Origin of the sequence: Rhodobacter sp. SY28-1, assembly GCF_005222785.1 — a bacterium.
Taxonomy (GTDB): Bacteria; Pseudomonadota; Alphaproteobacteria; order Rhodobacterales; family Rhodobacteraceae; genus Tabrizicola.
The window spans coordinates 554,287-777,372 of record NZ_STGH01000001.1 but is presented as its reverse complement, the minus strand read 5'-3'; the positions used below and the strand labels follow the sequence as shown (position 1 = coordinate 777,372).

At 64.8% G+C, this 223,086-nt stretch carries 218 protein-coding genes, 1 tRNA gene and 3 pseudogenes (1 of these 222 only partly in view); 101 read left to right on the top strand and 121 right to left on the bottom strand.

Features of this window, described 5'->3' with window-relative positions:
- The first annotated feature begins 6 nt into the window (after positions 1-6).
- Positions 7-498 carry a murein L,D-transpeptidase family protein gene (locus E8M84_RS03860; protein ID WP_137109845.1) on the top strand — a complete coding sequence of 164 codons (492 nt, stop codon included), beginning with the start codon at positions 7-9 and terminating at the stop codon, positions 496-498.
- Positions 499-543: 45 nt separating this feature from the next.
- On the opposite strand, the gene E8M84_RS03855 is transcribed toward E8M84_RS03860, so the two are convergent.
- Positions 544-1,050, bottom strand: a complete 507-nt coding sequence (locus E8M84_RS03855) for a CAP domain-containing protein (protein ID WP_137109844.1) — start codon at positions 1,048-1,050, stop codon at positions 544-546.
- A 175-nt stretch (positions 1,051-1,225) separates the two neighbouring features.
- On the opposite strand from E8M84_RS03855, the gene E8M84_RS03850 reads away from it, so the two are divergent.
- Positions 1,226-1,816, top strand: a complete 591-nt coding sequence (locus tag E8M84_RS03850) for a L,D-transpeptidase (RefSeq protein WP_137109843.1) — start codon at positions 1,226-1,228, stop codon at positions 1,814-1,816.
- Between the two features lie 63 nt (positions 1,817-1,879).
- Here the strand turns inward: E8M84_RS03850 and E8M84_RS03845 are convergent, their stop codons facing one another.
- From E8M84_RS03845 to E8M84_RS03820, 6 genes are all read right to left on the bottom strand, one after another.
- Complete coding sequence (locus E8M84_RS03845) at positions 1,880-3,610, bottom strand: aconitase X (protein WP_205914560.1); 1,731 nt, start codon at positions 3,608-3,610, stop codon at positions 1,880-1,882.
- Between the two features lie 54 nt (positions 3,611-3,664).
- Positions 3,665-4,858 carry an RNA polymerase sigma factor gene (locus E8M84_RS03840; RefSeq protein ID WP_137109841.1) on the bottom strand — a complete coding sequence of 398 codons (1,194 nt, stop codon included), beginning with the start codon at positions 4,856-4,858 and terminating at the stop codon, positions 3,665-3,667.
- Positions 4,858-5,214, bottom strand: coding sequence for a YciI family protein (locus E8M84_RS03835; RefSeq protein WP_137109840.1), 357 nt, complete (start codon positions 5,212-5,214; stop codon positions 4,858-4,860). The genes E8M84_RS03840 and E8M84_RS03835 overlap by 1 nt, the downstream gene beginning before the upstream one ends.
- Positions 5,215-5,232: 18 nt before the next feature.
- On the bottom strand, positions 5,233-5,679 hold the full coding sequence (locus tag E8M84_RS03830; protein ID WP_137109839.1) for a hypothetical protein: 447 nt from the start codon (positions 5,677-5,679) through the stop codon (positions 5,233-5,235).
- Positions 5,680-5,864: 185 nt separating this feature from the next.
- On the bottom strand, positions 5,865-6,965 hold the full coding sequence (hemH, locus tag E8M84_RS03825) for a ferrochelatase (protein ID WP_137109838.1): 1,101 nt from the start codon (positions 6,963-6,965) through the stop codon (positions 5,865-5,867).
- A gap of 51 nt (positions 6,966-7,016) precedes the next feature.
- Positions 7,017-7,856 (bottom strand): methyltransferase domain-containing protein, encoded by an 840-nt coding sequence (locus E8M84_RS03820; RefSeq protein WP_137109837.1) that lies wholly within the window; start codon positions 7,854-7,856, stop codon positions 7,017-7,019.
- A 23-nt stretch (positions 7,857-7,879) separates the two neighbouring features.
- On the opposite strand from E8M84_RS03820, the gene E8M84_RS03815 reads away from it, so the two are divergent.
- The 7 genes from E8M84_RS03815 (at position 7,880) to E8M84_RS03785 (ending at position 13,392) form a co-directional block, all read left to right on the top strand.
- Entirely contained in the window at positions 7,880-8,602 is a 723-nt protein-coding gene (locus E8M84_RS03815; protein WP_137109836.1) for a ComF family protein, read from the top strand.
- A gap of 33 nt (positions 8,603-8,635) precedes the next feature.
- Positions 8,636-8,893, top strand: a complete 258-nt coding sequence (grxC, locus tag E8M84_RS03810) for a glutaredoxin 3 (protein ID WP_137109835.1) — start codon at positions 8,636-8,638, stop codon at positions 8,891-8,893.
- Complete coding sequence (locus E8M84_RS03805) at positions 8,893-9,723, top strand: carbon-nitrogen hydrolase family protein (RefSeq protein ID WP_137109834.1); 831 nt, start codon at positions 8,893-8,895, stop codon at positions 9,721-9,723. The genes grxC and E8M84_RS03805 overlap by 1 nt, the downstream gene beginning before the upstream one ends.
- Positions 9,720-10,169, top strand: a complete 450-nt coding sequence (locus E8M84_RS03800) for a MarR family winged helix-turn-helix transcriptional regulator (protein ID WP_137109833.1) — start codon at positions 9,720-9,722, stop codon at positions 10,167-10,169. The genes E8M84_RS03805 and E8M84_RS03800 overlap by 4 nt, the downstream gene beginning before the upstream one ends.
- A 196-nt stretch (positions 10,170-10,365) precedes the next feature.
- Positions 10,366-12,399: a YjbH domain-containing protein gene (locus E8M84_RS03795; RefSeq protein WP_240790276.1), complete on the top strand. Its 2,034-nt coding sequence runs from the start codon at positions 10,366-10,368 to the stop codon at positions 12,397-12,399.
- Positions 12,396-13,070, top strand: a complete 675-nt coding sequence (locus E8M84_RS03790) for a YjbF family lipoprotein (protein WP_137109831.1) — start codon at positions 12,396-12,398, stop codon at positions 13,068-13,070. Before E8M84_RS03795 ends, E8M84_RS03790 begins: the two co-directional genes overlap by 4 nt.
- A gap of 127 nt (positions 13,071-13,197) precedes the next feature.
- Positions 13,198-13,392 carry a hypothetical protein gene (locus tag E8M84_RS03785; RefSeq protein ID WP_137109830.1) on the top strand — a complete coding sequence of 65 codons (195 nt, stop codon included), beginning with the start codon at positions 13,198-13,200 and terminating at the stop codon, positions 13,390-13,392.
- Between the two features lie 12 nt (positions 13,393-13,404).
- Here E8M84_RS03785 and E8M84_RS03780 read toward each other — a convergent pair whose 3' ends face one another.
- A complete protein-coding gene (locus tag E8M84_RS03780; protein WP_137109829.1) occupies positions 13,405-16,926 on the bottom strand; it encodes a translocation/assembly module TamB domain-containing protein in 3,522 nt (1,173 codons plus the stop codon).
- Complete coding sequence (locus tag E8M84_RS03775) at positions 16,926-18,746, bottom strand: autotransporter assembly complex family protein (RefSeq protein WP_137109828.1); 1,821 nt, start codon at positions 18,744-18,746, stop codon at positions 16,926-16,928. Before E8M84_RS03775 ends, E8M84_RS03780 begins: the two co-directional genes overlap by 1 nt.
- 162 nt (positions 18,747-18,908) lie before the next feature.
- Between E8M84_RS03775 and E8M84_RS03770 the strand changes: the two genes are divergently transcribed.
- From E8M84_RS03770 to infB, 5 genes are all read left to right on the top strand, one after another.
- Positions 18,909-19,535: a class I SAM-dependent methyltransferase gene (locus E8M84_RS03770; protein WP_137109827.1), complete on the top strand. Its 627-nt coding sequence runs from the start codon at positions 18,909-18,911 to the stop codon at positions 19,533-19,535.
- Positions 19,536-19,662: 127 nt separating this feature from the next.
- A complete protein-coding gene (rimP, locus tag E8M84_RS03765; protein WP_137109826.1) occupies positions 19,663-20,268 on the top strand; it encodes a ribosome maturation factor RimP in 606 nt (201 codons plus the stop codon).
- 12 nt (positions 20,269-20,280) lie between these two features.
- Positions 20,281-21,891: a transcription termination factor NusA gene (gene nusA / locus E8M84_RS03760; RefSeq protein WP_137109825.1), complete on the top strand. Its 1,611-nt coding sequence runs from the start codon at positions 20,281-20,283 to the stop codon at positions 21,889-21,891.
- A 22-nt stretch (positions 21,892-21,913) separates the two neighbouring features.
- On the top strand, positions 21,914-22,570 hold the full coding sequence (locus tag E8M84_RS03755; protein ID WP_137109824.1) for an RNA-binding protein: 657 nt from the start codon (positions 21,914-21,916) through the stop codon (positions 22,568-22,570).
- Positions 22,567-25,143 carry a translation initiation factor IF-2 gene (infB, locus tag E8M84_RS03750; RefSeq protein ID WP_137109823.1) on the top strand — a complete coding sequence of 859 codons (2,577 nt, stop codon included), beginning with the start codon at positions 22,567-22,569 and terminating at the stop codon, positions 25,141-25,143. The genes E8M84_RS03755 and infB overlap by 4 nt, the downstream gene beginning before the upstream one ends.
- A 95-nt stretch (positions 25,144-25,238) precedes the next feature.
- Here infB and E8M84_RS03745 read toward each other — a convergent pair whose 3' ends face one another.
- The 4 genes from E8M84_RS03745 to E8M84_RS03730 form a co-directional block, all read right to left on the bottom strand.
- Positions 25,239-25,439, bottom strand: coding sequence for a hypothetical protein (locus E8M84_RS03745; protein WP_137109822.1), 201 nt, complete (start codon positions 25,437-25,439; stop codon positions 25,239-25,241).
- A gap of 96 nt (positions 25,440-25,535) precedes the next feature.
- The gene (locus E8M84_RS03740; protein ID WP_137109821.1) at positions 25,536-25,934 is read right to left on the bottom strand and encodes a (deoxy)nucleoside triphosphate pyrophosphohydrolase; all 399 of its coding nucleotides are present in this window, start codon (positions 25,932-25,934) and stop codon (positions 25,536-25,538) included.
- A gap of 73 nt (positions 25,935-26,007) precedes the next feature.
- Positions 26,008-27,399 carry a bifunctional glutamate N-acetyltransferase/amino-acid acetyltransferase ArgJ gene (gene argJ / locus E8M84_RS03735; protein ID WP_137109820.1) on the bottom strand — a complete coding sequence of 464 codons (1,392 nt, stop codon included), beginning with the start codon at positions 27,397-27,399 and terminating at the stop codon, positions 26,008-26,010.
- A 23-nt stretch (positions 27,400-27,422) separates the two neighbouring features.
- Entirely contained in the window at positions 27,423-28,265 is an 843-nt protein-coding gene (locus tag E8M84_RS03730) for a peptidylprolyl isomerase (protein WP_137109819.1), read from the bottom strand.
- A gap of 187 nt (positions 28,266-28,452) precedes the next feature.
- On the opposite strand from E8M84_RS03730, the gene secA reads away from it, so the two are divergent.
- The 3 genes from secA (at position 28,453) to E8M84_RS03715 (ending at position 33,789) form a co-directional block, all read left to right on the top strand.
- Complete coding sequence (gene secA, locus E8M84_RS03725) at positions 28,453-31,176, top strand: preprotein translocase subunit SecA (RefSeq protein ID WP_137109818.1); 2,724 nt, start codon at positions 28,453-28,455, stop codon at positions 31,174-31,176.
- A 267-nt stretch (positions 31,177-31,443) separates the two neighbouring features.
- Positions 31,444-32,247: a hypothetical protein gene (locus E8M84_RS03720; protein WP_137109817.1), complete on the top strand. Its 804-nt coding sequence runs from the start codon at positions 31,444-31,446 to the stop codon at positions 32,245-32,247.
- A gap of 18 nt (positions 32,248-32,265) precedes the next feature.
- Positions 32,266-33,789, top strand: coding sequence for a phosphate ABC transporter substrate-binding/OmpA family protein (locus tag E8M84_RS03715; protein ID WP_137109816.1), 1,524 nt, complete (start codon positions 32,266-32,268; stop codon positions 33,787-33,789).
- On the opposite strand, the gene E8M84_RS03710 is transcribed toward E8M84_RS03715, so the two are convergent.
- The 11 genes from E8M84_RS03710 to dnaK form a co-directional block, all read right to left on the bottom strand.
- Positions 33,786-35,210 carry a mannitol dehydrogenase family protein gene (locus E8M84_RS03710; protein ID WP_137109815.1) on the bottom strand — a complete coding sequence of 475 codons (1,425 nt, stop codon included), beginning with the start codon at positions 35,208-35,210 and terminating at the stop codon, positions 33,786-33,788. The two genes, E8M84_RS03715 and E8M84_RS03710, sit on opposite strands and share 4 nt — an antisense overlap.
- Positions 35,211-35,213: 3 nt before the next feature.
- A complete protein-coding gene (locus tag E8M84_RS03705) occupies positions 35,214-35,978 on the bottom strand; it encodes an L-iditol 2-dehydrogenase (RefSeq protein WP_137109814.1) in 765 nt (254 codons plus the stop codon).
- Positions 35,975-36,964 carry an ABC transporter ATP-binding protein gene (locus E8M84_RS03700; protein ID WP_137109813.1) on the bottom strand — a complete coding sequence of 330 codons (990 nt, stop codon included), beginning with the start codon at positions 36,962-36,964 and terminating at the stop codon, positions 35,975-35,977. The genes E8M84_RS03705 and E8M84_RS03700 overlap by 4 nt, the downstream gene beginning before the upstream one ends.
- Before the next feature lie 6 nt (positions 36,965-36,970).
- Positions 36,971-37,801, bottom strand: a complete 831-nt coding sequence (locus tag E8M84_RS03695) for a carbohydrate ABC transporter permease (RefSeq protein WP_137109812.1) — start codon at positions 37,799-37,801, stop codon at positions 36,971-36,973.
- 1 nt (position 37,802) lies between these two features.
- Positions 37,803-38,675 carry a carbohydrate ABC transporter permease gene (locus tag E8M84_RS03690; RefSeq protein WP_137109811.1) on the bottom strand — a complete coding sequence of 291 codons (873 nt, stop codon included), beginning with the start codon at positions 38,673-38,675 and terminating at the stop codon, positions 37,803-37,805.
- Between the two features lie 160 nt (positions 38,676-38,835).
- The gene (locus tag E8M84_RS03685) at positions 38,836-40,146 is read right to left on the bottom strand and encodes a sugar ABC transporter substrate-binding protein (protein WP_137109810.1); all 1,311 of its coding nucleotides are present in this window, start codon (positions 40,144-40,146) and stop codon (positions 38,836-38,838) included.
- Between the two features lie 105 nt (positions 40,147-40,251).
- Complete coding sequence (locus tag E8M84_RS03680) at positions 40,252-41,199, bottom strand: sugar-binding transcriptional regulator (RefSeq protein ID WP_137109809.1); 948 nt, start codon at positions 41,197-41,199, stop codon at positions 40,252-40,254.
- The gene (locus E8M84_RS03675) at positions 41,196-41,879 is read right to left on the bottom strand and encodes an HAD family hydrolase (protein ID WP_137109808.1); all 684 of its coding nucleotides are present in this window, start codon (positions 41,877-41,879) and stop codon (positions 41,196-41,198) included. The genes E8M84_RS03680 and E8M84_RS03675 overlap by 4 nt, the downstream gene beginning before the upstream one ends.
- A 26-nt stretch (positions 41,880-41,905) precedes the next feature.
- Complete coding sequence (radC, locus tag E8M84_RS03670; RefSeq protein WP_137109807.1) at positions 41,906-42,679, bottom strand: DNA repair protein RadC; 774 nt, start codon at positions 42,677-42,679, stop codon at positions 41,906-41,908.
- A gap of 80 nt (positions 42,680-42,759) precedes the next feature.
- Entirely contained in the window at positions 42,760-43,908 is a 1,149-nt protein-coding gene (gene dnaJ / locus E8M84_RS03665; RefSeq protein WP_137109806.1) for a molecular chaperone DnaJ, read from the bottom strand.
- Positions 43,909-43,980: 72 nt separating this feature from the next.
- Positions 43,981-45,888 (bottom strand): molecular chaperone DnaK, encoded by a 1,908-nt coding sequence (dnaK, locus tag E8M84_RS03660; RefSeq protein WP_137109805.1) that lies wholly within the window; start codon positions 45,886-45,888, stop codon positions 43,981-43,983.
- A 482-nt stretch (positions 45,889-46,370) separates the two neighbouring features.
- Between dnaK and ytfQ the strand changes: the two genes are divergently transcribed.
- The 5 genes from ytfQ to E8M84_RS03635 all read left to right on the top strand — a co-directional run bounded on the left by ytfQ (position 46,371) and on the right by E8M84_RS03635 (position 51,710).
- On the top strand, positions 46,371-47,342 hold the full coding sequence (ytfQ, locus tag E8M84_RS03655) for a galactofuranose ABC transporter, galactofuranose-binding protein YtfQ (RefSeq protein ID WP_137109804.1): 972 nt from the start codon (positions 46,371-46,373) through the stop codon (positions 47,340-47,342).
- Between the two features lie 107 nt (positions 47,343-47,449).
- Positions 47,450-48,970, top strand: a complete 1,521-nt coding sequence (locus tag E8M84_RS03650; RefSeq protein WP_137109803.1) for a sugar ABC transporter ATP-binding protein — start codon at positions 47,450-47,452, stop codon at positions 48,968-48,970.
- Positions 48,967-50,013, top strand: a complete 1,047-nt coding sequence (locus E8M84_RS03645; protein WP_240790275.1) for an ABC transporter permease — start codon at positions 48,967-48,969, stop codon at positions 50,011-50,013. Before E8M84_RS03650 ends, E8M84_RS03645 begins: the two co-directional genes overlap by 4 nt.
- Positions 50,010-50,969: a galactofuranose ABC transporter, permease protein YjfF gene (gene yjfF, locus E8M84_RS03640; RefSeq protein ID WP_137109802.1), complete on the top strand. Its 960-nt coding sequence runs from the start codon at positions 50,010-50,012 to the stop codon at positions 50,967-50,969. Before E8M84_RS03645 ends, yjfF begins: the two co-directional genes overlap by 4 nt.
- 18 nt (positions 50,970-50,987) lie before the next feature.
- Positions 50,988-51,710, top strand: coding sequence for a FadR/GntR family transcriptional regulator (locus E8M84_RS03635; protein WP_137109801.1), 723 nt, complete (start codon positions 50,988-50,990; stop codon positions 51,708-51,710).
- A 29-nt stretch (positions 51,711-51,739) separates the two neighbouring features.
- On the opposite strand, the gene E8M84_RS03630 is transcribed toward E8M84_RS03635, so the two are convergent.
- Positions 51,740-52,564: an ABC transporter permease gene (locus E8M84_RS03630; protein WP_137109800.1), complete on the bottom strand. Its 825-nt coding sequence runs from the start codon at positions 52,562-52,564 to the stop codon at positions 51,740-51,742.
- A 110-nt stretch (positions 52,565-52,674) separates the two neighbouring features.
- On the opposite strand from E8M84_RS03630, the gene cysQ reads away from it, so the two are divergent.
- From cysQ to E8M84_RS03595, 7 genes are all read left to right on the top strand, one after another.
- Positions 52,675-53,481, top strand: a complete 807-nt coding sequence (gene cysQ, locus E8M84_RS03625) for a 3'(2'),5'-bisphosphate nucleotidase CysQ (protein ID WP_137109799.1) — start codon at positions 52,675-52,677, stop codon at positions 53,479-53,481.
- The gene (locus E8M84_RS03620) at positions 53,478-54,269 is read left to right on the top strand and encodes a 3-deoxy-manno-octulosonate cytidylyltransferase (RefSeq protein WP_137109798.1); all 792 of its coding nucleotides are present in this window, start codon (positions 53,478-53,480) and stop codon (positions 54,267-54,269) included. The genes cysQ and E8M84_RS03620 overlap by 4 nt, the downstream gene beginning before the upstream one ends.
- Positions 54,270-54,445: 176 nt before the next feature.
- Positions 54,446-55,342: a UTP--glucose-1-phosphate uridylyltransferase GalU gene (gene galU, locus E8M84_RS03615; protein WP_137109797.1), complete on the top strand. Its 897-nt coding sequence runs from the start codon at positions 54,446-54,448 to the stop codon at positions 55,340-55,342.
- Positions 55,343-55,345: 3 nt separating this feature from the next.
- Complete coding sequence (locus E8M84_RS03610; protein ID WP_346763678.1) at positions 55,346-56,446, top strand: glycosyltransferase family 2 protein; 1,101 nt, start codon at positions 55,346-55,348, stop codon at positions 56,444-56,446.
- A gap of 37 nt (positions 56,447-56,483) precedes the next feature.
- Complete coding sequence (locus tag E8M84_RS03605) at positions 56,484-57,494, top strand: glycosyltransferase family 2 protein (RefSeq protein WP_137109796.1); 1,011 nt, start codon at positions 56,484-56,486, stop codon at positions 57,492-57,494.
- A gap of 26 nt (positions 57,495-57,520) precedes the next feature.
- A complete protein-coding gene (locus E8M84_RS03600) occupies positions 57,521-59,200 on the top strand; it encodes a beta-1,6-N-acetylglucosaminyltransferase (protein WP_137110819.1) in 1,680 nt (559 codons plus the stop codon).
- Position 59,201: 1 nt separating this feature from the next.
- Positions 59,202-60,590, top strand: a complete 1,389-nt coding sequence (locus E8M84_RS03595) for a nodulation protein NodH (RefSeq protein ID WP_137109795.1) — start codon at positions 59,202-59,204, stop codon at positions 60,588-60,590.
- Positions 60,591-60,929: 339 nt separating this feature from the next.
- On the opposite strand, the gene E8M84_RS03590 is transcribed toward E8M84_RS03595, so the two are convergent.
- The 20 genes from E8M84_RS03590 to E8M84_RS03495 form a co-directional block, all read right to left on the bottom strand.
- On the bottom strand, positions 60,930-61,394 hold the full coding sequence (locus E8M84_RS03590) for a PTS sugar transporter subunit IIA (protein ID WP_137109794.1): 465 nt from the start codon (positions 61,392-61,394) through the stop codon (positions 60,930-60,932).
- Between the two features lie 33 nt (positions 61,395-61,427).
- Positions 61,428-62,003, bottom strand: a complete 576-nt coding sequence (gene hpf, locus E8M84_RS03585; protein ID WP_137109793.1) for a ribosome hibernation-promoting factor, HPF/YfiA family — start codon at positions 62,001-62,003, stop codon at positions 61,428-61,430.
- A gap of 225 nt (positions 62,004-62,228) precedes the next feature.
- Positions 62,229-63,002, bottom strand: coding sequence for an LPS export ABC transporter ATP-binding protein (gene lptB / locus E8M84_RS03580; protein WP_137109792.1), 774 nt, complete (start codon positions 63,000-63,002; stop codon positions 62,229-62,231).
- A complete protein-coding gene (locus E8M84_RS03575; protein WP_137109791.1) occupies positions 63,002-63,493 on the bottom strand; it encodes an LptA/OstA family protein in 492 nt (163 codons plus the stop codon). The genes lptB and E8M84_RS03575 overlap by 1 nt, the downstream gene beginning before the upstream one ends.
- 23 nt (positions 63,494-63,516) lie before the next feature.
- On the bottom strand, positions 63,517-64,119 hold the full coding sequence (gene lptC / locus E8M84_RS03570; protein ID WP_137109790.1) for an LPS export ABC transporter periplasmic protein LptC: 603 nt from the start codon (positions 64,117-64,119) through the stop codon (positions 63,517-63,519).
- Positions 64,120-64,121: 2 nt separating this feature from the next.
- Positions 64,122-65,084: an SIS domain-containing protein gene (locus E8M84_RS03565; protein WP_137109789.1), complete on the bottom strand. Its 963-nt coding sequence runs from the start codon at positions 65,082-65,084 to the stop codon at positions 64,122-64,124.
- A complete protein-coding gene (locus tag E8M84_RS03560) occupies positions 65,065-65,679 on the bottom strand; it encodes a ribonuclease D (RefSeq protein WP_137109788.1) in 615 nt (204 codons plus the stop codon). Before E8M84_RS03560 ends, E8M84_RS03565 begins: the two co-directional genes overlap by 20 nt.
- Before the next feature lie 486 nt (positions 65,680-66,165).
- Positions 66,166-67,257: a flagellar basal body P-ring protein FlgI gene (locus E8M84_RS03555; protein WP_137109787.1), complete on the bottom strand. Its 1,092-nt coding sequence runs from the start codon at positions 67,255-67,257 to the stop codon at positions 66,166-66,168.
- Positions 67,254-68,252: a flagellin gene (locus E8M84_RS03550; RefSeq protein WP_170971845.1), complete on the bottom strand. Its 999-nt coding sequence runs from the start codon at positions 68,250-68,252 to the stop codon at positions 67,254-67,256. Before E8M84_RS03550 ends, E8M84_RS03555 begins: the two co-directional genes overlap by 4 nt.
- Positions 68,252-69,715, bottom strand: coding sequence for a flagellar hook-associated protein FlgK (flgK, locus tag E8M84_RS03545; protein ID WP_137109785.1), 1,464 nt, complete (start codon positions 69,713-69,715; stop codon positions 68,252-68,254). Before flgK ends, E8M84_RS03550 begins: the two co-directional genes overlap by 1 nt.
- A 6-nt stretch (positions 69,716-69,721) precedes the next feature.
- The gene (locus tag E8M84_RS03540) at positions 69,722-71,029 is read right to left on the bottom strand and encodes a flagellar hook protein FlgE (protein ID WP_137109784.1); all 1,308 of its coding nucleotides are present in this window, start codon (positions 71,027-71,029) and stop codon (positions 69,722-69,724) included.
- 90 nt (positions 71,030-71,119) lie between these two features.
- Complete coding sequence (locus E8M84_RS03535; protein WP_137109783.1) at positions 71,120-71,965, bottom strand: flagellar motor protein MotB; 846 nt, start codon at positions 71,963-71,965, stop codon at positions 71,120-71,122.
- A 159-nt stretch (positions 71,966-72,124) separates the two neighbouring features.
- Positions 72,125-72,982 (bottom strand): hypothetical protein, encoded by an 858-nt coding sequence (locus E8M84_RS03530; protein WP_137109782.1) that lies wholly within the window; start codon positions 72,980-72,982, stop codon positions 72,125-72,127.
- Positions 72,983-73,013: 31 nt separating this feature from the next.
- Positions 73,014-73,385: a hypothetical protein gene (locus E8M84_RS03525; protein ID WP_137109781.1), complete on the bottom strand. Its 372-nt coding sequence runs from the start codon at positions 73,383-73,385 to the stop codon at positions 73,014-73,016.
- Positions 73,386-73,403: 18 nt separating this feature from the next.
- The gene (locus E8M84_RS03520; protein ID WP_137109780.1) at positions 73,404-74,360 is read right to left on the bottom strand and encodes a dynamin family protein; all 957 of its coding nucleotides are present in this window, start codon (positions 74,358-74,360) and stop codon (positions 73,404-73,406) included.
- A 31-nt stretch (positions 74,361-74,391) separates the two neighbouring features.
- Positions 74,392-76,455: a dynamin family protein gene (locus E8M84_RS03515; RefSeq protein WP_137109779.1), complete on the bottom strand. Its 2,064-nt coding sequence runs from the start codon at positions 76,453-76,455 to the stop codon at positions 74,392-74,394.
- Between the two features lie 133 nt (positions 76,456-76,588).
- On the bottom strand, positions 76,589-79,102 hold the full coding sequence (locus E8M84_RS03510) for a GTPase domain-containing protein (RefSeq protein ID WP_137109778.1): 2,514 nt from the start codon (positions 79,100-79,102) through the stop codon (positions 76,589-76,591).
- 3 nt (positions 79,103-79,105) lie between these two features.
- Entirely contained in the window at positions 79,106-80,212 is a 1,107-nt protein-coding gene (locus E8M84_RS03505; RefSeq protein ID WP_240790274.1) for a protein phosphatase 2C domain-containing protein, read from the bottom strand.
- Positions 80,193-81,026 carry an FHA domain-containing protein gene (locus tag E8M84_RS03500; RefSeq protein ID WP_170971844.1) on the bottom strand — a complete coding sequence of 278 codons (834 nt, stop codon included), beginning with the start codon at positions 81,024-81,026 and terminating at the stop codon, positions 80,193-80,195. Before E8M84_RS03500 ends, E8M84_RS03505 begins: the two co-directional genes overlap by 20 nt.
- A gap of 227 nt (positions 81,027-81,253) precedes the next feature.
- Positions 81,254-82,270 carry a polyprenyl synthetase family protein gene (locus tag E8M84_RS03495; protein WP_137109776.1) on the bottom strand — a complete coding sequence of 339 codons (1,017 nt, stop codon included), beginning with the start codon at positions 82,268-82,270 and terminating at the stop codon, positions 81,254-81,256.
- A gap of 46 nt (positions 82,271-82,316) precedes the next feature.
- Between E8M84_RS03495 and E8M84_RS03490 the strand changes: the two genes are divergently transcribed.
- The 3 genes from E8M84_RS03490 (at position 82,317) to E8M84_RS03480 (ending at position 83,571) form a co-directional block, all read left to right on the top strand.
- Entirely contained in the window at positions 82,317-82,532 is a 216-nt protein-coding gene (locus tag E8M84_RS03490) for a DUF2007 domain-containing protein (protein ID WP_137109775.1), read from the top strand.
- Positions 82,533-82,546: 14 nt separating this feature from the next.
- Positions 82,547-83,305, top strand: a complete 759-nt coding sequence (locus E8M84_RS03485; protein ID WP_137110818.1) for a tRNA1(Val) (adenine(37)-N6)-methyltransferase — start codon at positions 82,547-82,549, stop codon at positions 83,303-83,305.
- Positions 83,306-83,406: 101 nt separating this feature from the next.
- On the top strand, positions 83,407-83,571 hold the full coding sequence (locus E8M84_RS03480; RefSeq protein ID WP_137109774.1) for a YdcH family protein: 165 nt from the start codon (positions 83,407-83,409) through the stop codon (positions 83,569-83,571).
- Here the strand turns inward: E8M84_RS03480 and E8M84_RS03475 are convergent.
- The 5 genes from E8M84_RS03475 to E8M84_RS03455 form a co-directional block, all read right to left on the bottom strand.
- A complete protein-coding gene (locus tag E8M84_RS03475; protein ID WP_137109773.1) occupies positions 83,568-84,428 on the bottom strand; it encodes a DMT family transporter in 861 nt (286 codons plus the stop codon). The two genes, E8M84_RS03480 and E8M84_RS03475, sit on opposite strands and share 4 nt — an antisense overlap.
- Positions 84,429-84,430: 2 nt before the next feature.
- Complete coding sequence (locus E8M84_RS03470) at positions 84,431-85,573, bottom strand: sugar-transfer associated ATP-grasp domain-containing protein (RefSeq protein ID WP_137109772.1); 1,143 nt, start codon at positions 85,571-85,573, stop codon at positions 84,431-84,433.
- Between the two features lie 68 nt (positions 85,574-85,641).
- Positions 85,642-86,367 carry an acetoacetyl-CoA reductase gene (gene phbB, locus E8M84_RS03465; RefSeq protein ID WP_137109771.1) on the bottom strand — a complete coding sequence of 242 codons (726 nt, stop codon included), beginning with the start codon at positions 86,365-86,367 and terminating at the stop codon, positions 85,642-85,644.
- A gap of 134 nt (positions 86,368-86,501) precedes the next feature.
- Positions 86,502-87,677, bottom strand: a complete 1,176-nt coding sequence (locus tag E8M84_RS03460) for an acetyl-CoA C-acetyltransferase (protein ID WP_137109770.1) — start codon at positions 87,675-87,677, stop codon at positions 86,502-86,504.
- A 366-nt stretch (positions 87,678-88,043) separates the two neighbouring features.
- Complete coding sequence (locus E8M84_RS03455) at positions 88,044-88,898, bottom strand: EAL domain-containing protein (RefSeq protein ID WP_240790273.1); 855 nt, start codon at positions 88,896-88,898, stop codon at positions 88,044-88,046.
- Positions 88,899-89,014: 116 nt separating this feature from the next.
- Between E8M84_RS03455 and E8M84_RS03450 the strand changes: the two genes are divergently transcribed.
- From E8M84_RS03450 to E8M84_RS03430, 5 genes are all read left to right on the top strand, one after another.
- On the top strand, positions 89,015-89,590 hold the full coding sequence (locus E8M84_RS03450; RefSeq protein ID WP_137109769.1) for a DNA-3-methyladenine glycosylase I: 576 nt from the start codon (positions 89,015-89,017) through the stop codon (positions 89,588-89,590).
- Positions 89,591-89,653: 63 nt separating this feature from the next.
- Positions 89,654-90,556 carry a thioredoxin gene (trxA, locus tag E8M84_RS03445; RefSeq protein WP_137109768.1) on the top strand — a complete coding sequence of 301 codons (903 nt, stop codon included), beginning with the start codon at positions 89,654-89,656 and terminating at the stop codon, positions 90,554-90,556.
- A 27-nt stretch (positions 90,557-90,583) separates the two neighbouring features.
- Positions 90,584-91,240, top strand: coding sequence for an LON peptidase substrate-binding domain-containing protein (locus E8M84_RS03440; RefSeq protein ID WP_137109767.1), 657 nt, complete (start codon positions 90,584-90,586; stop codon positions 91,238-91,240).
- A complete protein-coding gene (locus tag E8M84_RS03435) occupies positions 91,237-91,413 on the top strand; it encodes a Trm112 family protein (RefSeq protein WP_137109766.1) in 177 nt (58 codons plus the stop codon). The genes E8M84_RS03440 and E8M84_RS03435 overlap by 4 nt, the downstream gene beginning before the upstream one ends.
- A 169-nt stretch (positions 91,414-91,582) precedes the next feature.
- Positions 91,583-92,224 carry a CDGSH iron-sulfur domain-containing protein gene (locus tag E8M84_RS03430; RefSeq protein ID WP_137109765.1) on the top strand — a complete coding sequence of 214 codons (642 nt, stop codon included), beginning with the start codon at positions 91,583-91,585 and terminating at the stop codon, positions 92,222-92,224.
- 169 nt (positions 92,225-92,393) lie between these two features.
- On the opposite strand, the gene E8M84_RS03425 is transcribed toward E8M84_RS03430, so the two are convergent.
- Positions 92,394-94,097 (bottom strand): acyl-CoA dehydrogenase, encoded by a 1,704-nt coding sequence (locus E8M84_RS03425; RefSeq protein WP_137109764.1) that lies wholly within the window; start codon positions 94,095-94,097, stop codon positions 92,394-92,396.
- Between the two features lie 113 nt (positions 94,098-94,210).
- Between E8M84_RS03425 and E8M84_RS03420 the strand changes: the two genes are divergently transcribed.
- A complete protein-coding gene (locus E8M84_RS03420; protein ID WP_137109763.1) occupies positions 94,211-95,155 on the top strand; it encodes an L-threonylcarbamoyladenylate synthase in 945 nt (314 codons plus the stop codon).
- A gap of 173 nt (positions 95,156-95,328) precedes the next feature.
- On the top strand, positions 95,329-95,709 hold the full coding sequence (gene mscL / locus E8M84_RS03415) for a large conductance mechanosensitive channel protein MscL (RefSeq protein ID WP_137109762.1): 381 nt from the start codon (positions 95,329-95,331) through the stop codon (positions 95,707-95,709).
- Between the two features lie 57 nt (positions 95,710-95,766).
- Here mscL and E8M84_RS03410 read toward each other — a convergent pair whose 3' ends face one another.
- Positions 95,767-96,375, bottom strand: coding sequence for a sulfite oxidase heme-binding subunit YedZ (locus E8M84_RS03410; protein ID WP_137109761.1), 609 nt, complete (start codon positions 96,373-96,375; stop codon positions 95,767-95,769).
- 62 nt (positions 96,376-96,437) lie between these two features.
- Positions 96,438-97,556 (bottom strand): alanine dehydrogenase, encoded by a 1,119-nt coding sequence (ald, locus tag E8M84_RS03405; RefSeq protein WP_137109760.1) that lies wholly within the window; start codon positions 97,554-97,556, stop codon positions 96,438-96,440.
- Positions 97,557-97,696: 140 nt separating this feature from the next.
- On the opposite strand from ald, the gene E8M84_RS03400 reads away from it, so the two are divergent.
- Positions 97,697-98,161, top strand: coding sequence for an Lrp/AsnC family transcriptional regulator (locus E8M84_RS03400; protein WP_137109759.1), 465 nt, complete (start codon positions 97,697-97,699; stop codon positions 98,159-98,161).
- On the opposite strand, the gene E8M84_RS03395 is transcribed toward E8M84_RS03400, so the two are convergent.
- Positions 98,158-98,748 (bottom strand): TetR/AcrR family transcriptional regulator, encoded by a 591-nt coding sequence (locus tag E8M84_RS03395; protein ID WP_137109758.1) that lies wholly within the window; start codon positions 98,746-98,748, stop codon positions 98,158-98,160. The two genes, E8M84_RS03400 and E8M84_RS03395, sit on opposite strands and share 4 nt — an antisense overlap.
- 242 nt (positions 98,749-98,990) lie before the next feature.
- Positions 98,991-99,197, bottom strand: a complete 207-nt coding sequence (gene rpsU, locus E8M84_RS03390) for a 30S ribosomal protein S21 (RefSeq protein ID WP_008027119.1) — start codon at positions 99,195-99,197, stop codon at positions 98,991-98,993.
- A gap of 106 nt (positions 99,198-99,303) precedes the next feature.
- Here rpsU and E8M84_RS03385 point away from each other — a divergent pair, with 106 nt between their 5' ends.
- Together E8M84_RS03385 and E8M84_RS03380 are read left to right on the top strand one after the other, a co-directional pair.
- Entirely contained in the window at positions 99,304-99,978 is a 675-nt protein-coding gene (locus tag E8M84_RS03385) for a COQ9 family protein (RefSeq protein ID WP_137109757.1), read from the top strand.
- Positions 99,979-99,987: 9 nt separating this feature from the next.
- Positions 99,988-100,980 (top strand): NAD(P)H-quinone oxidoreductase, encoded by a 993-nt coding sequence (locus tag E8M84_RS03380; RefSeq protein ID WP_137109756.1) that lies wholly within the window; start codon positions 99,988-99,990, stop codon positions 100,978-100,980.
- Between the two features lie 244 nt (positions 100,981-101,224).
- On the opposite strand, the gene E8M84_RS03375 is transcribed toward E8M84_RS03380, so the two are convergent.
- A complete protein-coding gene (locus E8M84_RS03375) occupies positions 101,225-101,863 on the bottom strand; it encodes a ribonuclease T2 (protein ID WP_137109755.1) in 639 nt (212 codons plus the stop codon).
- Positions 101,864-101,988: 125 nt separating this feature from the next.
- Between E8M84_RS03375 and E8M84_RS03370 the strand changes: the two genes are divergently transcribed.
- The 4 genes from E8M84_RS03370 to E8M84_RS03355 all read left to right on the top strand — a co-directional run bounded on the left by E8M84_RS03370 (position 101,989) and on the right by E8M84_RS03355 (position 104,865).
- Positions 101,989-102,750 carry a DUF1013 domain-containing protein gene (locus tag E8M84_RS03370; protein ID WP_137109754.1) on the top strand — a complete coding sequence of 254 codons (762 nt, stop codon included), beginning with the start codon at positions 101,989-101,991 and terminating at the stop codon, positions 102,748-102,750.
- Positions 102,674-103,900, top strand: coding sequence for a site-specific integrase (locus tag E8M84_RS03365; RefSeq protein ID WP_137109753.1), 1,227 nt, complete (start codon positions 102,674-102,676; stop codon positions 103,898-103,900). Before E8M84_RS03370 ends, E8M84_RS03365 begins: the two co-directional genes overlap by 77 nt.
- Before the next feature lie 156 nt (positions 103,901-104,056).
- Complete coding sequence (locus E8M84_RS21855; RefSeq protein WP_346763677.1) at positions 104,057-104,266, top strand: AlpA family transcriptional regulator; 210 nt, start codon at positions 104,057-104,059, stop codon at positions 104,264-104,266.
- Complete coding sequence (locus tag E8M84_RS03355) at positions 104,266-104,865, top strand: hypothetical protein (protein ID WP_137109751.1); 600 nt, start codon at positions 104,266-104,268, stop codon at positions 104,863-104,865. Before E8M84_RS21855 ends, E8M84_RS03355 begins: the two co-directional genes overlap by 1 nt.
- A gap of 252 nt (positions 104,866-105,117) precedes the next feature.
- Here the strand turns inward: E8M84_RS03355 and E8M84_RS21915 are convergent, their stop codons facing one another.
- Positions 105,118-105,372 (bottom strand): integrase core domain-containing protein, encoded by a 255-nt coding sequence (locus E8M84_RS21915; RefSeq protein WP_394347395.1) that lies wholly within the window; start codon positions 105,370-105,372, stop codon positions 105,118-105,120.
- Between the two features lie 308 nt (positions 105,373-105,680).
- Here E8M84_RS21915 and E8M84_RS03345 point away from each other — a divergent pair, with 308 nt between their 5' ends.
- Both E8M84_RS03345 and E8M84_RS03340 read left to right on the top strand, forming a co-directional pair.
- Positions 105,681-106,019, top strand: a complete 339-nt coding sequence (locus E8M84_RS03345) for an ATP-binding protein (protein ID WP_137109749.1) — start codon at positions 105,681-105,683, stop codon at positions 106,017-106,019.
- A gap of 886 nt (positions 106,020-106,905) precedes the next feature.
- Positions 106,906-108,327 (top strand): DUF2235 domain-containing protein, encoded by a 1,422-nt coding sequence (locus E8M84_RS03340; RefSeq protein ID WP_137109748.1) that lies wholly within the window; start codon positions 106,906-106,908, stop codon positions 108,325-108,327.
- A 201-nt stretch (positions 108,328-108,528) separates the two neighbouring features.
- Here the strand turns inward: E8M84_RS03340 and E8M84_RS03335 are convergent, their stop codons facing one another.
- Both E8M84_RS03335 and E8M84_RS03330 read right to left on the bottom strand, forming a co-directional pair.
- On the bottom strand, positions 108,529-108,906 hold the full coding sequence (locus E8M84_RS03335) for a cbb3-type cytochrome c oxidase subunit I (protein WP_137109747.1): 378 nt from the start codon (positions 108,904-108,906) through the stop codon (positions 108,529-108,531).
- On the bottom strand, positions 108,899-109,351 hold the full coding sequence (locus E8M84_RS03330; protein ID WP_137109746.1) for a cupin domain-containing protein: 453 nt from the start codon (positions 109,349-109,351) through the stop codon (positions 108,899-108,901). Before E8M84_RS03330 ends, E8M84_RS03335 begins: the two co-directional genes overlap by 8 nt.
- Before the next feature lie 111 nt (positions 109,352-109,462).
- Between E8M84_RS03330 and E8M84_RS03325 the strand changes: the two genes are divergently transcribed.
- Positions 109,463-110,410: a LysR family transcriptional regulator gene (locus E8M84_RS03325; protein ID WP_170971843.1), complete on the top strand. Its 948-nt coding sequence runs from the start codon at positions 109,463-109,465 to the stop codon at positions 110,408-110,410.
- 182 nt (positions 110,411-110,592) lie between these two features.
- On the opposite strand, the gene E8M84_RS03320 is transcribed toward E8M84_RS03325, so the two are convergent.
- The 3 genes from E8M84_RS03320 to E8M84_RS03310 form a co-directional block, all read right to left on the bottom strand.
- On the bottom strand, positions 110,593-111,423 hold the full coding sequence (locus tag E8M84_RS03320; RefSeq protein ID WP_170971842.1) for an alpha/beta fold hydrolase: 831 nt from the start codon (positions 111,421-111,423) through the stop codon (positions 110,593-110,595).
- A gap of 122 nt (positions 111,424-111,545) precedes the next feature.
- Positions 111,546-113,258, bottom strand: coding sequence for a M48 family metallopeptidase (locus E8M84_RS03315; protein WP_137109743.1), 1,713 nt, complete (start codon positions 113,256-113,258; stop codon positions 111,546-111,548).
- 39 nt (positions 113,259-113,297) lie between these two features.
- The gene (locus tag E8M84_RS03310; protein WP_137109742.1) at positions 113,298-114,242 is read right to left on the bottom strand and encodes a homocysteine S-methyltransferase family protein; all 945 of its coding nucleotides are present in this window, start codon (positions 114,240-114,242) and stop codon (positions 113,298-113,300) included.
- A 559-nt stretch (positions 114,243-114,801) separates the two neighbouring features.
- On the opposite strand from E8M84_RS03310, the gene E8M84_RS03300 reads away from it, so the two are divergent.
- A complete protein-coding gene (locus E8M84_RS03300) occupies positions 114,802-115,428 on the top strand; it encodes a TetR/AcrR family transcriptional regulator (protein ID WP_205914559.1) in 627 nt (208 codons plus the stop codon).
- Positions 115,429-115,686: 258 nt separating this feature from the next.
- Here the strand turns inward: E8M84_RS03300 and E8M84_RS03295 are convergent, their stop codons facing one another.
- Genes E8M84_RS03295 through E8M84_RS03285 form a run of 3 tightly spaced genes read right to left on the bottom strand, consistent with a single transcriptional unit; the run spans position 115,687 to position 118,740 of the window.
- The gene (locus E8M84_RS03295) at positions 115,687-117,066 is read right to left on the bottom strand and encodes an MATE family efflux transporter (RefSeq protein WP_170971841.1); all 1,380 of its coding nucleotides are present in this window, start codon (positions 117,064-117,066) and stop codon (positions 115,687-115,689) included.
- A gap of 58 nt (positions 117,067-117,124) precedes the next feature.
- Complete coding sequence (locus tag E8M84_RS03290; RefSeq protein ID WP_205914558.1) at positions 117,125-118,519, bottom strand: hypothetical protein; 1,395 nt, start codon at positions 118,517-118,519, stop codon at positions 117,125-117,127.
- Positions 118,520-118,530: 11 nt separating this feature from the next.
- Positions 118,531-118,740 (bottom strand): hypothetical protein, encoded by a 210-nt coding sequence (locus tag E8M84_RS03285; protein ID WP_137109739.1) that lies wholly within the window; start codon positions 118,738-118,740, stop codon positions 118,531-118,533.
- A gap of 121 nt (positions 118,741-118,861) precedes the next feature.
- On the opposite strand from E8M84_RS03285, the gene E8M84_RS03280 reads away from it, so the two are divergent.
- Entirely contained in the window at positions 118,862-119,923 is a 1,062-nt protein-coding gene (locus E8M84_RS03280) for a GlxA family transcriptional regulator (protein ID WP_137109738.1), read from the top strand.
- Positions 119,924-120,014: 91 nt separating this feature from the next.
- Here E8M84_RS03280 and E8M84_RS03275 read toward each other — a convergent pair.
- Positions 120,015-120,119: pseudogene (locus E8M84_RS03275) on the bottom strand (H-NS family nucleoid-associated regulatory protein); the annotation flags it as partial.
- A gap of 92 nt (positions 120,120-120,211) precedes the next feature.
- A pseudogene (locus E8M84_RS03270) lies at positions 120,212-120,919 on the bottom strand (IS6 family transposase).
- Positions 120,920-121,080: 161 nt separating this feature from the next.
- Here E8M84_RS03270 and E8M84_RS03265 point away from each other — a divergent pair.
- From E8M84_RS03265 to E8M84_RS03250, 4 genes are all read left to right on the top strand, one after another.
- The gene (locus tag E8M84_RS03265; protein WP_170971840.1) at positions 121,081-121,626 is read left to right on the top strand and encodes a MarR family winged helix-turn-helix transcriptional regulator; all 546 of its coding nucleotides are present in this window, start codon (positions 121,081-121,083) and stop codon (positions 121,624-121,626) included.
- 99 nt (positions 121,627-121,725) lie between these two features.
- Positions 121,726-122,667, top strand: coding sequence for a DMT family transporter (locus tag E8M84_RS03260; protein ID WP_137109736.1), 942 nt, complete (start codon positions 121,726-121,728; stop codon positions 122,665-122,667).
- A 62-nt stretch (positions 122,668-122,729) separates the two neighbouring features.
- On the top strand, positions 122,730-123,119 hold the full coding sequence (locus E8M84_RS03255) for a tautomerase family protein (protein ID WP_137109735.1): 390 nt from the start codon (positions 122,730-122,732) through the stop codon (positions 123,117-123,119).
- Between the two features lie 59 nt (positions 123,120-123,178).
- Positions 123,179-123,853, top strand: coding sequence for a helix-turn-helix domain-containing protein (locus tag E8M84_RS03250; RefSeq protein ID WP_137109734.1), 675 nt, complete (start codon positions 123,179-123,181; stop codon positions 123,851-123,853).
- A 25-nt stretch (positions 123,854-123,878) separates the two neighbouring features.
- On the opposite strand, the gene E8M84_RS03245 is transcribed toward E8M84_RS03250, so the two are convergent.
- Positions 123,879-125,141, bottom strand: a complete 1,263-nt coding sequence (locus E8M84_RS03245) for a winged helix DNA-binding domain-containing protein (protein ID WP_137109733.1) — start codon at positions 125,139-125,141, stop codon at positions 123,879-123,881.
- A 35-nt stretch (positions 125,142-125,176) separates the two neighbouring features.
- Here E8M84_RS03245 and E8M84_RS03240 point away from each other — a divergent pair, with 35 nt between their 5' ends.
- The 3 genes from E8M84_RS03240 (at position 125,177) to E8M84_RS03230 (ending at position 127,668) form a co-directional block, all read left to right on the top strand.
- Entirely contained in the window at positions 125,177-126,208 is a 1,032-nt protein-coding gene (locus E8M84_RS03240; protein ID WP_137109732.1) for an RNA polymerase subunit sigma-70, read from the top strand.
- Positions 126,209-126,317: 109 nt separating this feature from the next.
- Positions 126,318-126,902 (top strand): dihydrofolate reductase family protein, encoded by a 585-nt coding sequence (locus E8M84_RS03235; protein ID WP_137109731.1) that lies wholly within the window; start codon positions 126,318-126,320, stop codon positions 126,900-126,902.
- A 91-nt stretch (positions 126,903-126,993) separates the two neighbouring features.
- Entirely contained in the window at positions 126,994-127,668 is a 675-nt protein-coding gene (locus tag E8M84_RS03230; protein ID WP_137109730.1) for a helix-turn-helix domain-containing protein, read from the top strand.
- A 13-nt stretch (positions 127,669-127,681) separates the two neighbouring features.
- Here the strand turns inward: E8M84_RS03230 and E8M84_RS03225 are convergent, their stop codons facing one another.
- From E8M84_RS03225 to E8M84_RS03215, 3 genes are all read right to left on the bottom strand, one after another.
- Complete coding sequence (locus tag E8M84_RS03225; RefSeq protein WP_137109729.1) at positions 127,682-128,053, bottom strand: VOC family protein; 372 nt, start codon at positions 128,051-128,053, stop codon at positions 127,682-127,684.
- Between the two features lie 51 nt (positions 128,054-128,104).
- A complete protein-coding gene (locus tag E8M84_RS03220) occupies positions 128,105-128,980 on the bottom strand; it encodes a PhzF family phenazine biosynthesis protein (protein ID WP_137109728.1) in 876 nt (291 codons plus the stop codon).
- A gap of 102 nt (positions 128,981-129,082) precedes the next feature.
- Complete coding sequence (locus E8M84_RS03215) at positions 129,083-130,294, bottom strand: epoxide hydrolase family protein (protein WP_137109727.1); 1,212 nt, start codon at positions 130,292-130,294, stop codon at positions 129,083-129,085.
- 182 nt (positions 130,295-130,476) lie between these two features.
- Between E8M84_RS03215 and E8M84_RS03210 the strand changes: the two genes are divergently transcribed.
- The 6 genes from E8M84_RS03210 to E8M84_RS03185 all read left to right on the top strand — a co-directional run bounded on the left by E8M84_RS03210 (position 130,477) and on the right by E8M84_RS03185 (position 136,622).
- The gene (locus tag E8M84_RS03210; RefSeq protein ID WP_137109726.1) at positions 130,477-130,791 is read left to right on the top strand and encodes a helix-turn-helix transcriptional regulator; all 315 of its coding nucleotides are present in this window, start codon (positions 130,477-130,479) and stop codon (positions 130,789-130,791) included.
- Complete coding sequence (locus E8M84_RS03205) at positions 130,791-131,330, top strand: SRPBCC domain-containing protein (RefSeq protein ID WP_137109725.1); 540 nt, start codon at positions 130,791-130,793, stop codon at positions 131,328-131,330. The genes E8M84_RS03210 and E8M84_RS03205 overlap by 1 nt, the downstream gene beginning before the upstream one ends.
- Before the next feature lie 30 nt (positions 131,331-131,360).
- A complete protein-coding gene (locus tag E8M84_RS03200; protein ID WP_137109724.1) occupies positions 131,361-131,828 on the top strand; it encodes an SRPBCC domain-containing protein in 468 nt (155 codons plus the stop codon).
- Positions 131,829-132,203: 375 nt separating this feature from the next.
- A complete protein-coding gene (locus E8M84_RS03195) occupies positions 132,204-133,550 on the top strand; it encodes a bifunctional 2-polyprenyl-6-hydroxyphenol methylase/3-demethylubiquinol 3-O-methyltransferase UbiG (RefSeq protein ID WP_137109723.1) in 1,347 nt (448 codons plus the stop codon).
- 215 nt (positions 133,551-133,765) lie between these two features.
- A complete protein-coding gene (locus tag E8M84_RS03190) occupies positions 133,766-134,020 on the top strand; it encodes a hypothetical protein (RefSeq protein ID WP_170971839.1) in 255 nt (84 codons plus the stop codon).
- Between the two features lie 157 nt (positions 134,021-134,177).
- Positions 134,178-136,622 carry a glycosyltransferase gene (locus E8M84_RS03185; protein ID WP_170971838.1) on the top strand — a complete coding sequence of 815 codons (2,445 nt, stop codon included), beginning with the start codon at positions 134,178-134,180 and terminating at the stop codon, positions 136,620-136,622.
- Positions 136,623-136,629: 7 nt separating this feature from the next.
- Here the strand turns inward: E8M84_RS03185 and E8M84_RS03180 are convergent, their stop codons facing one another.
- Positions 136,630-138,144 carry a methyltransferase domain-containing protein gene (locus E8M84_RS03180; RefSeq protein WP_170971837.1) on the bottom strand — a complete coding sequence of 505 codons (1,515 nt, stop codon included), beginning with the start codon at positions 138,142-138,144 and terminating at the stop codon, positions 136,630-136,632.
- Positions 138,145-139,176: 1,032 nt separating this feature from the next.
- Between E8M84_RS03180 and E8M84_RS03175 the strand changes: the two genes are divergently transcribed.
- On the top strand, positions 139,177-140,598 hold the full coding sequence (locus tag E8M84_RS03175) for a serine/threonine-protein kinase (protein ID WP_170971836.1): 1,422 nt from the start codon (positions 139,177-139,179) through the stop codon (positions 140,596-140,598).
- Between the two features lie 265 nt (positions 140,599-140,863).
- Here the strand turns inward: E8M84_RS03175 and E8M84_RS21910 are convergent.
- Both E8M84_RS21910 and E8M84_RS03170 read right to left on the bottom strand, forming a co-directional pair.
- Positions 140,864-141,042 (bottom strand): annotated as a pseudogene (locus tag E8M84_RS21910) (IS110 family transposase); the annotation flags it as partial.
- Positions 141,043-141,226: 184 nt separating this feature from the next.
- Complete coding sequence (locus tag E8M84_RS03170) at positions 141,227-141,826, bottom strand: TetR/AcrR family transcriptional regulator (RefSeq protein WP_137109718.1); 600 nt, start codon at positions 141,824-141,826, stop codon at positions 141,227-141,229.
- A 94-nt stretch (positions 141,827-141,920) separates the two neighbouring features.
- On the opposite strand from E8M84_RS03170, the gene E8M84_RS03165 reads away from it, so the two are divergent.
- Positions 141,921-142,385: a (2Fe-2S)-binding protein gene (locus tag E8M84_RS03165; RefSeq protein WP_137109717.1), complete on the top strand. Its 465-nt coding sequence runs from the start codon at positions 141,921-141,923 to the stop codon at positions 142,383-142,385.
- Position 142,386: 1 nt separating this feature from the next.
- Entirely contained in the window at positions 142,387-144,633 is a 2,247-nt protein-coding gene (locus E8M84_RS03160) for a xanthine dehydrogenase family protein molybdopterin-binding subunit (protein WP_137109716.1), read from the top strand.
- A 112-nt stretch (positions 144,634-144,745) separates the two neighbouring features.
- Here E8M84_RS03160 and E8M84_RS03155 read toward each other — a convergent pair whose 3' ends face one another.
- From E8M84_RS03155 to E8M84_RS03135, 6 genes are all read right to left on the bottom strand, one after another.
- Positions 144,746-145,618, bottom strand: coding sequence for an EamA family transporter (locus E8M84_RS03155; protein WP_137109715.1), 873 nt, complete (start codon positions 145,616-145,618; stop codon positions 144,746-144,748).
- Positions 145,619-145,630: 12 nt separating this feature from the next.
- On the bottom strand, positions 145,631-145,783 hold the full coding sequence (locus tag E8M84_RS21395; protein WP_170971835.1) for a hypothetical protein: 153 nt from the start codon (positions 145,781-145,783) through the stop codon (positions 145,631-145,633).
- 18 nt (positions 145,784-145,801) lie between these two features.
- Complete coding sequence (gene wrbA / locus E8M84_RS03150; RefSeq protein WP_137109714.1) at positions 145,802-146,425, bottom strand: NAD(P)H:quinone oxidoreductase; 624 nt, start codon at positions 146,423-146,425, stop codon at positions 145,802-145,804.
- Positions 146,426-146,510: 85 nt separating this feature from the next.
- Entirely contained in the window at positions 146,511-147,416 is a 906-nt protein-coding gene (locus E8M84_RS03145) for a LysR family transcriptional regulator (protein ID WP_137109713.1), read from the bottom strand.
- A gap of 18 nt (positions 147,417-147,434) precedes the next feature.
- Entirely contained in the window at positions 147,435-147,629 is a 195-nt protein-coding gene (locus E8M84_RS03140; RefSeq protein ID WP_137109712.1) for a hypothetical protein, read from the bottom strand.
- An 88-nt stretch (positions 147,630-147,717) separates the two neighbouring features.
- Entirely contained in the window at positions 147,718-149,118 is a 1,401-nt protein-coding gene (locus tag E8M84_RS03135; RefSeq protein WP_137109711.1) for an MFS transporter, read from the bottom strand.
- A 196-nt stretch (positions 149,119-149,314) separates the two neighbouring features.
- On the opposite strand from E8M84_RS03135, the gene E8M84_RS03130 reads away from it, so the two are divergent.
- From E8M84_RS03130 to E8M84_RS03085, 10 genes are all read left to right on the top strand, one after another.
- Positions 149,315-149,506 carry a heavy-metal-associated domain-containing protein gene (locus tag E8M84_RS03130; RefSeq protein ID WP_137109710.1) on the top strand — a complete coding sequence of 64 codons (192 nt, stop codon included), beginning with the start codon at positions 149,315-149,317 and terminating at the stop codon, positions 149,504-149,506.
- Positions 149,507-149,659: 153 nt separating this feature from the next.
- A complete protein-coding gene (locus tag E8M84_RS03125) occupies positions 149,660-152,182 on the top strand; it encodes a heavy metal translocating P-type ATPase (RefSeq protein ID WP_137109709.1) in 2,523 nt (840 codons plus the stop codon).
- A gap of 11 nt (positions 152,183-152,193) precedes the next feature.
- Positions 152,194-152,451 (top strand): glutaredoxin domain-containing protein, encoded by a 258-nt coding sequence (locus tag E8M84_RS03120; protein ID WP_137109708.1) that lies wholly within the window; start codon positions 152,194-152,196, stop codon positions 152,449-152,451.
- Between the two features lie 81 nt (positions 152,452-152,532).
- The gene (gene cueR / locus E8M84_RS03115) at positions 152,533-152,988 is read left to right on the top strand and encodes a Cu(I)-responsive transcriptional regulator (RefSeq protein ID WP_137109707.1); all 456 of its coding nucleotides are present in this window, start codon (positions 152,533-152,535) and stop codon (positions 152,986-152,988) included.
- Positions 152,989-153,010: 22 nt separating this feature from the next.
- A complete protein-coding gene (locus E8M84_RS03110) occupies positions 153,011-155,308 on the top strand; it encodes a copper-translocating P-type ATPase (protein ID WP_170971834.1) in 2,298 nt (765 codons plus the stop codon).
- Between the two features lie 105 nt (positions 155,309-155,413).
- The gene (locus E8M84_RS03105) at positions 155,414-155,605 is read left to right on the top strand and encodes a heavy-metal-associated domain-containing protein (RefSeq protein ID WP_240790272.1); all 192 of its coding nucleotides are present in this window, start codon (positions 155,414-155,416) and stop codon (positions 155,603-155,605) included.
- Positions 155,606-155,692: 87 nt separating this feature from the next.
- Positions 155,693-156,004, top strand: coding sequence for a hypothetical protein (locus E8M84_RS03100; protein ID WP_137109706.1), 312 nt, complete (start codon positions 155,693-155,695; stop codon positions 156,002-156,004).
- 54 nt (positions 156,005-156,058) lie between these two features.
- Positions 156,059-157,537, top strand: coding sequence for a multicopper oxidase family protein (locus tag E8M84_RS03095; RefSeq protein ID WP_137109705.1), 1,479 nt, complete (start codon positions 156,059-156,061; stop codon positions 157,535-157,537).
- A gap of 14 nt (positions 157,538-157,551) precedes the next feature.
- Complete coding sequence (locus E8M84_RS03090; protein ID WP_137109704.1) at positions 157,552-158,406, top strand: exo-alpha-sialidase; 855 nt, start codon at positions 157,552-157,554, stop codon at positions 158,404-158,406.
- Between the two features lie 3 nt (positions 158,407-158,409).
- Positions 158,410-158,865: a hypothetical protein gene (locus E8M84_RS03085; RefSeq protein WP_137109703.1), complete on the top strand. Its 456-nt coding sequence runs from the start codon at positions 158,410-158,412 to the stop codon at positions 158,863-158,865.
- A 319-nt stretch (positions 158,866-159,184) separates the two neighbouring features.
- On the opposite strand, the gene E8M84_RS03080 is transcribed toward E8M84_RS03085, so the two are convergent.
- Positions 159,185-159,269, bottom strand: a tRNA-Leu gene (locus E8M84_RS03080).
- A 152-nt stretch (positions 159,270-159,421) separates the two neighbouring features.
- Between E8M84_RS03080 and E8M84_RS03075 the strand changes: the two genes are divergently transcribed.
- Together E8M84_RS03075 and E8M84_RS03070 are read left to right on the top strand one after the other, a co-directional pair.
- Positions 159,422-160,408, top strand: a complete 987-nt coding sequence (locus E8M84_RS03075; protein WP_137109702.1) for a complex I NDUFA9 subunit family protein — start codon at positions 159,422-159,424, stop codon at positions 160,406-160,408.
- 4 nt (positions 160,409-160,412) lie between these two features.
- A complete protein-coding gene (locus tag E8M84_RS03070; RefSeq protein ID WP_137109701.1) occupies positions 160,413-161,213 on the top strand; it encodes an undecaprenyl-diphosphate phosphatase in 801 nt (266 codons plus the stop codon).
- Between the two features lie 49 nt (positions 161,214-161,262).
- Here the strand turns inward: E8M84_RS03070 and E8M84_RS03065 are convergent, their stop codons facing one another.
- From E8M84_RS03065 to E8M84_RS03015, 11 genes are all read right to left on the bottom strand, one after another.
- Entirely contained in the window at positions 161,263-162,708 is a 1,446-nt protein-coding gene (locus tag E8M84_RS03065) for an APC family permease (RefSeq protein ID WP_137109700.1), read from the bottom strand.
- An 86-nt stretch (positions 162,709-162,794) separates the two neighbouring features.
- On the bottom strand, positions 162,795-163,313 hold the full coding sequence (locus E8M84_RS03060) for a flavin reductase family protein (RefSeq protein WP_170971833.1): 519 nt from the start codon (positions 163,311-163,313) through the stop codon (positions 162,795-162,797).
- A gap of 4 nt (positions 163,314-163,317) precedes the next feature.
- Positions 163,318-164,658, bottom strand: a complete 1,341-nt coding sequence (locus E8M84_RS03055) for a glutamine synthetase family protein (protein WP_137109698.1) — start codon at positions 164,656-164,658, stop codon at positions 163,318-163,320.
- Positions 164,648-165,331: a TetR/AcrR family transcriptional regulator gene (locus E8M84_RS03050; protein WP_137109697.1), complete on the bottom strand. Its 684-nt coding sequence runs from the start codon at positions 165,329-165,331 to the stop codon at positions 164,648-164,650. The genes E8M84_RS03055 and E8M84_RS03050 overlap by 11 nt, the downstream gene beginning before the upstream one ends.
- Positions 165,328-166,611 carry an alpha/beta fold hydrolase gene (locus tag E8M84_RS03045; protein ID WP_137109696.1) on the bottom strand — a complete coding sequence of 428 codons (1,284 nt, stop codon included), beginning with the start codon at positions 166,609-166,611 and terminating at the stop codon, positions 165,328-165,330. Before E8M84_RS03045 ends, E8M84_RS03050 begins: the two co-directional genes overlap by 4 nt.
- Positions 166,611-167,951: an acyl-CoA dehydrogenase family protein gene (locus E8M84_RS03040; protein WP_240790271.1), complete on the bottom strand. Its 1,341-nt coding sequence runs from the start codon at positions 167,949-167,951 to the stop codon at positions 166,611-166,613. The genes E8M84_RS03045 and E8M84_RS03040 overlap by 1 nt, the downstream gene beginning before the upstream one ends.
- Positions 167,948-169,000 carry a peptidase M29 gene (locus E8M84_RS03035; protein ID WP_137109695.1) on the bottom strand — a complete coding sequence of 351 codons (1,053 nt, stop codon included), beginning with the start codon at positions 168,998-169,000 and terminating at the stop codon, positions 167,948-167,950. The genes E8M84_RS03040 and E8M84_RS03035 overlap by 4 nt, the downstream gene beginning before the upstream one ends.
- Before the next feature lie 130 nt (positions 169,001-169,130).
- Positions 169,131-169,763, bottom strand: a complete 633-nt coding sequence (locus E8M84_RS03030; RefSeq protein ID WP_137109694.1) for a flavin reductase family protein — start codon at positions 169,761-169,763, stop codon at positions 169,131-169,133.
- Positions 169,763-170,692, bottom strand: coding sequence for a carbon-nitrogen hydrolase family protein (locus E8M84_RS03025; protein ID WP_137109693.1), 930 nt, complete (start codon positions 170,690-170,692; stop codon positions 169,763-169,765). The genes E8M84_RS03030 and E8M84_RS03025 overlap by 1 nt, the downstream gene beginning before the upstream one ends.
- Positions 170,693-170,790: 98 nt before the next feature.
- Positions 170,791-171,714: a fumarylacetoacetate hydrolase family protein gene (locus tag E8M84_RS03020; protein ID WP_137109692.1), complete on the bottom strand. Its 924-nt coding sequence runs from the start codon at positions 171,712-171,714 to the stop codon at positions 170,791-170,793.
- Between the two features lie 9 nt (positions 171,715-171,723).
- The gene (locus tag E8M84_RS03015; protein ID WP_137109691.1) at positions 171,724-172,845 is read right to left on the bottom strand and encodes a cupin domain-containing protein; all 1,122 of its coding nucleotides are present in this window, start codon (positions 172,843-172,845) and stop codon (positions 171,724-171,726) included.
- A gap of 132 nt (positions 172,846-172,977) precedes the next feature.
- Between E8M84_RS03015 and E8M84_RS03010 the strand changes: the two genes are divergently transcribed.
- Positions 172,978-173,622, top strand: a complete 645-nt coding sequence (locus E8M84_RS03010; RefSeq protein WP_137109690.1) for an FCD domain-containing protein — start codon at positions 172,978-172,980, stop codon at positions 173,620-173,622.
- A 548-nt stretch (positions 173,623-174,170) separates the two neighbouring features.
- The gene (locus E8M84_RS03005) at positions 174,171-175,019 is read left to right on the top strand and encodes a hypothetical protein (protein WP_137109689.1); all 849 of its coding nucleotides are present in this window, start codon (positions 174,171-174,173) and stop codon (positions 175,017-175,019) included.
- A gap of 307 nt (positions 175,020-175,326) precedes the next feature.
- Here the strand turns inward: E8M84_RS03005 and E8M84_RS03000 are convergent, their stop codons facing one another.
- Positions 175,327-176,316 carry an MDR family oxidoreductase gene (locus tag E8M84_RS03000; RefSeq protein ID WP_137109688.1) on the bottom strand — a complete coding sequence of 330 codons (990 nt, stop codon included), beginning with the start codon at positions 176,314-176,316 and terminating at the stop codon, positions 175,327-175,329.
- Between the two features lie 97 nt (positions 176,317-176,413).
- Between E8M84_RS03000 and E8M84_RS02995 the strand changes: the two genes are divergently transcribed.
- Positions 176,414-177,298, top strand: a complete 885-nt coding sequence (locus E8M84_RS02995; protein ID WP_137109687.1) for an NAD(P)-dependent oxidoreductase — start codon at positions 176,414-176,416, stop codon at positions 177,296-177,298.
- A 35-nt stretch (positions 177,299-177,333) separates the two neighbouring features.
- Here E8M84_RS02995 and E8M84_RS02990 read toward each other — a convergent pair whose 3' ends face one another.
- Both E8M84_RS02990 and E8M84_RS02985 read right to left on the bottom strand, forming a co-directional pair.
- Positions 177,334-177,993, bottom strand: coding sequence for a hypothetical protein (locus tag E8M84_RS02990; protein ID WP_137109686.1), 660 nt, complete (start codon positions 177,991-177,993; stop codon positions 177,334-177,336).
- A 77-nt stretch (positions 177,994-178,070) separates the two neighbouring features.
- Positions 178,071-180,341: an adenosylcobalamin-dependent ribonucleoside-diphosphate reductase gene (locus E8M84_RS02985; RefSeq protein ID WP_137109685.1), complete on the bottom strand. Its 2,271-nt coding sequence runs from the start codon at positions 180,339-180,341 to the stop codon at positions 178,071-178,073.
- Positions 180,342-180,443: 102 nt separating this feature from the next.
- Here E8M84_RS02985 and E8M84_RS02980 point away from each other — a divergent pair, with 102 nt between their 5' ends.
- Positions 180,444-180,872, top strand: coding sequence for a DUF1489 family protein (locus E8M84_RS02980; RefSeq protein WP_137110810.1), 429 nt, complete (start codon positions 180,444-180,446; stop codon positions 180,870-180,872).
- A gap of 145 nt (positions 180,873-181,017) precedes the next feature.
- The gene (locus E8M84_RS02975) at positions 181,018-181,875 is read left to right on the top strand and encodes a DMT family transporter (protein ID WP_137109684.1); all 858 of its coding nucleotides are present in this window, start codon (positions 181,018-181,020) and stop codon (positions 181,873-181,875) included.
- A gap of 67 nt (positions 181,876-181,942) precedes the next feature.
- Here the strand turns inward: E8M84_RS02975 and hisG are convergent, their stop codons facing one another.
- From hisG to hisS, 3 genes are read right to left on the bottom strand one after another with little or no spacing between them, the layout of a single operon-like run.
- Complete coding sequence (hisG, locus tag E8M84_RS02970) at positions 181,943-182,641, bottom strand: ATP phosphoribosyltransferase (protein ID WP_137109683.1); 699 nt, start codon at positions 182,639-182,641, stop codon at positions 181,943-181,945.
- Positions 182,638-183,735: an ATP phosphoribosyltransferase regulatory subunit gene (locus E8M84_RS02965; RefSeq protein ID WP_137109682.1), complete on the bottom strand. Its 1,098-nt coding sequence runs from the start codon at positions 183,733-183,735 to the stop codon at positions 182,638-182,640. Before E8M84_RS02965 ends, hisG begins: the two co-directional genes overlap by 4 nt.
- Positions 183,732-185,204, bottom strand: coding sequence for a histidine--tRNA ligase (gene hisS / locus E8M84_RS02960; protein ID WP_137109681.1), 1,473 nt, complete (start codon positions 185,202-185,204; stop codon positions 183,732-183,734). The genes E8M84_RS02965 and hisS overlap by 4 nt, the downstream gene beginning before the upstream one ends.
- Positions 185,205-185,273: 69 nt before the next feature.
- On the opposite strand from hisS, the gene E8M84_RS02955 reads away from it, so the two are divergent.
- From E8M84_RS02955 to E8M84_RS02940, 4 genes are all read left to right on the top strand, one after another.
- The gene (locus E8M84_RS02955) at positions 185,274-185,471 is read left to right on the top strand and encodes a SlyX family protein (protein ID WP_137109680.1); all 198 of its coding nucleotides are present in this window, start codon (positions 185,274-185,276) and stop codon (positions 185,469-185,471) included.
- A gap of 236 nt (positions 185,472-185,707) precedes the next feature.
- Positions 185,708-186,505: a TIGR04255 family protein gene (locus tag E8M84_RS02950; protein WP_170971832.1), complete on the top strand. Its 798-nt coding sequence runs from the start codon at positions 185,708-185,710 to the stop codon at positions 186,503-186,505.
- Complete coding sequence (locus tag E8M84_RS02945; RefSeq protein ID WP_137109678.1) at positions 186,502-187,044, top strand: hypothetical protein; 543 nt, start codon at positions 186,502-186,504, stop codon at positions 187,042-187,044. The genes E8M84_RS02950 and E8M84_RS02945 overlap by 4 nt, the downstream gene beginning before the upstream one ends.
- A gap of 88 nt (positions 187,045-187,132) precedes the next feature.
- Positions 187,133-187,516: a hypothetical protein gene (locus E8M84_RS02940; protein ID WP_137109677.1), complete on the top strand. Its 384-nt coding sequence runs from the start codon at positions 187,133-187,135 to the stop codon at positions 187,514-187,516.
- Here E8M84_RS02940 and E8M84_RS02935 read toward each other — a convergent pair.
- The 4 genes from E8M84_RS02935 to lysA all read right to left on the bottom strand — a co-directional run bounded on the left by E8M84_RS02935 (position 187,513) and on the right by lysA (position 194,946).
- Positions 187,513-188,334 (bottom strand): ParB N-terminal domain-containing protein, encoded by an 822-nt coding sequence (locus E8M84_RS02935; RefSeq protein ID WP_137109676.1) that lies wholly within the window; start codon positions 188,332-188,334, stop codon positions 187,513-187,515. The genes E8M84_RS02940 and E8M84_RS02935 overlap by 4 nt on opposite strands.
- A gap of 67 nt (positions 188,335-188,401) precedes the next feature.
- On the bottom strand, positions 188,402-190,810 hold the full coding sequence (locus E8M84_RS02930; RefSeq protein ID WP_137109675.1) for an AMP-binding protein: 2,409 nt from the start codon (positions 190,808-190,810) through the stop codon (positions 188,402-188,404).
- Positions 190,811-191,040: 230 nt separating this feature from the next.
- On the bottom strand, positions 191,041-193,653 hold the full coding sequence (locus E8M84_RS02925) for a TIGR02302 family protein (RefSeq protein ID WP_137109674.1): 2,613 nt from the start codon (positions 193,651-193,653) through the stop codon (positions 191,041-191,043).
- 27 nt (positions 193,654-193,680) lie between these two features.
- Positions 193,681-194,946, bottom strand: coding sequence for a diaminopimelate decarboxylase (lysA, locus tag E8M84_RS02920; RefSeq protein WP_137109673.1), 1,266 nt, complete (start codon positions 194,944-194,946; stop codon positions 193,681-193,683).
- Between the two features lie 373 nt (positions 194,947-195,319).
- On the opposite strand from lysA, the gene E8M84_RS02915 reads away from it, so the two are divergent.
- Positions 195,320-196,309, top strand: a complete 990-nt coding sequence (locus E8M84_RS02915) for a LacI family DNA-binding transcriptional regulator (RefSeq protein ID WP_137109672.1) — start codon at positions 195,320-195,322, stop codon at positions 196,307-196,309.
- 77 nt (positions 196,310-196,386) lie between these two features.
- On the opposite strand, the gene E8M84_RS02910 is transcribed toward E8M84_RS02915, so the two are convergent.
- The 3 genes from E8M84_RS02910 to E8M84_RS02900 are packed head-to-tail and all read right to left on the bottom strand — an operon-like array spanning position 196,387 to position 199,542.
- The gene (locus E8M84_RS02910) at positions 196,387-197,520 is read right to left on the bottom strand and encodes a Gfo/Idh/MocA family protein (protein WP_137109671.1); all 1,134 of its coding nucleotides are present in this window, start codon (positions 197,518-197,520) and stop codon (positions 196,387-196,389) included.
- An 8-nt stretch (positions 197,521-197,528) separates the two neighbouring features.
- Positions 197,529-198,419, bottom strand: a complete 891-nt coding sequence (locus E8M84_RS02905) for a TIM barrel protein (RefSeq protein WP_137109670.1) — start codon at positions 198,417-198,419, stop codon at positions 197,529-197,531.
- Between the two features lie 7 nt (positions 198,420-198,426).
- Positions 198,427-199,542: a Gfo/Idh/MocA family protein gene (locus E8M84_RS02900; protein WP_137109669.1), complete on the bottom strand. Its 1,116-nt coding sequence runs from the start codon at positions 199,540-199,542 to the stop codon at positions 198,427-198,429.
- Positions 199,543-199,660: 118 nt separating this feature from the next.
- Between E8M84_RS02900 and iolC the strand changes: the two genes are divergently transcribed.
- From iolC to E8M84_RS02885, 3 genes are read left to right on the top strand one after another with little or no spacing between them, the layout of a single operon-like run.
- Positions 199,661-200,647 carry a 5-dehydro-2-deoxygluconokinase gene (gene iolC, locus E8M84_RS02895; RefSeq protein WP_137109668.1) on the top strand — a complete coding sequence of 329 codons (987 nt, stop codon included), beginning with the start codon at positions 199,661-199,663 and terminating at the stop codon, positions 200,645-200,647.
- Between the two features lie 2 nt (positions 200,648-200,649).
- Positions 200,650-201,489 (top strand): 5-deoxy-glucuronate isomerase, encoded by an 840-nt coding sequence (locus tag E8M84_RS02890; protein ID WP_137109667.1) that lies wholly within the window; start codon positions 200,650-200,652, stop codon positions 201,487-201,489.
- A complete protein-coding gene (locus E8M84_RS02885) occupies positions 201,486-202,322 on the top strand; it encodes a class II fructose-bisphosphate aldolase (RefSeq protein WP_137109666.1) in 837 nt (278 codons plus the stop codon). Before E8M84_RS02890 ends, E8M84_RS02885 begins: the two co-directional genes overlap by 4 nt.
- A gap of 34 nt (positions 202,323-202,356) precedes the next feature.
- Here the strand turns inward: E8M84_RS02885 and E8M84_RS02880 are convergent, their stop codons facing one another.
- Genes E8M84_RS02880 through E8M84_RS02870 form a run of 3 tightly spaced genes read right to left on the bottom strand, consistent with a single transcriptional unit; the run spans position 202,357 to position 205,955 of the window.
- Positions 202,357-203,403, bottom strand: coding sequence for a substrate-binding domain-containing protein (locus E8M84_RS02880; RefSeq protein ID WP_137109665.1), 1,047 nt, complete (start codon positions 203,401-203,403; stop codon positions 202,357-202,359).
- 27 nt (positions 203,404-203,430) lie between these two features.
- Complete coding sequence (locus tag E8M84_RS02875) at positions 203,431-204,453, bottom strand: ABC transporter permease (RefSeq protein ID WP_137109664.1); 1,023 nt, start codon at positions 204,451-204,453, stop codon at positions 203,431-203,433.
- 8 nt (positions 204,454-204,461) lie between these two features.
- Positions 204,462-205,955 (bottom strand): sugar ABC transporter ATP-binding protein, encoded by a 1,494-nt coding sequence (locus tag E8M84_RS02870; protein ID WP_137109663.1) that lies wholly within the window; start codon positions 205,953-205,955, stop codon positions 204,462-204,464.
- A 121-nt stretch (positions 205,956-206,076) separates the two neighbouring features.
- On the opposite strand from E8M84_RS02870, the gene E8M84_RS02865 reads away from it, so the two are divergent.
- The gene (locus tag E8M84_RS02865) at positions 206,077-207,072 is read left to right on the top strand and encodes a LacI family DNA-binding transcriptional regulator (RefSeq protein WP_137109662.1); all 996 of its coding nucleotides are present in this window, start codon (positions 206,077-206,079) and stop codon (positions 207,070-207,072) included.
- Positions 207,073-207,147: 75 nt separating this feature from the next.
- Here E8M84_RS02865 and gndA read toward each other — a convergent pair whose 3' ends face one another.
- The 4 genes from gndA to E8M84_RS02845 form a co-directional block, all read right to left on the bottom strand.
- Entirely contained in the window at positions 207,148-208,542 is a 1,395-nt protein-coding gene (gene gndA, locus E8M84_RS02860; protein WP_240790270.1) for an NADP-dependent phosphogluconate dehydrogenase, read from the bottom strand.
- Positions 208,539-209,429: an SMP-30/gluconolactonase/LRE family protein gene (locus E8M84_RS02855; protein ID WP_137109660.1), complete on the bottom strand. Its 891-nt coding sequence runs from the start codon at positions 209,427-209,429 to the stop codon at positions 208,539-208,541. Before E8M84_RS02855 ends, gndA begins: the two co-directional genes overlap by 4 nt.
- Positions 209,430-209,490: 61 nt before the next feature.
- A complete protein-coding gene (locus E8M84_RS02850) occupies positions 209,491-210,519 on the bottom strand; it encodes an L-idonate 5-dehydrogenase (RefSeq protein WP_137109659.1) in 1,029 nt (342 codons plus the stop codon).
- A complete protein-coding gene (locus E8M84_RS02845) occupies positions 210,516-211,466 on the bottom strand; it encodes a 2-hydroxyacid dehydrogenase (RefSeq protein WP_137109658.1) in 951 nt (316 codons plus the stop codon). Before E8M84_RS02845 ends, E8M84_RS02850 begins: the two co-directional genes overlap by 4 nt.
- Positions 211,467-211,558: 92 nt before the next feature.
- Here E8M84_RS02845 and E8M84_RS02840 point away from each other — a divergent pair, with 92 nt between their 5' ends.
- The 5 genes from E8M84_RS02840 to E8M84_RS02820 are packed head-to-tail and all read left to right on the top strand — an operon-like array spanning position 211,559 to position 215,079.
- Entirely contained in the window at positions 211,559-212,314 is a 756-nt protein-coding gene (locus E8M84_RS02840; protein WP_137109657.1) for an SDR family oxidoreductase, read from the top strand.
- On the top strand, positions 212,311-212,808 hold the full coding sequence (locus E8M84_RS02835; protein ID WP_137109656.1) for a gluconokinase: 498 nt from the start codon (positions 212,311-212,313) through the stop codon (positions 212,806-212,808). The genes E8M84_RS02840 and E8M84_RS02835 overlap by 4 nt, the downstream gene beginning before the upstream one ends.
- Positions 212,805-213,698: an NAD(P)-dependent oxidoreductase gene (locus tag E8M84_RS02830; protein ID WP_137109655.1), complete on the top strand. Its 894-nt coding sequence runs from the start codon at positions 212,805-212,807 to the stop codon at positions 213,696-213,698. Before E8M84_RS02835 ends, E8M84_RS02830 begins: the two co-directional genes overlap by 4 nt.
- Positions 213,695-214,048: a hypothetical protein gene (locus E8M84_RS02825; protein ID WP_137109654.1), complete on the top strand. Its 354-nt coding sequence runs from the start codon at positions 213,695-213,697 to the stop codon at positions 214,046-214,048. Before E8M84_RS02830 ends, E8M84_RS02825 begins: the two co-directional genes overlap by 4 nt.
- Positions 214,049-214,062: 14 nt before the next feature.
- Complete coding sequence (locus tag E8M84_RS02820) at positions 214,063-215,079, top strand: LacI family DNA-binding transcriptional regulator (protein ID WP_137109653.1); 1,017 nt, start codon at positions 214,063-214,065, stop codon at positions 215,077-215,079.
- On the opposite strand, the gene E8M84_RS02815 is transcribed toward E8M84_RS02820, so the two are convergent.
- Positions 215,080-215,964, bottom strand: coding sequence for a LysR family transcriptional regulator (locus E8M84_RS02815; protein ID WP_137109652.1), 885 nt, complete (start codon positions 215,962-215,964; stop codon positions 215,080-215,082). It abuts the gene before it with no gap.
- Positions 215,965-216,092: 128 nt separating this feature from the next.
- On the opposite strand from E8M84_RS02815, the gene E8M84_RS02810 reads away from it, so the two are divergent.
- A complete protein-coding gene (locus tag E8M84_RS02810; RefSeq protein ID WP_137109651.1) occupies positions 216,093-216,500 on the top strand; it encodes a DoxX family protein in 408 nt (135 codons plus the stop codon).
- A 52-nt stretch (positions 216,501-216,552) separates the two neighbouring features.
- Positions 216,553-217,380 (top strand): 4,5-DOPA dioxygenase extradiol, encoded by an 828-nt coding sequence (gene ygiD / locus E8M84_RS02805; protein WP_137109650.1) that lies wholly within the window; start codon positions 216,553-216,555, stop codon positions 217,378-217,380.
- Positions 217,381-217,401: 21 nt separating this feature from the next.
- Here ygiD and E8M84_RS02800 read toward each other — a convergent pair whose 3' ends face one another.
- The 4 genes from E8M84_RS02800 to argH are packed head-to-tail and all read right to left on the bottom strand — an operon-like array spanning position 217,402 to position 219,466.
- Entirely contained in the window at positions 217,402-217,722 is a 321-nt protein-coding gene (locus E8M84_RS02800; RefSeq protein ID WP_137109649.1) for a DUF2834 domain-containing protein, read from the bottom strand.
- Entirely contained in the window at positions 217,719-217,844 is a 126-nt protein-coding gene (locus E8M84_RS21775) for a hypothetical protein (protein WP_276607101.1), read from the bottom strand. Before E8M84_RS21775 ends, E8M84_RS02800 begins: the two co-directional genes overlap by 4 nt.
- 15 nt (positions 217,845-217,859) lie before the next feature.
- On the bottom strand, positions 217,860-218,012 hold the full coding sequence (locus E8M84_RS21390) for a hypothetical protein (RefSeq protein ID WP_170971831.1): 153 nt from the start codon (positions 218,010-218,012) through the stop codon (positions 217,860-217,862).
- A 50-nt stretch (positions 218,013-218,062) separates the two neighbouring features.
- Positions 218,063-219,466, bottom strand: coding sequence for an argininosuccinate lyase (gene argH, locus E8M84_RS02795; RefSeq protein WP_137109648.1), 1,404 nt, complete (start codon positions 219,464-219,466; stop codon positions 218,063-218,065).
- On the opposite strand from argH, the gene E8M84_RS02790 reads away from it, so the two are divergent.
- On the top strand, positions 219,465-220,046 hold the full coding sequence (locus tag E8M84_RS02790; RefSeq protein ID WP_240790269.1) for a TlpA disulfide reductase family protein: 582 nt from the start codon (positions 219,465-219,467) through the stop codon (positions 220,044-220,046). The two genes, argH and E8M84_RS02790, sit on opposite strands and share 2 nt — an antisense overlap.
- Positions 220,047-220,127: 81 nt before the next feature.
- Here E8M84_RS02790 and E8M84_RS02785 read toward each other — a convergent pair whose 3' ends face one another.
- From E8M84_RS02785 to E8M84_RS02770, 4 genes are all read right to left on the bottom strand, one after another.
- Entirely contained in the window at positions 220,128-220,916 is a 789-nt protein-coding gene (locus E8M84_RS02785; protein WP_137109646.1) for an exodeoxyribonuclease III, read from the bottom strand.
- A 7-nt stretch (positions 220,917-220,923) separates the two neighbouring features.
- The gene (locus E8M84_RS02780; protein ID WP_137109645.1) at positions 220,924-221,880 is read right to left on the bottom strand and encodes an alpha/beta fold hydrolase; all 957 of its coding nucleotides are present in this window, start codon (positions 221,878-221,880) and stop codon (positions 220,924-220,926) included.
- Positions 221,881-222,211: 331 nt separating this feature from the next.
- Positions 222,212-222,898: a response regulator transcription factor gene (locus tag E8M84_RS02775; protein ID WP_137109644.1), complete on the bottom strand. Its 687-nt coding sequence runs from the start codon at positions 222,896-222,898 to the stop codon at positions 222,212-222,214.
- A gap of 113 nt (positions 222,899-223,011) precedes the next feature.
- Positions 223,012-223,086: the 3' portion of a phytanoyl-CoA dioxygenase family protein gene (locus tag E8M84_RS02770; RefSeq protein ID WP_137109643.1), read on the bottom strand. The gene runs 1,098 nt beyond the window's last position; only the last 75 of its 1,173 coding nucleotides appear in the window; its start codon lies off the right edge, out of view; it ends in the stop codon at positions 223,012-223,014.

Genomic DNA, 223,086 nt, shown 5'->3' with positions numbered 1-223,086 from the left:
AAGGGCATGCGGTTTCTCGGTTGGTTGGCGATCCTGGTGGCCGTGATCGGCCTTTCAGGCTGCGGCTCGAAGTTCAAGCGCTACAACGGGCCAGAGGTCACGCAGGTCCAGGTCCACAAGGCCGACCGCAAGATGTACCTTTTCCACAACGACAGGATCCTGAAGACCTACGACATCGCCCTTGGCTTCGCGCCCGAGGGGCACAAGCAATTCGAAGGCGACGGCAAGACGCCGGAGGGTCAGTACTTCATCAGCCACAAGAACCCGGATTCGCAGTATCATCTGTCGCTCGGCATCTCTTACCCGAACGCGGCCGACATCGCCTTTGCCGAATCCCAGGGCAAGACGCCCGGCGGGGACATCTTCATCCATGGCGGCCCGAACAACCCGGTCTCGAAACGCGACTGGACCTGGGGCTGCATCGCGCTCACCGACAAGGAAATGGAACGGGTCTACTCGATGGTGAAACCCGGCACGCCGATCATCATCCTGCCATGAAGAAGGGGGCCCGCAGGCCCCCGATTACACCGATCTCTCCGGGCCTCAGGCGCCCGTCAGCATTGTCCACCAGATCTTGCCGCCCGGCTCCTGATACCAGGCAAAACCCAGCCGCGTCGCCATCGGGTCCATGATCACCACCCGCGTATCCGGCTGCGCCATCCAGGACGACAGCGTCTCCAGCTCGGTCTCGTAGGTCTCCGAGATGTTCTCGCCCAGGAACCGCCCGGTGAACCCGCTGCGCTGGACGCGCACCAGCGGCGACGAGCCATCGGACCCGAAGTGCCAGGGCCGGTTCTGCACCGACATGTCGCGCGCATGCGTCTCGGCCGCCGCGTTCAGGCTGGCATCAAAGCTCACCTGCGGCAGGCCCTTGGCGGACCGCAGAGTGTTCATCGAATCAAGAAAGCGGAACGAGACTTCGCGCGCGTCATTGATCTTGTAGACCCGCGGCAGGGGCCTGCCGTCCGCGCCGACGACCGGCTCGCTTGTCGTGCCACAGGCTGCAAGGGCCAGGAACATCCCCTGGGCCAGAAAAAGGCGTCTATCCATTCCGTCCACCAGATCAAAGCCGCCTCAAAGCGGCTGTCCGGCCCCTCTTAGCGGAAGCTTGCAGCAGGTTCAAACAGGCTTCTGCCCATCGGCGGATGCTGACAGGTCTTTGATTTGCGACTTTCCGTCAAAGCGGCTATACGGCGCCCAAATACGGTCTTTAGGAGTTTCGGCCATGACGGACGGCAAGGTGAACCGCCGCGCGGTTCTGGGTGGGGCAGTGGGTGTTGCCGGACTTGCGGCGCTTCCTGCCTTTGCTCAGGAAGGAAGCACGGAATTTGCGGAACCCGCCTCTTCGGTGCGCAACAACATCTCCAGCTTCCGAATGCTCAACTGGCAGGACTACTTCGACAACACCCGCAACGGTGTGATCCTTGCCGACACCACCTCGCGCGCGCTGCATTACTGGTCCGAGGATCAGTCGATCTACCGTCTCTACCCGACCTCGGTGCCGCTGAACGAAGAATTGACCCGGCGCGGCCTGACCTCGGTCGTCCAGAAGGTCGTCAACCCGACCTGGCGCCCGACTGCCAACATGCTGCAGCGCAACCCGGAATGGCCCCCGGTCGTCGAGGGCGGTGCCCCGGACAACCCGCTGGGCACCCGTGCCCTCTATCTGGGCTGGCCCGCCTACCGCGTCCACGGCACCCATGACACCCGCAAGATCGGCCGCCGCTCGTCCTCGGGCTGCATCGGCCTCTACAACGAACACATCGAAGAGTTGTTCGAGTTTGCCAAGGTCGGCACTCAGGTCCGCCTGATCTGATCCGACCCTCACAGACGCAAGACAGGACCGCGGCGCCGCAAGGCCCGCGGTCTTTTCTTTGGCTCAACCCCCGCGCAGCCAACCAGGCGGTGTCCTGTCGATCCGGCCGCTGCAGGCAGCTTCGACGCAGACGGCGAGGCTGGCAAAGTGAAAGCCCTTGCCTGTCGCAGGTGGCCCGTAATGCGCATACTTGCCAGAGTTGGTGGCGATGTTTCGCACCGACTTCGGCACCACTGGCTCGGCGATGAAGCACCAGCAGGTGTCGTTCAGCAGCTCGCCACCAAAGGCCCGGACCCTGTCGATCAGACCCGCAGCCTGGGCCTTCGCGTGGACATCCCGACCGCAGGTGACGATCAGCCGGACCCCCTCCGCCTTCCGCCGCCCGTCACACAACCGGGCCAGCGCCGCCATCTCGGTCAGCGAGAAATGCGGATTGCCGAGGCTCACCATGTCCACATGCGGCTCGGGCGCGATGTTCAGCTCTGCCCAGGTCTCGGCCAGGTCCTCCAGCGAGACCTGCACCACCCGGACACCCACCGCCAGCACAGCCTCCGCGGTCGTGGCTTCCGGCGTCACCCCAAGGATATGGAACATCGGCGCGGCCGAGGTCGTGGCAAAGGCCGCCCCAAAGGCCTTCAGATCGTCGTGGCTCACCGCCCGCCCTTCAAGCCCGCAGATCAGCGGGATGTCGTTCGTTGCGATCTTGCCCAGGTGATAGCCCAGCAACGGAAAGAACAGGTCGTCCAGATCGCCCAAGGGGGGCAAGTCCAGCCGGATCGAGGCCTTCCGCCCGGCGTCCAGATAACAATCCGCCGCCGGCGCCCGGCCCGCAAGCGCGACCAGGATATCCAGATAATCCGGGTATTTCAGTGTCCGCGCGCCCAGGACCGAATTCGCAAAGACCACCGCGTTCGACTCGCCCCAGGCGATGTTCTGCCCAGGCCTCGGCGCCCCCTCCAGCAGATAGGGCGCACAGGTATAGGTGGGCTTCGCACCCATCTCGACATAGGCCTCGGCCAGCGCATCCGTCGCCTCGCCCAGCACCTTGTCCACCCCCTGCGCCCGCCACTGCCGCCGGTCGACGCAGACCGCGTTCATCGTCGTCGGCACCCTGACGCGCGCACCCAGATCGCACAGCTTCCGCGCAAACGTCAGCCCCGCTGGTCCCTGGTAAAAAACCCCGTCCAGATGCGCCATCTCGACATCAACCAACTCCGTCGCCCCCTCGATCCGCGCCGTCTGCAACACGATGCGCATCGCGATCCTTGCCGCCTCGCCGAACTCCCCCGCAAGGAACCGGCGGTCGAGGTCGCTCAACCTGAATTCGGCCGGATCGGGCTGCGGCAACACAAAGCTTGTCGGCAGGTCGGTCAGTGCCTCTGTAGCCCGAATGCTGTCCCCCTCGATCCGCGCAAACCGCGCCCCCGCCAGCGCCGCAAACCCCGCCTCGTCCAGTTGAAGCACCGGTGTCCCGCGCTGGAACAGCTCTGCGGCGATCAGCACCCCCAAAGTCAGGATCGTCTCCTTGTGCCGGAACACCAAAGCCGAGGGCGCATGGCCGTTCATCAGCAACTCGAAGATCACCAGACTGCCCGAACACGACCCCCGCCCGCTGGGGAGGCACAGGACCTTCCCGGCGACCGATTGTCCGCACAAAGGATGATGCACGTCGATGATCCGCCCCGTCGCCGCATCGACCCCGCCCATGAAGCTTAGGCCCGTGTCCGCATGCAGCACCGCGCCACTCGCCTGACCCGCGATCAGAGCCTTTCCCCGCAGGGCTGAAATCGCCATCATATCCCCTCGTCCCGTGCCTTCGGGCAGGCTAGCACGGCGACTTGCCAAAGGTTAAGCCAACCCGAACTCCCGCCGCAGATGGGATTTCAGGCGGGCGTCCGTCGTGACAGCAAGGGCCGCTTCCGCCGCCCCGGAAAACTCGGCAGCACCCAGATCACGCAGGCAATGGGCCCGCAGCACCAGCGCCGGCTGGTAGGTTCGCGCCGCATCGGGCAAGGCCTCCAGCATCGCCAGCGCCCCTGCCGCATCCCCCTGCAGACGCCGGACCGCCGCATGCGCCACCTTCCCGCCCACGGTGGGGTGAAACCGCAGCAGAAGCTCATGCAGAGTGTCGAGCGCCGCAAGGTTCAGCTGCCCCGTGATCGCCCGCTGCGCATGGACCGACTGGATCGCCGCCTCACACTGAAACCGCCCGAACTGCCCGGCGCGCGCGGCCTGCGTTAGAAGCCCCTCCGCCTCGATCACCTGATCGCGGTCCCACAGAGCCGCATCCTGCTCGGACAAGGGCACGAAGACCTGCCCGTCCCGTGCCGCCCGCCGCGCATGGACATACAGCATCAGTGCCAGAAGGCCCTTCACCTCCGGCGCCTGGGGCATCAGCCCCATCAACACCCGCGCCAGATGGATCGCCTCCTCGGGCAGCCCCAGCCCCGCCGAGCCGTCCCAATCCGCCCCGAACGCACCGTAGATCGCCTCCAGCACATCGGCCAGCCGGTCCGGCAGATCGTCCGCATCGGGCAGGGCAAACCGCAGCCGCAACTCCTTGATCCGGGCCTTGGCGCGCACCAGCCGCTGGCCCATCGTCGAGGGCGGCACCAGAAACGCCGCCGCGATCCGCGCCGCATCCAGCCCCAGCACCGTCTGCAACATCAGCGGGGCTCGCGCCGCTGGATCAATTGCCGGATGGGCGCAGACGAACATCAGCGCCAGCCGCTCATCGGCCTGCACGGCAAGGTCGGCCCGCTCCTCGGCCCGAAGGATCAACTCCTCGGTCGCCGCCGCACGGGTCCGGTCATGCCGATGCAGGTTCGACACCCGATTCCGCGCCACGCTCAGAAGCCAGCCCTCCGGGTGTCCGGGCACGCCTTGCCGGGGCCAGACCTCCAGCGCCCGGGCAAAGGCTTCGGCCAGCGCCTCCTCGGCCAGCGGCAGATCGTGCGTCCCGGCCGCCAGAATCGCCAGCAGCCGCCCAAAGGACAGCCGCGCCGTCCGCTCGGCGACATGCCTGGCCGACGGCGCGCCCATCAGCTCATCGGCGGCAGGACCGGCCGCACTTCGACCGACCCGGCCAGGGCACAAGGGGCCTGCGCCGCCCAGTCCAGCGCCGCGTCCAGGTCTGGCACCTCGATCACGAAATAGCCGCCCAACTGCTCCTTGGTGTCGGCGAAGGGGCCGTCCTGCACATGCCGCTTGCCATCCACCACGCGCACCGTCGTCGCCAGCATCGGCCCCTGCAGACCGTCGCCCTTCACGATCACCCCGGCCTGTGCCATCGCGCCGATAAAGGCGTTCCAGCCGCCCCAATAGGCCTGCGTCTCCTCGGGATCGGTCCGGCGCGCGAATTCGGCAGCGGTCTCGTTCAGCATCAGCATGTATTGCATCGGTTCTCTCCCCGGAGCTCAGCGAAGAATGTCACGTTTAAAGGCGAAAAGCGCCAGCCCAAGACTCGCCGCAGCGATGGCGACAACCGTGGACAGGATCGCCAGCTGCATCGGCAGGATGTCGAACAGCCCATGCGCCCAGTCGCCCGCGAAAAGCGCCACATAGCCCACCAGCGACACGACCAGCACCGGCACCGCACTGCGCCGTTGCATCAACAGCAGGGCTGTCCCCAGCGTGCCGCCGAGCACGCCCACCGCAAAGACCAGCGTCATCCAGCCGGGCAGCGAGGTATAGGCTGCGGCCTGCGCCTCGGTCATGCCTTCGGCCATCAGACTGGTGGGCGTCTGGTTCAGGAACTTGCCGAACTGCCAGAGGCCGAACACATTCCAGGCAAGGGCAGCGCCCGCCGGAAGGGTCAGCCACAGCGGCCGTTTCGTGGTTTGGGGAAGGGGGAACGCGGTCATGGTCAACTCCTTTGTTGGGCCGGTCCAATGCCGGGCATAGGAGTGACCCGCGAGGGTCGGCGATTTCGACACCAGCCACGGGATTATTTTCTCGGGCCGTCCCGAAAAGGTTAAGACCACCCTAACGAAAATCTGCAAGTATCAGAAAATGCTAATGAAAACGGGAAGTGTCCACCGTGGACACATCACCCCTTCCGGGGCAGCCAGCCGCCCAGGTTCTCCTCGATCACTGCCACCAGCGCCTCGATATGGGCCGCTTCGTCGTTCAGACAGGGAATATAGGTGAACTCCTCGCCCCCCGCATGCTCGAAAGCCTCCCGGATCTCCCCGTTGATCTCCTCCAGCGTCTCGATGCAGTCGGCACTGAAGGCCGGGGCCATCACCGCGATCCGCTTTTTCCCCGCCTTCGCCAGCTCCGCCACATGCTCGACCGTGTAGGGTTTCAGCCACTCCTCACGCCCGAAGACCGACTGGAAGGTCGTGTCGATCGCCCCCTTCTCCCACCCCAGCCGCTCCCGCAGCAGACGCGAGGTCTTGGCACACTGGCAGTGATAGGGGTCGCCCTCCATCAGGTAGCGTTTTGGCATCCCGTGGTAGCTGGCGACCAGCACGTCGGGCCGATGATCGAGCCCCGCATAGGCCGTCTCGACCGACTTCGCCAGCGCGTCGATGTAGAGGGGGTGGTCGAAATACTCCGCCACGGTCCGCACCGCCGGCTGCCGCTTCTCCTTCATCAGCGCGCGGAAGAACTGGTCGTTCGCCGTGGCCGAGGTCGCCCCGGCGTAGTGGGGGTAAAGCGGGAAGAACAGCACCTTCTCGCAGCCTGCATCCACCATCGCCCGGACCTTCGCCTCGGTCGAGGGGTTGCCGTAGCGCATGCAGAAGTCGACCATCACTTCCGCCCCGTGCTTCTCGGCCATCATCTTGGCAATCGCCGCGGTCTGGGCCTTGGTGATCGTCAGCAGCGGACTTTCGTTCAGCTCCTCGTTCCAGATCAGCTTGTAGTTCGCCCCCGAGGTGAAGGGCCGCCTCGACAGAATGATGAGTTGAAGTAGCGGCTGCCACTTCCAGTCCGGGATGTCGACGACCCGCTTGTCCGACAGGAATTCGTTCAGATAGCGCCGCATCGACCAGTAGTCGTAGGCGTCCGGGGTCCCGAGGTTGGCCAGAAGCACCCCGATCCTGGCGCGACGGACGGGGGGATGGTCGGCGGGCGCATGGGAAAGGCGGCCCTCTCCCGGGGTGACGTCGGTCCCCGTCACGGCAGTGCTCCGGGCATCCAGCATGGTGTTCTTCCCAATGGTTCAGGACGGGACATAAGGGGTTGGTCGGCGGGGTCAACCGTCTTTGGGCAAGGGCGCCTCGGGAACACCCAGAGCATCCGCCAGCCGCGACTTGGCCGATCCCGGTCGCAGGGGCTGCTGCTGGCTGTCATGCGGGGCCCATCCGGTCAGGAACACCAGTTCTACCGTGGCAGGCAGACGGCCGGTATCGGTGGCAAAGCTTTCGGCATAGATCGCACCTGCTTCCGCCAGAACTGACCTCCCGGAAAACCGGCGCAGCCGACCGGCGAGGGCGTTCGTCTCGCCCGAGGCGCGGAGGTCGGCAAGGAGGGCGGGGAAGCTGCCATACTCCACGACCTGCTGCAGGCTGTCCGCCACCGGCAGCGCAAAGCCAGCGCGTTGCATCAGCCCTCCCAGATCGCGGATTTCGCCCATCGGGACGACACGGGGTGAAAGGCCGCCCGTCACCCGCGCTTCAGCCTCGGCCAGCGCCGACCGCAACTCATGCAAGCTGCGTCCCCCCGGAAGAACAGCGATGAACAGCCCATCCGGACGCAGGGCCCGGCGGCATTGCACCAGTTGGCCGAGCGGATCGTTCGACCAATGCAGCGTCATCGCATGAATCACAAGGTCATGCGCCCCGGGTGACAGGGCCAGCACCTCGTCATCTGTCACCTGCAGCGCATCAAGTCGCAGATTCTGCCAGATTTCGGGAAAAGCGCTCACCACGGCGGGCGCGGTAAACACTCTGTTAACCAGGGTGAGTCTTTCCTGAATGTCGGTCAGGGCAAGACGGTGCAGGAACATCGCCGCGTCGTGGTCGGGCAAAGTGCAGGCGCGGGCGCGGTGGCGGGCAAGTGCCTCGCGGTCGGTCAAGGTCGGGGCTTCGGTCATCGGCGGGACTTTAGGAGCAGGACATGGGATTGCAAGGCGCGCTGCAACTGCTTTATCCGCCGCAGTGCATTTCCTGCGCGGCCCCGGTGCAGTCGGACTTCGGCCTTTGCGCCGACTGCTGGCGCGACACGCCCTTCGTCTCTGGCATGGCATGCGATCAATGCGGGGTTCCCCTGCCTGGGCCCGACCGGGACGAACGGGCGATCTGCGATGATTGCATGACCATTGCGCGCCCCTGGGGCCGGGGACGTTCGGCGCTGATGTATGCGGGCAACGGCCGCAACCTTGTGCTGGCGCTCAAGCATGGCGACCGGATGGATCTGGCGCGTCCGGCGGCGGCCTGGATGACGAAGGTCGCGCGCCCGATCCTGACGCCTGGGATGCTTGTGGTGCCGGTTCCACTGCACTGGATGCGGCTGTTTCGCAGGCGCTACAATCAGGCGGCGCTGCTGTCGCGCGCCGTCGCGGGCCTGGCCGGGCTGGAACATTGCCCTGACGCGATCCTGCGCAAGAGATCGACCGGCAATCAGGACGGCAAGACCCGCGACGCGCGGTTTGCCAACCTGGTGGGCGCCTTTACCGTGCCAACGAACCGCGAAGCCCGCATCCGCGACCGTGACATCCTGCTGGTCGATGACGTGATGACCTCGGGCGCGACCTTTGCCGCAGCAACCGAGGCGCTTATTTCGGCAGGCGCACGGTCCGTCAACGTCCTTGCGCTGGCGCGCGTTGCGAAGGACGGCTGAATCCTTATATTCGGGCGCGAAAGAGGTGCCCTGATGCGTCCCGTCGAAATCTACACCACGCCGATCTGCCCCTATTGCCACGCGGCCAAGCGCCTGCTGCAGAAGAAGGGCGCAGCCTTCACCGAGATCGACGTCAGCCGCGACCCCGCCTTGCGCGAGGCGATGGTCCAGCGCGCCATGGGCCGCCGGACCGTGCCGCAGATCTTTGTCGGCGAGACCCATGTCGGCGGCTGCGACGACCTGTACGCGCTGGAGGATGCGGGCAAGCTTGACCCGCTTCTGGCGGCGTGATGCGGGCGGCGCTGGTTCAGCTGACCGTATCGGATGATCCGGTAGCGAACCTGCCCGTGACGGTCGGCCATATCCGGCAGGCGGTCGCGCAGGGGGCAGAGTTCGTCCTGACCCCGGAACTGACCAACGGCCTCTCCTCCAGCCGCGCGCATCAGCGCAACGTCTTCCGGCATGAGGAGGACGATCCGACCCTCGCCGCCCTGCGGGATGAGGCGAAGGCCGCCGGGACCTGGCTGCTGGTCGGCTCTCTGGGCATCCTGACCCATGACGCGGACGGGCGGTTTGCCAACCGCAGCTTCCTGATCGCCCCCGACGGCTCGGTGGCCGCGCGCTATGACAAGATCCACATGTTTGACGTCAACGTCTCGGCCACCGAAGTCTACCGCGAAAGCGAGGGCTATCGGCCCGGCAACCGCGCCGTGGTGGCTCAGACGCCCTTTGCGAAACTGGGGATGACGGTCTGCTATGACGTCCGCTTCGCGGCGCTTTATCGCCGTCTGGCGCAGGGCGGGGCGCAGATCATCACGGTCCCGGCAGCCTTCAACCACATCACGGGTGCGGCGCATTGGGAGACGCTCCTCCGCGCCCGCGCCATCGAGACCGGGTGCTTTGTCCTGGCCCCCGCGCAGACTGGTTTTCACCCCGAGACGAACGGCAAGGGGCGCAAGACCCACGGCCACTCGCTGGCCATCGCGCCCTGGGGCGAAATCCTGGCCGATGCGGGGACGGAACCAGGGGTGACGCTGGTCGATCTGGACCTGACCGAAGTGGACAAGGCGCGGGGCCGGGTGCCATCGCTGAGCCACGACCGGGACTTCGACGGGCCATGAGCGGCGAGAAGGCGGATGACATCGCGGTTGCGCTGTTTGGCGAGCTGTTCATGGCCGACCAACTGGCGCGCAACCGCATCTCGAAGGTCCTGCCCAAGGGGATGGAGCTGTCGCATTTCTCCGTCCTGAACCACCTGGCGCGGATCAACGACGAACGCACTCCGGCGCAGCTGGCGAAATCGTTCCACGTCACGCGCGGCGCGATGACCAACACGCTGACCAAGCTGGAATGGGCCGGGCATGTGCACATCCGCCCCGACTGGGAAGACGCGCGGCAGAAGTTCGTGGCGATCAGCCCCTCGGGCCGCGCGGCGCGGGACGGGGCGGTCGCCAGCGTGGTGCCGCTGATTGCCGATGTGGTCCAGTCCATCGGGCAGGAAAGGGTGCGCGCGCTTTTGTCGGTGCTGCGGGAACTGCGGGTCAGCCTGGAAGCCGACGGTCCCTGATACAGCTGTTGTCGATGTGGTCCTTGCGGCCACAAGCTGTGGATACCTGACCTTCCGCGCCCAAAGCCCCTTGCCCTGTCCGGTTTATCTCCGCATAGACTGTGGTGATAGTTCGGGTCCGGTCACCATGCGCAAATCGCCTCGTTTTCTGCTCGCTTTCCTTGCGGCCAGCACCGCCCTGTCCGCAGCGCCGGCCTTGGCCGAAAGCCCGGGCACGCTGAACATCAACGGCGCGACCGGCCTGATCGACATGCCCTCGGGCGAGGCGCAGAAGGACGCGACGTTTTCCTTCAGCACTTCGGTCGTGGGTTCCGTCTCGCGGACCACGATCAGCTTCCAGTTCAGTGAGCGGCTTTCGGGGTCCTATCGGTTCCAGACCTGGCGCGACTGGGACACGCTCATTCCAGGCGACGAAAAGGAAACCGACCGCAGCATCGACCTGCGCTATCAGGTTCTGAAGGAAGGGAAGTACCGTCCGGCCCTGACCATCGGCCTGCAGGACATGACCAGCAAGGGCCTGTTCGCGGCGGAATATGTGGCGGCCACCAAGAACTTTGGCGACAAGCTGAAGGTGACCGCGGGCCTCGGCTGGGGCAGGCTTGGCAGCTATGGCAGCATCGGCTCGCCCTTTGGCAGCCGCCCGGCGGTTGATCCGACCGGCACGCCCAACGCGGACCAGTGGTTCCGCGGCGATGCGGCCCCCTTCGCCGGGGTCGAATACAAGATCAGCGACACCTGGACCTTCAAGGGCGAGTATTCGTCCGATGCCTACCTTCTGGAAGACGACACCCGCGGCCTGATCGAGCGTGACAGCCCGTTCAACTTCGGTTTCGAATACCAGCGCAACCCCAACATGCGATTCGGGGTCTATTCGCTCTATGGCTCTGAAGTCGGCCTGACCTTCCATCTGATCCTCGATCCGAAGAACCGGCTGACCGGCGGAGTGGCGGGCCCGGCCCCGGCGCCGGTCAAGGCGCGTCCGGCGCGTGCGGCCGACCCCGAGGCCTATGACGGCGGCTGGGTGACGCAAGCCGATGCCGGGCCGATCCTGCGCAAGAACCTGGCCAAACGGCTGGCCGCCGACGGCATTGCCGTGGAAGACCTGGCCTATACCGCCACGACCGTGCAGGTCCGCATCCGCAACGGCCGGATCGATGCCGGGGCGCAAGCCATCGGCCGCACCGCCCGCGCGCTGAGCCATGTGATGCCCGCCTCGGTCGAAGTGTTCGAGATCGTGCCCGTGGTCAATGGCATCGGTGCGTCGAAGATCACCGTCCGCCGCAGCGACCTTGAGGGGCTGGAATATTCCGCCGACAACGCCTCATTGCTGCGGGAACGGATCACGGTGACTGACGCCGGTCCGACGCCGGCCTATTCGCTTGGCGACGAAGGACTTTACCCGAAGTTCAGCTGGAGCCTGCGTCCGACGCTGCGCCTGTCCGAACCGGCAAAGGGCGACATCGGCCTGCGGCTTTCCGCGACATATGACCTTGCCCCCGGCTGGGTGCTGACGGGCTCGGTCTACAAGCAGGTTGCCAGCAACGTTGACCCGGGCAGCCCGTCGACCTCTCCGTTGCAGCACGTCCGGACCGACGGCTCGCGCTATACCGAATTCGGCGACCCCGCGTTGGAACGTCTGACCCTCGCCTGGTATGCCCGCCCCGCGCCGGATGTCTATTCGCGCGTGACCCTGGGCTATCTGGAGCGGATGCATGGCGGCATTTCCGGCGAAGTGCTGTGGAAGCCCGTCGACAGCCAACTCGCCCTCGGGGCCGAGCTTAACTACACGATGCAGCGCGACACCGACGGCGGCCTCGGCTTTGGCGAATACGACTATGACGTGGTGACAGGCCATGTCTCGGCCTACTACGACTTCGGCAACGGCTTCCTAGGCCAGCTTGATGTCGGCAGGTATCTGGCTGGCGATGTCGGTGCGACACTCTCGGTCGACCGCGTCTTTGCAAACGGCTGGAAGGTCGGGGCCTTTGCCACGGTGACAGACGTCAGCGCCGCCGACTTCGGCGAATCCGGCTTTGACAAGGGCATCCGCTTCACCATTCCGTTCAACTGGGCGCTTGGGACCGAAACCCGCAAGGGCTTCAGCATGACCCTGCGGCCGGGTTCGGGCGATGGCGGTGCGCGCGTCGATGTTGGCGGTCGCCTCTACGAATCGATCCGGGATTACCACACTGATGGCCTTGATCCCGACTGGGGAAGGGTCTGGCGGTGAGAGCATCTTCCCGGCTGGTCGCCGTCGCGGCTGCTCTTGCGTTTCTGTCAGCCTGCGGCAACGACACCACCGCAAGCAATCCGATGGCCGCTGCCGTCGGCCAGATGGCCAAGTCGACCCTTGCGAAGGGCAAGAAAGACGCCGCAGCCGCGCCCAAGGCCGCAGCACCCGTCGGGCGTGCGGAACTGGCCGCCTTTGGCAAGCCGATCCTGCGGATCCAGTCCAAGGCTCTGGGCCAGGATGCGTTCCTGACCATCGCCGATGCGAAGGAAAACGTGGTGACCTGGACCGCCCAGGGCCAGGCGAACTTTTCCCTCCGCGATGGCGTCCTTATCCAGACCCGCGGCCTCGGGGCCGACCTGATGTCGGCGCAGGTGCCTTCGCTTGCCCAGCTCAGGGGCGGGGCGAACTATGAGCGGATTTACTACTTCCTCGGCCCCGACGACGTCGGAACCCGCCGGACCTATGACTGCACGACGGCAACCGTCGGGCGCGAGACGATCGAAGTCGTGGGCAAGAGCCACGCCACCACCCGTGTGACCGAGACCTGCACCCGGCAGAACGGCAAGGTGACCAACGATTACTGGATCGAAGGCACTACGGTCCGGAAATCGCGGCAGTGGGCCAGCAATACGGTCGGCTATCTTGAGTTCGAGAAGGTCATCGACTGACCCGCGCAGTGCGTGATGCAGAATCCGCGCAGTTTCTGGCAAACTGTTTGCACCAATCCTACAATTGCTGCGATTCGGTAGCCTTTGGCCTAGGCTAAGCGTCAGTCGTTCCCCGCAAGAGGGTGCCGTGAACCGCTTTGTCGCCACGTTGCTCTGTGCAGCCTGTCTTGCGTCTTCGGCGCAGGCCGGGGGCCCGATCGTGGTTGTCGAAGAGCCCGAACCCGAAGTCACCGAGGAAGCTCCCTCCAGCAGGGGATGGCTGCCCTGGCTTGTCGTGCCACTCTTCGTCTGTCTGGTGATGTGCGGCCCGGACGAGGAATGACCCCCGACCTGGCTAGTAGTCCCGCTGCAGGTAGACGCCGATCCCGGTCTGGCCGTCCGCACCCACTCTGCCCTTGACCGTCAGGCCTTCGCGCAGGTCCAGGTTAAGGTTGATGCGGCTCTTGCCCTCCTGGTCGATCTCGATCTCGGTATAGACGTTGTCCGAGATGTACTTGCCGGCCTTCAGCGCTGCCGTGCCGTCCTCGGCCGTCGTGATGTCCAGATCGTCCAGCCCGAAGTTCTTGCGCAGGTTGCCGACCAGTCCCAACCCGCTGCGTCCGGCCAGAACCGCAACCGCGTTGGCAAGCTGCGCGGCCTGCAGCGCCGAAATCTTGTCCAGACCCCGCCCGAACAACAGCCGCGCCAGAACCTCTTCCTGCGGCAGCTCGGGCGAGGAGGTGAAGGTCACCACCGGATTGTCGGCCGGGCCGTCCACCCGGACTGTGCTGACGATCCCGTCGCTTTCGGTATCCGCCGCGATGCTGATCTGCGGGACCAGGCTACCCTCCAGCACCAGATCGGCGCGAGACAGGACCAGCCGCCGCCCCAGAATGTCGATCCGCCCCCGGATAAGGGTGAAGCCGCCCGAAGGTCGGACATCCGCTGTGGTGCCAAGCAGCCGAAGTTCGCCGCCCAGTTCGGCGTCGATCCCGCGACCGCGGACAAAGACCCGGGCAGGCGCCGAGATCGTCACGTCCAGGCCGATGGCGCGCCCCGACCCGGACGCCCCGCCAGACCCGGCAAGCGCCGCCAGAAGCCCCGCCTTGCGCCGCGTATCCCGCACGATTGCGCTGTCGCGGATATGCCGGATGTCCAGAAGCGCATCGGCCGAGCTGAAGCCCGAGGCCGGAACCCGCACTTCCGTCTCGCCCAGTTGCAGCGCCCCGGACAAAAGCGCCCCTCCTGCAAGCGGCCCGCGCAGGGCCAAGGCACCGCTGACCCGCGTTTCGTACAGTTCGGGGTCGTAAAGCCGCAGGTCATCCAGCGTGATCGCAAGGTCCGCGTTCTGGCCGCCGTCCAGCCGGATCGGCCCGTCCACCCGCAGCCTGCCACCCGACGACAGGCCCGAAGTGGCAGAAAGCTGCAAGCTGCCGTCGTTCAGCTGGCCAATGGCCTGCACGTCCTGCAGGGACAGGCCCAGGTCGGGGTCGGCGATCCGACCATCTGACAGGGTGACCCGGCCCGACAGCGACCGCAGCACGAAGGGGCCGGACAGCCGCAGGTCATAGCCCACTCGTCCCGACACCGACCGAGGTGAAACGAACAGGTTGGCCAGCCCCGCCTCGCCTGCCCCCGTTATTGCAAGATCGGCACGCCGGAAGTCGTTCGCAACCGTCCCGTTGACGCTGGCGGCAATCTGCCCCGGCCCCGTGGCGCGCAGGTCCAGCCGGTAGCCCCCTCCGTTCTGCACCGCGGTGCCCGCGACGGTCAGCGGCCCCGATACTTCCGGCACGATCAGGCCCAGGTTCGAGAGCCGGGCATCAAGCTTGATCGACCGGGTCTCGCCCGTGATCTGCCCGTTGGCGGAGGCGGTCAGCTGCGGGTTCTGCACCCTGGCCGACCGGATCTGGATGACCCCATCCTTCAGGCCGAGGTCCAGGTCCAACAGGCTTTGCCCGGCCAAGAGCCGATCAGCCTCGCGGTTGCCGATCCGCAGCGACTGGCCGCGTCCGGTCAGCGTGAGAGAGCCATCCTCCGGCGTGCCGGTGAACCTGCCCTCCAACGCCACCCCGCCCCTGTAGCCATTCCCAAGGACCGACAGGTCACCCAGGGCGACGGTCCCGGCCAGGTCCGATCCCTGCGAGGAAATCTGCCCGCTCGCCTGCGCAGTCAGTTGGCCTGCCGTCAGATCAAGACTGCGCAGCGCCATCCCGCTTTCATCACGCCTGACCGAGGCCTGCAGCCGGGATGCACCCGCCAGAAGCCGGTCCACCTCGGCCTGACCCACCGCCAGACCGCGACCGTCCAGCATGACCTCGACATCGAAGAACCCCGACAGGCGGCTGGCCGATCCGGCGATCTCCATCCTTCCCGCCCCGCCCAGCTGCCGTCCCAGCAGCCGCGAAAAGCGGGCGAAGTCAGACGCCTCGACCTCCAGCCTGCCGCTGGTCAACAAGGCCTTGTCCAGCCCTTCGATCTTCAGCGCGCCGGTCCCGGTCATGCCCGCCCCGGCGAACCGGATGTCCGACAACTGCAGCGCACCCGACCCTTCCAGCATGAACAGCCGCAACGACGCAGTCAGGTCCTTGCCCAGCGCTTCGGCAAGGCCCTGATCTGCCTGGGCCAGTCCAGAAGCCTTCGCGCTTACTGTCCCACCGAAACTCCTGCCCGCGGCACTGCGGCCGATCCGGCCCGACCCTTCCAATGTGACGGAAGCAATCTGCATGTCTTCCCGGTCCAGCCCGGTGATCGCCACCGACCCCGACCAACTGTCCGCGCCCTTCTCGGCAGTGGCTAGGCGGAAATCGGCGCGGGAGACGCGAGTGCCGTCGGTGAAGGGCAGCGCTATCGGCTGGCCGTCCGGCGCGGCCAGCGTGCCGGTGATGTCCACCCGCTCTGGCAGGCCATCCGCTGCGACCTCACCCGATCCCGAGACCGCCAACGAACGCGCCGTCAGATCGAAATGATCGATGATCACCCGGCCCGCCACACTGCGCCAGGCATCCAGCTTCAGACCCACCTCGGTTCCGAAAAAGTCGACCAGATCCGGGGCCAGCACTGGGGCAAGATCGCCGGACAGGTCCGCGCCCAGGCGGTAGCCGCCGTCCTCTCCCGTGATGGTGACCTGCCCTGTCAGGCGCTCGGCCCCGTCGGTCGCCAGACCGATGTCAGCTTTGAAATCATCAAGCTGGCCTTGCCCTGCGACATCCAGCCGGGCCGATGGCCTGCCCGGGACGCCCAGCGCCTCGACGACAAGTCCGCCAGCCGCCTCTTCCGCCAGCAGCGACAGGTTCAGGTCCCGCGTGGCATTGGAATAGGACGCATCCAGCCGGATCTCCCCGGCCGGGCCATCCCCGGTGCGGATCAAGTTAAGGATGGCGTGCCCCTCGCCCCCCGCAAGTTGCAGCGACGCCTCCAGCGTCCCCGTCACATCCTGCCCAAGCACTCCGGGCGCGAGTTCGATACGCTCAGCCGCGACCCGGTCGATACTGATCGACACCGGCAGTTCAGGCAGGCTGAAGCCGCTCGCCTCCGGCGACGGGGCCGCGTCCTCCCCGGCCTCTGGCACACGCTCGACGATGATTTCCTTCGCCGACAGCTCGCTGACCTCGACCTCGCCAGAGAAAAGGGCTGATCGGCTCCAATCCAGGACGACCCCGTTCAGCGTGATCCAGACACCTTGGTCATCGGCGATGGTCAGCTGTTCGATGGTTGCCTGCGCCGACAGCGCCCCAGCAAAGCCGGTCACGGTCACTTTCCGCCCGGCCCCGGACAGAGTGTCCTCCAGAAAAGCAGTCAGATAGTCGCGGTCATCGGTCTGCCCCCAGGCAGCCCCGCCAGTCAGACAGCCGATGAGTGCCAGCGCGCGCCACATCAGAAGGACTGCCCCAGGCCGACGTAGAACTGCACCCCGTCCCCGGTCGTCCCGCTGATCGGCGCGGCCACGTCCAGGCGGATCGGACCAAGGCCCGTGTCATAGCGCACACCCAGGCCCGCCCCGGCATGCGAATCGGCCAGACTGCCGCTGAATCCATCAATCCCGATGCTGCCCCAGTCGACAAAACCCACGACCCCGATCCGGTCGCTGACCTTGGCACGAAGCTCCAGCGATCCGGCCAGGAAGTACTTGCCGCCGATCAGGAACTGCGGCCCGAAACCCCGCGTCACCGCAACCCCCAGCGACCGGTAGGGCTGGCCGCGCACCGTGCCGCCGCCCCCGGAAAAGAACAGATCATCCCGCGGCGTCTCCAACAGGTCCGAGCCCAGGATAGCCCCTGCCTGCACCCGCGCGGCAACGACCAGCCGACCGGGCTCGCCCAGGCTGCGATAGACGCGACCATCGACCGTGGTCCGCAGGCCCGATCCCGTGGTTCCGAACCCAAGGAACGGCTTGGCGGTTGCATCCAGATAGAAACCCGCCGTCGGATTGTTGGCGACGTCCCGGCGATCCCAGGTTATGCCGACCGGCAGGGAGAGGTTGCGGAAATCGAACCGCCCGCCCGGATCGCGCCCCTCAAGCATGTCGTAGGTCAACCCTGCCCGCGCGGTCAGCTGTTCGGAAAAGACATGGCTGAACCGCAAACCGAAGCTGAGCGCGTCCAGCTTGTAGTCGATCTCATCCTTGTGCGAAAATCCCAGGATCAACCCGGCCGTCGTATCCGGGGTCAGCGTCGCCGGTCGGTCAAGCGTGACCTCCAGCCCGTAGTCGATGCCGCTTTGCCCCGATCCGATATTGGTGACATCGCCCTTGATTCCCAGCCGCTCTCCCCCGCCCAGAAGATTGCGGTGCAGCCATGAGGCGGACAGCGACACTCCATCCAGACTGGCGACTTCGACCCCGAAGGAATAGCGGCGCGGCTTCTGCTCCACTACCGTCGCGGTAATGCCCAGAAGGTCCGGTGCGGTGATCTGTTCATCTTCGGTCAGCGCGACCGAAGCGAAGATCCCCGTCCGCCGCAAGCGGGCTTCCGCGCGACGCAACTCCGTCTCGCTGAAGGTCTCACCTTCGGGCAGACCGGCGATCTTGCGGACCCTCGCCTCGCGCATCCGTTCCTCGCCGGTGATCTCAAGCCGGCCAAAGCGCAGGCGCGGCCCCGGATCCAGCCGGACATCGGCATCCAGACGTCGCGCCGCATGGTCGGCCACAACCTCTTCCGCCGTGGGGAAGGCCTTCGTATGGCCCGCCTCGCGCCAGGCACCGATGGCGGCACTGACCGCGGCTTGAACCGCGCCGCTTTCGGCGACGGCATCGCGCTGGAAACCTTCGGGAAGTTCGGTGCCCGCAGCCAGCGGCGCGACACGGGCCAGACCAAAGCGGAAGGGCTGGCCAGGATCGACATCGACCCGGATGACCGACACGGCACTCGGCGCTTCCAGCGCGGGGATGTCAGCCGCCTCGCGCCCGTCGACCCGGATGCGGATGGCGACCGAGTAATAGCCCTTGGCATAAAGCGCCGCCAGAATCCGCGCATAGTCCGACCGTGCCGCCGCAAGCAGGTCCTGCGGGTCGGTCTGCCCCTGCGCCTGCAGCGACCGCAGCATCGACGCCTCTCTGACCGCCGCGGTCAGCGCCTCGGACCCGCCCGCCACTGTGAAGTCCAGCCGGTCAAGGGACTGCGCCTGCCCTGCCGCAAGGCTCAGCATGGCCGCAGCAACGGCCATCCGGATGCGCCTCAGGCTGCGACCGGACTTCATTCACACACACCTCATTGGCAGCACCTTGGCGGACTATCGCAGCTTGTGACGCCCCCTTCAATCAGGGGAAACCGGATTGGCGAAGTTGGGTTCCGGTTACCCTAGCGTCATTCTTCTGTGATCGGCAGGCGGCATGTATGGCCGCAAAGCAGGAGGCGACAGATGACCGACGATGGCTATGATCTGGACGAGGCCTATCAGATCGACGGACCCGATGGCGCACGGCGCATGTATGGCGACTGGGCCCCGACCTATGACGAAAGCTTCGGCGCGGCCTGGGGCTATATCGCCCCGCGCGAGATTGCCGCGATTCTGGCGGCCGAAGTCGGGCCGGAGGCGGAAATCCTGGACATCGGCGCAGGCACCGGTCTTGTGGCGGAACACCTGCGCGGTCGGCTGGTCGATGCGCTGGACATCACGCCCGAGATGCTGGAGGTCGCGCGGCCCAAGGGGGTCTACCGCAACCTCATACTGGGCGATCTGACCCAGACACTGGACATCCCCGACGCGGCCTATGATGCGGTCATCAGCTGCGGCACCTTCACGCATGGCCATGTCGGCCCGGAATGTTTCCCCGAGCTTCTGCGCATCACCCGCCCGGGCGCCGTCTTTGCCTGTGGCACCATCGGCCCGGTGCTGGACGGCGCGGGGTTCGGCTCGGAACTGGCGCGGCTGGTGGCAAAGGGGCAGATCACTCCGGTCGCTTGGCGCGACATTCCGATCTACGAAGTGGCCGACCATCCGCATAAGGACGACCGGGGGCTGGTGATGGTGTTCCGCCGCCTCTGACAGTTTCCCTTGCAGACTCAGGGTGAGGGGCCTATATCGCTGCCAACAGCTGCTTCGGGGTCCAAACCTGAAGCTACCGAAAGTCACGGGCGGGCCGCTGGGTCCGCTTTTTTGTTTCTGGAACCTGATGACCGATCTCGTCGCCAAAACCGCCATCGACCGTCGCCTGGCTGATATCGTCCAGCCGGTGATCGAAGGGCTGGGCTTTGAACTCATCCGCTTGCGGCTGATGGGCGGCAAGACGCGCGTGTTGCAGATCATGGCCGACCGCCCCGACGGCGGCATCGGCGTCGACGAATGCGGCGACATCTCTACTGCGGTTTCCGCCGTGCTGGACGTGGAAGACCCGCTTGAGGACAACTATGTCCTTGAAGTCTCCTCGCCCGGGATCGACAGGCCGCTGACCCGCCTGAAGGACTTCGAGATGTGGAAGGGCTGGGAGGCCCGGATCGAGACGACCGAACTGATCGACGGCCGCCGCCGTTTCAAGGGCGATCTGGCGGGGGTTGAGGGCGAGGAAGTTCTGATCACCATCGAGGAGTCGGGCGAAGAGGTCACCATCGGGCTTCAGTTCGACTGGCTTTCCGACGCCAAGCTGATCCTTTCGGACGAACTGATCTCGGAAATGCTGCGCCAGAAGAAGGTGGCCGAGCCCACTGACGGCCAGTTCGACGAGATCGAGGAAATTGACGGGGACGAGGATGAAGATCCCGCGCCCGAGACGAAACACTAGGGAGTAGGACCCATGGCAATCACCTCCGCCAACCAGCTGGAGCTTCTGCAGACCGCCGAAGCTGTGGCCCGCGAAAAGATGATCGACCCGGATCTGGTGATCCAGGCGATGGAGGACAGCCTCGCCCGTGCCGCCAAGTCGCGCTACGGCGCCGAGATGGACATCCGCGTCAAGATCGACCGCAAGACCGGCCGCGCCTCCTTCACCCGCGTCCGCACGGTCACCGAAGACGACCTGATCGAGAATCACCACGCGCAGATCACCGTCAAGCAGGCGAAATCCTACCTCGCCGACCCGCAGATCGGCGACGAGATCGTGGACGAGGTCCCCCCGGTCGACCTGGGCCGCATCGCCGCGCAGTCTGCCAAGCAGGTGATCCTGCAGAAGGTCCGCGAAGCCGAGCGTGACCGCCAGTTCGAGGAATTCAAGGATCGCAAGGGCACCATCATCAACGGCGCCGTCAAGCGCGAGGAATACGGCAACGTCATCGTCGACATCGGCCGTGGCGAAGGCATCCTGCGCCGGAACGAAAAGATCGGCCGCGAAGCCTATCGCATCGGCGACCGCATCCGCTGCTACATCAAGGACGTGCGCCGCGAACCGCGCGGGCCGCAGGTCTTCCTGTCGCGGACCGACCCGCAGTTCATGGCTGAACTCTTCAAGATGGAAGTGCCGGAAATCTACGACGGCATCATCGAGATCAAGGCCGTCGCCCGTGACCCGGGTTCGCGCGCCAAGATCGCCGTCATCAGCTACGACAACTCCATCGACCCGGTCGGTGCCTGCGTCGGTATGCGCGGTTCGCGCGTTCAGGCCGTCGTGAACGAACTGCAGGGCGAAAAGATCGACATCATTCCGTGGAACCAGGACACTGCGACGTTCCTTGTGAACGCGCTGCAGCCTGCCGAAGTCTCGAAGGTCGTGTTCGACGAAGAGGCCGGGAAGATCGAAGTCGTGGTCCCGGATGAGCAGCTGTCGCTGGCGATCGGCCGTCGCGGCCAGAACGTCCGTCTGGCCAGCCAGCTGACCGCGCTGGACATCGACATCCTGACCGAAGCCGAAGAATCGCAGCGTCGCCAGGCCGAATTCGCCGAACGCACCAAGCTCTTCATGGATGCGCTCGACGTTGACGAGATGATGGCGCAACTGCTGGTCGCCGAAGGCTTCACCAACCTGGAAGAAGTCGCCTACGTCGAACTTGATGAACTCCTGTCCATCGACGGCTTCGACGAGGATACCGCCGCCGAACTTCAGGCCCGCGCCCGCGACTATCTGGAAGCGGCCAACGCCAAGGCGATGGAAAATGCCCGCGCGATGGGGGTCGAGGACAGCCTGGTCAACTTCGAAGGCCTGACGCCCCAGATGCTGGAAGCGCTGGCCCAGGACGGCATCAAGACGCTGGAAGACTTCGCCACCTGCGCCGACTGGGAACTGGCTGGCGGCTGGACGACCGAAAATGGCCAGCGCAAGAAGGACGAAGGGGTCCTCGAAAAGTTCGACATGTCGCTTGAGGAAGCGCAGACCCTGATCATGACCGCCCGCGTGATGCTGGGCTGGGTCGACCCGACCGAACTGGAGCAGCCCGAAGAAGAGACTGCCGACGACGAGGAGGCCGAGGCCTGATTTCAGGCCTCGGGGACACGCGTTGACGCGCGGCGGCCGGGAAAAAGAACGGGACGAACCGGAACGCAAGTGCATCGCGACCGGGGAAAGCCAGCCAAAGGCGGGCCTGATCCGCTTTTGCGCCGGCCCTGACGGGCAGATCGTCCCGGACATTCTCGGGAAACTCCCGGGCCGGGGCATCTATGTCTCGGCTGACCGCGCGGCGCTGGACAAGGCGGTGAAGAAGAACCTCTTCTCCCGCGCGGCCCGGCAACCGGTGAAAGCGCCCGAGGGGCTGGCCGATCTGGTCGAGACTCTGGTGCTGCAACGGACCGTCGACCTCTTGTCGATGGCGCGCAAAGCGGGTGAGGCGGTCACCGGCTACGAGAAGGTGAAGGACTGGCTGGTCAAGGGCACGGCGGTGACGCTGATCCAGGCCAGCGACGGGTCGGAACGGGGCAAGACGAAGCTACACGCGCCAGAAGGCGCAAAAGGCTTCATCGGCTGTCTTTCGGCTGGGGAAATCGGTTTGGCATTCGGGCGCGAACGTGCGATACACGCCGCGCTTGCCGCTGGTGGACTCAGGACTCGTGTTGTAGAGGAAGCGGCAAAACTCGCCGGACTGCGTGGCCTATTGCCATTGCAGGCGGGCGGGGATGACGGCGGCGAGACCGCCATGAAGGATACGAAGAACGCATGAGCGATACTGACGGCAAGAAACCTCTTGGCCTTGGGGGCGCCCCCCGTCCCGGACAGGTGAAGCAAAGCTTCAGCCATGGCCGGACCAAGAGCGTCGTGGTCGAAACCAAGCGCAAGCGCGTTGTGGTGCCCACTCCGGTGAAACCGGGGGCGCCTGGCGCTGGCACGGCTTCGGCTCCGACCAACCTCGGCGATCCGTCGAAACGTCCCGCCGGGATTTCCGACGCCGAGATGGAGCGTCGCCTTTCTGCGCTGCGTGCCGCCAAGGCGCGTGAGGCGGAAGATGCCGCCCGCCGCGCCGAAGAGGATCGCGTCCGCGAGGAAGACCGCGCCGCCCGCCGCGCCGAGATCGAGGCGAAGGAGCGTGAGGATCGCGAACGTGCCGAAGCGCTCCGCCTGAAGGCCGAGGAAGAGGAACGCGCCGCCAAGGCCGAAGCTGCAGCCAAGATCGCTGCCGCCGAGGCCCGCAAGGCGGACGTTCTGGGCACCCGCGCCCGGTCTGCGACCCCGCCGCCCGCAGCCGCCAAACCCGCCGACCGTGCCGCTCCGGCCCCGGTCGAGGATGCACGCGGCCCCGCTTCGGCGAAGCCGGGCCTGCCGACGCCCCGGAAGACCGACCGCGAAAAAGACGACCGTGCCGACCGTGGCGCCAAGCGCGGTGCTGGCGACGAGGGCCGCCGCTCGGGCAAGCTGACCCTGTCGGACGCCATCTCGGACGAGGGCGGTCGCCAGCGCAGCATGGCTGCCATCAAGCGCAAGCAGGAAAAGGCCCGCGCCAAGGCGCTGGGACTGGGTCACAAGGCTGAAAAGCAGGTGCGCGACGTGCAGCTGCCCGAAACCATCGTGGTCAGCGAACTTGCCAACCGGATGGCCGAACGCGCCGCCGACGTGGTCAAGTCGCTCATGAAGATGGGCATGATGGTCACGATGAACCAGGCCATCGACGCCGACACTGCAGAACTCGTGATTGAGGAATTCGGTCACAAGGCCGTCCGCGTGTCGGATGCCGACGTCGAACAGGTGATCGACACCGTCAAGGACAAGTCCGAGGACCTGTTGACCCGCCCGCCGATCGTCACGATCATGGGTCACGTCGACCACGGCAAGACCTCGCTTCTGGACGCAATCCGCAAGACCAACGTCGTCACCGGCGAAGCGGGCGGTATCACCCAGCACATCGGCGCCTATCAGGTGAGAACCCCGAACGGCCAGCTGGTGACCTTCCTCGACACGCCCGGCCACGCGGCCTTCACCTCGATGCGTTCGCGCGGGGCCCAGGTGACGGACATCGTGGTGCTGGTGGTCGCGGCCGACGACGCCGTGATGCCGCAGACGATCGAGGCGATCAACCACGCCAAGGCCGCCAAGGTGCCGATGATCGTGGCGATCAACAAGATCGACAAGCACGAGGCGAACCCGCAGAAAGTCCGCACCGACCTGCTGCAGCACGAAGTCGTGGTCGAAGCCATGTCCGGCGACGTGCAGGACGTGGAGGTTTCGGCCAAGACCGGCCTGGGCCTCGACGACCTGCTCGAAGCCATCGCGCTGCAGGCCGAGGTGCTGGAACTGCGGGCCAACCCGAACCGGGCGGCCTCGGGTGCAGTGATCGAAGCCAAGCTTGACGTGGGCCGGGGTCCGGTCGCGACGGTGCTGGTCCAGAACGGCACCCTGCGCAAGGGCGACATCTTCGTCGTCGGCGAGCAGTGGGGCAAGGTCCGCGCGCTGATCAACGACAAGGGCGAGACCATCGCCGAAGCCGGTCCGTCGGTTCCGGTCGAGGTGCTGGGCCTGTCGGGTACGCCGTCGGCAGGGGATACTCTGAACGTCGTCGAGACCGAGGCGCAGGCCCGTGAGATCGCCGACTACCGGATCAAGACCGCCAAGGACAAACGCGCCGCGGCGGGTGCTGCGACGACGCTGGAACAGCTGATGGCGAAGGCCAAGGCCGACCAGTCGGTGGCCGAGCTGCCGATCCTGATCAAGGCCGACGTGCAGGGCTCTGCCGAAGCCATCGTTCAAGCGATGGAAAAGATCGGCAACGAGGAAGTCCGCGTCCGCGTGCTGCACTCAGGTGTGGGTGCTATCACCGACACCGACGTGGCGCTGGCCGAGGCTTCCAAGGCTCCGATCATCGGCTTCAACGTCCGCGCCAACGCGACGGCACGGGCTTCGGCGACCCAGAAGGGCGTCGAGATCCGCTACTACTCGATCATCTACGATCTGGTCGACGACATCAAAGCCGCTGCGTCGGGCCTGCTCAAGGCCGAGGTGCGTGAGACCTTCATCGGCTACGCGAAGATCCTGGAAGTGTTCAAGGTCTCGAACGTCGGCAAGGTCGCGGGTTGCCTCGTCACCGAGGGCGTCGCGCGCCGGTCGGCTGGGGTTCGTCTGCTGCGGGACAACGTGGTGATCCACGAAGGCACGCTGAAGACCCTGAAGCGCTTCAAGGACGAGGTGAAGGAAGTCATCTCGGGCCAGGAATGCGGGATGGCCTTCGAGAACTACGAGGACATCCGTCAGAACGATGTCATCGAGATCTTCGAGCGCGAGGAAGTCCAGCGCACGCTGGACTGACCAGAAACAAAGGCCGGGTCCAGCGACCCGGCCTTTTCTGTCCACGGTGGACAGAAACTCGACTGCAATGAAATCAGGAACTTGCCTGCGGACGTTTACGAAGCGTCAAGCATTGCACAGTCCCGCGCCTGCGCCAGCACATGCTGGACCCGCGCCTTGCCTTCGGTCCAGCTTGGCACGGGCCGCCCTGCAAAGACCTTCTCGCCGTCCCGCACCATCAGCCTGCCATCCGGCGTCAGACCAACCGGCACCCCTTGAATCTGCAGCGTGCTGCCGATCGTTATCGTGCGAAGCATGTTGGATCCCCCCCGAGTCCTTGCGCCGAATGTGGCGTAAATGTGGCAAAAGGCAAGAGTTGCCTTTGGCAGAGCCTCGCGCGGGCAGGAGGGTGCCTAAAGCCAGTCGCGCAGGATCGGGATCAGGGGCAGGTCAGCCGGGGGCATCGGGTAGTCACGCAGCGCGTTCGGCTTGACCCAGGCCAGCTGCTGCCCTTCCAGCGACCGGACGGTTCCCTGCCAGCGACGGCAGGCAAAGAGCGGCATCAGAAGATGGAAATCTTCGTAAGTGTGGCTGGCAAAGGTCAGCGGCGCGAGGCAGGAGGACCAGGTGTCGATGTCCAGCTCTTCCTTCAGCTCGCGGATCAACGCGGCCTCGGGCGTCTCGCCGGGTTCGACCTTTCCGCCGGGGAATTCCCAGAGGCCCGCGAGCGACTTGCCTTCCGGGCGTTGCGCCAGAAGGACGCGGCCATCTGGGTCGATCAGGGCGACGGCAGAGACGAGGACGATCTTCATGCGTGGTCCTTTTGGGACGCCCCGGGGGTTTCACACCCCCGGACCCCCGTGGGATATTTGCGGACAGAAAATGCTATGAGCGGTAGTCGGCGTTGATCTCGATGTAGCGAGAGGTCAGGTCGCAGGTCCAGACCGACCGCTTGGACTTACCGAGGCCAAGGTCAACGGCGAAGACGAGCTCCTGGCCTTGCATGTAAGCCGCGCCGTCGACTTCCTGATAATCCGGGTTCCGCCAACCGTTCTGCGCGACGAGGATGTCGCCGAAGCGGATCGTCAGCTTGTCCCGATCCGCCTGCGCCCCGGATTTGCCAACTGCGGCGACGATGCGGCCCCAGTTCGGGTCCTGCCCAGCCACGGCAGTCTTGACCAGCGGCGAGTTGGCGATGGCGAAGGCGACTTTCGCCGCGTCTTCGTCCGAGGCGGCACCCGTCACGCGCACCTCAACCAGCTTGGTCGCGCCTTCGCCATCCCGCACCACTTGCAGGGCAAGGTCGCGCATGACGCCAGCGAGCGCCGTCTCGAAGGCTTTCAGCGTCGGACCCTTCAGTTCAGCCGCCGGGGACTGACCCGTCGCAGCGATGAGGAGGGTGTCCGAGGTCGAGGTATCGCTGTCCACCGTGATCGAGTTGAACGTCGCATCCACGTTGCGCGATACCATCTTCTGCAGCTGGTTCGCGCCGATCTTGGCGTCGGTGAAGATGTAGACCAGCATCGTCGCCATGTCGGGCGCGATCATGCCCGAGCCCTTGGCGATGCCCGAGATGTGGATCGTCCCACCCTCGCCCTGCACCGTCGCGGCGGCCCCTTTCGGGAAGGTGTCGGTCGTCATGATCGCCTGCGCGGCCATTTCCACGGCGTCTTCGGTCAGCGCGGCCACCAGGTCCGGGACCTTTGCGGTGATCTTCTCGAACGGGAGCGGCTCGCCGATCACGCCGGTCGACGAGGAAAACACGCGGCTGGCGGGGATGCCAAGCGCTTCGGCCACGGCGCCAGTGACGGCAGCGACCGCTTCATCCCCGACCTTCCCGGTGAAGGCGTTGGAATTGCCCGAGTTCACGATGATCGCCGCGCCAGCACCGGCAGGGACCTTCATCGCCAGCTTCGCCTGGCAATCGCGGACGCAGCCCGAGCGGGTGGAGGACCGGGTGAACACCCCGGCCATCGTGGTGCCGGGGGCAAGGCGCACCAGCATAACATCCTTGCGGTTCTGGTAGCGCACCCCGGCCTCGACCGCAGCGAATTCGGCTCCCTTGATCGCGGGCAGGACCGGGAAACTGGCGGGCGCCAGCGGCGAGACCGGCTTCATCGCCTTTTTCGCCGCCGCCACCACATCGCTGACCGCGCCCGAGACCGCCTCTTGCACCGCCTCGGCCATCGGGCCAGCGGCAGCGGTCAGGTTGTCCTTCAGCTTGCGGACCTTCTTCTTCAGTGCCTTCGCTTCGGCCTTCCAGTCGGTCTTTGCCATGTCCGTCCCCCGGGTTCCGGTTTTCAGTCGATCAGCTCGGCTTTCTTCAGCAGCGCGGGATCGAAGCCCTCGCCTTCGCGCGTCACGGTCGCCCCCTTGGTCAGCTCGTCGATCTTCGCGGTGATCGCTGCATTTTCCACCTCGGCGGCGAGTTCGTCGCGCATCTGGTCCAGCGTCGGCTGCGCAGCCACCCGCGTTTCCTTCACCAGGATCAGGTGATAGCCGAATTCGCTTTGCACCGGGCCGGAAACTTCGCCGACCTTGGCGGCAACAACGGCATCCTCGAACGGCTTGACCATCATGCCAAGGCCGAACCAACCCAGGTCACCGCCATTGGCGCCCGAGCCCGTATCGGTCGACTTGGCCTTGGCGATTTCCGCAAAATCCGCCCCGGCGGCCAGCTCTTCCTTGATCTTGTTCGCCTCCTCCTCGGTGTCCACCAGGATATGCGCGGCGTTGTATTCCGTTTGCGGCTGCGCATCCTTGAAGCGGGCGTCATAGGCGGCCTGCAGGGCGGCGTCCGTCACCGCTTCCTTTACGATGCCTTCGATCGCGATGCCCGACACCAGACCGCGCTTGTCGTTCTCGATGGTGGCCAAGGTGCGGGGCGTCAGGTCGGTGATCGACTGGGCGAGAACCTCTTGCTGGATCAGCTGTTCGTAGATGCCCTTGAACAACACGTCGTCCGGCAACTGCTGGTATTCCGGCGGCAGCGTTTCGCGAAGCGCGATCATGTGGCCAAGGGTGATCTTGGTGCCGTTCACCGTGGCAACCACGGTATCGGCGGTTTCACCTTCGGCAATGGCAGGGCCCGCCAGCACCGCAGCGACTGCCAGAACCGACCAGAAGCCTGAACGTTTCGTCATTTTCACCATCTCCTGATCAGGGCAATCCGTCCGCCCAAGTTGACTATCCCGGGCTTCCCCCTTACATCGCGACAGTCGCGTGGAACGGGGCCGTCCGGTCATACACTGGCCCTTCTATGGAAGGCAGTGCGGGCGGGCAAGTCCAACGGCCACACGATGCTGTCAGAAGCCGCTCCACGGAGAAAACATGCTGGGACTTGGATCGATCGCGCGGAAGGTGTTCGGGACGCCGAACGACCGCAAGGTAAAGTCCGCCCGCCCCGTGGTGGCGCAGATCAACGCGCTTGAACCCGAGTATCAGGCGCTGACTGACGACGGCATCATCGCCAAGACGCGCGAGTTCCAGAAGCGGGTGCAGGAGGGCGGCGAAAGCCTGGATGCGATCCTGCCCGAGGCCTTTGCGAACTGCCGGGAAGGCGCGCGCCGGGCGCTGGGTCTGCGGGCCTTCGACGTGCAGCTGAAGGGCGCGATGTTCCTACACCAGGGCAACATCTCGGAAATGAAGACGGGTGAGGGCAAGACGCTGATGGCGTCCTTTGCGGCCTACCTGAACGCGCTGACCGGGCGCGGCGTGCATGTCGTCACCGTGAACGACTACCTGGCCAAGCGCGACGCCGAATGGATGGGCAAGGTCTACGAGGCGCTGGGGATGACGACGGGCGTGGTCTATGCCCACCAGCCCGACGACGAGAAGAAGGCCGCCTACCGCGCCGACATCACCTATGCCACGAACAATGAGCTGGGCTTCGACTACCTGCGCGACAATATGAAGGGCTCCCTGGAGGACATGGCGCAGCGCGGGCATTACTATGCCATCGTCGACGAGGTGGACTCGATCCTGATCGACGAGGCGCGGACGCCGCTCATCATCTCGGGCCCCAGCCAGGACCGCAGCACGCTGTACACGGCTGTCGACAAGGTGATCCCGCATCTGCAGCCGGAACACTATTCGGTGGACGAAAAGACCCGCGGCGTGACCCTGACGGAAGAGGGGAACGACGTGATCGAGGATCTTCTGCGCCAGGCCGGCATCCTGCCGGAAGGCCAGAACCTCTACGCCGCCGAAAGCACGTCCATCGTCCACCACGTCAACCAGGCGCTGCGGGCGCACAAGCTGTTCCACAAGGACCAGCAATATGTCGTGATGAACGGCGAGGTGATGCTGATCGACGAATTCACCGGACGGATGATGAAGGGTCGGCGGCTTTCGGAAGGTCTGCACCAGGCGATCGAGGCGAAGGAAGGGGTCAAGATCAACCCCGAGAACGTGACCTACGCCAGCGTCACATTCCAGAACTACTTCCGGCTGTACGAGAAACTGGGCGGCATGACCGGCACGGCGGCGACCGAGGCCGAGGAATTCCGCGAAATCTACGGCCTGGGCGTGGTCGAGGTTCCGACGAACCGCCCCATCGCCCGGATCGACGAACATGACCAGGTCTTCCGCTCGGCGCGTGAAAAGTATGACGGCATCCTGAAAGCGATCCAGGAAGCGCACGAGAAGGGCCAGCCGATCCTGGTCGGCACCACCTCGATCGAGAAGTCCGAACAGCTGTCCGGCTTGCTGAAGGCCGCGGGCATCCCTCATTCGGTCCTGAACGCCCGCCAGCACGAGCAGGAGGCGAAGATCGTAGCCGATGCGGGCAAGCTGGGCGCGGTGACCATCGCCACGAACATGGCCGGCCGCGGCACCGACATCAAACTGGGCGGCAACGTCGAGTTCAAGGTGATGGAGGCCATCGCCGCCGACCCCGAGGGCGACCACGTCGCGATCCGCGCCCGGATCGAGGCCGAGCACAAGGACGAGGAAGAGGCCGTCAAGCAGGCCGGGGGCCTGTTCGTCCTGGGCACCGAACGCCACGAAAGCCGCCGCATCGACAACCAGTTGCGCGGCCGCTCGGGCCGTCAGGGCGACCCGGGCCGCTCGGCCTTCTTCCTGTCGCTGGAAGACGACCTGATGCGGATCTTCGGCTCCGAACGGCTGGACGGGATCCTGTCCAAGCTGGGGATGCAGGAAGGCGAATCCATCGTGCACCCCTGGGTCAACAAGTCGCTGGAAAAGGCGCAGGCGAAGGTCGAGGGCCGCAACTTCGACATCCGCAAGCAGCTTTTGAAGTTCGACGATGTGATGAACGACCAGCGCAAGGCGATCTTCTCCCAGCGGATGGAGATCATGCAGGCCGACCACGTCGCCGATGTCGCCGCCGACATGCGCCATCAGGTGGTCGAGGATCTGGTCGATCTGGCCATGCCGCCCAAGTCCTACCCGGACGCCTGGGACACCGAGGCGCTGACCGCCTCGGTCCGCGACATGCTGAACATGGACCTGCCGATTGCCGACTGGGCCGCCGAAGAAGGCGTGGATCAGGCGGTGATCCTGGAGCGGATCATCGAAGCTTCGGACAAGATGATGGCCGAGAAGACCGAACAGTTCGGCGCCTCGACCATGCAGACGATCGAGAAGCAGGTGCTTCTGCAGGCCATCGACAGCAAATGGCGCGAACATCTGCTGCGGCTGGAGCATCTGCGGTCGGTCGTGAACTTCCGCGGCTACGCGCAACGCGACCCGCTGAACGAATACAAGACCGAAGCCTTCCAGCTGTTCGAGGGCCTTTTGAACTCGCTGCGGGAACAGACCACCCAGCAGCTGTCGCGCATCCGCCCTGTTACGAAGGAAGAGAGGGAAGCGATGATGCGGCAGATGCAGGCAGAGCAGCAGGCCGCCGAACAGCCCGCTGCGGCGCCACCCGCCGGCGCGACCCTGGTCGCCATTCCGATGGCAGCCGCCGCCACGCGCCTTGCAGGCTTTGACGAGGCCGACCCCACCACCTGGGGCAACCCCGGCCGAAACGACCCCTGTCCCTGCGGCTCGGGCGAGAAGTTCAAGCACTGCCACGGGCGCCTCGCCTAACTCTTGTCAGGCAGGACAAAAATCTGGCGCCGCGTCACTCGACGCGGCGTTTTCATGTCGATTTCCAAGCAAACCCAATGGTCACCCAATTAATGCCACGTCTCCGCCCCGATTGGCCCCTAGCCGTAAACGGTGCGATTCTCGTACCGGGGCACTGCCATGCTTTGGGGCAAAAAGGTTCTGCGGATAACAGCCGCTGTTGCTGTCGCTTTTGCGGCCGCGCACACGGCTGAAAGCCAGAAGGGGCAGTCCACCCCGCAACCTTTGATGGTCGCCGCAACCGAACGCGCCGAAACCGGGTCGACGGTCGTGCTGGGGGGCAGCGGCACCGTGCCGAAATCCGCTTCGCTGACTGGACCCTCGGCCAGAGGCCTGGGCGAACTGGTCAGCATCACGCCAGTGGCCGCGTCCTCCCCCGCTTCTGGTGCAGACCATTGCAGCCCGCGGATGGAACTCTCCGCCGCCCCCGGTGCGATGATCCTGATGTCGCTTTCCGCGCCCTGCAACCGGAACGAACGGATCATCGTCCGCCATTCCGGCCTGTCCTTCACCGCCCGCACCGAAAACAGCGGCGGCGCCAGAGTCCTCATTCCGGCGATGAAGGCGGATGCCATGGTCGCCGTCTACCTGTCCGACGCGCATCTGGTTCTGGGCAACGTCGCCGTGCCGGATATGGCGTCCTACACGCGCTACGCGGTCGCGTGGGAATGGCCTGCCGAACTGGAGCTTCGCGCCACGGACGGCGAAAAGGTGCTGGTCGGCACCGTGCCCACCTTCGCGGACGAACCGCAGCGCATCCTGTCACTGGGCGCAGCCGATGTGCAGTCCCCCATCAGGGCCAATGTCTATTCCACCAGGGGCAGCGACCTTGGCACGGTCGATCTGACCGGCGAGGTGCGGATCACCCCGGCCTCCTGTGGCCGGACCCTGCGGCTCGACACTGTCTTTTCCGCCCATGGCGAGGTCACGGTGCAGGAACAGGATGTCGCGGTTCCGCTCTGCGGCACGGCGGGTGACATTCTGCTGTTGAAGAATCTTGGCGCTGCCCCGAAACTCGCCACCCCGAAGTAAGCTCCGGATTGGCAGTAGATGGGTGTGAAGGCAGGGCTGGCGGCGCTGTGCGTTGCGGCATTCGTATGTGACTCCGCTGCGGCCCAGGATGTGACTCTGGTGGCGCGTGAGGGTGGCATCGTGCTGACCGGAACGCTGCAGGGTTACGACGGGGAATTCTACCGGATCGACACGAGTTACGGCCTGTTGACCGTCGACGGCCAGGGCGTGATCTGCGAAGGCCCGGCCTGCCCTGAACTCGTCGCCCCAAGGGCGGTGATCCGCGTGGTCGGCGCACCGGATGCCGCCGCCCTGGTTCCGCCGCTGGTCGAGGCCTTCGCTACAGCGCGCGGCCTGATCTATGAACCGGCCGCGGGGGCCGACTACGCGGCGCGGATCCTGGACCCGGCCACCCGCAAAGAGCTTGCCGATGTCTCGTTCCAGCCGATGGGCCCCGAGGCGGCGACGGCGGCGGTCGAGGCGGGGGCTGCCGATCTGAAACTGTCCTTCCGCACCGAGCCGGGCCTTGGCGCGCATTCCGTGGCGATGGATGCGATGGTCGTCATCGTGGCCCAGGACAACCCGATGCCGGAAATCTCCACCACCGATCTGGCCCGTGTGCTGGGCGGAGAGATCGGGAACTGGTCCGAAATCGGCGGTCCCGACGTGCCCTTGGTCGTGCATGCGCTGGCCCCCGACACCGACCTGCAGCAGGCCCTGTCGGACCGTCTGGGCGCAGTCGCGGCGGCCGATGTCCTGCACCCCGATCTGGCCGCCCTGGCCGAGGCGGTGGCCAAGGATCCCTGGGCCATCGCGATCAGCGGGCGGTCGGCCATCGTTCCGGCCCGACGCCTGCCGCTGACCGACAGCTGCGGCTTCCCGCTTCTGCCGACGACATTGGCGATCAAGGCGGGCGATTACCCACTGGCGCTGCCGGTAACCCTTCTGGCGGCCAAGCGCCGCCTGCCGCTGCTGACGCGCGAGTTCATCGCTTTCCTGCGGACACCGGCCTCGGGCGAGGCGGTGGCTTCGGCCGGCTTCATCGACCGGTCGGTGACGCGGCAGCCGATGACAGCGGACGGGCTGCGGCTCATCAACGCGATTCAGGGCGCGGGCGAGGATGTGACGCTGGACGACCTGAAGCGGCTGGTCGGGATCATGGACGGGGCGGACCGGGTGTCGTTCACCTTCCGGTTCGAGGACGGCTCCTCGACGCTGGACTCCGTCTCGCAGGACAACCTGGCCGACCTGGCACAGCTCATCGCGGCGGGGCAGTTCCGCGACCAGAAACTGGTGCTGGCCGGGTTCTCCGATGGCTCGGGCGCGGCCGAGGCGAACCTGGCGCTGTCGGTCGACCGTGCGGCGAAGGTGGCGCAGGAACTGGCCGTCGTTGCGCCCGACCTGTCGCCCGCGCAGATGCCGGTGGTGGAAGGCTTTGGCGAGGCGCTGCCGATGGCCTGCGACGAAACCGCCATCGGCCGCCAGCTGAACCGGCGCGTCGAACTGTGGGTGGTCCCGGACTTTGCGCCGCCCGGAACCCCACCTCTCGCTCCGGCGCCCTAGGCCAGGTATTCGGTCAGCGTCTGCTTCGTGCCGACTCCCCAAAGCCGGTTCAGATGCCGCTCGAAGGCTGCGGCAAAGCGGGCGTCCAGACCGATCTCGCCATAGACCGCCGTCATCTCGAGCCATGCCCCGGGCCGAGCCTTCGCCGCTTTCGACCGGGCGACCAGCGCATCCCAGTCCGGGTCGTTCGGCGGGATCGGCGTGCCGCTGTCCGTCTCGCCATAGCAATACCGGCACCACATCGCACTGACGAGCGCCAGACCCTCAACCGATCCGCCCGCCGCCAGCGCGTCGCGGACCCCTGGCACGATGAACTTCGGCTGACGGTTCGACCCGTCGAGGCACAACCGGCGTTCAGTATCCGCGACCTCGGGGTTACTGAAACGCTCGACGATCTTGCGATAGTAATCGCCCAGGTTGGTGTCCGGCACCGGCGGAATGTAGGGGATGATCTCGCCCATCTCCACCTTGTCCAACAGCCCCCGGATCAGCGGGTTCGCCATCGCCTCGTGGACGTATTCGATGTCCATCAGCCCGCCCGGATAGGCGATGGTCGCGTGCCCGCCGTTCAGGATGCGGATCTTCATCATCTCGAAATTGTGGACATGCGGGGTCAGCGTCACCCCCACCTTTTCAAAGGCCGGGCGGCCCGCCGGAAAGTTGTCCTCCAGCACCCACTGCCGAAACGGCTCGCAGGTCACCGGCACCGGGTCGTCGCCAAGGCCGAAGGCCGCCGCCATCGCCCGTTCGCGCGGGCCGGTGGCGGGGGTGATCCGGTCCACCATCCCGTTCGGGAAAGCCACGTTCGCCGCGATCCAGTCCGCAAGCGCCGAGTCATTGATCCGTGCCAGTCCGACAACTGCCGCCTTCGTCACAAGCCCGTTTCCCGGCAGGTTGTCGCAGGACATCACCGTGAAGGGTTGCTCCCCCGCCGCCCGCCGCGCCTTCAGGGCCGCGATGATCGCGCCGAAGGCCGTCCGGTGCGGGTCCGCACTGTCGGCCACGATCTCGGGATGCGACGGATCGAACTCTCCCGTCGCCGGATTGATGAAGTAGCCACCCTCTGTCACCGTCAGGCTGACGATGCGGATTTCCGGCCGCGCCATCGCCGCGATCAGCGCCGCATTGTCCGCCTGAACCGGCAGGAAGTCGATCATCGACCCCACCCGCCGCGCACTCTTCCCCTTCGGGTCCAGTTCGATCACCGTCGACAGACAATCCTGCGCCTTCAGCGCGTCGCGCATCCGGGCGTCGCCCTCACGCACGCCAGCCCCGAGGATCGCCCAGTCGTGGTCCATCCCCATGCCGAAAAGGTCGTCCAGATAGACAGCCATATGCGCCCGGTGAAAGTTCCCCAGACCGATGTGGACGATTCCGGGCGTCAGGCTTGAACGGTCATAGGCAGGCATTTGCACAGTCATGGCTCAACTCATCCAGTTGCCGCCGTCGACGTTCAACGTCTGGGCGACGATGTAATCCGCATCCGACGAGGCGAGGAACACCGCCGCGCCGGTCATGTCTTCGGGGCGACCCATGCGGCCAAAGGGGACGGCCTCGCCAACCTCGCGCTTCTTCTGTCCCAAAGGTTTGCCCTCATACTTCGCGAACAGGGCATCCACTGCATCCCACATCGGGGTATCGACGACCCCGGGGGCGATGCCGTTCACGTTGATCCCGTGCTTGATGAGGTTCAGCCCCGCCGACTGCGTCAGGCTTATGACCGCGGCCTTCGAGGCGCAATAGACCCCAACCAGCGCCTCGCCCCGCCGCCCGGCCTGGCTGGCCATGTTGATGATCTTGCCGCCGCGCCCCTGCGCGATCATGACCTTTGCCACCGCCTGCAAGGGAAACAGCGTCCCGGCCACGTTCACCGCAAAGATCTTGTCGTAGCTCGCCCGGGTGATGTCCACGATGGGGGCCAGATCGAAGATCGCCGCGTTGTTCAGAAGGATGTCGATCCCCCCGCCCCACTCCGCCGCCGCCTTCACGCCAGCGTCGATCGAGGCCTGATCGGTCACGTCCATCGTGACCCCCATCGCCTTGTCGCCCAGCTTCGCCGCAGCTTCCTTAGCCCCGCCCAGATCGGCGATCACCACGCGCGCGCCCTCTCGCAGATAGGCCTCCACGAAGGCCAACCCGATGCCCCGCGCCCCGCCCGTCACAAGCGCCGTCTTGCCTTCAAGTCTCATATCGCCAGTCCATTTGCGTCAAAGCGGTGAATTTTTCCGGCCGGAGCCAGCCGGATACGGTCGCCGTGGTGGGCGTTGACCTCACCTGGCGCGCGGACGGTCAGGGTGCCGATCCCTTCCACCGAAACCTTGAGGAAGCTGTCGGACCCCAGATGTTCCGACAGGCCCACGACACCCTCCCAAGGCCCGTCGCCCACGCTGATATGCTCGGGCCGCACGCCGATGGAGTGGGCGTTGTGTTTGGCGGCCTCGGCCCCCTCGATCAGGTTCATCTTCGGGCTGCCGATGAAGCCCGCGACGAACAGGTTCTTCGGGTGGTTGTAGAGTTCAAGCGGAGCGCCGACCTGTTCGATGCGGCCTGCGTTCAGGACGACGATCTTGTCGGCCATGGTCATGGCTTCGACCTGATCGTGCGTCACATAGATCATCGTGGTCTTCAATGACTGATGCAGTTCCGAAATTTCCTGCCGCATCCCCACCCGAAGTGCTGCGTCAAGGTTGGACAACGGCTCATCGAACAGGAACGCCGCCGGTTCCCGCACGATGGCCCGCCCGATGGCCACCCGCTGACGCTGGCCGCCCGAAAGCTGCCCCGGACGGCGGTCAAGGTAGTTCGACAGGTTCAGCACCTTGGCGGCGCGTTCGACGCGCTTGTCCTGTTCGGCCTGATCCATCCCCGCCATCTTCAGCGGAAAGGCGATGTTCTTCCGCACCGTCATGTGCGGGTAAAGCGCATAGCTCTGGAACACCATCGCCAGGCCGCGCTTGGCCGGCGGCAGGTTCGTCGCGTCCTTGCCGTCGATGTCGATCACGCCCGAGGTCGTGTCCTCCAGCCCCGCGATCAGGCGGAGGAGCGTGGATTTCCCGCAGCCGGACGGCCCGACGAAGACAACGAACTCGCCGTTCTCGATGGTCAGGTCGATTCCGGGAATGACATCGACCTCGCCGAACGACTTCCGAACCTTGGTCAGTTGGATCTTGCCCATGTTACCTCACTTCACCGCGCCAAAGGTCAGGCCGCGGACGAGTTGCTTCTGGCTGAACCAGCCAAGGATCAGGATCGGCAGGATGGCCATCGCCGATGCCGCCGAGAGTTTCGCGTAGAACAGGCCCTGCGGAGCCGAGAAGCTCGCGATGAAGGCCGAAAGGGGCGCCGCCTTGGTGGTCGTCAGGACGATGGTCCAGAACGCCTCATTCCAGGCGAGGATGATGTTCAGAAGCATCGTGGACGCGATCCCGGGCAGCGCCATCGGGGTCAGGACATAGATGATCTCGCCCCAAAGGGTGGCCCCGTCCATCCGGCTGGCTTCGAGGATTTCCCCAGGGATTTCCTTGAAGTAGGTGTAAAGCATCCAGATGATGATCGGCAGGTTCATCAGCATCAGCGCCACGACGAGGCCGATCTTGGTGTCGATCAGACCCATCCGCTGGAACAGAAGATACAGCGGGATCATGACGGCCACGGCGGGCATCATCTTGGTGGACAGCATCCACATCAGAAGGTCCTTGGTCTTCTTTCCCGGCACGAAGGCCATCGCCCAGGCGGCGGGAATCGCGATCAGCAGGCCCAGCAGGGTGGAGCCGACCGAAATGACGACCGAGTTCCAGAAGAACCGCGGATAGTCCGACCGGGCCCAGACCTCGGCATAGTTCTCCAGGGTCCAGTCGGCGGACAGGAACTGGGGCGGCATGGCGACGGCGCTGGGTTCGGTCTTGAAGCTCGTGAGGATCATCCAGAGGACCGGGAAGAAGATCAGCAGCGCCACGAACCAGGCGGCGGCGGTGGTGAGCCACAGGCGGCGGGGGGAAAGCGCGCGGGCCATGTCAGTTCTCCAGGTTCCGGCCAAGGCCGCGCATCAGGAAATAGGCCACGATGTTTGCAAGGATCACCGCGATGATCCCGCCCGCAGCCGCGCGCCCGATGTCCTTGGCGGCAATGGCCTGCTTGAAGATCATGTAGGGCAGCGTGGTGGACGCCGACCCCGGCCCGCCCTGGGTGGTCGTGAAGATCTCGCCGAAGATACCCAGCAGGAAGATCGTCTGGATCAGGATCACCACGGTGATCGCCCGCGTCATGTGCGGCAGGATGATGTAGCGGAAACGGGAGAAGGCACTGGCCCCGTCCATCTCGGCCGCCTCAAGCTGTTCGGACGACAGCGATTGAAGCGCGGTCAGCAGGATCAGCGTGGCGAAGGGCAGCCATTCCCAGCTGACGATGCCGATCACCGACCACATCGGGTACTGCTCCAGGAACAGGATCGGCTGCGCCCCGAACCCCCGGGCGATTGCCGAGAACAAGCCGTTCTGCGGGTGCATGAACAGGTTCTCCCAGATCGAGGCGGCGACGGGGGGCATGACGAAGAAGGGTGCGATGACCAGGATACGCAGGTAGCCTTGGCCCTTCACCGGCTGGTCGATCAGGAGCGCAATCAGGATGCCAAGTACCACGGTGATGATGAGGACCCCGCCCACCAGCGCCAGCGTGTTGAACAGGGCCAGCCAGAAGTCGGGTGAGTTGAAGAACCACAGGTAGTTGGTGAACCCGACCCAGCCCGTCCGATCCGGCGACAGAAGCCGATAGAACCGGAAGGAATAGTACAGCGTCATCGCCAGCGGCACGATCATCCAGATCAGCAGCAACACCACCGACGGCGCGACCATCGCTCGGGCAGCAAGACGGCTGGATTGTGTGGACATTGGGCGATCTCCCGAAGCAGATGACGAAAGGGTGCGGCCACCACGGGGGCCACGCAAGCGACTCGTACCATTGCAGAAGGAAGGGTCGGCTTGCGGACAACGCGGCCCGCAAGCCGAAGGTGATCCCGGGGGTCTTGGGAGGTATCCCCCGGGGTCGGTGTTACTGGATGTAGCCTGCGGCCTTCATCTCGTCGGTGACCACGGCCTGCGCCTCGGCCAGAGCTTCGTCAGCAGTCTTCGACCCGGCCAGTGCCGCCGAGAAGATTTCGCCCACCGTGGTGCCCAGTCCTTGGAATTCCGGGATGGCCACGAACTGGACGCCCACATACGGGACCGGCTTCACGGTCGGCGCAGTCGGGTCAGCCGAGTTGATGCTGTCGATCGTCATCTTGGCGAACGGAACCTTGGCGTATTCCTCGTTCGAGTAGAGCGAGGTCCGGGTTCCCGGAGGAACGTTGGCCCAGCCTTCTTTCGAGGCGACGAGCGCCAGGTAGTCCTTGTTGGTCGCCCAGTCGATGAAGATCTTGGCTTCGGCCTTGGCATCCGACGATGCCGGAACCGCCAGCGACCACGCCCAAAGCCAGTTGCCGCGCTTGCCCAGACCATTGTCGGGGGCCAGAGCGAAACCGACCTTGTCGGCCACGGTCGAATCCTTGCCGGTCACGAAGGACGCAGCAACAGTGGCGTCGATCCACATGCCGCACTTGCCCTGGTTGAACAGCGTCAGGTTTTCGTTGAACCCGTTGTTCGACGCGCCTGCGGGGCCGTAGTTGTTCATCAGGTTCAGATAGAAGTCCAAGGTCGCCTTCCACTCGGGCTGGTCGAACTGGGGCACCCAGGCCTCATCGAACCAGCGCGCGCCGAACGAGTTCGACATGGCGGTCAGGAAGGCCATGTTCTCGCCCCAGCCAGCCTTGCCGCGCAGGCAGATGCCGTTGATGTCGGCGTCGCGGTTGGTCATCGCCTTGGCGGCGGCTTCGATGTCAGCCCAGGTCGGCGCGTCGGGCATGGTCATCCCGGCGGCTTCCATCAGGTCCTTGCGGTACATCACCATCGAGGATTCGCCATAGAACGGCGCGGCGAAAAGGTTGCCGTCCACGGTCAGACCGCCACGGATTGCCGGCAGCAGGTCGTCGACGTCGTATTCGGCGGGCAGGTCGTTCAGGCTTTCCAGCCAGCCTTGCTTGCCCCAGATCGGAACCTCGTAGGTGCCGATGGTGATGACGTCATACTGGCCACCGCCGGTGGCGATGTCGGTCGTCACGTTCTGGCGCAGGACGTTCTCTTCCAGCGTCACCCACTCGACCTTGATGTCGGGGTGCTTGGCGTTGAAGTCATCCATCAGGCCCTGCATCCGGACCATGTCGCCATTGTTCACGGTAGCGACAGTAATGGTGGTCTCGGCACTGGCCACGCCCGCAAGCGCGACAAGGGCCGTTGCACCCATAAGGGCGCGAAGCGTCTTGGTCATGTAATCCTCCCTGGATCAGCGTATGAGCAAATCATCGCCTGATGGGTAAATGCTCACAACTGACCCGGAGTCGTCAAGCCCCCTCTTCCGCCGCAGCTGCGAAGGTCAGATACGGGACAGAAGTGCCCGAGCGCTGGGCTCGTCGGTCACCAGCCCATTGATGATCTTGGATTTTATCGCCGCATGGATCGCCGGAACCTTGGATGCACCTGCAGCAATCCCGATCGAGGGGCGGTCCAGGCCCTGCGACACCCGCACTCCTCCGGTCCGCCGGTTGGTGCCCAGATCCAGGTAACGCCCCTCCGAATCGAAGACCCAGCCCGCCACTTCGCCCGCCGCCCCTGCGGCCTGCATCTCATCCAGTTCGTCGCGGCTGACGAAACCATCGGCCAGCAAAGGCGCATCGTTCGACATCTGTCCGACGCCCACGAAGACCACATCCGCCGCCTCGGCAAGGGCCACCACCTTCTGCACCGGCGGCAAGCGGTGGAAGGCAGCGTTCTCCTCGGCCGTCGGGCTGATAACCGGGACCGGCATCGGGTAATGCGGCGCGCGCACCTTGTCGGCGATGCGCATCACCACGTCGAAGAAGCTGGCCGAGCCATCCGGCGCGATGTTGCCAATGAGGGAGACCAGGCGGTGCTGTGGCGCCTCGATCTCAACCATCGCGTCGACCATGCCTCGCATCGCGCGCCCCGTCCCCAGCGCGATCACCAGCGGTTCGGGCATCCGCAGAAAGCGCTCCAGTTCCGCCGCCGCCGCCGGGGCAATCGCGCGCACGGGGTCGGCCCCCGGCCCAAGCCCTGGGGCCACGCGGACCCGGTCCAGCACGAACCGGTCACGAAGCGCGGCCTCCAGGTCCAGGCAGGCCCCGATCCGGTGGTTCAGCCGGACATGGATCAGCCCCTCGGCCATCGCCCGGCTGACCAGTCGCTGCGCCCGCTGGCGGCTGACCCCCAGCTCGGTGGCGATCTGATCCTGGGTCATGCCCGCAACATAGTACAGCCACCCCGCCCGGGCGGCTTCGTCCTGCAAGGTTGGCTCGACGCTCATGCCTTAAGTCTCGCGGATTTCAGACCGGGGGCAATCTGGAAGAACTCGGCAAAGCTCGCAAGCCTGCGGTGCGGGCGCGCGTCCTCTGGCTCTGCAGGGGCATCAGGGCCAAGGTGACTTCCGCCGGTGAAGCGCCAGACTGTCATCCCGGCCGCCAGCCCGGCACGGATGCCGGTCAGGCTGTCTTCGATCACCAGCGTTCGGCCCGGCGCGGCCCCCATCTGCTCGGCGGCGAAAAGGAACAGGTCGGGCGCAGGCTTGCCGCGCGCGACCATGGTGGAGGTGAATACCCGGTCGCCGACCAGATCGCTGAGGCCGACGAGCTTCAGCGACATCTCAACCCTCCGGGGACTGGAGGAGGTGGCGACGCAGAACGGAGCGCCGATACCCGTCAGCACATCATGAACATGCGGAACGACCTTCAACTCGGTCCGGAAGGCGGCGAGGAGCGATTCCCGGTACTGCGCCTCGAACTCCGGCGGCAGGTCGAGGCCGAACTCGCGGCGGATCGTTTCCATGACCACGGGATAGCTACGGCCAAGGAAGTGCCGTTCGACGTAAGCCAGGTCGATGGCAAGGCCGAGCCGCAAGAGTTCGGCCACCAGCATCCGCGCACTGATGATCTCGCTGTCGATCAGCACACCGTCGCAGTCGAAGATGACTAGGTCGAACTCGCTCATGCGCTATCGGTAGCGCAACCCGTGAGCTAAAGGTAGCCCTGTGAGCGGAAGCTCAATTCGCGCGATTTGCCGATGATGAGATGGTCGTGGAGGGTAAGGCCCAGCGCCTCGCAGGCGTCCTTGACCTGGTGGGTCATCGACAGATCAGCGTCCGAAGGCGTGGGGTCGCCCGAGGGGTGGTTGTGGACGAGGATGAGCGCGCTGGCGTTCAGCTCCAGCGCCCGCTTGACGATTTCGCGCGGGTAGACGGGGACGTGGTCGACGGTGCCCTTGGCCTGTTCCTCATCCGCGATCAGCACGTTCTTGCGGTCAAGGAAGAGAACGCGGAACTGCTCCGTCTCACGATGCGCCATCGTGGTGTGGCAGTAGTCAAGGAGGGCGTCCCACGACGACAGAAGGGGCTTCTGGATCACCCGCGCCCGCATCATCCGTTGCGCGGCGGCCTCGACCAGCTTCAGTTCCAAAACCACGGCGGGACCGGCACCCTTGACCATCTGCAAGCGGGCGGGAGAGGCGGTGATGACCCGGTTGAAGTCGCCAAACGTGTCGAGGAGGAGCCGTGCGAGGGGCTTCACGTCCTGTCGGGGGATAGCGCGGAAAAGGATCAGTTCCAGTAGCTCATAATCCGGCAGCGCCGCCCCGCCGCCTTGCGTGAAGCGATCCCGCAGGCGTAGGCGGTGGTCGGAAATGTAGGATGGCAGCCGCCCGGTGAGCACGGACGGCTGCGCCTCGTCCTCGTCGCCTGGGGAAACGACAAGGGGTAGAAAGGGTTCGTTGAACGACGCGACCATGCGGGCCATCCTGCCGCCACATGGTTGAGAAACGGTTAACGGCAGAGGTCCGCCAGTAAGGTGGACAATTTGCCCACCCTACGAACGGGTCAGCCCTTCATCCCGTCCCAGAAGCCCTTGACCTTGCTGAAAAAGCTGGAGCTTTCGGGGTTGTTCTCCTCGCTCAGCTTCTCGAACTCGCGCAAGAGTTCCCGCTGCCGTGAAGTCAGGTTCACCGGAGTCTCCACCGCCAGCTCGATCACCATGTCCCCGGTGTTCGACGACCGCAGCGCCGGCATCCCCTTCATCCGAAGCCGCATCTGCTTGCCCGACTGCGCCCCGGCTGGGACCTTGACCCGCGCCTTGCCGCCGTCGATCGTGGGCACCTCGATCTCACCGCCCAGCGCCGCCGTGGGCATCGAAACCGGCACCCGGCAGAAGAGATGCACGCCGTCCCGCTGGAACAGCGCGTGTTCCTTCACCTCGATGAAGATGTACAGATCGCCATTCGGCCCGCCGCGCAGGCCCGCCTCGCCCTCGCCCGCCAGCCGGATCCGCGTGCCGGTTTCCACCCCCTGCGGGATGTTCACCGACAGCTGCTTTTCCTTCTGCATCCGGCCCTGGCCACCGCAGGTGCGGCAAGGGTTCTTGATGATCTGGCCCATGCCGTTGCACTGATGGCAGGTGCGTTCGATGGTGAAGAAGCCCTGCTGCGCCCGGACCTTGCCCATGCCGTTGCAGGTCGGGCAGGTGACGGGCTCTGCCCCGCCTTCCGCCCCGGACCCATGACAGGTATCGCAGGTGACCGAGGTCGGGACCTGGATCGTCTTCTGGACGCCGGTATAGGCCTCCTCCAGGGAAACACGCAGGTTGTAGCGCAGGTCCGAGCCGCGCTGCGCCCGCGACCGACCACCGCCGCCGCCACCCCGGCCCATGAAATCGCCGAACAGGTCCTCGAACACGTCGGAAAACGCCGAAGCGAAATCGCCCTGCTGGCCATAGGCCCCGGATCGCGGGCCGCCGCCCATGCCGTTCTCGAACGCGGCATGGCCGAAGCGGTCATAGGCCGCCTTCTTCTGGTCGTCCTTCAGGCAGTCGTAGGCCTCGTTCACTTCCTTGAACTGGGCCTCGGCCTGCGGATTGTCGGCGTTGCGGTCGGGATGCAGCTCTTTCGCCTTGGTGCGATAAGCCTTCTTCAGCTCTTCAGCCGAAGCCCCCTTCTTGACGCCAAGCACCTCGTAATAGTCACGCTTTGCCACGGCAAAATCCCCAAGTGGAACCGGCGAAGGGCGGTCCGTTGCCAGACCGCCCTTCCTCCGATTCGCGCGGTGTTACTTCCGCTTGTTGTTGCCCAGGTCCTCGAAGTCGGCGTCGACGATGTCATCGTCATCCACCGGCCGCGGCTCATCGTCACCCGAGCCGCCTTCCGCCTGGCTGGCCTTGTAAATCGCCTCGCCCAGCTTCATCGCGGCTTCGGTCAGGTTCTGGATCGCGCCCTTGATCTTGCCCGCGTCCTCGCCCTTCAGCGCGTCTTCCAGCGGGCTCATCGCCAGCTCGATCGCCTCGACGGTGGACGGGTCGACCTTGTCACCATGTTCCGCAAGCGACTTCTTGGTCGAATGCAGCAGGCTTTCGCCCTGGTTCTTGGTCTCGACAAGTTCCTTGCGTTCGCGGTCGGCCTCGGCGTTGGCTTCGGCGTCCTTGATCATCTTCTCGATGTCGGCATCGGACAGACCGCCCGAGGCCTGGATCGTGATCGCCTGTTCCTTGTTGGTGCCCTTGTCCTTGGCCTTGACCGTCACGATGCCGTTGGCGTCGATGTCGAAGGTCACTTCGATCTGGGGCACGCCACGCGGAGCGGGCGGGATGTGTTCAAGGTTGAACTGACCCAGCAGCTTGTTGTCCGCAGCCATCTCGCGCTCGCCTTGGAACACCCGCAGCGTCACCGCGTTCTGGTTGTCCTCGGCGGTCGAGAAGACCTGAGACTTCTTGGTCGGGATCGTCGTGTTGCGGTCGATCAGGCGGGTGAAGACGCCACCCAGCGTCTCGATGCCCAGCGACAGCGGCGTCACGTCCAGCAGCACCACGTCCTTGACGTCGCCCTGCAGAACGCCAGCCTGGATGGCCGCGCCCAGTGCCACGACTTCATCGGGGTTCACGCCCTTGTGCGGCTCTTTCCCGAAGAACTTGGTCACTTCTTCCACGACGCGCGGCATCCGGGTCATACCGCCGACCAGCACGACCTCATCGATGTCGTCCTTGGAGACGCCAGCATCCTTCAGCGCGGCCATGCAGGGCTTGATCGACTTCTTGATCAGGTCCTCGACCAGGCTTTCCAGTTTCGACCGCGTCAGCTTGACCACCAGGTGCAAGGGCTGCCCGGTGTTCTTGTCCATCGAAATGAACGGCTGGTTGATTTCGGTCTGCTGAGACGACGACAGCTCGATCTTGGCCTTTTCCGAGGCCTCCTTCAGACGCTGCAGCGCCATCTTGTCCAGGGTCAGGTCAACGCCATGCTCTTTCTTGAACTCATCGGCCAGGTACTGGACGATGCGCATGTCGAAGTCTTCACCGCCAAGGAAGGTGTCGCCGTTGGTCGACTTCACCTCGAAGAGGCCGTCGTCGATTTCCAGGATGGTGATGTCGAAAGTACCGCCGCCAAGGTCATAGACCGCGATGGTCTTCGATTCCTTCTTGTCCAGACCATAGGCCAGAGCGGCAGCCGTCGGTTCGTTGATGATGCGCAGCACCTCAAGACCGGCGATCTTGCCTGCGTCCTTGGTGGCCTGACGCTGGGCGTCGTTGAAATAGGCCGGGACGGTGATGACCGCCTGGGTGACGGTTTCTCCCAGATAGCTTTCCGCCGTTTCCTTCATCTTCTGCAGAATGAAGGCCGACACCTGCGACGGCGAATACTTCTCGCCACGCACCTCGACCCAGGCGTCGCCGTTGCCGCCGTCGACGATCTTGTAGGGGACAAGCTTCTTGTCCTTCTCAACCTCGGCGTCGCCCAGGCGGCGGCCGATCAGGCGCTTGACGGCGAAGACGGTGTTTGCCGGGTTGGTCACGGCCTGGCGCTTGGCGGGCTGGCCGACAAGGCGTTCGCTTTCCGTGAAGCCCACGATCGAAGGCGTCGTGCGCGCGCCTTCCGAGTTCTCGATGACGCGGGGCTGCGAGCCGTCCATGATGGCGACGCAAGAGTTGGTCGTCCCGAGGTCAATACCGATGACTTTGGCCATGTGTGTATCCCTTTACTTCAGGCGATGTTCCGGCAAGGACCCTTGAGAAGCAGGCATCCCCACCTTGAGAAAAGACGTCAGGTCTGGCGGCCTGACGCCCGTGTGTGGCGTATATAGGAGGGCGCTTTCCGGCCTGCAACTCTTGCCACAGGGGCAGTGTCGCGAATCTTCTGCAATCGCGGGAGACTGTGGCACAAATCTGCAGGGGTGGCTTTTCGGGACCGCGCCATAAGATGCGGCGTCCCCCGTCTGGCAGGGCTGCGGATTGCCGGTCGGTCGTGTCTGCCGGAACCACCCTACGGACTCAGCGGTCAAGCTACGGATTTTGCATGCAGACTACACACCATCGTTGCGCAGGCCCTTGGGCCGCGGACCGTGCCAAAGGGCCTCGGAACAAATCTGTTGCATATAGTAATACTTTTGCTAACGTCCTTGCAGCCACCCTGAGGAGAGTGGCCAAAGTTTCCATCGGGAGGAAAATCATGAACGTTTTCAAGACTCTCGCGCTTGGCGCGGGACTGAGCGGGCTGTTGCTTTCGGCCGCCTACGCCGAAGGCCTGCAGGGCAAGGTCATCGGCTTCTCGCAGATCGGGTCGGAGTCAGGCTGGCGTGCCGCCGAGACCTCGGTGACCAAGCAGGTCGCCGCTGAACTGGGGATCGACCTCAAGTTTGCCGACGCCCAGCAAAAGCAGGAAAACCAGATCAAGGCGATCCGCGGCTTCATCGCCCAGGGCGTCGACGCGATCCTGGTTGCCCCGGTCGTGGCCACCGGCTGGGAAGAGGTTCTGACCGAAGCCAAAGAGGCCAACATCCCCGTCGTCCTTCTGGACCGCGGCATCGAAGGCCCGGAAGACCTGTATCTGACCTCGGTCGCCTCTGACCAGGTCAAGGAAGGCCGCGTCGCCGGTGAATGGCTGGTCGGCGCTGTCGGCGACAAGCAGTGCAACGTGGTCGAACTGCAGGGCACCGTGGGCTCCTCGCCCGCGATCAACCGCAAGCAGGGCTTTGAAGAGGCGCTGGCGGGCAAGGCCAACCTGACGATCACCCGCAGCCAGACCGGCGACTTCACCCGTTCCAAGGGCAAGGAAGTCATGGAAGGCTTCATCAAGGCCGAAGACGGCGGCAAGAACATCTGCGCGGTCTACGCCCACAACGACGACATGGCCGTGGGCGCGATCCAGGCGATCAAGGACGCAGGCCTGAAGCCGGGCACGGATATCCTCGTCGTCTCGATCGACGCGGTCCCCGATATCTTCGCCGCGATGGTCGCCGGTGAAGCCAACGCCACGGTCGAACTGACGCCGAACATGGCGGGCCCAGCCTTCGCGGCGCTGGACGCCTATCTGAACAACGGCACCGTGCCCGAGAAGTTCATCATCACGGAATCGAAGTTGTACACCCCGGCTGACGATCCGCAGGGCGAATACGACCGCCGCAAAGGCCTCGGATACTAGGTTTCCTCCCCGAGGTGCCGCCGGGCAAAGCTGAGGGGCTTTGCCCGGCGGAATTGCATTATCCGCAGGATAAGCGGACAGTTGCCTGAAAGATGAGGGAGGCGGGAATGTCTGAGCCAGCCGCAAGGCCGGTGCTGGAGGCGCGGGGGATCGTCAAGATCTTCGGCCAGCACCGCGCATTGGACACCGTGGATTTCACCGCCAACGCCGGCGAAGTGCATGCGCTTCTGGGCGAGAACGGTGCGGGCAAGTCGACCCTGATCAAGATCCTGACCGGGGCCTACCAGCCAGACGGCGGCGAACTGCTTCTCGACGGCCAGCCCATTTCGCTGCGCGACCCGTTGCACGGGCAGGGCTACGGCATCGGCACCGTGTACCAGGAAGTGAACCTCCTGCCCAACCGCTCAGTCGCCGAAAACCTTTTTCTCGGCCGGCAGCCGACCCGCTTCGGCCTTGTCGACCGCAAGAAGATCGACGCACAGGCGCGTGAGCTTCTGTCGCGCTACGGCCTCGACATCGACGTCCGGGCCGAGCTTTCGGAATACTCCGTTGCCGTCCAGCAGATCGTCGCCATCGCCCGCGCGGTGGAACTGTCGGGCAAGGTCCTGGTCCTTGACGAACCCACCGCCAGCCTTGACCGCAACGAGGTGCAGCGCCTGTTCGAGGTGGTGCGCGGGCTGAAGGCCAACGGCCTCGCGATCATCTTCATCACCCATTTCCTGGATCAGGTCTTCGACCTTGCCGACCGCGTCACCATCCTGCGCAACGGCAGGAAGGTCGCCTCGCAGGCGCTGGACACGCTGAACACCACTGATGTCGTCCGCATGATGCTGGGCAAGGACGTGGCCTTCGAACACCACCCGACCGCACTGGCCGGGGCGACCCGCGGCCAGGTCCGCGTCGCCTTCAAGGGGTTAAACCGCAAGGGCCTGTTGCCCTTCGACCTGACCGTCCACGAAGGCGAGGTCGTGGGCGTCGCGGGCCTCCTCGGCTCAGGCCGGACCGAGGTCGCGCGGCTGATGTTCGGCGTCGATGGCTCGGACGGCGGGCAGATCCTGGTCGACGGCCAGCCCGTCACCATCCGCAACCCCGCGCAGGCCGTGGCCGCGGGCTTCGGCTTCTGCCCCGAGGACCGCAAGATCGACGGCATCTTCGGCGACCTTTCGGTGCGCGAAAACATCATCATCGCGCTGCAGGCCAAGCTGGGCTGGTTCAAGGCCCTGAACCGCGAGGACCAGGTCGAACTTGCCGGCCGCTATGCCGAGGCCCTGGACATCCGCGCCGCCAACCATGACATGCCGGTGAAACTCCTGTCCGGGGGCAACCAGCAGAAGGTCATCCTCGCCCGCTGGCTGGCCATCGACCCGACCTTCCTGATCCTCGATGAGCCCACGCGCGGCATCGACGTGGGCGCCCATGCCGAAATCGTCCGCACCATCAACCGCCTGCGCGAAGAAGGCCTCGCCCTCTTCGTCATCTCGTCCGAACTGGACGAAGTCGTCGCCTATTCCAACCGCGTCGTCGTGATGCGCGACCGCGAGATGGTGGCCGAGCTTGACGGCGACGCCATCGCCCCCGACGCAATCGTGCAAGCCATCGCCGGAACACCACAAGAGGCCCGCTCGTGACCCGCCCGACCGTCGACATCCGACCGACCACCCAGCCGCCCCTGCCGCCCTCGCGGCCCCTGACCCATTTCTTCACCCGGCCGCAGGTCATCGCGCTGGCCGCCGTCCTGCTGGTCAACTGGATCCTGTTCCCCGGCTTCTTCACCATCACCTGGCAGGACGGCCGCTTTTTCGGCAGCCTGATCGATGTGCTGAACCGTGGCGCGCCCGTTGCGATCCTCGCCATCGGCATGACCATGGTGATCGCGACCAAGGGCGTTGACCTGTCGGTCGGCGCGGTCATGGCGATCAGTGGAGCCGTTGCCGCCGTCATGGTCTCGTCGGGCTATCCCGCCTGGATAGCCGTGCTGGCGGCCCTTGGCACGGGGTTGATCTGCGGGCTGTGGAACGGGATCCTTGTCACCGTGCTGGAAATCCAGCCGATCATCGCGACGCTGGTCCTGATGGTCGCGGGCCGGGGTCTCGCCCAGTTGGTGACCGAAGGCTACATCGTCACCTTCAGCGACCCCGTCCTGATCTTCATCGGCACCGGGTCGTTCCTGGGCTTCCCGATGCCAGTGGTCATCGCCGCCGTCATGATGATCGCCGCCACCCTGATCGTCCGCCGCACCGCCCTTGGCCTTCTGATCGAGGCGGTGGGCGTCAACCGGTCCGCCGCGCGCTTTGCGGGCCTGTCGGCCGGGGCGCTTCTTCTCATCGTCTACACCTTCGCGGGCCTGTGCGCCGCGATCTCGGGCCTGATCGTCGCCGGGGACATCCGGGGCGCCGACGCCAACAACGCGGGCCTCTGGCTGGAACTCGACGCCATCCTCGCCGTCGTCATTGGCGGCACCTCGCTGATGGGCGGGCGCTTCTCGATCCCGATGGCCGTCCTTGGCGCGATGATCATCCAGGCGATGAACACCGGCATCCTGATCTCGGGCTTCAGCCCACAGTTCAATCTTGTGGTCAAATCCGCCGTCATCATCGTGATCCTTGTCATGCAATCGCCCCTGTCGGCGCAGCTTTTCCGCCGCCGCACGCCTCCCGGAGCGTCGAAATGAACCGTAGCCTGCGCCCCTTGCTGGCGACCGCCCTGATCTTCCTGTTCGCCTACTTGCTGGCCGTCCTGCAGCACCCGAACATGCTGTCGACCCGGGTTCTGGGGAACTTCCTGACCGACAATGCCTTCCTTGGCATTGCAGCTGTCGGCATGACCTTCGTGATCCTGTCGGGCGGGATCGACCTGTCCGTGGGGGCCGTCATCGGTTTCACCACTGTCCTCGTCGCCGTCCTGATCATGTGGCTGAACCTGCACCCGATCCTGGCCTTCGCCATTGCCCTGATCGTCGCCACCGCCTTCGGCGCGATCATGGGGGCCGCGATCCACTATCTTCGGGTCCCAAGTTTCATCGTCACCCTTGCGGGCATGTTCCTTGCAAGGGGGGGTGCTTCGGTCCTTTCCCCTGACTCCATAGGGATCGAGCACCCGTTTTTCACCGCCGTGCAGAAAAGCTACATCCTCCTGCCCGGCGGAGGCCGCCTGACAGTGGTCGGCATCATCATGCTGGTCGTCTTTGCGGTCGCGATCCTCCTGGCCCACCGCACCCGCTTTGGCTCCAACGTCTATGCCTTGGGCGGGTCCGAGACCTCGGCTGCCCTGATGGGTGTCCCTGTCGCCCGCACCACCATCTCGATCTACGCGCTGTCGGGTTTCCTCGCCGGTCTCGCCGGGGTGGTCTTCTCGCTCTATACCTCGGCTGGCTATTCGCTGAACGCCCTCGGGGTCGAGCTTGACGCCATCGCCGCTGTCGTCATCGGCGGCACGCTTCTGACCGGCGGCTACGGCTTTGTCGCGGGCACCTTCATCGGCGTCATGCTGCAGGGATTGGTGCAAACCTACATCGTCTTCGATGGAACGCTGTCCAGCTGGTGGACCAAGATTGTGGTCGGTGTGCTTTTGTTTATGTTCATCGTGCTGCAACGGCTGGTCTTCCGGGCCGGGCCGCGCCGAACGTAACCTTTTGGGCCAGGTGACATGAGCGAACCCGGGAGCCTAATCCGAACGCTCTCCGGGCGACAATCGGCGCGGAACTTCCATTCCTACGTCATCAACGAGGTCGGCCGCGCCATCGTCTCGGGCGGCATGCCGGTTGGCTCCAGCCTCCCGGGCGATGCCGAGATGATGGACCGCTTTGGCGTATCGCGCACCGTGCTGCGCGAGGCCTTGAAGACGCTGGAGGCGAAGGGTCTGGTCGAGGCGCGCGCCAAGGTCGGGACCCGCGTGTTGCCGCAATCGCGCTGGAACCTGTTCGACCGGCAGATCCTGACCTGGAAGCTGGAAAGCGGCCCCTCGCCTGCGTTTCTGGACGCCTTCCGGCTGGTGCGCGAAGGCCTGGAAATCCAGGCCGCCCGCCAGGCCGCGCTGCACCGCGAGGCGGAACATGTCCGGCTCCTCTACTACTGGCTGAACCAGCGCAGCGTGATGGCGCACCAGCCCGAACCCTTTGCCCTGGCCGAGTTCGAGATCCACCGCGTCATCGCCGAGGCGTCAGGCAACCCGTTCCTGCGCGCCGCGACCGCGCTCCTGGAGTTCGGCATAGCCCATGCGGTGCAAGGCCGGTTGACCCAGGACCTGCTTGCCCCGCCGGGCGGTCTGGGGACCGAGAAGACCCCGCTCTACGAGGCGCTGGTTGCCGCTGTCGAACGCGGCGATCAGGACCTTGCCGCCGCCAGGATGGCCGAGCTTCTGGCCCCGTGATCGCGGGGCTCAGGTCCCTGCCCGACCGATCAGTTCCGCTTGTTCCAGCTGGCCGAGGCATGCTGCCGGGTGAAGAATTCCGCCATCAGGCCGATCATCACGCAGACCAGCGCACAGTAGATCGCATAGTCATAGCTGGTGTAGCGCGGCGTGTAGTTCAGGAAGATGAACCCCCGCGCCTGGTCGATGGTGTGGAACAGCGGGTTCCAGTCGAACCAGTCGCGTCGGCTGGGCGACAGGTTGTTCGCCAGCACCATCTTGCCCGAAGCGATGACATTCGCCCGCTGATACAGCGTCTTCAGGATGCCCACCGTCTCGGGCTGCCAGGGCATCGCCGACAGGAAGATCATGCCGATCCCGACCCCGGTGAACCAGGACAGAAGGTACATCCCCATCATCCCCACCGGCTCGTCGATGGTGATCGGGTTCCACATCGCGTGATAGACGAACAGGATGACGCCCGCCGCCAGCGTCTGCTGGTACAACGACCCCAGCGCCGCCCCCATGATCGAGATGATCGGGTTCATCGGCGCATGCATCATCATGGCAGAGGTCGGACCTTCGGCCTGCGCCACCGCACCGATCGCCTTGATATGCGTCATGAACATGAAGACGCCCGACATCACATACAGCATGAAATCGCCGCGCACCGCGATGCGGCGCAGGCCGAACAGGCTCATCATGAAATACATGATCATCAGCATCAGCAGCGCCTGCACGATCGCCATGACCAGCCCGAGGACGGCATTGTGATGCGTCTTGCGCATCTTCCGCACGCCGGCATGGTAGATCAGCTCCAGGGTCTCAAACCCCAGGCTGAACCAGGATCGCTCGTACTTCTTGTGTCGGAACATGCGGCCTGCTTTCCTCCGGTGCGGCATCCTGCAACAGGAAATCTTGCCGTTCCGTTGACGCCGAAGGATAAGGGCGCCCAACGCGTTGTTCAATCACCACGGGAGCGGACATGGATTTTGCTGAACTGATGCCGCTTTTCCGCCAATTGGCGCTGCAGGCGGGCGACAAGATCATGGAGATCTACGCCCGCCCCGATTTCGAGGTCCGCGCCAAGGGTGACGCCTCGCCGGTGACCGAGGCCGACGAGGCCGCCGATGCCGTGATCTCTGCCGGTCTGCGCGCGGCTTTTCCTGATGTGACCTTGATCACCGAGGAACAGGCGGCCAGCCACGCCCAAACCGCCAGCACCTTCTTCATCGTCGATCCCTTGGACGGCACAAAGGAATTCGTCCAGCGCCGCGGCGATTTCACCGTCAACATCGCCTATGTGCAGGACGGCGTGCCCCTGCACGGCATCGTCTACGCCCCCGCCAAGGGGCGCCTGTTCTATAACTTGCCGGTCGGCCAAGCCGTAGAGGAAATCCCCTATCTAGGTCTGGACAAGCACTCGGTTGAGCATGTTGGATTGCTGAACGAACTGCACGTCTCGACCCCCGACAACGCCGCCCTGATGGTGGTCGCCTCGAAGTCCCACCGCGACCAGGCGACCGACGACTACATCTCTCGCTATGCCGTCCGCGACATGACCTCTGCGGGCTCCAGCCTGAAGTTCTGCCTTGTGGCGACCGGAGAGGCCGACCTTTACCCCCGTCTTGGCCGCACCATGGAATGGGACACCGCCGCCGGAGACGCCGTCCTGCGCGGTGCGGGCGGCCATGTCGTAAGGTTCGACGACCACCAGCCGCTGGCCTATGGCAAGCCCGGCTGGGACAACCCGTTCTTCATCGCCTATGCCCCCGGGGTTACGCTCAAATGAAAACCCTCATCGCCATTCCGGCCCGCTTCGCCTCCACCCGCTATCCCGGCAAGCCGCTGGTCACCCTGCGCGGTCCCGATGGGGAAAAGACCCTGATCCGCCGCAGCTGGGAGGCCGCGACCTCCGTGCAGGGCATCGACCGCGTCGTTGTCGCCACCGATGATGACCGCATCGCCGATCACGCCAGCGCCTTCGGGGCCGAAGTGGTGATGACCTCGTCGGACGCCCGCAACGGCACCGAACGCTGCGCCGAGGTTGCCGCCAAGCTGCCCGGCTTCGATGTCATCGTGAACCTGCAGGGCGACGCCCCCCTGATCCCCGCCTGGTTTGTCGAGGATCTGGTCAAGGGCCTGACCAGCGACCCGCAAGCCGACATCGCCACCCCGGTCCTGCGCTGCGACGGGCGCGCGGTCGCGGGCTTTCTGGCCGACCGCCGCGCCGGTCGTGTCGGCGGCACCACTGCCGTCTTCGGTGCCGGGGGACGGGGGCTCTATTTCTCCAAGGAAGTCATCCCTTATCTCGGGCGCGACTACGCCCGGGACGAACCCACCCCGGTCTTCCACCATGTCGGCGTCTACGCCTATCGCCCCGCTGCACTGGCCGCTTACCCGTCCTGGCCCATCGGCCCGCTGGAAACCCTGGAAGGGCTGGAGCAGCTTCGTTTCCTGGAAAGCGGCCGCAACGTCCTCTGTGTCGAGGTCCAGTCTCGCGGCCGCCAGTTCTGGGAGTTGAACAACCCCTCCGACGTGCCGATCATCGAGGCGATGCTGGCCGAGATGTCCGCATAAAGGCGCTGCTTCAGGCATGGATTGTCGTCAGGCTGTCGTTTTTTGGTGCGAAATCGGCCTGACTGGTGCAGTTTACGAATATTGCCGCGGCGCTGCCCGTTTAAGGTCAGATTCGACTGCGAAACGCATTGCGTTGGATAGATTGCTTTAGGCCGGACAGGGTTAGGACGAGTCAGATGAAGACCAGAAAGATCACCAAGGCAGTATTCCCGGTGGCGGGCCTCGGCACCCGATTCCTGCCTGCAACCAAGTCGATCCCGAAAGAGATCATGACTCTCGTCGACCGGCCGCTGATCCAGTATGCCATCGACGAAGCCCGGGCTGCCGGGATCAAGGAATTCATCTTCGTGACCTCGCGCGGGAAATCCGCGCTGGAGGACTACTTCGACCACGCCCCGGAACTGGAATCCGAGCTGAAGAAGAAGAACAAGACCGACCTTCTGGACATCCTGAAGGACACGAACATGGATTCGGGCGCCATCGCCTATGTCCGCCAGAACCGCCCGATGGGTCTGGGCCACGCGGTCTGGTGCGCCCGCCGCCTGATCGGGAACGAACCCTTTGCCGTCCTCTTGCCCGATGACGTGATCGCCGCCGAAACCCCCTGCCTGCAGCAGATGGTCGAGGCCCATGCCGAAACCGGCGGCTGCATGGTTGCCGCGATGGAAGTCGCGCCGAAGAAGACCTCCAGCTACGGCATCCTCGACATCGCCGAGGACAACGGCCAGATCGTCAAGGTCAAGGGCATGGTGGAAAAGCCGAAAGCAGGCGACGCACCGTCGAACCTGGCCGTCATCGGACGCTATATCCTGACGCCCAAGGTGTTGACCAACCTGAACAAGATCAAACAGGGCGCGGGCGGGGAGATTCAGCTGACCGACGCCATCGCGCAAGAGACGAAGAAGAAGGACGGCGTCTTCGGCCTGCGCTTCCGCGGCCAGCGCTATGACTGCGGGTCCAAGATCGGCTTCCTGCAGGCCACCGTCGCCTTCGGCCTGTCGCGGCCCGAATTCGGGCAGGAGTTTGCGGATTTCCTGAACGATCTGACCGCCATGCAAAAGGCTGCGCAATAGGCTTTGGCGACCCGGGGCGAGAACACCAGCTTTCCCCGGGGCCTGCCCCATGCCTGCGCCATAGGTGAACTTGACCAGCCCCCGACCGGCCTGACCGCCGTGCTTCTGGCGATGAAGAACCGCCGCCGCCGCCAAAAGCTGTTGCTGCGTGCCTGGCGCAAACGCCGCCAACTGGCCGCCGTGACGGACCGCCTGGCCCAGATCGCCCCCGGCGACATCCTCTGCTTTATCTGCCTGCGCAACGAGGCCCAGCGCCTGCCGCATTTCCTGGCGCATCACCGCGCCTTGGGTGTGCGCCACTTTCTGGCCGTCGACAATGCCAGCACCGACGGATCGGGCGCGCTTCTGGCCAGTCAGCCGGACGTCTCGCTCTGGCGGACCGATGCCAGCTACAAGGCCTCGCGCTTCGGGATGGACTGGCTGACCTGGCTGATGCTGCGGCACGGGTCGGGGCATTGGTGCCTGACACTGGATGCGGATGAACTCCTCATCTACCCCTACTGGCAGACCCGCCCCCTGCCTGCCCTGACCGGCTGGCTGGAAGGCCAGGGCCGTCATTCCTTTGGCGCGCTGACAGTGGACATGTATCCCGAAGGCCCGGTGTCGCAGGGTCAGGTCGCACCCGATGACGATCCGCTGGACCATCTCTCATGGTTCGACGCGGGGAACTACCAGGTTCAGGTCCAGCCCCGGATGCGGAACCTCTGGGTGCAGGGGGGCGCCCGGGCACGGGCGTTCTTTGCCGACCAGCCCCGCCTTGCGCCGACCCTGAACAAGATCCCGCTGGTTCGCTGGCACTGGCGACAGGTCTATGTGAATTCGACTCACTCCCTGCTGCCGCCGAACCTCAATGAGGTCTACTCAACCGATGGAGGAGAGCTGACCTCCGGCATCATCCTGCACACGAAATTCCTGCCCGAGATCACCCGCCGCTCGTCTGAAGAAAAGGCCAGAGGCGAGCATTTCGGCAACGGTTCGCAGTACACCGCGTATTACAACCGGCTGATCCAAGACCCGGTGTTGCATACGTCGAGGTCAACTCGCTACACCGGCTGGCGACAGCTGGAGGCCATGGGCCTGATGTCGCGGGGCGGCTGGATATGACACGAAATGGCCGACATCCCGGCCCCTTGGGTGAACCATGGGCCTGATCTCGCTGATCCGACTACGGACACGTCGCCGCTATCTTCTGGCCCGCGCGTTTCGCCGCCGCCGTCAGCTGTCCCCGGTCGCCGACCGCACCGCCACGCTGGCCGCCCAGCCGATCCTCCTGTTCTCCACGATGCGCAACGAACGCATCCGTCTGCCCTATTTCCTGTCCTACTACCGCCGCCTCGGGATCGACCACTTCCTGATCGTCGACAACGGCTCGGACGACGGCACCCGCGAATACCTCGCCGAACAGCCCGACGTCTCGGTCTGGACCACGCAGCACAGCTACAAACGCTCGCGCTTCGGGATGGACTGGCTGATGCACCTCCTCCGCCGCCACGGCCACGGGCGCTGGTGCCTGACCGTCGACGTGGACGAATTCCTCGTCTACCCGTTCTGCGAAACCCGCCCTCTGCGTGCCCTGACCGACTGGCTGGACAGCGCCGAAACCCCCAGCTTTTCCGCGATGATGCTGGACATGTATCCCAAGGGCGCGATGCACGAACAGCCCTACCGCGAAGGTCAGAACCCGTTCGAGATCGCCCAGTATTTCGACAGCGGCAACTACGTCATCAACCGCAATCCCCTGTATCGCAACCTCTGGATCCAGGGCGGCCCCCGCGCCCGCCTGTTCTTCTCGGATCGCCCGAAACACGCCCCGGCGATGAACAAGACGCCCTTGGTGAAATGGCACCGCTCCTACGCCTATGTCTCATCGACCCACATGATGCTGCCCCGCGCACTGAACCTGACCTACGACGACCAGGGCGGCGAGCGTCCCTCCGGAGTCCTCCTCCACGCCAAGTTCCTCGACACCTTTGCCGCCAAGGCCGCCGAGGAACTGGCCCGCGGCCAGCACTATGCCGAAAGCCACGAATACCGCGCCTATCGCGAAGGCATCGCCCGCGAACGCGATCTCTGGTGCAATTGGAGCGAGAAATATGTCAACTGGCGTCAGCTGGAGGTTCTGGGCCTGATGTCGAAAGGAAACTGGGCGTGACGGACTGCGCGGCCCTTGGCGTCGTGATGTTGTGCCACGCGGCGCTGGACCGCGCGGCGCAACTTGCGCGGCACTGGGCCTCGCACGGCTGCCCCGTCGTCATCCACGTCGACGCCCGCACGTCGCAGGACCAGTTCGACGCGCTGCAGGCCGCCCTGAAGGACCTGCCCGACATCCGCTTTTCCCGCCGCACCCCCTGCGAATGGGGCACCTTCGGCATCGTCCAGGCGACGATCGACGCCAGCACGCAGATGCTGGCCGACTTCCCCGCCGTCTCCCACATCCTCCTCGCCTCCGGCTCCTGCCTGCCGATCCGCCCCGTCCGCGCGCTCCAGGCCCACCTGGCCCGGCACCCGCACACCGACTTCATCGAAAGCGTGACCACCGCCGATGTCGGCTGGACCGTCGGCGGGTTGAACGAGGAACGCTTCACCCTGCGCTTCCCCTTCGCCTGGAAACGCCAGCGGAGGCTTTTCGACGGCTACGTCACCCTGCAACGCATCTTACGCTTTCGCCGCCGCCTTACAACCGGGCTTGTCCCCCACCTCGGCAGCCAATGGTGGTGCCTGACCCGCCCCACGCTGGAAGCGATCCTGCACCACCCCGACCGCCCGCTCCTCGACCGCTATTTCCGCCGCGTCTGGATCCCCGACGAAAGCTATTTCCAAAGCCTCGTCCGCCAGGTCTCCACCCGGATCGAAAGCCGGTCCCTCACCCTGTCCAAGTTCGACTACCAGGGCCGGCCCTACACCTTCTACGACGATCACCTGCACCTTCTGCGCCAGACCGATGCCTTCATCGCCCGCAAGATCTGGCCGCAGGCAGACCTCCTCTACCGCACCTTCCTGACCCCCGACGGCGACCGCGCGCTCGCCTCCGAACCCAATCCCGGCAAAATCAACCGCCTCTTTGCCAAGGCCGTCGAACGCCGCGTCAAGGGCCGCCCCGGGCTTTACATGCAAAGCCGCTTCCCGACCCGCGCCCGCGGCGGCACGCAATCCGCCGCCCCCTACGGCATCTTCTCCGGCTTTGCGGAACTTTTCCACGACTTCCAGCCCTGGCTCGCCCGCGCCCTGGACGCCCGGGTCCACGGCCATCTCTTCGCCTTCGACCGGGTCGAATTCGCGGACGGCGAAAGCGTGTTCAAGGGCGGCCTCTCCGACAGCCCGACCTTGCGCGACTACAACCCGAAAAGCTTCCTGACCAACCTGATCTGGACCACCCGCGGCGAAACCCAGTGCTTCCAGTTCGGCCCCGCCGACGAACAGGCCATCGTCCCCTTCATCGCCTCGGACCCCAACGCCACCATCTTCGCCATCACCGGCGCCTTTGCAGTGCCCCTCTGGCGCTCCGGCCAATCCGCCGCCCAAGTCCGGGGCGAAGCCGCCCGCCTGCAAAAGGTGGAATCCGATTTCCTGCATCAGTTGAACGGCCCCGAGACCAAGGCCCGCACCCGGATCTGGTCGCTGACCGACTTCATCGAGAACCCCGCCGAACCGCTGGAGCAGTTGGTCGACCTGTTGAACCCCCGCGCCGCGCATCGCGCCACCGATCTTCCGCAGCTTCTGCCCCTCAACGGTTTCGGCAGCTTCCTGCAGGACCTGCGCAATCAGGGCATGGCGCCGGTCCTGATGGGCGACTTCCCCTCGGACGCCGACCTTGCCCAGCCGGAACAGACCTTCGCCCGCCCCCGGATCGTGCGCTGAGATGCCCCGCTTCACCTCCTTCGTCGTCTTCGCCGAAATGCGCACCGGGTCGAACCTCTTGGAGGCGAACCTGAACGCGCTCCCCGGCGTCCACAGCCATGGCGAGGTCTTCAACCGCTACATCCTGGGCAAGAAGGACCGGACCGAGCTGTTCGGCATCACGATGGAGGAGCGCGACCGCGACCCCCGCTCCCTGCTTAGGAAACTGCGCGAGGAAACCGAAGGCCTGCCCGGCTTCCGCTTCTTCCACGACCACGACCTGCGCATCCTGGATGACGTGCTGCCCGATCCGGCCTGCGCCAAGATCATCCTGACCCGCAACCCGCTGGAAAGCTATATCAGCTGGAAGATTGCCCAGGCGACCGACCAGTGGAAGCTGACCAATGCCCGCCGCCTGAAGACCGCGAAGGTCCGCTTTGATGTGCCGGAATTCATCGGACTTCTGCGCGAGTTTCAGGCCTTCCAGCTCCTTTTGGTGCAGTCGCTGCAAACCACCGGGCAGACCGCCTTTTACCTCGATTACGAAGACCTCGGCTCGCTTGAGGTGCTGAACGGCCTTGCGGCCTTCCTTGGGGTCGAAGGGCGGGTGAAACAGCTGGACGACACGCTGAAAAAGCAGAACCCCGGGCCCTTGGAAGACAAGCTGGAGAACCCCGAAGCCATCGCCGAGGCCATCGCCTTGATCGACGTCTTCAACCTTGGCCGCACCCCCAGTTTCGAGCCGCGCCGGGCCGCAGGCGTGCCGACCGCGATCGCCTCCGAAACCGGCCTTCTGTTCTTCCCGATCCGATCCGGCCCCGCGACCGCGATCCGCGACTGGTTTGCCGCGCTTGGGGAGGTGACCGAAGGCTTCGAACAAAAGTCGCTCCGCCAGTGGAAGCGCAAGCATTCCGGCCACCGCAGCTTCACCGTCCTGCGCCATCCCCTGCTGCGCGCCCATGTCGCCTTCCGCCGCAAGATCGTCCTGGCCGAAGCGCAGGACCTCCGTCGCATCCTGATCAACGGCTTCCTCGCCGAATTGCAGCCCCCGGGTGAGCCCTTTGCGACCCCGGAAGCCGAACGCGCCGCGTTCCTGATCTTCCTCAACTACTGCCGTCTTGCCATCGGCGGCCAGACCGGCGCCCGCGTCGACCCCAGCCTTGCCAGCCAGACCGCGCTGGTGCAGGGGATGGCGGGCTTCCAACCGCTCGACCACCTTCTGCGCGAAGACCGCCTTGCCGAAGGCCTCGCCGCCCTTGCGGCCGAGGCTGGCGTCGCCCCGCCCGCCCTCACTGCCGATCCCGCCGAAACCGCGCTCCTGTCGATCTGGGACGAATCTCTGGAATCCGCCGCAGCCGAGGCCTACGCCCGCGATTACATGGGCTTCGGCTTCACCCGCTGGAAAGCCTGAAGCGACCGGTCCTCACCCCGAAAGTCCTCCAAGCTGATTTGCCCTCTTCCAAATACTCCCGCCGGAGGCCACGACAGCTCGACTTGGCACGCCGCCGCTCCAGGCTGACCAACATCGCCATTCGCGTCCCCTCTCTCTCCTTCAGGGGCAGGGCCAGGGAGGGGGTCCCTGCCAAATCAGAAAGCGCAACGATGCCACCCCGCGTCCCCTCTCCCCCAGGGGGGAGAGGGTCAGGGTGAGGGGGAATCCGCCCGCGGTCAGGGACTAAGAAACACCTAAAGCCCGCGACCAAGCCTTTGATTTGAAAAGGAACCTATAGCTTGTCCACCGTGGACAGGCTCAGGCCGCCTGCGGCGCCCGCGCCTCGGTCAGGATCGCGTACAGCTTGGCCGGGTCCGAATTCGCCCGCAGCTTTGCCACCACACCCTGGTCCCGCATCGTCCGGCTGACCAGCGCCAGCGCCTTCAGATGGTCGACCCCGGAATCCTTGGGCGCGAAGAGGCCGAAGACCAGGTCCACCGGCTGGCGGTCGACGCTGTCATAGTCCAGCGGCTTTTCCAGCCGCACGAAGACCCCGATGATCCCCTTCAGGTCCTCCAGCCGGGCATGGGGCAGTGCGATGCCATGCCCCACGCCGGTCGGCCCCAGGGTTTCCCGTTCCTGCAACCCGTCGATTGCCGCCGCCCCATTCAGCCCATAGGCCTGCGCCGCGATCTCGCCCAGCTCCTGAAACAGCCGCTTCTTCGACGTGAACTGGCCGACCACGCGGACAGCACCTGGCACCACTAGCTTGGAAAGTTCCATGGGTCGGCGATTTTCCTGCGTCACTGGGACGCGTTACTTGCTGTTGCGAGGGTCGATCCAGCCGATGTTCCCGTCATCCCGACGATACACCACATTCACGCCCCCATGGCCTTCGTTCCGGAACACCAGCATCTTCTGACCCGCCAGCTCCATCTGCATCACGGCTTCGCCCACGGTGATCGAAGGGATCTTCGTCTCCATCTCGGCGATGACCACGGGCTGCAGGCTTTCGGGCTCAGTTTCCTCGGCATCCTCGGTTGCGGCGAGGATATACGAGGACGCCCCGCCGAATTCAACAGGCCCCGCACGGTGGTTGTGGTGGTTCCGGATCCGCCGCTTGTAGCGGCGCAGCTGCTTGTCCATCTTCTCGCGGCAGGATTCGAAGGCCGCATAGATCTCGGACGCATGCCCCTTGGCCTGCGCGGTCAGCCCGGTCGACAGGTGGATCACCGTCTCGCAGACGAACTCATGCGCAACCCGCGAGAAAACCACGACACATTCGGTCGGCCGTTGCGCATACTTCTCAACGACCTCACCCAGTTCCGCCTTCACATGGGTCTGAAGAGCCTCACCAACGTCGATCTGTTTCCCGCTGATCTGGTAACGCATGATCTCTCCTTTTCGCATGCCGACGACCGCCTCCGGGTTACGCCCGGTGCGACCGTCCTTCCGGTAATGGGCAGAAAAAACGTCGCGTCACACCGTCTCTGCCGGGTGGAGCCACCGCAGAATGCCGACCGGAGACATGGTCATGTAACGCGCTCATTGACGTCATTTGGCGCTACCCTTGCCCGAGTTGTCAACCGAATCGATTGCCGCAGTTCGGGGGGCCGCCTAGACGATGCGGAAGTTCTCGCCCAGATAGACCCGGCGCACGGTTTCGTCCCGCACGACCTCGTCCGTGGTGCCCGACATCAGCACCTTGCCGTCGTGCAGGATGTAGGCCCGATCCACGATTTCCAGCGTTTCCCGGACGTTGTGGTCGGTGATCAGCACCCCGATCCCCCGCGCCTTCAGATCGTGGACCAGGTGGCGGATTTCCCCCACTGCGATCGGGTCCACGCCGGCAAAGGGTTCGTCCAGCAGCAGGTATTTCGGATCCGCCGCCAGGCAGCGCGCGATCTCCACCCGCCGCCGCTCCCCGCCCGACAGGGCCAGCGCCGGGGTCCGCCGCAGGTGGGTGATCGAAAATTCCGACAGAAGCTCCTCCAGCCGTTCCCGCCGCTTGTGGCGGTCCGGCTGCACGATCTCCAGCACGGCCAGGATGTTGTCTTCCGCCGACAGGCCCCGGAAGATCGAGACCTCCTGCGGCAAATAGCCGATCCCCAGCCGGGCGCGGCGGTACATCGGCAGCGCGGTCACGTCCTTGCCGTCGATCAGGACCTGCCCGCCTTCCGGCATCACCAACCCGGCGATGGAGTAGAAGCAGGTCGTCTTCCCCGACCCGTTCGGCCCAAGCAGCGCCACGACCTCGCCCCGGCGCAGGTCCAGACTGACATCCCGGATCACCGGCCGCTTCTTGTAGCTTTTGCGCAAGGACCGGACCTGCAGCCCGGCACTGCCATCGGTCACCGTCAGTTCAGGCCGCTGGGACGCTGCCACCACCATCAGTTACCCCCCGGCACGAAGGTCGTCGTCACCCGACCCTCCATGATCCCGGTCCCATCCTTGAGGTTGATCGTCAGCTTTTGCCCAGCCATCGCAGACGGCCCCTGCGTCAACAGCACATCGCCCGACAGCACGATCACTCCGCTGTCGATGGTATAGACCGCCTCCCGCGCCTCGGCCGCATCGCCAAGGTTGGTCACCGTCACCCCGCCCGAGGCGACGAGTTTCTCGATGTCGTTCTGCTCGGTCCCGTAGGTCACCATCACCTCGGCTGCCGCCAGCTTCATCTCACCCTGGGTGACCACGACATTGCCGCTGAACACCGCCGAGCCATCGGCATTGTTCACCGCCAACTGATCCGCCGTCACCTGCACCGGCAGGGTCGTGTCCTGGTTCAGATCGCCAAAGGCGATCTTCTGCTGCGCGGGTGCGCCCGTCGCCAGAAGGGCAAGTCCGACAGCCAGACCGAAAGACCGAAGCGTGAATGCCATGCGAAAAACCTCTGCGAGCCTGTCTAGCCGCCGGGCTGGTATACCAGCCGTACGCCGCCATTGAAAACCAGAACATAGGCACCCGGGGTCCGGGGATCCTGACTTAGCACCATCCGGTCCGCGCGGATGTCCCCGGCAGGGCCTGTCGCGGTGACCGGCGCCCGGCTTTCCAGCCCAGTCCGGTCCAGCTTGGCCGCCATTTCCGCCGTCTCAAGCCGGTAGCCGGAGGAGGTCGTGACCACCACGCCCCCCGAAAGCACCACCTCGCGCGCCGCCGGGTCCATCCGGGCCGTCACCGCGGTCAGATCGGTGCGCGACCCATCCGGCGTGGCAAGTTCCAGCAGCAGCCCCGCTGCCGCTGCTGGAGTGCCCTCGGCCGCCGGACGCGCCTCGTCCGCCGACAGGGTCAGGGCCGACCCGTCCGAGGTCGTGCCCGCATAGGTCGGCGCCGTCATGCGCGGCTCACGCGCCAGGTCCTCGACATCGACCTCGGCATAGGGCAGCGCCGCCTCGGGGTCTATGCGGCGCGCAACCAGGAACAGCGTCGACAGGATCGCCAGCGCCGCCAGCGGCAGAGCAACCTTCAGCCAGCCCACCACCCGCGTGTGCGTGTCGGCCCGTGCCATCGTCACGCGACGCCCGCGCGCAGGCAATCATGCACATGCAGGATGCCGATCGCCTTGCGGCTGTCCGGGGCGGTGACCAGAAGACAGGTGATCTTGCGGTCGTTCATCAAGGCCAGTGCCTCACCCGCCAGCGCATCCGGGCCGATCGTGCGGGGGTTCGCCGTCATCACTTCACCCGCCTTGTGCAGCATCAGCCCTTCCAGATGCCGCCGCAGGTCGCCGTCGGTAATGATGCCCACCAGATCACCTTGGTCATCCGCGACGCCGACGACACCAAAGCCGCGCTTCGTTATCTCGACCAGCACCTCACCCATCGCCAGTCCCTCGGCCACCAGCGGCGGGTTGTCGTGCATCAGGTCGCGTACTTTCAGCAGTCGCGCCCCCAGTTTGCCGCCGGGGTGGAACATGCGGAAATGGTCTGGCGTGAAGGCGCGGTGTTCCATCAGCGCGACGGCCAGCGCATCGCCCAGGGCCAGAGTCATCGTGGTCGAGGTGGTGGGGACGATCCCCTTTTCGCAGGCCTCGGGCACGTCTGGAAGCAAAAGCCCCACCGTCGCCTGCCGCATCAGCGTCGAACCCTTGCGACTGGTGATCGCGATCAGCGGAATGGCAAAGCGCTTGGCATGGGCCAGCATGTCTGCAAGCTCCGGCGTCTCGCCCGAGTTCGACAGGACCAGAAGCACATCGCCCTCGGCCACCATGCCCAGATCGCCATGGCTCGCCTCGGCCGGGTGGACGAAATGCGCAGGCGTGCCCGTGCTGGCAAAGGTCGCCGCGATTTTCCGCGCGACATGGCCCGACTTGCCCATCCCCGACACGATCACCCGCCCCTTGGCCGCCATCAACAGGCTGACCGCCCGGGCAAAGCTGTCGTCCAGCGCCCCGGCCAGCACGTCAAGCGCCCCCGCCTCGCGGCGGATCACCCGGCGGCCGGTGGCGAGAAGGTCAGTGGAGGTAGATGTCATTGGCGTCTTCCCAGCCGAGAAGATCCAGCTCGGCCCGAGTCGGCAGGAAGGCAAACAGCCTTTGCGCCAGGTCGAGCCGGTCCTCGCGGATCAGGCGGGCCTCAAGCTCAGCCTTCAGCTGGTGGAGGTACAAGACGTCCGACGCGGCATATTCCTTCTGCGCCTCGGTCAGAGTGACCGAGCCCCAGTCGCTCGTCTGTTGCTGTTTCGACACGTCGACGCCAACAAGGTCGGCCAGCAGGTACTTCAGCCCGTGCCGGTCGGTGAAGGTGCGGATCAGCTTTGACGCGATCTTGGTGCACCAGACCGGAGAGGTGGTGACGCCGAAAGCCTTCTTCATCACCGCGATGTCAAAGCGCCCGAAATGGAACAGTTTCAGCGTGGCGGGGTCGGTCAGCAGCCGTTCAAGATTGGGCGCGCGGGTCTGGCGCTTGGCGATCTGTACCAGATGCGCATCCCCATTGCCATCCGACAGCTGCACGACACACAGCCGGTCCCGGCGCGGGTCAAGGCCCATGGTCTCGGTGTCGATGGCAACGACGGGGCCAAGGGTCAGCCCGTCGGGAAGGTCGTTCTGGTACAGGTGAATGGTCAATTCGGTGCTCTTTCTTGGGTTATCCCCGGATTACGCCCCCCGCCCGGAAGGGTCAACTGCGGCCCTCTCGCCGCTGCGCGGGGCCGCTTGTCGGTGCACGTCGAGCCTCCGCGCTGCAAAGGCGCTCGTGGCCTGGGAGTGGGCTATGTCTACCTGGCGACAGGCCTGTATCCCTGGCCCACGATCGCCCGTCTCGCACCGCCGACAACCGAGTCCACCCGTCGCGGTATCGCGGGTGCGGCCTTCCTGTCGGCTCCTTTGAGCTCTTGACCTTACCCTCACGCCCGCCCGTTCCGGGAGTCCGTCCCGATGTGCCGCCCCGGCAAAAGGACCAGAAACCACCGCCGCCACCCCGCGTCCCCTCTATCCCTGGGGGAGAGGGCCAGCGTGAGGGGCCTGCCGCGTCAGGGTTAACGAAACCCAAACACCAACAAGCAAGCCATTGATTCCAATAGCGAACAGATTCTGCCCACGCAGGACCGCGGGTCAGTTGACCACAAACTCGGCGTGCAGGGCCCCCGCCGCATTGATGCTTTTCAGGATGTCGATCATGTCGTGCGGGGCCACCCCCAGCGCGTTCAGCCCGGCGACCACCTCGGCCAGATCGGTCCCGCCCCGGATCTCGGCCAGCCCGGTCCCGTCCTTGGCAATCTCGGCATTCGACCGGGGGACCACCACCGTCTCACCTTCCGAGAACGGGTTGGGCTGGATGACCAGCGGGCTCTCCTCGACCCGCAATGTAAGGTTGCCCTGCGCCACCGCGACCCGGCTGATCCGCACATCGGCCCCCATCACGATGGTCCCCGACCGCTGGTCCACCACCACCCGTGCCCGCGTCTCGGGCTCCACCAGAATGCCTTCCAGCCGCGCCAGCACATGCGCGGGCGACCGCATGCCAGTCGCCCCGATGTCGACCGCAACCGTGCCCGCATCCTGCATCTCGGCCACCCGCCCGCCGAATTCAGCGTTCACCGCCCGCTCGATCCGTTCGGCCGTAGTGAAATCCGCCGCCTTCAGCGCCAGCCGCAGCACCGGCAGGCCTGCGAAATCGAACTCCACCTCCCGCTCCACCCGCGCGCCCGAAGGGATCACCCCCGCCGTCGGCACCCCTTGCGTCACGCCGGCCGCCTCGCCACCAGCCGAAACCCCGCCAGCGAGAATCGAGCCTTGCGCGACCGCATAGATCTGCCCGTCCGCCCCGTTCAAGGGCGTCATCACCAGCGTGCCTCCCAGCAGGCTTTTCGCATCGCCGATGGCCGAGACCGTGACATCGATCCGCCCCCCCGCCCGCGCAAAGGGCGGCAGTTGCGCGGTCACGAAGACGGCCGCGACGTTCTTCGGCCGGAACTCTTCACCCGTGACATTGGCCCCCAGCCGCTCCAGGAGGTTGGCCATGATCTCTTCGGTGAAAGGCGCGTTGCGCAACCCGTCGCCGGTGCCGTTCAGGCCCACCACCAGGCCATAGCCCACCAGGTCGTTGCCGCGGACGCCGTCGAATTCGACCAGATCCTTGATGCGGATCGGCTCGGCCGCGGTCGAAGTCGCAAGGAACAGAAGCACAAGGAACAGGCGGATCATCGGATGTACTCCGTAAGGCTCAGGCGCGAGACGCGGGCGGTGACGAGGTAGAGCGATTCAAGCTGCGCCCGGATCGTTTCCAGCCGGGTTGCGGCCTCGTAAGGATCGACCGAGCCGATGTCCGACCGCAGGATGCCAAGCGAGGTTTCCTCGGAGGAATTGCGGGTGCGGGCGGCCTCGATCTGCGCCTCGACCGTGCCGATCCGGGCGGAGAGGGTGATGCGATCCTCTTCGCTGCGGGTCAGGCTTTGCCCGGCCGTCGCCGCAAGGCGGGCCCGTTCCTCCGGATTGCCCGCCAGGATGCCACGATCGAGAAGGGCGGCCATCGCCAGCCCGGCCAGCGTGTCGCGGATCGCCGGGTCCATGGCGGTCGTCGACAGGTCCGCCACCTCACCCGGGGCGACCGGAGCCCCGGTCAGCGCCGCGCCGCCCTGATAGAAAGCACCATAGCCCAACGGGTCATCAAACCAGGTCACCACCGCCGCAGCCACCTGCCCCGCCGTCGTTGCTCCAACCGCCGCCGTCTCCAGCGCGGCCAGCAGGTCATCGGCTGTCTCGAGGGGCACGGTGTCGGTCGCCTGCCCCGCAAAGATCGCGCGCCCCGAGACCTGGGTGTTCAACAGCCCGATGGCCGAGCCGAGCCGCCCCCGGGCGTCCGAAGCAAGGGTGCTGATCTGGGCGGGGGTCGAGACATCGCGTGCGCCCATCAGTTGGGTCGAGATCCCGCTTGCCAGCTGCGACAGCCCAGTGATCGCCGATTGCTGCGCGGCGGTCTGAAAGGCCGCATCGGTGGCCGTTGCCTTGAAGGCCGCAAGGCGCGACAGACTGGCATCCACAGCCAGAAGCGGCGAGTAATCCCCGCGCAGGGCCAGCCCGATATCGGCATGCTTGCCGCTTGCCACCTCTTGCGAGGCGCGTTGCACCTGCCCGCGCAGGTCTGCCCCCTGGCGGGCCAGGATGTTCGTCAGGCTGGCGTCACCAACTGAAATGCGCATCATCCATCCAGCCTGATCAGGGTGTCGATCATGTCGGCCACGGCCTGGATGACCTTGGCATTGGCGGCATAGTTCTTCTCGATCACCAGAAGCTCCTGCATCTCGCGGTCGGTATCGATGCCGTTCTGCGCCTCAAGATCCGTCAGCGCCGTCAGCTTGGCGGCGGCAAAGGTCTGGTCCGACTGCGCCGAAAGCCGGCGGGCCGAGGCGTCGGAGATCAGATCGCCGGTCAGCGCGGCAAAGCTGCGGTTCCCGGCGGTAAAGGCGGTCGAGGACAGGGCGCGCGCGCCGGACAGCGCGCCGTGCAAGGCCTGCAGAATCGTTCCGTTTCCGGGTGGGCCCTCGGTCGCCGCACCCAGCCCATCGCGCAATCGGTACAGCGCCCCGCCCTGCGCAGGATCGGCCAGCGCATTCAGGCGCAGGCGCGACGAAAGGCCGACCTCGTTCAGCGGGTCGAAGGCCAGGCCCGCATCGGTGAACAGTCCCGGGTCTCCCGGCACCAGCGTCGGATCGACCCCGGCGGCCGAGAACCGTTCGACCAGATCCCGCGCGACGGCGTCCAGTTTACCTTGCGCCGTGACAGCCAGGTCATCGCGGACCGCAAACAGCGCGCCCAGCTTGCCGCCCAGGATGGGGCTGGCCGAGCCTTCCGTGTCATAGGGCCGCCCGTTGATCGTGATCCCCGACAGCCCGCCCAGCGCCTGGGTCATGTCGGGCGTGATGGTATGGGTTGCGGAAAAGCCGATGACCGAGGCAGAGCCTTCGAGCAGCGGCGCACCGCCCACGGTGAACAGCGCGATCTGGTTTAGGTCGCGCGGGATCTCGCGCACCGGGACGATGGCTGCGACCTGGTCGATCAGCCGTTGCCGTTCATCCAACAGCGCCGAGACATCGCGCCCCGCTCCGGTGAAGGACCGCAGCTCGACGTTCAGCTCGTGCAGCTGGCCCAGCGTCGCGTTCAGCTTGCCCACCTCCTCGCCGATACGACGGTCGGCGGTGGCGCGGGCCGACTGGATTTCGCCCGAGACCGAGGCCAGCCCGTCGATCAGCGAGCGCGCGGTGGCTGCGATGGTGCCCAGCCGCGCCTGCGATTCGGGGCGTCCGGTGGCCTCGACCAGGGCCTGGTCAAAGGCTGCAAGCCGCGCGGCAAGCGACCCGGCGCTATCGGGCGTGCCGAGGGCCTGCTCCATCCGCGCCAGGAACCCGGCCCGCACATCACGGTCGCCCCCACCGGCCTGCGCGATCCGGCGTTCCCCCAGAAGATGACGGTCCACGTCGCGCGTGACGCCCAGCACCTGCACCCCCTGCCCGGTGCCCGCCAGCACGGCCGACCCAAGCCCCACCTGCCGCCGGGCGTAGCCGGGCGTCGTGGCATTGGCCACGTTCGACGACAGGATTTCCGCCTGCCGCGAGGTGGCCGACAGGCCCGACAGGGCCCCGGCCAGGGCAGAGGTGATGCTCATCGCCTATCACCGCTTGATGTTGGTGGTTTCCTGCAGCATCTCGTCCACCGTCTGGATCACCTTGGCGTTCGACGAATAGGCGCGCTGGGTCTGGATCAGGCTGGTCAACTCGGCCGCAACGTCGGTCTTCGACCCCTCGCGCGAATAGCCCTGGATCGAGCCGGTCGGGCCGGACCCTGCGTCCCACAGGAAGAACGACCCCGAGTCGGGCGAGACCTGGTAGGTCTGGTTCGACAGCGACAGAAGGCCGTTGGGGTTCGGCACGTCGACCAGCGGGATCTGGTAGAGCCGCCGGGTAAAGCCTGTGTCGTAGGTCGCGTTGACATAACCCTTTTCGTCGACCTCGATCGTGGTCAGGTTGCCGACGGGCGAGCCGTTCTTGGTGATCGAGACCGGGGCGAAGTTGTCGGACAGCTGCGTCAGCCCGTTCGGGTCGCCCAGCCGGCCGATGCCCACCGTCATCGGTCCGCCCGCCACGGTCAGCGCCAGCGTACCGTCCGCCGGGTTGTAGGCGCCGCCTGAAACCACGGTGACCGAGGCCAGCGTGCCACCCGCGCCGCGGCTGTCGTCGAAGGTCAGGTTGTATTCGCCGATCAGGTTGCCGCCCCCGGCGCTGTCGCGGATCTGCATCGTCCACTGGTTCGACGAGCCGGTGGCTGGGACCACCGGCACGAAGGTGACTTCCAGCGATTCAGACGTGCCGAGGTTGCCGAAATATTCGACCGACAAGGGCGGCGGAACGGCGGTGGACCCGGCGACGGTATAGGTCGCGGGCAGGTTGACCCCGAGGTTCATCGTTGTCGTCGGGTCGCCCGCCGTCTGGTTGGTGTTGATCACGATCGGCACCAGCCCGGAAATCGTGTCGCGCGGGTTCGACGGGATCGTGCCATCGGCATCCGCCGGCCAGCCCAGCAGCACCAGACCGGAATCGGTTTTCAACACCCCGTCGGCATCGGTGCGGAAGCTGCCTGTGCGCGTCATCAGCAAGGGCGTGTCCGACAGAGCGTTGCCCAGCGACACCTGGTTGATCACCGGCAGCATGCCCCGACCGGCGATTGCCAGGTCCAGCGGATTGCCCGTGCCCACGAGATCGCCGCGTTCGTCGATCAGACGGACGGTCGAGGCCCGGACACCCCCCGCAGAATAGGTCCCCGCCCCGCGAGAGGAGGTGATGACCATGCTGGTGAAATCGGTCGAGGCGCGCTTGTAGCCATAGGTGCCCGAGTTCGCGATGTTGTCGGAAATCGAAGCGAGACGGGTGGCATTGGCATTCAGCCCGGCCACACCCGCGCTTAGCGAGGAGGAAATCGTCATGGAAAGCGCCTTTCTGCTGCTTCGCCCTTCGTTCCGGCAAAGCTGCACCCGGATCGCTTAACACCGCCCTAACGGCTAAAAGTCGAACGATTATCGGTCGCGGCGCAGCAGGATGACCTCCATCCGGTTGTTGCGTTCGGCGGCGGGATCGGCCACCGCAGGCTTGCGGTCGGCAAAGCCCGAGATGCGCTGCATCCGGTCCGGGTCAAGCCCCGCCGCCTCCAGCATCTTGCGCGTTTCCTGCGCCCGCAGCGCGGACAGGTCCCAGACCGGGTTGTCGATCAGGGTCACCGGATGCGCGCGCAGATGCCCGCTGACCGCGATCTCGTTCGTGGTCAGGTTCAGGACCTCGGCGATCAGATCGGTCAGCGCCAGCATGACCGGCGAAGGCTCCGCCGTCTCGGCGATGAACAGGGGCGCGCCGGGCTGGTCGAACAGTTCGATCACCAGCCCCTCGTCGGTGATCTTCGTCACGACATGGCGCAGTAGCTGCTCCATCGTGTTGCTTTCCCCACCCCGGGCAAGAAGCGCCTTCTCGACATCCTCAAGCTCGGACTGGGCGCGACCCTCGCCCGCAGCCCCCCTGCCCGCCTCATCGCCCGTCTGGTCCGACGCGGCCGAGGATGTCTTGCGGTCCATCGCACCCGTGCCGGTATGGGCCATCGTTTCTTCGGCAAAGACGCTGTCGCCGCCAAAGGCGCCATCGCCGCCGCCCGAGATGCGGTTCACCGGGATCGTCCGATTGAAGTAATCCGAGATCCCCTTCCGTTGCTTTTCCGTCGTCGCGTTCAGCAGCCACATCAAGAGGAAGAACGCCATCATGGCGGTCACGAAGTCGGCGTAGGCCACTTTCCAGGCCCCGCCATGGTGGCCCCCGCCACCAACGACTTTCTTCCGTTTGATGATGACCGGCGCCGCATTGCTTTGCGCAGCCATCCACATCACCCAAGTCATTTACCCGGGATCATTCCTAGCAGGAACAGACCTTACACCCTGTTAACCGATTGGGTTTTAGGGAATTTCCACGCCGCTGTCACAATTCGCGCACCAGTGGATCCGGGCCTGACCCGCAAGGCCTGGGCGAACCAGGCAGGTTCAGTGCAGAAGGGCGTTCCAGGCGGCCAGGGCCGCGGGCGCGCCATCGCCCTCGATCACGCCCAGAAGCAGAGAGTCCTGCATCCGGGCACAAACGATGCTGTGGCCCTCGATCAGCGTGGCCCCCAGCATCAGGCAGATCGGATCGCCCGGCCGGGCTGACAACAGGTCAAGCTGGTGCACCACGGACTCGGTTTCATCGTCCAGGAACCCCTGCAGGTGCGAGACCATCTCTTCCGGGCCAAATGTGCTGCCATCCGCATCGCCCCCCCGAACCAGCCAGGCGATCAGGGTCGGGCCCACGCCTTCGGCAAAGTCGCGGATGCCCTTGCCGGACAGCTGGAACGACGGCTCCTCGAAGACCTCGGGCTCGGCAGGCGCTTCCTCGGGCAGGGGCTCGTCGGCGTCGGTCTCGTTCAGTTCGACCAGCAGCAGGTCTGCCAGAAGCGCGACCGGCAGGCCGACGCTGACCTCCTCGCCACCGCGGCCGACTGGGCCGGAAATCACCCGAAGCTCTTGCCGGGGGGCGGCCACGGCCTGCAACAGCTTGATGAGGTCGTCCTTGTGCTCATCCTCAAGCACTTCCGCGCCAAGGCAGGATTCCGCCCCCGGCAGGCCGATGCATGACGTCAGCCGCAACACCCGGCGCCCCGCGACATCCAGCGTCAACGACGCCCCGGTGGAGGAGCGAAACTCCAGCGACCGGGCCAGCATGGTTTCGTTGGCCGCCCGCAACACCTGCGCCACCGGGTTGCGGTCATCAGGCTGTGCAATGACGCGGGACCCGCCCGAAAGCACCCGTACATCCGCCTGCAGACTGCGCAGACGGGCGAGGATTGGAACGCTTCCCTTGTTCAACGGCTTCTTCGGCCCCCGTCACGCACGCGCATCACCCGCCATCAGTGATGCCTTCCAGCGTTTCGCGGATTTTCGCCACAAACGCGGGAAGGTCAATGCCGGGATCGCAGATGCAGCACAGGGCGTCGGCAGGCTCAGCCTCGGACCGCAGGAACAGGCGCAGGCCAGACGGCCCCATCACCACCGCAGCATGCGGTTCGCCAAAGGCCTCAACCGAGAGGGCGAACAGGGGGTCGTCAAAGCAGGTGCGGGCCTGGTTGCACAGCCGGTCCAGGTGTTCCTGCGTCGTGACCATCGGCCCGGCACTGGTCAGGATCATGCGCGAGGACAGATCGGCAAAGGCCACAAGCCGCGCCTGCGGAAAGGCCTTCACAACCGCCCCAAGGCTTTCCGCCACACCCACCCTTTCGTCCTTTCCGCGTTACGACGTCTTCAGACGGCCAAGCGGCATCGCATCGCCCGTCCCGACGATATGATCTGCAAAGGTCACCAGCGTGGGGCCGGACTCGGCCGTCGGCCGTTCGGTGCGCAGCAGCCGTTCGGTCTTCGCCTCGACCCGGCGCGGCTGGATCTTGATGACCGGCGTGTTGCGGATTGCCATCAGCCGCTCGAAGGTCCGGGCGATCAGGCTTTGCCCGACCTCGGTTTCCTCGGCGGGGTCCGGAGTGATGGCAGGCTTGCCCGCATCGCCCGGCTCTGGGTCACCCTCGTCGACGATCCGGTGGATGACCTCGAACAGCGCCTTGGTGAAATCGTCCGCGCCGCTTTCGATCCACTTCTCCTCGTCCCCGCCCGCGCGCATCGCCTGCAACAGCGAGACCGGGAAGACCTTGGCGAACAGATCCTCGGTTTCCTGCTCGACCCGCTTGATGACCTTGGCGCGGTCCTTCTCGCCGACGATCTTGTCGAACCGGGTGACCAGCAGCAGGCTGTTCCGCCGCATTTCCTGCGGGAAGGTCGACCAGACGCCCGACTCCGACTGCCGCCACGCCTGGGTCGCATGGGTACACCACAAGACGCCATCTGCCAGGTGCGTCATCCGCTCCCACACTTCCGAGGACATCGAGGGGTCGGAAATCCCGGGCATGTCGATCAGGTCGCAATACCGCAGGATGTCGCTTTTCATGAAGATGCGGACATGCTCGGTCGTCTCAAGGCTGACGTCTTCCAGCTCGGCCAGATCCAGATCATAGGCGTGACCGTCCAGGCCCATCGTGTAGGCATCATCCGGGCCATAGGACAGCCAGACCGGCGGCAGCTGCGTCGCCGTCACCTTCTCCAGTAGCGGTCTTGCCCCCATCAACACGTTGCAGAGCGTGCTTTTGCCCGAGCTGAATTCGCCCATGATGGCGATGCGGGGTTTGCGGGTCAGCGGCATTCCTCAGGTCCTTTCGTACCCTTTACGCTACTCAGTCAGCATAAATCGCCAGTTCGTCCATGATCGAAGCCAGGCACTCCTGCCGGTCTTCCCAGGCGTTCACGCCGAACAGTTCCTTCATCTCTTCCATCGAAATTTCGGAACTTGCCAGCGCGCTCATCAGAAGCTCGCGCTGTTCCTGCAGGAAGTCCCGCAGGGTGGTCTGGGTCCGTTCGCGGAAGAGGCCGATCTGGATCGTCTTCAGGTCGTTGATGATCGGGTCAGTCTCGGCCCGGATCAGCTTGTTGAAGTCCTGCGCAAAGGCCTTGTAGCCCCGGCGGCGCTGCCACCAGCCTTTCCACCAGCCGACCTGCAGGTCCAGCGCGATGGTCTGGCCCAGGTTGATCGGCGGCGGGATGTAGGACACCACGGGCGTCTCGATCTTGAAGCCTTCGACCGTGATCGAGAAGGTCCTGCCGTACAGGTCGGCAATCTGGACCGCCGTCTCGTTGTTCACCTCGGCCGCGATGGCATGCATCTTCTTCAGCACGACCTGATAGCTGGACGACAGCAGCATCCGCAGCCCCAGCGGGCTGTAGTGCCAGGTCGCGTCTTCGCCATTGGTCTGCAGATGCTCGATCAGGCTGTTCGTCGCGCGGTCCAGAAACCGCTCATAGCTCTGGTCGATGCGGTTGGTGAAATCCTTGCAGACGTTGTTCGTCAGGTGCGTCAGCTTTTCGACCGCGCCCAGTTCGATCTTGCGCAGTTCCGCGTCCAGCTGCTGCGGCGTCATCGTCCGGTTCAGCTGCCCGTCCGATTCCAGGATGCGGACCTGGTCCACCACGTCCAGCGACTGCGCCAGGTTCAGCGCCTGGCGCGACGACTTCTGCAGCGCCTCACGCACCGGGCCTTCGTACATCCGCTGCCCCAGCGCATCCAGCAGCGCCGGGACGCCCGAGGCATGCCAGACCAGCTGCTCGGCCGACCATTCGGCCATCTTGTCGGCAAAGGCCGCGCGGGTCCAGTTGATCGCCGACTCGGTCGAGTCGTCGGTCATCTCGTCGATCTTGCCTTCCAGCACCGCGTTCGCCCAATGGGCCGAGCCGTAGATGATGTCGATGTCCGGCGGCGCGTTGTTCTTCTCCAGCGTCTCCAGGATCGAGCGATGGATCTCGGGCACCTGGCTTGCCGGGTCGGGCAGTTCGTCGATCCGGTTGACGAAGATGATGATCTCGCGCGACTGACGATGCGCGATCAGGCGGATCAGCGCCATGTCCATCGTCGTCAGCGCCTGGTGGGCCGACAGGACGACGATACAGGACCGGCTGTCACGGACCGCGTTGATCGTGATCTGCTCGCGCATCATGAACGTGTCGTTCACGCCGGGGGTGTCCCGGATGCACATCTGGATCGGGAAGTCTTCGCGGTCGATATACAGGTCGGCGGACTTGGTGATGTCGGTGAACCGACCCGCCTCTGCCCCGCCCGACTCCTCATCGCCGACGCAGACATAACGGCGCAGCAGCGAATCATCGACCGTGCCATAGCGGTGCTCGGTGCCCAGAAGCATCTCGAACTTGCGGCCCAGGCGCGCCTGCGCCTTTTCGCGCATCTGCACGACCTGCAGGCGCAGCTTCTCAAGCTCTTCGTCCGCGCCGGCCCGCGCCGCCAGCTGGCCGATCCGGCCGCCGTTCGACACCAGCTTTTCCCATTCCGCGTTGTCGAAGAACTTGAACTTCGCCCGCACGTTCACTTCCGGCGAGGGCGTGTTGATGTGCAGCGAGGTGACGACCGAGGTCCAGGGGTTCACGTCCGTCGGCAACAGCCCCGGCGCGCCGATCATCGCGTTCAAAAGCGAGGTCTTGCCGGCCTTGATCTGGCCGATCACGGTGACCGAGGGTTCGACCTCGCGCACCTGGCCCATGATCCGGGTGACCTTCTTGGCCGTGTCCGGGTCGGCCATGGTCACGAAATCGCGCAGCACATCCTCGAACTGCTTGATGGAATCGGCAATGCGGCCCAGCCCGGGAAAATTGCGCTTCAGGGCAACTTCCGGTTCCGGGGCGGCCATGCCGTCCAGCGCGTCCTCGTTCTCTGCAACCGCACCGAGTCCCATGTTCACCTCACACTTGCAGGGCTGAATCGCCTAGTTCGAGCACCAATCGACACAAGTCCCCGCAATCATGTCATAAGTTTGGAAAGTGGTCCCAATTGGGCACATTCTTGACGATTCTACGCTCACAATGGCGTCACACTGCGCGTAATGTTTCCAGTTCGCGTCTAAGTTGCAAGAGCATGGTCAGCGCGTCATCCGCGGGCGCGTGACCTTTCTCCAACTGCATCAACGTGATGAGGTCCAGCACCTCACCAAGGTCACTATTGATTCGGCGCATCGCGTCCGATCGCCCGCGCGAGACGACCGCAAGCACCTGCTCGCCGGTTTCGCGAGTATGGTCCAGAATCTGGTCGACCGGAACCTTCGCCTCGAAGTCGATCTCGCTTTCCAGCGCGGCGGCGCGCGCCTTGATCAGCGCGATCGCCTCATCCGCCAGACCGGCGTCCGGGCCGATGTCGGGCGCGGGGGCGGCAGGGGTGGCGGCAACCGGGACCGCCCGCGCGGCAATCCGGGGGCGTTCGCGGCGCGGGGTGGGCTGATCGGTCTCCACCTGCCGGTCGCGCATCATGATCGCGCGGGGCGAGAACTGGGCCTCGTCCAGGGCCGGAGCCGCAGGCGCAGCCGGAGCGGGGGCCGCGGCGCGGGCCGAGGCGGGCAGACGCTGGACCGAAACTTCCCTTGGCCTCGGTTGCTCGGGCGGCGGCGTCACCGGCGCTGCGGCTTCCGCCGGACGCGAGCGCGGCTCGCGATTGAAAAGGCGCGGCCGCTCCACCGGCGCGGCGGGGGCAGGCGTGGGCTCTTCCACCGGTTCGGGCTCAGGCGCGTGGTCCTCGACCGGCTCCTCGACCTCGGGTTCAAGCTCTGCCGCGACGGACAGATCGTCCTCGGTCTCGGCCTCTTCCGCCTCAAGCTCTTCCGCCTCGCCCTCGCCTTCCAGTTCCTCGGGTCGGGCCCGCAGCGAGGACAGGTCAGGCAGCGGCGTGCCGCGGGTCAGGCCCGCGACCGGCGGTCTGGCCGCGCCGAACAACTTGCGCCGTTCCGGTGCGGGGGCATCCGGCTCGGCCTCCTGCGGCGGGACCGGGGGCTCTGCACTCCGTTCCGGGCGCGGCGTCACGGCGCGCGGGATCCGCTCCCGCGGGAGCACCGGTTCTTCCGGCGGTTCTTCGGTCTCTGCCTCGGGCGTCACCTCGGGGGCCGGTTCGGGCGATGCCGTGATGTCGGCCAGCATCCGCGCCAGATCGCTGTCGTCGGTGGCGGCCTGCGGGCTTGGCCTCGGCCGCCGAACCGGCTCGGGCGGCCGGGGGGCGGGTTCCGGCTCGGGCTCCGGGGCAGCCCCCAGCTCGGCCTTCGACTTCCAGGTCGACCGCAGCGGCACCAGCGGGGCAGCCGGCTCTCCGTCTCCCGCCACGCGCTTGATCCGGTCGGCGAACCGCCGCCGGGTTTCCGGCTGGCCTGCCTCGGCCGCGACAGGCGGCGTCGGGTCAATGATCACCGGCCTTGGCTCGGGCTCGGGCTCGGGCTCGGGCTCGGGCTCGGGCTCGGGCTCGGGCTCGGGCTCGGGCTCGGGCTCGGGAGCAGCTTCCTCAGCGACCTCGACCTCGTCCACAGCCTCTGCTTCGTCCGTCTCGGGCTCTTCCGCCTCGGACCAATCCTCGTCATCCGTTGCGACCGTTTCAGCCGTCTCGACGACTTCCTCGGGCTCATCCCGGATTTCCTCGGCTTCAACCGCAGCGGCGCTGGCCGGTTCCTCCGCCTCGGGCGGCGGGGTCCAGGGGCCGCTCGCCTCCCCCGGCTCGGCAAAGCGCCGTGCCACCAGTTCGGAGGCCTCAACATGCCGCGCCAGCAAAAGCTCGGCCGTGTCCATATCCGCCCGCCGTCCGGACTGGACGCGGGTCTTGATCGCCGAGATCACCGCCGACGCGCCGCTGTCACGGAACAGTTCGCGGTTCACCGGCCCGCCCGGCGGCATCGCCGCCCGCGCTTCCTTGGCCGAGATCGACAGGATCTGCCGGAATTCCTCACCCGCCCGCAGCTCCACCCGGTCATGCATCGCCGAGGCCGACTGACGGCTGCCCAGCAGGTCAACCTTGGTCAGGAACATGAAGCTGTTGTCCTTGACCGCATCCGGCAGGCTTTCCCAGACCACCTGCTCTTTCGGCAGATAGGACGTGGTGCACCAGATCACGATATCCGCGCGCTTGCTTGCCCAGCTTGCCGCGCGCTTCTGTTCCGCCTCCATCGGGCCGGCGGACACCTCCAGCAGGCTGATCACCTTCAGCGCGGCAAGGTCCATCTCCAGCGTCACCAGCGCCGGGGCCAGCGGCAGGACTTCCGCCAGATCGCTGCCGGGCAGGATCTTCGTGCTGCCGTCGGTCAGGGTGCAGATCATCCGGGGGGCTTCGCCGTACTGCACGACGATCGTCGGCAGACGCAGCGTTTCCGGAACGACGATGGCACCGACCAGAAGGTTCAGGATCGAGGATTTGCCAGAGCCCGGAAGACCCAGAAGCGCGATGCGGGCCGGGCGCTCAAGCCGTTCGATCAGGCGTTCCGCAGCCTCTGCCGGACCGCCCGCAGGCAACAGCCCGCGGTCAAGTGCGCGGCCAAGCCGCTGGGCGACTGTCAGTTCCTCATCGGGGTTTGCCATATCTTACTTTATGACGGTGACTCGCCTTGGCCGCAACCGGACTGCAGACAAATCCTCAACCGACGGCTCAGGGTTGCTTTCTTGCACCGCCTGGACAACCGGGCGCGGCGTGCGTCCCACCTTCGGCTCGGGCGAAGGCATCGGCGTCACCGCAAGCTTCGGCAGCGGCGTCACCGCCGGGGCTGGTTGCGGGGCGAGGACGGCAGGCTTCGGCATCGGCAGCCCCAGATGCTCGGGCGTGGCGACGGTGGTCAGACGACGCGGGCGCGCGACCGCTGCCGAGGGGCCGCTCGGGCGCGCCTGCTTCGGCCGGACCGAGGCGTCGTTCACCTTGATCAGGGTAAAGCTGATGTTGTCCTGGTCGGGATCGTCCAGCTTGGTAAGCTCTTCCAGCAGCCGTTCGGCGATCTCGGTCGACCGGGACTTGCGATACCTGTTCAGCACCTTCTCGATCTGGGCGTTGGTCAGGAACTGCACCCCGTCCGAGGCGCAGAGCACGATGTCGCCGGCCTGCAGCTCATACGGCCGGGTCGGGCAGTCGATCTTCGGGATCCGGGTGCCCATCAGCACCGAGATCAGGCAGTTGCGGTCGGGATGGTTGGCCGCAACCTGCGGGTCCATCAGGCCCGACTTGACCATGAAGTCGATCTGCGGCGCCATCGAATGGTCTTCGTTCAGCTGGCTCAGCTTGCCGCCCCGGAACAGGAACAGCGGCGAATCGCCGACCGAAATCCACCACAGCCGGTTCTCGACCAGAGCCGGGACGACCAGTGTCGCGCCCATCCCCTCGGTCTCGGGATGGCTGCGGGTGTGCTGGCGCAGGGTGTCGTTCGCGAAATCCGCCACATTGCGCAGGATTTCCGGGGCCCGTGCCTCGAACGCCTGCACATCAGCGAAATGAAACTTCAGCTCGCTGAAGACTTCCGTCAGGACGATCTTCGACGCGACGTCACCAGCAGCATGGCCACCCATGCCATCCGCCAGCACCACAAAGCCCGCTTCGGCCCCGACCGGAAAGTCCGCAGTGATCGCGTCTTCCTGATAATCCCGCGCGCCCTGGCTGATCCCGGACGCTACGTCGTAACGCGGCTCACGCGATCGCCATATCATCCGCATCCCCCTCGGAGTCGACTGCCGACCAATTGAAGTCAGCGTTACACAACACTTTCAGCACCAAAGTCGTCTCACCGATCTGGATTTCGTCGCCGTCACCGACGACGCTTGTGGACAGAAGGGGTTTGCCATTCAACCGCACCAGGTTCGACTTGCCGCCATGGCCAAGGTGGAACTGGTGCGACATCGGATCATAGGCGATCGCAGCATGATGCTGCCGCGAGATCGCCATGTCGCCGAAATCGAGCGCGATGGTCTGGTCCGACCCGCGGCCGATCTGCGAAACGCCACGCATGACCGGGAAGGCCGCGCCGCGACCGGGGCCGGATTTGATCACCAGCCAGCCGGTCGGATACATCACCACACCCGACTTGTCGCCCGGCTCGATCGATTCCTCCATCCGGCCTTCGTCGAACAGCGGCACGACCGAAGCCGGTTGCGGCTCGAACCCCAGAACGCGGGTCTTGGTCCGCGTCGCGCGCCGACGTGCCCCCGCATCGGCAGCGATCTCGCGCGCCGGGGTCGGCATCGGCGGAGCGGCGGGCGCCGCAGGCTCTTCCTCCATCTCCCAGATGTTCATAGCGGGCGTCGGGCCTTCCTTGGCCACCACCGCGCTGTTCGCAGTCTGGGTCAGAACTTCCGGGGCGCCATCGGACAGCTTGGGGAACCGGCCCGCCGCCGGGCCATTGCCCCGGGCGACAGACTCGATTGCGGCCTTGGTGGCCTGAATCTGCTCTGCTTCGCTGCCGTCAAACCGGGCGGCGCGCGATGCCTTGGCCTTCCGACGAAACAGCCAATCGAAAAACTTCATTTTCCGCACTCCACCCCGGGAAAGTCCCGGGTTCATCCATCTTCTCTTGGCAGTGTTACCAAGGTCTCAACGGGCACGCTTTGGCCAGCTTCCCGGCCTTCCGCTTCGCCCGACCCTGGTCACCGATCACCGAGACCTTCACCCACTTGTCACAATTGCTATGCAGAAACTTTGTCCAAAAAATGATGCGAATCCGGTCATTTCACGGATCGAAGCCTGCATTCGGATCAGAATAGGCGACGCACGACGAAATCTGCAAGCTCAGACAGAATGTCCCGCAGGGGATGCACGGGCAGGTTGTCAAGCGCCGCCTTGGCCCGCGCGGCCCAAGCCAGAGCATCGCTCCGGCTGGCCGAAATCGAATCGTGATGGCGCAGAATCGTCATGGCCTGCGCCAGGTCCCCGTCGCGCTGGTCGCCCTTTTCGATCACCCGGACCCAGAAGGCCCGCTCCTCGGCGTCGGCCTTGGCCACGGCCTTTATCACTGGCAGCGTGAGCTTGCGTTCGCGGAAATCGTCGCCGGTGTTCTTGCCGATCACCGCGTCCGAACCGCCGTAATCCAGAATGTCGTCGACGATCTGGAAGGCGATCCCAAGCGCATCGCCATAATCGAACAGCGCGCGGACCTGCGCCTCGGGCGCCCCCGCGATGACCCCGCCGACTTCGGTCGCAGCCGAGAACAGCGCCGCCGTCTTGCCGCGGACCACCTGCAGATAAATCCGCTCATCCGTCCGCAGGTCCTGCGCTGCAGTCAGCTGCAGCACCTCCCCCTCGGCAATCGTGGCCGAGGCATTGGCGAGGATATCCAGCACCCGCAGGTTGCCGGTCTCGACCATCAACTGGAAACTGCGCGAAAACAGGTAGTCGCCGACCAGCACGCTGGACTTGTTGTCCCACAACAGGTTCGCCGTCGGCCGCCCGCGCCGCCGCTGGCTTTCGTCGACCACGTCGTCATGCAACAGCGTCGCGGTGTGGATGAACTCCACCGTCGCGGCCAGCTTGACGTGATCCCCACCCGCATAGCCCAGCATCCGCGCCGCGGCCAGCGTCAGCAGCGGACGCAGCCGCTTGCCCCCGGCCTCGACCAGATGCGCCGTGACCTCGGGAATCCGCGGCGCATGTTCGCTGGCCATCCGCTCGCGGATCAGCACATTCACCGCGGCCATATCCTCGGCAAGTGAAGCGCTCAGCTTGTCCTGCGGGGTTCCATCTGTCTTCACCGCGCGTTCGCCTGCCCCGTCCATTCCTGCTGCCCTTGCCCCGCCCGACCTGCGGTTGTAACCCGATCTGATGAAGGAACTTCTGCGCACGAACGACCCCACCGTGATCGCATTCGCCACCGTCCTTCTTGAGGGCGAGGGTATAGCGGCGTTTCCGCTGGACGTCCACATGAGCGTCCTTGACGGCAGCCTTGGCATCTTGCCGCGGCGCCTGATGGTTGCGGATCAGGATCACTTCCGCGCCAAGGCGATCCTCAGGGACAACGACATCGAAACCGTCCCCTGAGGGTCGCCCCCATGCTGTTCGCAGACGACGCACTGTCCGACGACAAGTTCCTCTGTGGCCGCCTGCGCCTTCTGCAACCCGTGAAGGGCTATCGCGCCGCGACCGACCCCGTGCTGCTGGCCGCCGCCTGTCCGGCCGAATCCGGGCAAAGCGTGCTTGATCTTGGCTGCGGCGCCGGAGCCGCCGGCCTGTGCCTCGGTTTGCGGGTGCCCGGTCTGGCGCTTGCCGGCTTGGAGCTGCAGCCCGCCTACGCCGACCTTGCCCGCCGCAATGCCGACCGCAACGGAATCCCGGTCGAGGTGCATGAGGGTGACCTGAACCGCATCCCCGCCGCCCTCCGCCGCGACTTCGACCATGTCATCGCCAATCCGCCCTACTACCCCGCCGGAGGCAGCCCCTCGCCTGTCGCGGCCCGGGCACGGGCGATGCAGGTCGACACGCCCCTGTCCGCCTGGGTCGCCGCCGCAACCCGCCGCCTGCGTCCGGGAGGCTGGCTGACGCTGATCTGCGGCGCGGATGGATTGCCCGGCGTCCTTGCCGCCTTGGCGCCAAAGCTCGGCTCCTGTTCGGTCCTGCCTCTCGCCGCGCGAGAGGGTCGCCCGGCCCTGCGTATCCTTCTTCGCGCGCGCAAGGGTGGCCGCGCGCCATTCCGGCTGCTTTCCCCCTTCGTCATCCACCAGGGCGCCGCCCATGACGGCGACCGCGAAAGCTATACGCCTGCCGCGAATGCCGTCCTGCGGGATGGTGCCGACCTGTCAGCGGCGTTCGGCTGAATTCTCCGCATCATTCTGTCACATCCCTGTAACAGGGGATGACACGACTCGGGTTTCGTGGTGCACTTCTCCTCGTGGGTAGCTTTTACAGGAGGACGACCATGACGATCGCATCGCATCTGGTGGAACTGCGCAGGAAGCACGAGACCTTGTCCGAAATGGTCGAGCAGGCCCAGCGCAGCCCCGCAACGGATGCCCTGAAGATCGCGGATCTGAAGAAGCAGAAGCTGCGCCTGAAAGAGGAAATTGAGCGGCTGAGCCACTAATCCCTTCCGGCGCTGGCCCGGGCGGCCAGCGCCGCACCCGCCGTAATCAGCACCGCCGCAACGGCGATTGTCCAACTCGGCTCGGCGATCCCCGCCAGCACCAGCGCGAGCGTTGACAGCAAGGGTGATGCGTAGCTTCCTACGCCCAAAAGCTGGATATCGCCGCGCTTCATCCCGATGTCCCAGGTGAAGAACGCCGCCCCAACTGGGCCGATCCCCAGCGCCAGCACCGCTGCCCATCCCATGGCATCCGCGGGCCAGACCGTCTCTTCCAGCGCCAGATGCGCCACGACCGACAGCACCGCCGTCGCCAGGCAGAACACCGTCACGCTTTCGGTCGGCACCTCGCCCAACCGCCGCGACAGCACCGAATAGCCCGCCCAGGTCAGCGCGCAGGCAAAGGCCAGCACCAGCCCCAGGGTCGACCCCTCGCCGTCACCCCCGCGCCCAAGCACGATCACCGCTGCCCCGGCAAAGGCAATCAGCGCGCCCACCACATGTGGCGCGCGCAAGCGTTCCCCAGGCAGAAGGCCGGACAGAAGCACGATGAACAGCGGCCAAAGATAGGCGATCAGCCCGGTCTCCGCCGTGGGCGACAGGCGGAACGCGGTGAAATACAGAAAGTGATAGCCGAAAAGCCCAATCGTGCCAAAGGCATAGACCTTCCAGCCGACACCCCGCAGCACGCCGAACCCGGCCCGCGCGGTCCAGACCAGCCCGATCACCCCCCCGATGCCAAAGCAGATCGCGTTCAAGAGCAGCGGCGGCACCGGCGCGCTGCCGATGGTGAACAGCGCCAGCAGGGACCACATCAGGACGGCCGTAAAGCCGATGGCCGTCGCGCGTGGTCGTGTCATCTTCAGCCCTTGCTACCCGTGCACCGCTTCTGCAACAGACGCCGGGCCTCGTCCAGCCGGGCACGATGCTCGGCATGCAGAAACCCGCGCCGATAGGCCCGCTGATAGGACATGTGCAACGGATTCGAGTTCACCTCGCTGATGACCGGCCCGCGCCCGGTGATCGCGATGTCCCAGCCGATCAGCGCATGGCCCGGGAACAGCCGGTGGGCCGAGCGGCAGATCTCCACGATCTCGGGCCAATGCGGCAGCTGGTAGCCCACCAGCGGCAGCTCCGGGTTGACCAGACTGTGCGTAACCGCGCGCCCGGTGAACAGATCGCCCATCTGGGCGTCCGTCACCACCCCCTCGGCGTCCAGCGCGCACCCGACGTTCGGCTTGCCGAAAATCGCCGCGTCCACCCAGGTCCCCGGCGCCGGATGCCGCCAGACCGCGTACAGCACCTGCGGCCCCCCCGCCTCCCACAGGGTCACCACCCGCACCGTCCCGATCCCCGGCCCGATCAACGCCTCGATCTCGACCGGCTGGCGCAACTGTTCCTGGATCAGCCAGCCCCGCGGGTACAGCCGAGCCACCTCGCCCGCCAGTGCAACCCTCTCGACCACGCGAGAACCGATATCCACCTGCCCCGGCCCCGCCGCCGCCAAAGGAATCGAGCCCAGCGCCATCGTCCCGTCCACCGGCTTGGCAAAGGCGGGCAGCTGCCCCGGCTCCCCCATCCAACCGGCCAGCTCCTCGGCCGAAATCAATGTCCGTGTCGGCCCGAACATCCTGGCCGCCGCAAAGACCGCCTTCAGCTCTGGCACCGGGAACCCGTTGGCCTGCAACACCAGCCCCGACAGAAACTTGTCCGCCATCAGCTGGGTCTGGTCATCCGCCCCCTTGGCGATCAGCGACCGATTCAATCGAAAATTCGACGACGATCCGACAAAGGCCGCCCGCGCGGTCGTGTCGCCCACCCAGGCCCCTTGAACAAAGTATTCATCCGGGCGCAGCCGCTGCGCGCCGCACATCCGGCAGATCATGTCCATGCCGACCTTCACCGCCGACCGACCGGTTTCGCGAGAGGCCCGGGTCAGCGCCCCAGCCACGTCAAAGCGGGGCTTCGGTCGTTGCGCGACCAGAATAGCGCGGCTATCCGACACTCGATGATCCTGCAGGCCAGGGACGGGAGGGGTAGAGCTAGCCGCCCCCACCCGTCCCTGGCAAGAGGTCAGACGAAGAACTGCCCGCCGTTCGCGCTGATCGTGGACCCGGTGATGAACCCTGCATCATCCGATGCCAGGAACACCACGATCCGTGCAATCTCGTCGGGCTCGCCCAGGCGACCGACCGGGATCTGCGGGATGATCCGCTCGTTCAGCACCTTCTCGTCGATGGCGCGCACCATTTCCGTGCCGATATAGCCCGGACAGATCGCGTTCACCGTGATCCCGGCCCGCGCACCTTCCTGCGCCAGCGCCTTGGTGAAGCCAAGGTCACCCGACTTGGCCGCCGAATAGTTCGCCTGCCCGGCCTGACCCTTCTGGCCGTTGATCGACGAAATGTTGATCACCCGGCCAAACTTGCGGTCGCGCATCCCGGACCACAGCGGATGGGTCATGTTGAACAGACCCGTCAGGTTGGTGTCGATCACCTCTTTCCACTGGCCCGGAGTCATCTTGTGGAACATCGCATCCCGTGTGATCCCGGCGTTGTTCACCAGCACTTCGACGGGACCCAGATCCGCCTCGACCTTCGCGATCCCCGCCGCACAGGCGTCATACTCCGCGACCGACCACTTGTAGGTCGGGATGCCGGTCTCCTTGGTGAAGGCCGCCGCCGCCTCGTCGTTGCCGGCGTAGTTTGCCGCGACCGTGTAGCCCGCCGCCTTCAGCGCGACCGAGATCGCCGCGCCAATGCCCCGCGACCCGCCCGTGACCAATGCAACCCGTGCCATCGTGATTCTCCTCCCTTGGGTATGCTACCGTATGCCATTGAAATCCTGTTACCGAAACGAAATCGGGCGCGCAACATTATTGCGCGCCCGTTCGCTATTGCGGCGAATTGCCGCGACGCAGCGACATGCGGGGATCAGGCCTGTTCCAGGCACATGGCGACACCCATGCCGCCCCCGATGCACAGGGTTGCCAGACCCTTCTTGGCGCCGCGACGGCCCATCTCGAACAGCAGCGTGTTCAGGATGCGCGCACCGCTCGCCCCGATCGGGTGGCCGATGGCAATCGCGCCGCCGTTCACGTTCACGATGGACGGGTCCCAGCCCATGTCCTTGTTCACCGCGCAGGCCTGGGCCGCAAACGCCTCGTTTGCTTCGACCAGGTCCAGGTCGCCGACCTTCCAGCCCGCCTTGGCCAGCGCCTTGCGCGACGCATGAATCGGGCCGACGCCCATGATCGACGGGTCAAGCCCGGCGGTCGCATAGGATGCGATCCGCGCCAGCGGCTTCAGCCCGCGCTTCGCGGCCTCCTCGGCCGTCATCAGCACGACCGCCGCCGCGCCATCGTTCAAACCGCTCGCATTCGCCGCCGTGACCGAGCCGTCCTTGGTGAAGGCCGGGCGCAGCTTTTGCATCGCTTCGATGGTCGCGCCGTGGCGGATGTATTCGTCCGCATCGACCACGATGTCGCCCTTGCGGGTCTTGACGGTGAAGCCGACGATCTCGTCCTTGAACTTGCCCGCCTTCTGCGCGGCCTCGGCCTTGTTCTGGCTGGCCAGCGCGAATTCGTCCTGCATGTCGCGGCTGATCTGCCACTGGTTGGCGACGTTTTCGGCGGTCTGGCCCATGTGATAGCCGTTGAAGGCGTCCCAGAGGCCGTCCTTGATCATCGAGTCGATGAAGTTCAGATCGCCCATCTTCTGGCCCGCCCGCAGATGCGCAACATGGGGGGAAAGGGACATCGATTCCTGCCCACCCGCAACGACGATCTTCGCATCGCCCAGTTGCACATGCTGGGCGCCCAGCGCCACCGCCCGCAGGCCCGAGCCGCAAACCTGGTTCAGCGACCAGGCGCTCGACTCTTTCGGCAGACCCGCCTTGATATGCGCCTGACGGGCCGGGTTCTGGCCCTGGCCGGCGGTCAGCACCTGGCCCAGGATCGTCTCCTCGACCTCGGCCTTGTCGATGCCGACACGGGCCACCACCGCCTCGATCACCGCCGCACCCAGATCGTGCGCAGGGGTATTGGCGAACGCGCCGTTGAAGCTGCCCACGGCGGTGCGGCCCGCCGACACGATTACGACATTGGTCATTTCCGGATCCTCTCCCTAAGCGCCAAGCTGTGCCACCGCGCCCGAAGGGCCGTCGCTGTCTTCATGGCCTAAGGTCAACTTGCTGCAAGTGCAAGACAGATGGTGGGCTTGGGCAAGGTGCCGCAGGCCCCCCGGTCATTGCACGACGGTGGACCGGCCCCTGAAACTGACCCCGATCCAGCCGAGCGCCCCGGTGGTTCGGCTCTGCTGTTTTCGATGGAGGGACGATGACACGGCCAGCATACGTCACGCCAGGCTGGTCCGGGCGTGCCCTCCACCATGCCACTTCGTCACCGCCTGGCGCCCCTGCCGCACGCTTCCACCATTGTGCCGCCCCGTCGCGCCGCACCGACGGGCCACCCGCCCTTACACCGCGATGTTCGGCCGCCCATGCCGGAAGGCGCGGAAGTCCGGGGTCACGGTCGGTGCGCCGAACAGGTAGCCCTGCAGGCAGCCCACCCCGGCATCGCGCAGCCAGTTCGCTTCGCCTTCGGTTTCCACCGCCTCGGCCACGACATACATGCCCAGTTCCTGCGCCATGGCGATCGCCGCCCGCGCGGCCGATTTTGTCGCGCTCGCCCGGTCAACGTTCTTCACCAGACTGCCGTCGATCTTGGCGATCTCGAAGTCCATCTCCTCCAGAAGCTGAAGCGACGTCATCCCCGCCCCGAAATCGTCCAGCGCGAAGACGATGCCCTTCTCGCGCATCTCGGCCATGAAGGGTTTCAGGACATCCGGCACCTGCAGCGCCGAATCCTCGTTGATCTCCAGGATCAGGTTCGGCCCCAGCCGCGGGTTGTCCTGCAAGGCGCGGTTCAGGATCTCCATCCAGGGGCGATAGCCGACCGACCGGGCGGACATGTTGATCGACACCCGGATCTGCGGATTGCGCTGCATCGCCATGAGCCCCAGCTGCAGCGCCGCGCAGTCGATGTCCCGCCCCAACTGCCGCTGTTCCACCGCCGCCATGAAATCCCGCGCCGGAATGACCTGGTCGCGCAGGTTCAGAAGCCGGATGAAGCCTTCGAAGAACCCGATCACCGACGGATCCGCCGCATAGACCACCGGCTGGAACGCCAACCGCATCCGCCGGTCCTTCAGCGCCGAGGCGACCATCGCCAGCGTATCGCGATCCTGCGCCGAGATCGCCGCGCTCAGTGGGCTTGCCAATGCCGGGTCGCGGTCGAACTTCGACGACTTCGGTTCCTTCATATAGCTCATGCGCAACCCCCGGCCGGTCAGATCCCTGTCGACAGCCTAGCAACGGTCGGGTAAACGGATCGTCAATATTCGCATTTTGTTCTAATTCTTCCCGCCCGAAACCCGAAAGTCCGCCGATGGAAAATGCCGACAATTCGACGCGTTGCCCCTGGTGCGGGACCGATCCGCTGTATCAGGCCTACCACGACGACGAATGGGGCCGCCCCGAGCGCGACCCCAAACGCCTGTTCGAACTTCTGATCCTCGAAAGCTTCCAGGCCGGGCTGTCCTGGATCACCATCCTGCGCAAACGTGACGGCTTTCGCGCGGCCTTCCAGTGCTTTGACCCCGATGTCATCGCCACCTGGGGCGAACCCGAGGTCACCCGCCTTTTGCAGGACCCCGGCATCGTCCGCCACCGCGGCAAGATCGAAGGTACGATCCGCGGCGCGCAGGCCTTCCTGCGGATCGAATCCACCCAGGGCTTCTCATCCTTCCTGTGGTCCTTCACCGGCGGGCAGCCCCTCGTGAACCACCCGAAGACGCTCGCCCAGGTCCCCGGCCAGACAACCCAATCCCAGGCGATGTCCAAGGCGCTGAAGGCTGAAGGGTTCAACTTCGTCGGCCCCACCATCACCTACGCCTTCATGCAGGCCGCCGGCATGGTCAACGACCACCTCGCCACCTGCGACTGGCGCAACCCGCCCACCTGATCGCCCCTTGGCCTTTGCGCGCCCGCTCGCCATATATGGGCAAACAGTCTACAGGAGTCCGCCATGCTGGGTCTGGGCGAAAAGCCGCAAGCTGCAACCGATCTGATCAAGGACACGACCGAGGCCACATTCATGGCCGACGTGATCGAGGCCAGCCGCGAGGTTCCGGTCATCGTCGACTTCTGGGCCACCTGGTGCGGCCCCTGCAAGACGCTGGGCCCGATGCTGGAAGCCGCCGTCAAGGCGGCAGGCGGCAAGGTCAGGATGGTCAAGGTCGATGTCGACCAGAACCAGCGCATCGCCGGGCAACTCCGCATCCAGTCGATCCCCACGGTCTATGCCTTCTGGCAGGGCCAGCCCGTCGACGGTTTCCAGGGCGCCGTCCCGGCCTCGGAACTCAAGGCCTTCATCGACCGCGTCTCGGCCCTGGCCGGTGACGGCGGCCTGGCCGAAGCCATCCAGGCGGCCGAGGACATGCTGACCGAAGGCGCCGCCGTCGACGCCGCCGAAACCTTCGCCGCCATCCTTGGCGAGGAACCCGAGAACGCCGCCGCCTACGGTGGCCTGATCCGCGCGCACCTCGCCTTGAACAACCTCGACCAGGCCGAAGGGCTGATTTCGGCAGCACCCGACAAAGTCGCCAAGTCCAAGGAACTCGACGCCGCCCGCGCGCAGCTGGAACTCGCCAAACAGGCCGCCAATGCCGGACCCGAGGCCGAACTGCGCGCCGCCGTCGAAGCGGACCCGAACGACCATCAGGCCCGCTATGACCTTGCCGCCGCACTCCTCGCCGCCGGAAACCCGAAGGAAGCCGTCGACCAGCTTCTCGAACTCTTCCGTCGCGACCGCGAATGGAACGACGGCGCGGCCAAGGCCCAGCTCTTCACCATCTTCGAGGCGCTGAAGCCGCAGGACCCGATCGTCCTCGCCGGACGGCGCAAACTGTCGTCGATGATATTTGCCTGACCCCGTTCGCGGGCTAGCTAGGTATCCATGTTCAAACTGGCCGACCTGCCGGACACCATTCCGGTCTTTCCACTTCCCGGGGCGCTGATGTTGCCCCGGGCGCGCCTTCCCCTGCACATCTTCGAACCGCGCTACCTTGCGATGATCGAGGATTGCCTGAAGACCAAGCACCGGCTGATCGGCATGATCCAGCCGCGCGAGACGCCCTCTTCGGAAAAGCGGGCCGGGGAAAAGCGGCTGCAAGCCATCGGCTGCGCCGGGCGTCTCACCGGATTTTCCGAAACCGAAGACGGCCGCTACATGATCACGCTCGCCGGGGTGTCGCGCTTTCGGGTGAAAGAGGAAGTCCAGGGCTTCACCCCCTATCGGCGCTGTCTGGTGGACTGGGCCCCCTTCGCCCGCGACCTTGGTACCACCGAGGACGATCCCGGCTTCCGGCGTGAGGCGTTCATGGCGCTCCTCGGTCGCTATTTCACCAAGCTGGAGCTTTCGACCGACTGGAACAGCCTCAAGGAGGCCGAGCCCGAGCTGCTGATCAACTCGCTCTCCATGCTCTGCCCCTTCTCGCCTGAGGACAAGCAGGCCCTTCTGGAAGCGCCGACCCTCGTCACCCGGCGCGAAACCATGGTCACGCTGATCGAATTTGCCCTGCGGGGCGGTGCGGGCGAGGAGATTTTGCAATGAGCGAACCTGCCGACCGCCGCATGCTTGAGGCTTTGGTCTGTCCGGTGACCCACGCCGTCCTGACCTACGATGCCGACCGCCAGGAACTGATCTCCAAGGCCGCCCATCTCGCCTTCCCGATCCGCGACGGCATCCCGGTGATGCTCCTCAGCGAGGCGCGCGAACTGGATTAGCCCTGCCCCTCGGGCGTCCATCCGGGTTCGCCTCTCTCCGCCGCTGCCAATCAGCGCCCCCTCTCCCTGCAAGGGGGACGGCCGGGAAGGGGGTCCCTCCGATCAGCAAGAGCTTGCCCTGAAGCCAATTCCCGGCTTTCCTCTGGACATCCACCCGCACGGAGCCCCCATGACCGAGGAAATCGTCACAGGCCGCGACGTCACCATCCGCTTCGACGCCCGCCGCTGCATCCATTCCCGCACCTGCGTCCTCGGCCACCCCGAGGTCTATGTCCCGAACGTCAAGGGCGAATGGATTCACCCCGACGCCGCGAGTGCCGAGGTGGTGATGCACACCGCGCTCGCCTGCCCCTCGGGCGCGATCCGCGTCGCGCACAATGACGGCTCCGCGACCTCGGACACGCCGCCGGTGGTGAACACCGTCCGGGTCCGCGAAAACGGCCCGCTTGCGGTTGAGGCCGAGTTGCAGATCAAGGGCGAACCCCAAGCCACCCCTCGCGCGACCCTGTGCCGCTGCGGCCAGTCGGCGAACAAGCCCTTCTGCGACGGCGCCCATTCTGCCGCAGGCTTCACCGCGACGGGGGAACCCGCCGCCAAGGAGTTTGCCGCGCTTGAGGTCCGCAACGGCCCCCTGAACGTGCAGCCGCTGAAGGATGGGCCGCTGATGGTGACGGGAAACCTGGAACTGGTCTCGGGCACCGGACGCACGACCGACAAGGTCACCAAGACCTTCCTCTGCCGCTGCGGCCAGTCGAAGAACAAGCCCTACTGCGACGGCAGCCACAAAGCCGCAGGGTTCACCGCCGACTGACAGGCCGCCTCCTCGTTCGCCTTCGGCTTCTCGTCGGAACGCGCACCCAAGCGAGGAGGGACGAAGTCAACGACGAGCGGACCTGAAGGCAAACCTTTCCAAATCCCTAACGCCCACAACCAAGCCATTGAAATCAGATGCATTCCAGGCTTTGTCCACCGTGGACAAATTACGCCGCCAGATCGTCGCCCCCCACCGCATACAGCCCAGCCGCGCCTTCCCTGACCTCGGCCAGCAGACCCAGATTCTCCGGCAAAAGCCGCCGGATCATCACCCGGGCCAGCGCCTCGCGGCCCCCGTCGGCCAGCGCAGCCTTCAGATGCGCCTGCCCGCCCAAGACCCGCGCAAAGGCGCGCAGATAGGCCACCGCCCCGGCAAAGCGGTCGTTCAGACCCATGGCGACCAGAGCCTCGGTCGCCTCCCGCAGCGCCTCGGCCGTCGCCCAGACATCTCCCGCCAGATCCGGCAGCTTCCCCCTCGCCGCCTCGGCCCCACGCTGGACCTCGTCGATCAGCCGGAACGCGACCTCGCCCCCGTCCGCCATCTTCCGCCCCACCAGGTCCATCGCCTGGATCCCGTTCGTCCCCTCATAGATCGGCAGGATCCGGGCATCCCGCAGATACTGCGCCGCTCCGGTCTCTTCGATGAAGCCCATCCCCCCGTGCACCTGCACCCCCTGATGCGCCACCTCGCAGGCGATGTCGGTGCAGTAGGCCTTGGCAATCGGGGTCAGGAACGCCGCCCGGGCTTTCCAGTCCGCCGCACCCGTGGCCGTCGCCATGTCGATCGCCACCGCGCAGGACAGACCTATGGACCGCGCCGCGAAGACCTCGGCCCGCATCGCGGCCAGCATCCGGCGGACATCGGCGTGCTCGATGATCGTCCCCTCCTTCGACAGAGGAGTCGCCCCCTGCCGCCGACCTTCCGCATAGGCCAGCGCGTGCTGCAGTGCCGCCTCGGCCACGCCCACCCCCTGCGCCGCAACCGACAGCCGGGCGTTGTTCATCATCGTGAACATCGCCGCCATCCCGTTGTGCGGGGCGCCGACCAGCCAGCCCGTCGCATCGTCGAACTGCATCACGCAGGTCGGGCTGCCGTGGATGCCCAGCTTGTGCTCCAGACTGACGACCCGCAGCGTGTTCCGCTTCCCGGGATTGCCCGCCGCGTCGGGGATGAACTTTGGCACCATGAACAGGCTGATCCCCTTGGTCCCCGGCACCCCGTCCGGCAGCCGCGCCAGCACCAGATGGCAGACGTTCGACGTCAGGTCACTGTCCCCCCAGGTGATGAATATCTTCTGACCCGAAACCGCATAGGTCCCGTCGCCGTTCGGCACCGCCTTCGACCGCAGAGCGCCAACATCCGTCCCGGCATGCGGCTCGGTCAGGTTCATCGTCCCCGACCACTCGCCCGAGGTCAGCTTCGGCAGATACAGCGCCTTAAGCTCCTCCGACCCATGATGCTCCAGCGCCTCGATCTGCCCTTTGGACAACAGCGGCTTCAGCTGCAACCCCAGGCAGGCCCCCGACATCATTTCGTCCACGGACAGTGCCAGCGCAATCGGCAGCCCCATCCCGCCATGGTCGGGGCTGGCCGCCATGCCGACCCAGCCGCCCTCGGCAATCGCGCGGTAGCCCTCGGCAAAGCCGGGCGAAGAAACCACCGCCCCGTTCTCCAGCCGCGCCGGGGATAGATCGCCCGCCCGGTTCAGCGGGGCCAGCACATCCGTTGAAATCCGTCCCGCTTCCGAAAGGATCGCCTCGGCAAGGTCCGGCGTTGTTCCGGTAAAGCGCGGCGTGGCCAAGACATCCGCAAAGCCCACGACGTGATCCAGGATGAACCTGATATCCTTGACCGGAGCGCGATAGGGCATGGACCTCTCCCGTGGTAAGCCTTGGCAAAACCGGGGCCCTGCCGTAAGGGAGGCCCGGACCAACGCTATTCGTTTCGCATAGCCCTTCAAGCTGGACGCTGCGTCAGAAGCCCATGACCCTTCTGCTTTCCCCGGATGATGCGGGCATCGCGCGTGCCGCGGACCTGCTGCGCCAGGGCGAACTGGTCGCCTTCCCGACCGAAACGGTCTACGGCCTTGGCGGCGACGCGCGGTCGGACCGGGCTGTCGCGGGCATCTTCGCGGCCAAGGGACGCCCCAGCTTCAACCCCCTGATCGTACATCTGCCCGACCTTGCCGCCGCCGAGGCGATTGCCCAGATCGGCCCCCAGGCGCGCGACCTTGCCGCCGCCTTCTGGCCCGGCCCGCTGACCCTTGTCCTGCCGCTACGCGCCGATGCCGGGATTTCCCCTTTGGTGTCCGCTGGCCTGCCCACAGTCGCAATCCGGGTGCCTACCCATCCCTTGGCCCAAAGACTGCTGCGCGCCTTTGGTGGCCCGGTTGCCGCGCCCTCGGCCAATCCCTCGGGCCGGGTGTCCCCGACGCGGGCCGAGCATGTCCTGGACGGCCTGTCCGGCAGGATTGCGGCGGTCCTCGACGGCGGGCCCTGCGCCGTGGGGTTGGAATCGACGATTATCCTGGCCGACCCGGATCCGATCCTTCTGCGCCCCGGCGGCTTGCCAGTCGAGGCGCTGGAGGCTGCGCTTGGCGCAAGCCTGGCCATCGGTGGCGCAGCCGACAGGCCCAATGCGCCCGGGCAGCTTGCCTCGCACTACGCCCCCGAGGCCGGGGTGCGGCTGAACGCAACCCACGCGCAGGGTGACGAGGTTCTGGTCGGCTTCGGCCCGGTCAAGGGCGCACTGACCCTTTCCGAAACCGGCGATCTGGTCGAGGCCGCCGCGCGGCTGTTCCAGACCCTGCGCGATGCCGACCGGCTGGCTGGACCGGGTGGCCGAATCGCCTTTGCCCCGATCCCCGAAACCGGCCTTGGCCGCGCGATCAACGACCGATTGCGCCGCGCCGCAGCCCCGCGGGACTGACGCCAACAGCCGCACCTGTCACCCGTTGCGCCGGCAACCCAGGATAGTCGCAGGCTTCCAAATTTTCCCCGTTAAGAATGTGGCAGAGTTGTGTCATAGTCCCCGCGGGCCAAAGAGCCCTCGTCATCAGATACCTGCCGCCAAGGGGCAGGCGGACAGAAGGGAACCGTGAAATGTTTAACGAATTCAAGACTTTCATCGCGCGCGGCAACGTGCTCGATCTTGCTGTGGGTGTGGTTATCGGCGCCGCGTTCACGGCCATCGTCACATCGTTGGTCGATGACCTGATCAACCCGCTGATCGGCCTGATCGTGGGCGGTGTCGACTTCAGCGGGCTAAGCGTTGGCCTTGGTGATGCCCAGTTCATGTATGGAAACTTCATCACCGCGATCATCAAGTTCGTGATCGTGGCATGGGTGGTCTTTCTGATCGTCAAGGGCGTCAACCGGATGATGCCGAAGAAGGTCGAAGAGCCCGCGCCGCCGGCCGGCCCGTCGGACAACGACCTGCTGAAGGAAATCGTCGCCGAACTGAAGGCGCGCCCGCGCGTCTGAGGCCAAGGCCGTCACGACAAGGCGACCCGCCAAGGCAATCTGGCGGGTCGTTCCATTTCAGGCTGTGGCCATTGGCGCGCGCGGACGCAGGTACCAGTACCACAAACGATAGGCCCAAAGACCGATCAAGGGGCCAAAGTGCACCGCAGCCGGGGGCCAGCTGCCCCAGTTGTGCAGCGCCGCCCAGTGGACCAGGACGAGGACAGCGGCGGGATAGGACAGGCGCTGCAGTGTCTTCCAGCCCGCATGCAGCCAGCGCTGAGCGGCGTTGTTCGAGGTCACTGCCAGCGGCACGAAGATCAGCATGGCAAGCCAGCCGGTCCAGATCTCGGTGTGGGGCAGCGCCTCGACGATGCGGTCCAGCGTGCCCCGGTCGGTGATGTAGACGAAGGTGTGAAGCGCGGCATAGACAAAGGCCGCCACCTCGATGTCGCGGCGGTGATGCACCAGCCAGCGCGGCCACTGGCGCCCCTTGAACAAAAGCATCAGGCCCGAGGCCATCATGCCGATGATCATGAACCGGGCGGACCATTCTCCGGTCGGATGCAGCAGCCGGTGGAAGGCCTGCGGATCATCGCCCAGAAGCGGTCCGATCATGGCCAGCATGGGCAGGGAGAGGACGACCCAAAGGATCAGGGTCGAGGGTTTGTAGCCGAGAAATGTCATGGGGCACCTGTTGTCTGGTGCCCCATATACGCGGCAGGGTGGCAATTCCGCCGTGATGCAGATCAGATTTTCAGCGCCTCGGCTGCAGAAATCACCGGCAGCCCCAAAGCGGTGCCGACCGCGTCATAGGTCAGCTTGCCCGCGTGGACGTTCAGCCCGTTCAGCAGATGCCTGTCGTCGGCGCAGGCCTTCTTCCAGCCCTTGTTCGCCAGAGCCAGCATGAAGGGCATCGTCGCGTTGCCAAGAGCCTGGGTCGAGGTCCGCGCCACCGCTCCGGGCATGTTCGCCACGCAGTAATGCATGATCCCGTCGACCTCGTAGATCGGGTCCTGATGCGTGGTCGCGCGCGAGGTCTCGAAGCAGCCGCCCTGGTCGATGGCCACATCCACCAGCGCCGCGCCGGGTTTCAACTCCTTCAACTGCGCCTTCGAGATCAGCTTCGGCGCTGCAGCGCCGGGGATCAGCACCGCACCGATAATCAGGTCGGCTTCGCGGGCGAGCGTGATGGTATTGCCCGCGCTGGCATAGGCATTCTTGAACTGCCCCCCGAAGACATCGTCCAGGTAGCGCAACCGGTTGATCGACCGGTCCAGCACGGTGACATCCGCGCCCATCCCGGCCGCAACCTTGGCGGCATGGGTGCCGACGACCCCGCCGCCGATAACCAGCACCTTGGCCGGGGAGACACCCGGCACGCCGCCCAGCAGCACGCCGCGCCCGCCATTGGCCTTCTGCAAGGTCCAAGCGCCAACTTGCGGCGCCAGACGCCCAGCGACTTCGGACATCGGGGCCAGCAGGGGCAGGCCGCCCCGGTCATCGGTCACCGTCTCATATGCGATGCAGGTCGCGCCGCTGGCCAGCAGGTCTTTGGTCTGCTCCGGATCGGGGGCGAGGTGCAGGTAGGTGAACAGGACCTGCCCCTCGCGCAGACGCTTGCGTTCCACCGCCTGCGGTTCCTTGACCTTCACGATCATGTCGGCCTTGGCGAAGACCTCTTCCGCCGTGTCGACGATCCTGGCCCCTGCGGCCACATAGTCGGCATCGGCAAAGCCTGCTCCCAGACCCGCCTTGGTCTCGATCAGCACCTCATGGCCGCCGTTCACTGCCTCACGCGCAGCGTCCGGGGTCATGCCCACGCGGAACTCTTGCGGCTTGATTTCTTTCGGACATCCGATCTTCATGATTTCCTCCCTGTGGGACCTGGTCCATGTGGGATCAATCGTGATCCGAATCTGTGGCGATGCTTTGAATTCTGGTTGGCGCATCGCTGCATCCCGCGTAGATTCTTCGCATAAACCGACCATTCAGCACAGAATCTTCCATGACCCCAGACCTTGACGCGACTGACCGCCGCATCCTCACCGTGTTGCAGAAGAATGGCCGGATCACCAACGCCGAACTGTCCGAGGCGGTGAACCTCTCCCCTTCGGCCTGTCACCGCCGGGTCCAGCGGCTTGAGGAAGAGAAGTACATCGCCGGATACGTCGCCCTCCTGGATGCCCGGCGCATGGGGCGGATGACGACGGTGTTTGTCGAGATCACCCTGCAAAGCCAGGCCGAAGACCTGCTGGATGCCTTCGAAAAAGAGGTGGCAAAGGTCCCCGACCTGCTGGAATGCCACCTGATGGCGGGAACGGCGGATTACCTGCTGAAGCTGATGGCCGAAGACACCGAGGATTTCGCCCGCATCCACCGCCAGTTCCTGTCGCGCCTGCCGGGTGTGCGGCAGATGCAGTCCAGCTTCGCGCTGCGGACCGTGGTGAAAACAACCGCGCTGGCGGTCTAGGCCGCGACCTGCAGGTAGCCCATCACCGCGCGGCGAGTGCGGTCGGCCAAAGCCGAGCGGTCGCCCTCCTGCGCTTCGCTGGCGGCATCGATCATGCCGTGCAGGATCGCCAGGATGTCCTGAGCCGTCGTTTCGGGGCGCGGAATCTCCAGCTCATCCAGCCGCGCGGCGATCAGCACGGTGATACGCGCCGAAAATTCGGCCGCTTCCGGGTCGGGCGGCAGTTGGGTCCGCGCCAGGTTCAGCGTGCGCGACAGCGCGGGCCGCGCCAGGTAATGCGCGACGGTCGCCTCGATCAGTTCGTCGACCAGGTTCGACAAGCTGTGCGCGGCATCGGAACAGACGATCCGCTCCACCGCCTCCAGCAGGTTCGCCCGTTCGTCCCGGACCAACGCCGCCAGCAGCGCCGCCTTGCCCGGGAAATACTGGTACAGCGACCCGATCGAGATCCCCGCCCGCGCCGCAACGGCGTTGGTGGTGACCGCCTCTAGCCCTCGACCCGAAACGATGTCGGCAGCGGCGGCAAGGATGCCCTCGACCTTGGCACGAGAGCGGTTCTGGCGGGGATGTTTGCGAAGCTCGATCATGCATCAGAGCTACGTCGGCGGACCTCAGCGGCAAACAACTAAATGTGGCACGATTTGGAAATAATCTGTTGATACCCGCCCAAGTTGCACCACTGCGCCGACACGATTTTGCCACACAATCCGGGGTTGCGGATCGGCCCGCAGACCCCTGGCCACCGACGCCAGGAAGGCATTGAAAAACCCCCGGCCTCGCGGACGGGGGTTGATCGGGCGGGAATCACTTCCCCAGTGTCGCTGACGTCCTAAAGACCGCCTTCGCGCTGAAGCTTCTTCCGGGCAAGTTTCCTTGCACGGCGGACCGCTTCGGCCTGTTCGCGTGCCTTCTTGACGGAGGGCTTCTCGAAATGCTGCTTGAGCTTCATTTCCCGAAACACCCCTTCACGCTGAAGTTTCTTCTTCAGAGCACGGAGAGCCTGTTCGACGTTGTTGTCGCGGACGCTGACCTGCATGTGGTTGTCACCACCTTCCTAAGCTAGAGTTGCACTATGTGTGCAGGCAGCGCGGCCTATATCAAACACAGGGTGGCTTGTCCACCGCGGGACAGGAGTGAGGAAAATGGCCGAAGACCCCCTGAAGGCGCAGCTCTTGGATGCAGCCCTTGGGCATGTGCCCTTTGACGGCTGGTCGGACCGGACCCTGGCCGCAGCCGCGACCGATGCGGGGATTGCCCCGGGACTGGCGCGGTCGCTGTTCCCGCGCGGTGGCGTGGACCTCGCCCTGGCCTACCACCGGCGCGGCGATGCCCAGATGGTGGAACAGCTGGGCCAGACCGACCTTTCCAGCTTGCGCTTCCGCGACCGGATCGCCCGGGCGGTCCGGATCAGGCTGGAGCTGGCCGACCGCGAACTGGTGCGCCGGGGCAGCACGCTGTTCTCCCTGCCCCACCACGCGGCCGACGGCGCCAAGGCGGTCTGGGGCACGGCGGATGCGATCTGGACCGCGCTTGGCGACAGCTCGGACGACCTGAACTGGTACACCAAGCGCGCGACCCTGTCGGCGGTCTATGGCGCGACGGTCCTGTTCTGGCTGGGGGATGATTCGTCGGGCCATCAGGCAACCTGGGATTTTCTCGACCGGCGCATCGACCAGGTGATGCAGGTCGAGAAGCTGAAAGCCTCGTTCCGGGAAAATCCGTTGGGCAAGGCGATCCTGGCAGGCCCCGGAAAGCTTTTCGCAAGCATTCGCGCTCCAAAAAGGCCAGATGACCTGCCCGGCCACCATCAAGGTTGAGACGCTCCGATGACCCTGTCCGACAGCATGCTTGCGATTGAAATCTCGACCCCCGGTGGTCCCGACGTGCTGATGCCGGTGTCGGTCCCGGTGCCGGTTCCGGGCCACGGCCAGATCATCATCCGTGTGGCCTTTGCCGGGGTGAACCGCCCCGACGCCCTGCAAAGGGCCGGGGCCTATGCGCCCCCACCCTCGGCCTCGCCGCTGCCGGGGCTGGAATGTTCTGGAACCGTGGTCGAGGTCGGGCCAGGCGTCACGCGCTGGCAGATCGGCGATCAGGTCTGCGCCCTGCTGCCCGGCGGGGGCTATGCGGAATATGTCGCGACACCCGAAGCCCATGCCCTGCCGATCCCGAAGGGCCTCTCGCTGAAGGAAGCCGCCTGCCTGCCTGAAACCTGCTTTACCGTCTGGTCCAACGTGGTCATGCGCGGCGGGTTGCGGGCGGGGGAACGGTTCCTGGTCCACGGCGGCACCAGCGGCATCGGCACGACAGCGATCCAGATCGCCCATGCGCTGGGGGCACGGGTTTTCGCCACGGCCGGATCGGACGAGAAGTGCGAGGTCTGCCGGTCGCTGGGGGCCGAGGTCGCCATCAACTACCGGACCGAGGATTTCGTGTCGGTGATGAAGGATGCAGGCGGGGCAAACCTGGTCCTCGACATGGTGGGCGGCCCCTATATCGAGCGGAACATCAAGTCGCTGGCCGATGGCGGGCGACTGGTGCAGATCGCCTTCCTGCAGGGGGCCAAGGTGACGCTGAACCTGGCCGAGATGATGACCCGCCGTCTGGTGCTGACCGGATCGACGCTGCGCCCGCAATCCGACCTGGCCAAGTCCCGAATCGCCAAGGCGGTCGAGGCCGAGGTCTGGCCGATGATCGAACGCGGCGCGGTCCGGGTGGTGATGGACAGCGAACACGAACTGTCGCAGGCGGCTGCAGCGCACTGGCGGCTGGAATCCGGGGGCCACGTCGGCAAGATCGTGCTGCGGGTTGATCCCTGAGCGCCGGTTCGTAGGGATTTCCTTACCTCACTGCCATTGAGGGGGCTTTGACGCTTTCTTCACGCGCACGTCAAAGTGACGTTTGGTAAACCAATCTCAGGCGGGATCGGATGTTTCGATCCACAACTCAGGCCTCAGGCGCTTCCCCAGACGCCAAGGGCACCGATGATTTGATAAAGCAGTTTTCCCCAAACTTCCCCTCAACAGTTGCTTTTCAGATTGCCGATCCCGCCCCCAATCCCGTTCATCGCACTGGTTCCAGCACGGCATCCTTCAGGCGGCAATCGCGGATGACATCATCACCGCAGCGCCGGAACTGCAGGTCCGTCGTCAGGCAGACGCGGGCCTCCTGGATCAGACCATCCTTGCAGGTGATCGTGATCTGATCCCGCGCAAGGCCAGGATTCGCCTCAAGGAACGCCTCCTCGATCACGCCGGCCGACAGGGACAGGGGACGCGAGACCTCCTCGAACAGTTCGGGGATCGCGACCCGGCCATAGGCCTCACGGGCCGTCCGGAAGAAGGCGGGCGCGGACAGGCCCGAACAGCGTCCGTGCTTCTTCCACTGGTAGAAGGCCGTGCCCGCCCCGCCCATGATATCGGCCATCGCCGCCGTCTCGCCGCGAGTCGGATCGCGCTCGCCCGTGCGGCACCAAGACGGCCAGCCGTCCTCATACTGCGGCCACAGCCCGTGCAGCACGAAGGTCAGCCCTCGCCCGGCATCGCATTGCGGATCGTCGCGATCATCGCCCTCCAGCGCACACCAGGCCGCTGACCAGGACAGGGACAGCACGTAGTAATCGAAATCACCCGCCCGCTCGCCCTCGGCCCTTGCAGTGCTCGCCCAGCACAAAGCCGCGACAGCCAGCAGGAACAGGCGCATTTCCACTTTCCCTTCTTGCGTTTCGGCCCTATACGGTCGCGTGAATTCCCTGAAAACGTGGAACTCGCGGGCCAGGCCCGCCGCCGTTTTCCCGGCCCGGGGAAGGTTTGTAAAGGAGAGATCCGATGTCGAAACCGCTTATGGCCAAGGCCACTGCCGTCTGGCTGGTGGACAACACGACGCTCAGCTTCGCGCAGATCGCGGATTTCTGCGGCATGCATGAACTGGAAGTGCAGGGGATCGCCGACGGTGACGTGGCGACCGGGGTCAAGGGCTTTGATCCCGTGGCCAACAACCAGCTCGACCCGATCGAGATCACCCGCGCACAGGCCGACCCGCTGTACCGGATGAAGCTGAAATTCAACGCCGCAGCCGTGGGCGAGGAAAAGCGCCGCGGACCGCGCTACACCCCCCTGTCCAAGCGTCAGGACCGCCCGGCCGCGATCCTATGGCTGGTGAAGTTCCATCCCGAACTGTCCGACGGTGCGATCGGCAAACTCGTGGGCACCACGAAGCCGACAATCCAGTCGATCCGTGAACGCACCCACTGGAACATCGGCCAGATCCAGCCCATCGACCCGGTGGCACTCGGCCTCTGCAAGCAGTCCGAACTGGACGCCGCCGTGCAGGCCGCCGCCCGAAAGAAGGCCGCCGAGGGCACCGTGATGTCCGACGACGAACGCCGCAAGCTGGTGTCGACCGAACAGTCGCTTGGCATGGCACCCGAGGCGCGGATGCCCTCCTCGCTCTCCGGCCTGGAAGTCTTCGGCGACGAGGAAAAGGACGAAAGCCCGGCCTCCGACTTCTCGGATGCCGACAGCTTCTTCAACCTCCCCGGCGGCAGCCACGACGACGAGGACGAAGACGAAGACACCCGCCGCCGCTGATCCGGCAGGCATCGCGCAAGTCCGGAACCCGGTCGCCCTGCGGCCGGGTTTTTCGTTGCGCGCCGATCAGGGGCTCAGACAGGTCACGGTTCACGGGCGGCGGCGTGAAATGGGCTTGGGATCGGCCGGCGAGGTTTCCCTCAAGGAAGCCCGCGAAAGTGCGGACCGGGCGCGGGCCTTGGTTCGTGCAGAGAAGGACCCGATCAAAGAAAGGATCAGAGAACGCAAGGAAGCCGCGCGCAACCTGCACCTCTTTAAGGACATTGCGACGGACGCCTTCGAAAGCCGAAAGGCCGAATTGAAGGGCGATGGGGTAGCGGGCCGCTGGTTTAGCCCGTTTGAGCTGCACATCCTTCCCAAGCTGGGCAAGGTGCCGGATTCGGACATTGATCAGAACGACATTCGCGATGTGCTTGCCCCGATCTGGCATACGAAAGCCGAGACAGCGCGCAAGGCGATGAACCGGCTGGGCATCTGCATGACCCACGCGGCGGCGCTGGGCTTGGAAGTTGACTTGCAAGCGACGGAGAAAGCCCGAGCCCTTCTGGGCAAGCAGCGCCACAAGGCCCAGAACGTGCCCGCGATGGCGTGGCGTGATGTGCCCACCTTCTATGCCAGTCTTTCCGAAGGCAGCGTCACGCACCTTGCTCTGCGGCTTCTGATCCTGACTGGGGTTCGGTCGGGTCCGATTCGGTTCTTGAAGGAAGATCAGATAGAAGGCGACGTCTGGACGATCCCGGGCGAAGCGATGAAGGGTCGCAAGGATAGAACGGCAGATTTCCGGGTTCCTCTGTCGAATGAGGCACAAGAAGTGGTGAAGAATGCACGTCGACACGCCCGCGACGGCTTTATGTTCCCAAGCGTTCGCAAGGGCGTGATCTCAGACGCCACAATGTCGCGCCTTATGGAACGCGCCAAGCTGGACGCCCGCCCGCACGGGTTTAGATCAGGCCTTCGCGACTGGATTGCCGAAACTACCGAAACCCCGCACGACGTTGCGGAGACGTGTCTTGGCCACACCGTCGGAGGCTCGGTCGAGCGCGCCTATCGCCGCACCGACTTCCTGGATCTGCGACGTGTCGTGATGGAGCGCTGGGCGGTGCATGTCACAAGGCAGAACGGTACCGCATTTGGAAGGGTGCCGGCGTGAGCAAGTGCTGCTTCGAAGACCGCGCACTACCTGACCACAGACAAAGATTAGCAAAGTCAATCGTTTAAGCGGATGAACCGCGCTAATCGTCGGCGATATGCGGTAGTCCAGCTTCCGTAGATGCGCTGGTAATCCGTAGCCTCAATTCATGTCAACATGATGCGAGGCGAACCAATGAAAGTCATAGATCCGCTTTTGACCGTCCGTGAAAGCGCATCAATTCTTCAGATGAGTGTAGCGACCTTCTGGCGTCGCGTTGCCGATGGCACCATCCCAAAACCGGTGAAACTTGGCGGCCTCTCCAGGTGGCCCGAATCGGAGGTCCTGGCTGCCATTGAACAGGCCAAGGCCCGGAGGACGGTCTGATGGCCGGACACAAAGTAAACAAGACTGGGCGAAACAAGCCCTTGGACCACTTCACGAAAATGTATCGCGCCACACTGCAAACCCCAGCGTGGGCGGCCCTGACAACGTCGGCACAGGCCCTTTACCCCTTCGTCAAACTGGAGTGGCGCGGACCGAATTCCAATAACAACGGGCACATCCGGTTCAGCTATCGACAGGCAGCGAAGGCCATAGGTGTGTCGGTGAACACGGCCATGCATGCATTCCATGAGCTTCAGGCGAAGGGTTTTCTGGTTGTGACAGAGATGGGCGTGCTGGGCATTGAAGGTGACGCTCGTGGTCCTTCATACGAGGTGACCGAGATTGAATTGCCGGGAAAGCCTCGTGGAAGCGGCCGCGAAGTGTTTCGACAGTGGCGCAAGGGCAAGGAGTTTCCGGTGGCTAAGCATCCCAAGAACAATCGTTCAGGTAAGAACGGGCGCAGAATCCCGTCTTCAAACTTCAGACGATCCCATCATCAAAAAGGTGAAGAAACTTCGCCATGCACGGCGAAACCGATACTTCCTATCTTCAAACTGGCGACGTTCTCAGCCCAACCGCATGTGCGACCGTCGCTATAATGGGGACATCCTTATACGCCAGCCAGGGAGGTAAAGCTTAAGCACTGCGGAAGCAGAACCACTTCGCTTGGCATCTCTTCGTGTCCAGCGAGGGTCGTGGCGGCTTGATCAAACCGACCTTGTGGGATCGCCAATGGGCGTGCATGTTCATGAAGCGGCTGGAGCGGGACTAGTTCGTCTCGCTGCGGGGACATGTCGTAAGCCCCGTCTTCCCTCCGGATTCGGGGACAATCCTAGGGTTAACTTCTGGGGCTAGACGGCCAGCAATTCCAGCCTCAAGTTCATGGCCAATTCTGTCGGCGGGCTGTTTCCGAGGGCCGAATGGGGTCTGTGGCGGTTGTAAACCTCCTTCCACGTGGCGATCAGTATGCAGGCGTCGTTCAGTGTCGAAAACAGCAGTCCATCCACGAACTTGTCACGAAGTCGACCGTTGATGCTCTGATGAATCGGTAAATCATGGGTTTGCCGGGAGCGATGTAGTGCTGATGGGTGGTAGTGCGCTAACATCCTAACAGGATGCCGTAGAGGTGAACTCGGTGACTTTGTCGCTGGCGCGTCAGTAAGTATGGCCGAGTGGCAGCCTTTGGCCGTGAGTGGATGGCTGATCGCCACCGAGAGCGGCAGTCCGAAGGGCGCGGAACCTTCGTGCGGCTCGCGTTTCGACCTGATGAAGCCTTCCAGTTCGACTGGAGCGAAGGCCACGCGGCTTTGGGCGCTCAACACACCAACCTTCAGGCCGCGTGTATAACGCTGGCGCAAAATCGGTACTTCGTGGTGCAGGCCTTTCTTCTTCAGGCCGACGAGATTGCTGTTCGATGCCCATTGGCATTGATTACGGATCCTCGAAGGCAGAGTTGGCCGAACACGAAGTGCGTTCCATCGCTTATCACATAAACGCAGCACTCTTCCCGTCATACTGGGACTTTTCCGGCTTCGACTGCACCGCCGGCGAGATCAACGAAGCCACGATTCGCCAGCTGCACAAATGCGAGTTCATCGGTGCTGCCAAGATCATGGCGCTGATGGGCGGCCTCGGAGAGGGATACAACTATGCTGGAACAATCCTCGGAGTCCGCGCCACTCGGACCATTATTGCGCATGCTCGCCCTCTCTCGGGTGGAAATTGGGTTGGGCATTCCGAACCAGCTGCATGAACAGCAAATATCTGCTGCTGTGCAGCTTTGGCACCCGACGTCGCTTTGTTATCGAAACGTTGGCAGGTGACTGGTCGACCGCTGACTAAGTAAACACCAGCATAGGAACGACATGACGCCATTCTGAAGTCCGATCGCGGCACGCCTCAACCAGCGAGCCACGGACGCATCGGTGAGCTTGATTGAGACGTCATTGCAAACTAGATTTACCTTACGAAGGGGCACAGCGAAAACAGAAGGTCACTTCCCTATCAAACTTTGAAGCAGTGCGTTCCGCTGAACTCGCCGAACTTTCACTTTGTAAGCTAAAGCCAATTCGCAGTTTGATGGCATCTTCATTCTGACGCGCAAAGGGCCTGAGTTGACGTCAGTTTGCATGTCGCAAAGATTCACTTCAGCCAATTTGGTCACGTCTTCCCACCAAACTGCAGAAGCCTTCAATCTGAGGTTAAACTTCTTCTCCTTGCTACTGAAGGCATAGGAGCTCAGCCCACTCTGCAATCATCACACGCCGCTTCTCGTCCATATCTCAGCGTCGGTAGGCACCTTCCCCAATGTTGTTGACCCGACGGCTAGGGCTACCTAAAGCGGCCTTCTGCGCCGGCCGACATCGGCAACTCATTTAAGAAGTATTGGGGAGGTCAGATGGATCGATCCGCCGGAGGTTAACCTCCACACGGAATAGTCGCATTTTCCGTATCGTGCCGAAGATATTGAGCATACCTGTCGATTGGCTACCAAATCAGGTGGACAAATGTGCTTCTACCATGTTCTATGTTCTCCCGACTCATGCGCAATCCACTCACTGAGATCCCCTACGTCAGAGAGGATCGCCGAGCTCTTGGGGTTTGCAGCCGATACATGATTTTCATCGACAGGGCGACAGGTGGTCAAGAATATCTGCATCTTTTCGGATGCAACGGGCCAGATGGGCGGTGCGAGGCCGGACCAGCGGCTTTCGAACGTTTACAAGATGTACCGGGCCATGCGCCCAGGCCCAGATTCTCCCATTCGCCCGAAGGAGCAAGTCGCATTTTACGACCCTGGTCTGGGAACGGGCGAAAGCGGCGGATTCTTCGGTCGCATCAAGCCGATCCTGGAAAGTGCAGTCGGCACCGGAATCGATCACAACATCATTGAATGCTATGAACAGATCATCGCGCACTATGAACCCGGTGACCGTGTGCTGCTGTTTGGGTTCTCGCGAGGAGCCTACACTGTCAGAGCACTTGCGAATGTCATGAACCTCTGCGGCATCCCGACACGGATGCCCGATGGTTCGCCGGTTCCTCGTTATGGACCCGGTCTGCGCAAGATCGCCAAAGACGCGGTGAAGTTTGTCTACAACCACGGCGCGGGAAAGCCGCGGACACAGAACCCGTACTTTGAGCACCGCGAGGAGCTTGGCCGCCGGTTTCGTAGAAAGTATTCTAGCTTTCCTCTGGAGGGTAAGGACAATCAAGGCAACGTTCAGCCGACCTTCATAGGCGTCTTCGATACGGTAGCATCGTTACGCACCGCCGACGTCCGCACGCTGGTATGGGGGGGCACCTTCGCAGTCGGTACTGCATTTGTCGCCAGCATAGCGCTTGGTTGGTCGTGGATCTTTTCCGTCCTGGTTGGACTGCTCTTTGGCGCTCTCGCCTGGCAACTCGGCTCACTGTTGCTCGATAATTTCAAGTTCTTCTCGGAAGATCCGGATCGCAGTCTCAAGCTCCGGCGCCCTGGCGATTGGGCCCAGATCCTCAAAACAGGGCACTTTGCCGCCTGGAACAAGCGCAACTACGACCAGTGGCTTGATCCCGACGTCCAACACGCCCGGCATGCTATGGCGATCGACGAAGACCGTGCCGACTTTCCCAGAGTAGGATGGGCGTCCAAGGCGGCAGCGATCGAGACCAAAGATCGTGAGCCGAAGTGGCTCAAGCAAGTCTGGTTTCCGGGGTGCCACAGCGACATCGGCGGTAGCTATCCGGAGGCCGAGTCACGCCTGAGCGACATTGCGCTCGATTGGATGGTAGACGAGCTCAAGGAGTGTGTTCCTTCGATCAGAATCAACGAAAACTTCCTAAACCGCGCGCCTGACCCATGTGGCCTGCAGCACCGCGAAGACGCAATGGTTGAAGTTGGGCCGTTTCGCATCGGCTGGAAGAAAGGTATCCGAGAGGTTGGCGACGATTTTCCTCTCCACGCCTCGGTCCACGAGCGCATGCGAGCGAATGCTGTAGCCCAGTGCGCCGCCGTCAAACCCTACCGGCCGGCGCAGCTAAAAGGGCGGAGTGATTTGAAGCGTTACTACGAAGAGTAGAACGGGGCCGAGGTCAAACTGTTGGAGCAACCTAGGAGGCAGGGGCGGCCCATAGCAGACGGTGGACCCCTTTAAACTTAAGGTCAGTTCGCGGCCCATAGCAGACTTTCAGCGACAGTCCTTTCGCACTGCGCCTCTCGACAATCTGAGGTGCCGCTAGAACGCAACTTCCCGCAGCGGCACTCACAGTCGATTTCTTCGTCAGTGCCTAGCCCCCAGTCCATGCCGAAGGATCGCTATGATAAGAATCAGCATCGACGCAAAAGACAAGAACGCCCCGCAAGCTGCGATTGCGGGAGTTCCGCCCTGAATGACGATTGCGATGCCTGGAACCATCACGCTGACGCCAAGGAGTGCACAGCCAGCATGGACCTTCGCGAGACGAGTTTCGTTCGCCGCAGGCGTAAGCCGATAGTAAATGCCAATCAAGGCGAGGGTGACCCATCCCACCAGATTGAGGTGGGCATGAGCAGAGGCCAAAAGATGATCACCGCTGATGGCCATCTGGATGCCCCACACCATGCCGCCGGTGGCGCAAACTGCGGCCGCGGAGAAGAACAGGAAAGCGGGATCACGCATCTTGGGCCATCCTATGCGCCAGACCGGGACCGACAAGGTCCGATCCATATTGGCGCGCAAGGGCGGCCACCTTGGCGATATCCTGCGGCAAGCGGAGATCAGCACGCGCCGCCTCGGCAAAGAAGCCTTCGAAGCCGCCGGGTGTCAGGATGGTCAGGCAACACGCGCCGTCCGGACCCGTCCGAAAGCTGTGCATCTGCCCACGCGGCAGAAAGGCAAGGCCAAGGGGGCCGCGCGTGAACCGCGCATCGCCAGTCTCGAATTCCACCTCGCCTTTCAGGACAAAGATGATCTCGTCTTCGTGTCTGTGGATATGGGTCGGTGGACCGTTGAAGGGGCCGGCCTCGCCGTAGATGATGGAAATGGCACCGCCCGTGTCGGCCGCCGCCAGGATCGTGCGATATGTTGTGTCGTTCCATTTGTGAACTTCGTCAGACGTTGTCATCTCTTCTCTCCCTCTGATGCCGGATGGACCCGGATGTCTGCGGTGAGCGCGTCTATGGAGGGAGCGCGGCCATATGTTAAACTGATAGTTTGTATGATAGGAATTTGTTCCATGAATTTATCCAGCTTTGACCTCAACCTCCTGAAGGTGCTTGATGCCCTGCTGCGCGAGCAGTCCACCGTGCGCGCGGGTCAGAGGATCGGATTGTCGCAGCCTGCGGTCTCGGCCGCGCTTGGGCGGCTCCGTGCGGCCTTTGGCGATCCGCTGCTGATCCGCGACGGCCAGGGTTTGCAGCTGACAGAGTTTGCGCTGACCCTGAGGGCGCCGGTGCGCGCCCTTCTCGAGGATGCGACGGCGGTTCTGGCGCGTCCTATCTTTGATCCGCAGACCGCGACGGACACGTTTCGACTGGCCGCCCCAGATTTTTTTACACAGGTACTGCTGCCCGATCTGATGGCGCTTCTTGAGCGCGACGCCCCCGGCATCACACTGCGCTATTCAGACGCGATCGGACGGACTGCGATCGACGATCTACGTGACGGCCGCGTTGATCTCCTGTTTGTCCCAGCGCACGTTTTGTCACCAGGGTTGGAGTCCGAGTTCCTGTTTGAGCCGGATTATCGGGTGATTGCCCGTCGCGGGCATCCCGAGGTCCAGCGTCACGGCCTTCGGGCGGGTGATCCGATGCCCATCGCGCTTTTCTGCGCTCTGCGTCATGCGGTTTTCCGTGTCACAGATGATGAACCCGAGGCACATGAGCGGTTCATGGAAAACAATGGGTTCGTTCGAAAGACGGCCATGCGGGCGCCCAGCTTCACGCCTGTCTGGCAGGCAGTAGCCGCGACAGACATGATCGGCATCATCCCACGGCAACTGGCCGAGCGCGTGGCCCCTTCAGCGGGGCTGGACATGTTTCAGCTGCCATTCGACCTCCCCAAGGAAGAGATGCACCAGGCGTGGCACCGTCGGAATTCCGGCTCACGCGGTCTGATCTGGCTGAGAAGCATTGTCGCGTCTCTGCTTGCGGTGGTGGACAGAGGTCAGATGGGCGGCGCGTGAGGAGCGGTTTCGGCCCTTACCTGCCGAACAAGTAAAGCCATCTCAGGACCCTTGATGTGCATAAATTTGCAGCCTGCCCCGCTCGGGTGGTCCGTTCATTTGGTACATGAACAGGCTTTCCAATACAGCCCTGGAGGCAGGCAGGTCAGGTCCGGATGGCTGAGCCGGCCTGATGCGAGACCTCAGGGGTCAGCGGGGAGCAGGCCGACGGCTTGCTTTTCCGAAACGAATTGCTCGATCAGCCGACCGACGAGCGCGGGGTGCTCCCAATGCGGTGAATGACCCCAGTGCGCGTTGCTGACCAGCCTCCTGTTGCTTCCCCTTGCCAGGTCAGCTTGCTCATCCGCGATGCAGAAGTCATCCAGTTCGCCATGCAGGATTAGCACAGGGCCACGATATCCGATCATGGCCAATGCAAGGTCGGCCACCATCGATGCGCCGAGGGCCATCTGCCAATCTCGTGCAGTCAGCTTCATGCTTTCGGCAATCGCCCTATCGATCGTTTCACGTGGCGTGTCGGGTCCAACGGCGCTTTCCTGGAACTCTTTCACGAAAACAGGGTCGACCGGATCGATCAGCTTCGCGATTGCGTTGTCGTGCAAGTCAATCACCGCGGGGTTGGACCCGATCCGGACGAATGCACCGATCAGGACAAGCGAGGTGACCCGCGATGGAGCGAGTTCCACCAGCTTCTGCGCCACCGTCGTGCCCAAGCTGTGCCCGACGATGTCCGCCGATGCAACTTCAAGAGCCCGCATCACTGAAATCACGTCCCGCGCAAGGTCGGCAAGATCGTATGGCGCCGTTGGCTTCCCGCTGTCGCCGTGGCCCCTTGGCGAGATTGCGATGAGCCGCCGGTCTTTTCGCATTTCGGCCATCAGCGGCAGGTAAGAGGGCCAGCTGTCTGAAAGGCCCGGAAGAAAGATGACGGGATGGCCCATCGGATTGCCAGTCTCGACGACATCAAGTGCCAGTCCCGGAGACACCAGAATCCGCTTGGTTCTTAGTTCCATATTCAATCTCCTTGTAAAGCCATGGCAGGCGGCGAACAGATTAAAGCCATGGAATTGTTGAGTTTCGTGAAGGGTGGCATGATGCGGCCGGGGCCTTCTGGCTCCGGACCGCATCCGCGCTGTCAGAGACGGCCCAAGTCAAGCCAGGCTTTGTCCCCAAGCCACGCTTGCTCGAAGGCCGCGCGCGCGTTGAGGTTGCCTTCTGCGTAAACGGGTTCCTTTCCCAGCGCTTCTTCAACCTGCATTAGGCCCCAGAGCGCCCACCCGTCGCGCGGGGCTTGGGCGAGCGCAGCCTTGAACGCTTCGGCGGCCTTTGATGGATTTCCGGACTGTAGCAGTACGGCACCAAGCGTCCGGGACACCGGCGTCGGCCAGTAGACCGGCTCCATATAGGGGATGGTCGCCTCCAGCTCTGCCGCTGTCTCAAGCAGCGACACAGCGCTATCCCAGTCCTCTGCCTGCTGGGCGATCCGCGCCTCGACCATCAGCTTTGCGATTGTCAGCACATCTCGGGCCGGCAGGTACTGCGCTTCGAGACCATCGAAGCCTCCAGCAGATACGAGATCGGCAATGGCGCCCGCCTCGGCCTGCGCTTCAGCGGCACGACCGGCCTGGGCCAGCACGGATCCCCGAGCATAGTGCCAGAAGCCAAGAACGAAGGGGAATTCATCGGATGGCCGAGCGAGAGCAAGCACCTCGTCCGCGCTGCTGAACTGGGCATGCGCCGAATAAGGCGCGGTCCGGATCGCCTGCACCCATGCAAGTTGGGCCGAGACCTCGTCGGAGGTGATAGAGGCAAGCTTGTCAGCCGCCGCCAGCGCTTCGTCCTTCAACCCTGCGTTCTGTGCACCGACCAGCAGGAAGTGGACATTGTGCGGGTAGTAGCCAAAGCGATAGAGCGGGCTGGCCGCATCGCCGGCGCGTGCCAGGAACGCCTCGTCATTCGCGATCGCAGCCTTGTTCACCGTGATCGAATCTGCGTAGCGCCCGATGCGGTTGTAGATATGGGCTGGCATATGCGTCAGGTGACCAGCCGTCGAGTTGATCGCTGCAAGCCGGTCTGCAGCGGCCTCGCCCTGGCCAGGGTCCGCCGAGGCCTCAACCGCGTGGAGGTAGAGATGGAGCGCGCCTGGGTGGTCGGGATTGACTGACATCGCGGCTTCCAGCGTGGCAAGGATCGCCGCTCCGTTGCCCTTGGGTGTCATGCCGCCGGCCTCCCAGTAGTCCCAGGGCTGTGTGTTCATAAGGGCGTCGGCCGTCAACGCCAGGACATTGGCATCGTCGGGGAACTCAGCTGCGACGCCCTGCATCGCCTTGGCGAAAGCTGCATTCAACGAGTTCCGATCGCCCCCGTCCATTGCGTACCTCGCCAAGATCGCCTTCGTAAGTGCGACTTCCTTGGGGGTCCGGGCAAGTTCGGCCGCTTTCGTCGCGGCGGCGAAGGCCGGGCCGATGGCCTCGTCATGCATGCCGTCATTCAGGTTCGGGCCAAGGGCATAGGCCTCGCCCCACCAGCACATGGCGCAGTTCGGGTCGGCCGCCTGTCCCGCGCGGAAGGCGCGCACGGCCTCGGCGTGGTTGAAGCCCCAGAGATGGCCAAGACCCTGCGCGAACCAGGCCTGTGCCATTGGGTCGTCAGTCCTAATTTGGAAGGCATAGTCCCCAAGGCCCGGCACCATGACCGGTGCCCCGCTGCTGGTTGGTGAGCCGGCCTCTGCGTGGATGACACCGGGCTTGAAAAGCTCGGTCTTGCGGTCGTCGTGCGCAAATGCGGGTGCCGTCAAGGCCGATGCAGCCAGCAGGAGGGCAAGCGGATTGCTGAAAGGATTTTTCATGGGTCTGTCTCCGATTGAAGGTGAGGGATGTGCGGCCAGTCAGGCCGCTGTGGGAACAAGATGCCGGCAGGCTTCGCCAACATGGCGGTGGTCAGATCCGCAGCAGCCTCCAACCAGTCGCAGGTTCGGCAGGTAACGTCCGAAGGCGCCGTAGAAGTGCCCGAACTCGATGGCATCGCCGTCATCCAGTTCGGTCGCAACGTCCAGTTCCGCATGGCTTAGCCGGGACGCATTGGCGCGGATGCCACCGATCCTGTTATGCAGCGGACCGCTGAGTTCGCGCGCGAAATGGGTCGGGTGTGCGCAGTTTACCATGTAGAAGAGCGCACTTCCGCCTGTGGCCGCCTCGGTCTCGGCCAAGGCGTCGTGCAGGGGCTGCCCCGACGGCAGTTTGCCATCCGTTTCCACCGTAAAGGAAAGGGCGTGTGGCACACCGGCCTTCATGGCTGCACGGGCAATGCCCACGGCTTCGCCAACGTGGGTCATTGTGACTGCGCTGACCATGTCGGCACCTGCATCGGCGAGGGCCTCGACCTGCGGCCGGTGGATCGCCTCGGCCGCGTCGGCGGTCAGGGCGGTGTCCACACGGTATCCGTCGGCAGAGGGCCCCACGGCCCCGTTGACGACGATCGGGAAGTCCGCCGTCGCGTGGGCTTTCCGCAGTTCATTCGCAAAGTCCACCGCCAGGCGGTTTGCAGCGCGTAGCGCAGCCTCGTTCCGGCCAAGCGCCGGTGCCCAACCCATGTTCGCACGCCAGGTCGCGGTGTCCAGCACAAAGCCGGTGTTTGCCGCCTTCGCCAGGGCGAAGTAGCGGACGAAGTAGCGTTCCAGCGCCGCGCGGCCCTCGGCGCTTTCCAACAGGACGAACGAGGCGAAGTGCGGCAGATCGAGGCCCTCATGGTAGATCATGCAGGTCTCAAGCCCGCCATCGGCGAGGAAGACCCTGTTCGAGTCGACAAGTTGGTGGAGTGGGGTCACGGTCATCTTCAGGTCCTTTAGGTAAGCAGTGGCTTGGCCCGGCAGGGCCAGTCCTGCGGGATCACGTCGCCAGTTGGGGTTTTCCGGGTCCTTCAGCGGTCGCTGTCAGGCGCGATTGCGTCTCTGGTCACGAAGCATGCGGTTGATCACGTCCCATCGGGGGCGCTCTTCGAAGCCGATGTCACGAAGGATGTGGGCATCAAGCTCATCCAGGGCACGCATCGCTCTGCGTCTTTCGACAAGCGTCTCCAGTCGTCTCAAGAGTCTCATGATCTTCCTTCCGTTCTCTCTGTCTTTGCTGAACCGGCTCCTCAGTTGCGGCCCGGATGGGGTTCCGAGAGGGCATGGCTGTGCGGTCTTTTTCAGGTCATCGAACCGATGTAGTCTTTGTCGGTCGACGGCGCGGTTATGCTCCTGGCCGCGGCATCTGTGCTAGAAGCCGCGTGGTACAGTTCCCAAGAACAGAAAATTATATTTTGTAATCAAGTATTTGGTTGGAATCTGTCTGTGCGGGGCAATGGACAAGCCGCTTGAAACTGCACTTGCGGTACAGTAGCGAGGACCCATGGGATCGTTGCGGAAAGGCGAGGCGACGCGCGAACGCCTGCTGGAGACGGCAGAGCGCGCGGTTCTGGACAAGGGCTTCAGCGCCACATCGATCGAAGAACTGATCGCCGAGGTGGGTATCACTAAATCCGGGTTCTTCTACCATTTCCGGGACAAGAACGAATTGGCGCTCGCGATGCTGGAACGATACATCGAGACCGATCTCAGCGAGTTGTCCGCATTCGCTGAACGGGCAAAACAGCTTAGCGACGACCCCCTTCAGCGGCTATTGATCATGCTGAAGCTTTACGCCGAGCTTCTGGATGGCGTTACACCAGAGCGATCCGGTTGTGTCGCTGCGTCGATGGCCTACCAGGAAAACCAGATCAGCCGGCAGGTCGCAGCACGAATGCGCGATCTTGTGCTTGCGTGGCGGCGCCACTTTCGATCAATGCTAGACGATGTTGCCGAACGGTATCCGCCACGCGATGCGGTCGACCTCGACACCGTGGCCGACATGTGTGCAGGCGTCCTGCAGGGCGCCGTCGTCCTGGCCAAGATGCTCAAGGACCAGCGGGTGATGGGTCAGCAGGTTATGGTGCTGCGATCATACATCAAGCTTCTGTTCCAGCCAGGTCTGAATTGAATCGGAGCAGTCGTTCCAGTACTCGAGCTCTGACTTTCTGTGGCAGCATCCGCGCCGATGTGCGCATGCGTTCCTTTCCCATGTTTGCTATGTCACCCGTCTTCTGAACGGCCAACGCGCTCATCACGGAACCGCGCTCGATCTCTGCATCCGGTTAATTCACAAGATGTCCCTGACCATGCAGAGTCCGCATTGCGCCTTGAACTTGACGTGCTTGCTCATGGCTCTTTGGCGTCGCGGGCATATTGATTGCCTAACCTATGCACTGGCTTTCCTGCACAGGAATTGCCGAATAATTGTCGCGGCGCTCGTGACCAATGTTCCCATGAGTAGTCCGAACCAGACACCGGTCACACCCATGTTCCGTGCATCGCTCAGCCAAAGCCCCAGCGGAGCTCCAATCAGCCAGTAGCCGACAAGCGTCAGGATCATTGGTACTCGCGTATCCTTCTGTCCCCGCAGAATCCCCGTTGCAGCCGTTCCGGGGTTCGCGATGAACTCCATCGCTGCGAGGATGAGCAACAAGGTGGCGGCAAGGCTTGCTGCAGTAGCTCCGGTGGCGGTTGGTTCGAAAACAGCCGACGCTAGTGGAGACGCTCCGGCGGCCAGGACACAGAGTAGAATCGTGCCAAACACGACAGAAAGGCCAAAAGCTCCGGTTGTCACGCGACCGGAGCGCTGTGTATCACGAGCCGCCTCTGCCAACGCCATTCGCACCGTGGCAGCCTGCAGAAGCGCTGCTGGGACAGCGTAAGCAACTCCTGCAACACGCAGAGTCAGTGTATGGGCCGCCACCTCCGCCGGGCCCAAGGTGGCAGCATAAAGTGTGGCTCCAAGAAAGACCCCCAGTTCCGCGAGCATCGCCACACCGATGGGCAGGCCGATCCGAAGCACGGGATAAATGTCGGCCCATCCGATGCGCGGAGGCCTTTTCCCGCGAGCCTTGCGGCGCGAGACCAGCACCAGGACCAGAAGGCTTGTGGAGGCGACGATGAGTGAGGACAAACCGGCCCCGGTTGGGCCGACAGCGGGAATTGGTCCAAAGCCGTGCATGAGCAACTGGTTGCCGACCGCGTTCAAGGGGAGCATGGCTGCGGTGACGGCCAGAAAGACCCGGGGCCGCTGCGCCGCAGTCAGGATGGTTCGGTAAAGGGCCACGCCCAGCAGTGGCACCAATGTCAGCGCCATCGTACGCGTGTAGCCTTGGCCCGCTTCGAGAAGGGCCTGGTCAAGTCCGATAAGGGCCAGCCACTCGGGACTGGACCACAATATCGGCACCAGGACCATAGCCAGCAGGAGGACGATCGCCTGACCAGTCCGTTCCAGCCGGGCCTGTTTCCAGTGGTCGGACTGGGCAACGGCAGCCGCGTAAAGCGGGGCAAGGCCTCCAATGGTGCCTGCCCCTAGGTAGAACAGGATCGACTGGAAGTCGCTGCCCACAGCCACAGCCGCCAAGGCTTCTGCGCCGAAACTTGCGGATACCATCAGAGTGTCGGTGATGCTCATCCCCATGTTCACCAGGGCGATGAGCATGAGCGGGACCGCCAGCCGCAGCAGAGCAATCGGCTCGGCCAGGAGAAGGCGAAGTCGCGCGTGCAAAAGGCCCGGCGTCCGGGTGGAGGGATCGGCGAAGGACATGGCATTGGTCTCATGAGAAAGAGGCCGACGCGGGCAAGCCCGCGTCGGCGACAGGGCATCAGCCCCAGTTGCGGTCGTGATCGGCATGGGTGCGCAGATATGCGCCCGGGGCGAAATGCGTGTCGTAGAACCTGGTGTCCAGCCGATGGGCCTGCAGATAGGTGTTGATGAACACCGCAGGGGCCGTGGCCGGGAAGCGACCGAAGGTCGAGAACACGTAGTCGGCCATGATCGTGGCGATCTCGACCGCCTCGGCATCGATCGGGGCCGCCGACCCCCGCACGGTTTCGGTTTTGCGGTACTGGCCGACTTGGTCTGGGTCGAACGGTCCGCCCTTGCCGAATTTCCGCGCTACCACCGCCTCGACTGCGGCGCGCATATCGGTGTGGTGCGGCGGGACATGGGCCTCGAACACGCCCGGGAGACCGGTCACGTAGGGTAATGGATTGCCCTCCCGCATCTGGAACTGGAAGCCCAGCCCCGGAACCGCAGGATCACCGCTTGCGCCCAGGACGACGAAGGGATTGATCCCGGTGTACATCCACCCGCCGAGCCCCAGTGCCTGCAGCATCAACGCACCAGCGTAGCAGGCCGTCCCCGTTTCGGTCGCCACGTCCGTCATGGCCACCTGTTCCAGGAAGGTCATCGGATAGGCGACGGACATGTTCAGCCGGTGCGAGAACTTCTCCAGCCCAGGGATCTGGCGACCGTTCACGTCGTCGTAGATGCCGGTCCCGTTCTGGATCAGATACAGCAGCAGCAGGATCACGTGCTGTGCCACATCCGCCACCGGCCAGATCAGAGTCGAGCCTGGCACATTGGCACACCAGGTGTTGTGACCCTCCATGTAGGGCATGGCGGCAGGGATGTTCAGTCTGCCGTCGGCCAGCTTCACGATCCGCTTCCGGTGTTCCTCGGTCCAGTCCTTGAGGTCCAGGCTGCCATCGGTCGCCACCGGCACCATGTCGCGGGTCGGCAGGAAGTAGACGCCCGTGTCATCGGTGAAGAAGAACTCGGTGGTGTTGAACCCGGCAGAGGACGGGAAACTTCGTCCGCCGGCCGCCGTGGTGTAGTTCGGCAGTTTGCCCGCGTAATTCGGGTGATGAGCAAAGAGATTCACCCAGCCCGTGTTCCCGGCAACGGTCGAGATCAGCAGCATCTGCTCGGTCGGATCCAGCGCTTGGGGTTCTTCGGTCGAGGTGTAGGCGAGAGGGCCGTTCGGAATGCTCGCCCCCTTCGAAAAGCGGCGCGACCTGCGGCCATGGATCGCTTCGATTAGGGGAAAGGTTGCAGCTTCGACAAGGCCGCGAGAGACGGAGGAATAGCTATCAAGCATGATTTTGCCTTTCTTGGTGAGGGTCTGGCCCTGGGCGAAGCCAAGGCCGGTCAGAACAGCGCCGGACGCGGCCAGCGTGCTGCCAAAGAGCCGGCGGCGGGTGATACGGAACGTCATGGCTATTCCCGCTAGCCAGAGAAGCGCATAGCGTCGTGGAGGGTCCGGATGGACATCTGGTCAAGCGGGTCGCGCTCGGCGCCGATATCGCGCAACATGTGATCGGACAGAGTGTCGAGGTTTGCCGTCGGCGTGCGGCATGGCCCCAGCGAAGCAAGCCAGAGGCGAAGGCGCTTTGCGAGACGGCGCTCGGCGCGATATGAGATGGTGATGTCAGTCATTGCTCAAACCTTTCGAGTGAAGGGGCCGAAGTGGCCATCCGGCGGTCTGATCGCATATCGTCATCGGTGACCGTGAGGCGCGGACTCGACAGAAACGGTCCAAATGTGCCAAGCCTTGAAAATGCCCACGCCCTATGCACCGACAACGATTTCCGTCTGCCTCGTCGCTATGCCCGAGACTGCGACCGGTGTCCTGCACGGGCTTTACGAAGTCCTGACTTACGTCGGTTCCGGCTGGGAAATGCTGACCGGATGGCCGCCTGGTCCACGGCGGTTCAAGCCGCGGATCGTCGCGGCCAGTCGCGAATCCTTCCGCAACTCCGCTGGCCTGCCGATTACGCCGGATCTGTCTTTTGCCGAGGCCCGTCGCGCCGACATCGTCATTGTGGCTGACCTCGCCATAGGTCGGGACGAGGAAACCCGCGGACGCTGGCCCGAGGTCGCAGCATGGCTTCGGCAGCAGCACGCTCAGGGCGCACTGATCTGCTCGGTCTGCACCGGATCCTTGCTCCTCGCAGAAGCTGGACTTCTGGATGGAGAGGAGGCGACCTGCCATTGGGCCGCAACCGACCAGATCCGCCGGCGATACCCCGCTGTGCGCCTGCGACCGGAACGTGTTCTGGTCTCGTCCGGGGCGGAGCACCGTCTGGTCACGTCGGGCGGCAACGCGTCGTGGACAGACCTCGTGCTTTACATCGTGGCTCGGTTTTGCGGAGAGGACGAAGCCCGGCGCACTGCCAAGCTGTTTCTCTTTGGGGACCGCAGCAACGGTCAAGCTCCCTTCGCAGCGCGGGTGCGTCCGCCGCAACACGACGACGCCGCGGTTGCTTTGGCACAAGTCTGGGTTGCCGAGAACTACGCATCGCCCAACCCGGTTGCGGGCATGACCATGGCGTCCGGTCTGGCGGCACGGACGTTCAAGCGAAGGTTCCTGGCCGCGACGGGCTACTCTCCGCTGGAATACGTACAATCGCTACGCATTGAAGAATCGAAGCAAATGCTCGAGTCGACGGACGATCCGATCGATCAGATCGCAGAGGAAGCAGGGTATGTTGAGCCGGCATCGTTCAGGAAGCTCTTCAAGCGTTCCACAGCAATTTCGCCCCTGCAGTATCGGCAGCGATTTCGGCAGGCTCTTCCATCGAAAACGAAAGTGAGTTGGAGTGCTAGCTCCACCTCTTGAAGGGCAGCTTACCGCCCATATCGGTCGTCCGTGACAAGCGCAGAATCGCCATCACCCGCAAAATGCATATGCCGTCGCGCCACGGCCGCCGTCAGACCGCCATCGACTCTGGAGCCTTCCCCGCTTCGATCGCCGCGGTGAACCAGCCAGGCTTCCGCCCGCGTCCCGACCAGGTAACTTCCGGGTTCTCCAGATGACGATACTTGGCGCCGGTGGATCCGGAACTCTTGCGGGGGTGCTGTCAGACGAATGAGAACCAGTCTCCGTTACCCCAACCCCAGCGTTCAATCAGGCAACGAGAAGGCCGCGCCACTCAGCGAGAGCAGCGGCGCGGGTTTGCTTGTAGGTGTTGCGGCTCTGGAGGTGGCGCTCCATCGGAAAGTGGTTGTGGACCGAAGCATGAACTGAAGCGAACTTCTGTAGCGTATGCATGCGCCGGAACCGCAACATCGCACGCTCGCGTCGTCGGAACGGAAGGTGAGAGTTCTCCGCTCGGTTGTTGAGCCAGCGCCCCATCTCGCGGTCATCCCCGCGCCCCAGGTCCTTCAGAGCAGCGCCGTTGGACCGAAGCCGATCCGTCACGATCGCCTCCGGACTTCCATGCCGTTTCATCGCTTTCTTCAGAAACTTAAGGGCTGCCTTGCGATCTCGTGTCTTGGTGACGACGCTTTCCAGCACCTCGACTTCATGATCGACAGCGCGCCAGAGGTAGTGTGTCACTCCGTTGTTCTTCACGTAGACCTCGTCCAAGTGCCACTGCCAGTGGCGATGGGCGCGCATAGCCTCGACACGCTTTCCCCTGATCTCGGCGGCAAACATCGGGCCGAACTTGTTCCACCAATTCCGGACCGTTTCGTGGCTGATCTAGATGCCACGCTCGTGCAAAAGATCCTCCACGTTGCGCAACGACAACGGGAAGCGGATGTAGAGCATCACCGCCAAGCGAATGATCTCGGGGCTCGTTTTGAAGTACCGGAATGGGGAACGTTTGGTCATCCCGAACGGCTAGCCGGGTGCACTAACCCGTCGCAAGCGAAGTTCTTCTGACAACACCCCCCCTGCCCAAAGTAAGGACTTCTGCGCGGCCGTCGGAATGTATCTTGACGCAAAGATAAATCCAGACTATCTTTGCATCAAGATAGTTCGGAGCTATGGCCATGACTGGCACGAAACCAAACTTGCCCGACCAGGAAGACGATGTTGACCGTTTCATCGCCCAACGTGCGAAGGAGTCGCCCGAAGTTGACACGGCCGGCATGGCCATTTTCGGTCGTATCAACCGGATCGCGACTCGCATGGCCCCCCACATGGAAGCGTTGTTCGCCCGCTACGGACTTGAGCGCGGAGAGTTTGATGTCTTGGCAACTTTGCAGCGCAGTGGTCCACCTTACCGCCTGTCGCCAACAGTCCTTTATACCTCGCTCATGGTTTCTTCGGGCGGGTTGACCCATCGGCTGAAACGGCTGGAGGCGGCTGGTCTGATCAGACGGATACCCTCTGCCGAAGACCGGCGGAGCCTGATCGTCGAACTTACAGACGAGGGCAAGAAGGTCACAACGGCGGCGTTTGCAGAGGACATGCAACTCGAAAGCAGCTGGCTGACGGCACTCACGCCGGAAGAGCGGCACGTTCTGACCGGCCTTTTGCGGAAACTCGGTTTCGCTGTGCCGATCCATGGCGACAGCTCCGACCCGCCAGCCTGACGGCGCCAGCGACCTTAAAGGCCCCTTAACACAGCCGGCACGCCGAGGCGATCTTCGCCACGGAACGGTCGGTCTTTCCCCCAATCCAGGAGAACCGACATGGCTATCACCGCAGCAATCCTTCCCAGTCACATCCGCAGGCTCACAACCGCGCCTTTGCCGTTGCTACTGATCGTCGGGTTTTTTCTTGCGGTTTCGATCCTGCTTTCGAAAGTCGCGGCGGCTCAAGGTGCGCCTATGCTGACCTATCTTGCCTTGGCGATGGGCGGGTCAGGACTGATTTTGACACTTTCGACACGCCGAACCGGTACGGCCGAGACCGGAATCCTTGTCGTCGCCTTCTACAGTCTTGGTGCTGGCGGCCTGATGGCGCTTGGGAGTGCGTTGGGCTATCTGACCGTCCACAAGGTTGGCGCAGCATTCATCGCACTGGCCCTCGCCTTTCCGCCGATGCTCACCTGGCTAATTTCGATGGTTCTCCGAATGGAGAGGTTTGACACCCTGCGTCTGGGAGGACTGTCGGTTGGCCTGGCCGGAGGCGTATTCCTGGCTGTCAGCAAGGGCATCGGTGCGCCATCTGACTTTGGTGCGATCCTTACCGCCTCCTCGATGCCAGTCGTCCTAGCGGTGGGCAATGTGTTTAGGACCAAATACTGGCCAAAAGGCGCAAGTGCCGGACGACTGGCTGGAGCAATGCTGATCTGCGGGGCCGGCCTGACGCTGCCGTTCGCCGTCTTAATGGAGGGCGCCCCGGCGATGGCAGCTATGGCGCAGCCTACGATGCTGGTGGTCCTTCTGATCGCCCTGGTGACCTTCGTGGCGCAATATCTGGCATTGTTCCAGCTGCAGCGCGTCGCCGGTCCTGTTTATCTAAGCCAGATCGGTTCGGTTGCGGCGATCATTGGCAGCCCCGTGGCAGTCTTCGCGCTGGGAGAGCGTTTGCCTGAAGGATTTGCGTTCGCCGGGCTTCTGATTGTTCTGGGTCTCACCTTGTTCCAGTTCGGCGGCACTAGACGTGCAGCTGAAGGAAGAAGCCCCTGATCGGCCGGTTTCCGCGAAGACCCTCTTCCACAATCCTTCAACTCAACGCCACGGAGCACGCCATGCCCATGACCAGAATCTCTCTTAAGGCCGGTAAATCGCCCGACTACCATAGCGCCTTGATGAAGCAGATCTATCTTGCGATGCGCGAAACCTTCAACGTGCCGGAGGACGACAGGTTCATGACCCTATCGGAGCACAGCGAAGATCAGTTCGACTTTGGCCCTGCCTATCTTGGCATCCAGCGATCCAGTGACCTGGTCATGATTCAGATCACAGCCAACAACACGCGGACTCTTGAGCAGAAGCAGGCCCTCTACGCCAAGATTGCCGAGCGCTTGGCCGCCGATCCGGGAGTTCGGCCGGAAGATGTCTTGATCAGTCTCGTTGAAGTCCAGAAGGAGAATTGGTCGTTCGGCTGTGGCCAGGCGCAGTACGCTTCGGCGAGTTGAAAGGAGATCAGTGACCAGCGCACCAGCTATCTTGAGCCGAGTCCTATTCAGTATCTGTCATGACCCAAAAACACACGCACCGGACATCAGCGCACCCTTGGATAGACGTCATCTGGCAGACGGTTTGCCTGACCGACGGCATTTACCGGGCCACGCCGGACGGGTCCTGGAACCTGATCCTGTCCTGCTCGCCCGACGGAACGCCGACAGTATTTCTTACTGGACAGGCGACAGAGCCCGTCGATGTGCCCTATTCCGCGGGCGAGCATTCCGTCGTCATTTCTTTTGCCGCGCATGTGTTCCTTGCGGCGGACACCGAGGTTAGGACCGGCGCAACGATCCGCTTTCTGGAGGTGCAGGACGGTTGGTTCCTGCTGGACGGCGTGCAGCTTCCCCTGCCGAGCTTTTCAGGTGCAGAGGATCTGGTCGACAAGATGGTCGCAGCGGGACTGCTTAAGTCCGATGACGTGGTAGCGAAAGCGTTCAGTGAAAGGCCAAAGGCGGCCTCGAAACGGTCGGTGCAGCAGCATTTCCGCAAGACAACCGGGATCACGCAGAAGGATTTCCAGCTGATCCGCCGCGCGCAAGAGGCGGTAAGGCATCTGAAAGCGGGCCAAAGCGCGGCGGATGTCGCAGCTGACCTCGGCTATACTGACCAGTCGCACATGATCAAGTCGATCAAGAAGATCATGGGGCATTTGCCGTCGAACCTCGGGTCAGTCCACAAGATCTGAACCGGGACTGAATACCGTTCGACGATCACGGTGCCAGCGCAAAAGTCCTACCCCAGAAATGCGACAAACGGCCCAGCTCACGCTCGATCAGATGCGCATCCAGTCTGCCCGCGTCGGCAGAGACAGCCAAGTGTACCTGGGCGGATTTCGAACCGACCACCTTCTTCCAGATTCCAACAAGACGACCGTTTGCAAGAACTGTCGGGCTGAAAAATGTCAAAGCCGGGTCCGGCACGCCCGGATGGCGGTCATAGGCGGAACGATCCTTGTAGGCGACGAGGATTTCGTCAAACGGCGACAGAAGCCGCAGCAGGGTGCCATCGACCGACTTCCGTGGCGGGTTGAACAGGTGCAGCCAAAGTGAGCCCCCGTTCAGCCTGCGCTCCTCCAGCAGATCGCCCGCAAGCCGGATCGCCCGGCGCGCAACTGTCAGGGGAAGACCCGACCACCAAGCAAGATCTCGGTCGGTCGCTGGACCTCGGCTTTGAAAATAGCGGGCGGCCAGGGTTCGAAGCGCCGTGTCCGGGTCAGGCGTGTGATGGTTTGTATCTGCAAGCCAATCATCCAGCAGGACAAAGGTTGGCTGTTTGCCGCGATGGGCGCCAAAGCAGATCAAGCCCGCCTGCGCCCAGTAGCCGATGACATGAAGGCCTGCGCCTTTCTCGGTCGGAAGGCCCGACCGTTGGAAGGCTGCATAAATCTCGGGCCGGGTCCGCGGCCCGTCGCGCAGCGCCGCTTCGAGGATCGACCTCCCGCGATCCACGATCGTCTGGTCAAGACCCACACCCCGCAAGACGGACCAGGATCGTTCGTTCTGACGCGCGCCGGTAAGCGCCAGCATCCAGCGCAAATCCGCTGCGGGCACGAAGTGGATGGTTCCGCGCAGCGGCCAGGTTCGGACAATCTGCCGATCAGCAATCGCGCGCTCGACGTCGGCAAACGTCAGGCTGTCCGAGCGTTGGCCGATGGTCCAGAGGGCAGCGCCAAAATCCTGCGCCTGGATCGCGCCGAACCATTCGACGATGTCGGAAACTGAGTTCCTGCGCGCCCCCGTTAGAAGCTGCTGCTGGAAGCGAAGGAATGCGGTGTCGTGACTCATGTTTCTCAGGGCTACTTTCAGCGGTGTGGACCACATGCGGCAGGGAATGAGGAGTAGAGCAGTCTCTGGCCGCGTAGGCAAATTGTAGAAATGCGCAAACCTGACCGGCGCAGGGCGCGGGCATGCAAAAAGCGAAGGTTGAACCGCGGTCTTGGCCCCCCTACGCTTGCGACAGTCACTTGCGCGCATTGCCGCGAGCCCGCGCAGATTTCGGTTGAGGACGCATGACTTCTCCCCCGGTTCAATGCGAGCAAGACCGTCTCGGCAGGGCCCGTGCGGGCGATCAGCTTGCGTTCGAAAGTCTGGTTTCCCCGCATCGTCGCCGGATCTTCGTCCACTGCTACCGGATGCTCGGCTCGCCCCATGACGCTGACGACGCCCTTCAGGAAACCTTGCTCGCCGCGTGGCGCGGACTTGCAACCTATGATGGGCGCGGCTCTTTCGCGGCGTGGCTCTACCGGATCGGCACCAATGTCTGCCTGCGACTGATTTCGAAACGGCCCAGGCGTCATTTGTCCCCAGATTATGGCCCGGCTTTTCAGTCGACCGCCGATCTTGGCGAGCTGATCCCGGGGCGAGTGTGGGTAGAGCCCTGTCCGGATCAAGACCTTTCCGATGAAGGTTCAGACGAAGGCGATCCGTTCCATCATCTTGCGCGCCGTCAAACGGTGTCCCTGGCCTTTGTGGCGGCGCTGCAGCTTCTGCCCGGCACGCAGCGCGCGGTTCTTCTGCTGCGCGATGTGCTGGAGTTTTCCGCAGCGGAAACTGCCGGGCTACTCGAACTGTCCGTACCCGCTGTGACGAGCGCCCTGCAAAGGGCGCGCGCCACTGTGCGTCAACGGCTTCCGCACGACCCGAACCGAGCGGAGCCTCGGCTTCCTTCGCCCGACCGGCAGGGAGAATTGCTGAACGCCTTCGTCTCGGCCTGGGAACGCAGGGACGTCGACGCGCTTGTCAACTTGCTTGCCGAGGATGCCCGCTTCACCATGCCCCCGCTTCCGGCCTGGTTCAGTGGGCGTGACCAGGTTGCGCTGTTCTTCCGCGAGCGTGTCTTTGCTACGGATTGGCGGCTTCAACCACTGCGCGCAAATGGACGGGCGGGGTTTGCCTGCTACCTCAAGCCCCAAGGCGCAGACCGGTTCCAGATGGCGGCGATCCTGCTGACAGAGTTCCGTGGTGACCGGATAGTACATCTGCACAGCTTCCTTGATCCGGCGCTGCATCGCCGCTTCGGGCTTCCGGAAGAAAACCTCTAAAAACCTGGCCGGGGTCCGATTAGTTTCCGCGCGCGCTCGTCTCATTCCTCATGACGGGCCTCCAACTAGGGCTGCGTCACGATGCAACTTGGATGGAAAGGCGAAACTTATGGCAAATCTTATATTCAGCAATCTCATGTCGCTTGACGGGTTCTGTGCGGGTCCTGCGGGCGATCTGAACGGACTTCCCATGGGGGCAGAGTTCGACCAGCACAATCTGGACCTGCTGCGCGGTGCGGGGGCGCTTCTGTTCGGGCGCGTGACCTTTGACATTCTGCGGTCCTTCTGGCCGGAGGTGCTGAAGGAAATCGCGCCCGATCCCTTGCTGGCGGACATCGCCGGTCGGCTTGCCAAGGCGCGCAAGAGCGTGGTCAGCAATCAGTTGACGCTTGGCCCGACCGATCCCTGGGGCGATTCCCGGATCGTCAGAGGCGCGGAGGTCAACGCCCGTGTCCGCAGCCTGAAAGCCGAAACCGACGGCGATGTCGTGGCCTACGGAAGTCGTCGTCTGATGAACGCGTTGCTTGGTCATGGTCTGGTCGATGAACTGCACGTTCTTGTCGGCAACACTGTGCTCGGCGTAGGCGAGCGGCTCTTTCTGGCTCCGCCGTCCGGCCGATTGGCCGTGGTTGAACAGCGCCAGCTTCCGCAAAGCGAAACGGTCCTACTGCGCTATACCTGCAATCAGGGCTAGGCCTGCGCGCTTGCGCGGAGAATCCGGTATTCCGTACACCGATGAGTGGCGTCCGGTTGCCGGAAGTCACGGAAAACGCTAACCTCCGGCTATGGCCTTTGACTTCTATAGACGCGTCTCCTCGCATCCATGGATCGACAGCGTCTGGCGGTTTTCCTTTCACGACGACGGCGTCTATCGGGCGACGCCGGACGGATGCTGGCGCCTGTTCCTCCTACTGACGCCGGGTGCCGCGCCAAGGGTCGTCAATGTCGGCCAGAGGGCGAGACCAGTCGACGTGCCGCATCTGGCCGGGGAAGAGGTGGTGGCCATTGCCCTAGCCGGTCATGTCCACTTTGCCGACGACCCCGCACCTCCGACCGGCGCGAAAATAAGGTTCCTTCCGGTGCGTGACGGGGGGTTCGACGCCAAAGGGCTGATGCTTCCGTTGCCGACCTTCGACAATGCCGAAGCCATTGTCGCGGCAATGGAAAAGAAGCGCGTGCTCAGGACGAACGACCTGGTGGCCAAGGTGCTGGAAGGATCGGCTGATCCAGCGCCCGATCGGACGGTGCAGCACAATTTCATGCGCACGACGGGCATAACGCAAACGGATTTCCGGCTGATCCGACGGGCGCAGGAGGCCGTGCGTAGGCTGAAGGCCGGTGGTGCCGGCGCTGATGTCGCGGCCGAGCTTGGCTATGCCGATCAGCCGCACATGATCAAGTCGATCAAGAAGATCATGGGCTGCCTTCCGTCGGACCTTGAAGCGGTTCACCGGATCTGACGGGTTTAGGTTATTACATCAGACCAAGCGAATAGTCCGACGGCTGCCAGAGTTCGATCGGGTTTCCTTCGGGATCATGGATGCGCGCGAACTCACCGACCTCGCTGTTCCATTCGGGCTGCTGGTGAACTGTGATCCCTGCAGCACGAAGTTGTTCAAGCATCGCGGCAAGATCATTCACCCGGAAACAGAGCATCCACTGCTGCTCCGGGCGGCTAAAGTAGTCAGTGTCGACCCTGAACGGTGCAAAGACTGTCTGGCCACGCTCCTGCACCCAGGTTCGGTCATTGATGTCGACGCCAAGGACGTCCTCGTACCATCCGGCCAGAGCCTTTGGGTCTTTGGCGCGAAAGAACACGCCACCGATGCCGACGACTTTCTGCATGGTAACTTCCTCACTTGATCGTTTGGGGTTCACGGCAATCTGCTTTCCGGATCACAGGGAAAGTTGCCCCGTCATTACGACGACGCCAGAGCCACTCAATTCTGCGTCAGGAGCCATCGTGACACTCAAAATGCTTGGCCGACCCATCAGCCTTCCCTGCTCGATCGCCAACTGCTTCCTGGTCGAAAGCATCCCGTGATGGTCCAGATAGGCGCACAGGGGCCCGGCAGCCGTGCCGGTGGCAGCGTCTTCCCAAAGTCCCACTGTCGGGTTGAAGAACCGCGCGTAGGCCAGTTCGGGCGCACCTTCGTCGAAGGCGTAAAGATAGCAGCCCTCGGCCCCGCAGTCGCGGAGGCAGGGCAGCAGCGCCCGCGCATCAGGCCGTGCCGCGTCGACGACATCGCGCGAGTGCGCCCTGACCATCAGATGGTTCGCCCCGGTGTCGGCCACCCGCGCCTCGGGATGCTGCAGTAGATCGGCGGCCGTAAGGTCAAGCGCCGCTGCCAGGGCCGTAACATCGTCAACTGTCCGGCCAAGGGTCAGGGGCGCCTGCCGCATCGCGCCGTGGATGCGGCCGTCCTGCCGCCAGACGCGGATCGGCAGGACTTGGTCCCCGATTTCCTGATGGAAGATGACCGGCCGGTCCAGCGCGCCAAGCTGCCCGGTTTCGCCAAGCCAGATCCAGGCGCCCAGTGCGTTGTGCCCGGCGCCAAAGACCTCGGATCCGGCGGCCGTAAAGGACCGCAGTTTGCGCGTCGCCCGGTCGCTGGGAAAGATGAACGTGGTTTCAGCCTGGTTGAACTCGGCCGCCAGCTTTTGCATCACCTCGTCCGCCAGACCGGTCGCCGCATCGACCACGGCAAGGGGATTTCCCTGCAGCGGCGCTTCGGCGAAGACGTCAACAAGGGCAAAAGGATAGTCGCTCATTCGAGTCTCCATATGACCTTAGGTAGATAAAGCCAGGTACATCGGCCCTGTGTGGCAAACTGGCCGGTCGGACGGCAGTCCTCCGGCCAGAAGCAAGGCAGGTCAGCCGTTCAGCAGTGCGGCAAATTCCCGGAGGTCCTGAACGTAGAATGCGGGGTCCTCCCAGGCGGCAAAGTGACCGGCGGTCTCCAGGTCGTGGAACTGGACGACATTCCCGCCGGTCTGCCGGTCGGCCCATTCGCGCGGCATCCGAACCATGCCGGGGATCGGCGCTTCGGTCGCGACGGCAACCGGGACCTTGGTGTCTGTTCCAGTGGTTGTCAGTGGCTGCATGGCGTTCACATTGTAGATCCGGAAGGAGGACGCCGCGGTGCCGGTCAGCCAATAGATCATGATGTTGGTCAAAAGCGCGTCGCGGCCAAAGCGGCTATCAACCTCGTCACCAACGCCCATCCCCGCCATGAAGCTGAGGATCCAGGCGGCCAGCCCGACAGGCGAGTCGGTCATGCCAAAGGCCAGGCTTTGCGGTTTCGAGGACTGCACCATGTTGAATGCACCGTGCTGGAAGAACCATTGCTGCAAGGCTCCGGCGTATGCCTGCTCGGGTCCGCTGAGTGCCGCGAAGTCGGTGGTGTGGTCGGGATAGCCGACATCGGTCACATGATAGCCCAGAAGCTTGTCGGGATTGCGCTGCGACAGGGACATGGCAATGACCGATCCCATGTCGCCCCCCGCGGCGATGAACTTCGGATAGCCCAGAACTTCGGTCATCAGCTTTGCAGCAAGGTCGGCAACTGTGTCGAACGGCAACGCTGTTTTGCCAGAAAAGCCCGTGCCCGGAATTGAGGGGACGACGACGTTAAAATCCTCGGACAGGCGGTCGATGACTTTGTGGTAGCGGAAGAAGGAATCCGGCCAGCCGTGCAGCAGCAGAAGCGGCGTTGCATCCTTCCGGGCCGCAGGTTTGTGGACGAAATGCATGTCGATCCCGTCGATCGACACCTTGTAGTTCGGCAGGGCATTCAGCTCGGCCTCTGCCTTGCCCCAGTCATAACCGTTCAGCCAATAGTCGGTCAGCCGCTGCATGTAATCAAGGTTGGTGCCCATCATCCAGCCCGCCCCGACAGGCTCGTCCGGCCAGCGTGTCAACCGAAGCCGCGCCTTGAGGTCCTCGATGTCCGCCGCGGGAAAGGCAATCTTGAAGGGTGTCGGCGTGGTCATGGCAGTCTTCTCCTGTGCGAAGGTGGTGTGGGCGAAAACACCGCCAAGAAAGGTTGAAGCGGTGAGTGTGCTGGCGAACTGACGGCGGTTCATCTGGTCGATCCATGCTGGATTGCGATGAAGTCAACCTAGGCAAGGCGGCGGCCGGACGATTGTAAAAATGCGCAAACTTCCGGTGCCGGCTTCTGGAAGGCAGTGGCCCTACTTGCGCGCCCGCATCCGTCTGTTTCTTATATACCTTGACACGTATATTCCGCAAAAGGCATACTCCCCGCATGCCGCAAGACACTTTTGCCATCCTGGCCGAGCCATCCCGCCGCAGCATTCTCGACCGGCTTCGCACGGGCGAGGCAAGCGTAAACAGCCTGTCCGCCCAGTTGCAGATGACCCAACCGAGTGTTTCCAAGCACCTGAAAGTGCTGAAAGACGCGGGCTTCGTCAGCAGCCGTACCGACGCGCAACGGCGTATCTATCAACTTGAGTTTGACAGGATCAAAGCCATCGATGCCTGGCTTGAACCTTATCGAGAGCTATGGAGCCGGCATCTGGATGCCCTCGAACGCCATCTTGACCGAAAGCGTGATCACTGATGAGCGGTGCGCTTGATCTGGGTCCCCTGGCGGATGTGCGAAGCGAGATTTGGAACGGCCTTGCGACGCTGATCTTCACCAGGACGCTGTGCCATCGGCCTGAACGGGTCTGGCGTGCCCTCGTTGAACCCTCCGAGCAGTTGGAATGGCTGCCCTTCGTATCGGACCGACCGCTGGACAGCCTTGGCCCCGCACGTCTTCGGATGACGGATGACAGCGCCGACACCGGGTTGTTGGACGGCGAGGTCCTGGAAGCCGATTTTGCGCGACTACTTGTCTTTCGCTGGGGGGAAGACGTGTTGACGTGGGATCTGCAATCGGATGACACCAATACTGTCCTGATCTTGCGGCATACGACGACATTGCCGGATCACCTTTCCAGCTTTGCGGCCGGGTGGCATGTCTGCATCGCTGTCCTGGACCGCTTCTTGGAAAGCTGCCCAGTGGGGCGCATCGTGGGACTGCGTGCCATTCGGGCTGGAGCGCCAGAGCTGAAGGCGCTGTATTCCGCCCGGCTGGGGCTGCCGAAGAACGACTGATCCATCAGAAAAGCTCAAGGGAGAAGACCCATGCCCCAACTGGTCGAAGCTAAAGCCGTTCACGAATTCAATGTGCCCGCCGAGCGTGTATTCGACGCGTGGCTCGATCCGGTCAGGGTACGGTCGTGGGCAGCGCAACCCGTTCCCGGAATGCCCTCAACTGACGTACGCAGGATCGAAATAGACCCGCGCATTGGGGGCAAGTTCACCTTCACGGACATGCGAGAGGACGGCGAGGCGGTGAACTGGGGCTACTACCGCGAAATAGACCGGCCTCGAAAGCTCGTCTTCACTTGGTTCACCTCGGACGAAGAAGAGGAAGAGAACAATTCCGTTGTGACTCTTTCCATTGATCCGACGGCCAAGGGATGCCGCGCGACGATGGTGCACAGCATGGATCAGCGCTGGGCAGATTACGTCGATCAAACCGCCAACGCCTGGAAACTTCAGTTGCGCCAGATCGAGATGCATTTCGCAACCGCAGAAGATGAAGGCTAGCTGTCCGAGATCACACGATCCGGTCTTGCCCGTGGCATGTTTCCCTTCACCCGAGGGCAGTTGCACTATCTCCTCACTTACCCGGTCTACACCGTACGCATCCGGCACAAGGAGAAGAGCTACCCCGGTCAGCATCCCGCCATCACCGAACCTGATTGATACTCGCAAGCCGGTTTCCTCAGAGCATCATACAATTGGTCAGCCAAGGTCCCCGCCGAGGGCGATCCGGGTTCCTAAGCGCTATTCACCGACAATGGACAGGGCGTGGCATGTGACCTAACTTGACGATCCTGGGGATGCCACCCTGAGCGCAATTTAGCGGTGCGGATGCTGCGACCGACATGACCGGGTCGGGCACATGAATGGATCCAGGAGATGATCGAAGTCACATTCCATGACACTCCCCAGGTGCGCGCGGACTGTCCGTGCCGCGTCTGCGGGGCCACCGGCGGCCAGCATATCCTGACGGTGAGCAGTCACTTGGGCGAGCATCGCCTGATCGAGTGTCTGTCCTGCCTTTCTCACTACTTCGACGGTGTAGATCCGGTGATCGGTTACCACAGTTTCGTCAGCGAGGCTTTCTGGCTGGACTACGTCCAGGCTGGCGCCGGAATAACCACCATGCTCGCGCCACTCAATGCACTTGACCCGGTGCCAGAGGGCGATTTGATCGATGTCGGCTGCGGCTTTGGCTTTGTGGTTGATTACTGGTCTTCCAACCACGGGTCAGCGGTAGGACTGGAAAGTTCGTATTACGGCGAGGTTGGCCGCGCCAAGCTTGAGGTGGATATCCGTCCACAGATGCTGGACGCCTATCGCCATAGCGAGCCTGACCGCCAGTTTGCCGTGGTCTACTCCAGCGAGGTGATCGAACACACCCCGGACCCCGAAAGTTTCATGGAGGATCTTGTCTCAATGCTGGATCAGCGGTCAGTCCTTGTTCTGACCACGCCGTCGACCACAGCCATCGATCCAGCAAGCGATCGTGCGCGCCTTATTGCTGCACTATCGCCGGGCTTTCACTATGCGATGCTGTCTGAGCAGGCAATGCGGCACATGTTGAACCGTCGCGGCCTGCATTTCCGCATCGAGACGCATGACGGGCAGATGATCGTATGGGCCAGCCGGTCCGAACTTCCCGCCGTTGCCTACGGTCGGACGGACTGGCCGCGCTATTTTGCCTTTTTGGAGCGCTATGCCCGGCACAAGGATCCGCATATCGCCGGCGGTGCGCTGGCGCGACTGCTCAAGGACGGGTTGAACACCGGATTTGCCGATGTTGCTGAAGCAGCTTGGAACCGCCTTTTGGCGCTTGCGAGCGAGGCCTATGGACTCAATCTGATGCAGGCTGACATCGCGCGGCTACTTGAGATCCGCACACCCCTGGCCGAGCTTGAGCGCTACCCGTCCTGGCTGGGCACGGTACTCTTGTTTGGTGGGATTCTCGTCGGACACCGCGACAACGACCGGCGGACAAAGCTGCGGATGGTCGATGACGCGTTGACTGTCCTGCGGCGCCGCGCCGATGTCGATCTGCAGTTCGGTCAGGAGGCGCAAAGCTTCCTGCCCTTTGCGGAGCGTCAGTACGTCATCGCATTGTCCGAGGCGATGACTACCTCCCTGCTGGCAAGCGTTCAAATGGGCGACCATGCGGACCTGTCATCGTCGTTACAGGTTCTTTCCGACGTCCTGGCCCGGGCGCGCGGGGGGGACGCGCAATAAATGCCCCACGCCGCGCAATATATGAGACGATCCAATTGAGTTCCATCTCGCAGCCGCGAGCATTGACAAAAAACAACTAAGAGGCGAATACTACTATATTGGAGAAGGGCAAAGTGAAGTTGTAGTAGAGCGGAGGCGCCATGAGATCGCTTGCTAGTTCGACCGCACTCTTGACGCTATTCTTGTCTTGTCCAGCATTTGCGGACCCAACCGTGATGGTCGGCATCTCGGTGAACTTCGGCGGCGGGGAACAGCCCGCATGGGGTGTCACCGGCAAGATCCTGTCCAATGACAAGCCAGATCAGGTTGTCGGCGCCGCCGGGGCGACGTGGTTCTTTGAGGGCTATTGGGGTCTGGATGCAGGTATCGGCTACACCTTCGATGAAGGCGCAGCAACGCTGACCTATGACTTCTTGAATGAACGCCCGCAGTTCTCTGTCGGCTGGGCAGATATCGACAGCGTGTGCTGATCCCCGGCCTCGATCAGGATAGGGGGCTAGAAGGAACTGCTGGACGATGGTGCGACAGCATAGCCGCAAGACCGCTCTCGCCGCAGTTTCCCCGCGAAGATCAGTCAAATGGAAGCTTGCACTTCAGGTGATCGCGCCCCGTCTAGTCGATCGCGGCATGGCGTACCTGTCCCAAGGCCATGCCGACCTAGCCTATTGGAGCCTGATGAAGGCGGCCCGCCTTGGCCAGACCAGCGCTTCCTTGAGCATCGCGCTCGCGAGTGCGGCAATGAGGCGTCGCGACATGGCCGCCGCCGAACGGTGGTGGCGAGATGCACTGGCACAGGACCCGCAGGATGCAGACTCGCTGCTCAGCCTCGGAACGGCTCAATACCGCCAGCATAAGATCATTGACGCCATCGCCAGCTATCGCGGCGCGCTGGAGATTGCGCCAGAGCTTCCTGGGGCAAGGATTTCGCTGGCAATTGCCTATCTGGCAGCCGAATGCCCATCGCTCGCGCTGAACGAGGCTGAAGCGCTTCTCTCTCGAAACCCAGACCAGGTTGATCTGCGATTTGTGCGGGCTTCTGCCCTTATTCAGTTGGATCGTGCCCCGGAAGCGATTGCTGACCTGACTTGGCTTTACTCTGCTAAGGCAAATCCAGCTGAGGCGGCCCTACTGGAATGTGAGGTCCATCGTGCCTTGGGCGATTATGAGGCCGCCCTGATCCTTGCGGCGGAACTGTGCGAGGCATTTCCGACGCGCGCTGCCCCGCTCCGCTGTTTCCGGGAGATTTTCGCCGATTTCATGCAGGCTTCACCGACCGCCCGTGCCGAAGAATTCCTGACGGCGGTAGGCTTGCCGGTCCCGGCAACACGGTTGCGCGCTGATGATGCCTATGATGCGCCCGTACACCCCATTGACGTCGTGCTCCCCGTGCACGACGGACTTGAGCATCTGCAGGCCTGTCTGCGAAGCCTCGACAACCACCGCACCCCGGCTTTGGGTAGGATCATCCTTGTCGACGATGGATCTTCTCCCGCGACGCGGCGCTGGATGCAGGACGCCGCTCGTGGACGGGCTGACCTGCGGGTGATTCGGACCGGAGGCACGGTCGGCTATGCGCGCGCACTCGCAAGGGGATTGTCCGCAAGCCGCACAAAGCGCTTTGTAGCCCTGAACAGCGATTGCGTCGTAAGCGCGGGATGGCTGGACCGGCTGAACGCTGCGATGCCTGCGGATGGGCGTGTCGCGATGGTCGGGCCGCTGTCCAATGCGGCAGGCTGGCAGAACCTTGGCGATATCTTTGATGCCAACGGGAACTATACCGACACGCCGATGCCTTCAACGGACATGATCAGCCTGCTGCAAAGCAGGCTGGCGATGGTCAAGGTCTTCGGCGCGCCGGACAGTGCGCTGATTCACGGCTTTTGCGTGCTTGTCGATCGCCGCATCTATGACGCGCTGGGCGGGCTCGATCTTGACCTCTTTCCCTTTGGATACGGGGAATTCCAAGACCTCTCTTTGCGCGCCTTGGACGCGGGGTTTCATCTGCGGATCGCCGACGACTGCTATGTTGGCCATGCGCGCGGCGGCAGCATCGCGGGTCCGAGGCGGGTCGAGCTTTCGCGAGAGGCGCGCCGTAAGCTTTATCTGCGCCATTCGGCCCTCCGCTACCTCTCAGCAGAATGCATGGCTGCAGGAAATCGCCAGGTCGCCTTCGTGCGCCGTCGCTGTCGGGCGATTGAGACCCATTGTCCCGGCGAACCTACCGAAGTCTCTGCTCGTGCCCGGCTGACATCGCATGCGCGGCGCAGGGTCAGGTTTGCCGGGCGTCGCGCCGCAGTCTTCGTGACCTATGCGCCGGACGGACGTATCCTACCCTATACGCGGCATTACCTGCAGCGCCTTAAGGCGTTGGGTTTCGCGGTCGTCCTAGTGGTCAACGGTAGGTCGGACCTGCTGCCGTCAGTGGACTGCCTCGACCTCGCGGCCGTGGTGATTGCGCGGGACAATTCCGGCTTTGATTTCGGAGGGTGGCGCGATGCGCTCACGCGGTTTCCCAGCCTGTGGGACGCCGAGCTCTTGCTGTTCACCAACGACAGCATAATTGGGCCCTTCGCCTCGTTCGAAGCAGTTGTCGAACGAGTCGCGACCAGCCCCGCTCCGCTGTTCTTCCTGACCGAATCCGAGTTTGCCGAGCGGCACTTCCAAAGCTTCTTTTGGGGCCTTAAGGGCGAGGCGTTGCGGCATCCTGCAGTACAATCCTTCATGGCGTCGATCCGCGACTTGACTACCAAGACACATGCCATCTTCCAGTACGAGGTCTTTCTGCGACAGGTGTTCGAAGGCTTGCTGGGGCTGCGCTCTCTCTGTCTTTTCCCGCTTTCGGACCTGTCGGGTGTCGATCTGGACATTCGGCCGACCTTCAACCCGACCCACCACCTCTGGCGCGAGCTCTTGCGCAGCGGGTTCCCGTTCCTCAAAGGTGATTTCTGCCGGAAAAATGCACGGGGGCAAGCAGCGGCTATGTGGTTGCGCGAGTTGCAGGCCTGTGGCGGTGATCCCGAGCTCGCCCGTCTCCATGTCGAGGCGTTGCAGCTTCAGCGCACGGGTCGCTGAGGCGGACCTAAGCGTGGTCGTAGCTGCCAAGTGCCAGCCCGGGCGACCAGCCGCTGGTGTCCACAGGCACCTCGGCAATCTTGCGGGCGACGACCATCGTGAGCATGGGAGCCGGAGCCGAGGCCATGTGCATGACGCCTGACCCTGTTTCAGGCTGGTGTGGAACGACAGATGCGTGACCATCCTCGCAGCGGTCCAGGATTTCAAAGCCGGTGTTGATATTCAGAAGCGATGTCCAGCCATGTCGTGTAATCCGCCAGTAATCCCACGGCTCGGCATGCAGGGGCCAGATCGTCGGCATCCGGGCGATGAAGAGCCCGCCCGTCTTGAGGACGCGATTTGCCTCAAGAACAAAGCGCAACGGGGATAAGAGATGTTCCATGACCTCGGAAGAATAGACCATGTCGATTGATCCCTGTGCGATCAGGTCGGTCAGCCGGTGCGCGTCGCCCACGATATCAACGTTGTTATCGGCGAGATAATCCATCCCGACATAGGTCCAGCCCGCCTCGACCTTGCGGCGCATCCGGGCACTGGCCGGACCCCTGGCGCCGACCTCCAGAAAGACAGGCTTGCCTCCACAGGTTGCTAGATGTTCAGCGCAATATCGGTCAACCAGCATATGGCTGATCGGAAGAGCCTCGGGGTTCGTTAGGATATCCGTCACGGGCAGATCGATCACCGCCCCGCAGTCGAAACGGGCGTGGAGCGTCAGGTTAGCCCGGCGATCCGCGTCGGCAATTGTCTGGCGGGCCAATTCATGCCAATCGGCATAGACGCCCGAGATTGCGTGGCCCAGGCCTGAATGTCCCGGTCCGAACGCGTCCATCAAGGCCGGCGACGGGATGGGGTGGACCGGTCGGCTGGCGACAAGTTCTCCGTGCCTCGGTTGCAGATCCTGCAGCGCCCAGGTCCACCAGCGCGCCTGCAAGACCTCAAGATCGGTCGTCAGGCCTAGTCCGACCAGACGGCTGCCTGGCCTGACGATTTCGAATGTCAGCGTGAAGACGTTGTTGAGGACGGCAAAAGACTGGCAGATCGCATGCGCGTCGGCCACCCGACGCAGGGGAAGATGGCGGACGGGGTGAGGGCGTGCCTCAGCCACGGGCTGCAGGCTCGCCCCGGCACAGGACAGGACCGGACCGGCGGCATCGGTTGTGTCGCGGCCGAAAAGATAGATCCAGTCGACCGCCGAGACATAGGCAAGAAAAGACAGCTCGATCTGCAGCCCGTCGTTCTTGGACCAAACCTGCAGACGATCAACCTCTTCGCCCCGGAGCAGGATCGTCCCGTCGCGCGCGATATGAACGACGACCTTGCTCATTCGGCTGATCGAACCGTGAACCTCGATCCGTAGCACTTCGGCAGTTCCCAGGCGAACCCAGACCGTGAAGTCATGGCGGTGTCCCCCGAAAAAGGCTCCAAGAAGCGCGACGCCGCTCGGACCGTTGGGAGCGGAGGTCGCGACCAGAAGCCCCGCCTGATGGTGCAAAGTGCTGGAGCCGATCGGCGTCGGAGTCATCTCCGCTTGCAGATGCAGATGTTCAATTGAGGCCGACATTCAAGCTCCGGTGGGATTGCAGACGGACAAGAGAATTTCGGGCTTGGTCAGAGGAATGTGCCAGGGGCGCCATCCTGCGCCCGCCTTACCCGCCAGCTGGACAAAACCCCAAGCTTGCTTGAGCTTTGCTAAGCAGTCTGACGCGACCGACTCTAGATTTCCCGGCTTTGAGATTAGCAGATCAGTTTCTTCTGACAATGCCCCCGCAAAGTCTACCGCACCCGCGACGAAGCCCGTGCCGACGTGTTCGACTCATCGAGCGCTTCTACAATACGCGCGCATTTGAAACCTTTGCTACCTCAGCCCCATGGAGTTCGAGGCCCGCGCTATGCTAGCTTAACCTCCTGTCCATGAATGTTCGTGGGCTCCGTGGACCGGGACGGGTTCTACCGGCTGCTGACGGAGCGGTTGGGGAGGTTGTGAATCCAAGGGGCGGGCCAGAACCTCATCTGACGGTCCAGGTGGTGAGGCCGTTTGCAAGGCCCCCGCTTCCTGGCTCCGTGCATGACCCTGCCTTGGCGCTGGGGCCGAGGATTTCGTTTCATGCAGCGAATCGCTGCAGTTAGAGCGCGCCTACGTTTCGGCAAGTGCGGCGCAATGTCGCGATAACGCCCAAACCGTTAACCCAAAATTAACTGGGCATTAACAAAGCGCCGCGACCAAAGTCCGGCATTCTCGCCGGGTTGTCCGGGATTGTGGTCGGCACAGAATTGGCAGTCGAGCCTGTAACTGGCCGACACTAAAGAACATTGCAGTATTGCAACCGTGTGCAATATCCACCCTGGGTTGCAATCATCAAGGCAGTTTCCGTGAGCTGCCGCTTCTGCCAACCCTTCGACGACCCCGGCAATCCGGCCTTTTCCTTAAGCACGGAGTCGAGGGAAACGCCCAACTCCAGACACTTTCCGGATGCACCTTTGGGTAGAGTGGTGCAGCGGTAAGGACTCCCCCCAACTCCGCCGTCACTGCGGCCTGACAATGGATCTTCGTGCCATGTATGCCGAAACGATAGACACCGAAGCTGGCTTCTCCTCCCCGGATGAGCTTCCCCCCGGTTCGGTCCTGTTCCACGATCAGTACCGGATAGACAGCACAATCACCTGTGGCGGCTTCGGGATCACCTACTTCGCCACCGACCAGACCGGCAAGGATGTCGTCATCAAGGAGTGCTTCTCGGGCGCGCATAGCCGCCGGTTGCGCAAGTCCGTCCGGCCGCGCAGCGAAGGCTGCCAGCGCGAGATGGCGAAGATCCTGAAATGCTTCCTCAAGGAAGCCCGCAGCCTGTCCACCCTGCACCACCCCAATGTCGTCCGCGTGCACGAGGTCTTCCAGGAGAACGACACCGCCTACATGGTCCTGGACCGCATCCAGGGCGACGACCTCCTGAACATCATCGACGACAACCGGATCCTGCGCACCCCAGCCTGGATCATGACCCTCGCCATCAAGATGATCGCCGCCCTGGCCTATGTCCATGACAACGACATCCTGCACCGCGACGTGTCGCCCGACAACATCTTCATCAACACCGAAGGTGAGCCGGTCCTGATCGACTTCGGCGCCGCCAGCTGGATTTCCGACACCGGCAACGAAGCGAAATCCGCCCTGACCATCGTCAAGGACGGCTACTCCCCGCACGAGCTTTACTTCGCCGGCGGCAATGTCGGCCGGTGGAGTGATATCTACTCACTCGGCGCCTCGCTCTATCACGCCATCACCGGCGAGGCCCCCGCCGACAGCCAGACCCGGATCGCCGCCCGCGCCGCGCATGGACCCGATCCGGTCATCCCGCTGGCCGGGAACTTCGTCGGCTATCCGGCGGGGTTTCTGGAAAGCATCGACAAGGCCATGCATCTGTTCCCAGGAGAGCGGTACCAGACCGCCGAAGACTGGTTGGAGGATATTCGTCAACTCACCGGGCAAGAGGAATCGAACGTGAAACTGATTGACCGAGCCTTGGGCATCAAGCGGCCTGCCCGGCCGACCCGGCCCGCCCAGCCGAAGGCTGCACCCGACCCGGGGAAGGCCTCTGTTTCCACTCCAACCCTTGAAGGAAAAGCCATGTCTCTCGATATCTCTGCACTGAACGAAATCACCGGCTTCATCGGCGGTTGCCTCGTCGACAGCGAATCCGGGATGATGATGTCCGCTGTCGGCGGCGGGAAGTTCGATCTCGACGCTGCCAGCGCCGCCAACACCGAGGTCGTGCGCGCCAAGAACAGGGCGATCCAGATGCTGGGGCTGAACGACAAGATCGAGGATATCCTGATCACGCTCGGCAAGCAGTACCACCTGATCCGCCCGATGGAGAAGACGCCCACCGTCTTCCTCTATGTCGCGCTGGACAAGACCCAGGCGAACCTCGGCCTGGCCCGGGTCCAGGTGAAGAAGGTCGAACAGTCGATCGCGATTTGAACTCTAAGGACGCCGGGGGTCTCTTCCGGCGTTCACTGCATAACCTATAGGGCGAACAGTCGGGCGATCAGTACGGCGGCCATCATCGGTCCGATGCCAGGAACCGAGCGCAGGCGGCGGACTTCGGCGGCGAAAGGGTGCGGGTTTCGATCGGGGCGGCGATGGTTTCCTCGACCGCTTAGTGATGAGCCGGAAGCACCGCGGTCAGGGCCCCGATCTCGCGGGCAAGCCAAAGATCGCGGGCGATAGCGGCCCGATTCTTCGTGGCGCGCCACGAGAGCGGAAAGCCTTGCGCGATCAGGATCTTCCGGCGGAGTGGGGGTCAGTTCCAGTGCCCGGCCCATGCGGTCCAGCACGTCGGCGTCCGCCCGTGCGGTCCGTGCGGTCTATGTCAGACGCCCCGTGGCGCGAGCATTCGCGCGCCTGACTCGGGTTGCCGCGGGCGAAAGGGCTTGTCAGAGGAAACCCGCCTGGTAGGCTTATGGTCGCTCGTTTGTTGAGTTTCGCGGCTCGGTTTCATGGCATTAGCCTTGGAAGACAATAGCTTATGGTCCCAGTCGAAGTTGAGGGGCCGTCAAGCAGTGTGCATGGAGATTCCTCTGACTATGCCACTGGACCCAGTCTCGCTCTACTTGCTCGACAAAGCCTTTCCGAAGATCGCCGCAACGCGACCCTGGGCCGCGCGATAGTCGGCAAAGTCCTTTGCAAAGGATTTTATCCCGAATTTCGTCGCCATCACTGCTGCGGCAAACTCGTCGGCGGTGGCGTGCAGCCCGTCCAGGCTGAAGCGCCCCTCTGACACGCCAATCTCGATCCAGCGCGCGATGTGACGCGTGATCCGGGCGTGCGCCTCCACAACGGCCGCCTGCGAAAACGGACCGTTCGCCGACAGGATCTCGTCAGCGTGGGGCGAGTTGAGCATCGCTTCCACGGCCTCGCCGTCGATCGCATGGAAGGCGGCCAGCAGGACCTCGGCTGCGGGGCCCGGCTTGGCAAGCACCCGTTCGACGGCCTTTTCGGAGGTCTCGAAATGGATGCGCACCAGCGCGTTGAAGATGTCTTCCTTGCCTGCGTAGTGCAGGTAAAGCGCCGGGCGGGACATGCCCGCACCCGACGCGATATCGGCCATCGAGGTCCGCCGAAGCCCATAGCGCGCAAAGCATTCGAAGGCCGCGCGCAGGATCGCGGCTTCTTTCGTGTCGATCTGCGGCTCGTCCTGCATGGTCATGCGTACAGGATACGGGACCCCCGACCTGACGTCAAACCGGCCATTGACAAATTGACATATTGAGTCCAAATTGTCAGAAACAGCGGAGATCCTGATGTCCTTCACCCTCTCGGTAAACGGCGCCCGGCGCCAGGTTGACCTTCCCGGCGATGTTCCATTGCTGTGGGCGCTGCGCGACGGTCTGGCGATGACCGGCACCAAGTTCGGTTGCGGCGTCGCCGCCTGTGGGGCCTGCACCGTGCTGATTGACGGTGAAGCGGTCCGGTCATGCCAGGTCCCGCTGGCCGATGCAGGTGGCGAGATCACCACCATTGAAGGCCTTGGCCAGCCGGGTGCCCTTGCCCCGCTGCAGGAGGCATGGGTCAAGCACCAGGTCGCGCAGTGCGGCTACTGCCAGTCCGGTCAGATCATGCAGGCTGCATCGTTGCTGGCTCAGATCCCGGACCCGACGGACCAGGACATCGATGATGCGATGCAGGGCAACCTCTGCCGCTGTGGCACCTATCCCCGTATCCGCGCCGCGATCCATGAGGCTGCAACGATGATGAAGGCGGGCTGACATGGCATCCTGGAAAACCATCACCCGTCGGTCGTTCATTGTGCTGGGTGCTGCCGTTGTCGGTGGCGCGGCCTTCGGGGCCTACAAGGTCGCCGAAGTCCCGGCCAATCCTCTAACGCCTGCCCCTGGCTCCACTCCGCTCAATCCTTGGGTCATCATCAACGCGGACGGCATCACCGTCATCGCCCCGCGGGCCGAGATGGGGCAAGGGATTTCCACCACACTGGCCGCACTGGTGGCGGAAGAACTGGACGTCGACTGGGAACAGGTCCGCGTCTTGCACGGGCCGCCCGCCCAGGCCTATTACAACGCAGGCTTTGTTGAACGGATGTCGAACGAGCCCGATTACCAGCTCTCGCTTCGGGAAAACTCTCACAACGCCATTCTGGCTGCCGTGCCGAAGATCTTCTCGCTGCAGATGACCGGTGGCTCGACGGGCGCGATTGGTGGCTTCGTGCAGATGCGCCTGGCAGGCGCCGGTGCGCGAGAGGCCTTGAAGGCTGCTGCGGCCAAGCGGCTCGGCGTCCTGCCTGACACACTCAAAACAGAAGGCGGAAAGGTTATCGGCGAACAGACCTTCACCTATGCCGAACTGGCAGAAGAAGCCGCGACAATGGTGCCGGAGGACGTTCCGCTCCGCGACCCTTCGACCTGGCGCTACATCGGCAAGACAATGCCGCGCCTCGACATGGTGGGCAAGTGTACCGGGACCGAGACCTTCGGGATCGACATCACGCTTCCCGGCATGAAATTTGCTACGGTTCGCATGAACCCAAAGCGCGGCGGCGCCATGACCAGCTTTGACCCGGCCGCCGCGCTGTCGATGCCGGGGGTCGATCAAGTGGTCGGCCTTGGCAACGGCATAGCGGTCATTGCCAACAATACCTGGACTGCAATGCAAGCGGCGCAGTTGGTAGATGTTCAATGGGGCGACGCGGATTATCTGGTCGACACCGCTGCCATGATGACCCGCATCGAGGCGGCCTTTGCGACCGAGCCGGACTCGCGGCTCCGCGATGACGGCGAAGTCGAGGCTGAACTGGCCAAAGGCGACAGAATAGAAGCCGAGTACCGCATCCCTTTCCTGGCTCATGCTTCGATGGAGCCGCTGAACGCCACTGCCTGGGTCAAACCCGATGGCGCAGTCGAAGTCTGGTGTGGCAACCAAGCACCGATCATGACCCGGGATGCCATCGCATCTTCCCTTCGGATCGGGTCGGACAAGGTCAGGCTGCACACGCCAGTGATGGGCGGAGGTTTTGGAGGTAGAACCGATCCGGTACCGGCCGTGTTGGCAGCCCGCATCGCCGCCGCAATGCCGGACACTCCGGTCAAGCTGACCTACAGCCGCGAAGAGGACATGACGCAGGACTTCTATCGCCCTGCCGCCATCGCCCGGCTGTCGGGGCGGGTCGAGAACGGCAAAGCCACGGCACTATGGGGTCGGACTGCGGCGCCCTCGGCAAGCCGGAATGCCCTGTCGCGGCTGGTCGGGTTCGCGCCTCCCGGCCCCGATCGCGCGACCGTCGAAGGCGGGTTTGACCAGCCTTACGGTCTGCCGCACTACCGCTACGACGGCCATGTTGCCGACCTGACAGTGCCGCTTGGCTTTTGGCGGTCGGTTGGCAACTCGATGAACGCTTTCTTTCTGGAAAGCTTCATCGACGAACTGGCCCATGCGGCCAAGGCCGACCCGCTGACCTTTCGACTGGACCTTATGCGTGACACCCACGGGCCGTCGGCAACCCTTCTGGAAACCGTGCGGGACATGTCTGACTGGGACAGCCTGAAGCGCCCTGGCTTTGGGCGCGGCGTCGCATACTGCTACTCTTTCGGCACCCCCGTCGCTCAGGTGCTGGAGGTGCAGGATACCCCCGCCGGCATCAAGCTGACCCGCGCCTGGATCGCCTGCGACCCGGGCCTCGCCATGGACCCGGGCATCATTGAGGCGCAGATGACCGGCGCGGTGGTCTACGGCCTTTCCGCCGCAGTGCAGGGCGCCATCACCTTCGCCGACCAGTCGGTCGTTGAGCAGAACTTTACCAACTATGAGCCTCTCAGGATGCACACCACACCAGGGTTCGAGGTCAAGGTGCTGCAGAACAATGGAGCCTTCGGTCATATCGGCGGAGTCGGGGAGCCCGGCACTCCGCCAGCTGCGCCCGCTCTTGCAAATGCGCTCTACGACCTGACCGGAACCCGCGCGCGGAGTCTGCCGCTGAACCAGCTGTTCGAGTTTGCAACTTAGGAGGGTGAAGACCGCACATCGCGTCTTTGCAGTCGCTCTCGGCCCTTAGCGGACCGTCGGCACCTCCTTCCCTCGCTGCACTTCTTGGGGTCCATCCGTCAATGCAGCCTAGTTAGGAAGAGCTCGGCTTCAAGTTTTGCGAGCGGTTAGAGGCATAGCCCAGCCCGATCCCCGACATTACAAGGAATGCCCCAAGTAGCTGCGACGCCGTCAGATACTGGTCAAGCCAGATCCACCCCAACACGACCGCTGAGACCGGACTGAGCATCCCTAACATCGCCGTCACGCCGGGCCCAAGGCGCACGACGCCACGCAGCCAGAACCAGTATGTCGCCGCAGCGCCCACGAGACCAAGCCAAGCCAGACCAGCTAGGTTGGTCGTCGTCAAGGGCGGCAGGGGCGGCTCAATCAGCAGAGCGATCGGGACCAGTAGCAACCCTCCTGCGGTCAGTTGCCATGCGGTGAATGCCAGGATCGGGACCGGCGGTTGCCACTTCCGACTTAGGACGGTTCCTGCCGCCATAGAAACCGTGCCTGCCAGCGCCGCCACGATACCAAGGAGATCGTAGCCCGATGCCGGACCCAGAAGGAGGAGTGCCACGCCTCCGACACCCAGCACCGCCGCGATGATGGCAATGGCGGCGATGGGTGTGCCGAGGAGCCAACGGGAGAAACCGATGACCATCAGGGCCTGAAGTGCCCCGAGCGTCGCGGCCGCGCCTCCGGGAAGCCGGTAGGCCGCGATGAACAGTAAGGCCCAGAAGATGGCGAAGTTCAGCGCGCCCAGGACAAGGATCCGGCCCAGCCATTCCCGCGGCGGGAAGACCCGGGTGATTGCAAGGAGCAGGAGCCCCGCCGGGAGAGCGCGGAGCGCCGCGACCGTCAGCGGATACCCCGGCGGCAGGGATTCGGTGGTGACGATGTAGGTGCTTCCCCATATGATCGGGGCAACGGCGGTCAGGGCAAGGTCGAGCGCGCGGGGCATTGCTGACTCGCGTCAAACCGGGCGCAGGGTCGGCAGGACACGGGGCGCTAAGGCCCCGTCGATCCCAACGTCGCGGGCGAGATGTGGACCAAGCCGGTTGGCCAGTTTGGTCAGTTCAGCCTGCAAGGCGCGCTGCTGCCAGGAGCGGGCGATAGATCTTAGCATGATGCTTTCCCCCTCCGATCAGGCGGCCAGCCGCGCAGCGGTGCCGGCGGTCAGACGGGCGGCGATGTCGGCGACATGCGCGCCAAGGAACCGGGCGCCCGCAAGCTCGGTCGCGTTGGGGCTGAACCCGCCGTCCGACCCCGCGATGGTCCCCGCACCGTAGGGAGCGCCACCGATGATGCCGTCGCCCGAGGTCTGTCCGGCAAAGCTGTAGGGCAGCCCGGCGATCAAGAGACCGAAGTGCTGCAGCGCGATCTGGGTGGAAAGCATCGTCGCTTCATGCCCACCATGCTGCGAACCGGTCGAGACGAAGACTCCGGCCACCTTCCCGACCAGCGCGTTCCGCATCCAGAGGCCTCCGGCCTGGTCGATGAACTGCTTCATCTGCCCGGCCATCAGGCCGAAGCGGGTCGGCGTGCCGAAAAGGATGCCGTCGTAACTGGCCAGATCGGCGGGCGTGGCAACGGGGGTGTCGTCGTCGACGAAGCCGGAGCTTTTCCGGACCTCCTCCGGCACCGTTTCGGGAATGCGGCGGATGTCGACCGTGGCTCCGGCGACAGTCCGGGCACCTTCGGCCACGGCATCGGCCAGGGTGCGGACATGGCCGTAGCTGGAATAGTAAAGCACGAGTATGCGGGTCATCTGATCCTCATGGGCAGGGGTTTCTCTGCCCGGAAGATCAGTCATGGCTGCGCCAGGAAACATCGGTTGCGGCGCAAGACAGTCTTTACGAGGAAGAGGGTAGTTCCCCGGCCAGCGCCTGTTCCAGATGGTCGAGGAAGGCGGCGATCCGCAGGTCCTTGGACGGACTGGACGCAGAAATCGCCCAGATCTCGCGCGGGGGGAGCTCGAAGCCGGGCAGGACGCGAGTGAGGGCGCCGGAGGCTTCGGGCGCGCGGGAGATGAAGTCGGGCAGCGTGCCAAGGCCGCAGCCGGCGATCAGGAGGTCGCGCAGCACGAAGCTGCTGCTGACCCGCGCCCAGGGGTCGACGGCGACGGTGCAGGCCCCGTCCGGGCCGCGAAGGTCCCAGCTGGTCAGATGTTCCGACAAAAGGTAGCCGACAACGTCATGCCCGGCGATGTCGTCAGGCGTCGCGGGTGTGCCCCGTTCGGCCAGATAGGCGGGGGAGGCGAAGATGCCGACCTTGACTCCGCCGATCTTGCGCGCGCGGAGCGTGGAGTCCTTGAGGCTGGACCGGATGCGCAGGGTTAGGTCGAAGCCGCCCTCGACCATGTCGACCACCCGGTCGTCCAGCGTCAGGCTGACCCGCAGGTCGGGGTAGCGCCGGAAGAAGGCCGGGAGCATGGGACCGATGACCAACTGCCCGAAGGACGAGGGCGCATTGATCCGCAGGTGTCCCACAACCGCCCGGGCGCTTTCGCGGATCCTGTCCTCGACCCGGTGGACGGCGTCGAGGATACCCCTCGCCTCGTCATAATAGACCCGTCCCGCCTGGGTCAGCGACATGCTGCGGGTCGTGCGGGTGATCAGCGTGGTGCCGAGGCTGTCTTCCAGCAGCCGCAGCTCGCGGCTGAGGAGCGCGGAGGAGACGCCCAGATCCTCGGCCGCACGGGCGAAGCTGCCGCGATCGACGATGCGGCAGAAGGCCTGCATGACCGAGAGCTTGTCCATCTTCCCGTCCCGACCTAGTCAAACTGCAGGATGGAGAATGATGGGTGGCTGTCCTGCGGGCAAGGCGGATGATCGATCGTGAGCTGTATCGGGGGTATGCGGGCTGTCGATGCCGATGTCACGGGCGAGGTGCGGGCCGAGACGCAGGGCGAGCGCGGCCCTGGCTTTTTCGTGGGAATAGATGCGCCAGGCGCGGGCGAGATGGGTCAGCATTTCAGGGTCCTTTCGACCGGATGGGGTGTCTGTTGAATTGGGAGGGGTGGCTCCGCGCCCCGGTTGGCAGGGGCGCGGAGGTGGTTCGTCAGCCGACTGGAACGTCGGCAGCGGCGGCCCCACCGCGCACGAAGATCAGCGAGGCGAGGGAAGCCATTCCGGCGACCACGGCCGCACCGATGAAGGCGGTCTGGTAGCCCGCGAGCATCGCGTCCGGTTCGCCCTGCATCGAGGCGGCGAGCGAGACCATCACGGCAAGGCCGAGGGCCGAGCCGACCTGGTAGGTCGTGTTGATAAGGCCGGAGGCGAGTCCCATGTCCTGCGGCGCCGCGCCGCCCATGCCGGTCATGGTGACCGGGATATAGGCCAGCGACATGCCGATGGCGGCCAGCAGCGACAGAGGCAGCACGTTCGCCGCGAAGGTCCCGTCAGCGGGCAGGCCTGCGAAGAGGGCAAGCGACAGCGCCAGGGCCAGAAGGCCCGTCACCATCACTGGCTTGATGCCGAAGCGGCCGATCAGCGGCCCGGTCAGGCGGACCATCATCACCATGATGACCAGCGTCATCGGCAGAAGCGCGAGGCCCGAGCCGAAGGCCGACAGGTTCAACACGGTCTGCAGATAAAGGTTCAGGAAGAACCACAGCGGGATCCAGGCCGCGCCAAGGAGCGCCATCACGAGGTTGCCCGCGGCCAAGCCCGGCGCGCGGAAGATGCGCAGCGGCAGGAGCGGGCTTTTCGACGCGGCCTGCAGCCAGAGGAAAGCCACAAGAAGGACCGCCGCCAAGGCCAGAAGGCCCAGAGTCTGCGGGACGAACCAGCCCACATGCTCACCCGTCACGATGGCATAGACCGCCGCGACGATGGCCCCGGTCACGAGGGTGGAGTCGATCAGGCCAATCTTGCCCCGGGTGCCCGGAATGGCGCGCAGGATCGAGGGGCCGGCGGCCAGCACGGCAAGGCCGAGCGGCAGGTTGATGAGGAAGGTCCAGGACCAGCTCATCCATTCGGTGATGACGCCGCCCAGGAAGACGCCCGCGGTGCCACCGGCGGCGGCCGATGCGCCCCAGAAGCCAAAGGCCTTGCCAAGCTCGGCAGGTTGGCCGCCGAAAAGGCGCATCAGGATGGTCAGCGCGGCGGGGGCGATCAGGGCCGCGCCGACGCCTTGCAGGGCGCGGCCCGTCAGCAGCACTTCCTGGCTGCCAGCTAGACCAGCCACGGCCGAGGCGCCGGTCAGGATGGCGTAGCCCCACAGGAAGATACGGCGCGCACCGAAGACGTCGGCGAGCTTGCCGCCCAGAAGGAGGAGACCGCCGAAGGCGATGACATAGGCGTTGAAGATCCAGCTCAGGCCCTCGTCTGTAAAGCCGAGGTCAGCCTGGATGGCGGGCAGGGCCACGCCGATGATCGAGGTGTCGAGGATCACGATGAACTGCGCGGCGCAAAGCAGCGCCAGCGCCTTCCACCGCTTGGGATCGAGTGAGGGTGTCATGGTTTTAGTCCTTCGAAGACAGGGGTTGTGCCGGGGCGAATCGCCCGGTCCTCCCTGTCGTCGCGGTTCCAACGCTGTCAGGGTCAAGCACCTGGTCCGAAGTTTTTTTCAGGGTGGGGGTGTTGACCTTCCAACACTGGAAAACCCCATCTCGGCGCAACGGCACCTTTGCCGAACGTGATGAAAGGACCTGAACATGCTTGAACTTACCCTTCCCGGAATGACCTGCGGCGGCTGCGCCCGGGGCGTGACCGCCGCGATCAAATCCGTCGATCCGGCGGCCGAGGTCGTGACCGATGTCCCCGCCCGCAGCGTGCGGATCGAGACTTCGGCCAAGCCCGAAGCCATCAAGGCCGCTGTGGCCGAGGCGGGTTACACCGCCGCTTGAACCCAACGGACAAGCAGCTGACGGAGTGGGCCGGGAACCATTTCCCGGCCCGTTTCCTTTCCTGGACAGGGCCGCGACAAGGCGCTTGACCCTGACATCGTTGGAAGCCCCAGAACCTGATTCGACGCATCTCGCATCGAAAGGATTCCCACCATGAAGGACGTCATCGACAGCCCGTCCCCGACACTCCACGACAGCCTCGGCATCACCGGCATGACCTGCGCGTCCTGCGTGGCCCGGGTCGAGAAGGCTATTGCGAAGGTTCCGGGAGTGGCCTCGGCCTCGGTCAACCTGGCGACGGAACGTGCCGATATCCGCTACGACGGCGCGCCGGTGCGCGAGGCGGTCGTCGCTGCGATCCGGGGCACCGGCTATGATGTCGAGGCCGCGACGCTGGAGGTCGGGATCGAGGGCATGACCTGTGCCTCCTGCGTGCTGCGGGTGGAAAAGGCGATTGCCGCGGTGCCGGGCGTGCTGTCGGCCTCGGTCAACCTTGCGACCGAGCGGGCGACGGTGCAGGCCACCGATGGCTCGCCAACGATGGCCAGGGCCATCGAAGCCGCCATCCGCGGGGCGGGGTATGAGCCGCAGGCCGCGAAGATCGATGCCACGGACAAGGCCGCAGCGCGCGAGGAGGAGCAGGGCCGCCTGAAGCGTGACCTTCTGATCGCAGGCGGGCTGACGCTGCCGATCTTCCTGCTGGAGATGGGCAGCCACCTGATCCCCGCCTTGCACCACTGGCTGGCGATGAGCGTGGGGCGGACGCCGCTTTACCTGCTGTATTTCGCGCTGGCAACCATCGTGCAGTTCGGCCCCGGCCTGCGCTTCTACCGCAAGGGCGTTCCGGCGCTGCTGCGGCTGGCGCCCGACATGAACTCGCTGGTCGTCCTCGGCTCCACCGCCGCCTGGGCCTATTCGGTCGTGGCGACGTTCGCGCCGGGGCTGCTGCCGCAGGGCACGGCGAACGTCTATTTCGAGGCCTCGGCCGTCATCGTCACGCTGATCCTGCTGGGCCGTTTCCTGGAGGCCAAGGCCAAGGGCCGCACTTCCGAGGCGATCAGCCGGTTAATGGGCCTTCAGGCCAAGACCGCCCGCGTCCAGCGCGGGGCGGAGTTCGTCGATGTCGCGCTGGACGAGGTGCAGCCGGGCGATGTGGTCCAGGTCCGCCCCGGCGACCGGGTACCGGTGGACGGCACGGTGCTAACCGGGTCGTCGTTCGTGGACGAGGCGATGATCTCGGGTGAACCAGTGCCGGTGCAGAAGGGCGAAGGCGCGCCCGTCACCGGCGGAACGATCAACAAGACCGGCAGCTTCACCTACCGGGCCGAGAAGGTCGGCGCCGACATGATGCTGTCGCAGATCATCCGCATGGTCGAAAGCGCGCAAGGGGCGAAGCTGCCGATCCAGGCGCTGGTCGACAGGGTCACGGCCTGGTTCGTGCCTGCCGTGATGCTGGCCGCCGCGCTGACCTTCGGCGTCTGGTGGGTCTGGGGGCCTGACCCGGCGATCACCTTCGCGCTGGTCAACGCCGTCGCCGTCCTGATCATCGCCTGCCCCTGTGCGATGGGCCTGGCCACGCCGACCTCGATCATGGTCGGCACCGGCCGCGCGGCCGAGATGGGCGTCCTGTTCCGGAACGGCGAGGCCTTGCAGAGCCTGACCTCGGTGGACGTCGTCGCGCTGGACAAGACCGGGACGCTGACCGAAGGCCGCCCCTTGCTCACCGACCTCATCCTCGCCCCCGGCTTCTCGCGCTCGGACGTGCTGGCGCTGGTCGCGGCGGCCGAGGCGGGGTCAGAGCATCCGGTTGCCACGGCCATCGTCGACGCGGCACGGAGTGAAGGGCTGATCCTGGCCGAGGCCGACGCCTTCGAGGCGATCCCCGGCTACGGCATCCGGGCCAGCGTGGGCGACCGGCGGGTCGAGGTGGGGGCCGACAGGTTCATGACTTCGCTTGGACTAAAGACCGCCGACTTTGCCCAGACTGCGGCTGTGTTGGCAAGCCGCGCGCGGACCCCGCTTTACGTCGCCATCGACGGTAAGGTCGCCGGCCTGATCGCGGTGGCCGATCCGATCAAGCCGACGACCCCTGCGGCCATCGCGGCGCTGCACAAGTTGGGCCTGAAGGTCGCGATGATCACCGGCGACAACCGGCGCACGGCCGAGGCCATCGCACGGGAATTGGGGATCGACGAGGTGGTGGCCGAGGTCCTGCCAGAGGGCAAGGTCGCCGCGCTGAAGGCGCTGCGCGAGGGCGGCCGCAAGGTGGCTTTCGTCGGCGACGGGATCAACGACGCCCCGGCGCTGGCCGAGGCGGATGTGGGCCTTGCCGTCGGGACTGGCACCGATGTCGCCATCGAAAGCGCCGATGTGGTGCTGATGGGCGGCGACCTCGGCGGCGTGCCAAAGGCCATCGGACTGTCGCGGGCCACGCTGCGTAACATCCGGCAGAACCTGTTCTGGGCCTTCGCCTACAATGCCGCCCTGATCCCGGTTGCGGCGGGGACGTTGTATCCCGTGAACGGCACGCTTCTGTCGCCGATGCTGGCCGCAGGCGCGATGGCGCTGTCGTCGGTCTTCGTGCTGGGCAACGCGCTTCGGCTCAAGCGCTTCGCCCCTGCCAACCCGGCGCGCCAAGCTCCGGGAGAGGCCCTATCCGCGCAAACCCTGTCCTAAAGGAGGCACCGATGTCCCATTCCCATGTCGAGATCTACACCACCCCCACCTGCCCCGACTGCGCCACGCTGAAGCGCTGGCTGACGGCCCAGGGAGTCCACTATGTCGAGCGTGACCTGACCAACCCTCGCATCGCGGAAGAGGCGCGTCGCCGGACCGGCCTGCGGATCGCGCCGATCACCTTGGTCGATGGCAAGGCAATCTGGGGCACGGCCGCCGAGCAGTTGCCGCGCCTTAGGCGGCTTCTGGCCGCTGATCACGCCTTTTGAGGCCGAACTCCAATTCGGGCTTGACCTTCCAACGATGGGAAGGCGCAGGCTTCTTGTAGTCACCCAGAAGGGAGATGAGTCATGAACATCGGCGATATCGCGAAGGCCACCGGAATCTCGGCCAAGATGATCCGCTATTATGAGGAAACCGGCCTGATCCGCCCCGCCACGCGGACGCTTTCGGGTTACCGGGTCTACTCGGACAACGACCTTCAGACGCTGCGCTTTGTCCGCCGCGCGCGTGACCTGGGCTTCACGGTCAAGCAGATCGACGATCTTCTTACCCTTTGGCGCGACCGCACCCGGGCCTCCGCCAGCGTGAAGGAGATCGCACTGGGCCATGTCGCGGCGCTGGAGAAGAAGATGCAGGAGCTGAAGGAGATGTCCGACACGCTTTTGCACCTGGCCTCGCATTGCCACGGCGACACCCGACCGGACTGCCCGATTCTGACGACGTTGGGCAGCACCGAGGCGGTGGCTCCGCTGCCCAGGACCCGCGACCGGCGCAAGACACGGGCCTTCGATCGCGTCCGCTGACGCCTGAGAAAGGAAGACCACCATGACCCACGATCACGATGCTCACCGGATCTACACCTGCCCGATGCATCCGGAAGTCCGCCAACACGGGCCGGGGAACTGTCCGATTTGTGGGATGACCCTGGTCCCGGCGGATGAGCCGCCGGTTGCTGTGAAGCCCGTGGAGAGCAGTTTCGACACGGTGCCCGAGGGCTGGCACGGGCCGGTCTACACCTGCCCGATGCATCCTGAGGTGCGTCAGGCCAAGCCCGGCTCTTGTCCGATCTGCGGGATGGGGTTGCAGCGCGAGGTGAGCAGCGCGCTGGTTGAGGGGCCAAACCCGGAACTGGTGGACTTCACCCGGCGGATGTGGGTCGGGGTCGTGTTTACGGTGCCTCTGCTTGTTCTGGCGATGGGGCCAATGCTGGGCCTTGGCTGGGTGCGCGGCATCTACGGTGAACGCCCTTCGATGTGGATCGAATTGGCTTTGGGGACTGCAGTGGTCCTCTACTGCGGCTGGCCCTTCCTGGTGCGGGGCTGGGTGTCCTTCATGACCTGGCGGCTCAACATGTTCAGCCTGATCGCGATGGGCGTCCTGGCCGCCTGGGGGTTCAGCGTGGTGGGCGTCTTTGCCCCCCATGTCTTCCCCGACGGCTTCCGGGACGATATGGGTCATGTCGGCCTCTACTTCGAGGCGGCGGCGGTTATCGTCACACTAGTCCTCGTCGGTCAGGTGATGGAGTTGCAGGCCCGCGAGGGCACCGGCCTCGCGATCCGGGCTTTGCTGGACTTGGCCGCCAAGACCGCGCGGGTGATCCGGCCCGACGGGACCGAGGCCGAACTGCCATTGGAAAAAGTGCAGGTAGGCGACCATCTGCGGGTGCGGCCCGGTGAGAAGGTGCCGGTCGACGGTGTGGTGCTGGAAGGCCGGTCCTCGGTCGACGAAAGCATGATCTCGGGCGAGCCGGTTCCGGTTGAGAAAGTCACTGATGACCCGGTGACTGGCGCGACGATAAACGGCACCGGCGCTCTGGTCATCCGGGCGACGCGGGTGGGGTCGGACACGCTGCTCAGCCAGATCGTCGAGATGGTCGCGAAGGCGCAACGGTCGCGGGCGCCGATCCAGAAATACGCGGACTACGTCGCGGGCCTGTTCGTGCCCGCAGTCATGGCTGTGGCCGTTCTGGCGTTTCTCGCCTGGGCGGCGTGGGGGCCGGAACCGTCGCTCTCTTACGGGCTGGTCGCTGCTGTCTCTGTCCTTATCATCGCCTGTCCCTGTGCATTTGGTCTCGCGACGCCGATGTCAATCATGACCGCCACCGGGCGCGGCGCGCAGGTCGGGGTGCTGATCAAAAACGCCGAGGCGCTGGAACGGTTCGAGACCATCGACACGCTGATCGTCGACAAGACCGGCACCCTGACCGAGGGCAAGCCCCGCCTGATCGCGGTCTTGCCCGAACCAGGCCACGACGAGGCCGAGGTGCTGCGCCTTGCCGCCTCTCTGGAGCGTGGGTCCGAGCATCCCCTGGCCGAAGCCATCGTGCGCGGAGCCGAAGAACGCGGCGTGCAGATGGTCGAGGCGAGCGATTTCGAGGCGATCACCGGCAAGGGCGTGAAGGGAGTCGTCTACGGGCGGCCGGTGGCGCTGGGCAACCTGCGGCTGGTGCAGGACATGGACCTCAGCGGCGAGGCTTTGGTCGCCAAGGCCGATGCCCGCCGTGATCAGGGCGAGACGGTGATGTTCATCGTGCTGGACGGGGCGGTGGCCGGGCTGGTCAGCGTGGCGGACCCAGTCAAGGAGAGCACTCCAGCCGCGCTGAAGGCTCTGCACGCGCAGGGCCTGCGGATCATCATGGCGACCGGCGACAACGACCGCACGGCGCAGGCCGTCGCCGCGCGCCTTGGAATCGACGAAATCCGTGCCGACGTGCTGCCGCAGGACAAGGCCCGCATCATTCGCGAGCTGCAGGAGGCCGGGCATCGCGTGGCGATGGCAGGGGATGGTGTCAACGACGCGCCGGCGCTGGCGCAGGCCGACGTAGGCATCGCGATGGGCACCGGGGCGGATGTGGCGATCGAAAGTGCAGGCTTCACGCTGGTGAAGGGCAACCTTGATGGGATAGTCCGGGCGCGGAAGCTGTCGCGGGCGACGATGCGAAACATTCGGCAGAACCTGTTCTTCGCACTGATCTACAACGCGGCGGGAGTGCCCGTGGCGGCGGGCCTCCTCTACCCTTTCACCAGCATCCTGATCGGCCCGATCTTCGCCGCCTTCGCGATGAGCGCCTCGTCCCTGTCTGTGGTGCTGAATGCGCTGCGGCTGCGGCGCGCGGAAATTTGACCCCCGTGCGCGAATTAATTCGATGCGAGGCTTGACCCTCCCACGGTGGGAAGCCCCATCTTGAGGCAACAAGGACCGGACTCTCCGGTCACAAGGAGACAGACGATGCTGAACCTGCACATCCCCAACATGAACTGCGGCGGCTGCGCCCGGAGTGTCACCGCCGCAGTCCGCTCGGTCGATGCCGAGGCCAAGGTCGAGCCGGACCTGCCCGCCCGCACAATCGCGGTCGACACGAAGCTGCCAGAAGTCACCGTGCGTGAAGCGCTGGCCGAGGCCGGGTTCGCCGCCGCCTGACGTGAAACTGCGCTGGCGGGCTTGATCCTAATCATGTCCGCCAGCGGTGAAAGCTGCGACTCTTGTTGCAAAGATGGAACGGACCGGATGCTGCGCTTTTTCGCCCTCATCTGCTCGCTGGCCCTGATGCTGGCGCCCATGGCCCAGGCGCAGTCGGGTTGCCCGATGGCAGCGGCGGTGGGGATGCATGCGACGCTTGGGGCGGACCATCAGATTCCTGCCTCAAGCCACCCGGCGCAAGCCTGCAAGCAGCTCTGCGCCGTCGTTGCGATCCTGATCCCGCCCGAAGATGTCAGCACGCCCTTCGTCACCGTCCGCCCTGCCCCCTTGCGCGTGGCTCGGTTGATCGATCGTGAACGTCCTGACCCCTCCGAACGCCCGCCGAAAGGCCTGGTCTGAACCGTTTCCTTCAGACCCGGGCGCGGGACGCGCCTGCCTTTTCGGAGCATTGACATGCACACTCTCTCTCGTCGCGGCTTCCTTGCCGCCAGCGCGGCCCTTGCCGCACCCCTGTTCCTTCCGCGCGGCCTGCGGGCCGAAACCGCCCCCCGCCTGTTGCGGGCCACCACCCGCACGCTGGACATCGGCGGCCGCGCCGTCAGCGCGAAGGGCATCCTGAATGACCAGGGCACGACCGGCCTGATCCTGAATCCGGATGAGGCGTTCCGGCTGGACCTGGTCAACGAACTCGACACGCCCACCATCCTGCACTGGCACGGCCAGATCCCGCCCAACGCGCAGGATGGCGTCCCAGACATGCCGCAACCGGCGCTTGCGGCGGGCGAACGGCGGTCCTTCGACTTTGCCGCCACCCCCGGCACGCACTGGATGCATTCCCACATCCCGGTGCAGGAGATGGAGCTTCTCGCCGCGCCCCTTATCGTGCGGCGGGCCGAGGATGTGGCGGCCGACCGGCAGGAGGTGGTGATCCTCCTCCAGGACCTCAGCTTCCGCCCGGCCGAGGAGGTGCTGGCCGAGATCACTGGTAGCACGGGCGGCATGGCGCATGACATGGGCGCGATGGGCCATGACATGGGCGAAATGGACATGGGCGGCATGGACATGGGTGGGATGGGCCACGACATGTCCATGATGGACGGCATGTCGATGGGGGCGATGGACCTCAACGACTTCAACTTCGACGCCTATCTCGCCAACGCCCGCACGCTGGACGACCCCGAAGTCGTGGCCGTCGACAGAGGTGGTCGCGTGCTGTTGCGGATCATCAACGGCTCGGCCGCGACGGTGTTCTGGATCGACACCGGAGCGCTACAGGGACGGGCGGTGGCGACCGACGGCAACCCGATCAACCCGGTCGCGGGCAGCCGCTTCGGCCTCGCCATGGGCCAGCGGCTGGACATCGAGCTGGATCTGCCGGCGGAGGGCGGGGCTTTTCCGGTCCTCGCGCTTCGCGAAGGCGCGATGGAACGGACCGGGATCATCCTGGCCACCAAAAGCGCAGCGATCGACCGGATTGCGGGGACGTCCGACACGGCGCATCCGGCCTTTTCCGGCGACCTCAGCCAGGAGACGCAGTTCAGCGCGCTGGTGCCGCTGGCGGACCGGCCGGTGGACCGCGCCGACACCCTTTTGCTGGGCGGGTCGATGATGCCTTATCTCTGGACCATCGACGGGCAAAGCTGGGGCACCCACGGTCCGGTGGACGCGCGGACCGGGGAGCGCGTCCAGCTGACCTTCCACAACATGTCGATGATGGCCCATCCGATGCACCTGCACGGGCATCACTTCCAGGTCGTGGCCCTGAACAGGCGCGCGGTGAACGGGGCCCGGCGCGACACGTTCCATGTCCCGCCGATGGGCATGGTCACCGTGGCGCTTGACGCGGGCGAGGCGGCGCGGTGGATGCTGCACTGCCACCACATGCCGCACCTGGCCACCGGCATGATGACCGAATTCGTGGTGTCAGCATGAAGGGGGACCGTCACATGCTTCGCCTTGGTTTGATAGCGCTGCTGGCCACGCCCGCCATGGCGCAGGACAGCCTGCCGCTGTCAGAGCTGATGTCCGCCACCCATGTCCACGGCATCGGCCCCGGATCGGGCGGCGCGGACAGCTTGACCTTGGCCACCCACAACGGGCTCTGGGCGGTCGATCTGTCCAGTAGCACGGCAACGCGGCTCGGTGGCTCGCAGGACGATTTCATGGGCTATTCGGCGGTCCTCGGCAGCCCCGGCACCGCCTTTGCCAGCGGCCATCCGGCGACGGGCGGCAACATGGGGGTGATCCGGACTGACAATGCAGGGCAAAGCTGGACCCATGTCTCGAACGGGCTGGACGGACCGGTCGACTTTCACAGCATGGAGGTCAGCCGCGCCGACCCCGCGGTGATCTACGGTATCGACCACGACCGCCGCGTCCAGCGCAGCGCCGATGGCGGGGTGACCTGGGAGGCGACGGGCGAGGCGCCGGAGAAGCTGATCGATATCGCCACCGCCCCCCGCGATGCCGCCATGCTTTACGCGGCGACGGAGACGGGCCTCTTCCTCAGCCCCGACGGCGGCGCGACCTGGCAGCCGGTGATCGAGGGCGTGCCCGTCTATACCGTCGATGCCGGGGCGGATAGCGTGGTCCGGGCAGTGGACCTTTCGCGGGGCCTGGTGACGCTGTCCGAGGGCGGAGAGATCACTTCGGTCTCCTCTGACCTGCCCGACGGCTATCTCCTGTTCCTCGCCACAACCTCGGTCGATCCCCTTCGCCTTGCAGCCCTATCGGCCAAAGGGCGGCTGGTCGTCTCTCAGGACGGGGGCGCAAGCTGGATCGATGCCCTCACCGGTGACTGACCCATGACCCTCCCCGCTGCCCAACCCGCCGCCAGACCGACAATCCTGCGCTTTCTGGCGGCGATGGCGGCGGGCAACCTGCTGTGGGAAGTGGCACAAGTGCCGCTCTACACCCTGTGGGTCGACGGCAGCTGGGGCCAGATCGGCTATGCCGTCCTGCATTGCACCGTCGGTGACGTGATGATCGCGGGCATCTGCCTGCTTCTGTCTCTGGCCGTGCTTGGGCGCAACGCCTGGCCACTTCAGCGATTTGGCGCTGTCGCTGCGGCCACCGTGCTCCTTGCCTTGAGCTATACAATCTTCTCGGAATGGCTGAACACCGAGGTCCGCGAAAGTTGGGCCTATCGCGAAGCTATGCCCCGCCTGCCGGTCCTGGGCACCGGCCTTACCCCGGTCCTGCAATTGATCGTGGTCCCGGTGCTGGGATTCCGGTGGGCGCCGCCGCGGGCAGGCAGATGACTGCTCCCCGCCCTTCGCGTCCGCTCAGTCGCTTTCGACCCACAATGATCACATCTTCAATGGGCGGAAGGGAAGATCTGTACCACAGCGTAGGGGCAAGGTCGTTGCACGCCAAAGGCTGGACGGGGAAAGGTGGCGTCCGCCCTCATACCTGGACGCGACGGTATTTGTTCTTAGGACCTCGCAAACCCATCTGGACGTCAGACTTTGGCGGACTCCCTAAGACAGGGCAACAATATGCAAAAGGGGGATTGGTCGGGGGATCAGAAAGACAAAAACCCAGCAACATATTAATGTTGCAGGGTTTTCTTCAAAGTAATGGTGCCCAGAAGAGGACTCGAACCTCCACGCCTTGCAGCGCTGGTACCTGAAACCAGTGCGTCTACCAATTCCGCCATCTGGGCACTGATGGGCGATGTAACGGGGCCATTTGGCAGAGTCAACGGCCCCGCCACGAAATTTCGCACGTCCGCTTTGGCCTTGCCCGGACCGGACGGCGCGGATATTCATCCGCCAGGATTCCGGTGCCCCAAGGCGCCCTTTGGAGATTGCGCGGATGAGCAAGCTGGTCACCATCTTTGGCGGTTCGGGCTTTGTCGGACGCTACATCGCCCGCCGCATGGCAAAGGAAGGCTGGCGCGTCCGTGTCGCCTGCCGCCGCCCGAACGAGGCCCTGTTCGTCAAGCCCTACGGCACGCCGGGCCAGGTCGAACCGATGGCCTGCAACATCCGCGACGATGCCTCGGTCCGCGCGATGATCCGGGGCGCGGACGCGGTGGTGAACTGCGTCGGCATCCTGAACGGGCTGGGCAAGAACACCTTCGACGCGGTGCAGGCGAAAGGCGCAGGCCGGATCGCCCGGATCGCTGCCGAAGAAGGCGTCGGGACCATGGTCCACGTCTCTGCTATTGGTGCCGACGCGGGCTCGGCCAGCGACTACGCCCGCACCAAGGCCGAAGGCGAAGCGGCGGTGCAGGCCGCTTTCCCCGGCGCCGTGATCCTGCGTCCCTCGATCATCTTCGGGACCGAGGACGGCTTCTTCAACCGCTTTGCCGGGATGACCCGCATGGGTCCGATCCTGCCCGTCGTCGGCGCCACAACCCGCTTCCAGCCGGTCTATGTCGATGACGTGGCCCAGGCCGCCGTGAAGGGCGCGCTGGGTCAGGCGGCCCCGGGCATCTATGAACTCGGCGGGCCCGAGGTCGACAGCTTCCGCGGGTTGATGGGCCGCATGCTCAAAGTGATCCAGCGCCGCCGCGCCGTGATCGGCATCCCGTTCTTTGTCGCCCGGATCTTGGCCTTCGGCTTCGACATGCTGCAGGCCGTGACGCTTGGCCTGATCGAGAACAAGATGCTGACCCGCGACCAGGTCCGCAACCTCGCGCAGGACAACGTTGTCGCCCCGGGTGCGAAGGGTCTTGCCGACCTTGGCATCAACCCGACTGCGATGGAGGGCGTCCTGCCCGAATACCTGTGGCGCTACCGCCCGGCCGGCCAGTATGCGGCGATCAAGGATTCGGCGAAGAACCTGAAGAAGGCCTGAGGACGTGGACACCACGCTGACGGCAGCCATTCTGGGGCTTCTGGAAGGGCTGACCGAGTTTCTGCCGGTGTCGTCGACCGGGCATCTCTTGCTGGCAGGCCATTTCCTCGGCTTCGAATCCAAGGGCCGCACCTTCGAGGTGGTGATCCAGCTTGGCGCAATCCTGGCGCTTTTCTCGGTCTACGCGGCCCTGATCACCCGGCTCCTGCTGCGCGCCCGGCACGAAGAGGCGGCACGGCGCTCCATCGTTTCGGTGCTGCTGGCCTTTCTTCCGGCGGTCTTTGTGGGAGTCCTGGCGCATGACTTCGTCAAGACCGTGCTGTTTGAAACTCCCGCGCTGATCGCGGTCATGCTGATCCTGGGCGGCATAGTCCTTCTGGTGATCGACCGGATCGCCCCTCCCCCGGCTCACACCGATGCCTTGGCCCTGCCCTTCGGCAAGTCGCTGGTCATCGGGTTTTGCCAGTGCCTTGCCATGGTGCCTGGAGTGTCCCGGTCAGGCGCCACAATCGTCGGCGCGCTGATGCTGGGCGTCGAAAAGCGCGCAGCGGCTGAGTTTTCGTTCCTGCTGTCCTTGCCCACCATGGGCGCGGCGGTCGTCTACGACCTGTACAAGAACCGCGACGTGCTGGACTTCGGCGCCGTGTGGGAAATCGCTGTCGGCTTCGGCGTGGCCTTCCTGACCGCCGTAATCGTGGTGCGCTGGGTGCTGAACTTCATCAGCCGCAACGGCTATGCCTTGTTCGGTTGGTGGCGGATCATCGTCGGTGGCGCTGCGCTCATCGCGCTTCAGCTCGGCTACTGATCGTAGTGTTGCGGGGCGGACACCACACGCCCGCCCCGCAGTCTTGGTTTCAGGCCTGGCTCTGGCCCATCTTGGCGAACCGTGCCGGATCAGCCGACTTCAGCCGCATCGCCAGAAGGTAACCAATGACACCCCCCAGCGGGATCAGCGCAGGCAGGATCCAGCTCAGCGAGCCACCCGTGGTCCCGGTCAGGTCGCCGTAGTTGAGGAAGATGTAGACGAACAGCGCCGCCATGATCAGACCGGCAATCGCTGGCAGGATCTTGGTCGACAGCGGTGAGCCGCCACCCTGCTTGGCAAAGAAGGCGATCACCGACAGCGAGGTGATGGCCATCATCCCGATGACGCCCAAGGTGCCGATCTGGCTGATCCAGGTGAACATGTTCAGGATCGGGTCCAGTCCCATTCCGGCAAAGATCGCTAGCACGATCAGCGCGCCGATGGTCTGCGTGACAGAACCGATATGCGGGCTCTGGTGCGCGTCGTGGGTCTTGCCGAAAGCCTCGGGCAGCAGGCCGTCACGCCCCGCCACATAGGAATAGCGGGCGATATAGTTGTGGAAGGCCGACAGTGCTGCAAACAGGCTGGAGACCAGAAGTAGACCGGCAATCATCGAAACGGTCGAGTTGGTGTAGGTCTCGGCCAGGATGAAGAAGTGCGCCGTCGGGTCTTCCAGCCCGCCGAGGGTCTCCAGCAGCTTGTCGGCCCCGGTTCCAGCGATCATCAGCCAGGTGGTGAAGACGAAGAACACGCCGATCATCAGAATCGAAAGGTATGTCGCGCGCGGAATGGTCCGCTCGGGGTCCTTCGCTTCTTCGCCATAGATCGTGGTGGCCTCGATGCCGATGAACGACCCCAGGCAGAACAGGATGGCCGCAGTCAGCGACCCCGACGACAGCGCCGAGAAGTCCAGGATGTTGACCGCAAGTCCGTTTCCTTCGGCCCCGCCTGCGCCCAGGATCGCGAAGTCGACGATCAGGACGATCAGGTATTCCAGGCCGACCAGGACCACCATCACCTTGGCCGACAGGTCAACCTGCCGGTAGCCCAAGATGCCCACCAGCGCGATGGCGATCAGGCTGTAGACCCACCAGTCAAGGTTGATGCCGAACTGGCTGAAGACCCCGGCCGATACGCCGCCCAGAAGGCCGATCAGGCCGAACTGCATGGTGTTGTAGGCGACCAGCGCCATGACGGCCACTGCCCCGCCCATACCACCGCCCAAGCCCCGCGCGGCATAGGCGTAGAAGGCGCCCGCGTTGATGACATGCCGGCTCATCGCGACATATCCGGCCGCGAAGGCCAGCATGATCAGCGTCAGCAGGATGAAGGTCAGCGGGATCCCGGTCCCGTTGCCCAGCAGAAAGGCCAGCGGCATGGCCCCCGCGACCCCGGTCAGGGGTGCGGCAGCCGAGATGACCATGAAGGTCACGGCGACAAGGCCCAGCGAGTTCCGGCGCAGCCGGTTCGGGCCGATTTCGGTAAAGTCTGACATGTTCCCTCCTTGTTGCGCGGTGACCGGTCTTCTTGCCGGTTCACCCTTGACCCGCGGTCGATACGCCCCGCGAAATACTTAACATATTAACTATCTCCGCCGAGATGTATAGCCTTTCTGTAGGCCCTCTGCCCGTAGAGAAGCGCCGAACCCGAGCCGGACAGCCGCACTGCCGCGACCCGACCGACGATGATGTGATGCGTCTCCCACAACAGCGCTGTTGCCAGGCGGCACTCGAACACCGCCGTTGCCCCCGACAGGACCGGCTGCCCCAAAGCTCCGGCTTCCCACGTGGCGCGGTCGAAACGGTCCTTGCGTTCGGTCCCGCTGCGCCCGGCGAACAGGTTCGCCAGCTCCTGCTGGCTTTCGTCCAGAAGGTTGGCGCAGAACGCCCGGTTCTGCAGGATGGCCGTCGCCGCCGGGGATTGCCGGTTGATGCAGACCAGCAGAGACGGCTGCTCGCCATCAGCGGAAACCGAGGTCAGCGACGACACCGTCACTCCGTCCCGCCCGCCTTCGCCATCGGTGGTCGCCACCGCAACAAAGGTCGCGGCGCGGCTCATCCCCTCGACAAAGGCGGCGCGCAGGTCGGCAGCTTCAGTCATCGCTCTATCCAAGGTCAAAGAAACGCTCCAATTCCACATCCGGGACTTTCCGGCGAAACTCGTCGTGCTGAGACTCGCGCGTTGCAGTGAAGCCGTCAACGAAACGATCACCCAGCCAGTCACGGGCAAAGTCCGACGCCCGCAGCCGCGCAATCGCCTCGGGCATCGACCGGGCAAAGTCGCGGGTCGGCGCCTGGCTGTAGCCCGAACCGATGACTTCCGGGTCCGGCTCGATCTTGTTCACGATCCCCGCGATCCCCGCCGCAAGCGTGGCCGCCGTCGTAAGGTAAGGGTTCGTATCCGCCCCCGGCAGCCGGTTTTCCACCCGCAAGGACCCCGGATCATGGCCAACCAGCCGGAAACAGGTCGTCCGGTTCTCGTACCCCCAAGTCAGCCCGGGCGGAGCAAACGTGCCCGGTGCAAAGCGGCGATAGCTGTTCACCGTGGGCTGGAAGATCAGCGTCATGTCCCCGACATAGGCCTGCAACCCGCCCAGAAAATGGCGGAAGGTCTGGCTGACGCCGTTCTTCTGGCTCGCATCCCAGAACACCGGCACCCCCGCCTTGTCCTTCAGGCTGACATGCAGGTGGATCGACTGGCTGTCCGCCGCCTCGTTCCAGCGCGGCATGAAGGTAACCGACTTGCCCTGCCGCAGGGCCAGCGCCCGCAGGAAGTTCTTCAGGATCACCAGCTGGTCCGCAGGCTCCAGCCCGCCCCCGGCCGCAATGCAGCACTCCATGAACCCCGCGCCGATCTCTTCGTGCATCTTGGCGAGGTCGACCTTCAACGGCTCGCAGATCGCCGACAGCGCCTCGTACCATTCCGTCTGCACCGCCTGGTACAGGATCAGATCGTGGCTCGCATGCTGGGTCGCGGGCTTGAGGTTACGATAGCCCTTGGCCTTGGCGCTCTCCGGCGTCTCGTCGAACAGAGTATATTCCAGCTCCATCCCGTATTTCGGGAACAGACCCGCCTCAGCCGCCCGCGCCAGGACCTTGGTCAGGATCGACCTCGGGCACAGCTCGGCCGACGCGCCGGTGAAGTTCGACAGAACCAGAAGATCATGGCCCGGCTTCGACCACGGCAGGCGGCGCACGGTGGAGGGGTCCACCACCAGCGGATCGTCATGGAAGTCCCCGCTGTCGTCATTCACCCCCGGCAGGTTCAGATGCACATCTGTCGGGTCCAGCGCCAACTGCGCCGGGGCCATGCCCATCCCCGCCTTGGCAATCCCCTTCAGACTGCCCACCGACACCATCTGCCCGCGCAGAAGTCCGTTGGTATCGGTCATCGCCACCGTGGCAAAGCGGCTGCCGGGGTCGGCGAGGTAGTCGTCAAGCGTCATGGGTCACCTGTTGCGAAGGGGCGCTTGCAAGCGCTTCAAGTTGTGTAAGGTCCGGCCCCGGGGCGGTCGAATAGGCCTTCAGGAACACCCGCAGACCGTTCGTGATGTACCGCGCCAGCGTCGCGCGATCCGGCACGGCATCCGGCATGTACAGGGCCTGAGTCCGGGGCGCCGAAAGGATCAGACCCCAAAGGTCCTGCGCGGCAAGTTCGGTATCCGCAAACTCAAGCCGCCCTGCGTGACGCTGCCCATCCAGATAGCGCATGATCCCGCGCAAAAGGTGGTCTGGTCCGCTGGCCTGATAGGCCCGCCCGATCTCGGGAAACCGCTGCACCTCGCCAATGATCAGCCGGGCCAGCGACAGCATCTCGGGCCGCATCACCGTATCGGCATAGGCCCAGGCAAAGATCAGAAGATCGCCGACCATTCCGGCTTGTGAGGGATGCTCGAACACATCCAGCATCGCGTCGCGCTTGCCCAGCATCATCGCCTGGAACAGCGATTCCTTCGACGGGAAGTAGCTGTACAGCGTCGGCTTCGTCACTCCCGCCTCCGCCGCCACTGCATCCATCGAGGCGCCCGTGTAACCTTGCGCCGCAAACACCTTCAGCGCGGCATCCAGGATCGCCCGCTCGCGGTTCAGCCGGTTCTGCTGGCGGCGGGGCAACGTCATGTCAGGCGCCCCAGCAGGTCGAGAAGCGGGGCGTTGTAGGCCTCGGGCGCTTCGACGTTGCAGACGTGTCCGGCCCCGGCGATCACCTCGAACCGCACATCCGGGCGGGGCGCCATGTCCCAGATGCGTCCTGCAACGCCCCGGATTTCTGCCGGAGGTGCCAGCCGGTCATGCTCTCCGGTCATCATCAGGACCGGCATCGTCAGGCGCGCGAAGTCGAACCGCTCCAACGGGTTGGTAAAGCACAACAGCGCGTCGCGGTAGGTGGCCGTCGGGATTGCGGCCATGCTGTCGAACAGCCGCTGCCGGATCGCCTCTGACGCGCCGGGGCTAGCCAGGACCTTTACAACGGCAGGCGCAAAGTCGGCTGGGGTCTGGCCCGCATTCAACGGCACCTCGCGGCTCACGCGGAACGCCTCGCGCTCATCCGGCCCTGCCTCGGACATGCCTGTGCAGCCGCCAGACAGGACCAGCCCGTCCAGCATGTCCGGATGGCGCATCGCGAAGGACGTGGCGATCCAGGATCCGTAGGACAGCCCCACCAGCACCAGCCGTTTCGCCCCCAGCTTCTCCACCACCCGCAGAATGTCGGCGCAATAGTCGTCCACCGTGGACTGCCGCGCACCCAGAGTGCTGTCGCCATACCCCCGCAAATCCAGCGCCGCCGCCCGCATCACCCCGCCCACGGCCTGCAGCTGGTCCACCCAGTTCGACCGCCCGCCCCCGATCCCGTGCAGGAACAAGCAAAGCCGCCCATCGCCAAGGTCCGGAGTCACGGTCAATGCCAGCCGGGGCAGGTCGTCGAAGACCAGCGTCTCGACCGAGGCGAGCGGCCAAGAGGGCGAATTCTCGACCACTGGCAACTTTGCCGTCGCCAGTGCCGCAATCCCCGCTTCGAAAACCGCTTTCGTCCCCTCGCAGATCGCCCCCAGCCGCCCGGCCGGGGCCCGCACCGTCGCCGTCCAGTTGAGCACCGACCCACCCGCCTCGGCCGGGGTCACCGTCACCCGAGCGTCATAGGCCTCGCAGTCGCGGATGCCCTCCAGATGGGTGTAGCCCACCACCCGGTCGCTGTCCGAGAAGTACGTCTGCTGTTCCCGATAGACAGTATCCTCACCCGTCACAGTGAAGGCACGGACCAAAGCCCCCTGCGGCCCCCGCTCCTCGCGGATCGTTGCCACCCACGGATGCCAGGCGCCGCAGAAATCCCGCAGCACCCGCCAGACGTCGTCCGGCGCCCGGGCCACATAGCCCTGAACCTGGACGACGTCACGCCCCATCAGCGCAGGCCCCGCAGCGAACCCGCATCCCCCCGCCACAGCGAGTTTCTCGCCCCGCCCTCATCCCCGGGCGCCGAGTCCAGTTCGGACATCTCGTACAGCGCCAGGACCCCGATGTAATCCTCCATGATCTCAGAGGTATAGGGCAGCATCAGCGCCCCGCAGCGGCTGTCGCGGTACATCCGCTCCAGCGGCAGCGACTTCAGCATCGACTGCCCGCCACAGGTGCGAATCGCCAGCGCCGTCATCTCTTGCGCGCCCTCCATCACGTTGTACTGCGCCGCATACATCCGCATGACCTCGGCCTTCGAGGGCATGCCTTTGGCTTCCGAAAACGCCTGCCACCACAAGGCACGCATGTTCGCGAGGCGGGCATACATCTTCGAAACCGCCACCCGCTTCGTCGCATACATCCGCCGGTCGATCGGCGGCTGGCCGGGGACTTGGCCCTTGAGGTAAGCGATGGTGAAGTCATAGGCGCCCTGCGCCACGCCCATGTAGGTGGGGGAAAGCGTCGCCATCATGTGCGGCCAGTTCGGCAGCGTCTTCCCGAAGATCCCCCGCGGCATCAGCAGGTCGTCCTTGTTGACGAAAACGTCTTTCAAAATCAGGTCCCGGCTGTTCGTCCCCCGCATCCCCAAGGGGTCCCACTCGCCCTTCACCGTCAGGCCGGGCGTGTCCTTGTGGACCACGAACAGCATCGTGTCCTCATGCCGGGGCTCCACGCCCTCGAACACTTCGGTGCAGACGATGGTGTAATAGTCGCAATAGCCCGCCAACGAGGCGAACTTCTTGAAGCCGTTGATCTTCCACCCGCCCTCGACCGCGCGGCACTGGGTCTGGTTCGGCTTCGACGTCCAGTTCTGCCCGCCCTCAGAAATCGGCTGCGAATAGATCGCCCGCTCCTTCATTGCCCGGGTGAACTGCCGCGCGCGCAAGGGCGCAAACTCCGCCCGCTCCGCCTCGGTCAGGTTCGGCATGTCATACATGAACCGCGACCAGGCCATCGACGAGTTGTGCATGTTGAAAGTCAGCGCAGTCGCCCCGCAGTACTTGGCGATCTCGGCCCCGACCATGGCGTACTCGCCCATGGAAAAGCCCCAGCCGCCGAACTCCTCGGGGATCGACAGCCCCAGGAACCCCGCATCCGCCAGGTCCTTGTAGTTCGCCGTCGGGAACGATGCCTCGTCATCCACCGCCTTGGCGCGCGAGGCGAAGACCGGCCCCATCTCGTTGATCTTGGCCAGCGCGGTCGCGACTTCCGGGCGGACCCGGCTAATGTCGTAGTAATCAGCCGGGCTGCTCATCGGCATCACGGCTATGGGGGTTTGCACGTTCATAGGGCGAGGTCTCCTTGCAGAACGCCGTCCTTCACGACGACGCGCCCGTCGAGGGCGATGGTGCAGTTGCGCATCGGCAGGTCGAAATGGCCCAGCGTGTAGCGCCCGGCATATTGGTTCGCGCCCGTGGACCACAGGAAGGATCCGGCCAGCGCCCGGAACTCCACCGCCTGCATGTCGCGCTTGTCGTACATCGCCGCCGACACCCAGCGCGCGCCGGGGTGCATACCCCAGCCGACATGGCTCATCCCATAGGCGTTCCGGTCGTCCCAGGCTTCCATGTATTCGCGGAAGTGCAGGGCATCGATCCCGTCGCCCTTGATGGCGGTGACGAAGTCATCCTCGATGGTGAAATCGATCTGGCTGGTGAGATAGGTCTTGAAGGTCAGGTTCATGTCCCCGACCCCCATCACGATCCGCCCGTTCACCGCGTTCTGCCCCGGGAAGGCCAGGCACAGCCCACCCGGCCAATGCGCCACCGCGCCAGGAGTCGTCGCGAACCCCGCCGTCCCGCCACAAGGCGCGCCGCGCAGGTCCACCGTCAGGTCGGTCCCGATGGCCGAGGTCACCCGCATTTCCGACGCCTCGCGCAGCATCTGGATGCCAAGCTCAACCTTTGGCCCAAGCTCCGCCTTCGGCTCGGTCCGCTCCAGAATCTCCGGGTGTTCGTTGGTGATGACCAGCAGGCGCGTCCGCCCCGCCGCCTCGATCTCAGGCCATTCCGGCGCGTGGATCAACCCCTCGACCGTGCAGTCGACGATCACGTCCACCAGCTTCAGCGCCTCGATCACCGCGCGGTTGCCCTGGATCGCCCAGCTGGTCCCCGTCGACTTGACCGGAACCGGAGCCGTCTGCGGCGGCGTCGGCATCTGGATCATGCAGAAGTTGGCCCCCAGGTCGTAGGCCGCCAACTCGCACAGATGCACCAGCACGGGCCGCGACTGGGTTTCCGACATGATGGCAATCGGAGTGCCCTTGCCGATCCCGTTCAGCGCCAGCACCCGACGAAATGCCGCCAGCCATTTGCCTTCGACGCGTTCCTGCAGCATCGCGATGTTCCCTGTTGACGATTCGCGGCTTTGCGAATTTCTTAACTTGTGAGTAAAGTTTCACGAGCCTGCGACAATCTGTCAACATAATTTTCGAAAATCCTGCGACTTTCGATAGACCCTTGCCGATTCAGACCTTTCCCGCAGCCTGAAGCCCGGCCCAGGTCGGGCGCGGCAGCTCAAACCGGTCGTGGCTGCGGATGTATTCCGAACCGAAACTGCGGGCGACAAGGTCCAGCGCGTCGGTGTCGATATGCGCGCGCTCGGGGTTCTTGAGGTAGCGGTCCTCGATATGCACCGCCAGCACTCGGCCGATCACCACGGTCTGGCACGGCCCGGTGACGACCGAAGACAGCACGCGGCATTCAAAGGCGACCGGACTTTCGGCAATCCGGGGTGGGGCGATGTGCTCGCTGGGCAGCGTCGCCAGACCCGCCAAAGCCAACTCATCCACCCCGCGCGGGGCATCGGCCGAGGTCAGGTTCATCGCTTGCACCAGCCGTTCCGGCACAAGGTTCACCACCAACTCTCCCGTCTCAAGGATGTTCAGTGCGGTGTCCTTGAAGCCCAGGTCGGGTGCCGCCATCAGGCCCAGCGCAATCGTCGGCGGGGCCGAGCCCATGACGTTGAAGAACGAATACGGGGCGGCGTTGATGCCGTCCCTCCCCTTCGTCACCACCCAGGCGATGGGCCGGGGGATCACCGTTGCCGCCAGCAGCTTGTAGGCAATCGGCTCGGGCACCTGATCCAGATCGTAACGCATCAGACCTCCCGCACGGCAGGTTTGGCGCGGGTGTCCACCACCAGCTCGAACACATCGGGGCGGGCGTAATGGCCGGTTACGTCGAAATCGAACTTCGCCCGCATCACGTCCGCAGGGTCGATGTGAGCATAAAGAATGGTCTCGCCGCTGAAATCCGGCCCGGCCAGCACCTTGCCCATGGGCGAGATGATGGCCGATCCGCCGCGCATCATCACGCGGTCAGGCTCATCGCCCAGCGCGCTTTCATGCTCTGCCCCATAGGCCGCGCGGGTGATGTGCTGACACGCGGTCAGAACAAACGTCCGCCCCTCCATGGCTACATGCTGCATCGTCGGCAGCCAGGTGTCCCGGTCATCCGCCGTCGGCGCGCAGTACAGCGTCACCCCCTGGTGATACATGTGCATCCGCAGCGCGGGCATGTAGTTTTCCCAGCAGATCACCGCGCCGATGGTGCCGAGATCGGTCTTGAAGACAGGCATCGTGGACCCGTCGCCAAAGCCCCAGATCAGCCGCTCCCCTGCCGTCGGCATCAGCTTGCGGTGCTTGCCGACCAGCCCCTTCGCACCGTCAAAATAGAGGACCGTGCAATACAGCGTCGCCTTGTCGCGTTCGATTACGCCGACCACGGCGAACATGCCTGTCTCGGCGCAGGCCTCGGTCAGACAGGCGACCTCCGGCCCGTCCAGATCAATTGCTGCGGCGTGATAGCGGGCAAACGCCTCGCGCCCTTCGGGTTTGCGCATCCCGATGGGGGCACCAAAACTGGCCCCCTTGGGATAGCCGCCGATCAGCGCCTCGGGGAAGACCACCAGCCGCGCGCCATTTCCGGCAGCCTCACGCAGACGGGCGGCGGCTTTCTCGGCAGTTGCCAAAGGGTCCGAGGGGACCGAAGCCATCTGGACCACGGCTGCGGTAAAGGGGGTGGACATGGGACGCCTCCGCTATGGATGGGAGGCCCCGGGGGCGCTTCGCCCCCCGGACCCCCAGAGGATACTTAGGGACAGATGAAAAGGACTGGACCGGCAGGTCAATCCTCGGGCGTCGAATTCACCACCGGATTGCGCAGCGTGCCGATCCCCTGCACATGGCCCACCACGACATCACCCGGATGCAGCCATTCTTGCGGCGTCCGTCCCGCGCCAACCCCTTCCGGAGTGCCACTGGCGATGATGTCCCCCGGCTCCAGCGTGATCCCGGTCGAGATGTCGGCGATCAGTTCATCGACCTTGAACAGCATGTGACGCGTGTTAGACCGCTGCTTTTCCACGCCGTTGACCGTCAGCCACAGGTCCAGTGTCTGAGGATCGGGGATCTCGTCCGCCGTCACGATGCAGGGACCAAAGGGGGCATAGCTATCCATCCCCTTGGAGAAGATCCACTGCCCCGCCCGCCGGTTGTCGCGGGCCGACACGTCGATCATCACCGAATAGCCAAAGACATGCGCCAGCGCGTCCTTGCGCGCGACGCGCCGGGCCGTGGTGCCGATGATAACCGCCAGCTCCACCTCCCAGTCCAGCTGCTTGGTAATCTTCGCATTGTGCTCGATCGCATCCCCCGGCCCGATCACCGAGGTCGGCGGCTTGGAAAACACCACCGGCTGTTTCGGCAGGTCCTTCGAGGTGTCCAAGGAGGCCGCGCTTTCCGCGACATGCTCGACATAGTTCAACCCGATGCCGAAGATATTCTTCCGGGGCCGTGGGATCGGCGCCAGCAGCCGCACATTTGCGAGCGCGGTGGCCGAGCCCGGCTTGTGGTGGCCCCCTGCGGCCTCCAGACAGGCGCGCAAAGTCTCCAGCCCCGGACGCCCCGTGTCGATCAGCCCCAGCATCGACACAGGCAGGCTTTCGCCCTGACCCTCCGCCAGCCGTTCCACATCGACGACCAGATCGCCCTCGATCACCCCAAGCCTCGCCGCGCACTCGACGGACGCGCGATACGTCACCAGTTTCATGGTCTTTCCCTACAAAAGCGGCTGCTGGCCGCCGTTTTCCCCAAAGGCCTCTTCGCGGTAAAGGCCAAGCGCCCGCATCACCGGCAGATCGTTCAGACAGAAGAGGCACGCATCCTCGCGGTCCGAGCCGTTGACATGCTCATGCCAGGCCCAGGAGGGCACGCAGAAGATGTCGCGCTCGGCCCAGTCGAACCGCTTGCCGTTGATGATCGAATGCCCCCGCCCCTTGGCCACATGGTACAGGTAGCTCCCCGTATGCCGGTGCGCCCGCGTATGCTCCCCCGGCCGCAGCATCTGCATGCTCGCCCCCAGCGTCTGCATCACCGGCCCGTTCGTCACCGGGTTCACATATTCCATCATCACCCCATCGAACGGACTGCCATCCGTGCACCCCGCATACTTCGCCAAAGCCTCATAGGTCGGCGCCCACTCATACTTGAACATCGGGCTATAGCCCTTGCGCCAACTCTCGCCATAGGGCGTCAGCCCCGGATTGCCCCAGGTCTTCGTCATATCATCGACGGCATACCCGACCACCTGGTTCAGGTCCGGATGCACCTCGTAGAAATTCGCCTCCATCGCGTTGACGAAGGGGATGTCCAGCCCGTCCTGCCACAGACACAGCGACCCGTCCTCTGAGACCCCATGCTCATGCCAGGTCCCGTTCGGCGTCAGCACAAAGTCATTCGCCCCCAGCGTCATCTTGTGGCCATCAACCACCGTGTACGCCCCGCGCCCCTCCATGATGAACCGGATCGCAGAAGCCGAATGGCGGTGCGCGCTCGCCACCTCGCCCGGGTTCATCACCTGCAGCCCCGCGTAGATCCAGCCCACCGCCGCCGCCACATCCTGCCGCCCCGGATTGTTCAGGTAGATCACCCGCCGCCCCGCCTTTTCCGGCGTCACCAGGTCCACCGACCGGATCACATGTTCCCGCAGATCGCGATAGCGCCAGACCACCGGCACCGACTGGCTCTTCGGCTGCCACGGCTCGATCTTGTTCGCCACCGTCCACAGGGCCCCCGCATGGAACCCCTCCAGCTCCTCGTAATAGGCCAACAGCTCCGGCGTATCCTCGACATTGGCCCGCCCGATCACATCCTCTCGGTGGTTCTCGCGTCCACTGGCCATGACAGCCCTCCCTGTTCCGATGCCCCAACCATGCCAGCACATATTTTCGATGGCAACCATGATTTTCGAAAATTATCGAATTGCACGGTCAACCTGCTCTGGCTACACTCGCCGCCAGACAAGGATGCCCCCATGACCCTGGCCGAAAAAGCCTATGTTTCCCTGCGCAAGGACATCGTCGAGGGCTGCTTCGCCCCCGACAGCCCCCTGCGCCTCGCCGACCTGTCCGAGCGTTACGGCATGGGCTTCTCCCCCCTGCGCGAAGCGCTGAACCGCCTGCAGGCCGAGCGTCTCGTCACCGCCGAATCCCTCCGCGGCTTCCGCGTCTCCGCCCGCTCCCTCGCCGAATTCGAGGACGCCCTCCACGCCCGCCTCCTCGTGGAAACCGAGGCGCTCCGCCTCTCCATCGCCCACGGCGACGACGCGTGGGAGGCCTCCGTGGTCGCCGCCCTCTACGCGCTCCGCCGCCAGGCCGGTCGCGCGGATGGCGACGTGGACGAGTTGAAAACCCGCCACCACGCCTTCCACCGCGCGCTGCTGGCCGCTTGCAGGTCGGACTGGCTTCTCGACTTCTTCGAACGCCTCTACGCCGCGACCGAGCGCTACCGCATCCCCGCCCTCACCGCCGCCGGCCCGCAGAAACGCGACATCGACGCCGAACACGGAGCCATCGCCGACGCCGTCCTCGCCCGCGACACCGAGCTGGCCGAACAGCTCCTCCGCGACCACTACCTCCGCACCGCCACGACGATCCGCAGCGGCATGTCCCCCGCCTGAACTATAACCTCCGCCGCACCCGTAGGTCGGGCTTCAGCCCGACTCCCCGCCCATCGCCAGCCGCCCCTCCCGCGTAGGGTGCGCATTCATTGCGCACCATCCACCCGCCCCCCGTAGGGTGGGCAATTTGCCCACCACCCCGAGCAACACAGGGCCGCGCCCTCCCTCGGGCGGGCGCCGCAACGGTCGAGGGAGGCGCTTTATGGTTCAACCCCTCCCACCGCAGTTCGGCAGACTGCCGCTGCAAGAGCGCCCTCCCGGGGGGAGGGAGGGCGCGGCCCGGCGGGCTTACGCCCTTGATTCCGGGCCAGGAAGATAGCGCCACAAACCAGTCCGATCAGCCAATCACCGAAAGAAGCTACTCGCCAAGTATCCGATCCAAAAGACGAAGGAGAGCTCCGAGACCTAAGGCGCCGTTTGGTAGATTCCGCCGGTGCGATTTACGAGATGGAAACCATCGAAACCTAACCTATTGAGCTAGAATCGTTTTAATTCATTGAATCTGCACGATTCTTCGGGCATCATTGCGAGCAGTTTGGGAGCCGATCATGACGGTATGTGTGGCAGTCAAGGTGCACGACTGCATCGTCTTTGCAGCCGATAGCGCCACTTCACTGTCGGCCGTCGATGGAGCCGGGAACCAAGTGATCATCAACATCTATGAGAACGCCAACAAGGTGTTCAACCTCCACAAGGGCCTGCCGATTTGCGCCATGACTGCAGGCATCGGGAACTTTGGGCCATCTTCAATTTCGACAATGTCTAAGGATCTCAGGCGTTTGTTTGCGTCTGACGACCCGGAGTGGAAGTTGGAGCCCGAGAACTACACAATTGAAGAGGTGGCGCAAAAGGCGCGCCGGTTCTTCTTCGAAAGGCGCTTTGCAGCGACGGATCCTGCCCCGCAGGGCACGTTCGACTACTGGATCGGTGGATACTCGGCGGATGCAGAACTCGGTGAAATTTGGCGGATTCAGATCCAGAACGGGAACTGCGGAGCCCCGGTTTGCGTTGCTACCCAGGATCAAACGACTATCGAGTGGGGTGGCCAGCCTGAGGCGATAAATCGCTTGTTGCTCGGGTACGGCCAAGCGCTTCCGCAAGCGCTTCTAGACGCCGGTCTAGAGCCAGACAAACTAGACGGTTTGCTGCGACATATCGTCCAGCGCTCACAAGCCAATGTTCTGTCGGACGCGATGCCCGTGATCGATGCCATCAAACTGGCCGAGTTCTTGGTGGACACTACAAAGAAGTTTGTGCAGTTCCTCCCGGGCGGAAACACGGTCGGCGGGGCGGTGGATATCTCGGCGGTGACGAAGCACGAGGGCTTCAAGTGGATATCTCGGAAGCACTTCTACGACCAGCGGTTCAATCCTTTGGAGACTGACCATGCAAAATGATCGTTCGTCTATCCTGCTGTTCGACCCAATGCCCAAGCGCGATGTTGATTTGCCGCCTATGGTAGTGCGCCCGGTTGAGCCAAAAGCAGGGTCCCTGAGGCGTGACCCAGCACCAATTCCTCAAGCGCTAGAAGAAGCGCTCGCCAACATCCGCGTCTAGGGTACCGTATCGTCTTAGATACGGCTAGGAGTGGTCGCCCGAGAGGGGTGGTGGTTTCGGCCCCCACCCCCTTAACAAACCCCTAACGCCCACAGCTAACCCATTGGAATCCCTTGCGGCCTCCACCCTGTCCTGCGTGGACAGACCTCACCCGTTCACGTCTACCACCACCCGGCCCTGCACGCCCCCCTTCAGGATCGCCGCCCCCAAGCCAGGCAGGTCCGCCAGCACCGCAGGCCGCACCATCGCCTCCAGCTTCTCCATCGGCAGGTCCGACACCACCCGCCCCCAGGCCCGCACCCGCCGCTCATAAGGAACCGTCACGGAATCGATCCCCAGCAAGTTCACCCCCCGCAGCAGGAACGGGATGACCGAGGCAGGCAGCGCCGCCCCCCCCGCCAGCCCCACCGCCGCCACCGACCCCCCGTACTTCATCTGCCCCAGCACCCGCGCCAGCATCGCGCCCCCGACCGCATCCACGCACCCCGCCCAGGTCTCGCTCTCCAGGGGCCGCTTCACCGTCTCCGCCAGCTCCTCCCGGGGAACAATCCGGCTGGCCCCAAGGTCGCGCAGATACCCCTCCGTCTCCGGCCGCCCCGTCACCGCCGCGACCTGGTAGCCAAGCCGCGCAAGCAACGCGACCGCCACCGACCCGACGCCGCCAGCGGCCCCCGTCACCAGCACCTCACCCTTTGCCGGCGTCAGCCCATGCTCCTCCAACGCCATCACCGCCAGCATCGCCGTGAACCCCGCCGTCCCCACCGCCATCGCAGCCCGCGTCGTCAGCCCATGGGGCAGCGGCACCAGCCAGTCCGCCTTGACCCGCGCCTTCTGGGCATACCCGCCCCAATGCACCTCCCCCACCCGCCAGCCGGTCAGCACCACCTTGTCACCGGGCTTGTAGCGGGCATCGTCCGAAGCCTCGACCACGCCCGCAAAGTCGATCCCCGCTACATGCGGCCAAGCCCGCACGATCCCCCCGCCGGTCGGAGACAGCGCCAGACCGTCCTTGTAGTTCAGCGTCGAATACTCGACCGCCACCGTCACATCCCCCACCGGAAGCGCGCTGTCCTCCAGCTCCCGCACCCGGGCCACGGCAGCATCGCCTTCCTTCTCCAGAACCAGTGCGCGGAACATCTTCGGCCTCCCATTTTGCTCTCCCCAAGTCGTCCCCGAGGAAGCCGGATTGTCAACCCGGGCGACCTGCCGCACTCTGCCCGCAAAGGAGACTCCAATGACCCAGGAACACATCGGTTTCATCGGCACCGGCCTGATGGGCCACGGCATGGCGAAGAACATCGTGGAGAAGGGCTACCCCCTCACCGTCACCGCCCACCGCAACCGCGCACCCGTCGACGATCTGCTGACACGGGGCGCGACCGAGGCCACCATCGAAGACCTCGCCGCCCGCGCGACGATCATCTTCCTCACCCTCCCCGGCTCACCCCAAGTGGCCGAGGCCGTCGCGAAGATGACCCCCCACCTCAAACCCGGCACGGTGATCGTCGACTGCTCCACCTCCGACCCCACCGTCACCGAGCGCCTCGCCACCGACCTCGCCGCCAAAGGCATCCACTTCGCCGACGCCCCCCTCTCCCGCACCCCGAAAGAAGCGTGGGAGGGCACGCTCGACTGCATGGTCGGCGCGGACCCCGGGGTCTTCCAACGCATCCAGCCCGTCATCGCCACATGGGCCGGTAAGATCGTCCACATCGGCCGCGTCGGCGACGGCCACCGGATGAAGCTTCTGAACAACTTCCTCTCCCTCGGCTACGCCGCGATCTACGCCGAGGCGCTGGCCCTGGCCGCCAAGGTCGGCATCTCTACCGCCACGTTCGACAGCGTGATCCGCGGCGGCCGGATGGACTGCGGCTTTTACCAGACCTTCATGGGCTACGCGCTGGAGGGCAACCGCGAGGCGCACCGCTTCACCCTGTCGAACGCCTACAAGGACCTGCGCTATCTGGAGAGCATGGCCAACGCCGCCACCGTCACCACCACGATGGCGAGCGCGGCGAAGAACAGCTTTGCCGGGGCCGTGGCGCAGGGCGGCGCGGGGCCGGAGGACTATGTGCCCCACCTCACGGATTTCGTGGCGCGGGCGAATGGGGTGGAGTGAATTGTCCTGCAGCCGCAAGTTCCGACTACAGGAGGTTAAGTGTCAGCAAACTGGGGGTCTTTCCGCATCCGATCGAAGATCTTCTCAACATCTGACGTAAACTGAATCTTGAACTCTTCGCCACCGTCTCCGATGCGCTCGACCCGAAAGAAGCGTCGTTCTAGCCTTTCAGGACTAGTCTCGTGGAAGACGTCAAGAAAGCGCACAGATACGCAGACTTCAGGATACAAGCGCGTTCCCTTTGCAGGTCGAGTAAATGCATCATCTTCGAGACCCGATACCATTATGCCACCTTCGAAGTGACCACCCGCTCCAAGGTCTGGGAATATAGTGTCAAACGACCCCCACTCAGCCACACTGACTTGGACGTAGATTTGGCTGGCTGGAGATTGCCCTGTGTTGGACAGGTTTACTCGGAAGATCCAAAAACTCTTGCCGACTTGTCCGGCCTGAACTTGCGTCAGCTTGACGTCGAGGTAGGCTCTGGCCTGCAGCTCTCCGATCCGGCGAGTATCTTGCGCCATGTCCTGCGTCGCGCGAAGGGTCAACCAAAGAAATATCGCGGCGATGAAACTGAAGACAGCGACCAGCCAGTTTGCCAAGGTATCTTTGGACGTTACTAACGTACCGTCATGTTTCCACCATCCGGGTATGCCATCAGACAACCAAGCGAAACACAGGACGGCAATGGCCAACCCAGCCACAAGGCCGAACGCGAGACCGGCGTACCATCTATTGTCTCGCAATCAGAACTGCTCCCCCAACGTTCCCCTCACCCACACTTCGAATGCCCGCACGACCCGCAGGCCAGGCAGCCTTCCACCATCCGCAGGTCATAGCTCCCGCAGGCCGGGCAGGCCTTGCCGCGCGGAGCCTCTCCGACCCGCAAAAGCTCCGCCTTGGGGTCGGATTTCAGGCCGAGCCCCTCGCCCTCGATGAAGCCGATGTCGATCAAGTGGCGCTCGATCACTCCGCCAATGGCCGCCAAAATAGACGGGATGTAGCGCCCTTCCATCCAGGCCCCGCCGCGGGGGTCGAAGACGGCTTTGAGCTCCTCCACGACGAACGAGATATCACCGCCCCGCCGGAACACCGCCGATATCATCCGGGTCAGGGCCACGGTCCAGGCGAAATGCTCCATGTTCTTGGAGTTGATGAACACCTCGAACGGGCGGCGGTGGCCGGCAATGACGATGTCGTTGATCGTGATGTAGAGCGCGTGTTCCGATCCCGGCCATTTGACCTTGTAGGTCTGGCCTTCCAGGGCAGCAGGCCGGTCCAGCGGGTCCGACAGATACACCACCTCGCCCCCCGTCACCGGTTGCGACGCGACGGGTGCGGTCTGCTTTTCGGAAACGGTCAGCACTGACCCGGTCACGTCGTTCGGGCGGTAGGTCGTGCAGCCTTTGCAGCCCTGGTCCCAGGCGGCCATGTAGACCTCTTTGAAGTCGTCAAAGCTGATGTCCTCGGGGCAGTTGATGGTCTTGGAGATGGAGCTGTCGACCCACTTCTGCGCCGCCGCCTGCATCCGGACATGGTCGAGCGGCGGCAGGGTCTGGGCGTTGACGAAATGGTCGGGCAGCGGCGCATCGCCATGCTTCTCGCGCCAGAGGCGGACGGCGTAGTCGACGACCTCCTCCTCGGTGCGGGAGCCGTCCTTCTGCAGGACCTTTCGGGTATAGGCATAGGCGAAGACCGGCTCGATCCCCGAGCTGACGTTCCCGGCGTAAAGCGAGATCGTCCCGGTGGGCGCAACCGAGGTCAGAAGGGCGTTGCGGATGCCGTGCTTGGCGATGGCGTCGCGGACGTCCGTGTCCATCTGCTGCATGTTGCCCGAGGCAAGAAAGCCTTCGGCGTCAAACAGCGGGAAGGCGCCCTTTTCTTTCGCCAGATCAACCGACGCCAGATAAGCCGCCCGCGCGATGGCGTGCATCCAGACCTCGGTGACTTTCGCGGCCTCTTCCGACCCATAGCGCAGGCCGACCATCAGCAGCGCATCCGCCAGCCCCGTGACGCCAAGCCCGATCCGCCGCTTGGCCTTGGCCTCGGCCTGCTGTTCCGGCAGGGGGAAGCGCGAGGCATCGACCACGTTGTCCATCGCCCGGACAGCCACCCGCACCAGATGGTCCAGCGCCTTCATGTCCATCGCGGAACCGGCCTCAAACGCGTCCTTCACCAGCGTCGGCAGGTTGATGCTGCCAAGAAGGCACGCGCCATAGGGCGGCAGAGGCTGCTCGCCGCAGGGGTTCGTCGCGGCAATCGTCTCGACATAGCCGAGGTTGTTCATCGCGTTGATGCGGTCGATGAAGATCACACCCGGCTCGGCATAGTCGAAGGTCGACCGCATGATCTTGTTCCACAGATCACGCGCCTCCACCGTCCGGTAGACCTTGCCCCCAAAGACCAGCTCCCACGGGCCATCGGCCTTGACGGCATCCATGAAGGCATCGGTCACCAGCACCGACAGGTTGAACATCCGCAGCCGGGCCGGGTCGCGCTTGGCTTCGATGAAGGCCTCGATATCCGGATGGTCGCAGCGCATCGTCGCCATCATCGCGCCGCGCCGCGACCCGGCGGACATGATCGTCCGGCACATCGCGTCCCAGACGTCCATGAACGACAGCGGCCCCGAGGCATCCGCCGCCACGCCCTTCACCTCAGCCCCACGAGGGCGGATGGTGGAGAAATCGTAGCCGATCCCGCCGCCCTGCTGCATGGTCAGCGCTGCCTCTTTCAGCGCGGTGAAAATCCCCTCCATCGTGTCCGGGATCGTCCCCATGACAAAGCAGTTGAACAGAGTGACCGACCGCCCCGTCCCCGCCCCCGCCGTGATCCGCCCGGCAGGCAGGAACCGGAAGCCTTCAAGGGCCGCATAGAATTCGGCCTCCCACTTCACCGGGTCAGCCTCGACCTCGGCCAATGCCCGCGCGATCCGCCGCCAGGTATCCTCGACGCTACCATCAATGGGTGTCCAGTCGGCTTCCTTGAAGCGGTACTTCATGTCCCAGATCGCTTCGGCAATGGGGGCGTGGAACCGCGACATGGGGCGAATCTTTCTGTGTGTTGTGGATAAGTTCGGCGGAAGGCCCAAGATACGCCCCCGACCCCCTCGGGTCAACTTGAAGCCCCGGCGGCAGGCCCTATGATCGGCTCCATGATCCATCTCCTGAAACTCTGTGTCGGCGCTGACTCGGTCGAGGACCTCCTCGACTGGCAGCGCCAGCAACGCCCCCACTGGCCCGAGGGAAAGGCGATCCATGTCACCCGGATGTGGCCGAAGCGCGAGGCAGATGTCCTTGAAGGTTCGCTCTACTGGGTCATCAAGGGCGTGATCCTCTGCCGCCAGCGCATCACCGACCTGCAGGAGGTGAACCTCGGCGACGGCATCCCGCGCTGTGCCCTGATCCTCGACCAGGAGGTCATCCGCACCGAAGCCGCCCCACGCCGCCCGTTCCAGGGCTGGCGCTACCTCGACCCCAAGGAGGCCCCCCGCGACCTGCCAAAGGGCCGAGCGAAGGATGATCCCTTGCCACCAAAACTGGCGCAGGCACTGGCCGAGCTTGGCCTGCACTGAACACTGACAGTTCGACCAAAATTTTCATTGTTCTATTCTCAAATCATCCACGGGGAGCGCGAGGGGTGAGATACTCCTCGCTCCAAAAGACCAACCAGCACCACCCTCTGGCCCCCGCGCGCAAAACCCGCCATGAACGGACACCATGTCCCGTCCGATCCTCCTCGCCGCGCCGTTCATCTTCCTGCTCCTCTGGTCTGCAGGCTTTGCCATCGCCAAGATCGGGCTTCAGCACGCCGGCCCCTTCACGCTGCTCGCCCTGCGCTACTCCATCGCGGTGCTCGTCCTTCTCCCTCTGATCCCGGTTCTGAAGCCGCAATTCCCGACAGGCCGCGCCGCCTGGGACATCGCGGTCACCGGCTTCCTGATCCAGGTGGCCTATTTCGGCCTCTGTTACATCGCCTTCAAGTCCGGCGTCTCGGCGGGGGGCGTCGCGATCATCGTCTGCCTGCAACCCATCCTTGTCAGCCTGATCGCGCCCTGGTTGGTCGGCGAGCGTGTTGGCCGCCTGCGCTGGATCGGCCTTGCCCTTGGCCTTGGCGGGGCCGTGACGGTGATCCTTGCCCGGTCCGGCATCGCGCACGAACCAACTCTCGGCCTTCTCGCTGCGGTCGGCGGCCTGATCGGCATCACTGCCGCCACGCTTTATGAAAAGCGCTTCGGCGCGACGACCCACCCAGTCCCCGCGAACCTGATCCAATACGCCGTCGGCGCGGTATTCACCCTGCCGCTCGCACTTGCGACCGAAGGGATGCAGGCCGACTGGACGCCCGCGCTTTGGGCCACCCTCGCCTATCTGGTGATCGGCAATTCGCTGATCTCGATCACCCTCCTGCTGGCGATGATCCGCGCCGGAGAGGTCGCCCGGGTGTCGGCCCTCTTCTACCTCGTCCCGCCGCTGTCGGCGCTTTTCGCCTGGCCGCTCCTGGGAGAGGCGATGCCCCCGCTCGCCTGGGCCGGGATGGCGCTGGCGGGGATCGGGGTCATGCTGGCCCGCAGGTAGCTCCTCGTTTGACTTCGTCTCCTCGTCGCAGGGGCCAGCGAGGAGTGACGAAGTCTACGACGAGCACTCAGAAGGGCCGCGCCGCAACCCCAAGCTTCGCCGCGAGACCGGCATAGGCCGCAAGGTCCGCCGAAGACCACTCTGCCACGCGCGAAGCCCACAGCGCCGCCTGGCTTGAATGGATCAGCCCATCCGACAGGATGCGCAGATGGTTCGCCCGCAAAGTCTCGCCCGACGAAGTGATGTCCGCGATGGCCTCGGCGGTCCCGTTCTTCACCGTGCCCTCGGTCGCCCCCTGGCTGTCGACCAGCTGATAGTCCGCAACCCCCTGGGATTGCAGGAAATCCCGCACCAGCCGGTGATACTTGGTCGCGATCCGCAAACGATGCCCATGTGCCTTGCGGAACCCCGCCGCCGCCGCGTCCAGGTCGTCCACCGTCTCGACATCGATCCAGACCGCAGGCACCGCGATCACCAGATCAGCGTGACCGAAGCCCAGCTTTGCGACCTCCGCCACCTCATCCTCGCCCAGCTGTTCCCGCACGAGGTCCGACCCCGTGACCCCCAGATGGATCCGCCCCGCCGCCAGCTCGCGCGGGATCTCTCCGGCGGACAGCAGCACCGGGACTACGCCCTCGACCCCCTCGACCACCCCGGAGTATTCCCGGTCCGACCCCGTGCGCTTCATCATCACGCCGCGCGCGCCGAACCAGTCAAAGCAGTCCTGCATCAGCCGTCCCTTTGACGGCACGCCCAGGCGGATCATGCCGATGCCCCCTTCAACTGCGCGACCAGACCGGGCTGGATGACCCCGCCGACCGCAGGGATGAAAGCCCCTGCCCCCAGGACCGCCGTCAAGGCATCATACCGCCCGCCCGACGCGACTGGGGGCATCCCGTCCTTGACGAAGCTGAAGACAAACCCGTCGTAATATTCCAGCGCCGTCCGCCCGTGGCTTGCCTCGAACGCTAGCGCCGCCACGTCCACACCCTTTGCGACCAGCGCGTCCAGCCGCGCGGCAAAGCGGTCCACCGCCGGGCCGATGGCAGGTAGCATCGGGGTGATCCCGCGCAGGTGGCTTAGCGCATGCGCCGCCGGGGCCTCCAGCGACAGCAGATCATACAGCAGCGCCGCCTCGGTCGCCTTGATCGGTGGTGTTCCCGCATCGGCCACCAGCGCCTCGGCCCGCGCCGCGATCTCGTCAGCGGTCCGAAGGCCCACGAAGGTCCCCGCGTCCTCGATCAAGGCGATCGGAGACCCCGCCTTCAACCGCTGCAAAAGCGCCATCCGCCCAGCTGGAACCGGAGCCCGACCGGAAAACCGGTCAAGAAGCGCCTTGAACCGCACCGGCCTCCAGACATGCCGGAGTAGGGCCGCCTTGCGGCGTTCGGTCGTCTCCAGCCCGCGGACTGCGGCCATCAGGATACCGATGTCCCCGGTCACGGGGCGCAGACCCAGCCCTACCAGGAGATCGCGGAACAGCGCGAAGACCTCGGCATCCGCTTCCTCGGGCGACGATCGGTCAAAGACCTCATAGCCGACCTGCAGATACTCGCTGGTCCCTTCTGACCCCCTTGCCTGCTTGCGGAACACCTCGCCAAGATAGGCATAGCGCGCCGGTTCCGCCCCATGCGCCATGTGCGCCTGCACGACCGGAACAGTGAAATCCGGCCGCAGCATCATCTCGCCGCGCACTGGGTCATCCGTCACATAAGCCCGCGCGCGGATATCCTCGCCGTAGAGGTCCAGCAAAGTACCCGCCGGCTGCAAGATATCGGCCTCGACCGGCACCGCGCCCGCTGCAACGAAGGCTGCGAGGAGCCGCTCCCCCTCTGCCCGGACCGCGGCCTTGGACGTCATTGGCCCAGCATCTTTCTGACCGCAACGACCAGATCGCCTCGAGGCACTTCGACCTGGGCAGGACGGTCTTTCCATTCCTCCAGCGTCGCACTTTCGGCGATCTTGGCGCCGAGGATCAGGTCCTTGAGGATAACGGTTCCCTTCTCGGCTTCGTTTCCGCCCTGGATCACGGCGATGGGCGACTGGCGCTTGTCGGCATACTTGAGCTGGTTGCCGAAGTTCTTCGGATTGCCGAGATAGACCTCGGCACGGATACCAGCCGACCGGAGTTCCCCGACCATCGCCATGTAGTCGGCCATCCGGTCGCGATCCATCACCGTCACGACCAACGGCCCAGCCGCCTCGGTCTCGATCCGCCCCTTGGCCCGCAAGGCGGCCAGCAGCCGGTCCACCCCAATGGAAACCCCCGTCGCCGGCACGTCCTGCCCGGTAAACCGCTTCACCAGGCCATCGTAGCGTCCGCCTCCGGCAACCGAGCCGAAGTTCCGCGGACGGCCCTTCTCGTCGGTAATCTGGAATGTCAGCTCCGCCTCGTAGACCGGCCCGGTATAGTAGCCGAGGCCCCGGACGACGCCCGGGTCCAGGACGATCCGGTCCGGTCCATACCCCTGCGCTTCCAGAAGGGCCGCGATGGCCTCCAGTTCGTCAACCCCCTCGACCCCGATCGACGATCCGCCCACCAACTCCCGCAGCCGTGCGACTGTCGCGGCTCCGGCTTCGCGCTTGGCGGTGGTGAAGCCCATCACGACTTCGGCTTGTTCCGCCGACAGCCCCGCCCCCTTGGTGAAATCCCCGCTCTCGTCCTTGCGGCCTTCACCCAGCAGCGCCCGGACTCCGTCCGGCCCCAGGCGGTCGATCTTGTCGATGGCCCTCAGAACGATGCCGCGTTCGGTTTCCTTGTCGTCGCCAGCAAGGCCCGCGACTTCCATCACGCCGTTCAGGACCTTCCGGTTGTTCACCTTCACCACGTAGTCGCCGCGGGGGATGCCGACCTCTTCCAGGGTGTCGGCGAGCATGGCGCAGATTTCGGCGTCGGCTGCGACCGAGGCGGAGCCGACCGTGTCGGCGTCGCACTGGTAGAACTGGCGGAAGCGGCCCGGACCCGGTTTCTCGTTCCGCCAGACGGGGCCCATCGCGTAGCGGCGGTAGGGGGAGGGGAGGTCGTTGCGGTACTGGGCGGCGACGCGGGCGAGGGGGGCGGTGAGGTCGTACCGCAGGGCCAGCCAGTCGGCGTCCTCATCCTGCCAGGCGAAGACGCCCTCGTTGGGGCGGTCGACGTCGGGGAGGAACTTGCCGAGGGCCTCCACCGTCTCGACGGCAGAGGTTTCCAGCGGGTCGAACCCGTACCGGTGGTAGACCCCGGCGATGCGGTCGAGCATGGCTTTCCGTTCGGTGACCTCGGCCCCGAAGTAGTCGCGGAATCCCTTCGGGGTCTCGGCGCGGGGGCGGCGGGGGGGCTTGTCGGCCATGGTCGGACCTTCGCTTTTGATCGCCGTCCGTGTATCGGATGGGGGGAGAGGCGGCAAGCGGGGGACAGGATGGGGTCGGTCGATCTGGAAGAGAAGGTGGCCCACCTGATCCGGGCGGTGGAGGACCTGTCGGATGTGGTGGCCCGGCAGGCGACCGAGATCGCGGGGCTGGAGCGGCGGGTTCGGCTTCTGATGGAGCGGGCCGCGGAGGAGGAGGCCCTGCGGGGGGAGGCCCCGGAAGCGAACGTCCGCCCGCCTCACTGGTGAGGGGTGTCCACGGTGGACATTTCCGGATTCCGCTTTGATTACAAAGGGATGGTCGCGGACGTTAGGGGTTTGTTAAGAGGTTGCCTAATACTGCGTGAACGCAGAGTTCGCCTTCTCACTAATTGAGTAAGCGCTATCGGTTCTCTTGTACTGGACGTGGTTGACTCTATATGCGAATCTCTGATTCGCAGTTCGATGCAACCTCTGTGTTGTCAGGCCGCCAGGACAAAGCATACATGCCACAGAAAGAGATCGACTACACCTCGCCACCTGTAAGCGAGGTGGTTTTCGGTTTCCTACTCGAGCGTCCCACTCGCCTTTTGACTGCCCATTTTGGTGCTTTCTGGAGCAGAGTCCGCGAGAAGTTCCCGAGCAGCGAAGATCAACCGCCATTAGTTTCGCTTGGTGACACGCTAGACCCTTCCGCGCACCTGTCTAGAGTGTGGTTTATATCGCGGGACGGTCGGCGATTGATTCAGTTGCAGCATGATCGGCTGTACTACAACTGGCGTCGGCTAGCGGGTGATACCTCACCCTATCCAGAGTATACGAACCTCTTCGCGGAGTTCTCTGAAGTGGTAGATTTATTTGAAGCTTTCCTAATTGAGGAAGGCCTTTCAAAGAGTCTACTAGCAGGTCAATTTGAGCTTACTTATATCAATATGCTCGAGAAACCTGCATTCTGGGAAAAATCTGCTGCGCTTGGCGACGTCTTGGTGGACCATCGCAGATGCCATGAGCATGATCGGTTTCTGCCCAGTCCAAAGGATTTCTCTTGGGCTTCGGTTTACGATATGCCGCATCAATCAGGTCAAATGGTGGTTGAAGCGAAGTCTGGACGCAAGACACAGAATCCTGATGAGGTAGTCATCCAGCTGACATTGACCGCTAAGAGCAACTCGTTAACAGAAGCTGAAAATACGCTTCGCAAGGGGTTTGCTTGGTTTGACACTGCACATAAGCAGATAGTTTGCGGCTTCGCAGATGTTACTGATTCTAGAGTGCAGAACGATGTTTGGGGTAGAAAGAAATGACCGCTATTGCAAGAAGTCCGGCTTGGGGTTCAGATTATTATCGTGTTACGAACGAACTCGTGTCGCACGTTAAAGTTCCCAAAAAGGCTCCGGTGGGTGTTCCCGCGTCAGCGGGAACGCATCACGAGTGCAATGTCGTTTGGACTGTTCCACTGCGTTCTGGAGTAGTTTCGCCCACTATTGCTATTGAAGCAGAAAGCAAAGCAAAGGATAGTGTACTTGAGGTTCTTGCAGACCCGAAGTCTTTGGAGATAAGAGAAAAAACGCGCCAGACCGCGATTTCGCTTGTCGAAAGTCTTCGGCGGAATCACATTGCTCCGAAGCTGATGGAGGACACCGAAGGGGACCTTATACTTATTTGGGGTAATCCGGCTGTAATGTTGATCTCTGTTGAAGAGGACACGCTTCACAGTATTGCACATCCAGGCCGTACAGACGCTGTGTACTATCCAAGCGAGAAAGTAACTGCTTCAGTAATCCCAGAGTCTGTCCTCAAGAGAATCCCTTCCATTGAGCACGCTGCGATTTTTTCTCTGTGATCTGTTAGGACGCGCAGCGTCAGGCCTCGGGCTTGAGCTTGCAATAAGCGACGATGCGAAGCTTTCTCGGATTGCGTTTGCTCCGCGCATGGGTGACTCGATGGAGGGCATCAAGGTTGATGCAGTATTTGAGTTTCCGAAACTAGAGCCGGATTCGATTTTTTGGGATCGTTTCGCGCCAAATGCCGAGTGTATCCATTGGCTCGGAAAGCGCATGGAAGCAGCGTCAAGAGCCGAAGGCAGAGTGCGGAATTACATTGGATTCCTAAATGCAAGAGCGAGGGATATCCGAGAGTTCAGAAGTGCAGCGGGGTTCGGTTTCTCTATCGCGCATGCGCCAAGAGAAGGCCTTCATCATGTGCACATTTCCTTCCGTTCCGAGGACGGAGTAACGCCCAATAAGCCGCAGCGCGCTGAACTGCGTGTTGCTCTTGTACAGCGTATCTTCACAGAACATGTGTCTGCACCCTAAGCGGTCCCGAACAATTCCTCCACCTTGTCCAGCACGTCGTCGATCAGGCCGGATTTCGCCTGCGCTCCGGTGAAGCGGAGGGTGTAGCCGCCCGGGCAGGCCTCTCGCGTGATCGTCAGGCCCTGGCGGAGCTTCAAGAGCCTCCGGGGGCGGCGGGTGGTGGGGTTGGTGGGCTCACGCAGCACATCCTGCAGGACGGGGCGGAGGGTGGACCATTGGGTCTCACTCCCCTGACCCATGACGGGGTGGAGAGTGGCGGTGAGGAGGTCCTCGTGCCCGGACTGGAGGGCTGCGGCGAGGGTGTCGAGTTGGCGGGTGGTGAGGCTCGTGGGGTCGGTGAGGAGGGGGGCGAGGGCTTCGGCCACGCTGACATGGTTGCGGATGCGGGTGCGGGTGGTGCGGGGGAGTGCGGGGAAGAGGGCGGCGATGGCGGTGTCGGGGGTGTCGAAGTGGCCCTCATGGATGGCGTTCAGGATGAGGGTGGCCTTCTCCCACGGGGTGACGGGTTCGCGGATCTCGTTCTCGGTCACCATCTGGGCGAGGGCCTGGGCGATGGTCTGGGGGGCGCGGAGGAAGGCGGGGATCGTCGTGTGGCCAAGCGCGCGGCAGGCGGTGAGGCGGCGGAGGCCGGAGATGAGGCCGTAGCGGTGCCCGTCGCGGGGGGTGGAGAGCTGCCAGACCTCGATGGGGGTGCGGAGGCCCTCGGCCGCGATGGAGTGCTGGAGGAGGTGGAGGGCCTGGGGGTCGAGCGCGGTGCGGTCGCGGAGGAGGGCGTGGGGGGCGATTTCGGTCAGGGGGAGGTGGTGGAGGGGGGACATGCGCGTGGGCTCCTTTGCCAAGGAGGGAACGCGGTTTGGGTTAGCGTCTGGTTGGCGGGGCGTGCGGTTATTCGGCCGGAACGGTCTGGCGGCGGGGCTGGAGGACCATCTTCTCGGCCCAGGCGTAGAGGTGGGCGCCGATGATGCCGGTGATGATCGACAGGAGAAGGGCGAGCCAGGGCATGTGCTGGCCGAAGACTTTGTCGACGAGCGAGATCATCTGGTAGTGCGTCAGGTACATGAACATCGAGGCGCCGGCGATTTCGGCGATGAGGACCTTGACCGGGGCCGGGACGATGAGGGTGCGGATGAAGAGGACGGCGGCGACCCCCCCGGCGACGTAGAAGGCGGCGGAGGTGAAGTGCCAGTAGGCGAAGATGGTGACGAGCGAGAGGGCAAGCGCGAAGAGGCGCGAGGGCAGGTCGCGGGCGGAGGCGAGGACCATGCCGAGGGCGAAGCACCAGCCGTAGTGCCAGGGGGTGCGATCGAAGTTGTAGTCGCCGGTCCACTTGAGCTCGATCACGTAGTCGAGGGCGGCGGTGAAGGCGAAGAAGGCGACCGCGCTGGCCATGGGCCGGGCGGCGAAGGCGCGGCGGACGGGGGCGAAGGAGAAGAGGAGCGCGGCGAGGATGAGGATCTGGATGTAGAATTCGACGAAGTAGAAGGTGTAGCCGCTGATCGTGTTGGGGTCGAAGTAGTTGGAGATGAGCAGAAGCTCGGGCAGTTCGAACTTGCGGGTGACGAGTTCGAGGAAGACGCCCATCAGGATCGTGGGGATGGCAACGTAGCGGATGGTGCCCCAGAGGGTTTTCGTGCTGCCGGAGCGGAGGATCTCGGGCAGCTGGAAGCGGGCGACGGAATAGCCGGCGAGCATGACGAGGAAGTAGGCGGCACCCCAGTTGTTGGAATAGACGAAGGCCTCGGTGTGCAGGGCGACGATGCAGACCATGAAGAAGGCGCGAGTGAGGGTGACGGTTTCGAGGCGGCGCCAGGTGGATTTGCTGCCGCCCTCGGCATGGGATTGCAGCGCGGCAACGGTGAGCTTTTCCCAGTCGTCGGGGAGCTGGCCGAAGCGGGATTCATAGGCGAGCGAGAAGGCGATGTAGTGGAGCGAGTCGCCGCCGAGGGATTCGAAGGTGTCGTCCTGGTCGATGGGCTGGCCGGGGAATTCGTGCTGGAAGAGCGAGCGGACATCGGTGATCTCGCCCTTGGCCGTTGCCGGGGGGGCGGTGACTTTGCGCAGCGCGAACTGTTCGGCGAGGACGCGGCGCTGGACCTTGCCGGTGCCGGTCACGGGGAGCGTGTCGAGCGCCATGACGTGCAGGGCGTTGCCTGCGGAGATGCCCATTTCGGCGAGGGCGGCGGTCGCGGCCTCTTTCACCTTTGCGGACTGGTCGGGGTTGCCGGTCAGCGCGACAAGCACGCCGTCGCCGCGTTGGGCATCGGGGACCTTGGCGACGGCGATCTGAAGCCCCGGCTTCAGCCGGGCGCGGATGCGGTCTTCCAGCTGGTCGGGGACGATCTTCTGGCCGCCGCAGTTGATGAGGTCATCGGCGCGGCCGTCGAAGTAGAGGTGGCCGTCCAAGAAATGGCCAAGGTCGTTGGTCTGCAGCCAGCCGTCGGCATCGGTCAGGTCATGCAGCCCCGCGGCGTCGATTCTCGAACGGGCGACTTGCGGGCCACGGATGCGGATGCGGCCATCGGCTGAAAGGGCGACCTCGCCCTGCCCCACCGGATGGCCAACAGAGTCGAGCTGGGCGTCGGTGGCGTCAGAGATCACCAGGAAGGTCGAGCGCGAGGCTTCGGTCAGGCCGTAGTGCTGCACGATGCGGGCCTTGGGGAACATCGCGCGGATCTGGCGCTTTTCCTCGGCCGTCATCGCCTGTGAGCCGATTTCCAGCCAGCGCAGCGCCTTGCCTGCGTCGCCGATAATGGCGGGGTCGGCCAGAAGGATGCGTAGGAGCGTCGGCACGGCGGAGAGCGCGTTGACCTGGCCTGCCTTCAGCATCCGCGACAATTCCATCGGGTCGAAGCCGCGCGGCGGCATGTAGGCCTGGCCGCCCACGGCGCTGACCGCGCGGAAACGGGCCATGCCGAAGCTGAAGGTGGCCGGGACACCGACATATTCGCGGATCTCGGACGTCATCTGCATCACGTCAATGATGCGTTCAGTGGTGTAGCCAAGGTTGCGGTAGGTCAGCAGGATGCCCTTGGGCAGGCCTTCGGTCCCGGAGGTATAGCTGACCTGGGCGGGAAGGTCGTCGAGGATCACCGGGTGCTGGGCGGTGAGCCAGCCGGTCTGGTCGCCGGGGTCAATGCAGCGGTCGATCTCGATCCCGGGCAGCTGGTCGGCCTGGGAGGTGCCGTTCACGAGCACCAGCGGACGTCGCGCCGCGTAAAGCGCGAACATCTGTTCGACGAACGGGATCGAGTTCTTCCGAACTACGGCAGTGGCCTGAAGCTTGCCAAAATCCATTCTTGCGTCCTGCAAATTATTACCAAAAACGACACTCACAACGCGAAGTACTAGGCCTGATTGTTGACCAAACTTTGACTTGAAAGCGGTAGCGCCGGGAAATCGAACGAATGGCGCATCGCAGCAATGCCGCGCCGCGCACCGGCTGGCAAGGGCAGTTTCGCCGGTTCGGATCGTGGGCAGGTCACAGTTTCCTGACCTGAGCAACCTGGGGGCGAAGCCCCCGCAGGTCAGAACATCTGCAAGAGGCGCTTGAGGTAATCCAGCTCTTCCAGGGGGCGGGCAAGCTCACCCGAGCGGCGGCGGATTTCGTCCAGAAGTTCCTGGGCGCGTTCGTCGGGGTCGTTCTGGACCATGTTTTCGTCCGAGCCGATTCGCGCGGTTTCGCCCGGGCGGCGGCCGAGCGGATCGGTGCCCTGCGGATCGGCCGAGCCGAAGTCACGGTCGCCACCCTGGCTGTCGCGGTTTTCGCGCTGTTCATTGGCCAGTGCCTCGCCAAAGTCGCGCATCCCGTCGCGGAGGGCTTCCATCGCCTCGGCCTGACGGTCGAGCGCGCCGTCAAGGTCGCCATCGCGCAAGGCATCCTCGGCATCCTCCATCGCGCGACCGGCGCGGTCGAGGTTGCGGCGGCCTTCTTCGCCCTGTTCGGTGCCATCGCCGGGCAACTGGCCCTGCTGCAATTCGTTCAGCCGTTCGCGGAGTTCGCGCTGGCGGTCGGTCAGGCTGCGGTCGTCCGTGCCGCCTTGCCCGTCGCCCTGCTGCTGGTCCTGACCCTGGCCCTGGCCGTCCTGACCTTGCTCCTGGCCTTGACCCTGCTGATCGCCGGGTTCCTGGCCCTGTTGTTCCTGGCCCTGGCCCTGCTGTTCGCCGTCGCGCGGCACGCCCTGCAGGTCACGGAAAGCATCGTCGGACAGGTCCTGCTGATCGCGCAGAGTCTCTCCCAGGTCGCCCATTGGGCCGTTCTGGCCCTGGCCCTGCCCTTGCTGGCCCTGCACCACCTGCATGTTTTCCATCAGCTGGCGGAGCTGTTCCATCAGTTCGGCGGCCTCAGCCGTTTTGCCCTGCTCCATCAGCTCTTGCAGCTTGTCGAGCATTTCCTGCAGTTGGTCGCCGGACATCATCTGGCCCTGCATCATCTGCGATTGCTGCTGGTCGCCGGGGTTGCGCTGCGCCTCTTCGGCCAGTTCGCGCATGTATTCGTTCAGCGCCTGCTGCATTTCCTTCATCAGCTGGTCGATCTCTTCCGGCGAGGCGCCGTTTTCGATCGCTTCCTGCAGGCGGTCTTGGGCGCGCTGCAGGCGGTCGAGCGCGGACTGCAGGTTGCCCTCTTCGACCATGAGCGCGATCTTCCACAGCTTTTCGGCAAGGGCGTCGCGGTCTTCAGTGGTGAGCGCGGCTTCTTTCGCCTCGAGGTCGCGCATCAGGACGCGCAGGTGCAGGAAAGCGCGGTCATGGCGGATGAAGCCTTCGGGGCGGTTGGTGACGGCCTTGAGGAGTTCGACCGCGCGGGGGGCGTTGACCCGGTTCCACAGGATGTCGCGGCGCATCTCGATCAGCGCGTTGGCGAGGGGGTCGAAGAAGCGCTTGCCGTGGAGCATGACGGCATAGGGGGCAGAGGTGCCTTCGTTGCCGCCCGCATCGACGGCGGCAAAGACCATGGTCACGGGGAGGTTGGCGAAGACATGTTTCGACAGGTCGTCGACGAGAGTGGAGGTCAGTTCGGTCCGGCTGCCCTTGCGGGGCATCGGCAGGTCGAGGACGACGGGTTCGATGGTTTCGGGGTCAACGGTCAGGCCGTGGCGGCGGTCGACTTTCGCCAGGTCGAGGGTAATGGTGACGCGACCTGCGGTGACGCCGTAGTCGTCGGTGGCGTTGAAGCCTTGCTTGAAGCGGCCGTCGGCCTCGCGCGTCATCTCGCCGGTCACTTCGATGGTGGGGGCGCGGTCAGGGATGGCGGTGATCTGCCAGGTGCGGCCGCCGGGGCCTTCGATGGCAAGCTCGCCCGAGCGGGTGATGGTCAGGTCGTGGACGCCTTGCATCGCGTTCGGGGCGGCGGCGGCAGGGGTGGGTTCCGCGCCGGGTTCGGGGGCGGGGGGCGGGGGAATGTCGGCGACAGTCTGTGCGACGGTCAGGCCACCTTCGGGGCCGTAGAGGCGGATCTGCAGGCGGGTGCCGGTGGGAACTTCCAGCGCGGGGTCGGTGATGTCGTTGAGGTAGAGAGACGGCTTGCCGGTATAGGCGGGGGGCTGGGCCCAGGCCTCCCATGACGGACCGGCGGGGGTGGCGAGTGCTGCGCCGGGGGTGAGGCCGGCGACGGAGCCCGCGCGCCAGAAGGACCCGAAGAGGGCAGCCATGACAAAGGCGGTGAGGGCGACGTAGCGCAGGGAGAAGCGGTCGCGGGAGGAGAGGCGGAGGTCGGGCTGGACGGGTCTTGCGCCAGCGGCGCGTTGGGCCATGCGGTCCTGGTGGGCCTGCCAGACGGCGAGCGAGGCGGGGTCATTGGTGCCGATGGCCTGAGTGTCGCGGAGCGCGGCGATGGGGCGGCCGGGCATCGTGCTGTCGAGCCGGTCAAGCGCGTCCATCGCGGTGGGTTTGCGGAAGGACTTGAGGCCCCAGGCGAGAAGGGCGAGGGCGGCGAGGGCGATGACGGCCCCGGCGGCTTGGGCGTAGTGGAGGGGGCCGAGGTCCTGGATACCGAAGGCAAGGGCGGCGAGCGTGACGAGGACGAGCGACCAAAGCGGCCAGAAGGCGCGGGCCAGGCGTTCGGCCCAAAGCCCCGCGAGCGTCAGGCGCATCGGCCAGACCAGCGATTTCAGCGGGGGTTGGGGCGTCTGTCCGGTCATCTCACCTGCCTGCGACCGGACGGAGTGTCACAGCCATGGGGGGATGGTATCGCGGTTGAGGATTTCGTCAAAGCTTGGACGCGCCCGGATGACAGCGAAGTGATCCCCGTTGACTAGCACCTCGGGGATCAGGGGGCGAGTATTGTATTCCGATGCCATGACGGCCCCGTAGGCCCCGGCGCTGCGGAAGGCGACGAGGTCGCCCTCGGCGACGAGAGGCAGGTCGCGGCCCTTGGCGAACGTGTCGCCGGTTTCGCAGACCGGGCCGACGACGTCGAATTCCTGCGTTGGGCTGGCGACGGGGGGCTCGGCGACGGGGACGATGTCGTGGTGCGCGCCGTACATCGAGGGGCGGACGAGGTCATTCATCGCGGCGTCGAGGATCAGGAAGTCACGGCCCTCGCCGTTCTTGACGTAGATGACGCTGGCCACCAGCAGTCCCGCGTTGCCAGAGATCAGGCGGCCGGGTTCGATTTCGATCTCGCAGCCAAGGTCACCCACGGTGCGCTTGATGAGGGCGCCGTAGTCGGTGGGAAGCGGCGGGGCCTCGTTCGAGCGCTGGTAGGGGATGCCGAGACCGCCGCCGAGGTCGAGTCTTGTGATCGTGTGGCCTTCCGAACGCAGGCGGCGGGTGAGGTCGGCGACCTTGAGGTAGGCCTGTTCGAAGGGTTCCAGTTCGGTCAGCTGGGAGCCGATATGGACGTCGATGCCGATAACCTGCAGGCCGGGGAGGCGGGCGGCCTCGGCGTAGACTTCGGAGGCGCGGGCGATCGGGATGCCGAACTTGTTTTCCTTCTTGCCGGTCGCGATCTTTTCGTGCGTCCGGGCATCCACGTCGGGGTTGACGCGGATGGTGATTGGAGCAGTGACGCCCAAAGACATCGCAACTTCGGACAAGGCCCGCATTTCGGGTTCCGATTCCACGTTGAACTGCCGGATGCCTCCGGTCAGGGCCAGACGCATTTCCTCGCGCGTCTTGCCGACGCCGGAAAAGACGATGCGGTCACCGGGGACGCCCGCGGCCTTGGCGCGCAGGTATTCGCCGCCCGAAACCACATCCATCCCTGCGCCGAGGTTGCCCAGCGTCTTCAGGACGGCGACGTTCGACAGCGACTTGATCGCGAAGCAGACGAGGTGGGGCAGCGGGCTGAGCGCCTCGGTGAACAGGCGGTAGTGCCGGGTCAGGGTGGCGGTGGAATAGACGTAGAACGGAGTGCCGACCTCGGCCGCGATGTCGGGGATGGCGACGTCCTCGGCATGAAGGGTGCCGTTCTTGTAGAGGAAATGGTCCATGCGTCGTCCCCGTGCTGCCGCGTCGTCATATCCGGGCGTTCGGCTGGTGCAAAGCGCCGATTTCTTCGGAGAAATCGGTTCGGAGGCTTTGAGGGCTCCCGTCCGGACGTAACAGAGTTTCCGGGGTCGTACCCCAGGCGACCTCCCAAAGTGCAGGTGCCGCGTCGGGATGCGGGACTGCCGCGATCAGGACGGTCTGACAAGGCTTGGGCAGTCAGCACCGGGCCTTGGGGAGGGTTCTGGCCGTCATGGCAGTCCGTCCTGCATGGGCAAACGCCGGGCCTGAACCGGGCTGCGGCAGGGCATGGGTGGTGAGAGTTTTCCCAACGGCCTGCCTCGTGTATAGTGCACTGGCAGGGGCGAAGGTCGGACGATGGCAGTGACGCTGAAAGAGGTGGCGGAACGGGCCGGGGTGTCGCGGTCGGCGGTGTCGCGCACGTTCACGGATGGTGCCTCGGTGTCTGCGAAGACCCGGGCCAAGGTGGAACAGGCGGCGGCGGACCTGGGCTATGCGCCGAACGCGCTGGCATCCAGCCTGACGACGGGGCGGACCAAGCTGATCGGGCTGGTCGTCAACAACTTCCATAACCCGCTGATCCTGGAGGTGTTCGACCTGTTCACCCGCGGGCTGCAGGACCGGGGTCTGCGGCCGCTGATGGTGAACCTGACCGATGCGACCGACCCGGCGGCCACAGTGCGGATGCTGCGGCAATATTCGGTGGATGGGGTGATCGTCGCCTCGTCCACCCTGCCGGCAAGCTTTGCGGAAAGCTTCAAGGCGGCCGGGTTGCCGGTGGTGCATGCGTTTGGCCGCGCCTCGGCCGCGCCGGATGTGCCCGTGGTGGGGATCGACAATGTGGCCTGCGGGCGGATGGCGGCTGAGGAACTGATCGCGCGGGGCTATGCGCGCGTGGGGTTTCTGGGCGGGCCGAGAGGAGCGACGTCGACGCAGGACCGGGCCGCAGGGTTTCTGGGCAAGCTTGCGGAACATCCGGACATCGCCGTCACCGTAAGCTATGCCGCCGACTATACCTTTGACGCCGGTCGGGAGCGGATGCAGCGCCTGTTGGCGGACGGGTTGGCCGAAGCGTATTTCTGCGGTGATGACCTGCTGGCGGTGGGCGCGCTGAGCGCGATCCGCGGGGCGGGGCTGTCGGTGCCGGGGGATGTCGGGCTGATCGGGCTGAACGACATGGAAATGGCGCGCTGGCAGCTGATCGCGTTGACGACGATCCGCCAGCCGGTGGCAGAGATCATCGCGGCAGCCATCGAGATGGTGGTGGCGACAATCGGGACGCCTGACCGCGAGCCGGAGGTGCGGCTGTTTCCCTGCGAGGTGGTTGAGCGGGGGACGTTGCGGTAGAGGGTCCGCTCGTCGTGGACTTCGTCACTCCTCGCTGAGGTTGCCGAGGAGGAGACGAAGTCGAGCGAGGAGGTGGCTCAGCGGAACATGGGCGGGCGGGCGTCGACCCAGGTGCCGCCTGCCTTGGCCGAAGCGACGGCGGCATGGACGGCGGCCATGGAGCGGACCCCGGCGGCGGCAAGGGGCAGGCCGTCGCGGGTCTCTCCCCTTATCGCGTCGGCGAGGTCGCAGTAGATGTTGGCGACGGCCATGGGAAAACCCTCCGGGTGGGCGATGGCGACGCGGGAAAGGCGCCTAGCGTCGTCGTAAAGCCCGCCTTCGCCTTTTTCCATGATCTGGGTGCGGCCGCCAACGGGGGTGTAGATCAGCTGGTTCGGCTGTTCAGAGTGCCAGCGCAGGCCACCGGTTTCGCCAAAGACCTGGATGTCGAACCCGTGCTGCCTGCCGATGGCGACCGAGGAGGTCCAGAGGCGACCCACGGTGCCCTTGGACAGGCGGAAGTTGACCATGGCGTCGTCTTCCAGTTCGCGCGATGGGATAGTTGAGGCGAAGTCGGCGGAGAGTTTTTCGACCTCGTCATCGCAAATGAAGCTGGCCATGTGCAGGGCATGGATGCCGCAGTCGGCGAACTGGCCCGAGACGCCGGCCATCGCCGGGTCATAGCGCCAGCGGACGCGGGGGTTGTTCGCGTCGGTGGCGTCGCCGTGGTGGCCGTGGCTGAAGTTGGTGACGACGAGGCGCACCTTGCCGATGTCGCCATTGCGGACCATGGCGCGGGCCTGGCGGATCATCGGATAGGCGGAATAGCAGTAGTTGACCGCGCAGATCCGGCCGGTGCGTTCGGCGATTCGGGTGATGTCCTCGCCTTCCTCGACCGTCATGGTCATCGGCTTTTCGCACAAGACGTGGAACCCGGCCTCCAGAAACGCGCGGGTGATCTCGTAATGGGTGGAGTTCGGGGTGGCGACGGTGACAAGGTCGATGCGGTCGGCGCGCTTGCGTTCGCCTTCCAGCATTTCCTTCCAGTCGCCATAGGCGCGGTCAGTGGCGACGCCCATGCGCATGGCAAACTCTCGCCCTTCGCGGGGGCGGTGGTCGAAGGCCCCGGCGACCAGGTTGAAATGGCCGTCGGCAAGGGCACCGAGCCGGTGGGCCGGGCCGATCTGGCTGCCGTCGCCGCCACCGATCATGCCCCAGTTCAGTTTTGCCATGATGAGCCTCAGAAGCCGATGGATTTCAGGTATTCGCGGTTCTTGCGCGCGTCGTCGATTGGGCTGACGTCCAGCGTCGGGTCACAATCCTGTTCGACGGTGCACCAGCCTTGATATCCGGCGTCAAGGAGGATCTGGCGGACGGACGGAAAGTCGACGTCTCCGGTGCCGAGGTTGCAGAAAATGCCCTGGCCGCAGGCGTCGTAGAAGCCGGTGCTTTTGGCGATGACGTCGGCTTTCACCTTCGGGTCGATGTCCTTGAAGTGCATGTAGGAGATGCGGTCGATGTGGCGGCGCATGAAGGCCACGGGGTCGAAACCGGCATAGGAGTGGTGGCCGGTGTCGAAGCAGATCTTCAGGATCTTCTCGTCGACCTCGTCCAGCAGGCGTTCGAGTTCCGGTTCAAAGTCGATGAAACCGGCGGCATGGGCGTGGATGCCGACGGTCAGGCCGAATTCCTCGGTCCCAAGCCGCGCGATGGTGGCGATGCGGTCGCGGAAGGCGGCCCATTCGGCGTGGTCCATCTGTTCGGCGGCACCGGCCCGGCCCGCGGTGGGCGCGCGGCGGGGGGAGATGCTGTCAATCAGGACCAGGTGCTGCGCGCCGTGGGCGGTCAGCGCGCGGCAGGTGCGCCAGGCGGCGTCGCGGACATCGTCCCAGGCGGCGGGGTCGTGGAAGGGGCGGAAGACGACGCCGCCGATCAGGTCGAGGCCGTTCTCCTCCAGCGCGTCGAACAGGATCGCGGGGTCTTCGGGCATGTAGCCGATGGGGCCAAGCTCGATCCCCGTATAGCCCGCATCGGCGCAGTCCTTCAGGACCTGCCGCCAGGGCGGATTGCGCGGGTCGCCTGCGAATTCGACGCCCCAGGAACAGGGCGCATTGCCGATGCGGATGGTCATTGGGTCCTCATGTGGGGGGAACGGCGAGCCATTGGCGGCTGTCGGATGACTGGAAGGCGGTCTCGACCAGTTGCCAGACGGCAAGCCCGTCGCGGAAGGTGGGCCAGACGGGTTGGCCGGTGTGAATCGCGGTCAGGAAATCCTTGGCCTCGATGATGATCTGGTCCTGATAGCCGGTGCCGTGGCCGGGGCCCTGGCAGAAGGGCAGGAAATCGGGGTGCGCCGGGCCGGTCAGGATGCGGGTGTAGCCGCGCGTCGCCTCTGGCCCCTTGGCCCGGTAGAGCCAGACGGAGTTCTGGTCTTCCTGGTCAAAGCGGATGCCGCCCTTGGTGCCGTGGATTTCATAAGCATAGCCCATCTTCCGGCCCGTCGCCGTGCGGCTGATATAGAGGTGGCCCATCACGCCAGAGGCAAAGCGCAGCATCAGCTGGGCGTGGTCGTCGTTGGTCACCGCCTCGGGTCCGGTGGGGCCGGGGCGAGTGGCGTGGACGGTCTCGATCCGGGCACTCAGTTCCGCGACCGGCCCCATAAGCGCCAGCATGCAGTTGATCGGATGCGGGGCGAGGTCGCCCATGCAGCCGTTCGCCCGGTCCCTGGTGCGCCAGGTGGAGGGAAGGTCGGGGTCGGCGAGGAAATCCTCGGTATGTTCGCCGCGGAACCAGGTGACGTCGCCGATGGCGCCTTCTGCCAAAAGCTGGCGGACGAACTGGGTTGCGGGGGCGCGGACGTAGTTGAAGCCGATCATGTTCGGCAGGCCGGAGGCCTCAGCCGCCGCGACCATGGCCTTGGCGTCTTCCAGCGAGGCCCCAAGCGGCTTTTCGCAGAAGACGGGTTTGCCGGCGGCGAAGGCGGCCTCGGCGATCGCGCGGTGGGTGGATTGCGGCGAGGCGATGACGACGGCCTGCACCTTGGGGTCTGCGACCAGATCGCGCCAGTCCGCCGTGCCCCGGGCAAAGCCATAGGCCTTGCGGTAGCGTTCGGCGCTGTCGGCGCTGGTCGCGGCGATGACCTCCAGCCGGGGACGCAGGGGGGTGTCGAAGACCGCGCCAACGGCGGACAGGGCCACGGCATGCGCCTTGCCCATATAGCCGCCACCAACCAGCCCGATCCCGATCTCTGCCATCGCCAGCCCCCTCCCCGAGGCATGTATTGCAACCGGTTGCAAAATCTGTATCCTGACTTCCGAAGGTGCGCAAGTCCCCGCTTTGGGGGCTTTGCCACGCGCCGTGGGTGGGGACAGAATGGCAGAGCTTGCGCGGCTGCGGGATCGGAATTTTCTGGTGCTTGGTCGCGCCGGGATGGACCTGTACGCCGACCCTCCCGGAACCCGGGTTGAGGAGGCAACGCGGTTCGCGGCGCATCTGGGCGGGTCCTCGGCCAATATCGCGGTGGCCTTGGTGCGTCTGGGGTGCAAGGCGGCACTGCTGACGCGGGTGTCGGACGATGCGGTGGGCCGGTTCTGCCTGGCGCAGCTGGACGCCTATGGGGTGGACCGGCGGCATGTTCGGGTCGTGGGCGGCGAGGCGCGCAATTCGCTGGCGGTGGTGGAGACAAGGGCTGAGAACTGCCAGTCGGTGATCTATCGCAACGGGGCCGCCGATTTCGCGATGACGGAAGCCGATGTCGAAGCCGTGGATTACGCCGGGTTTTCTGCCTTGGTCACCACGGGTACAGCCCTGGCGGCCGAGCCGTCGCGGACGGCCTGTTTCCGGGCCTTTGACCTGGCGCGGGAGGCGGGGCTGCCGTTGATCCTGGATCTGGATTACCGGCCCTATTCCTGGCCATCGGAGAGTTTCGCGGCCCAGGTCTATGCCCGGGCGGCTGCGCTGTGCGATGTCGTGGTTGGCAACGACGTGGAGTTCGGCGTTCTGGCCGGGAATCCCGAACACGGGCATGCTGTCGCGCGGGATATTGTCAGGCAGGGGGCGCAGATCGTCGTCTACAAGATGGGCGAGAAGGGCGCGGTTACGATCACGCCGGACGGTGAGTACGCCACGGGGATCTATCTGACAAAGGCCCTGAAGCCGACCGGGGCGGGAGACAGTTTCCTGGGGGCTTTCCTGGCCGGGCTGGCGGCGGGGCTGCCGGTGCGGGACGCGGTGCTGCGCGGGTCGGCGGCTGCGGCGATGGTCGTGGCGCGGGTCGGCTGTGCGCCGGCGATGCCGACGGGACCCAAGCTTGATGAATTCATGGCCGCTCATCCCGGCCCCATCCCCGAAGGGACTTGAAGATGCACATTCCTCCGCATGACAACCGGAACCGGGCGATCGTCGACATGGCCGACCCGCTGGTGCCGCTGGTCTACTTCAACATCGTGCGGCTGAAGGCGGGTGAGCATTTCGATTACCAGACGCCCGGCTATGAGACCTGCGTGGTCCCGGCGACGGGGACGGTGACGGTAGAGGTCTCGGGCGAGGTCTTTGCGGATATCGGCAACCGGGGCGTTGATGTCTGGGATGGCGAGCCGGAGGGGGTCTATGTGCCCTCGGGCACGGGCACGCGGATCACGGCGCGGACCGATACGGAGTGCTTCATTGCAGGTGCGCAGTATGGCGAGGCGCTGAGCCCGTTTGCGGTCAGGTCGGGCGATCTGGATGTGGTGCAGTACGGGTCGGACGACACGAAGACGCACCGGAAGATCAAGCATATCCTGGGGACCAAGTATCACGACCGGGTCGGGCGGCTGCTTGTCAGCGAGCTGTTCACGGTGGGCGCGGGAGGCTGGTCCGGCTTTCCGTCGCACAAGCATGATACCGACCGCCTGCCGGACGAGACGCGGCATGACGAGTGCTACAACTTCCGCTTCCGGCCCGATTATGGGTCTGGGATGCAGATGCTGCAGCGGGTGGATAACGAGCCCGGCGACGCCTATCACATCATGAACCGGTCCACCGTGCTGATCGACAAGGGCTATCACCCCTGCTGCGCGCTGCCGGGGTACGAGATGTATTACTTCACCATCTTGGGCGGGCAGTCGCAGCGCAGTCTGAAGCAGTATTTCCAGCCGACCCATGCGGCGCAACTGCACACGATCCCGGGGATCATGGACATGGTAGCGAAGTTCAAATGATTGCCACGCTGGCCGAGGTGCTGGGGCCTGCCTTGGCGGGCGGCTATGCGGTGCCGGGGCTGGTCTGTCTGGGCTGGGAGGACGCACGGGCCTATGTCCGTGCAGCCGAGGCAGAGCGGGCGCCGGTGATCCTGCAGGCCGGGCCGGGCGCGCGGGCGCATATGCCGGTGGCGGTCTGGGGGGCGATGTTCCGCGCTTTGGCCGAGGACGCGTCGGTGCCGGTGGTGGCGCATCTGGACCATGGGCTGACCGTGGGTGACGCCCATGCGGCGATTGCGGCGGGGTTCACTTCGGTCATGATCGACGGGTCGGCTTTGCCGCTGGAGCACAACATCCGCCTGACGGCCGAGGTCGTGGCGCTGGCTCATGCGGCGGGGGTGTCCTGCGAGGGGGAGTTGGGCGTTGTAGGCTATGCCGGGGGGAAAGCCTCGACCGGAACCGATCCTGAGGAGGCGGCGCGGTTCGTGTGCGAAACCGGGGTGGACGCGCTGGCGGTGTCCGTGGGGAATGTGCACCTGCAGACGGGCGCAGGTCAGGGGCTGGACCTCGGGCTGATCCGCCGGATCGAGGCGGCGACCTCTGTGCCACTGGTGATCCACGGCGGGTCGGGGGTGCCGGAAGATCAGCGCGCGGCTTTGGCGGCGGGGTCGCAGATAGCCAAGTTCAACATCGGGACGGAGTTGCGGATGGTGTTCGGCGCGGCACTGCGCGAGGCGGTTGCCCGCGACCCGGCGCGGTTCGACCGGATTGCGATCCTGAAGGATACGGAAGACCCGGTGATGCAGGCGGCGCGGGCAATGTTCCGGGGCTTGGGTACATCGGGCCGGGGGTAGCGCTGGCGAGGGGTCCCGCCAGCGCCAGATGGGCTTACTTGCCCCAGATCGCGGCATAGGCCTCGCGGTAGCCATTGTTTGGGTCGAAGGCGTTGCCTTCGGTGCCCGCCAGACCCTCTTCGGTCACCAGCGCAGGCGCGGTGATGTAGCCCGAGCAGGCCTCACCCTGGACGGCGCGGTTCAGTTCGTCCACCAGCTGCCAGCCCTGCAGGTTCAGGGGTTCAGCCACGGTCACGGCCTGATACTGCCCGGTGCGGATGCGCTGGAAGGCGGCTTCCGAACCGTCACCTGCCGAACCCGCCTTGGGCGCGCCCTTGCCGTCGATCCCGGCTGCGGCGAGCGACGGCCCCATGAAGTCGAAGTACAGGTCGTTGATCGCCAGCGAATGGGTCCAGGCCGCGCCATGCTTTTGCAGAAGGGTGGTGGTGAGCGGCCCCATGCGTGTCGAGGTTTCGGCGATGGGCGTGTCGACATATTCAAGGACGGTGCCGCCCCCGGCCTCGATGGCGGCCTTCATCCGGTCGGCCTTGTCGATGGCAATCTGGTAGGTGGAATCGGTGAAGATCACCACGCCCGGCTTGCCGCCCGCGTCATCCAGCGCCCATTTCGCGGCCACGTCGGACACGGTCATCGCGTCGGTGGACACGTTGGCGAAGATGCCGCCCGGGGCGTCGCAGCCGATCTTCGGGCCTGAGTGCCAGGAGACCATCGGGATGCCCGCAGCGGTCACGCCTTCAAGGGCAGCAGCCTGTTCAGCGGCGTCGAAGCCGTTGATGACGATGCCAGCCGGGTTCAGCGCCAGGGCCTGGCCCACGGCGGCCGAGCGGCTTTGCACCGAGCCTGCGCCGTCTAGGACTTTGACCTCCCAGCCGATCTTGGCGGCGGCTTCCTCGATGCCGGTGGTGACGCCCAGGATACCGCCGTTCTTCAGGTCGGCAGCGAGGACGACGATGGTCTTGCCCTCGGCGGCTTTGGGGCCGGTCGTGGGGCCGTCGAAGGCGTCTTGCGCGAAAGCTCCGAAGCCGGTGAAGGCCAGGGCTGTGCCCGCGAGAAGGGTTTGAAGCAGGGTCCGTTTCAGCATTGGTGGTTCCTCCCTAACATGCTGTAGTTATTTCGATTTCGCGCCCTTCTTGCGCTGGGCGTATCCGGCGATGCCGATGGCGATGAGAAGCGTGGTGCCGTTGAACAAGGGCTCGACCCAGAACGACCCGCCGAACTGCTGGATGCCCGAGATGCCGACGGCGAGGATCATCACGCCGACGATGGTGCCCCAGACATTGACCCGACCGGGCTTGATGGTGGTGGAGCCGAGGAAGGCCCCGACGAGGGCGGGGAGCAGGAATTCGAGGCCGACCGAGGCCTGGCCGATGCGGAGTTTCGAGGCGAGGAGGACCCCGGCGAGGGCGGTCAGCGCGCCGGAGGTCACGAAGGCCCCGATGACGAATTTCCGGGTGGGGATGCCGTTCAGTTCCGCCGCGCGCTGGTTCGCGCCGATGGCATAGAGGTAGCGGCCGATGGGGGTGTAATCGAGGACGACCCAGAGGATCAGGGTGATCGCAAGGACGTAAAAGGCGGTGATCGGCAGGCCGAAGACGAAGGTGCCGTTGATGGCGTAAAAGGCGTCGGGGAGTTGGCCGACCATCTGGCGGCCCCCGGTGTGCCAGAGCGCGAGGGCGTAGAGGATCGTGCCGGTGCCGAGGGTGGCGATGAAGCTGTCGATGCGGGCGACTTCGACGAGGAGGCCGTTGAGGGCTCCGACGATGATGCCAAGGATCAGGACGACGGCGACGGCGATGGGCCAGGGGAGGCCGTACATGGTCTGCAGGCTGATGGCGAGGATGTGCCAGAGGACGATGCCGTAGCCCACGGTCAGGTCGATGCGGCCTGCGACCATGGGGATCATCGCGGCGAGGGACAGGAGCGCGATGATCGCCTTGTCGGACAGGATGGAGCGAAGGTTCAGAAGTGTCGGGAAGGTGTTGGGCAGGAGGACCGAGAAGAACAGGATCAGCGCGACCATCAGGATGACGAGGCCATAGGTCGGGGCGAGGCGGAGCAGTTTCTGCCCGGTGGAGAGGCCGCGGAGTTCGTCCTTGGTAGGTTCGACGGCGTTGGATTCGATACCGGGCATCTTGGTCCTCAGGCGGCTTCACCGGCCGATGCGGCCTGGATCAGGGATTCGGTGGAAAGTTCGACGCCGGTCAGTTCGGCGACGGGCAGGCCCCGGCTGAACACGATGGCGCGGTGGCAGATGTTGGCGATCTCCTCGAAGTCGGTGGAGACGACGAGGACCCCCATGCCAGAGGCGAGGGCCTGGTAGAGGAGGTGGTAGATCTCGGCCTTCGCTCCCACGTCGACGCCTGCGGTGGGGTCTTCGGTCACGAGGAGGCGGCGTCCACTGTCGAGCCAGCGGCCGACGACAACCTTTTGCTGGTTGCCGCCCGAGAGGGCTTCGATGGCGAGGGTGGGGTCGTTGGGCGACAGGCCGACGCGGGTGCCGATGGCCTTTGCCTTGGCTTCTTCCGTGCCAGCGGACATGAGGGACAGGAGCCCGCGCCCGGTGGCGGAGGGGTTGAGGAAAGCATTCTCGCGGATGGCCATGCCGGGGGCGACGCTTTCGCCGACGCGGTCGCGGGCGACAAGGCCGATGCCGGAGCGCATGGCGGTTTGCGGGGTGGCGAGGTTGGGTTCTTTGCCGTCGAGGGTGATCTTGCCCGCGTGCGGGATGACGCCGAACAGGGCGCGGCCGATATCTTCGTGGCCCGCTCCACGGAGGCCTGCGAGGCCGAGAAGTTCGCCGCGCTTGATCTGGAAGCTGACGGGGCCGACGGCGGGGGTTTTGAGGCTTTGCACGTCGAGGATCGCGGGGCCGTCCTGGACCGGGGGGCGGGCGATTTCGCGCGCTTTGCGGCCAACGATGAGGGAGACAAGCTCCTCGGGCGTGGTGTGTTCGACGGGGCGCATGCCGACCATCTGGCCGTCGCGAAGGACGGCGACGCGGTCGGCGATGCGGAAGATTTCGTCCAGGCGGTGAGAGACGTAGATCATGCCGACGCCCTTTGCCTTCAGCGGGCGGAGGGCGTCGAAGAGAAGCTCGACTTCGTCGGCGGGAAGGCTGGCGGTGGGCTCGTCGAGGACGAGGAAGTCGCAATCGGCGGCAAGGGCGCGGGCGATGGCGACGAGGGATTTCTGTGTGCGGGTCAGGCTGGAGACGCGGGCGGTGGCGGGGAATTCGGCCTTGACGAGTTTGAGCGCCTCATCAGCGAGGGCCTCGGTCGCGGTCCAGTCGATGCGGCCCTTGCTGCGGACGTAGCCGAGCGAAAGGGCGATGTTTTCGGCGACGCTCATCCAGTCGATCAGGCCGAGGTCCTGGTGGATGAAGGCGACCTTCTGGCCGCCGGATTTCCCGGCCTCATGGGCGTAAGGCGTGCCGTCGATCAACACGCCGCCTTCGTCGGGGCGGTGGATGCCGCCGAGGACCTTGATGAGGGTCGATTTGCCCGCGCCGTTTTCGCCGAGAAGCGCCACGATCTCACCGCGCGCGACCTTCAGCGACACGCCTTTCAGCGCCTTCGTCCCGCCGAAGGACTTGACGATGCGGTCGAAGAACAGGCCGTCGGACGACGGTTGCATGGCAGGTTCCTCCCTTCCCGGGCGCGCCTGATCTTGCGTCAGGTTTACCGGTAACGTAGCCTAACCTGAGCCTGAGGGCCTTTTGAGTCAAGCGGAAAGTTATCGATAACATGAGGAGCGGATGAAGGCCAATCTGGAGGACATCGCCAAGGCGGCGGGGGTGTCGAAGATGACGGTCAGCCGCGTCTTGCGCGGAGGCACGGGTTTTTCCGACGACACGCGGGATCGGGTGGTCAAGGTCGCGGAAAGATTGGGATATGTTCCGAACAAGCTGGCGGCGGCCTTTGGGTCGTATCAGGCCAGCACGCTTGTGGGCATGTGCGTGCCGCGCCTGACATCGGGCCTGTTTGCGCATGTGCTGGACGGGGTGGATCGGGCGTTAAGTCGGCTTGGATACCAGCTGATGATCGGGGCCAACAACCATTCGACCGCCGAGGAGGAAGCCTGGGTCCGCCAGATCGCCAGCTGGCGTCCGGCGGGGCTGATTCTGTCGGGGCGGAACCACTCGACGGCGACGGTGGACCTGTTGCGGCAGGTGGCGGTGCCGGTAGTGGAGATCTGGGACCTGACGACCTCTCCCATCGACATGTCGGTGGGGTTCTCGCACTACGACTGCGGGGTGGAGATGGGGCAATTCCTGCTGCGGCGGGGGCGGCGGCGGGCGGGATATGTGGGCGCTTTGGCGCGGGCGGACGTGATGGGACAGGCGCGGCTGGAGGGGTTTCAGGCGGTGTTGGCGCAGGCGGGTGCGCCGCTGGTCGACCGCGAGGTTCTGCTGGACATGCCGGGGTTCTATGCGGGCTACTACGGGTTGGAGACCCTGCTGGCGCGGACGCCGGACCTGGACGTGGTCTATTTCCACAACGACGACATGGCGGTCGGGGGCCTTGCCTATGCGCAGGCCAAGGGCATCCGCGTGCCAGAGGATCTGGGGATTGCCGGTTGGGGCGGGATGGAGGCGGCGTCGATCCTGCCGAAGCGGCTGACGACGACGGTGGTGCCGACGACGGCCATTGGGAAGGCGGCGGCGGAGGCGCTGGTGGCGCGGTTGAAGGGGGAGGCCGGGCAGGAGGTGACGGTGGTCCCGACCCGGTTGGTGCCGGGGGAGACGGGGTAGCTGGGAGCGGAATTTTCAGAAGTTCCGTGACGGAGCCTTTGAAGGCTCCGGCCCGATTTCTTTGAAGAAATCGGTTTAACCGTGCGCCCAGGGTCCGTGTGGGTGGTCCAAACCGTCCAGCCGCTGGAACCCGTGCAGGCCGAAGAAGTCGCGCTGGCCCTGGATCATGTTTGAGGTCCCGCGCGCGGTGCGCATCAGGTCGAACCACGCAAGGCCCGAGGACAGCGCGGGCAGGCCGAGGCCGTTGAGTGCGCCTGCGGCGACGACGCGACGAAGGGCGGGGACGGACCGGCGCAGGTGGTCGGCGAAGAACGGGGCGAGCATCAGGTTGCGGGCTGGGTCCTCGGCCAAGGCGGTCGCCATGTCGTTCAGCATGGCCGAACGGATGATGCAGCCCGCGCGCCAGACCCGTGCGATGGCGGGCATGTCGAGCGCCCAGCCGAAGTCCTTGGCAGCGGCGGTCAGCATCGCGAAGCCTTGGGCATAGCAGAGGATCTTTCCGGCGATGAGGGCGTTTTCGAGGTCGTCGAGAGAGACATCGGCCCGCTGCGGGGCGGGGCCGTAAAGCGCCTCGCCCTTGGCGCGTTCGTCACGGCGGGCCGAGACGTTGCGGGCCATGACGGCGGCTTCGATCACCGGGATCGGGGCGGCGAGGTTCTGCGCCTCGATCGCGGTCCAGCGGCCGGTGCCCTTTTGCCCGGCGGCATCGACGATCATGTCGAGAAGCGGGCCTTTGACTATGGGATCGGTGGCGGCGGCGACGGCGGCGGAAATCTCGACAAGGTAGGAGCGAAGGGTGCCTTCGTTCCAGCGGGCGAAGACCGGGGCGATCTGGGGCGCAGTCATGCCAAGACCGTCGCGCATGACGCCGTAGACCTCGGCGATCATCTGCATGTCGGCGTATTCGATGCCGTTGTGGACGGCCTTGACGAAGTGCCCTGCCCCGGCCTGCCCCATGTGGTCGGCGCAGGGGGTGCCGTCTTCGGCCCTTGCGGCGATGGCCTGCAGGACCGGGGCCATGCGGGTCCAGTCCTCCGGATTGCCGCCGGCCATGATGGCAGGGCCGTGGCGCGCGCCTTCCTCGCCACCGGAAACCCCGATGCCCATGAAGCGGAAGGGGAGACCAGCGGCAGTGCGGCGGTTGGTGTCGTGGAAGTTGGCGTTGCCCGCGTCGATCACCAGGTCATCCGGGCCAAGGTGCGGGGTCAGCGCCGTCAGCATGTCATCTACGGCGGGGCCTGCGGGGACCATCAGGATGATCGCTCGCGGGGGTTGGAGCGCGGCAACGAGGTCGGCAAGGGTGTCGGTGGGGGTGATCTGGGAGGCCAGGGGCCCCGCGTCGGCCTTGAAGGCGTGTGTGACGCTGGTTGTGCGGTTCCAGACGGCGATGGGAAAGCCCTTTTCGGCGATGTTCAGCGCGAGGGCGGCTCCCATGGTGCCAAGGCCGATCAGGCCGGTTTGCGGTTTCATGGCCATTGCACGCCCTTGCGGTTCAGGATCACGGAATAGAGGCTGGTCGTCGCGGTGATGAACAGCCGATGCTTGGCGCGGCCGCCGAAGCAGATGTTCGAGACGGTCTCGGGGACGAGGATCTTGCCCAACAGCCGCCCGTCGGGCGCGATGCAATGGACGCCGTCGCCCGCCGAGGACCAGAGGTTGCCGTCCGCATCCAGCCGGATGCCGTCGGCGCAGCCCTTGTCGATGCTGTGGAAGACACGGCCGTTCGTCGGACGGCCTGCGACCATGTCGAAGACCTTGATGTGCTGGGGGTCTTTGCTGAACATCCGCCCGGTATCGGCGACGTAGAGGAGGCTTTCGTCCAGGCTGAAGGCCAGGCCGTTCGGGCAGGCCATGTCGGTGATGACAGCCTCGATCTGGCCCGAGGGATCAACGCGGTAGACCGAGCAGGGCAGTTCCTGCGGCGACTTGAAGCCTTCGTAGTCGGTCATGATCCCGTAGTGCGGGTCGGTGAACCAGATCGCGCCGTCCTTGGCCACGATCACGTCATTGGGGCTGTTCAGGGGTTTGCCCTGGTAGCTGTCGGCGATGACGGTGAGGCTGCCGTCCCATTCCGTTCGCGTGACGCGGCGGGCGCCATGTTCGCAGCTGAGCAGCCGCCCCTGCCGGTCGCGGGTGTGGCCGTTGGCGTAGTTCGAGGGCTGGCGGAAGGTGGTCACTCCGTCCTCGGACCAGCGGAGGATGCGGTTGTTCGGGATGTCGGAGAAGAGCAGGCAGTTCTGATCGCCAAACCAGACCGGGCCTTCGACCCAGTCGAACCCGGTCGCCAGGCGTTTCAGGGGTGCATTGCCCATGACGAAGCTGGCGAAGGCCGGGTCGTGGATTTCGAAGAATGACATGGGCAGGCTCCTTCCAGCCGGTGTCGTTTGGGCGAAGGGTTCGCGCTATCAGGATGCGAGGTCAACCCGAGAAGACGATCTGGGCTTTCATCGCCTGGCTGCGGTCCGAGGCGAGGCGGAAGGCGTCTTCGGCCTGGGCCAGCGGGACAGTGTGGGTGATGAGGGGCCTCACGTCGATCAGGCGCTTTTGCATCAGACCGACGCCCACGGCGAATTCGGGGTGGAAGCGGAAGCTGCCGCGCAGGTCCAACTCCTTGGCGGTGATCGCCATCATCGGGAGCGTCATGTCACCGCCGAGACCGAGTTGGAGGATCACTCCGCGCGGGCGCATCGCGGCGATGCCACTGGCGAGCGCGGCGGCGACTCCGGTGCATTCGTAGAGGACGTCGAAATAGCCCTTGTCGGGGGTGTATTGGCCAAGGGCGTCGGGGTCCTTGGCGGTGTTGATGGTGCGGTCGGCGCCGACTTTCGCGGCAAGGGACAGGGTGAAGTCGGACAGATCGGTCGCGACGATTTCCGCGGCCCCGGCGCGGCGGGCGGCGAGGATGGAGAGGACGCCGATGGGGCCGCAGCCGGTGACAAGGACGCGTTTCCCAAGCATTCCGCCCGCGCGGGTGGTGGCGTGGAGGGTGACAGCGAGGGGTTCGGCCATTGCGGCCTCGCCTGCGGTCAGGCCGGTCGCGTCGACGCATTGGCTGGCGTCGGCCACAAGGATTTCGCGGAAGGCGCCCTGGATGTGGGGGAAGGGCATGGCGCTGCCGTAGAAGCGCATGTTGAGGCACTGGTTGGGCAGGCCTTCCAGGCAGAACTTGCAGGTGCCGCAGGGGCGGGAGGGGGAGACGGCGACGAGCTGGCCTTTGGCGAATGCGGTGGTGCCGGGGTCTTCGACGTAAGCGGAAACCTCGTGGCCGAGGATCATCGGTTCCTTGAGCCGCACGGCCCCGAAGCCGCCGTGGTTGTAGTAGTGCAGGTCCGAGCCGCAGACGCCTCCGGTGGCGAGGCGGAGGCGGAGTTGGCCGGGGTTCAGGGGTTCGACCTCGCGGTCCTCGATCCGCAGGTCTTTGGCGGCGTGGATGACGATGGCCTTCATAGCGCGACCGGGGTGACGAGGGGCTGACCGGCGAAATGGGCGGTCAGGTTGTCGCGCATCAGCTTGCCCATCGCCTTGCGGGTGTCGACGGTGCCCGAGCCGTGGTGGGGTTGGAGGAGGACATTCGGGGCCGACAGGAAGCGGGGATTGAGGTTCGGCTCACCTTCGAAGACGTCGAGCGCGGCCCCGGCAATGTGGCCGCCTTCGAGGGCGTCGAGGAGGGCCGTTTCGTCCACGTTGGCGGCGCGGCTGATGTTGATGACGGTGCCATCGGGGCCAAGGGCCTTGAGGACGTCGGCATTGACGATGTGCCGGGTCTCCGGCGTGGCGGCGAGGGCGACGAAGAGGTGGTCACAGTTGCGGGCCAATTCGGCGGCGTCGGGGATGTAGGTCCAGCCCTCGGCCCCTGGTTTGGGGCTGCGGGCGGAATAGGCGATCTGCATGCCGAAACCCTGGCAGCGCCGGGCGATGGCCGCGCCGATCCGGCCCAGACCAAGGATACCCGCACGGGTGCCTGACACCTTGCGGGTCAGCGGAGGGTTGCCCTTGGCCGCCCAGTCGCCAGAGCGGACCCAGGCCTCGGCCGGGACCACCCGTCGCACCAGGGACAGCAGCATCGCCACGGCAAGGTCGGCCACATCGTCGGTCAGGACGTCGGGGGTGTTCGAGACCTTGATCCCCCGCGCCCGGCAGCTGGCAAGGTGCACCGCATCATAGCCGACGCCAAAGACCGAGATCATCTCCAGCTTCGGACAGGCGGCGATCATCGCCTCGGAGGCTCCCAAGTCGCCCCGGGTGGCGATGGCGCGGACCTCTGGGCCGACCTTGGCCAGCAGCTCGTCCTTGTCGGCGGCCTCCCACCAGCGGTGGATGGTGTAGGCGGTGTCGAGGGGGGTCTGGTCCCACTCTGGATACGGGCCGACTTGCAGGACATGGGGTTTGGTCATTCTTGTCCTCAGCGCGCTTGACAGGGTGTGTTATCGATAACATAAACGAGTCGAAACGCGCTTGTCGAGAGCGAAGTGAGGGGACGCGGGGCATGGGACATCGGCTGTTCGATCTGACGGGGCGGCGGGCGCTGATTACCGGGTCGTCGCAGGGGATCGGCTTTGCGTTGGCGCAAGGACTGGCCGAGGCGGGGGCGCAGGTCGTGCTGAACGGGCGGGATGCGGGGAAGCTGGCCGCTGCGGCGGTGCGGATTGCCGGAGCGGAGACTTTGGCTTTCAATGCGACCGACCATGAGGGTGTCCGGGCGGCGGTGGATGCGTTCGAGGCTTCGGGGAAGGTTATCGACATCCTGGTGAACAACGCCGGGATGCAGCACCGCGCGCCGTTGGAGGAGTTTCCGGCGGAGGCGTTCGAGCGGTTGTTGCAGACTAATATCGCGAGCGTATTCCACGTCGGGCAAGCCGTCGCGCGGCACATGATTGCGCGGGGGCGGGGGAAGATCATCAACATCGCCTCGGTGCAGACCGCCTTGGCTCGGCCCGGGATCGCGCCCTACACGGCGACCAAGGGGGCGGTGGGGAACCTGACCAAGGGGATGGCGACGGACTGGGCGAAGCATGGGTTGCAGTGCAACGCGATTGCTCCCGGATATTTCGATACTCCGCTGAACGCGGCTCTGGTGGCGGACCCGGCTTTCAGCGCCTGGCTAGAGAAGCGGACACCGGCGGGGCGTTGGGGGAAGGTGGAGGAATTGCAGGGGGCCTGCGTGTTCCTGTCCTCGGACGCGTCGAGTTTCGTGAACGGGCATATCCTGTATGTCGACGGCGGGATCACGGCGTCGCTATGAGCTTGCGTGTCGTCATCATGGGGGTGGCGGGCTGCGGGAAGTCGTCGGTGGGCGAAGGCCTGTCGGAGCGGCTGGGGGTGCCGTATCGCGATGGGGATGACCTGCACACGCCGGAAGCGGTGGAGAAGATGCGGGCGGGGGTTCCCTTGACTGATGCGGACCGTTGGCCCTGGCTGGACCGGGTGGCGGGGGTGCTGGCGTCTGGGGCTCCGGTCATCGTGGGCTGCTCGGCGCTGAAGCGGGTGTATCGGGATCGAATACGGCAGGGGGCCGGGGGGCCAGTGCGGTTGGTGCATCTGGCGGGCAGCCGCGAAGTGATCGCGGCGCGGATGGCGGCGCGGACCGGGCATTACATGCCGACCTCGCTCTTGGACAGCCAGTTCGCGGCTCTGGAGGCCCCGGGGCCGGACGAAGCGGTGACGGTGGATATCGACCAGTCTTTGGCGGCCATTGTTGAGGCAGTGCTGGCCAAGCTTGATGGAGGAGAGCCATGACCCTGGCCCTGATCGGAGCCGGAGCGATGGGCGGGGCCATTGGCGCTCGGCTGGTGGCGACGGGCGCCGAGTTGCGCGTGTTTGACCTTGACCCGGTGAAGGTGGCGGCGCTGACCGAGCTTGGCGCGACGGCGGCCACTTCGGCGGCGGCAGCGGCGCGGGGGGCGCGGGCGGTGATCCTGTCGCTGAACGCCGCCCATATCGTGCGGGCGGCGGTGTTCGGGCCGGGGGGCGTGGCCGAAGGTGCTGATCCCGGAGCGCTGGTCATCGACATGTCCTCGATCGATCCGGTGGCGACAAAGGCACTGGCCGCCGAGGCGCAGGCGAAGGGCTTGCGCTGGGTGGACAGCCCGCTGTCGGGCGGCATCCCGAAGGCGGCCACGGGCGAGCTGACGCTGATGCAGGGCGGCGAGCCGGAGGATGTGGCCGAAGCTCAGGCAGTGCTGGCGGGCGTGGCGTCGAACCAGACGCGGATGGGCGGGCCGGGGGCGGGGCAGACGACGAAGCTTATCAACCAGGTGCTGTGCGGCCTTGGGTTCCTCGCGGTGGCCGAAGCGACCGCTCTGGCCGAGGCGGCGGGGGTCGATGCGGCGATGATCCCACAGGCCTTGGCGGGGGGCCGGGCGGATTCGGCGATCCTGCAGGAATACATGCCGCGCATGGCCGCGCGGGATTACCGGCGGACGGGGCGGATCGACAACATGGTCAAGGACCTGAACGGGGCCGCCGATCTGGCGCGGGCGACCGGGACGGCGATGCCGCTGACCGCGCTGTGCGCCGAGGTGCACCGGATGCTGACGGCGGCGGGTCTGGGGGGCGAGGATCAGGCCGCGCTGATGGAATTCTTTGCTGTTCGAAAAGACTGGGGACCCGGAAAGGACTTGGCATGATTACGCGGTATGCGCTGTTCGAGGGGACCCTGCACGAAGGGCATGAGGAGGCCTTCCGCCGCGACGTGCTGGCGGAAATCCTGCCGGTCTGGCGGCGGTTTCCGGGGGCGCTGGCGATCCATGTCACTTTTTCCGAGGACCGGGATGAGGGCGCTCCGGAATACCCGCTGATCCTGGCCATCGACTGGCCCGACCTGGCAACGGTGGAGGCCTTTCTGGCCCATCCGATCCGCAAGGAGGGGCGCGCGGCGACCGAGGCGGTTCTGGCGCGGCACTTCACCGGGCGCATCCACCACCATGTCACTGCGGCGCAGTCCTTTGCGCCGGTGCTGGATTCCGGTCAGGGGTAACGTAAGCTCAGGCCATGACGCAACCGCGCAAGACCCCGACCATGGCCGATGTCGCCCGCATTGCCGGGGTGTCGCCGATGACGGTCAGCCGGGCTTTCAAGCGGGACAGTTCGGTCAGCGAGGCGACCCGGGATGCGATCCTGCAGGCGGCCGAGGGGATCGGCTATGTCTTCGACTCGACGGCGTCGTCGTTGAGGTCTCAGCGCACGGATTTCGTCGCGGTCACCATCCCGTCGATCAACAACGCCAACTTTGCTGAAACCCTCCGGGGCCTGTCCGAGGGGCTGAAGGCGCGGGGGCTGCAGATTCTGCTGGGCTACACCGATTATGACATCCACGAGGAGGAGCGGCTGGTGGAACAGCTGCTGCGCCGGAGGCCGGAGGCCATCGTGGTGACCGGGGGCAAGCATACGCCGCGCACCCGGCGCCTGCTGGACAGTGCGGGCATCCCGGTGATCGAGACCTGGGACCTACCCGCCGATCCGATCGGGCATGTCGTGGGCTTTTCCAACGCCGAGGCGGTGCGCGGGATGATCGACCATTTCGTGGCGCAAGGCGCGCAGCGGATCGCCTTTATCGGCGGCGATGCCGACCGCGACACGCGGGGCACCGACCGGCGCGAAGGCTTTGTCGCGGCGATGCGGGCGCAGGGGCTGGATGCAAGCCGATTGATCGACGCGGGCGCTCCGCCGATTTCGATGCGCGAAGGGGCGGATGCGATGGGGCGGCTGTTGGACTGGCTGCCGGACACCCAGGCGGTGATCTGCGTGTCGGACCTGTCGGCCTTTGGGGCGCTGACGGAATGTCAACGGCGGGGGGTGGCGGTGCCGGGCGACATCTGGATCGCGGGCTTCGGCGACTATGAGATTGCCGAAGTGTCTGTCCCGGCGCTGACCACGATCAACCCCTTCCCGCGCGAGATCGGGGCACGGGCGGCGGCGCTGATCCTTGATGTGCTGGACGGGCGGCAGGCCGGGCCTGCGACCGTGGCGATCCGGCCCGAACTGATGATCCGGCAGTCAAGCAAGTAGCTACAGGATGTCGGCGCTGCGGATGTCTTCCGCCGCGAAGTCGATCAGCGCGCGGACCTTGCGCGGCAGGACGCGGCCTTCCAGATAGACGGCGTTCAGGGTGCCGACCTCGCCTTGGTAATCGGTCAGGACTGGGATCACGCTGCCCGCGGCCAGTGCGTCTTGCAGGGCAAAGCGCGGGGCGTAGGCGAGGCCCTGCCCTTTCGCGGCAAGCTCGACGGCGGCGCGGGCGGAGTTCACTCTGTAGCGGCCCTGGACGGTGGCGGCCTCGTCGCCGAAGGCCCAGCGCCGGGCCGCGCGGCGATTTGTGTCAAGGATGCAGTCGTGCCGGGCCAGGTCTGCAGGGGTTTCGGGGGTGCCCCTGCGGGCCAGATAGTCGGGGCTGGCGACCAGGACCGAGCCAAAGCTGCCCAGCTTGCGCGCCTTGACGGATTGGGTGTCGGTCTGGCCCAGGCGGAAGGCGAGGTCGATGCCATCGGTGGCCAGATCGACATGGCGGTCATCCAGCCTGAGGTCGAAGGACAGCGCAGGATGCAGTCGGCCAAAACGCTCCAGCAGGCCCGCGACATAGATCTCGCCGAAGGTGACCGAGGCTGAGATGCGGATCACGCCGGCAAACCCCTGCGAGCCTTCGGTGACGCCGCCGATCAGGTCATCGAGATCGTCGAGGAGGGCGGGCGCGCGGGCCAGAAGATCCTCGCCCGCCGGGGTCAGGCCGACTTTGCGGGTGGTGCGCTGGAGGAGGCGAACGCCCAGCCGACCCTCCAGCCCCGCGACGTATTTCGAGGTCAGGCGGTTCGACGTGCCCAGTTGTTCCGCCGCCGACGTGAAGGACCCGGTCTGCGCGGTGGCCACGAAGGCGCGGAGTTCATCGATCAGGTCCAAGGCGCTATTCGGAACATACTGTGGATAGTCATTCCATAACTTCGCCATTTCATGTCGGTGGGTCAAGACTTAGCTAAGGCTCGCGACATGACGCCGCCCGATGTGCGGCCACTGGAAAGGACCCTGAGATGACCCCCAATTCCGACTACGCCGCCTTGATCCTTCGCGTGACCAGCGGTGCGCTGTTCATCGCCCACGGGCTGATGAAGGTCTTCGTCTTCACCATCCCCGGCACCGTCGGCTATTTCGAAAGCCTCGGCCTGCCCGGGTTTCTGGCCTATCTGACCATCCTGGCCGAGGTCGGCGGCGGTATCGCCCTGATCCTGGGCGTTGGCACCCGCGCGGTGTCGCTGGCGCTGATCGCGGTGCTGCTGGGTGCTGTCTGGGTGCATTCGGGCAACGGCTGGGTGTTTTCCAGCGAAGGCGGCGGCTGGGAATTCCCGCTGTTCTGGGCCATCGTGCAAGGGGCTATCGCGCTGCTCGGCAGTGGTGCCTATGCGCTGAAGCCTTCGGCCCGGGCGCTGGCCACGGCCTGACCTCTTCGGGCCGCCCGTGTCAGGGCGGCCCACGCATCGAAAGGACTGACCCATGAGCGCGATCACCGACCTGCATGCCTTGCGCGACCGGCTGAAGCCTTCAGCCCGGATGCCCGTGGTCTTTCTGGGCCACGGCAGCCCGATGAACGCGCTGGAGGATACCGAATACAGCCGGGCCTGGACCGCGCTGGGGCAAAGCCTGCCGGAACCGGCGGCGATCCTGGTCGTCTCGGCCCACTGGATGACTCAGGGCACGACGCTGGTCGATGTGTCGAACCTGCCGAAGACGATCCACGATTTCTACGGCTTTCCCGAAGCGCTGTATGCGATGGACTACCCGGCCCCGGGCAATCCGGACCTGGCACGCGAGGTGGTCAGCCTTCTGGCCAGCCACCACTCGGCCGAGGACGATACCTGGGGTCTGGACCATGGCGCCTGGACCGTGCTGCGGTTCCTGTATCCGCAGGCGAAGGTGCCGGTGTTCCAGGTGTCCATCGACATGGCCCGGGGGCTGGAGCATCAGCTGGAGGTCGGCCGCACGCTGGCCGAACTGCGCGACCGGGGTGTGCTGATCCTGGGGTCCGGGAACGTGGTGCACAACCTGCGCGCCATGCGGTTCGGCGGCGCGCCGCAGGACTTTGCGTTGGAGTTCGACCGGATGTTCGCCGACCGGCTGGAGGCGCGGGATCTGAAGCCGCTGGCCGATACTGCCGGGTTGGGAAGCCTGCTTCGCATGGCGCATCCGACGGTCGACCACTACATGCCCGCGCTGACCATCGCCGGGGCGTCCGACTCTCGCGACCAGCTGACCTTCATGACCGATGCGATCGACCTTGGGTCGGTTTCGATGCGGTCGTTTGTCTTCCACCAGGCTGGTTGAACCGACGCCCGGTCGGTGAGGTCAGGCCGCACCCGGGCGTGAGCGCAGGAACAGATACAGCGGCAGGCCGCAGCTGACGCCGATGCAGAAGGTGGCGGGGATGGCCACCAGATGTGCCCAGGTGCGGCGGCTGGCGGTTTCGACCACCACCCAGACGGTCAGCGCGATGGCGGCGATGGTCAGGTCCCAGGTGAGCCCGGTGGTCGAGGCGTTGACGTACCAGGCGTCGATCAGGCCGGAAAGGCCAGTGCCCGTCTCCTGCATGTAGGTCACGAACCAGTACATCGGATGCACGGCGCCCCAGGCGGCCAGGGCCAGATAGGTCAGGCGCAGCGGGGTCATCGGACGACCACGCCCATCTGCACCTCACCCGAGATGTCCATCCCGCGGGTGGGCGGCTCGGGCGGGCCATCGGCCCCACAGGCGGCAAGGATCAGGCAGGCGATCAGGGCTAGGCGGGGCATGGGCGGGTCCTGTGGTCAGTTTTCCAGGGTCACGTTCACATCCCCGACCTTGCCGGACAAGGCAGGATTCACTGACACTCCGTTGGGGCCGAAGGTCATGTTGGTGCCTAGCATCGGGTCCTGGCAGGCCGCCAGGGCAAGCAGCGCAAGAAGAAGGATCGGTTTCATCACAGTCTCCCTGATCGGTGCCCGCAGACTAGCACCGACCATCGCGGGCGTCACCCCAACGCCTGTTTCCAGCGCGCGACCTGCGCCCGGACCTGATCCGGTGCGGTGCCGCCATAGGAGGAGCGGCTGCGTACCGAGTTTTCGACGCCGAGGACGGAGTAGATTTCCTGCGTGATGCCGGGATGGACGCTGTTCATTTCCTGCAGCGACAGATCGGGCAGGTCACAGCCCTTGGTTTCCGCCATTGCGACGAGGGCGCCGGTAACGTGGTGCGCTTCGCGGAACGGAAGGTTCAGCGTCTTGACCAGCCAGTCGGCCAGGTCGGTGGCGGTGGAGAAGCCGCTGGCGGCGGCGGCCTTCAGGGTGTCGCGGTTCGCAGTCATGTCGCTGACCATCCCGGTCATCGCGGCAAGGCCGAGCATCAGGCTGTCTGCCGCGTCGAAAACCTGTTCCTTGTCTTCCTGCATGTCCTTGGAATAGGTCAGCGCCAGGCCCTTCATGATGGTGAACAGCGCGACCGTGGCGCCGAGGATGCGGCCGAGTTTCGCCCGCAGCAGTTCCGCCGCGTCGGGGTTCTTCTTCTGCGGCATGATGCTGGAGCCGGTGGTCCAGCGGTCCGACAGGCGGACAAAGCGGAACTGGGCCGAGGACCAGATCACCAGCTCTTCGGCAAAGCGCGACAGATGCATGGCGCAGATCGAGGAGGCGGCGAGGAATTCGAGCGCGAAGTCGCGGTCGGAAACGCTGTCGAGGCTGTTCGCCGTCGGGCGGTCGAAGCCAAGCGCCTTGGCCGTGGCGTGCCGGTCGATGGGGAAGCTGGTCCCGGCGAGTGCCGCAGCGCCCAGGGGGCACTCGTTCATCCGGCGGCGCGCGTCTTCAAAGCGGCTGCGGTCGCGGGCGAACATCTCGACATAGGCCATCATGTGGTGACCCCAGGTCACGGGCTGGGCGGTCTGCAGGTGGGTGAAGCCGGGCATGACCCAGTCGGCCCCGGCCTCGGCCTGGGCCAGGAAGGCCTGCATCAGGCCCGTGAGCCCCTCGATGGCCTGGTCGCACTGGTCGCGGACCCAGAGGCGGAAATCGACGGCGACCTGGTCATTCCGCGACCGCCCGGTGTGCAGCCGCTTTCCGGCCTCGCCGATCCGCTCGGTCAGCCGGGCCTCGATGTTCAGGTGGATGTCTTCAAAGTCGGTGGTGAAAGGGAACTTTCCGGCCTCGATCTCTGACAAGATCGCGAGCAGGCCTTCCCCAATCGCCTTGGCATCCATATCAGTGATGATGCCCTGCGCGGCCAACATCGCCGCATGGGCCCGGCTGCCCGCGATGTCCTGGGCGTAGAGTCGCTGGTCGAACCCGATCGAGGCGTTGATCGCCGTCATGATCGCGCTTGGACCTTCGGCAAAGCGCCCGCCCCACATCGTATTGGCGGCTTTGGGATCGCGGGGGTCGGACATGAGCGGGGCTTTCTGGGGCGGAACGGACAGGGTGGGAAACGTGCGGAAATGGCTGGTCGTCCTTTATACGGCCTTGATGCTTGGTGCAAACCCGGGCTTGGCCGACGTGGCCGCCTTGCGCGACGGCGACATGAAGAAGCTGATGCTGCTGGGCGCGCCCATCGCGGTGCCCGAGGCGGTGCTGCTGGACGCCGACGATGCGGAGCACGCGCTGGGCGACTACAAGGGCAAGTGGGTGGTCCTGAACTTCTGGGCGACCTGGTGCGCGCCTTGCCGTCAGGAGATGCCGTCGCTGGACCGGCTGCAGGCGGCGATGCCGGAGATCGCGGTGGTCCCGGTCGCCACGGGGCGCAACGCGGTGGAAGGGATCAAGCGGTTCTTCGACGAGGCCGGGGTGACAAACCTGCCCATCCGGCGCGATCCGCAGTCGGAACTTGCCCGGGCGATGCATGTCATGGGCTTGCCGGTTACGGTCATCATCAACCCCGAGGGGCAGGAAGTCGCCCGGCTGATCGGCGACGCCGAATGGGACAGCGACAGCGCGAAGGCGGTGCTGGGGGCGCTGGTGGCGGGTCAGTGACCAGATACTCCTCGTTCGACTTCGTCTCCTCGTCGTGAGGGACCTCAGCGAGGAGTGACGAAGTCATCGACGAGCGGACCCCTAGAGGTCGAACGTCGCAAATACCGGGACGTGGTCGCTGGGTTGCTCCCATCCCCGCACCGGGCGCAGAATGCGGCTGCCAGAGGCGGCGCCAGAGATGTCCGGGGTGGCCCAGATGTGGTCCAGCCTGCGGCCCTTGTCGGCGCCATCCCAGTCGGGGCTGCGATAGCTCCACCAGCTGTAAAGGCGGCCTTGCGGGATGTCTTGGCGGGTGATGTCCTGCCAGCGGCCTGCCGCCATCGTCTCGCCCAGATGGGCGACCTCGATGGGCGTGTGGCTGACGATTTTCAGCAGCGCCTTGTGGTCCCAGACGTCATCCTCACGCGGGGCGATGTTCAGGTCGCCGACCAGGATCGCCTTGTGCGGACGGTCGGCGCGGAAGTGGTCGCGCATGTGGGTCAGGAAGTCGAGCTTCTGGCCAAACTTGAGGTTTTGCTCACGATCTGGGATGTCGCCGCCCGCGGGCACATAGAAGTTGTGGATGGTGACGCCGTTTTCCAGCCGTGCCGCAACATGCCGGGCATGGCCGAGCGTGGCAAAGTCGTGGCCGCCGACATCCTCGATCGGCAGTTTGGACAGGATCGCGACGCCGTTGTAGCCCTTCTGTCCCCGCGCGACGACATGGGTGTAGCCAAGGGCGCGGAAGCCCTCCATCGGCAGAAGCTCGACTGGGCACTTGCACTCCTGCAGGCAAAGCACATCCGGTGCCTCTTCGGTCAACAGGCGAGAGACCAGCGCCTCGCGCAGGCGGACCGAGTTGATGTTCCAGGTGGCAAGGGTGAAGGGCATTGGGTCCTCAGTCGGCAAGGTCGGACAAGGTGGCGATCAGCGCGACCTGGAATTCGGCCGGCGCTTCGACGTGGGGAATATGGCCAACCTCGGTCAGAATGGAAAGCGGCCCGCCGGTCAATTCGGACAGGCGTTCGCCCTGGGTCAGGGGGGTGGTGGTGTCGCGGTCGCCCCAGAGGAAGGCGACTGGCAGGGTCAGCGCTTGCCATGCCTCGGGTCGGGTGGATTGCGCGTCGGTCGGCGGGACCAGAAGCGTGGGCAGCCAGTCGGCAATCGCGGCAGTGGTGCCCGCGCGGCGGCCGGGCTGGTTCAGCATGGTGACGATGTCGCCGGTCGCCGCATCCTTGCGATACAGGAATTTCCGCAGCATCGGCCCCATGGCGGGCGGGTTCGTAACGGTGGCAGAGACGGCCAGTTCACGGGTGATGCGGGTGCGAAGCGGCAAGGGCAAGGTTGCGGGTTTGGTGTGGCTGTAAAGAACGATGGCCCCCGACACGACCACCAGGCCGGCGAAGGCATCGGGGCGCTGCATCACCGCCTCGGCCCCGGCGCCAGCGCCGAAGGAATGTGCAACGAGGATCGGGCGGATGCGCAGGGAGTCTACCAGCGCCAGCACGCGGCTGGCCTGCGTGGTCCGGCTGTAGTCGCCCAGTGGGTCGCGGAAGGACCAGCCCATTGGCGGCATGTCGAAGGCAATCGCGCGATAGCCCGCATCCGCCAGCGCCTGGGACGTCGGCTGCCACATCCGCGACCAGCCGACCGATCCATGAATGAGAAGGATCGCTGGGCCGTCCTGCGGCCCCAGTTCCTCGACATAGATCGGACCAAGCGCGGTCTCGACGATCCGCCCTTCCGCCGGTGGGGTGTCGCTGTCTTCGCGGAAAGCAGCGGCCAGACGCAGCCCGATCAGCAGGGCGATGACCAGCCCGAGGAGAAAAAGGATCGACATGCCAAGCTTGCGCATCGCCCATGGCTAGCAGGGGTCCGCCGCCCGGGCAATCGGGCAAAAAAAGGCCGGGCAAGAAGCCCGGCCAGGTCCAACAGGGAGGATGCCGCGCCATAACCCCGACGCGACCAGGGGAACTTGCTGCACAACCGGTGCATGAGGAAAAAGTAGCAATCAAATCCGGCAACAATAAGCCCTAAGCGGCAAGATTTCATGTTTGTTGCAAGGCGGTCGCAATAAACCGTGTCGTCGCTGCAACAAAAAAGCCCGGATCGAAATCAATAAGACCCGGGCCAGGTCCAACAGTGAGGGAACCGCGCCTTTGCCCCGACGCGGCCAGGGGAACAAGTCAGGCGACCAGCCGGTATCCGCCGCTTTCGGTGACCAGAAGCCGGGCGTTCGAGGGATCGGGCTCGATCTTCTGGCGCAGACGGTAGATGTGGGTTTCCAGCGTGTGGGTTGTGACACCCGCGTTGTAGCCCCAGACCTCGTGCAGCAGGACATCCCGCGCCACCACGCCCGCAGTCGAGCGGTAGAGGTATTTCAGGATGTTGGTTTCCTTTTCCGTCAGGCGGATCTTCTTGTCCTTTTCATCCACCAGCATCTTCTGGGCGGGCTTGAAGGTATAGGGCCCAAGCTGGAACACCGCGTCTTCGGACTGTTCGTGGGTCCGAAGCTGCGCGCGGATGCGGGCCAGAAGGACCGGGAACTTGAAGGGCTTGGTCACATAGTCATTGGCACCAGCGTCCAGACCCAGGATCGTGTCGCTGTCGGTGTCATGCCCGGTCAGCATCAGGATCGGGCATTTGACGCCCTGCTTGCGCATCCGGCGGCAAAGCTCACGTCCGTCGGTATCGGGCAAGCCCACGTCAAGGATCACCAGGTCGAATAGACCGGCCTTGACCTTCTCCATGCCGTCGGCACCGGTGCCGGCTTCGAAGACGTCGAAGTCTTCGGTCATCACGAGTTGCTCGCTGAGCGCTTCGCGCAGATCGTCGTCATCGTCGACGAGCAGGATTTTCCGCAGTCCGGCCATGGAAGCCTCCGTTGCTGATGCGCTTGAGATGCGCGCCGATCACGAAAGCCGCAAGGTTTGCAACAAATCCCTCACGCGGTCGTGTCGCCAGTGCGGAAATTGTTTCAGACCTGTCATGTTGCGTTCTTCCGTTCCAGGTCCGACAGGGCGGCATCAAGCTGCGCATCGGTCCAGCCTTCGCACACCGC

Bases quoted from the DNA above. Each gene is read 5' to 3' on its own strand.
- E8M84_RS02840 (WP_137109657.1), top strand. From the start codon at position 211,559: ATGGGACATCGGCTGTTCGATCTGACGGGGCGGCGGGCGCTGATTACC.
- argJ (WP_137109820.1), bottom strand. From the start codon at position 27,399: ATGGCAAAGACCGACTGGAAGGCCGAAGCGAAGGCACTGAAGAAGAAG.
- E8M84_RS03370 (WP_137109754.1), top strand. From the start codon at position 101,989: ATGTCGAAACCGCTTATGGCCAAGGCCACTGCCGTCTGGCTGGTGGAC.
- E8M84_RS03705 (WP_137109814.1), bottom strand. From the start codon at position 35,978: ATGAGACTTGAAGGCAAGACGGCGCTTGTGACGGGCGGGGCGCGGGGC.
- E8M84_RS03805 (WP_137109834.1), top strand. From the start codon at position 8,893: ATGCGGGCGGCGCTGGTTCAGCTGACCGTATCGGATGATCCGGTAGCG.
- E8M84_RS03165 (WP_137109717.1), top strand. From the start codon at position 141,921: ATGTCCTTCACCCTCTCGGTAAACGGCGCCCGGCGCCAGGTTGACCTT.
- gndA (WP_240790270.1), bottom strand. From the start codon at position 208,542: ATGAAACCGCAAACCGGCCTGATCGGCCTTGGCACCATGGGAGCCGCC.
- E8M84_RS03335 (WP_137109747.1), bottom strand. From the start codon at position 108,906: ATGCGTGATCCCGCTTTCCTGTTCTTCTCCGCGGCCGCAGTTTGCGCC.
- E8M84_RS03450 (WP_137109769.1), top strand. From the start codon at position 89,015: ATGGAAAATGCCGACAATTCGACGCGTTGCCCCTGGTGCGGGACCGAT.
- E8M84_RS03220 (WP_137109728.1), bottom strand. From the start codon at position 128,980: ATGAGCGACTATCCTTTTGCCCTTGTTGACGTCTTCGCCGAAGCGCCG.
- secA (WP_137109818.1), top strand. From the start codon at position 28,453: ATGCTGGGACTTGGATCGATCGCGCGGAAGGTGTTCGGGACGCCGAAC.
- E8M84_RS03780 (WP_137109829.1), bottom strand. From the start codon at position 16,926: ATGTGGCGCGCGCTGGCACTCATCGGCTGTCTGACTGGCGGGGCTGCC.
- E8M84_RS02925 (WP_137109674.1), bottom strand. From the start codon at position 193,653: ATGACCGGACAGACGCCCCAACCCCCGCTGAAATCGCTGGTCTGGCCG.
- iolC (WP_137109668.1), top strand. From the start codon at position 199,661: ATGGCAGAGCTTGCGCGGCTGCGGGATCGGAATTTTCTGGTGCTTGGT.
- E8M84_RS03130 (WP_137109710.1), top strand. From the start codon at position 149,315: ATGCTTGAACTTACCCTTCCCGGAATGACCTGCGGCGGCTGCGCCCGG.
- E8M84_RS03000 (WP_137109688.1), bottom strand. From the start codon at position 176,316: ATGTTCCGCGCACTGGTTCTGGAGAAGGAAGGCGATGCTGCCGTGGCC.
- E8M84_RS03590 (WP_137109794.1), bottom strand. From the start codon at position 61,394: ATGGAACTTTCCAAGCTAGTGGTGCCAGGTGCTGTCCGCGTGGTCGGC.
- E8M84_RS03700 (WP_137109813.1), bottom strand. From the start codon at position 36,964: ATGGGCAAGATCCAACTGACCAAGGTTCGGAAGTCGTTCGGCGAGGTC.
- E8M84_RS03205 (WP_137109725.1), top strand. From the start codon at position 130,791: ATGAGCGGTGCGCTTGATCTGGGTCCCCTGGCGGATGTGCGAAGCGAG.
- E8M84_RS03250 (WP_137109734.1), top strand. From the start codon at position 123,179: ATGACCCAAAAACACACGCACCGGACATCAGCGCACCCTTGGATAGAC.
- E8M84_RS03745 (WP_137109822.1), bottom strand. From the start codon at position 25,439: ATGCTTCGCACGATAACGATCGGCAGCACGCTGCAGATTCAAGGGGTG.
- ygiD (WP_137109650.1), top strand. From the start codon at position 216,553: ATGAGCGCGATCACCGACCTGCATGCCTTGCGCGACCGGCTGAAGCCT.
- E8M84_RS03365 (WP_137109753.1), top strand. From the start codon at position 102,674: ATGCCGACAGCTTCTTCAACCTCCCCGGCGGCAGCCACGACGACGAGG.
- E8M84_RS03075 (WP_137109702.1), top strand. From the start codon at position 159,422: ATGAGCAAGCTGGTCACCATCTTTGGCGGTTCGGGCTTTGTCGGACGC.
- E8M84_RS03490 (WP_137109775.1), top strand. From the start codon at position 82,317: ATGAAGGAACTTCTGCGCACGAACGACCCCACCGTGATCGCATTCGCC.
- E8M84_RS03695 (WP_137109812.1), bottom strand. From the start codon at position 37,801: ATGGCCCGCGCGCTTTCCCCCCGCCGCCTGTGGCTCACCACCGCCGCC.
- wrbA (WP_137109714.1), bottom strand. From the start codon at position 146,425: ATGACCCGCATACTCGTGCTTTACTATTCCAGCTACGGCCATGTCCGC.
- E8M84_RS03860 (WP_137109845.1), top strand. From the start codon at position 7: ATGCGGTTTCTCGGTTGGTTGGCGATCCTGGTGGCCGTGATCGGCCTT.
- E8M84_RS03030 (WP_137109694.1), bottom strand. From the start codon at position 169,763: ATGCGTTACGATCTGGATCAGGTGCCCGAGCCGATTGCCTACAAGCTG.
- rpsU (WP_008027119.1), bottom strand. From the start codon at position 99,197: ATGCAGGTCAGCGTCCGCGACAACAACGTCGAACAGGCTCTCCGTGCT.
- E8M84_RS03505 (WP_240790274.1), bottom strand. From the start codon at position 80,212: ATGATATGGCGATCGCGTGAGCCGCGTTACGACGTAGCGTCCGGGATC.
- grxC (WP_137109835.1), top strand. From the start codon at position 8,636: ATGCGTCCCGTCGAAATCTACACCACGCCGATCTGCCCCTATTGCCAC.
- E8M84_RS03835 (WP_137109840.1), bottom strand. From the start codon at position 5,214: ATGCAATACATGCTGATGCTGAACGAGACCGCTGCCGAATTCGCGCGC.
- cueR (WP_137109707.1), top strand. From the start codon at position 152,533: ATGAACATCGGCGATATCGCGAAGGCCACCGGAATCTCGGCCAAGATG.
- E8M84_RS02955 (WP_137109680.1), top strand. From the start codon at position 185,274: ATGGGGTCGGTCGATCTGGAAGAGAAGGTGGCCCACCTGATCCGGGCG.
- E8M84_RS03315 (WP_137109743.1), bottom strand. From the start codon at position 113,258: ATGAAAAATCCTTTCAGCAATCCGCTTGCCCTCCTGCTGGCTGCATCG.
- E8M84_RS02835 (WP_137109656.1), top strand. From the start codon at position 212,311: ATGAGCTTGCGTGTCGTCATCATGGGGGTGGCGGGCTGCGGGAAGTCG.
- E8M84_RS02870 (WP_137109663.1), bottom strand. From the start codon at position 205,955: ATGCAACCGTCGTCCGACGGCCTGTTCTTCGACCGCATCGTCAAGTCC.
- E8M84_RS03850 (WP_137109843.1), top strand. From the start codon at position 1,226: ATGACGGACGGCAAGGTGAACCGCCGCGCGGTTCTGGGTGGGGCAGTG.
- E8M84_RS21775 (WP_276607101.1), bottom strand. From the start codon at position 217,844: ATGCCCCGCCTAGCCCTGATCGCCTGCCTGATCCTTGCCGCCTGTGGG.
- E8M84_RS03225 (WP_137109729.1), bottom strand. From the start codon at position 128,053: ATGCAGAAAGTCGTCGGCATCGGTGGCGTGTTCTTTCGCGCCAAAGAC.
- E8M84_RS03535 (WP_137109783.1), bottom strand. From the start codon at position 71,965: ATGGCTGCGCAAAGCAATGCGGCGCCGGTCATCATCAAACGGAAGAAA.
- E8M84_RS03160 (WP_137109716.1), top strand. From the start codon at position 142,387: ATGGCATCCTGGAAAACCATCACCCGTCGGTCGTTCATTGTGCTGGGT.
- E8M84_RS02880 (WP_137109665.1), bottom strand. From the start codon at position 203,403: ATGCTGAAACGGACCCTGCTTCAAACCCTTCTCGCGGGCACAGCCCTG.
- E8M84_RS03455 (WP_240790273.1), bottom strand. From the start codon at position 88,898: ATGAGCTATATGAAGGAACCGAAGTCGTCGAAGTTCGACCGCGACCCG.
- E8M84_RS03055 (WP_137109698.1), bottom strand. From the start codon at position 164,658: ATGACGCTTGACGACTACCTCGCCGACCCCGGCAGCCGCTTTGCCACG.
- E8M84_RS03635 (WP_137109801.1), top strand. From the start codon at position 50,988: ATGAGCGAACCCGGGAGCCTAATCCGAACGCTCTCCGGGCGACAATCG.
- E8M84_RS03520 (WP_137109780.1), bottom strand. From the start codon at position 74,360: ATGCCGCTGACCCGCAAACCCCGCATCGCCATCATGGGCGAATTCAGC.
- E8M84_RS03435 (WP_137109766.1), top strand. From the start codon at position 91,237: ATGAGCGAACCTGCCGACCGCCGCATGCTTGAGGCTTTGGTCTGTCCG.
- E8M84_RS03605 (WP_137109796.1), top strand. From the start codon at position 56,484: ATGGGCCTGATCTCGCTGATCCGACTACGGACACGTCGCCGCTATCTT.
- E8M84_RS02910 (WP_137109671.1), bottom strand. From the start codon at position 197,520: ATGGCAAAACTGAACTGGGGCATGATCGGTGGCGGCGACGGCAGCCAG.
- E8M84_RS02830 (WP_137109655.1), top strand. From the start codon at position 212,805: ATGACCCTGGCCCTGATCGGAGCCGGAGCGATGGGCGGGGCCATTGGC.
- E8M84_RS02785 (WP_137109646.1), bottom strand. From the start codon at position 220,916: ATGCCCTTCACCCTTGCCACCTGGAACATCAACTCGGTCCGCCTGCGC.
- E8M84_RS03380 (WP_137109756.1), top strand. From the start codon at position 99,988: ATGACCCTGTCCGACAGCATGCTTGCGATTGAAATCTCGACCCCCGGT.
- E8M84_RS03135 (WP_137109711.1), bottom strand. From the start codon at position 149,118: ATGACACCCTCACTCGATCCCAAGCGGTGGAAGGCGCTGGCGCTGCTT.
- E8M84_RS03060 (WP_170971833.1), bottom strand. From the start codon at position 163,313: ATGACTGAAGCTGCCGACCTGCGCGCCGCCTTTGTCGAGGGGATGAGC.
- E8M84_RS03065 (WP_137109700.1), bottom strand. From the start codon at position 162,708: ATGTCAGACTTTACCGAAATCGGCCCGAACCGGCTGCGCCGGAACTCG.
- dnaK (WP_137109805.1), bottom strand. From the start codon at position 45,888: ATGGCCAAAGTCATCGGTATTGACCTCGGGACGACCAACTCTTGCGTC.
- lptB (WP_137109792.1), bottom strand. From the start codon at position 63,002: ATGGTGGTGGCAGCGTCCCAGCGGCCTGAACTGACGGTGACCGATGGC.
- E8M84_RS03845 (WP_205914560.1), bottom strand. From the start codon at position 3,610: ATGGCGATTTCAGCCCTGCGGGGAAAGGCTCTGATCGCGGGTCAGGCG.
- E8M84_RS03690 (WP_137109811.1), bottom strand. From the start codon at position 38,675: ATGTCCACACAATCCAGCCGTCTTGCTGCCCGAGCGATGGTCGCGCCG.
- argH (WP_137109648.1), bottom strand. From the start codon at position 219,466: ATGTCCGACCCCCGCGATCCCAAAGCCGCCAATACGATGTGGGGCGGG.
- E8M84_RS03495 (WP_137109776.1), bottom strand. From the start codon at position 82,270: ATGGACGGGGCAGGCGAACGCGCGGTGAAGACAGATGGAACCCCGCAG.
- E8M84_RS03140 (WP_137109712.1), bottom strand. From the start codon at position 147,629: ATGCTGACCCATCTCGCCCGCGCCTGGCGCATCTATTCCCACGAAAAA.
- E8M84_RS03095 (WP_137109705.1), top strand. From the start codon at position 156,059: ATGCACACTCTCTCTCGTCGCGGCTTCCTTGCCGCCAGCGCGGCCCTT.
- hisG (WP_137109683.1), bottom strand. From the start codon at position 182,641: ATGATCCGCCTGGGCGTGCCGTCAAAGGGACGGCTGATGCAGGACTGC.
- E8M84_RS02905 (WP_137109670.1), bottom strand. From the start codon at position 198,419: ATGACCATCCGCATCGGCAATGCGCCCTGTTCCTGGGGCGTCGAATTC.
- E8M84_RS03740 (WP_137109821.1), bottom strand. From the start codon at position 25,934: ATGAAGATCGTCCTCGTCTCTGCCGTCGCCCTGATCGACCCAGATGGC.
- yjfF (WP_137109802.1), top strand. From the start codon at position 50,010: ATGAACCGTAGCCTGCGCCCCTTGCTGGCGACCGCCCTGATCTTCCTG.
- E8M84_RS03260 (WP_137109736.1), top strand. From the start codon at position 121,726: ATGGCTATCACCGCAGCAATCCTTCCCAGTCACATCCGCAGGCTCACA.
- E8M84_RS02975 (WP_137109684.1), top strand. From the start codon at position 181,018: ATGTCCCGTCCGATCCTCCTCGCCGCGCCGTTCATCTTCCTGCTCCTC.
- radC (WP_137109807.1), bottom strand. From the start codon at position 42,679: ATGGCCCGCATGGTCGCGTCGTTCAACGAACCCTTTCTACCCCTTGTC.
- E8M84_RS03355 (WP_137109751.1), top strand. From the start codon at position 104,266: ATGGCCGGACACAAAGTAAACAAGACTGGGCGAAACAAGCCCTTGGAC.
- E8M84_RS03595 (WP_137109795.1), top strand. From the start codon at position 59,202: ATGCCCCGCTTCACCTCCTTCGTCGTCTTCGCCGAAATGCGCACCGGG.
- ald (WP_137109760.1), bottom strand. From the start codon at position 97,556: ATGAAGATCGGATGTCCGAAAGAAATCAAGCCGCAAGAGTTCCGCGTG.
- E8M84_RS03195 (WP_137109723.1), top strand. From the start codon at position 132,204: ATGATCGAAGTCACATTCCATGACACTCCCCAGGTGCGCGCGGACTGT.
- E8M84_RS02950 (WP_170971832.1), top strand. From the start codon at position 185,708: ATGCCACAGAAAGAGATCGACTACACCTCGCCACCTGTAAGCGAGGTG.
- E8M84_RS03500 (WP_170971844.1), bottom strand. From the start codon at position 81,026: ATGAAGTTTTTCGATTGGCTGTTTCGTCGGAAGGCCAAGGCATCGCGC.
- E8M84_RS03190 (WP_170971839.1), top strand. From the start codon at position 133,766: ATGGTCGGCATCTCGGTGAACTTCGGCGGCGGGGAACAGCCCGCATGG.
- E8M84_RS02845 (WP_137109658.1), bottom strand. From the start codon at position 211,466: ATGACCAAACCCCATGTCCTGCAAGTCGGCCCGTATCCAGAGTGGGAC.
- E8M84_RS02940 (WP_137109677.1), top strand. From the start codon at position 187,133: ATGGGTGACTCGATGGAGGGCATCAAGGTTGATGCAGTATTTGAGTTT.
- E8M84_RS02850 (WP_137109659.1), bottom strand. From the start codon at position 210,519: ATGAAGGCCATCGTCATCCACGCCGCCAAAGACCTGCGGATCGAGGAC.
- hisS (WP_137109681.1), bottom strand. From the start codon at position 185,204: ATGGCCGACAAGCCCCCCCGCCGCCCCCGCGCCGAGACCCCGAAGGGA.
- hemH (WP_137109838.1), bottom strand. From the start codon at position 6,965: ATGCTGGATGCCCGGAGCACTGCCGTGACGGGGACCGACGTCACCCCG.
- E8M84_RS02875 (WP_137109664.1), bottom strand. From the start codon at position 204,453: ATGCCCGGTATCGAATCCAACGCCGTCGAACCTACCAAGGACGAACTC.
- E8M84_RS02855 (WP_137109660.1), bottom strand. From the start codon at position 209,429: ATGTCATTCTTCGAAATCCACGACCCGGCCTTCGCCAGCTTCGTCATG.
- E8M84_RS03170 (WP_137109718.1), bottom strand. From the start codon at position 141,826: ATGACCATGCAGGACGAGCCGCAGATCGACACGAAAGAAGCCGCGATC.
- E8M84_RS21395 (WP_170971835.1), bottom strand. From the start codon at position 145,783: ATGCTAAGATCTATCGCCCGCTCCTGGCAGCAGCGCGCCTTGCAGGCT.
- E8M84_RS03310 (WP_137109742.1), bottom strand. From the start codon at position 114,242: ATGACCGTGACCCCACTCCACCAACTTGTCGACTCGAACAGGGTCTTC.
- E8M84_RS03290 (WP_205914558.1), bottom strand. From the start codon at position 118,519: ATGACGTTCCGTATCACCCGCCGCCGGCTCTTTGGCAGCACGCTGGCC.
- E8M84_RS03775 (WP_137109828.1), bottom strand. From the start codon at position 18,746: ATGAAGTCCGGTCGCAGCCTGAGGCGCATCCGGATGGCCGTTGCTGCG.
- E8M84_RS03540 (WP_137109784.1), bottom strand. From the start codon at position 71,029: ATGACGATTTCCTCCTCGCTAAGCGCGGGTGTGGCCGGGCTGAATGCC.
- E8M84_RS03650 (WP_137109803.1), top strand. From the start codon at position 47,450: ATGTCTGAGCCAGCCGCAAGGCCGGTGCTGGAGGCGCGGGGGATCGTC.
- E8M84_RS03840 (WP_137109841.1), bottom strand. From the start codon at position 4,858: ATGGGCGCGCCGTCGGCCAGGCATGTCGCCGAGCGGACGGCGCGGCTG.
- cysQ (WP_137109799.1), top strand. From the start codon at position 52,675: ATGGATTTTGCTGAACTGATGCCGCTTTTCCGCCAATTGGCGCTGCAG.
- E8M84_RS03385 (WP_137109757.1), top strand. From the start codon at position 99,304: ATGGCCGAAGACCCCCTGAAGGCGCAGCTCTTGGATGCAGCCCTTGGG.
- E8M84_RS02790 (WP_240790269.1), top strand. From the start codon at position 219,465: ATGAGCGGGGCTTTCTGGGGCGGAACGGACAGGGTGGGAAACGTGCGG.
- E8M84_RS03425 (WP_137109764.1), bottom strand. From the start codon at position 94,097: ATGCCCTATCGCGCTCCGGTCAAGGATATCAGGTTCATCCTGGATCAC.
- E8M84_RS03830 (WP_137109839.1), bottom strand. From the start codon at position 5,679: ATGACCGCGTTCCCCCTTCCCCAAACCACGAAACGGCCGCTGTGGCTG.
- E8M84_RS02900 (WP_137109669.1), bottom strand. From the start codon at position 199,542: ATGGCAGAGATCGGGATCGGGCTGGTTGGTGGCGGCTATATGGGCAAG.
- E8M84_RS03550 (WP_170971845.1), bottom strand. From the start codon at position 68,252: ATGCGCATTTCAGTTGGTGACGCCAGCCTGACGAACATCCTGGCCCGC.
- E8M84_RS03185 (WP_170971838.1), top strand. From the start codon at position 134,178: ATGGCGTACCTGTCCCAAGGCCATGCCGACCTAGCCTATTGGAGCCTG.
- E8M84_RS03375 (WP_137109755.1), bottom strand. From the start codon at position 101,863: ATGCGCCTGTTCCTGCTGGCTGTCGCGGCTTTGTGCTGGGCGAGCACT.
- E8M84_RS03235 (WP_137109731.1), top strand. From the start codon at position 126,318: ATGGCAAATCTTATATTCAGCAATCTCATGTCGCTTGACGGGTTCTGT.
- E8M84_RS03040 (WP_240790271.1), bottom strand. From the start codon at position 167,951: ATGAACGTGCAAACCCCCATAGCCGTGATGCCGATGAGCAGCCCGGCT.
- E8M84_RS03330 (WP_137109746.1), bottom strand. From the start codon at position 109,351: ATGACAACGTCTGACGAAGTTCACAAATGGAACGACACAACATATCGC.
- E8M84_RS03475 (WP_137109773.1), bottom strand. From the start codon at position 84,428: ATGACACGACCACGCGCGACGGCCATCGGCTTTACGGCCGTCCTGATG.
- E8M84_RS03815 (WP_137109836.1), top strand. From the start codon at position 7,880: ATGGGATTGCAAGGCGCGCTGCAACTGCTTTATCCGCCGCAGTGCATT.
- E8M84_RS03090 (WP_137109704.1), top strand. From the start codon at position 157,552: ATGCTTCGCCTTGGTTTGATAGCGCTGCTGGCCACGCCCGCCATGGCG.
- E8M84_RS03770 (WP_137109827.1), top strand. From the start codon at position 18,909: ATGACCGACGATGGCTATGATCTGGACGAGGCCTATCAGATCGACGGA.
- E8M84_RS02825 (WP_137109654.1), top strand. From the start codon at position 213,695: ATGATTACGCGGTATGCGCTGTTCGAGGGGACCCTGCACGAAGGGCAT.
- E8M84_RS02985 (WP_137109685.1), bottom strand. From the start codon at position 180,341: ATGTCGCGGTTCCACGCCCCCATTGCCGAAGCGATCTGGGACATGAAG.
- E8M84_RS03710 (WP_137109815.1), bottom strand. From the start codon at position 35,210: ATGACTGTGCAAATGCCTGCCTATGACCGTTCAAGCCTGACGCCCGGA.
- E8M84_RS03280 (WP_137109738.1), top strand. From the start codon at position 118,862: ATGCCCACGCCCTATGCACCGACAACGATTTCCGTCTGCCTCGTCGCT.
- lptC (WP_137109790.1), bottom strand. From the start codon at position 64,119: ATGGCACGGGCCGACACGCACACGCGGGTGGTGGGCTGGCTGAAGGTT.
- E8M84_RS03240 (WP_137109732.1), top strand. From the start codon at position 125,177: ATGACTTCTCCCCCGGTTCAATGCGAGCAAGACCGTCTCGGCAGGGCC.
- E8M84_RS03620 (WP_137109798.1), top strand. From the start codon at position 53,478: ATGAAAACCCTCATCGCCATTCCGGCCCGCTTCGCCTCCACCCGCTAT.
- E8M84_RS03630 (WP_137109800.1), bottom strand. From the start codon at position 52,564: ATGTTCCGACACAAGAAGTACGAGCGATCCTGGTTCAGCCTGGGGTTT.
- E8M84_RS03020 (WP_137109692.1), bottom strand. From the start codon at position 171,714: ATGAAACTGGTGACGTATCGCGCGTCCGTCGAGTGCGCGGCGAGGCTT.
- E8M84_RS03395 (WP_137109758.1), bottom strand. From the start codon at position 98,748: ATGATCGAGCTTCGCAAACATCCCCGCCAGAACCGCTCTCGTGCCAAG.
- E8M84_RS03105 (WP_240790272.1), top strand. From the start codon at position 155,414: ATGCTGAACCTGCACATCCCCAACATGAACTGCGGCGGCTGCGCCCGG.
- E8M84_RS21915 (WP_394347395.1), bottom strand. From the start codon at position 105,372: ATGTTAGCGCACTACCACCCATCAGCACTACATCGCTCCCGGCAAACC.
- E8M84_RS03800 (WP_137109833.1), top strand. From the start codon at position 9,720: ATGAGCGGCGAGAAGGCGGATGACATCGCGGTTGCGCTGTTTGGCGAG.
- E8M84_RS03715 (WP_137109816.1), top strand. From the start codon at position 32,266: ATGGGTGTGAAGGCAGGGCTGGCGGCGCTGTGCGTTGCGGCATTCGTA.
- E8M84_RS03440 (WP_137109767.1), top strand. From the start codon at position 90,584: ATGTTCAAACTGGCCGACCTGCCGGACACCATTCCGGTCTTTCCACTT.
- E8M84_RS02995 (WP_137109687.1), top strand. From the start codon at position 176,414: ATGACCCAGGAACACATCGGTTTCATCGGCACCGGCCTGATGGGCCAC.
- E8M84_RS03555 (WP_137109787.1), bottom strand. From the start codon at position 67,257: ATGATCCGCCTGTTCCTTGTGCTTCTGTTCCTTGCGACTTCGACCGCG.
- E8M84_RS03005 (WP_137109689.1), top strand. From the start codon at position 174,171: ATGACGGTATGTGTGGCAGTCAAGGTGCACGACTGCATCGTCTTTGCA.
- E8M84_RS03685 (WP_137109810.1), bottom strand. From the start codon at position 40,146: ATGACCAAGACGCTTCGCGCCCTTATGGGTGCAACGGCCCTTGTCGCG.
- E8M84_RS03600 (WP_137110819.1), top strand. From the start codon at position 57,521: ATGTTGTGCCACGCGGCGCTGGACCGCGCGGCGCAACTTGCGCGGCAC.
- E8M84_RS03430 (WP_137109765.1), top strand. From the start codon at position 91,583: ATGACCGAGGAAATCGTCACAGGCCGCGACGTCACCATCCGCTTCGAC.
- E8M84_RS03210 (WP_137109726.1), top strand. From the start codon at position 130,477: ATGCCGCAAGACACTTTTGCCATCCTGGCCGAGCCATCCCGCCGCAGC.
- E8M84_RS03025 (WP_137109693.1), bottom strand. From the start codon at position 170,692: ATGTCCACCCCCTTTACCGCAGCCGTGGTCCAGATGGCTTCGGTCCCC.
- E8M84_RS03100 (WP_137109706.1), top strand. From the start codon at position 155,693: ATGCTGCGCTTTTTCGCCCTCATCTGCTCGCTGGCCCTGATGCTGGCG.
- E8M84_RS03215 (WP_137109727.1), bottom strand. From the start codon at position 130,294: ATGAACCGCCGTCAGTTCGCCAGCACACTCACCGCTTCAACCTTTCTT.
- E8M84_RS03515 (WP_137109779.1), bottom strand. From the start codon at position 76,455: ATGGGACTCGGTGCGGTTGCAGAGAACGAGGACGCGCTGGACGGCATG.
- E8M84_RS03720 (WP_137109817.1), top strand. From the start codon at position 31,444: ATGGTCGCCGCAACCGAACGCGCCGAAACCGGGTCGACGGTCGTGCTG.
- E8M84_RS02945 (WP_137109678.1), top strand. From the start codon at position 186,502: ATGACCGCTATTGCAAGAAGTCCGGCTTGGGGTTCAGATTATTATCGT.
- E8M84_RS03460 (WP_137109770.1), bottom strand. From the start codon at position 87,677: ATGACCAATGTCGTAATCGTGTCGGCGGGCCGCACCGCCGTGGGCAGC.
- E8M84_RS03420 (WP_137109763.1), top strand. From the start codon at position 94,211: ATGACCCTTCTGCTTTCCCCGGATGATGCGGGCATCGCGCGTGCCGCG.
- infB (WP_137109823.1), top strand. From the start codon at position 22,567: ATGAGCGATACTGACGGCAAGAAACCTCTTGGCCTTGGGGGCGCCCCC.
- E8M84_RS03265 (WP_170971840.1), top strand. From the start codon at position 121,081: ATGACTGGCACGAAACCAAACTTGCCCGACCAGGAAGACGATGTTGAC.
- E8M84_RS03010 (WP_137109690.1), top strand. From the start codon at position 172,978: ATGACCCTGGCCGAAAAAGCCTATGTTTCCCTGCGCAAGGACATCGTC.
- E8M84_RS03480 (WP_137109774.1), top strand. From the start codon at position 83,407: ATGACGATCGCATCGCATCTGGTGGAACTGCGCAGGAAGCACGAGACC.
- E8M84_RS03085 (WP_137109703.1), top strand. From the start codon at position 158,410: ATGACCCTCCCCGCTGCCCAACCCGCCGCCAGACCGACAATCCTGCGC.
- E8M84_RS03575 (WP_137109791.1), bottom strand. From the start codon at position 63,493: ATGGCATTCACGCTTCGGTCTTTCGGTCTGGCTGTCGGACTTGCCCTT.
- rimP (WP_137109826.1), top strand. From the start codon at position 19,663: ATGACCGATCTCGTCGCCAAAACCGCCATCGACCGTCGCCTGGCTGAT.
- E8M84_RS03400 (WP_137109759.1), top strand. From the start codon at position 97,697: ATGACCCCAGACCTTGACGCGACTGACCGCCGCATCCTCACCGTGTTG.
- E8M84_RS02810 (WP_137109651.1), top strand. From the start codon at position 216,093: ATGACCCCCAATTCCGACTACGCCGCCTTGATCCTTCGCGTGACCAGC.
- E8M84_RS03855 (WP_137109844.1), bottom strand. From the start codon at position 1,050: ATGGATAGACGCCTTTTTCTGGCCCAGGGGATGTTCCTGGCCCTTGCA.
- E8M84_RS03680 (WP_137109809.1), bottom strand. From the start codon at position 41,199: ATGAGCGTCGAGCCAACCTTGCAGGACGAAGCCGCCCGGGCGGGGTGG.
- galU (WP_137109797.1), top strand. From the start codon at position 54,446: ATGAAGACCAGAAAGATCACCAAGGCAGTATTCCCGGTGGCGGGCCTC.
- E8M84_RS03255 (WP_137109735.1), top strand. From the start codon at position 122,730: ATGCCCATGACCAGAATCTCTCTTAAGGCCGGTAAATCGCCCGACTAC.
- E8M84_RS03050 (WP_137109697.1), bottom strand. From the start codon at position 165,331: ATGACGTTGCCCCGCCGCCAGCAGAACCGGCTGAACCGCGAGCGGGCG.
- E8M84_RS21390 (WP_170971831.1), bottom strand. From the start codon at position 218,012: ATGAAACCGATCCTTCTTCTTGCGCTGCTTGCCCTGGCGGCCTGCCAG.
- flgK (WP_137109785.1), bottom strand. From the start codon at position 69,715: ATGAGCATCACCTCTGCCCTGGCCGGGGCCCTGTCGGGCCTGTCGGCC.
- E8M84_RS03410 (WP_137109761.1), bottom strand. From the start codon at position 96,375: ATGACATTTCTCGGCTACAAACCCTCGACCCTGATCCTTTGGGTCGTC.
- E8M84_RS03510 (WP_137109778.1), bottom strand. From the start codon at position 79,102: ATGGCAAACCCCGATGAGGAACTGACAGTCGCCCAGCGGCTTGGCCGC.
- E8M84_RS03675 (WP_137109808.1), bottom strand. From the start codon at position 41,879: ATGAGCGAGTTCGACCTAGTCATCTTCGACTGCGACGGTGTGCTGATC.
- E8M84_RS03015 (WP_137109691.1), bottom strand. From the start codon at position 172,845: ATGGCCAGTGGACGCGAGAACCACCGAGAGGATGTGATCGGGCGGGCC.
- E8M84_RS03145 (WP_137109713.1), bottom strand. From the start codon at position 147,416: ATGGACAAGCTCTCGGTCATGCAGGCCTTCTGCCGCATCGTCGATCGC.
- ytfQ (WP_137109804.1), top strand. From the start codon at position 46,371: ATGAACGTTTTCAAGACTCTCGCGCTTGGCGCGGGACTGAGCGGGCTG.
- E8M84_RS03300 (WP_205914559.1), top strand. From the start codon at position 114,802: ATGGGATCGTTGCGGAAAGGCGAGGCGACGCGCGAACGCCTGCTGGAG.
- E8M84_RS03200 (WP_137109724.1), top strand. From the start codon at position 131,361: ATGCCCCAACTGGTCGAAGCTAAAGCCGTTCACGAATTCAATGTGCCC.
- E8M84_RS03285 (WP_137109739.1), bottom strand. From the start codon at position 118,740: ATGACTGACATCACCATCTCATATCGCGCCGAGCGCCGTCTCGCAAAG.
- mscL (WP_137109762.1), top strand. From the start codon at position 95,329: ATGTTTAACGAATTCAAGACTTTCATCGCGCGCGGCAACGTGCTCGAT.
- hpf (WP_137109793.1), bottom strand. From the start codon at position 62,003: ATGCGTTACCAGATCAGCGGGAAACAGATCGACGTTGGTGAGGCTCTT.
- E8M84_RS03730 (WP_137109819.1), bottom strand. From the start codon at position 28,265: ATGACGAAACGTTCAGGCTTCTGGTCGGTTCTGGCAGTCGCTGCGGTG.
- E8M84_RS03320 (WP_170971842.1), bottom strand. From the start codon at position 111,423: ATGGAACTAAGAACCAAGCGGATTCTGGTGTCTCCGGGACTGGCACTT.
- E8M84_RS02865 (WP_137109662.1), top strand. From the start codon at position 206,077: ATGAAGGCCAATCTGGAGGACATCGCCAAGGCGGCGGGGGTGTCGAAG.
- E8M84_RS03175 (WP_170971836.1), top strand. From the start codon at position 139,177: ATGTATGCCGAAACGATAGACACCGAAGCTGGCTTCTCCTCCCCGGAT.
- E8M84_RS03295 (WP_170971841.1), bottom strand. From the start codon at position 117,066: ATGTCCTTCGCCGATCCCTCCACCCGGACGCCGGGCCTTTTGCACGCG.
- E8M84_RS02800 (WP_137109649.1), bottom strand. From the start codon at position 217,722: ATGACCCCGCTGCGCCTGACCTATCTGGCCCTGGCCGCCTGGGGCGCC.
- E8M84_RS21855 (WP_346763677.1), top strand. From the start codon at position 104,057: ATGATGCGAGGCGAACCAATGAAAGTCATAGATCCGCTTTTGACCGTC.
- E8M84_RS03820 (WP_137109837.1), bottom strand. From the start codon at position 7,856: ATGACCGAAGCCCCGACCTTGACCGACCGCGAGGCACTTGCCCGCCAC.
- E8M84_RS03155 (WP_137109715.1), bottom strand. From the start codon at position 145,618: ATGCCCCGCGCGCTCGACCTTGCCCTGACCGCCGTTGCCCCGATCATA.
- E8M84_RS02965 (WP_137109682.1), bottom strand. From the start codon at position 183,735: ATGACGTCCAAGGCCGCGGTCCGGGCAGAGGGGGAGCGGCTCCTCGCA.
- trxA (WP_137109768.1), top strand. From the start codon at position 89,654: ATGCTGGGTCTGGGCGAAAAGCCGCAAGCTGCAACCGATCTGATCAAG.
- E8M84_RS02885 (WP_137109666.1), top strand. From the start codon at position 201,486: ATGATTGCCACGCTGGCCGAGGTGCTGGGGCCTGCCTTGGCGGGCGGC.
- E8M84_RS02915 (WP_137109672.1), top strand. From the start codon at position 195,320: ATGGCAGTGACGCTGAAAGAGGTGGCGGAACGGGCCGGGGTGTCGCGG.
- E8M84_RS03120 (WP_137109708.1), top strand. From the start codon at position 152,194: ATGTCCCATTCCCATGTCGAGATCTACACCACCCCCACCTGCCCCGAC.
- E8M84_RS03180 (WP_170971837.1), bottom strand. From the start codon at position 138,144: ATGACTCCGACGCCGATCGGCTCCAGCACTTTGCACCATCAGGCGGGG.
- E8M84_RS03125 (WP_137109709.1), top strand. From the start codon at position 149,660: ATGAAGGACGTCATCGACAGCCCGTCCCCGACACTCCACGACAGCCTC.
- E8M84_RS02775 (WP_137109644.1), bottom strand. From the start codon at position 222,898: ATGGCCGGACTGCGGAAAATCCTGCTCGTCGACGATGACGACGATCTG.
- E8M84_RS02935 (WP_137109676.1), bottom strand. From the start codon at position 188,334: ATGTCCCCCCTCCACCACCTCCCCCTGACCGAAATCGCCCCCCACGCC.
- E8M84_RS03345 (WP_137109749.1), top strand. From the start codon at position 105,681: ATGCCCATTGGCATTGATTACGGATCCTCGAAGGCAGAGTTGGCCGAA.
- E8M84_RS03325 (WP_170971843.1), top strand. From the start codon at position 109,463: ATGAATTTATCCAGCTTTGACCTCAACCTCCTGAAGGTGCTTGATGCC.
- E8M84_RS02820 (WP_137109653.1), top strand. From the start codon at position 214,063: ATGACGCAACCGCGCAAGACCCCGACCATGGCCGATGTCGCCCGCATT.
- nusA (WP_137109825.1), top strand. From the start codon at position 20,281: ATGGCAATCACCTCCGCCAACCAGCTGGAGCTTCTGCAGACCGCCGAA.
- E8M84_RS03045 (WP_137109696.1), bottom strand. From the start codon at position 166,611: ATGGGGCGTGACGTCGTCCAGGTTCAGGGCTATGTGGCCCGGGCGCCG.
- E8M84_RS03565 (WP_137109789.1), bottom strand. From the start codon at position 65,084: ATGACATCTACCTCCACTGACCTTCTCGCCACCGGCCGCCGGGTGATC.
- lysA (WP_137109673.1), bottom strand. From the start codon at position 194,946: ATGGACCATTTCCTCTACAAGAACGGCACCCTTCATGCCGAGGACGTC.
- E8M84_RS03035 (WP_137109695.1), bottom strand. From the start codon at position 169,000: ATGCTGCAGGAACGCGTCGAAGGCAAATGGCTGGCGGCATTTCGTCGG.
- E8M84_RS02890 (WP_137109667.1), top strand. From the start codon at position 200,650: ATGCACATTCCTCCGCATGACAACCGGAACCGGGCGATCGTCGACATG.
- E8M84_RS03110 (WP_170971834.1), top strand. From the start codon at position 153,011: ATGACCCACGATCACGATGCTCACCGGATCTACACCTGCCCGATGCAT.
- E8M84_RS02780 (WP_137109645.1), bottom strand. From the start codon at position 221,880: ATGCGCAAGCTTGGCATGTCGATCCTTTTTCTCCTCGGGCTGGTCATC.
- E8M84_RS02930 (WP_137109675.1), bottom strand. From the start codon at position 190,810: ATGGATTTTGGCAAGCTTCAGGCCACTGCCGTAGTTCGGAAGAACTCG.
- E8M84_RS03230 (WP_137109730.1), top strand. From the start codon at position 126,994: ATGGCCTTTGACTTCTATAGACGCGTCTCCTCGCATCCATGGATCGAC.
- phbB (WP_137109771.1), bottom strand. From the start codon at position 86,367: ATGGCACGGGTTGCATTGGTCACGGGCGGGTCGCGGGGCATTGGCGCG.
- E8M84_RS03245 (WP_137109733.1), bottom strand. From the start codon at position 125,141: ATGCGCGCAAGTGACTGTCGCAAGCGTAGGGGGGCCAAGACCGCGGTT.